Genomic DNA, 226,693 nt, shown 5'->3' on the forward strand with positions numbered 1-226,693 from the left:
CGACCCGCTGCACCCGGCCGCGCCGGGCTTGCGATCGCGACGGCACGCCGCCACAGCGCCGCGATGTCGCGCGCTCCGAGCCGCCAGCGGGGCCCGGTGAGCACCCGCATGGCCGCCGGGCCGGCGGTCGGATCGGCGACCAGCCGCAGCATCGCGACCACGTCGGCGACCTCCGGAACCGACAGCAAGCCCGCCAGCCCGACGACCTCCACCGGCACCCCGCGCGCGCGCAGCGCGGCGGCGATCGGGGCGGCATCGGCGTTGCGGCGCACCAGCACCGCGGCGGTCGGCGGCGCGACACCGTCGGCGGCGGCCTGCTGGTAGCACCGCTGCACATGGTCGGCGACCCAATCCCGTTCGGCGAGAACGTCGGGCAGCAAGGCGCAGCGGACCGTGCCGGGCGCGGCGTCGGGTCGCGAGCGAAGCGCATTCACCGCGACGGACCGTTGTCGCGCATCGGCCGACACGGCATTGGCTACGTGCAGAGTGGCCGGCGGGTTGCGCCAGCTGGTGCTCAATTCCAGCACCGGCGCCGGGCTGCCGTCACCCATCGGGAAGTCGGTGGTGAACCGCGGCAGGTTGGTCGCCGAGGCGCCGCGCCATCCGTAGATCGACTGGATCGGGTCCCCGACAGCAGTCAGCGCCAATTCCTCGTCGACTCCGCCGCCGAACAACGACGAAAGCAGCATCCGTTGGGCGTAACCGGTGTCCTGGTACTCGTCGAGCAGCACCACCCGGTAACGGCTGCGCAGCTGTTCGCCGACCTGCGGCACCGCCAGCGCCAACCGTGCAGCGCAGGCCATCTGGCCGCCGAAGTCCATCACCTTCTCCGCTCGCATCCGTCGGTGCAACGCGTCGATCAGCGGCACCAGCTCGGCGCGTTCGTTCTGGGTGGCCAGCATGCGCAGCAACCACTGGCTGGGACCGCGGTCGCGCTGGTAGGGGCCCGCAGGCAGGGTGTGCACCAGCCGCTCGAGCTCGACGTGGGTGTCGCGAACCTGGCCGGTGTCGACCAGATGCTCGGCGAGCTGGCCCGACAGCCGCAACACCATCGCGGTGACCGACGCCGGATTCTTCTCGGTGCGTAGCTCACCGGGGTAGCGGCTCACGACGTCGAATGCCAGCTGCCAGAGTTCTGTCTCGCTGAGCAGCCGGGTGTCCGGCTCGACGGGTTGGGTGTGCTGCCCCGTCGACAGCAGACCGTATTCGCGTAGCAGTTGACCGGCGAAGGCGTGGTACGTGCTGACCATCGGGGTGCCGGCGGGTTCACCGGCCACCTGGTCCGCACCACCCGCCCACACCAGCCCGGTGCCGCTGAGCCGGGCAAGTCGCGACCGGACCCGCCGCAACAGCTGACCGGCCGCCTTGCGGGTGAATGTCAGACCCAGCACCTGACCCGGGTCGGCGTAGCCGTTGGCCACCAGCCACACCACCCGAGCCGCCATCGTCTCGGTCTTGCCCGCGCCGGCGCCGGCGATCACGACCAGCGGACCCGGCGGTGCGGCGATGACCGCGGCCTGCTCGTCGGTCGGCTCGAAAAGACCGAGTGCACTTGCCAATTCGGCCGGGCTGTAACGCTGTGCAGCCGTAACGGTCATAGCGCTGCCTCTCCGTCGATTCCGGTCTGAGCCGGGCAACTGGCCCGTAGCGGACAGTGCGAGCACCCATCGTTGACCCTTGCGATGAACTGCGGGCCGGCCGTGGCGCCGGCCGCTTCGCGGATACGGTTGCGCCACTGCTCACGTGTCTCGGGTGTCAGCGGATCCTGCTCCCGTTCGGTAGCCCCCGCCGACCCGGTCTTGCCGAGGTAGACCAGCCGACCGCCGCCAGGCTCATCGCCGTCCGACACCAGCCCCTCACTCACCGCGAGCTGGTAGGCCGCCAACTGGGCATGCCGCTGCGCGTCGTCTTTGGTGACCGGGGTCTTGCCGGTCTTGATGTCGACGATCACCAGCCGGCCGGCGGCGTCGCGTTCGATCCGGTCGACCCGACCGTGCAGACGGACGTTGCCGTCGAAGACGCCGTCGATCTCGACTTCGACGCCGACCTCGCTCAGCTCTCCGCGGGTCTGCGCCCGCCACGCCAGAAACGTCTCGATCATGGTCCGGTGCCGGGCCAGCTCATTGTCGGCGTACCAACGTGATTCGAACGGAAGGTGCTGCCACGCCCGTTCGAGTGCGGCGAGCAACTCGGACTCACCGCGACCAGGCTCGGCGATCAGCGCATGCAGCACCGAACCGACGGTCGAGCCCAGGTCCCGCGGGTCGGTACCGCCGTGGCGTTCGGCCAGCCAGCGCAGCGGGCAGTCGGTCAACGTCTGCAAGCTCGACGGCGTCAGCGTGACCATGTGTTCCGGGTCGTCGTCCCTGCTCCACATCGGCTCGGTGGTGCTCACCGGCGACATGCCGTACCAGCCGGCGGGGTCGGCTCCTGGGACACCCGCCGCGGCCAGGCGCGCCAATTGTTTTGCCGCACAACCGCGCATCTCATCACTCACAGTGTCCCGCGGCGCGCACACCACGCCGCGCAGCCGGCCCACCACCGCGTTGGCCGACAACACCCGTGGCCCGACGACGGGCTGAAGTGCCGTGTCGGCGGCACCGGTCGACCACTGGGCGACCTCGGCGAAGAACGACGACGGAATGCTCACCTCGTCACCGCCGCCGGCCTCACCGTCGACGGCCGTCACCAGCAACCGCGTGCGAGCCCGCCCCATCGCGGCGACCAACAGTCGGCGCTCCTCGGCGAGTAACGGAGCCCGCATCGAGGCGGTCTCGGTGACGCCGTCGAGCACGTCGAGCAGCCGCTGCGTGCCGAGCACGCCGCCGCGCGGAATCGTATTGGGCCACAACCCTTCCTGCAGACCGGCGATGACAACCAGATCCCACTCGTGACCGAGCGCGGCGTGCGCGCTGAGCACCGCGACCTGCTCCGCCGCATCCGGTTCGGAGCCGACGGGCCGCAGCTGCTCCGTCGCCAGCTGATCGAGCAGGCCGCGCAACGACGCGCCGGTGGTGCGGGCCAGATACTGGTCGCACGCGTCAAACAGTGCGGTGACGGCGTCCAGATCCCGGCCGGCCTGGATGCCGGCCAGGCCGCCACGCTCACTCGCCGTCACCCAGCGGCGCTGCAACCCGGATCGCTGCCAGGCCGCCCACAGCGTGTAGCGCGGATCCTCACCACGCCGGTGTGAGCCTGCCGCGGCGTCCAACACCTTGCGGACCCGCTGCAACGATCTGGCCTGCGCCGCGGGCAGCCGGGCCGACACTTCGCCGGTGAGCGCCTCGACCAGCATATCGCCGAATTCTCTTGCCGATCCGTCGTTCTCGGTGCGTCGCAGCGTCCGACGCAATTGGCGAAGCGAGACCGGGTCTACTCGGCCGATCGGACCGGTCAGCAGAGCCAGCGCCTGCTCGCCGTCGAGCCCGTCAGCCGTCGCGGCCAGCACCGTCATCATCGCCCGGGCAGCGGGCTGCGCAAGCAGCGAACCGGTGGGCGCCGACGGGGCCACCGGGACACCGGCCCGGACCAGCGCGTGCGACAAACCCGCCGCAGCACGCGGGACCGACCTGACGACAACCGCCATCTGCGACCACGGCACACCGTCGACCAGATGCGCGCGCCGCAGATAGTCGGCGATCATCGTCGCCTCGGCACCGGTCGAGGCGGCCGACTGCACCAGCACCGAACCGGGATCCGCACCGACGCCGTCGATTCGGCCGCCACCGGCCAGCCGGCCGGCGATGCCCGAGACGGCCTGCGCGACCGCGGGGGCGCAGCGATGCGACGTCCGCAACGTGACCGACGGCGTCGTGTCGTTGAGCAGCGCCGTCGGTTCGGCGCCGCGGAACCCGAACACCGCCTGATCCGGGTCGCCGGCCAGCAGCGTCAACTCGGCACCGGCAGCCAGCACCCGAACCAGCAAGGCGGCCTGCGGGTCCAGCTGCTGGGCATCGTCGACCAGCAGCACGCCGACCCGGGCCCGTTCGGCAGCCAGCAGCTCTGCGTCGACGGCGAAAGCCTCCAACGCGGCGCCGACCAGTTCGGCGGCCCCGACGGCCGGCGTCGTCGCTTGCGGCGCGGCCGTCCCGACCGCCGAGCGCAGGAGCATCACCTGTTCGTAGTTGCGCGCAAAACGCCCCGCGGCAACCCATTCCGGGCGACCCGCCTGCCGGCCGACGCGCTCCAGCTGCTGGGGATCGACGCCGCGCTCGGCGCAGCGGGTCAGCAGCTCGCGCAATTCGGCGGCGAAGCCGTCAGTGCCCAGGGCCGCCCGCAATTCCCTGGGCCATCCCCGCAGACCGTCGGCGATCTCACCGGCCAGTAGTTCGGCGATGATCACGTCCTGCTCGGCGCTGGTGACCAGCCGGGGCGGTGGGCCGCCGGCACGCTGCGCGGCCAATCGCAACACCGCGAACGCGTAGCTGTGCACGCTGCGCACCAACGGCTGCCTGATGACCGGGGGTTGAGCGGCGCAGTCCTGGGCGGCCAGCAGTTCTGCCGTCAGGACACTGCGGGCCTGCGCGGAGATCCGGCCCGAACCTGTCAGCAGTAGAACAGATTCCGGGTCGGCGCCGGCGCCGATTCGCCCGGCGGCGACATCGATCAGCAGCGAGCTCTTGCCGGTGCCCGGACCACCCAGCACGCGTACCGTCCCCCGCAGGGTGGGATCGAGTACAGCGCGGGCTTCCGGGCCCCAGTGATGCGGCATAGCGGAATGACACCATGGGGGTCCGACAAGTCGCCCGATCAGCGGCTGGCACGATCGACGCGTGACCCGCCTCCATGTGCACCGCTTCGGCCCGCCCGGGCCGGTGCGGCTGCTGGCGTTGCACGGGCTCACCGGTCACGGCCGGCGTTGGCAGCACCTCGCGGACCGGCATCTGCCCGAGATCGCGGTTGCCGCACCGGATCTGATCGGGCACGGCCATTCGTCCTGGGATGCGCCGTGGACGATCGAAGCGAATGTGACGGCGCTGGCCCGGCTGCTCGATCAGGAGGCGGACGGCCCCGCCGTCGTCGTGGCGCATTCGTTCGGCAGTGCGGTCGCCATGCAGTTGGCGGCCAGCCACCCCGCCCGGGTGTCCGGCCTGGTGCTGCTCGACCCGGCGGTCGGACTGGACGGCGCGTGGATGCTCGAGATCGCCAACGCCATGCTGGCCTCCCCCGACTACTCCGACGTCGCCGAAGCCCGTTCGGCAAAGACCAACGGTTCCTGGAAAGGCGTCGACCCGGCCGTCGTCGACGCCGAACTCGACGAGCACCTCCTCATGCTGCCCGGCGGTCGCTGTACCTGGCGGCTCAGCCTGCCCGCGATGATGGCCTACTGGAGCGAACTGGCCCGCGAAATCGTGCTGCCGCCCAAGGGAACTCAGACCACCCTGGTGAAAGCCACACACACCTCACCGCCGTACGTGACCGAGCACCTCGTGCAGCTTCTGCGCGGGCAGTTAGGCGACGATTTCCGCCACCTGACGCTCGACTGCGATCACATGGTGGCCGAGACCAGACCGGCTGAGGTGGCCGCGCTGATTCGCGAGCGGCTGGCCTGACGTGGCGCCGGTGACCGAGGACCAGGTCGAGCGGGTACGCGCGCTGGTTGCCGCCATTCCCGCCGGGCGGGTGTCGACGTACGGCGACATCGCTTCTGTGGCAGGGCTTTCCAGTCCGCGCATCGTCGGATACATCATGCGTATCGATTCGCTCGATCTGCCGTGGCATCGGGTGATCACCGCATCGGGTCGACCGGCGAAGCATCTGACCACCAGGCAACTGGAACTGCTTCGCGCGGAGGGAGTTCTGGCGACAGACGGCAAGATCGCGCTCGACGAGCTGCGCTACGCCTTCCCCGACTAGAGGATCAGCCGCACCAACGCGGCGGTGCGGGCCAGGCCGGGGAATGCCGCGGCCGTCGACCGCGGATGCAAGGCGTGGACGGCCAGCCGGAACATCAACGCACGCAACAACATCTGCGGCCACTCCGGGAGCGCGTTCCAACGGTCGATCAGCCCTTCGTCGGCCTCGCCCCACGACAATGCGTCGACGACGACCACCCCGGCCGCCCACGATGCGGGCCGCCAGTAGGGCGTGATGTCGGTGATACCCGGAGCGGCGGCACCGGCGAACAGCACCGTGCCGTACAGGTCGCCGTCCACCAGTTGATTCGGGCTCTTGGTCGGACGCCGCAGTCCCGCAAGCTGATTGATCAATTCGACCGACCGCTGACCATCCGCGGTGGGCGACGCCGTGCGGGCCGCCGCCGGCACCGACTGCAGCGGCCGCTCTTCCCACGCGGCCCGGTCGGCGGCGATGAAGACGTCGACGTCGGCCCATGGAGCCGTCGGCCCTTGGGTCAGGAACCGCGGCCGTTCCAGCTTGCCGGTGGCCTCGTGCAGCCGCACCGCGGCCGACACCACCTCGTCATGCCGGGGTTCGGGCTGCCCGGCGACGAAAGTGTCTGCTCGCCAACCCGACACCACATAGCGTCCGTCGGTCGAGCGGACCGGTCGTGCCAGCCGCACACCATCGACGAACAACGTCTCGCGGACCCGCGCCGACCAGGCGGCCCGGGCGTTCTCGGCGACCATCGACAGCACCACTTCGCCACACCGCCAGCCACCTTCCCAGGCGGCACCCAGCGGAATGGGACCGACGCCGCTCAAACCGAACGCCGACAGCACATGCTCCGGCGGCGGTTCGACACTCACGCGATCAGCCTAATCGGGCCCAGCGAAGTCCCGGGACTAGACACGGACTCGCAATTCGGCGCGAATTCGATCGGCTTCAGCCGCGTCGCGATCAGTACATGACCATGTCGGGCTGCATCTGCTCGGCCCAGGCCACGATGCCACCCCGTAAATGAACCGCGTCGGCAAACCCGGCGCCGCGGACCGTCGCCAACGCCGCGGCCGACCGCACGCCCGTCTTGCAGTAGAGCACCGGCCTGCGGCCGCGCGGCAGCCGGTCGAGACCCGCATCGGAGTTGAACAGAGCGCTCGGGATCAGCTCGGCACCGTCGATCCGGTTGATCTCCCATTCGGCGGGCTCACGCACATCGATCAGCGCCACACCGGTGCCGGAATCGAGTAGTTCGCGCAGCTCATGCGGGCTGATTGCGAGGTCGTCTGCTTCTTCGGAGACCGTGCCGCAGAACTCGTCGTAGTCGACCAGTTCGGTGATGGCGGGGGCGGCCGGGTCTTTGCGGATGGCGATGGTGCGATGGCTCATCGCCAGCGCGTCGTACATCAGTAGGCGGCCCAGCAGCGGATCGCCGATGCCGGTGATCAGCTTGACGGCCTCGGTCCCCATCACCGACGCGATCGAGGCGCACAGCAAGCCCAGCACGCCGCCTTCGGCGCACGACGGAACCAGACCCGGCGGCGGCGGGTCGGGATACAGGTCGCGGTAGTTCAGGCCGCGCTCATGACCGGCCTCATCGGCCGGTGCGTCTTCCCAGAACACCGAGACCTGACCCTCGAACCGGTAGATCGAGCCCCAGACGTACGGCTTGTGCGCCAACACCGCGGCGTCGTTGACCAGGTAGCGGGTGGCGAAATTGTCCGTGCCGTCGAGGATCAGGTCGTATTGCCCGAACAATTCGACCGCGTTGTGCCGGTCGAGCCGGACCTCGTGCAGACGCACGCTCACCAGCGGGTTGATCTCGCGAATCGAATCGCGGGCGGACTGCACCTTGGACCGGCCGACGTCGGACACCCCGTGGATGATCTGACGCTGCAGGTTCGATTCCTCCACCACGTCGTCGTCGACGATGCCGATGGTCCCGACGCCGGCCGCGGCCAGGTAGAGCAGCGTCGGGGCGCCCAGGCCGCCGGCGCCGATGACCAGCACCCGCGCATTCTTGAGCCGCTTCTGGCCGTCGACGCCCAGATCGGGGATGACGAGATGGCGGCTGTAGCGGGCCACCTCGTCGGCGGTCAGCTCGCCCGCCGGCTCAACAAGCGGTGGCAACACACCATCGAGGCTAGGCCAGACTGCGGCCCCGGACCCCGCGGCTACGCGATCGGGTAGGGCCAGGGATTGAACCGGCAGGTCTTGCCGTCGGGTTTGACGTACTCCGGGTCGAACCGCGAGTTGTCGTCATTGGACGTGGAGAACGTCTGCTGCATCATGATCGGCGCCAGCGCACCCTGTTTGTCGCACGGCTCGTGCCGCAGATACCCGATCGCGTGACCGACCTCGTGGTTGATCAGGTACTGGCGATAGGAACCGACGTCACCCTGAAAAGCCAGCGCGCCGCGCACCCATCGGGCCTCGTTGATGAAGACCCGCGGCTGCACCTCGGCGCCGTAGGACGGGTTGTAGCAAGACGTTTCGAGCGGGAATTCGTACCCGCACCCTTCGCGAACGGTCATCGGTGAGCTCAGCGAGATGCGGATGTCGGGCTTGGCCCGGGAATTCGCATCGATCCTGATGAAGGCGAACTGGGCGTCGTGGGTCCAGCTCTTGGGGTTGCCCAAGGTCTGGTCGACCATCGAGGCGAACGCGTCATCGCCGCCGAAAGCAGCGGCGTCGATCCCGTTTTCGACTTCGACCGTGTACCTGAAGACCTTCGCCGCGCCCTGACCGATCTGCGGCGTGACTCCTGGAACGACGTGCCAGGTCTTGTCGCCGGCATTGGTGAAAGGGCCACCGTTGGGCAGCATTCCGGTCGGCAGGCTGGCGTCGAACTGGGTCAGGCCGCGAGGCGGGGCATCGGCGATCACGGTGCCGACCGCCCCGATCTTGGGTGGCCCCTGCGCCGGCTGGCCCGACGCAGGCGCCGTCGCGCTCGTTCCGGTGACGGTCTGGTACAGCACGACGACGGTCACGGCGACCAGGACCGGCAGGGCGTAGGCACGCCAGCCGTAAGTGGAGACGAAACGCCCCAGCCACGTCTGTTTGCGCCACCGGCCGTTGTCGCGACTCGTCCGGATGCGCCCGGGGCCGCCCCACGCCAGCGGATCGCGCTGAGCGCGCAACGGCTCGCGCCAGTCGTCGCGGAGAACCGGTGCCCGGTTACCCCCGCGCCACTCCGGGTCGAAGGTCACTTTCCCAGAATGACACAACACCTGCTAGCAGGGACTCTCGGCGCGCCAGACGCTGCGGCCGAGACGCTGCGGAGTCGACATCCAAGGCTTGGATCAGTGTTGAACATGCCGGCGGGTAGTAGTGTCGAGCGATCAACGGCGCACCAGTTACTGCCGCGCTAGGACAAGAAGATTGAGGAATGGATGAGCGATCTCGCCAACGCCGCCGGCAGGAGTGGGGTGAAGCCCGGCACCACGGCCCGGCGCGGCAACCGACTGCCTCGTGACGAGCGTCGGGGCCAGTTGCTCATCGCCGCCAGCGACATTTTCGTCGATCGCGGCTACCACGCCGCCGGCATGGACGAGATCGCCGAACGCGCAGGCGTCAGCAAACCTGTTCTCTATCAACACTTTTCGAGCAAATTAGAGCTGTACCTGGCGGTGCTGCAACGCCACGTCGACAATCTGGTGTCCGGTGTGCGCCAGGCGCTGCGAACCACCACCGACAACCGACAGCGACTGCGCTCCGCCGTAGGGGCGTTCTTCGACTTCATCGAGCACGACAGTCAGGGCTACCGGCTGATTTTCGAGAACGACTTCACCACCGAGCCTCAGGTCGCCGCGCAGGTGCGGGTGGCCACCGAGTCGTGCATCGACGCCGTCTTCGACTTGATCAGCGCCGACTCCGGTTTGGACCCGCACCGCGCCCGGATGATCGCGGTGGGCCTGGTCGGCCTCAGTGTCGACTGCGCCCGCTATTGGCTGGACGCCGATCGCCCGATCGCCAGAGACGACGCGGTTGACGGCACCGTCGTATTCGCGTGGGGCGGGCTGTCACACGTGCCGCTTACCCGCTCTTAGCGGCGCTGCTGCTGATTCCGAAGCCGACGCGGCGGGAGTCCGCGGCACCGATCTCGACATAGGCGATCTTGGCGGAGTTCACGAGATAGCGGCGACCTTTTTCGTCGGTCAGACCCAGCACGTCCGCGTCCTTGGCGAGGGCAGCGGAGACCAGAGCTTCGACCTCGCTCGGCGTCTGCGGGCTGCTGAAAACCAGCTCGCGCGGGCTGTCCGTGATACCGATCTTGACCTCCACGCCGGTCCCTTCCCGTTCCTTCGGTAAATGGTGCTTGCGCTTTGCAGGCTAGTGGAAGCCTGCGGGCCGTGCCGAAAGCCGGTCGTTCCCAAGGGTTCGCCGGTTGCGCCGCTCGAGTCCCGTTCGCAAATCGTGACCTGACACGCCCGCGCCCCGCCCGGTGGCGTCGAGCCACATCACTAACATTTGCACCATCAGTACCACCGAGGACTACCGGGGCTACGAGCTTCGCGACCATGACACCGCCGACGACCTCTACGTCGACGGCGATGACGTATACGACCCCCTCAACGGGCGCTGGCGTCCCATCGCGGCCATTGCCGGGATCGTCTTCGTCCTCGCGGTGATCGCCACCCTGGTGATCGTCAACGGAGGTGACACTGGCTCGACCTCGGCGACCGTGGTGGTGCCGCCGACCCACACCACGACGCCACACCTGGTACCCGCCTTACCGCCCGAGACGATGACCACCGTCACTCCGACCTCGCGTCCGCCCAGCCCGACCGTCACCAGCACGCCGTCGGCGACCCTGCCGCCCGCCATCCCCCCGGTCGCACCGGATGTGGCCGGACGCACTTTCGTCTACCGGGTGGCCGGCACCAAGGGCCTGCTCGATCTGGTCACCATCGTCTACACCGACGCATCGGGCGCGCCGCAGACCGATTTCAACGTGTCTCTGCCCTGGGCGCGGACCATCGTCCTCAATCCCGGGGTCAGCATGCGGTCGGTCGTCGCGACCAGCCTGACCGGTCGCCTGAACTGCTCGATCGCCGACGGCGTGGGTCAGAACGTGGCGATCTCGACCAGCAGCACGATGATCGCCACCTGCACCGCCTAGGCCAGGCCCAACTCGCGGGTGCGCTCGTCGTGGGTCTTCTGCAACCGATCGAAGAATCCGGTCAGCTGGGCCAGCCCGTCCGTCCGCGACACCACCAGATCGACCAACTCGTCGTGCTCGGCCATCACATATTGCGCCTGGGTGATCGCCTCGCCGAGCAGGCGGCGCGACCACAGCGCCAGCCGGCTGCGCTGTTTGGCGCTCTTGGTCACCGCGGCGCGCACCTCGGCGACGACGAACTGCGAGTGCCCGGTCTCCGACATCGTCGACCGGACCACGTCCGCGACATCGTCCGGCAGCGACCCGGAGATCTCGAGATAGAAGTCGGCGGCCAGCGCATCGCCGATGTAGGTCTTGACCAACGCTTCCAGCCAGGTGCTCGGGGTGGTCAGCCGGTGGTAGCCGTCCAGCGCCGACGCGTATTTCGAGATCGCCGGCAGAACGTCCACACCCCGGCGCTCGAGCGCCTCGCAGAGCACCTCGTAGTGCGCCATCTCGGCGGCGGCCATGCTGGCCATCGAGATCCGGCCGCGGAGATCCGGCGCCATTCGCGCCTCGTCGGTCAGCCGATAGAACGCCGCGACCTCGCCATATGCCAGCAGGGCGAACAGTTCGTCGACTCCGGGATGGTCGGCCGGAAGGCGTGGCTGAGGCGAATCGGCCAGCTTGTCGCCCGGCGAAAGCGGAGTCATGCGGACCACTCTAGAGTTTCGCGTGGCGACCCGCTGCGGGCGACAACACCGCCCTGGCGATCGCCACGAGGGTTTCGCGTGGCGACCCGCCCGCCCGCGCCGGCGCCGCGAATCGTGGCTGAGACGACCTAGCGGCTACAATCACTAGAGGTAACGGTGGTCGATCCGTACCACCTCTGCCTATGCAATGTGCGTGCACGCAGTTGGCCCCGCCTCATGAGCGCAGGGCCCCGCGAATCGGAAACGTATTCGAAAGTCAACTGGTGCGCGCTGGACCGCAACGATTGACCAATCGAATACGAACCCGAAAGGCATACGTGTTTCACGCATGACTCCACTCATCACACCTGTACCAGCCACGGCCGAAGTCGAAGCCACCTTTGCCGACCTCGGCGTCCGCGAAGAAATAGTCCGGGCACTCAGCGAAAAGGGCATCGAGCATCCGTTCGCCATCCAGGAGCTGACCCTGCCGCTCGCGCTCACCGGCGATGACCTGATCGGCCAAGCCCGCACCGGAATGGGTAAGACCTTCGCCTTCGGTGTGCCGCTGCTGCAGCGCATCACCACCTCCGGCGAGGACCGCCCGCTCAACGGGATTCCCCGGGCATTGATCGTGGTGCCCACCCGCGAACTCTGCTTGCAGGTCTACGGCGACCTGTCCACCGCGGCCAAGTATCTGACCGCCGACGACGACCGCAAACTCTCCGTTGTCTCCATCTATGGCGGACGGCCCTACGAGCCACAGGTCGAGGCGCTGCGCGCCGGTGCCGACGTGGTGGTCGGCACGCCCGGCCGCCTGCTCGACCTGGCCCAGCAAGGCCACCTGCAGCTCGGTGGCTTGTCCGTGCTGGTGCTCGACGAGGCCGACGAGATGCTCGACCTGGGCTTCCTGCCCGACATCGAGCGCATCCTGCGCCAGATTCCCGACGAGCGCCAGGCGATGCTCTTCTCGGCGACCATGCCGGACCCGATCATTACGCTGGCTCGCACGTTCATGAACCAGCCCACCCACATCCGGGCTGAAGCACCCCACTCCTCGGCGGTGCACGACTCGACCAAGCAGTACGTCTATCGCGCGCACGCCCTCGACAAGGTCGAGCTGATCAGCCGCGTGCTGCAGGCCAGCGGCCGCGGTGCCACGATGATCTTCACCCGCACCAAGCGAACCGCCCAGAAGGTCGCCGACGAGCTCGCCGAGCGCGGTTTCGCCGTCGGCGCCGTGCACGGAGACCTTGGTCAGATCGCACGCGAGAAGGCCCTGAAGCAGTTCCGCGGCGGTGACATCGACGTGCTGGTGGCCACCGACGTGGCGGCTCGCGGTATCGACATCGACGACATCACCCACGTGATCAACTACCAGATCCCCGAGGACGAGCAGGCCTACGTCCACCGCATCGGCCGGACCGGACGGGCCGGTAAGACCGGTATCGCGGTCACCCTCGTCGACTGGGACGACCTGGCCCGCTGGACGCTGATCGACAAGGCTCTCGGCCTGGACTGCCCCGACCCCGCCGAGACGTATTCCAACTCGCCGCACCTCTACGTCGAACTCGAGATTCCGACCGAGGTCACTGGCTCCGTCGGGACGCCGAAGAAGTCGCCGGTGCGGCGCCCAGCCTCCAGCGGTGGACGCAACGGCGACAGTGCGCGCAACGGCGACGGCGGACGCAACGGCGACGAGCCCGCTCCGACGCGCAACAGCGACCGGCAGCGTCGACGCACCCGCGGCGGCAAGTCCGGAACCAGCCACGCCGGCGCCGCCGTCAATGGCGACAACGACGGGTCGGCCCCGGTGGCCGGCAAACCCGACGCCGGGTCCGCCGATGGCACCCGCGCGCGGCGTCGCCGTCGGCGTCCGCGTAAGTCCGCGGGCGCTGCCGCTCCTGCCGCCAACTGATTCGGCGTCGCTGCTCCGCTGATGGTCAAGCCGGAACGCCGCACCAAAGCTGATCTCCTGGCCGCGGCCGCAATCGCGACCGTCGTCGCCACGACAGCTGCGTTGATCTGGTGGACCAGCGACGCCCGGACCACCGTCAGCCACCCCGCGGCGGGGCCCGCGCCCAGCCCGAGGCTGGCCCACGAGGTGCCGGCGTCGCTCAAGCAGCTCTGGACCGTGCCCGACGCGCCGACCGACCAGCCGGTGGTCGTCGCCGGAACCGTCGTCACCGCCGACGCGCATGCGGTCCAAGGGCGTGATCCGGTCACCGGACAGGTGCGCTGGAGCTACGAGCGCGGCAGTGACCTGTGCGGGATTACCGGCGTCTACCGTTTCGCCGTCGCCGTCTACCGCGACGACCGTGGCTGCGGCCAGGTGAGCACGCTCGAAGGGCCCACCGGAAACCGTGGACCCACTCGCAGCAGCTACGCCGACCGACAGGTCACCCTGTCATCGGATGGGTCGACAATCTTGTCTGCCGGCGACACCCGGCTGGAACTGTGGCGATCCGACATGGTCCGAATGCTCTCCTACGGCGAGATCGACGCGCGGATCAAGCCGACGTCGAAAGGGCTGCACACCGGCTGCCGGTTGACGTCGGCCGCGGCCAGCTCCTCGGCGGTGTCGGTGTTCGAGGCCTGCGGCCGGCAAACCGACCTGCGGCTGACGCTGCTGCGGCCGGCCAAAGAGGAGGATGAGCCGGATCAGCACAACGTGGCCGAACCGGGCATCGGCGCCGACTCCGGCGCCAAAATTCTGACGGTGTCCGAGACCAGGACGGCGGTTTACCTGCCGGTACCTCAGCCGAGGGTCGACGTCATCGACGAGACCGGCACCACCGTCGGGAGCACCCTGCTGCCCGAGCCGCCGTCGTCATCCAGTGTGGTGACTCGCCCCGGCAACCTGGTCACGTGGTGGACCGGCGACAGGGTGATGGTCTTCGATTCCGTGAATCTTGCATTCCGCTACTCGATCGGGCGGGCGGGTTCGTCTGTTCCGGTGGGCCCGGCGACGTTGATGGCCGGCAAGTTGCTTGTCCCGGTGACCGACGGCATCGCCGTCTGCGATCCGGTCACCGGCGTCGGCGAAGGCTTCCTGCCGGTGCAGCGGCAGCCGACGAACTCGGCCGTGATCCCTGCCGTGGCCGGTTCTCAGCTGCTCGAGCAGCGCGGCGACACACTGGTCGCGCTCGGCTGAGTGGCTCGGCTAGGCGTCGATCGCGAAGGTCGGCAGCGCCTTGCCCGTCTTCCAGTGCTTGAGCAGCGCCTGCGCCAGTTCCTGATACGCCACCGCGCCCTTGTTCTTGCGTGCCGCCAGCACCGACGATCCCGACGCGCTGGCCTCGGCGAAGCGCACGGTACGCGGGATGGGCGGCGCCAGCACCGGCAGGTCGTAGCGGTCGGCGACGTCGAGCAGCACGTCGCGGGTGTGGGTGGTGCGCGGGTCGTACAGCGTCGGCAGAGCGCCGAGCAGCGTGAGCTTCGGGTTGGTGATCTGCTGGACGTCGTTGACCGTCCGCAGGAACTGCCCGACACCGCGGTGCGCCAACGTCTCGCACTGCAGCGGCACGATGACCTCGTCGGCGGCGGTGAGGCCGTTCAGCGTCAGCACACCCAGCGACGGCGGGCAGTCGATCACGACGACGTCGAAGGCGTCGCCGAGTTTGTCCAGCGCCCGCTTGAGGGCGTACTCGCGGCCGGCCCGCATCAGCAGCATCGCCTCGGCGCCGGCCAGGTCGATGTTCGCCGGGAGCAGCGTCATTCCCTCCGTCGTCTCCACCAGCGCGGCATTGGCCTCGACGTCACCGAGCAACACCTCGTGCACCGACACCGCCAGCTTGTCGGGATCCTGGCCGAGCGAGAACGTCAGGCAGCCCTGCGGGTCCAGGTCGATGAGAAGAACGCGCTTGCCCGCATCGACGAACGCCGCGCCCAGCGAAGCGACGGTTGTCGTCTTGGCCACCCCACCCTTCTGGTTGGCCACCGCCAGCACTCGGGTCCCTTTCATCAGACGCCGTTCCTCCTCATCTCCAGCTGGCGGTTGTCACCTGCCATCCAACACCAACACCATGGTGCCCGCGCGTGGATGGCCGTGTGTGTCAGGCAGAATCGGTCAGATGGGCGTCGAAAGCCATCGATTGGTGTTGCTGCGCCACGGCGAGACCGAATGGTCGCTGTCCGGCCAGCACACCGGCACCACCGAAATAGACCTCACCGACAACGGACGGGACCAGTCGATCGCCACCGGCCCGGTGCTGGCCGACCTGCACCTCGACCACCCCAAGGTGCTCAGCAGCCCGCGCCGACGTGCCGTGCAGACCGCCGAACTCGCGGGGCTGACCGTCGACGAGACATCAGAGCTGCTTACCGAGTGGGATTACGGCTCCTACGAGGGCTTGACGAGCGCGGAGATCCACAAAGCCCATCCCAGTTGGTCGATCTGGACTCACGGTGGCCCGGACGGCGAATCGGTGGCGCAAGTCAGCGAGCGAGCGGACCGCGCCGTCGCGCTGGCGTTGGACCTGATGGAGTCGCGGGATGTGGTGTTCGTCGGGCACGGCCACTTCTCCCGCGCCGTCATCGCCCGGTGGATCGAGCTCCCGCTGACCGAGGGCAGCCGCTTCGGCATGGGCCCGGCCACTGTGGCAGTCGGCGGCTTCGAACACGGAATACGCCAGATCACCGCGCTGGGTCTCCCGCGTCCCGATGACGGCTGAGCCGCCGTTCGTCCTGTGCGGACCGTCCGGCGTGCTGATTGCCGACGCCGTGCAGTACGGCTACCCCGACGTCGCCGCCGCGCAGGCGGCCCTGCGTTCGGGACAGGTGCCAATTGTCATGGGCGCCTTGGCCTTCGACGCGCACGGTCCAGCTGCCCTGATCGCGCCGCGTTCCGTGCGGCGATTGGCCGAGTTAGCCCCATGGCCGACCGGACCGTTACCCGCGGTGCAGGTGTCCGGCAAACGGCCCACACCCGATGAGCATCGCACGCGAGTCCGGCGGGCCTGTGACGAGCTGACCGCCATCGGCGGCACGCTGCAGAAAGTGGTGCTGGCCCGCGCACTCGAGCTGACCGCCGACGCGGCACTGGACGCGCGAATCATTTTGCGCCGCTTGGTCGACAACGATCCGGCTGCGTACGGCTACCTCGTCGACCTGTCCGCGGCGGGCGGTGACTACGCGGGCACGGCGTTGGTCGGCGCCAGCCCCGAGTTGCTGGTGGCCCGCGACGGCGATCGAGTGACCTGTCAGCCGTTCGCCGGCTCCGCGCCGCGAAACGCCGATCCCGACCTGGACGCCGCAGCCGGCGCGGCACTGGCCGAGTCGGCCAAGGATCGACACGAGCACCAGCTGGTGATCGACACTATGGCGGCGGCGCTGCGACCGCTGTGCAGCGAGCTGACGATCGCGCCGACCCCGACGCTGAGCCGCACCACGGCGCTGTGGCATCTCAGCACTCCGATCACCGGTCGACTGCGCGAGACCTCAACCACTGCAATCGATTTGACGCTTGCACTGCATCCGACCCCAGCCGTCGGCGGGGTGCCTACTACCGCCGCCACCCGGTTGATCGGCGAGCTGGAAGGCGATCGCGGCTTCTACGCCGGCGCGGTGGGCTGGTGTGACGCCGGCGGCGACGGGCGTTGGGTCGTGACCATCCGGGGTGCCCAGCTGTCCGCCGATCGACGCAGCGCGCTGGCTCACGCCGGCGGCGGCATCGTCGCCGAATCCGATCCAGACGGCGAAGTCGCCGAGACGACAACCAAATTCATCACGATCCTGACTGCCCTGGGAGTTCGGCCATGAGCGTGCGCATCCGTCGCGCCGAACCAGGCGATGCCGCGGCCATCACCGCGATGATCCACGGCCTGGCGGAATTCGAGCGCGCCCCCGAGCAGTGCACCGTCGTCGAAAACCGAGTGAGCTCGGCGCTTTTCGGTGAAGCACCGACGCTGAGGGCTCATGTCGCGGAGGTGGACGGTGACGTTGCGGCGATGGCGTTGTGGTTCCTCAACTTCTCGACCTGGGACGGCGTCGCAGGCATCTACCTCGAAGACCTGTTCGTGCGTCCACCATTCCGCCGTCTCGGGCTGGGTCGCGGCCTGCTGACCGCCTTGGCGAAGGAGTGCGTCGACAACAACTACTCCCGGCTGTCCTGGGCGGTACTGAACTGGAACACCGAGGCGATTGCGCTGTACGAATCCGTCGGCGGGCGGCCCCAGGACGAGTGGACCACCTACCGGGTGTCAGGCCCGGAGCTCAGCGCGCTGAGCGGCGGCGCGGCGAGCGCTACGACGGCTCCGACCGCTCCGAAACCCAGCGGACCGCGGCGGGACTGAACAGCAGCGCGAGCACGACCACCGACAGGGCTCCCACCGGGACACCGATCGCCGCCCGGTGCGAGCCCGTCGTCAGGTAGTAGGACACGCCGAGCAGTAACAGCTCGGCGAACACCGCCAGCCCGCGACCCCAGCGCCGCCCGGTGAGCAGAGCCCAGCCGGCCGCCAGCACCGCTCCGCCGAACAGGGCGAACCATCCCGCGGTGCCGAACACGTTGTTTCCCCGCTGGCCTGCACCACCGATCGCACGAACCAGCAGAATCACCGCGACCACCAGGCCCGTCGCCCCTTGAGCAGCAACGATGCAGCCCGCGCTGCGGACCGCGGTCGGGGAACGCCTGTTCACCGCCTCAGCGTAGCCACACCACCGGGCCCGAAGCCGCGCTCCTCCTCCGGCCGCGAGGCGGCCGGCATCGTCGCCGCTCACCCCACAGCCGCGCTCCTCCTCCGGCCGCGAGGCGGCCGGCATCGTCGCCGCTCACCCCACAGTCGCGCTCCTCCTCCGGCCGCGAGGCGGCCGGCATCGTCGCCGCTCACCCCACACCCGCGCTCCTCCTCCGGCCGCGAGGCGGCCGGCATCGTCGCCGCTCCGGGCTAGGCTTTGACATCATGCGCGCCGTCCTGATCGTCAACCCGACCGCGACTTCGACGACGACAGCCGGCCGCGACCTGCTGGCGCACGCGCTCAAAAGCCGCCTCGAGCTGACCGTCGAGCACACGCGCCACCGTGGCCACGGTCGGGAGATCGCGCAGGCCGCGGTCCAGGACGGCGTCGACCTCGTCGTCGTCCACGGCGGGGACGGCACGGTGAGCAATGTCGTCAACGGCCTACTCGGGAAGCCCGGACCGCAGCTACCCACCGGCCACATTCCAGCGCTGGCGATCGTGCCTGGCGGTTCGGCCAACGTCGCGGCCCGCTCGCTGGGCATCCCCCCGGGTCCGATCGATGCCACCAACCAGCTGATCTGGTTGCTCGACACCTACGGTCCGCAAAAACAGTGGCGCCGGATCGGTCTGATCGACTGCGGCGAGCAATGGGCGGTGCTGAACGCCGGGCTGGGCGTCGACGCCGAGGCCGTCGCCAAGGTGGAGGCACAACGCGAAAAAGGTCGAAAGGTCACGCCGACGCGCTACATCCTCGCCGCGACCCGCGCCACCCTCGCCTACTCGCGTAAGCAGCCGCGGTTGACCGTCGAATTGCCCGGCCGCGACCCGGTCGAGGGCACCTACTTCGTATTCGTGTCCAACTCCAGCCCCTGGACCTACGCCGACGCCCGCCCGATGTGCACGAATCCCGGCACCACCTTCGAATCCGGGCTGGGGGTGTTCGGAGTCACGAAGTTGAAGGTCGTGCCTAGCCTGCGCCTGGTCGCACAGATGTTCTCCAAGCAGCCCAAAATAGCCGGTGATCAGGTCGTTCGCGACGACAACGCGGATTTTGTAAGGGTGACCTGTGCCGATCCGCCCATCGCGAGCCAAATCGACGGTGACTACCTCGGGTTGCGCGAGGAAATGACTTTCCGTTCAGTCCCCGACGCTCTCGATGTCGTCGCTCCGCCCCCGAAAAGGTCACCCTGACCTGGGACGATCACACATTGTGGGCAAAACCACTGGTCAGACCCGCAAGGAGTGTAGTACAACCGATTAAGGGATTTGGTAACAGATCTCTGAAGTGAGATAGCCCACGGACCAACGAGCCGCTATTGACATCTGTTGAGCCTGTGAAACGATCGAACAATCGCATGCAACGGTACGGAAACATTTCTTGTGCCTGCGTTAACAGCCGAAGACAATCATTCGTGCGCACAGTGCTGCGCACACAGTGAGGAGTATCGACCTATGGATTGGCGCCACACTGCGGTCTGTCGCGACGAAGACCCGGAGCTGTTCTTCCCTGTCGGGAACAGCGGACCGGCTCTCGCTCAGATCGCCGACGCGAAACTGGTCTGTAACCGCTGTTCGGTGACCACCGAGTGCCTCTCGTGGGCGCTCAGCACCGGACAGGACTCAGGCGTGTGGGGTGGCATGAGCGAAGACGAGCGACGTGCATTGAAGCGTCGCAACGCTCGGACGAAGGCTCGTACCGGAGTCTGACCCCTCAGCGCTTACAACGGTGCGGCCCCGACAATCAGTTGGGGCCGCACCGTTGTGTCTGGGGTCAGTTCGCTATTGCAGAACCCGGGCGCGACGACCGATCGGGACGCGCAACACCACGTCCGTCCCGCCTTCGGGGGCGTCCAGCATGTCCAGGGTCCCGTCGAGTTCGGCCGAGACCAAAGTCCGCACGATCTGCAGCCCGAGCCGGTCGGACTGCTCGACGCTGAAGCCGTCGGGTAGCCCGCGGCCGTTGTCGTGCACCACTACATCGAGCCAGCGCGCCGATCGTTCGGCCCTGATCGTCACCGCTCCGCCGCCGGTGGCCGAATCACACGTGGCCTGGTCGAAGGCGTGCTCGATCGCGTTCTGGACGAGTTCGGTGATGACCATGATCAACGCGGTCGCGCGATCGGAATCCAGCACTCCCAGCATCCCTGTCCGATTGATCCGGATCGGGGTGTCGACGGTCGCTACGTCGTTCATGATCGGCAGAATCCGGTCGATCACCTCGTCGAGGTTGACCTCCTCGTCGACGGACATCGACAGCGCATCGTGGACCAACGCGATCGACGAGACTCGCCGCACCGATTCGATCAGCGCCTCTCGCCCCTCGGCGTTTGTGGTTCGGCGCGCCTGCAGGCGCAGCAGCGCCGCTACGGTCTGAAGATTGTTCTTCACCCGGTGGTGGATCTCCCTGATGGTGGCGTCCTTCGACATCAGGGCGCGGTCGCGGCGCTTGATCTCGGTGACGTCTCGAACGAGCACCGCCGCGCCGGCGGCTGACCCGTTGATCACCAGCGGCAGCGTCCGCAGCAGCACCGCGGCACCGCCGGCGTCGACTTCGATGCGCATACTGGCTCCACCGCGCAGCGAGTTGAGCACATGCTCGGCGAGCTCGTGAGCCTCGAACGGGTCGGAGATCAACGGGCGGGTGATCGCGATCAGGTTGTGCCCCTCCAACTCTGAGGTGAGGCCCATCCGGTGGTAGGCCGACAGCGCATTGGGACTGGCATACGACACCACCCCGCCGACGTCGAGCCGGATGAACCCGTCACCGACCCGCGGGCTCGACCGCGACATCGCCAGGTCCCCGACGTTGGGAAAGGTGCCCTGCGACAACATGTGCAGCAGATCGCCGGCGCAGTCGAGGTAAGCGGTTTCCAGCTGGCTGGACTTCGGCACGTCGTCGACGCCGGTCTGATGCGTCAGCACCGCGACCACCGCGTCGCCGTATCGCACCGGAACCGCCTCGACGTTCACACCGGTCTGTTGCCACGAATAGTTCTGTCCTGCACCGCTTTCCAAGCGGATCGCGCCCGACTCGAAAGCCGCGGTGATCGGCGGCGTGCGGTCGGCGTCGACCACGGTCCCGACCGCGTCGCGCAACAGCACCGTGGGAGCGGTGTTCGGCCGGCACTGCGCAACGCAGACCAGTGAATCGTCTTCACGCCGAACCCACATCAGGTAATCGGCAAACGAAAGGTCGGCCAGCAGTTGCCACTCGCCCACCACGGCGTGCAAATGGTCGACCGCGCCGCCCGGCAGGACCGTGTTTTCGGCGAGCAGGTCACCGAGAGTGGACATCGGCGTTTCCCGTGGTGAGGATCGGGCGGCTAGCTGATCACGGCGATGAGATCGCCGGCTTGGATGACATCGCCGACGGCCACGCTGACCTTGCTGACGGTCCCGGCGACCTCGGCGAGAACTGGGATTTCCATCTTCATCGATTCCAGTAGCACCACGGTGTCGCCCTCGCCGATCTGGTCGCCCTCATGGACCACGACCTCGAGCACGCTGGCCACAATCTCTGCCCGGACGTCCTCGGCCATCCTCACCCCGTTCGTCAGCCAGCCGTTTTCGGCTTTGCGTTGCTTTATCGAACCACAGTCGATTTCCCCAGTTGTACTCCGAGCAGTGCTCGACCACGGCGAGGCGCACTGCCAGCCGGTTTGTACTGCCGAAAGGTCACGATTGATGTCTCGGAGATCTCGATAAGCAAACTCCAAGATCACTAAGAGAACCTATAGAGCCGCTTCTGTGACAGTGTCGTGCTCGAACTGTGACATTTGGCAAGCAGAGTGTCCCAAGTGAATGGAGTGCCAGAAGATCTTGAAGTGAAAGCGCCCAAACCGAGGAGAATTCCGTTGTCCGACAACATTTTTGAGCATTCGGCAGGTCGCAAATCGGTGACCCGAGCGGCTACTGGATTCGGGGTGGCGCTGGCAGCATTCGCCACGATCGGGCTCACCGCCGGTGCCGCGGCGGCCGCTCCCCAGCAACCCTTTGCCGCCGATGACCCGATCCCGGGTCTGCCGGGTGGCGCCGGCGGCGCGGTGAACATCGCCAACTCGCTGTTCGGCTCCCTGAGCGGGCTGATGAACAACGTCATTCCCGGGGCCGGCGACCTTTTGATGCCCGCCACCGGCGCGCTCGGCGGAGGCGGCGGCCTGCCCGGCGGTCTGCCCGGTGGGTTGGGTGGTCTCGGCGGAGGCGGCGGCCTGCCGGGCGGGATCCCGGGTGGCCTGCCGGGTGGCCTGACCGGTCAGACACTCCCGGGGCAGACGCCGGGACTCGGCGGTTATCCGGGCGGCCTCGCGGGTCAGGCACCGGGCGGCCTGCCAGGGCAGACGCTCCCGGGGCAGACGCCGGGACTGGGTGGCTACCCGGGTAGCACGGTTCCCGGCGGACCCGCTCCCCTATCGCCTGCTCAGGGCCCCGGTGCGGGCGGCCCGTTGGCCCCGGTCCAGGCTCCACTGGCCGGCCAGCCCGCCGGCCAGCAAGGCCCGATGGCATCGGCGAGCGCCAGCGGCGGCACCCTGGTGCACGTGCCGGTCGTCTAACAGTTGGCCTGTGCGGTGGGTGGCGTGACAGACTGATCGGCAGGTAGAACCGCGAGGAGGATCAGTCATGGCCAAGCGAGGCCGGAAGAAGCGCGACCGCAAGCACAGCAAGGCCAATCACGGCAAGCGGCCCAACGCTTAACCAACCGTTCGAAACAACAAAGACGCGGACCGTCCGACAGGCGGCCCGCGTCTTTGTTTTCGTCTGGTGCCGGCTCTAGCCGCCCCGGATGATCGTCGTCTGACTGATCTCCAGTCGCAGACGAGCCCGCAGGCTCTCCGGCGCACGCTCGCCGCGACACTTGGTCGAGATCAGCCCCTTGATGCGCTCCTCGAGCCCGTAGGCCTGAAAACAGGGCGGGCAGTCTTCGAGGTGCTGCCGGAGCTTGTCCTGGGTCTCCGGACTGCATTCTCCGTCCAGCAGGGTCCAGACCTCGGCGAGTACCTCGGCGCATTCGGCTTTGAACACCGGCTTGTCGCTCATGACGACACCTCCTCGGGTGTCTGGTCGCCGCGAATGAAGCCGCGTTCCCTGGCCACGTCGCTCAACAGTTCTCGCAGTTGACGCCGGCCGCGGTGCAGCCGCGACATCACCGTCCCGATCGGGGTGTCCATGATCTGGGCGATCTCTTTGTAGGGGAAACCCTCCACGTCGGCGTAGTAGACCGCCATCCGGAACTCCTCGGGCAACGCCTGCAGCGCCTCTTTGATCTCGGTGTCGGGCAGCGCCTCGAGAGCCTCGACCTCAGCGGACCGCAATCCGGTCGACGTGTGCTCGGCGCTGGCGGCCAGCTGCCAATCGGTGATCTCGTCGGTGGGATATTGCGCGGGCTGGCGCTGCTTCTTGCGATAGCTGTTGATGTAAGTGTTGGTCAGGATGCGGTAGAGCCACGCCTTGAGGTTGGTGCCCTCCCTGAACGACCGGAACCCGGCGTAGGCCTTGACCATGGTTTCCTGCAGCAGGTCCTCGGCGTCGGCAGGGTTGCGGGTCATCCGCAGCGCGCCGCCGTAGAGCTGGTCCAGCAGCGGGATCGCGTCGCGTTCGAACCGCGCGGTCAGCTCCGCATCGGACTCGGTGGATCGGCTTTCTCCACGAGTTTCGGTGAAGTCGACAGCCTCCGTGATTCCCGAGTCTGTCGCGCCATCGATGTCGGCCATGGTGGGTGACACAGTCCCTTCCGTCGCAATGCCGCTGAACAGGTCCATCAATACCGGACCCGATCGACGAAGGCTCGTTGCCGTTGGCACCCGACTCCCCTCTCCCAATCTAAAGGCTGTGACCGACATGTGTCTGCTCGACCAGTCAGGAGAGTCAACAGCGGCCATGGCCGGGCTATTTCCGGACCGCTGGTCCGGGGCGACTGTGAGCGGCGTTACTGTGGCGCTCATGTCACTCAAGGCCAAGACCATGTTCATCTCGGGTGCCAGCCGCGGAATCGGCCTGGCCATCGCCAAGCGCGCCGCGCAGGACGGCGCCAACATCGCGCTGATCGCCAAAACAGCCGAGCCGCACCCCAAGCTCGAAGGCACCGTCTACACCGCCGCCAAGGAGCTCGAAGAGGCGGGCGGTCAGGCGTTGCCGATCGTCGGCGACGTCCGCGACCCGGATTCGGTCGAGTCAGCGGTGGCGAAGGCGGTCGAGCAGTTCGGCGGCATCGACATCGTGGTGAACAATGCGTCGGCGATCAACCTCGGCACCATCAGTGAGGTGCCGATGAAGCGCTTCGACCTGATGAACGGCATTCAGGTGCGCGGCACCTACGCGGTGTCGCAAGCGTGTATCCCGCACATGAAGGGCCGGGACAACCCGCACATTCTGACTCTGTCGCCGCCGGTGTTGCTCGGCAAGGAGTGGCTGAAGCCGACCGCGTACATGATGGCCAAGTTCGGTATGACGCTGTGCGCATTGGGGATTGCCGAGGAACTGCGCGAGGAGGGCATCGCCTCGAACACGCTGTGGCCGCGCACGTTGGTAGCCACCGCCGCGGTGCAAAACCTGCTCGGCGGCGACGAGGCGATGGGCCGCGCCCGCAAGCCGGACATCTACTCCGACGCGGCGTACGTGATCCTGAACAAGCCGTCCAAGGAGTACACCGGCAATACCCTGCTCTGCGAAGACGTGCTGGTGGAGTCGGGCGTCAAGGACCTGTCGGTGTATGACTGCATCCCCGGTTCGACGCTCGGCGTCGACTTCTGGGTCGACGGCGTGAACCCCCCGGGCTACACCGGCGCCTGAGGGCGATCCCCCGGTGGCGGGTGCGGCCACTCGGGCGCTGGCGGTACTGAACGACGCCGGCGTCCCGCATGAGGTCGTCAAATTCGACCACGATCCGCGCGAACACTCATTCGGCGGCGAGGCGGTACGCGCCCTGAGTGGCACCGTCGAACCCGGACAGATCTACAAGACGCTGATCATCGCGGTCCCCGACGGGACGGCCGTGGCGATCGTTCCGGCGTTGGCGAAGCTGTCGCTGAAGTCGGCCGCCGCGGCGCTGGGCGCGGCCAAGGCCACTATGGCCGACCAGCGCGCCGCCGAACGGGCCACCGGTTATGTGCTGGGCGCCATTTCGCCACTGGGACAACGCACCCGACTGCCGACCGTCATCGACTCCAGCGCGCTGGGCTGGGAGCGGATGTACGTCAGCGCGGGTCGGCGCGGCTGGGATGTCGCGCTGGCGCCCGACGACCTGATCCGGCTCACCCTTGCGGTGACCGCGGAGATTCAGGCCTGAGACCTGGCCAGCATCGAGTGCACACTGTCGGCGAAGGCCGCGGTGGTGAAGCAGGTCGGTTCGGCGAATTCCTCCATGGTCAGTGCCTCGTGCCAGCCGGCGTCGGCGGTGGCCCGCAGCAGCGGCTTGGTCATCGCGACGGCATGCGCCGGCATGGCCGTCACTCGTGAACACCACTCGTCGGCGGCGGCCAGTAGGCCGGCGTGCTCGACAACCTGTTGAACCAGTCCGAGCCGATGCGCCTCGTGGGCATCGATGTGCTCGCCTCGTAGGTAATAGGCAAGCGCCGCTTGGTATCCCAGTCGACGGGTCAGCGCCCAGCTGGTGCCGACTTCGGGGATCAGGCCGAGCTTGCCGAAGGCCGGCACTATCACCGCGCGCTCACTGGCGACGGCGACGTCGCAGGACAGCGCCCAGGCCAGCCCGACGCCGGCGGCCGGGCCATTGACGGCGGCGACGAAGATCGTGTCCGATCCGGCGATGAGCCGTGCTATGCCACCGAATTCGCGGCGGATCCACCGCCACACATCGGCGACACCCTCGGGTTGGCTCAGGTTTTCGGTGGCCAGCCGCATCATCTTCAGGTCGCCGCCCGCACTGAAACCCGGATCGCGACCGGTCAGGACGACGCTGCGGACGTCGCGGTCGACCACGAGTGTGTCCAGCGCACAACGCAGTTGGCGCACCAGCGGAGCCGACAGCACGTTGAGTCGGTCGGGCTCGTCGAGGGTCACGACCGCCCGGTCGCCGCGGTGATCGACATGCACTCGGCGCGGCGCATCCGGGGCATCCCCTTCGGCGACCAGTCGTTGGTAGAGCGAATCAGCCATCATTCTCCTCGATTGCGTTGGCCCGCAGTGCCTTCCAGGCCGCGTCGGCAAATGTCTTGATCACGCCGCGCGGCATGCGGGACTCGTCGCCGGCGATCCAGTACCGGCTGAATTCCTGCGCAGGCCCGAACCACAGCGCGGCGGTGACTCCGCCCTGGATCGGGCGGAGGGCCCCGTAGCTGTGGTGCGGCCGCCACCAGTCGCGCACGTCGGCGAAGAACGTCCGGTTGGCCTCTCGCAGTTCGGGGCTGTCGAGCCGGTCCCCAAGCAGCAGTGCCGCCTCGGCTCGATTCGCGACCACCCAGCGCAGATGGTGCGCGACTCCGCCGCGGATTCCCTCTTCGGCGGTGTCGTGGCGGCGCAGCATCGTCACGAACCCGGCCTGGTATTCGCCCATCACCTGGGCGTAGACGGCGGCTGCCAGCGCCGGCTTGTCCGGGAAGTGGTGGTAAAGCGCCCCGACGCTGACCTGGGCATCGCGGCGGATCTCGTCCAGTGTCGCAGCGAGGGCACCGTCGGCGGCGAAGCGGAGACGGGCCGACTGCATCAACCGGCCCCGCGCGTCGACAGCTGTTCGCGGCACGAGGATTACTCTAACTGAACAGAGGATTTCTCGGTATTGCGAGTTTGCGGCGGGCTCGACATAGGGTTTGGTCATGACGAGTCCCGCCGGCGACGATGCAGAGCGCAGCGATGAGGAGGAGCAGCGCAAATGAGCACCGCTGGCGACGATGCAGAGCGCAGCGATGAGGAGGAGCAGCGCAGATGAATACCGCGGTCGTGGTCGGTAGCGGGCCCAACGGCCTCGCTGCCGCGGTGACCCTCGCCCAGCACGGCCTCGCGGTCACGGTGCTCGAGGCCGCCGACGAGATCGGCGGCGGCACGCGGAGCGGTGAGGCCATCCTTCCCGGGCTGCTCCACGACCACTGCTCGGCGATCCACCCGATGGCCGTGGGTTCGACGTTCCTCGGCGCGCTCGACCTCGATCGCCACGGTCTGCAGTGGCGGTGGCCCGACATCGATTGCGTCCATCCCCTCGACGATGGGACCGCCGGCGTGCTGTACCGCTCGGTGCAGACCACCGCGGACGGGTTGGGCGTCGACGGTCCGCGCTGGCAACGGTTGTTCGGATGGCCGTCGGCGAAGTTCGACACGCTCGCCGACGACATCATGGGCCCGCTGCTGCGCTGGCCGCATCATCCGCTGGCGTTGGCCCGATTCGGCGCCCCCACCGTCCTGCCGGGGTCCGCACTGGCTCGGACCTTTCGAACGCCGCAGGCGCGAGCTTTGTTCGGCGGCGCTGCCGCGCATTCCTTTCGGCCGCTGCACCACCCGATGTCGTCGGCGATCGGGTTGGGCATCCTGACCGCCGGGCACCGGCACGGCTGGGCCGTCGCGGCCGGTGGCTCACACACCATCGCCCGCGCGCTGGCGTCAGTGCTCAGCCAGTTGGGCGGCACGATCGAGACCGGCGTCCGCGTGCGGCATGCGGCCCAGCTGCCAGCGGCTGACGTGACGATCTTCGACCTCGCACCTGGCGCGATCGCCGATATTCTGGGCGACCGGTTGCCGGGCCGGGTGGCCCGCGCCTATCGCCGATTCCGCCACGGCCCAGCGGCTTTCAAGGTCGACTTCGCTGTAGAGGGCGGCGTGCCCTGGACCAGTCCGGAGGCGCATCGGGCCGGCACCGTGCACGTGGCCGGCGATTTCCGCGAGATGGCCGCCACCGAGCGCGACGTGAATGCCGGGCGGATGCCCGAGCGGCCGTTCGTCCTGGTCGGTCAGCAGTATCTCGCCGACCCGCAACGATCGGTCGGCAACGTTCACCCGGTGTGGGCGTATGCGCATGTGCCGAACGGGTTTTCGGGTGACGCGACGCCGGCCATCATCGCGCAGATCGAACGGTTCGCCCCCGGGTTCCGGGAGCGGATTGTCGGGCAGCTGGTGCGGACCCCCGCGCAATTCGAGTCCTCGAACGCCAATTTCGTCGGGGGTGACATCATGACCGGCGCCAAGAACATCCGCCAGTTGGCGTTCGGCCCGCGAGCGACGTTGTCGCCGTACTCGATTGGCGTGCCCGGCATGTACATCTGCTCGGCGGCCACGCCACCCGGACCCGGCGCGCACGGTATGTGCGGGGCCAACGCCGCGGATGCCGCGCTCGTTGAACTCACGCGGCGTTAGGCTCGCACCCATGGGACTGCGGGGTCTGGCCGACAAAGTCGTCGTCGTGGTCGGCGGCGGCAGCGGTATCGGCGCGCAGACGTCGGTTCGGCTCGGCGAGGAAGGCTGCCGGGTGGTCATCGGCGACGTCGTCGAGGATGCCGCCCGGCAGACGGCTACCCGCATCGTCGCCGCCGGCGGCACAGCGGCCCACGTCCGGTTCGACCTTTCCGACCCCCAATCGGTAGCCGACTTGATCAACAGTGCCGCAACGAAATACGGCGGAATCGACCTGCTGTTCAACGTCGGCGCGGACATGAGCACTCTGCCCGCCGACACCGACGTCGTCGACATCAATTTCGGCGTGTGGGACCGGGTGATGACGGTCAGCCTGCGCGGCTACCTGGCAGCGATGAAATACTCCATCCCCTCCATGCTGGGTCGCGGGGGTGGCGCGATCGTCAACATGTCGTCGGCCGCGGCGTTTCAGGGTGAGCCCGCGCGACCTGCGCACTCACCCGACACGTCGCGTCGAGGTGGGGCAAGGACGGAATCCGGTGCAATGCCGTCGCGCCCGGTTTCACCGCGACCGAGGCCATCCGGTCGGTGCCGCAGTGGCCGGAACTCGAGGCCGCCGCATTGAAGCGCATGCGTTCGACACGCGTTGGCGCCCCTGACGACGTCGCTGCCCTCGTCGCGTTCCTGCTGTCGTCGGAAGCCGCCTGGATCAACGGCCAGGTGCTCAACGTCGACGGCGGCACCATCCTGCGCTGATCAGCCGGAGTAGCGGTAGAAGCCTTCACCGGTCTTGAGGCCGAGCTTGCCGGCGTCGACGTAGGACTTCAGCAAGTCCCTGGGGCCTTTGGAAAGCTGCGGAAACTCGGCCACGTAGTGGTTTTCGACGTCCAGGGCGACGTCGAGACCGACCAGGTCCATCAACTGGAAGGGTCCGGCCGGCGCACCCAGGTTGAGCCGGTACATGCCGTCGACGTCCTCGGGGCGAGCCACCCCCTCGGCCACCACCGACAGCGACTCACGCTTGATCGCCGCCCACACCCGGTTGAAGATGAAGCCGGTGCACTCCTTGCGCGCCTCGAACGGGTAGACACCGAATTCGGGCAGCACCGCGAGCAGCGTGTCCAGCAGGCCGCGGTCGGTCTCACCGTCGGACATCAGGTCGAGCCCGTTGATCTCCGGTGGCATGTAGAAATGCGTGTTGCACAATCGCGTTTTGTCTCTGACGTTTTCGGCCATCAGCCGCGACGGGTACGAAGACGAGTTGGTCGCGAAAATGGTGTCGGCCTGCGCGGCCCGGTCGATCTCGCCCCACAGCGGGATCTTGACCTCGAGCTTCTCCGGCGCCGACTCCACCGCCAGCCACGCGCCGTCCAGCGCCTCCGTGAGCGATGTGGTGCCGGTCGCCCGGCCCGGTTCGCCGAAGCCGCGATTCTCGATGATCCTCGAAAGGTTCTCCGCCACATACTGTGTCGCGGACTGCAGTTGTTCGTCGCGGCGAGCGTAGATGCGCACTGTTCCACCTCGACTGGCGAGCATCAGCGCGATCCGGCGCCCCAGCGTCCCCGCGCCGATGACCGCGACGGGACGGTCCCGGATGTCGTCGAACGTGTAGGTGTAGTTGCTTGTCATAGGGATACGCTATCCCTGAACGCAAATCACTTGTGCCACATTGATTTCAGCAGTCACAGGATGCTGATTTCTGTCGGACCCCGTTCGTAGAGTTGGCCCATGGCATCAAGCACGCGTGAAGAGATCGTCGGGAGCCTCGACGCCCTCGATTCCGACCTGGACCGCGTGTGCGGCTTGTCCTTCGATGTGCTGACCACACCCGAACGGCTTCGCGTACTGGAGCGGTTGGAGACAACCGCGAGGCGCCTCCGAGTCCCCGAACATGCGCTGGTCAATCAGCTCGCCGAGCGGGCGGGAGACGAGGAACTGGGCGGCAGGCTGGCAGACGCACTGGCCAATCAGCTGCGCATCTCCCGCACCGAGGCGAACCGGCGCATCAGCGAGGCCGCCGATCTGGGCGAGCGCAGCGCGTTGACCGGCGAGTCGTTGTCACCGCGGCTGTCTGCGACGGCCGAAGCGCAACGGCAGGGACGTATCGGCGACGAGCACGTCGCGGTGATTCGCAGCTTCTTTCGTCGGCTGCCCGACGGCGTAGACCCGTTGACCCGGCAGGCCGCCGAAGCAGACTTAGCAGACAAGGCCACGGAGTATCGCCCCGATGAGGTTGCAAAGTACGCGCAGGTCTTGATGGATTGCCTGAATCCGGACGGCAACTTCACCGACGCGGATCGCGCCCGACGGCGCGGCGTCGTCATCGGTCGACAGGAGCTCGATGGCATGTCTCGCATCAAGGGCTACCTGAATCCCGAGTTACGAGCCACCTTCGACGCGGTGCTGGCCAAACTGGCCGCGCCCGGGATGTGCAACCCCGACGACGCCACTCCCGTTGTCGACGACGACCCGTCCGAAGACGCGGGCCGACGCGACACCCGTTCCGAGGCCCAGCGCAATCACGACGCTCTGCTCGCAGGGATGCGTGGCCTGCTGATGTCCGGGAAGCTCGGCCGGCACAACGGATTACCCACCACGATCGTGGTGACGACCACGTTGAGAGAACTGGCGTCGGCAGCCGGACGCGGACGGGCCGCGGGCGGGAGCTGGTTGCCGATGAGCGATCTCATCCGGCTGGCCGGTCACGCTCACCACTACCTCGCCATCTTCGACGAAGGCAAACCGCTTTCCCTCTATCACGGCAAGCGGTTGGCCTCGCCGGCACAACGAATCATGTTGCACGCCAGGGATCGTGGCTGCACGAGGCCGGGCTGCACCGCGCCCGGATACTGGACTCAGGCGCATCACACCAAGGGCTGGGCGGCGACTCGCCGAACCGACGCCGGCGAGTTGGCGCTGGCCTGCGGGCCCGACAACCGACTCGCCGAAAAAGGTTGGACAACCCGAATGAACGCCCGAGGCGAGGCCGAGTGGATACCCCCGTCGCACCTGGACCGCGGGCAGCCGCGGGTCAACACTTTCCACCACCCCGAGAAGGTTCTCGCGCCCGACGAAGAACCGGGCGCGGCCTGAGTTACAGCAACGTGGCCTGTTCGGGCTGCGGTTCGGCCGGCTCCCACAATTCCGGGCCATTGTTGCGAATGTTGTTGACCAGCGTGGAGATCTCGCGCATTTCTATGCCGTCGATGTTCGGCGGCGCGGCAAGGAAGTCGGAGTCGGGAGGCGCATCGGGATCCAGCCAACGGTCCCACTCCCCCTCCGGCACGATCAACGGCATCCGGTCGTGGATCTCGGCCAGCTCGCCGACCGCGTCGGTGGTGATGATCGTGCAACTCAGCAACGGCGCTGTCCCTTTCTCGTCCTTCGGATCTCTCCAGACCGACCACAACCCCGCCATGAACAGCATCTCGCCGTCGGCGCGGTGCATGAAGAACGGTGTCTTGCGCGACTTCTTGCCGGTGTCGGTGGGGTTGGCACGCCACTCGTAGTAGCCGTCCATCGGCACCAGGCAACGCTTGGACTTGGCGCTGGACCGGAATGCCGGCGAGGACGTGACCTTCTCGGCGCGAGCGTTGATCAGCAGTGGGCCCTTGGATTCCGGGGCGCCGTCGGACCCGGCCTTGGCCCACGGCGGGATCAACCCCCAGCGCATCGACCGGACCCGTCGGGTGGCCTCGTCCTCGGGGTCTTCGCGGTCGGCATGCCGGCGAACGACGGTGGTGATGGTGGTCGTGGGCGCCACGTTGTAGTTCGGGGCGGGCGACTCAGCGCCGTCTTTCGCCGAGCGTGCCTCGTTGATGGCCTCGATCTTCTCGGCCAGCAGAGCCGGGTCTGTCGTCACCGCGAATCGTCCGCACATGTCTTCCATGGTGCCTGGCTCGGCACTCTGGCGGCGACCCGCTGCACCCGGCTTCGCCGCGCTTGCGATCGCCTGGGCCTTCCTGACGGCGACCCGCTGCACCCGGCTTCGCCGCGCTGGCGATCGCCTGGGCCTTTCTGACGGCGACCCGCTGCACCCGGCTTCGCCGCGCTGGCGACCGCCTGTGAGCGACAATGGAGCACGTGGACACCTGGCCCGCCCCCTTCGCCTCGCGGCCGGTGCATGCGACGGTGACGGTGCCGGGCTCGAAATCGCAGACCAACCGCGCGCTGGTGCTCGCGGCGCTGGCCGCCGCCAACGGCGTCTCGACCATCAGCGGCGCGCTGCGCAGTCGCGACACCGACCTGATGATCGGCGCACTGGAGTCCCTCGGCCTGCAGGTCGACGGATCGGCCGACCAGCTCGAAGTCAGCGGAACGATCGCCCCGCCGGCGGATGCCCGCATCGACTGCGGCCTGGCCGGCACTGTGCTGCGCTTCGTCCCATCGCTGGCGGCCCTGGGCACGGAGACCGTCACGTTCGACGGCGACGAGCAGGCCCGGGCCCGCCCGATCGCCCCGCTGCTGAACGCACTGCGCGGTCTGGGCGTCGACATCGACGGCGACGGGCTCCCGTTCCGGGTCCGCGGCGCCGGGAAGGTCGCCGGTGGCGCGGTGGAGATCGACGCCTCGGCCTCGTCGCAGTTCGTCTCCGGCCTACTGCTCGCAGGCCCGTCGTTCGCCGACGGCCTGGCCGTGCACCACGTCGGCCCGTCGCTGCCGTCGGCGCCGCACATCGCGATGACGGTGGCGATGCTGCGCCAGGCCGGCGCGGACATCGACGACACCACCGCCTACCGCTGGGACGTCCGACCGGGTCCGGTCGCGGCTCGGCACTGGCACATCGAACCTGACCTGTCGAACGCCGTCCCGTTCATCGCCGCCGCGGCGGTCAGTGCGGGCACGGTCCGGATCACCGGCTGGCCGTCGGCCAGCATTCAACCCGCCGACACCATCCTGAGCATTCTCGCCCAATTGAATTGCACTGTGAGGCACGATGATTCGTACCTTGAAGTGCATGGCCCACCTTCGTATTCCGGATTCGACGTCAACCTGCGCGACGTCGGCGAGTTGACCCCGTCGGTGGCGGTGCTCGCTGCGCTGGCCGCGCCGGGTTCGATATCGCGGCTGTCCGGCATCGCCCACCTGCGCGGCCACGAGACCGACCGGTTGGCCGCGCTGAGCACCGAGATCAACCGGCTCGGCGGCGACTGCCGCGAAACCGCCGACGGGCTGGAGATCACCGCCACCGCAATGCACGGCGGCACCTGGCAGTCCTACGCCGATCACCGGATGGCCACCGCCGGGGCGATCGTCGGTCTGCGGGTCGACGGCGTGTACGTCGAGGACATCGAGACCACCGCCAAGACGCTGCCGAACTTTCCGTCGATGTGGGGCGACGTGCTGGCGCAGGAGTCCGGCGGTTGAAGCCGGAGGACTACGACGAGTCCGACGTCAAGATCCGCTCCGGGAAAGGTTCCCGGCCGCGGACAAAAACCCGTCCCGAGCACGCCGACGCGAAACCCGCCATGGTGGTCAGCGTCGACCGCGGCCGCTGGGGATGCGTGCTCGACGGCGACATCGAGCAACGCGTCACCGCAATGCGGGCACGGGAATTGGGCCGCACGCCGATCGTCGTCGGTGACGAGGTCGACATCGTCGGGGACCTGTCCGGCCGGACCGACACGCTGGCCCGTATCGTGCGTCGCGGCCCGCGGCGAACTCTGTTGCGGCGCACCGCCGATGACACCGACCCGACTGAACGGGTGGTGGTGGCCAACGCCGACCAGCTGCTGATCGTGGTGGCACTGGCCGATCCACCGCCCCGGACCGGTCTGGTCGACCGGACGCTGATCGCCGCGTACGCCGGCGGGCTGGTCCCGATTCTGTGCCTGACCAAAACCGATCTCGCGCCGGCCGAGCCGTTCGCCGGGCAGTTCGCCGACCTCGACCTCACCGTGATCACCGCCGGCCGCGACGACCCGCTGGAAGCAGTGTCACACCTGCTGGTCGACAAGATCACGGTGCTACTGGGACATTCCGGTGTCGGCAAGTCGACGCTGGTGAATCGTCTTGTCCCCGAAGCACATCGAGCCGTAGGCGTTGTCACCGACATCGGCCGCGGCCGGCATACGTCCACCCAGTCGGTGGCGCTGCCGTATGACCCCGGCGGCTGGGTGATCGACACGCCCGGAATCCGCTCGTTCGGGCTGGCCCACATCAAACCCGACGACGTCGCGCTGGCGTTCTCAGATCTGGCCGAGGCGATCGAGAACTGCCCACGCGGGTGCGGGCATCTGGGTCCGCCCGCTGATCCCGGATGTGCGCTGGACGAGTTGACCGGCCCGGCGGTGCGCCGGGTGGCAGCAGCGCGCAGGCTGCTGGCGGCGCTGCGGGAAAGCTAAGCCTCAGCCCGCGATCGGACCCACTCCAGGTTGGCCTGCATGTTCTGCTGCCATTCGGCCAGTCGATTGGACACGATCCTGGCCTCCTTGTCCGGCATCGCCTCGATCGCCGGGGTCAGGCCCGACGGGCCGGGACCCATTCGGCCCCACTGCCGGATGAGCACGCCGTCCCTCGTCGGTTCGACCTCGAATCCCCATGTCGCGCTGGCACCGTCGGGTCCGACCACGTCGTACACCCAGCGGCGCTGATCCTCGACTTCGACCACCTCGCACACCGTCGACCAGTCGCCGAACGCTTCGTGCCTGCTGCGTCCGCAGAACCGCGCGCCGACTTCGACGCCGGTGGCACCGTCGAGCCAATCGACACCCTGCAATTCCGAGGAGCAGTAAGTCGGTAGATCGATGTCGGTCACCAGCGCCCATGCCGTGGGCAGGTCGCACCGAACGCGCTGAGTCACTTCGACTGTGGGTAGATCGCGATAGCGCATGATGGCTAGCATGCCAGCTATGAAGGTCGCCGCGATGGTGGAACCGCGATTGCCGGGCGCCGCAGAGTTCGCGGTGGCCGCCGAGAAGATCGGCGTCACGTCGCTGTGGGTCCCCGAGGTCTGGGGATACGACGCGCTGACCGGGCTGGCCTATCTGGCGGCCAAAACCTCGACGATCCAGCTGGGAACCTTTGTGGTACAACTGGGTTCGCGTACTCCGGCACTGCTGGCGACGTCGGCGCTGAGCTTGCAGGAGCTGTCTGCGGGCCGGTTCCTGTTGGGGGTCGGAACGTCCGGCCCGCGGGTCATGGAGGGCTGGCATGGCGTCCGCTTCCGCAAGCCGGTGCAGACCACCCGCGAGACCATCGAGATCGTCCGGATCGTCAGCCGCGGCGAGCGTCTCGAGCACGACGGTGAGATCTATCCGCTGCCTCTGCCGGACAGCCGGGGCGCAGCGATCAAGCCGCTGGTGGCTCCCCGGCATGTCCCGGTCTACGTGGCGGCGATGGGGCCGCGGAACCTGGAGTTGACCGGCGAGGTGGCCGACGGCTGGCTGGGCAACGCGTTCATCCCCGAGACGGCCGAGGTGTTCCTCGGACCGCTGCGTGACGGGGCGCAGCGGGCGGGACGCAGCCTGGATGAACTCGACCTGGTCGCGCCGGTGGCGGTGGAGTTCCACGACGACCAGGCTTCCGGCGACGCAGCCGCCCGCCGGCATGCCGAGGGCTACGCGTTCACCATCGGCGCGATGGGCGCGGGCGGTTCGAGCGGACAGAACTTCTACAACGACGCGTTCAGCCGACTCGGTTACGCCGACGAGGTCGCAAAGGTCGCTGCGCTGTGGCAGGCCGGCGATCGCGACGAGGCCCGCAGCACGGTGCCGCTGGATCTCGGCCGGCTGACGAATCTGCTTGGCACCGAAGACGTCATCGCCGAGCGCATCGAACGGTACCGGGCAGTCGGCATCACCACGCTGCTGGCGAAGCTGGAGGGCGATCACCAGCGTCAGCTGGCGACGCTGCAGCGGTTGGTCGCCCTGGCGAACTAGAAGCGCATCATCGGCAGCGGCCGCAGCGGGTGACGTACCGCGTGACCGCTGAGACCCTTCGCCAAGAATGCGTGAAACCCGTTGTACGGCAACGCCTTGACCGCAGCACGAACGGCGGATCGCGCGACACCTTGTCGCAGCACGCCGTGGCTGACGTCGATCAGATCGGCTTGGCGGAAGGTCTCCGTGACCTCGGCGTCGCGCACGGGACGCAGCCGGTGGTGCTCGGTGACCAGTGCCCGCAGTTGAGCGATGTCGGTGACGCCGAATTCGTCGGCATACGCTTCGGCGAGGTCAACGGACGGCCCCAGGTAGTCCCAGGTGTCGGCCGTCCAGATACCGAGGTCGTGGGTCGCCCAGGCCAGCGCCGCGACGTCGGGTATCGAAAAGCCAAGCAGCAGTTGGTGATAGGTGATGCAGCGGTAGACGTGGTTGGCGTACGCCGAGCGGTAGTCGCCCAACGCGTCGCTGTGCCGGTCCAACACCGCGTCGACGATCGGATGCGCGGTGACGACGTTCTGCAGGTCCACCGCGCCGAGTCTAGGCCCAGGCCGGGCCTAGGCGGCTAAGTCGTCCCGCCCGGGGATCTGCTCGTGGCCCGCGACCCGCTTGTTGCGCCGCCACCCGCGCACGGCCGCAATCGCCGACTTCAGGCCGCGACGGCGGCCCGTCGAGGGATCCGTGCCGGCGAAACCCGGCCCCAGTTCGGTGAACATCGACTCGCTGCGCGTCTCCGGGGCGTTGTCGGCGGTGGCGCGTAAGTACTTGTCCGGCAACGACAGCTTCGCGATCGTCCGCCAGGTCTTGCCGTACTGCACCAGGAAAGAGCCTGTGGTGTAAGGCAAGTCGTACTTCTCGCACACCTGACGCACCCGCACCCTGATCTCGGGATACCGGTTGCTCGGCAGATCCGGGAACAGGTGGTGCTCGATCTGGTGGGACAAACTGCCGCTCATGAAGCGCAGCACCGGGCCGGCGTTGAAGTTGGCACTGCCCAGCATCTGGCGCAGGTACCAATGTCCCTTCGACTCGCCCACCATGTCGGTCTTGGTGAATTTCTCAGCGCCATCAGGGAAGTGGCCGCAGAAGATCACGGCGTTGGCCCACACGTTGCGGATGATGTTGGCGAGAATGTTGGCCCGCAGCGTCGATTTGAACGACGCGCCGGGCGACAGTGCTGTCAACGCCGGAAACGCGACGTAGTCCTTGAGCACCTGGTGACCGGCCTTGTCCAAGAACTCTTCGACCCGCTCGCGGGCGTCGTCGTTCTCCATCCGCCTCATCACGATCTTGCCGATCTCGACGTGCTGCAGCCCCACGCCCCACTCGAAGCCGAGCGCGAGCATCGCGTTGTAGAACACGTTCAACACGTTGAACCGTTTCCACGGGTGGTCGCGGGTCACGCGCAGCAGACCGTAGCCCACGTCGTCGTCCATGCCGAGGATGTTGGTGTACTTGTGGTGCACGTAGTTGTGGGTGAAGCGCCAGTGCTTGGACGAGCCCATCATGTCCCACTCCCACGACGAGGAGTGGATCTCGGGATCGTTCATCCAGTCCCACTGGCCGTGCATGACGTTGTGGCCGATCTCCATGTTCTCGACGATCTTGGCCACGCCGAGCGTCGCGACCCCCGCCCACCAGGCCGGGCGACGGGAGCTGAACGCCAGCATCACCCGTCCGGCCACTTCCAGCGCGCGCTGGGCAGCGATGGTGCGGTGAATGTAGCGGGCATCGCGCTCCCCGCGGGAGTCTTCGATGTCTTGGCGGATGGCGTCGAGTTCAACGCCCAGGTTGTCGATGTCCGCGTCCGTCAGATGCGCAAAGACATCGAGGTCGGTGATCGCCATCGTGAGGTTCGCCTTCCTGCAGCCTGCAGTTCCTTACCTACGCTATCGTAACCTACGAAAGCGTAGGTTACTAGCCGGTAACCCTCAGACGTCGAGTGTGCAATCGCCCGAAGCGGCCGACACGCACGTCTGCACGCGGGTGCCCGGCTCACGCTCCTCGCCGGTGCGCAGGTCGCGGACATGGCCGTCGACCAGGCTGACCACGCAGGACTGGCAGATCCCCATTCGGCAACCGAACGGCATCTGTACGCCCTGCTGCTCGCCGGCGTCCATCAGCGACGTCGCCGCGTCGGCCGCGGCGACTTTTCCGCTCTTGGCGAAGGTGACCGTGCCGCCGGCGCCGGCCGGCGCCGCCTTCGAGACGGCGAACCGCTCGAGGTGCAGACGGTCGCTGACACCGGCGGTCGACCAGACCTGTTCGGCCGAGTCGAGCATCGCCTCCGGCCCGCAGGCCCAGGTCTGGCGGGCGCGCCAGTCCGGCACCTCGGCGTCCAGTCGGGACAGATCCAGCCGCCCCTCGCTGCGCGTGGTGCGCAGTTGCAGTCGATAGCCCGGATTCTCGGCGGCCAACTGCTCGAGTTCGGCGCCGAACATCACGTCGTCGGCGGTGGGCGCCGAGTGCAGGTGCAGTACATCGGTGATCTGGTCACGACGGACCAGCGTGCGCAGCATCGACATCACCGGCGTGACGCCCGACCCGGCGGTGAGGAACAGCACGGCGGGCGGCGCCGGATCCGGCAGAACGAAGTTGCCCTGCGGAGCGGCCAATCGAACGATCGTGCCGGGCGTGACGCCGTCGACCAGATGGGCCGACAGGAAGCCTTCGGGCATCGCCTTGACCGTGATCGTCACGGTGCGCGCCCGGCGGTGCAGGCTGGTCGTCACCGGGCTGGACGTCAGCGAATACGACCGCCAACGCCAGCGACCGTCCATCAGCAGACCGATGCCGAGATACTGCCCGGCCTCGTAGTCGAAGCTGAAGCCCCAGCCCGGCTTGATCACCAACGTCGCCGAATCGCGGGTTTCCCGACGCACTTCCAGGATCCGTCCACGCAGTTCCCGCGCCGACCACAGCGGGTTGGCGAGGCGGGTGTAGTCGTCCGGCAGCAGGGGTGTGGTGATGCGGTGGGCGACTTTCCGCAGCGCATGCCATCCGGCGTGGGATTCCACTCCGGCCAGCGTAATAGGCCGGGTTTCGATGACATCGGCCGCGGCTCGAGAGATTTTTCGGGCCATTGTGCTTCCTGTCCATCCAAGGATCGTGGCTCACGCCGGGACGGAACCTACGGTACCGTAACTTACGGTTCCGTAACTCAGGGAAGACTGTGAATTAGAGCAGCTCCAGCAGGAATGGCAGCTCTTGAGCGGCATACCAAGCCAGGTCATGGTCCTGGGCATCCCCGACCGTCAGCTCGGCGTCCTCGTCGCCCAAATCAGCCGCGTCGATCACCTCGACAGCGGCCCTGACCTGGCCTTCGGCCGCAGCGTTGTCGACGAACGCCGCGACCACCTCATCGGTGGTCACCGGCGCCCCGATCCGCACCACCGCGTCGTCGAGATCCGGGCGCAGTGTGACGTCGCCGACATCGGCGACCAGTACCGCGCGTCGCGGCGGAAGCGCACCGTTCGGCTCACCGAGTCCCTCGCCGTCCGCGGCGCCGGCCATCAGTCGCAGCGACGCCAGTGCCGCCTCCCGCAGCGCGACCTCGCCGAGCTCGTCGTCGTCGCCTTCGGCATACGACTCGCGCAGCTTAGGGGTCACCGCGAAAGCGGTGCCGTTGACCGGCCGCAGCGAGCCGTCGGTGACGAGTTGCTGCAGCATGGACAGCGTCACCGGAATGTAGATGCGCATGGGTAAGCGGTTATCCAGCCTTCTCCGTATGTGCCATCAACGTTGCCACATGATCGTCGACGTAGGTCGACAACTCGCGCGGCGGGCGTTGATAGTTGCCGCTGATCTCTCGATGGTCAGGGAGCTTGACCTTCGGCACCTCCACCTCGTGGTACTCGATGGTGGACAGCAGATGCGCCATCATGTTGAGCCTGGCGTGCTTCTTGATGTCCGACTCGACGACGAACCACGGGCTGGCGGGCGTGTCGGTATGCAGCATCATCTCGTCCTTGGCCCGCGAGTAGTCCTCCCAGCGATTCAGCGACTCGACGTCCATCGGGCTCAATTTCCATTGCCGCACAGGGTCATTCAGTCTGGACTTGAATCGGCGCAACTGTTCGTCGTCGGACACCGAGAACCAGTACTTGCGCAACAGAATCCCGTCGTCGATCAGCATCTGCTCGAAAACTGGTGTCTGCTGCAAGAACAATGCATGCTCCTGCGGCGTGCAGAATCCCATCACCGTCTCGACCCCGGCGCGGTTGTACCAGGACCGGTCGAAAATCACGATCTCGCCTCTGGTCGGCAGGTGCGCGATGTAGCGCTGGTAGTACCACTGTCCGCGTTCCCGGTCGGTGGGTGCGGGTAACGCGGTGACGCGTGCGACGCGCGGATTGAGGAATTCGGTGATTCTCTTGATGGTGCCGCCCTTGCCGGCGCCATCACGACCTTCGAACACCACCACGATCCGCGTGCCGGTGGCTTTCACCCATTCCTGCAGCTTCACCAATTCCGTTTGCAGCCGGAACAATTCGGCCTCGTAAAGGTCGTTGGGGATCTTCTTCGCTTTCGGTGGCTTGTCCTTTTTCGAGGCCTTCGTTTTGGACGACTTGCCATTGGCCGATCCGCTGCTGCTCATGCTGATGAATCGTAGGTGGCTGAGCCGTTTCCTTCTCGGCGAAAGACGGCTTACTGAGCGGCTTCCAGCAGTTCATCGAGCGATTCGGCCAGCAGGGACGGTAGGACGTCGACGTCGCTCATGGCGTCGCGATCGGCGTTGATGCCGAAATACATCATGCCGTTGTACGAGGTCACCCCGATGGCCAGCGCCTGGTTGTTCAGCAGCGGCGGTACCGCGTAGGTCTCGAGCAGCTTCGCGCCCGCGATGTACATCTGCGACTGGGCACCCGGCGCGTTGGTGATCAACAGGTTGAACAGCCGTGGCGACAAGCTGGTCGCGACACGAATTCCCATGGCGTGCAACGTCGGCGGCGCAAAGCCCGACAGCGTTGCGATGGTGCGGGCGTCGACCAGGCTGGCCGCCGTCGGATTCGTCTCGGTGGCGTGGGCGATCTGCGACAGCCGCACCACCGTGTTGCCCTCGCCGACCGGCAGGTCGACCAGAAACGGCGCCACCTGGCTGATCGCCTGGCCCCGGTTCGAGGAGTCGAAGGCCTCGTACACCGGCAGCGGAGCCATCGCCCGCACCGTCTCGGTATGTGCGGCGGATTCTCCCCGCGACAGCAGCCAGTTGCGCAGCGCACCGGTGACCACTGCCAGCACCACGTCGTGGACGTCGCAGTTGTATCGGGTGCGGATGGTCCGGTAGTCGTCGAGTCGTCCGACCGCCACTGTGTAGCGCCGGTTGCGCGACACCGTGGAGTTCAGCGGGCTGCGCGGCGCGTTGCCCCGGGCCAGGGTCCGGGCGACGTCGAACATCCGCCGGCCCGCGTCGACCACTTTGCTGGAGTTGGTCACCAGATCCACGATCCCGCTGTGGACGGCCTTCATCTGGGCCTGGGGACGGGTGGCCCAGTCGCCGACCGCTCCCAGCATCAGCTGCATGGCGCCCGGTTCGCGGGCCGGCACCCAGATGTCTTCGACGAAGGGCGGCGGACGGCGGTTGCGGTCGGCGATCACGTGGCTGATCTCGGCGGCGCCCATGCCGTTGATCAGTGCCTGATGCGATTTCGTGTAGAGGGCCAACCGGTTCTTCGCCAGTCCCTCGACCAGGTACATCTCCCACAGCGGCCGCGACCGGTCGAGCGGGCGCGCGGCGAGACGGCCGATCAGCTCGTGGAGTTGCTCGTCGCTGCCCGGCGACGGCAGTGCCGAGCGCCGGACGTGATAGGTGATGTCGAAGTCGCGGTCGTCGACCCAGACCGGCCGGGCCAGTCGCATCGTGACTTCGCGAACCTTCTGCCGGTATCGCGGGACCTGTGGCAGCTGTCGTTCGACGGCGGCCAGCAGCGTCTCGTAGCTCAGCCCGGACCGCGGTGCCCGCAGAATCGACAGCGAGCCGACGTACAACGGGGTCGCCGAGTTCTCCAGCTCGTAGAAGGAGGCGTCGGACGCGGACAAGCGGGTCACATTGCCCCTCCCCTGATCGTCGGCGAATCGGTTCCTCGACCAATATGCCGTAAACGCCGACCGTGCGCCGTGGCGCAGCGCACAGCAGGAATACGCGCCCACGCCGATTGTGCGATGATCCTCCCACTCGTCTGCCACTCTCCAGCAGGCCAGCAATGACGGCCCCTCACTTCGCGCGGGAGAGTTCTGTGTCGACCAGCGTCAACCCCTCGAATGCGACCGCTGTCGCGGTCACCCCCGTCGTCGATTGCGAGCCACCGGCCCGCGATGTGCGGCACTGCCCTCCGCCGTCGCCGGCCACGCTGCGCAAACGCAATACGCATGCGCCACAACGTCATCCGACGCCGCAGGTCCTGTCTCTGCCGATGCGGCAAGCAGCCGGCTTCGCCGACGCCGCGCTGCGCCGGGTGCTCGAAGTCATCGACCGTCGCCGCCCGATCGCTCAGCTCAACGGACTGCTGGCTCCCGGACTCGTCGACTCGGTGCTCTGCGCCAATCGCCGGTCGGCCAACCCGTCCGGCGTTGCGGTGTTGCGCCGGGTTCGGCTGCAGCCGGCCGGGCCGACAGCGGCGGAGGTGTTCGGCAGCTACAGTCGCGGGCCACGGATGCACGCCATCGCCTGCCGCATCGAGGCGGGCCGACACCTCGACGGCGCCGGACGCTGGCAGGTGGTTGCGCTGCACATCGGCTAGGCCCGTCGGGCTATCAAGCCCAGCCGGGCGCGCGGGCGGGCAGCGGGCCGCCGCTGAACCGGGCCAGCACCGGCCCGAGCACCGCGACGACGAACACGTACGACATCGCCACCGGCGCCAGCCCGTGGATCGATGTTCCGGCCAAACCGATGATGATCAGCGAGAACTCGGCGCGGGCGATCAGCGCCGTACCGGCGCGCAACTGCCCTCGGCGCGCCACCCCGTCCCGCCGCGCGGCGTACATACCGGTCGCCACCTTCGCCGCCCCGGTCACCACCGCGAGGCCGATCGCCACCGGCAGCACGGGCGCCAGCTCACGCGGGTCGACCGCGATGCCCACCCCGAGGAAGAACACCGCGGCGAACAGATCCCGCAGCGGCCCCAGCACCAGCCGGGCCCGGTTCGCGGTGTCGCCGGTCAGCGTCAGGCCCACCAGGAACGCCCCGACAGCGGCCGACGCGTGCACCTCTTCGGCGAGCGCGGCGACAATCAGCGTCACGCCGAGCACGCGCAGCAGCAACTGCTCGGAGTCCTGGGCGCCGACCAGCCGACCGAAGTAGTGACCCCAGCGGTGCGAGACCACGAACGCGATCCAGAACGACCCGACCCCGATCACCATGCCCAGCAACGCCTTCAGCCAGGTGCCGCCGCTGGCCAGCACCGCGAACACCGGCAGGTAGGCCGCCATCGCGAAGTCCTCGAGCACCAGCACCGCCAAAATCGCCGGCGTCTCGCGGTTACCGACCCGGTCGAGGTCGTCGAGCAGCCGCGCGATCAGACCGGACGACGACACGTACGTCACCCCGGCCAGCGCGAGAATCCCGATGCCCGGAAACCCCAGTAGCCAGCCCGCGATCGCCCCCGGGGTCGCGTTCAGCACGACGTCGACCAGCGCCGAGGGCACGTGCTGCTTCATGCTGCTGGCGAACTCGGCGCCGGAGAACTCCAGCCCCAGGGTCAGCAGCAACAGCACGACACCGATCGGCGCCCCGGTCTTGACGAAGACGCTGGCCTCGGTCACCGGCTGAATACCGCCGATGCCCAGCCACAGCCCGGCCAGCAGATACAGCGGGATCGGCGAGAGCGCGAACCGGCGGGCGAGTGCGCCCAGTAGCGCGAGCGCAGTGAAAACCGCGCCGAGTTGCAGGAGCAGCGGCGCGGAAATCTGCACAGGCTCAGCCTTTTTGGACGATCTGCTGCACGGCGCTGATGCCGGCCTCGGTGCCGACGACGATCAACACATCTGCGGCGCGCAGGATCTCCGACGGTGCCGGCGACGCGAGAACCTCGTCGTTGCGGACGATCGCCACAATCGAGGCGCCGGTCCGGGTGCGGGCCTGGGTGTCGCCCAGCGGACGATCCACGAAGATGCCGCCGGGCAGGATGTGGACCTGGCCGGCTTCCAATCCCGGGATCTCCTTGGTCAATTCGGTGAACCGTTCGGCGATCCGCGGCGCCCCGAGGATCTGCGCGACGGCGTCCGCCTCCTCGTCGGTCAGACGGAACACCGGGCGGGCCTCGTCGGGATCGTCGCGGTCGTAGAGCACCACCTCGAAGTGGCCGCCGCGCCGCGCGATGATGCCGATCCGCTCACCGTGGGTGCTGGCGAACTCGTAGCGCACACCGATACTGGGCAGCAGGACCTCTTTGACGTCCACGGTGCTACCTCCGTTTGGCCTTCGCGTGCTTACCCTGACGCCGGGCCGCCTCACGCCGCTCGCGGCGGGAACCGCCACCGGCCTGGGGACCACCTCCGTTGCCCTGCACCTGCGCCGAACCGTCTTCCGCGGGACCGGTGTAGGTCAGCGGTGGCGCCTCGTTGTCAATTCCCTTGGCGCGCAACGCAGGTGCCGGCTCGCGGGCCGCCCCGGTCTGCTGCTGGGCACCGGCCGCGGCAGCGCTGGCGAACTCGGCCAGGCCTTCCGGCTCGTCCACCGCGCCGACCTGTTGGGTCGGGACCGCTTCGACCGCGACGTTGAACAAGAAGCCGACCGACTCCTCCTTCAGGCCGTCGAGCATCCCGGTGAACATGTCGAATCCCTCGCGCTGGTACTCGACCAGCGGATCGCGCTGCGCCATCGCACGCAGGCCGATGCCCTCCTTGAGATAGTCCATCTCGTAGAGGTGCTCGCGCCACTTGCGGTCGATGACGTTGAGCAACACGTTGCGCTCGAGTTGGCGCATCGCCCCCTCGCCGGCCAGCTCTTCGAGCTCGGCCTCACGCTTGGCGTACGCCCGGTCGGCGTCCTCGACGAGCGCATCGAGCAGTTCCTCGCGGGTCAGCTCGCCCGGTTCCCCGACCGCGTCGGAGTCGATCAGCGTGTGATGGTCGATGCCGACCGGATACAGCGTCTTGAGGGCCTCCCAGAGCTTCTCCAGGTCCCAGTCCTCGGCGAAGCCCGCTGCGGTGGCGCCGTCGACGTAGGCGGTGATCACCGCGACCAGCATGTCGTGCGCCTGCTGCTGGAGGTTCTCGCCTTCCAGGATGCGGCGGCGCTCGGCGTAGATGACCTTGCGCTGCTGGTTCATCACCTCGTCGTACTTGAGGACGTTCTTGCGCACCTCGAAGTTCTGCTGCTCGACCTGGGTCTGGGCGCTCTTGATCGCCCGGGTCACCATCTTGGCCTCGATCGGCACGTCGTCGGGCAGGTTGAGCCGGGTCAGCAGTGACTCCAGCGCGGCACCGTTGAAGCGGCGCATCAACTCGTCACCCAGCGAGAGGTAGAAGCGGGATTCACCGGGGTCACCCTGACGTCCCGAGCGGCCACGCAGCTGGTTGTCGATGCGGCGTGACTCGTGCCGCTCGGTGCCCAGCACGTAGAGCCCACCGGCGTCGATCACTTCTTTGGCTTCGGCGGCGGCCTCGTCTTTGACGATCGGCAGCTCTTCGTGCCACGCCGCGTCGTAGTCGTCGGCGGTCTCGACGGGGTCCAGGCCGCGGGCGCGTAGCCGCAGGTCGGTCAGGAAGTCGACGTTGCCGCCCAGCACGATGTCGGTACCACGGCCGGCCATGTTGGTGGCGACGGTGATAGCCCCGCGGCGGCCGGCCTCGGCGATGATGCCGGCCTCCTGCTCGTGGTACTTCGCGTTCAGCACGTTGTGCGGGATGCGTCGCTTCTGGAACTGGCGCGACAGGTATTCCGAGCGCTCCACGCTGGTGGTACCGATCAGCACCGGCTGGCCCTTTTCGTACCGCTCGCTGACGTCGTCGACGACCGCGATGTACTTGGCTTCCTCGGTCTTGTAGATCAGGTCGGTCTGGTCGGCGCGGACCATTTCCCGGTTGGTCGGTATCGCGACCACGCCCAGCTTGTAGATCTCGTGCAGCTCGGCGGCCTCGGTCTCGGCCGTACCGGTCATTCCGGAGAGCTTCTCGTAGAGCCGGAAATAGTTCTGCAGCGTGATGGTCGCCAGGGTCTGGTTCTCGGCCTTGATCTCGACGCGCTCTTTGGCCTCGATCGCCTGGTGCATGCCCTCGTTGTAACGACGACCGACCAGCGTGCGGCCGGTGAACTCGTCGACGATGATCACCTCGCCGTCGCGGACGATGTAGTCCTTGTCGCGGGAGAACAGCTCCTTGGCCTTCAGCGCGTTGTTGAGATAGCTGACCAACGGCGAGTTGGCGGCCTCGTAGAGGTTGTCGATGCCGAGCTGGTCCTCGACGAACTCGACACCGAGTTCGTGCACGCCGATGGTGCGCTTGCGGATGTCGACCTCGTAGTGGGTGTCCTTCTCCATCAGCGGGGCGAGGCGGGCGAACTCGGTGTACCAGTTCGACGCCCCGTCGGCGGGCCCGGAGATGATCAGGGGCGTGCGGGCCTCGTCGATCAGGATCGAGTCCACCTCGTCGACCACCGCGAAGTTGTGGCCGCGCTGGACACAGTCGTCCAGCGAGTGGGCCATGTTGTCGCGCAGGTAGTCGAAGCCGAACTCGTTGTTGGTCCCGTAGGTGATGTCGGCGGCGTAGGCGACGCGCCGCTCGTCGGGCGTCATGTGGGCGAGGATCACGCCGACCTCGAGCCCGAGGAACCGGTGCACCCGGCCCATCCACTCGCTGTCACGTTTGGCCAGGTAGTCGTTGACCGTGACGATGTGGACGCCCTTGCCGCCGATGCCGTTGAGATAGGCCGGCATCACCGAGGTCAGGGTCTTGCCCTCACCGGTCTTCATCTCCGCGACGTTGCCGAAGTGCAGTGCCGCCGCACCCATCAACTGGACGTCGAAGGGCCGCTGGTCGAGCACCCGCCAGGCCGCCTCGCGGGCCACCGCAAAGGCCTCGGGCAGCAGGTCGTCGAGGCTCTCGCCGTCCGCGTGCCGCTTCTTGAACTCGGCCGTCTTGGCCCGCAGCTCGGCGTCGGTGAGCTTCTCGATGTCGTCGGACAAGGTGTTGACGTACTCGGCCACCCGCTTGAGGCGCTTGACCATGCGACCTTCACCAACGCGCAGCAACCTACTCAGCACAGCTTTGTCCCCTAGGTGATTGCCCGGCTCCTCCTCATCGCGCTATGCGCTCTGCATCGTCGCCGGGCGGATCGAAGTCTTCAGCGTTCCCCATCCTAGGTGACGAGCACGTTCGCCTAGGCCAGGCGGATCAGACCGTAGTCATAGGCGTGCCGCCGATAGACGACCGACGGTCGTTCGGTTTGGCTGTCGTAGAACAGAAAGAAGTCGTGGCCGACCAACTCCATCTCGTAGAGCGCGTCGTCCACCGACATCGGCTTGGCCTCGTGCTCCTTGGTGCGCACCACCCGGCCGGGCTGGTGCCCGTTGGTGGCGACGTCCGGGTCGCCGAAGTGGGGTGTCTCGATGTCGTCGAAGGCGGGTTCGGGGTCCGGCAGCACAGCGGTGGCGGCGGCCAGCGACACCGGGGTCTTGTCGCCGTAGTGGACTTTGCGGCGGTCCTTGACGCGGCGGAGCCGGCCTTCCAGCTTGGCGACCGCGGCCTCGAGGGCGGCGTAGAAACTGTCTGCGCAGGCTTCGCCCCGGACGACCGGCCCGCGACCGCGAGCGGTGATCTCGACGTGCTGGCAGGACTTGCGCTGGCGACGGTTGCGCTCGTGGTCGAGCTCGACGTCGAACAGGTAGACGGTGCGGTCGAACCGCTCCAGGCGGGCGAGTTTCTGCGAGACGTAGACGCGGAAGTGGTCGGGAATTTCGACGTTGCGACCCTTGACGACGACCTCGGCCTGCGCCATCGGTTCGTTTTCGTCGGAGTCGATCGGAGATTCAGCCAGCAGCTGTCCGGAATCTACGGTTTGTCTTGACATACGTGACAACTCGTTTCTCTCGCATTGCACGCGACGAAGCGCGCCGGGTATCGGGTCTTCGCGTCGACGGGGTTTTCCGAGGAGTGGCCGCCCGCCGATGCAAGGTGTCGAAGAATTCACCCCCTACCGTGACGGTGGCGCCGCGGGCTGCGATCAGATGCGCTGCCCTGAGGCGTTGTGGTGCTTGGGCTTGACGCTAGACCGTGACGGGTGGCGGGGCCAGCATTTCGACCGACCTGTTGCGAGTTCTTCACAAACGCTCACGCCGCAGCCAGTGCCAGCACAGCCGTCACCCGGGCCCCCGCGGCGTGCAGCACCCGAACCGACTCCCGGGCCGTCGCCCCCGTCGTGACGACGTCGTCGACCAGCAACACCTCGCGGCCGGCCGGCGGGCACCCCCGCAGCACCACCCGCCCGGCGATGTTGCGTTCTCGCGCGGCGCTGCCCAGCCCGGTCGAGTCGCGCGCCGACGCCTTCATCCGCAGCGCCTGCACCACCTCGACGCCGGGATGGCCGGCGGTCGCCCGCCGGGCGATCCGGGTCACCGGGTCTCCCCCGCGCTGCCGGGCCGACCAGCGGCGGGTCGGGGCCGCGACGATGGTCAACGGCTCGTCGAGCAGACCCCACAGCAGCAGGCGGTGGACACCGAGAGCCAGCGAACGTGCCAGCGGCACTTGCAGATCGGAGCGCCCACGGTCTTTCATCGCGACAATCGCGCGCCGCCGCGCCCCGGCGTAGCGGCCGAGCGCGAAAACAGGCACCAGCGGGTCGATCCGCGGCGTGACGACCCGTGGTGCGTCCGGACCTACGACCAACTCGTCGGCGCAGGCCGCACACCACCGGGTCGACGGCGCGCCGCAGCCACCGCATTCCAGCGGGAGAACCAGATCCAGCACGGCTCGATTCTGACGCCGCACACCGACATCAGCCGGGCATCACCGGCATCGCCCCGCCCGCCATGAAGGGCGGGACGTCCAGCCAGCCCTGCACGCCTTCGGCGCCGGAGATCGACAGCTGCATCACCCCGCGCGGGTCGGCCACGTACACCGTCGACGGGTTGGCCGCGATCACGCCGACCGGTTGCTGCAGATTGCCACTCGGCGCGTCCGAGTTGACCCCGTCGATGTTGACGTAGGACACCGGATGCTCGGCGTCGTTGCGGCTCACCGCGATGTCTTCGTCGGTGCGCCAGGCCAGCGACATCACCGACGAACCCAGACCGAAGCCCAGCCGCCGCGGGTAGACCAGGGTGAACTGGCCGGCCGGGGTCTGTTCGACGCTGGCGCAGATCACCTGCCCGTTGATCACCATCGCCGCCCGGGTGCCGTCCCGGGACAACTGCAGCTCGGCGATCACCCCGGGAAAGCGGTTGGACACCGCGGCGGAGTCGACCGGCAGGCGGGCCGGCTGGCCCGACGCGGTTTCCTGGATGGCGCGCAACACGGTGTTGCCGTCGGCGACCACCCAGACCGACTCGTCCAGCGACCAGGTGGGTCGCGAAAGGGTATGTCCGTCAGCGGCTTCGGCGGCTTCACCACCGAGATCGCCGATCCACAACGACGACGCCATGTCGGGGGCGCCCGGGCGCAGTGTGACGATCGAGGCCGCCAGATGGCCGTTGCGGGACAAAGCGGCCGAGGTCTGGTCCGTTGTGCGCCCGAAAGCGCCGGGCACCGGGTCGGAGCGTTGACCGTCCAACGCCACCACCCGTCCACCGATCAGCGCGTGTACGCCGGCCGCGGCACCCTCGGCCACCCCCGGGTCGGTGGCGGCGACGTCGGTGGTGTTCCAGCCGTCGGCGAAGCGGTCGTCCAGCGAGGCGCCGTCGGCCTTGATCACGTACGGCCCCTTGATGTCCGCCCGCGCCAGCGTCCAAATGATCTGCGCCGCAACCAGTTGCCTGCTACGCGGGTCGGCGACGGTGAGCAGTTCCAGGTCGATGCGGGCGCCGCCGTAGCCGCGGCCGACACCGCCTTTGCCGCCGTCGGCACGGGTCACCGGGCCGCGTAGCCGCACCGGCGGGGTCAGCATGTTGTGCACGCTTTTCGCCATCTCCGGGCGCGGGCCGGCGATCAGCTTGGACACCAGCTCGGTGGCCAGCTGGTCGCGATCGGACACTGCGACATATCGCGGGTCCGGCACCATCGTCTTGCCGGTAGGGTCGGAGAAGTACAGCGTGTCGCGTTTGTAGGTGGCCTGGAATTGCTGCCAGTCCAGGAAGACACCGTTGGGCAGCTTGTCGATGCGCCAGCCCGCGGGTGTTTTGACCAGTTCGATCGGACCGGGGTCGGGTAGCTGGCCCCCGGCGGTCTCGAACACGCCGATATCGGACAGCGAACCCAGGATGTCGGCCCGCATCACCACCGAAACACGTTCGGCACTATGGGTTTCGACGAACACCACGTGGTCGATCAGCAACGCGCTGCCGGCGTCGTCCCACGAGTTGGACGCTGATTGGGTCAGGAATTGCCGCGCCGCCAGATGCCGGTTGGCGGGATCGGCGGTGGCTTTGAGGAATTCGCGCAGTAGCACGTCGGGGTCCATACCGGGCGAGGGCTTGGGCAGGTTGGCCGGCGCCGGCCGGTCGACGGTGCCGATGGCCTGCGGGGCAGACCCGTTCGGCACGCCCGCGCAGCCGGTCAGGACGACAGCCAGCGCGATCAGCAGTGCGGTCAGCCGGCGGATCACAAGGCCCGCTCGGCGTGCTCGCGCTGCCGCGAAGAACGCTCTTTACGTTCCGGGGCAACCGGTTTCATCGGCAACGGACTCGTTGTGACCTTGTGGCCGCGGACCAGTGGGAGCGTCAGCCGGAAGCAGGCTCCGTTGCCGGGCTCACCCCAGGCCTCCAGCCGGCCCTGGTGCAGCCGCGCGTCCTCGACGCTGATCGCCAGCCCGAGACCGGTGCCACCGGAGCGCCGCACCCGCGACGGGTCCGAGCGCCAGAACCGGCTGAACACCAGCTTCTCCTCACCGGGCCGCAACCCGACGCCGTAGTCGCGCACGGTGACGGCGACGGTGTCCTCGTCGTAGCCCATCCGGATCCGCACCGGCTTGTGCTCGGCGTGGTCGATCGCATTCGCGATCAGGTTGCGCAGAATGCGCTCCACCCGGCGCGGATCGACCTCGGCGATGACGTCTTCCTCCGGCATGTCGACGATCATCTGCACCCCGGCGTCTTCGGCCAGGTGTCCGACGTTGCCCAGCGCGCTGTTGACCGTGGTCCGCAAATCCACTGCCTCGACTGACAATTCGGCGACACCGGCGTCGTGTCGGGAGATCTCCAACAGGTCGCTGAGCAGCGACTCGAACCGGTCCAGCTCGTTGACCATCAGCTCGGTGGATCGCTGCAGCGCCGGCTCGAGGTCTTCCATGTGGTCGTGGATCAGGTCCGCGGCCATCCGCACCGTCGTCAGCGGAGTGCGTAGCTCGTGGCTGACATCGGAGGTGAATCGGCGCTGCAGGTTGCCGAACTCCTCGAGCTGGGCGATCTGGCGCGACAGGCTCTCGGCCATGTCGTTGAACGACACCGCGAGCCGGGCCATGTCGTCTTCGCCGCGGATCGGAATCCGTTCGGAGAGATGGCCGTCGGCGAATCGCTCGGCGGTCCGGGCGGCCGCGCGCACCGGGACCACCACCTGCCGGGTCACCATCCACGCGATCCCGGCCAGCAACACCATCAGCACCAGGCCACCGGTCGCCATGGTTCCCCGGACCAGCGCGATGGTGCTCTGCTCGTTGCCGAGCGGAAAGATCAGGTACAGCTCGAGATTGTTGACCCGCGACATCGTCGGGGTGCCGATCACCAGGGCCGGGCCCGAAAAGCCCTCGGTGTGCACCGTCGCGTACTGGTAGGCCACCTGCCCGGCCTTCACGAAATCGCGTAGCGAGTCCGGCAATTGGTCGACCGGGCCAGCCGACGCGGCCGGCCGGGGACCCTGGCCCGGCACCATCAGCGCGGCGTCGAACGCGCCGGCCATACCGGCGCCGGAGGTCGGGTCGGTCTTCGACGTCAGCGTGTTGCGGGCCAGCTGCAGGCTGCTGTCCAGCGAGCGCGCCTCTTCACCGCTGACGATTCCGCTGACGGTGCTGCGGGCACGCTCGATCTGCTCGGTGGCCGCGCGCAGCTTCACGTCGAGCACCCGGTTGGTCACCTGGCTGGTCAGCACGAAGCCCAGGGCCAGGATCACGGCCAGCGACATTCCGAGAGTCAGGGCCAGCACCCGCAATTGCAGAGAGCGCCGCCATGCCACACCAAGCGCGCGGCTCAACGTTCCCATGCCCCGCACTACCGGGCCGGAACGGCCCGAACGACCACGAAACCGCGGTCTCGATGCCCAAATCAACGACGCCGCTCCTGCGAGTCGCGCGTGACCTCAATGACGCCGCTCCTCCGCATCGCTGACGCTCTGCATCGTCGCCGCACCGAACCGTTTTCGCCGCTCCTCCGCATCGCTGACGCTCTGCATCTTCGCCGCACCGAACCGTTTTCGCCGCTCCTCCGCATCGCTGACGCTCTGCATCGTCGCCGGCGGGCACAGATCACGGAGGTCCGGCCTTGTAACCCACTCCTCGAACGGTCAGCACAACGGTCGGGTTCTCCGGGTCTTTCTCGACCTTGGCCCGCAGACGCTGGACGTGCACGTTCACCAAACGGGTGTCCGCGGGGTGGCGGTAGCCCCACACCTGTTCGAGCAGCACATCACGAGTAAACACCTGACGCGGTTTGCGCGCCAACGCCACGAGAAGGTCGAACTCCAGCGGCGTCAGCGAGATCTGCTCGCCGTTGCGGGTGACCTTGTGGGCGGGCACATCGATGTCCACGTCGGCGATCGAGAGCATCTCGGCCGGCTCGTCTTCGTTGCGGCGCAACCGTGCCCGGACCCGGGCGACCAGTTCCTTGGGCTTGAACGGCTTCATGATGTAGTCGTCGGCACCCGACTCGAGTCCGAGCACCACGTCGACGGTGTCGGTCTTGGCCGTGAGCATCACGATCGGGACTCCCGAGTCGGCGCGCAACACCCGGCATACGTCGATGCCGTTCATGCCCGGCAGCATCAAGTCCAGCAACACCAGATCTGGCCGCAGTTCGCGCACGGCCGTCAGCGCTTGAGTGCCGTCACCGATGACCGCGGTGTCGAACCCTTCTCCCCGCAGCACGATGGTCAGCATCTCGGCCAATGACGCGTCGTCGTCGACCACGAGAATCCTTTGCCTCATGGCGTCCATGGTGTCACCAGATCTTGATAAAACACCGCTACCACGCGCGTGTTTCGGCACCTATTACCACAACTGCCCCATCGCTGACGGCAACTAGGCCATCAATTGGACCGCCAAGCGGCCCGGATCGACGATTTCGTCGACCACCAGCCAACGCCCGCCCCAGTTCGCCGCCGCCAACTCGGCGTACACCGCGCCGGTGCGCTGCTGCAGCCCGGCATCGCGTTCATAGGCGTCCCGCGCCCGGCCGGCGTCGACGCTGGCGCGGTGGCGAGCCCGCCGATCGGCGAGTTGGGCCGACACCCCGAGATAGATCTGCCAGTCCGGCGCCGGCAGACCCAGCCGGCCGAATTCGATGTCGCGCACCCAACCGACCGCTTCGCCGTCGGCCGTCTGATGTAGGCGGGCCGCGCTGTAAGCGGCGTTCGACGCCACGTAGCGGTCCAGGATCACCAGGTCGTGCGCGTCGCGCAGCGCCTCGATCTCGGTGCGCGCGTCCGCGCGGTCGAGGGCGAACAGCATCGCCATCGCATACACCGACGAGGCGAGGTCGCCGTGCTGACCGTGCAGCGCCTCGGCCGCCACGTCGGCGGTCACCGACTGCCCGTAGCGCGGAAAAGCCACTGTCGCCACCGATTTCCCGGTGGCCTGCCACGCCGCCCGCAGGCCGTCGGTGAGCGTCCGCTTGCCGGCGCCGTCGACGCCTTCGATAGCAATCAGCACGGCGCGAGCCTAGTCGGATGACCTGGCCGCGCCGTGCTGATTGTTGGTGTCGAGCGCTCCGCTAGCGGAGCGATGGGTGCCGAACGCTCCGCTGGCGGAGCGGTCGGCACCCGAGGCGATAACTCAGTAGCGGTAATGGTCCGGCTTGTAGGGGCCGTCCACGTCGACGCCGATGTACTCGGCCTGCTCCTTGGTGAGCTTGGTCAGCTCGCCACCCAGTGCTTCCACGTGGATCTTGGCGACCTTCTCGTCCAGGTGCTTGGGCAGCCGGTAGACCTCGTTGTCGTACTCGTCGTTCTTCGTCCACAGCTCGATCTGCGCGATGACCTGGTTGGAGAAGCTGTTGCTCATCACGAACGACGGGTGGCCGGTGGCGTTGCCCAGGTTCAGCAGTCGGCCCTCGGACAGCAGGATGATCGACTTGCCGCTGTCCGGGAAGGTCCACACGTCGACCTGCGGACGGATGTTGACCTTGGTCGCGCCCGACTTCTCCAGCCGCGAGACCTGGATCTCGTTGTCGAAGTGGCCGATGTTGCCCAGGATGGCCTTGTCCTTCATCGCCTTGATGTGCTCGAGGGTGATGATGTCCTTGTTGCCGGTGGTGGTGATGACGATGTCGGCCTCGCCGATCACGTCTTCCACCCGCTTGACGTCGTAGCCCTCCATCAGCGCCTGAAGAGCGTTGATCGGGTCGATCTCGGTGACGGTCACCCGTGCGCCCTGGCCGGCCAGCGAGTCCACCGAACCCTTGCCGACGTCGCCGTAGCCACAGATCAGCACCTTCTTGCCACCGATCAGCACGTCGGTGCCGCGGTTGATGCCGTCGATCAGCGAGTGCCGGCAACCGTACTTGTTGTCGAACTTCGACTTGGTCACCGAGTCGTTGACGTTGATCGCCGGGAAGGCCAGGTCGCCCGCGGCGGCGAACTGGTAGAGCCGCAGCACGCCGGTGGTGGTCTCCTCGGAGACACCCTTGATGGACTCCGAGATCGTGGTCCACTTGTTCTTGTCGGCTTCCAGGCTCTTGCGCAGCAGGCTCAGGAACACCCGGTGCTCGTCGGAGTCGTCTTCCTCGTCGGGCGGCACCACGCCGGCCTTTTCGAACTGCGCGCCACGCAGCACCAGCATGGTGGCGTCACCACCGTCGTCGAGAATCATGTTGGCCGGCTCGTTCGGCCAGGTCAGGATCTGCTCGGCGGCCCACCAGTACTCCTCGAGGGTCTCACCCTTCCACGCGAAAACCGGGACGCCCTGCGGCTTTTCCGGAGTTCCGTGCGGTCCGACGACCACCGCGGCGGCGGCGTGGTCCTGAGTGGAGAAGATGTTGCAGCTCGCCCATCGAACTTCAGCGCCGAGGCTGGTCAGCGTCTCGATCAGCACGGCGGTCTGCACGGTCATGTGCAGCGAGCCCGAAATGCGGGCACCCTTGAGCGGCTGGACGTCGTGGTACTCACGGCGCAGCGACATCAGGCCTGGCATCTCCTGCTCGGAAAGCTCGATGTCGCGGCGTCCGTATTCGGCCAGCGACAGGTCGGCCACCTTGAAGTCGAGCCCGTTCACCACATCGGCGGTCAGCTGCTGTTCGGTCGTCGTCATCTACTACTCATTCCTCCGGGTCAACTAATTAGCTTGGTTACATATTAGACGCGACATGTTCTTGGTCGCGATCTGAGGTCAGGCGATGGCGACAAGCCTATTCGCTGGGTTGTGAGCCCTCGCCGGTGGGACCACCAGCAGCCCACTGGCCCACGTCAGTCCGCAGCTCACCGTAGCGCTCAGCGGCCGGGGTCATGAGTCGTGCCAGGTCAGCGGCTACGTCGTGGTCGGCCTCCGGCGGCATCGACACATAACTCATCGCGAGCCGGACGATCGCCCGGGCGATCATCCCGGAATCGGCCTCGCTGGCGCGCATCCAGCTGTCCATGAACGACGACGTCAGGCGGGCCGAGCAGTGCGAGATGATCGGTCCGCTGTCGGTGGTGATGATCTGCAGCAGATCGGGCTTCGCCGCGCCGGTGAGCAGCGAGATCACCAGCGGGTCGGCCGCCGAGTCGGCGAAGAACGCCCGAAAACCCTGCAGGAACGCGGCGTAGACCTCGCCGACGTTGGCGTAGATGGCGTCCTCGACCGCGTCCACCAGCCGGTCGGCCAGGCGCAGCGCATAGCCCTGCGCCAAACCCTGGCGCGAACCGAACTCGTTGTAGATGGTCTGCCGGCTGACGCCCGCGGCGCGGGCCACGTCGGCCAGCGTGATTGACGACCAGTCGCGGCTGCCCAGCAACTCACGCATCGCGTCGAGCACCGAGTCACGCAGTAGGGCCCGCGACGCCTCGGCGTACGGGACCCTTCGCATACGCGCGACCCTAGCGCCAAGACCGCCGCGACTGTGTATCGCGGCGGCCGGCGTTGTCGCGCTGGCGGTGGTCACGACCGCGCGACTTCCACCATCTCGAAGTCGGACTTGGCGGCACCGCAGTCCGGGCAGCTCCAGTCCTCGGGGATGTCGTCCCAACGGGTTCCGGGCTCGATGCCGTCTTCCGGCCAGCCCTTGGCTTCGTCGTATTCGAAGCCGCACTGCACGCAGACGAAGAGTTTGTAGTCGCTCATGTCGATACCTCCGTTGATTGTTCGAAGTCGGTCTTCTCGAGAACTGCACAGTCCGGGCAGCACCAGTCCTCCGGGATGTCTTCCCAGCGGGTTCCCGGCGGGAACCCTTCCCGCTCAGCGCCTTTGGCCTCGTCGTAGACGTAGTCGCAACCCGGGCAACGGTAGGCCGCCATCACGCGGCGGCGCCGTAGCGGGCCTGCACCTTCTCGCGCAGGCGCGGTTGCACGTTGATCCGGCTGATGTCGCCGTTGTAGTGCTCGATCACCCGGTGATCCATCAGCTTGCGCCACAGCGGGGGAATGTAGGTTACGCCGATCAGCGCGGCGTAACCGCTCGGCAGGTTCGGCGCCCCGTCCATGCTGCGCAGCGTCTGGTAACGCCGGGTCGGGTTGGCGTGGTGATCGCTGTGCCGCTGCAAGTGGTAGAGGAACAGGTTGGTCACGATGTGATCGGAGTTCCAGCTGTGCTCCGGCGTGCAGCGCTCGTAGCGGCCGTTCTCGTTCTTGCTCCGCAGCAGGCCGTAGTGCTCGAGGTAGTTGACCGACTCGAGCAGGCTGAAGCCGAAGACGGCCTGGACGATCAGGAACGGAATCAGTGCGGGTCCGAACGCCACCAGCAGCACGGCCCACAGCACGGCCGTCATCAGCCACGCGTTGAGCACGTCGTTGGACAGGTAGGTCTTCGGGTTCCACGGGCTGGCGCCTTGGCGGCGGATCCGCTGGGCCTCCAGCCGCAATGCCGACCGAAGGCTGCCGAAGACGCTGCGCGGCAGGAACTCCCAGAACGTCTCACCGAATCGAGCGGACGCGGGGTCTTCCGGCGTCGCCACCCGGACGTGGTGGCCGCGGTTGTGTTCGATGTAGAAGTGGCCGTAGCCGGTCTGCGCCAGCGTGATCTTGGACAACCAGCGCTCCAGCGACTCCTTCTTGTGCCCCATCTCGTGCGCGGTGTTGATGCCGACGCCGCCGAGAGTCCCGACCGACAGTGCCAGGCCGATCTTGGCCGGCCAGCTGAGCGACCCCTCGAAGCCCAGCCAGCTCAGGTTCGACGCGGTGAACAGATAGGCGCCCACGACCACGCTGAGGTACTGAAAAGGAATGAAGGCGTACGTGCAATAGCGGTAGTACTTGTCGTTCTCCAGCCATTTCATCGCCTCGTCGGGCGGGTTGTGGCCGTCCGCGCCGAAGCGCAGATCCAGCGCGGGCAGCACGATGTACAGCAGGATCGGGCCGATCCAGAACCACACCTGCGACGCCGTCTGCCAGCCCAGCTGGTTCATCGCCCAGACAATCGGGAGCACCGCCAGCAGCAGCGTCGGGACGATCAGTCCCATCAGCCACAGGCCACGCTTCCGGTCTTGCCACATCGTCGTGTCTTCGGTTGATCCGGCGGTCATATCGCCAACCTCCTTGTGAGCCATAACACCTTGAGATTGGACATTAGCGCGTTTGGCGTCCCCTGTCTAGACACAGAGGCATGTTTTGTAAACGGCATGGCCGCGAGCACCATCGCGCATACAGGCGTCGTGCCTGTTCACACGTGAATTTTTTCGCAGCCCGAGAAACAGGCGCGTGGATGCCGCCTCGGCGGCCTCAGGCCGCGATCAGGCGGCAGCGCCGTAGCGGGTCAGCACCTTGTTGCGCAGCCGCGGCTGCAGATTGATCCGGGTGACGTCACCGCCGTAGTGCGCCAGCACGCGGTGGTCCATCAGCCGGCGCCACAAGGGCGGCAGGTAGGTCACTCCGATCAGCGTCCCGTAGCCGCACGGCAGGTTCGGTGCCCCGTCCAAGCTGCGCAGCGTCTGGTAGCGCCGGGTCGGGTTGGCGTGGTGATCGCTGTGCCGCTGCAGGTGATACAGCAGCAGGTTGGTGACGATGTGATCGGAGTTCCAGCTGTGCTCCGGGGTGCACCGCTCGTACCGCCCGTTGGCCCTTTTCTGCCGCAGCAGGCCGTAATGCTCGAGGTAGTTGACCGCCTCCAGCAGGCTGACGCCGAAGGCCGCCTGAATGAGTAGGAACGGCAGCAGCGCCCAGCCGCACAGCGCGATCAGCACGGCCCACAACACGACGGTCATCAGCCACGCGTTGAGGGCGTCGTTGGACAGGTAGGTTCTCGGATTCCACGGGTTGCCGACCTTCTGTCGGATCCGTTTGGCTTCCAGCCGCAACGCCGACCGCAGACTGCCGAAGACGCTGCGTGGCAGGAACTCCCAGTACGTCTCGCCGAAGCGGGCCGACGACGGGTCTTCCGGTGTGGCGACGCGGACGTGGTGGCCTCGGTTGTGCTCGATGTAGAAGTGGCCGTAGCCGGTCTGAGCCAGTGAGATCTTGGACATCCAGCGCTCCAGGGAGGCCTTCTTGTGCCCCATCTCGTGGGCGGTGTTGATACCGACTCCGCCCAGCGCGCCGATCGACAGCGCCAGGCCGATCTTGGCCGGCCAGCCGAGCGGCCCTTCCTGACCCAACCAGCTCAAGTTCGGCGCGGTGAACACTCCGGCCGCCATGAACAGGCTCAGGTACTGCAGGGGCACGAACGCGTACGTGCAGGCCCGGTAGTACTTGTCCTCCTCGAGTCGCTGGGCGACGTCGTCGGGGGGATTCTGCCCGTCCGCCCCGAAATGCACGTCGAGCGCCGGCATCACGACGTACAGCAGGATCGGGCCGATCCAGAAAAGCACTTGCGATGCGGGGTACCAGCCCAGTTGGTTCATTCCCCAGATGAATGGCGTCACGGTGATCGTCAGCGTCGGGAAAACCAGGCCCATCATCCACAACCGGCGCTTACGGTCCTGCCACTCCATCGTGTGGTCGGGTGATCCTGCTGCCATATCGCTGACCTCCGTGCGACTCGTTCCCCCCGAGACGCAATGAGGCGCAAGGGCACCCCGCGTTTGATCTTGAAGCAGCGATATTAAAGGTAGGGGCCGCCTCTTTCAAACGGAGGTCGTACCCAGTTGCACACCATCCTCGACAGCGGCATCTCGGGCGGCCAGCACGGACTTGCGACGGCCGTAGGCGGCGTAGACGACCACGCCGGCAAGCATCCAGATTCCGAACCGCAGCCAGGTGACGACGGTGAGGTTGACCATCAGCCAGACACATGCGCCGACCGAGGCGATCGGCAGCAGCGGCACCAGTGGCGCGCGGAAGCCGCGGGGCAGGTCGGGTCGGGAGCGGCGCAGGACGATGACGCCGGCGGACACCAGGAGAAACGCGAAAAGCGTTCCGACGTTGACCATTTCCTCGAGCTTGTCGGTCGGAAACGCCGATGCGGTGATCGCGACCATGACGGCGACCAGCACGGTGATGCGGACCGGCGTACCGCGCGCCCCGGTCTTGGCCAGCCTGCGCGGCAGCAGCCCGTCGCGTGCCATCGCGAACAACACCCGGCAGCCCCCGAGCAGCAGCACCATCACCACGGTGGTCAGGCCGGCCAGCGCGCCGACCGAGATGATTCCCGACGCCCAGTGCACGCCGTTGGCCGCGAACGCGGTGGCCAGGTTGGCGTGGTGGCCGTCGGGAGTGGTCTTGAGTTGGGCGTAGGACACCATCCCGGACAGCACCACCGACACCGCGACGTACAGCACGGTCACGATGCCGAGTGTGGCCAGAATGCCGCGCGGAACGTCGCGCTGCGGATTCTTGGTTTCCTCGGCCATCGTGGCGACGATGTCGAATCCGATGAACGCGAAGAACACGATCGACGCCCCGGCCAGCACGCCGTACCAGCCGTAATGGCTGCTGTGGGCGCCGGTGAGCAGGGACAGCAGCGACTGGTCGATGCCGCTGCCGGACCGGTCGGCCTCCGGAGGCGGGATGAACGGCGTGTAGTTCGCGGCCTTGACGTAGAAGGCGCCGACGACGATCACCAGCAGCACCACCGCGACCTTGACGGCGGTCACCACCGTGGAGAAGTGCGACGACAACTTGGTGCCCAGCGCGATCACGGTGGACACCAGCGCGACGATCAGCAATGCCCCCCAGTCGACCTTGACCGGACCCAAAGCGACTGTCTCACTGGCAAATCCGAACACCGTCTGCAGATAGCTGGACCACCCTTTTGCGACGACGGCAGAGCCGATCGCCAGTTCCAGCACCAGGTTCCAGCCGATGATCCAGGCGACGAATTCGCCGAACGTCGCGTAGGAGAAGGTGTAGGCACTACCGGCGACCGGCAACATCGACGCGAACTCCGCGTAGCACAGCGCGGCCAGCCCGCAGGTGGTGGCGGCGATCAGGAAGGAGATCCAGATCGCCGGCCCGGTGATGTCTCCCGCGGTGGACGCGGTGACGGTGAAGATACCCGCGCCGATCACGACCGACACCCCGAATACGCAGAGGTGCCACCAGCTCAGATCCTTGCGGAGCTGGGTGTCCGGGTCGTCGGTGTCAGCGATCGACTGCTCGATCGACTTGGTGCGCCAGCGACCCGCCATGCACCCGGACAGTACCGAGTACGGTGGCGGAATGAGTGGGGGAAGCGCTCGCGGTCACGCGATTGTCATCGGCGCCAGCATCGGCGGGCTGTGCGCGGCGAAGGTGCTGTCGGAGTTCTACGACCGGGTCACGGTGTTCGAGCGCGACGAACTGCCGAGCGGGCCGGGCAATCGCACCGCCGTTCCGCAGGGCCGCCACGTTCACCTGCTGATGGCCCGTGGCGCGATGGAATTCGACGGGCTGTTCCCGGGGCTGCTCGACGACATGGTGGCCTCCGGTGTGCCGATCCTGGAGAACCGCCCGGACTGCATCTACTTCGGCGCCGCCGGACACGTGCTGGGCACCGGACATACCCTGCAGGACGAGTTCACCGCCTACGTGCCCAGCCGTCCGCAGCTGGAATGGCAACTGCGGCGCCGGGTCCTCGAGATTCCCAATGTCGACGTTCAGCGCCGCTCGGTGGCTCAGCCGTCTTTCGACGTCGACGCCCAGCGGGTGACCGGGGTGTTGCTGGACAGCGATAACGCCGAACCCGACTACGTCGCCGCCGATCTGGTGGTCGACTCCGCGGGACGCGGCACGCGGCTGCCGGTCTGGCTGGAGCAGTGGGGCTACCAGCGTCCTCCGGAGAAGACCGTCGATGTGGGCATCGGCTATGCGTCGCAACAGTTTCGGCTTCCCGAGGGCGCGATCCGGGAAAGGGTGGTCGTCGCCGGCGCATCGCGTGAGCATCCGCTCGGGCTGGGGCTGCTGGGCTACGAGGACGGCACCTGGACTCTGACGACGTTCGGCGTCGGCAAAGTCGAACCGCCGCATACCTTTTCGGAGATGCTGACGCTGGCCGACCAGTTGCTGCCCGAACACGTCGCTGGGGCGCTACGGCAGGCTGACCTGGTCGGCGAGGTGGCGTTCCACCGCTACCCGGCCAGCCGGTGGCGGCGCTATCACGAGCTGGACCGTTTTCCGGCCGGCATCCTGCCGCTGGGCGACGCCGTGGTCAGCTTCGATCCGACCTACGGCCAGGGTATGACGATGACGTCGATCCAGGCCGGTCATCTGCGCCGCGCCTTGGCGAGCGGCACCACGGACGTGGCCCGGGCGGTCAATCGGGCCACCGCCAAAACCACCTTCCCGGTGTGGACGATGACCGCGATCGGCGACCTCACCTTCCACCACGCGACCGGCGAGAGCCCGTGGTGGTACCGCCCCGTCGGCAGTCTGTTCGACCAGTTCCTCGGTGCCGCCGAGACCGATCCTGTTCTCGCCGAATGGTTTTTGCGCCGGTTCTCGTTGCTGGACAGCCTCTATATGGTCCCGTCGGCCAAGCTGGTCGGCCGCACGATCCGACACAACATGCGGCTGTGGCTGGCCGAGCGCCGCGCAGGGAAGCTGGACCGCGCCGGCGCGCTGGTCGACAGCTAGCGCTGCGTCGTCGTCGGCGCGCTACAGGCCGACGGTTGCCCGGAAGATCTTCGTCGGCTCGTGTGCGACCAGACGGATCGGGCCGTCGTCGGCGGCCACCCAGGCGGCCGCGCCGCGGGTCAGCGTCAGCTTCTCGGCCTTGCCGTGCACTGCCGTCTCACCCTCGACGCAGAGCAGGATCTGCGGACCGTCGTGGCGGGACGGCGCGTCCACCTCGTGACCGACCTGGTCGTCGCCGAGCGTGAGCATCGACGCCGCGAACTCCGTCGTAGGCGTGTCGTAGATCGACGCCAACCCGTCGGGGTGAGTCTGTGCGCGCAACTGCTGCACGGTGGTCGGGGTGAAGTTCAGGACGCGCAGCAGCTCGGGAACATCGACGTGCTTGGGGGTCAGCCCGCCCCGTAACACGTTGTCGGAGTTTGCCATCACCTCCAGGCCGACGCCGCGCAGGTAAGCGTGCAGGTTTCCCGCCGACAGGTAGATGCCCTCCCCCGGGCCGAGCGTGATCCGGTTGAGCAGTAACGCGGCCAGCACCCCCGCGTCGCCGGGATACCGCTCGCCCAGCTCCAGCACGGTCTTGGCCTCGGCGGCGAATTGCGTTGCACCGGAACTCAGGTAGCTGATCGCGCCGTCCAGGACCGATGTCACCAGCGTGTCGACGTGGGGCTGCGGCGCGGTGATCCAGGTGGTGAACAATGCCCGCAGCCCGTCGGCGTCGGACTGGTCGTTCAGCAGGTCGATGTAGGGGTCGAGGTCGGACACCGCCAGAGCGCGCAGTAGCTCGATGGTCTGGGCGGCGGGACGAAATCCGGCCAGCGCCTCGAATTGCTGCAGCGCAACCAGCAGCTCGGGCTTGTGGCTGGCGTCGCGGTAGTTGCGTACCGGCGAGTTGGTCGGGATGCCCAGCCGCTCCTCGCGCCGGTAACCCTCGGCGGCCTGGTCGGCGCTGGGGTGCGCCTGCAGCGACAGTGGTTCGTCCGCGGCGAGCACTTTGACCAGAAACGGCAGGGTGTCACCGAACTGGGCGCGGGCCGCGGCGCCGAGCTGGCCCTCGGGATCTGTGTCCACCGCCTGCAGCAACGAGACTTCGCCGTCGGGCTCTTGCAGCCAGGACGGGTCGCCCGGGTTGGCGCCCAACCACAGCTCAGCTTCGGGGTGCGCGGCAGGTACCGGGCGACCAGTGAACTCCGCGATGGCGGTCCGTGACCCCCACGCGTATGTCCGTATCGCGCCGCGTAATACCTGCACTTGCCATTACCTCAGAACCAGTTATCCCCGCACCAGCCGCAAATAAACCGCCGCCATCTCCAGCCGGACAGACAATATCGCCAGCTGCTGCTCAGCCCGCTGCGCGCCGGGCCGCGGCGCGAGACCGTCGGGCGGGTCCGGGACATCCTCGGCACCGACCAGGTCGACGTCGTGCAGACCGGCGACCCGGGACGCCACCACCGGCCGCTCGGCATCCAGCGTCAACACCAAAACCCGCAGCCGGTCGGTGATCGGACCGTCGATCTCCTCGTCGTGGAACAGCGATTCCGTCGGGTCGACGAACGCCGGTCCCGGCCCGGCCCGTAGCGCGATCAACGCGTCCGCCATCCCGCTGGCCGCGGCCACCTCGTGGGCTACCCGGAGCAGCACCGCCGAACCGTGGCGGGCCAACGCCAGCGTCGCCGCGCCGTCGCCGGCCAGCACCAACCGCCGCCGCGACGTGCGCTCGGCCAACGCCTTGGCCGGATTGGTGAACAGTTCGCGACTGGCGCTGTTACGCAACGCTTCCGCGTCCAGCTCGTCGGCCAGTGCGGCCAGGTCCACCCGCAACCGGGGATCGACGCTTTCCAGCACGGCCAGCCCGACGGCCAGGTATCGGCAGAGCGCGAACTCGGGCACGACCGGTAACCGGGGTTCGAGCACCGCGACCCGGCCCGCGCTCATGTCGCGCAGCGGGCCCTCGTAGGGTGCGGCGACCACCACGCGCGCGCCGCGGCGCACCCCGCTCGCGACGGCTCCGACCAGCGCCGGATCCTCGGGATCGTCGCCGGCCACGATCAGCACGTCGAGCGGTCCGATCCACGGCGGGGCCTCGGCCGCAACCACGATCGGCGCGGGCGCCGAACCCCCCACCGTCGCGGCCAGCATGGTGCCCGCCGTGTCGGCGGCGCCGCGCCCCGCCACCCAGATCAACGTGCGCGGACGGTCCAGCGCGTCGCGCACGGAGTCGAGGGCGCCTTCCTCGACCGCCGCGGCCACCGCCCGCACATGCGCGCCTGACGACGACGCCGCCCGCAGCAGCCCTTCGCGGTCGGCGCCGAGCAGGCCGTCGATGTCGTCGAGGTCGATCGCGGCCTGGGCCGCGTTCACGTCACCGCCTCCGGCTGGCTGACCTGCGCGCGGATCTCCGCGGCCACCTGCTCGACGACCGCGTCCACGTCCTCGGCGCATCGGCCCTCGACGTTCAGGCGCAGCAGCGGTTCGGTGTTGGAGGTGCGCAGGTTGAACCAGCTGCCTTCACCGAGATCGACGGTGACCCCGTCGAGGTGGTCGAGCGAATGAATGCGGTTGCCGAACGCCTTGAGCACCGCTTCGACGCATGAGGCGGAATCCTGGACGGTGAAGTTGATTTCGCCGGACGCCTCATAGCGCTGGTAGTCGGCGGTCAGCTCGGACAGCGGTCGCTCCTGGTTGCCGAGCGCGGCCAGTACGTACAGCGCGGCCAGCATGCCCGAGTCGGCACCCCAGAAGTCGCGGAAATAGTAGTGCGCCGAGTGCTCGCCGCCGAAGATCGCGCCGGTCTCGGCCATCAGCGCCTTGATGTAGGAGTGTCCGACCCGCGAGCGCACCGGCGTGCCGCCGCGCTCGATGACCAACTCCGGCACGGCCTTCGACGTGATCAGGTTGTGGATCACCGTGGCACCGATCTCGCGGCTCAGTTCGCGGGCGGCGACCAGTGCCGTCACCGTCGACGGTGACACCGCCAGGCCGCGCTCGTCGATGACGAAGCACCGGTCGGCGTCGCCGTCGAAAGCCAGCCCGATGTCGGCACCGTTCTCGACGACGAACTTCTGCAGGTCGACGAGGTTGGCCGGGTCCAGCGGATTGGCCTCGTGGTTGGGGAACGAGCCGTCGAGGTCGAAGTACAGCGGCAGCAGGGTGAGCGAGTCGATTACGCCGAGCACCGCGGGTGCGGTGTGGCCCGCCATCCCGTTGCCGGCGTCGACGGCTACCCGCAGTGGGCGCAGCCCGCCGGTGTCGACCAGCGAGCGCAGGAATTCGCCGTACTCGGCCAGCAGGTCGTGGTCGGTGACGGTGCCGGCGGCGCCCTCGTGCGATGCGACGCCGGCGATCAGGTCGTCGCTGATGGTGGCCAGCCCGGTGTCGGCGCCGACGGGCTTGGCGCCGGCCCGGCACAGTTTGATGCCGTTGTAGGCAGCCGGGTTGTGGCTCGCGGTGAACATCGCGCCGGGGCAGTCGAGCCGTCCGGAAGCGAAGTAGAGCTGATCGGTCGACGCCAGCCCGATCCGGACCACGTCCAGACCCTGGCCGGTGACACCGTCGGCGAAGGCGGCGGCCAACGAAGGCGAGCTGTCGCGCATGTCGTAGCCGATGACGACGCGGCCGGCGCCCTCGCTGCGCATCAGCCGGGCAAAGGCGGCGCCGACGTCGTGCACGAACGCCTCGTCGATCTCGGTGCCGACCAGACCTCGCACGTCATACGCCTTGATCACACGGTGAACAGCCGCAGCGGGCCGAGACATCGAGAGGGCTCCTGACGACGGGGACGTGTAGCCCGTCAAGCCTAGCCGGGCGACGATGCGGACCGGCACGGTCCGTTGAGGAGCTCATGCGTGACTCTGTTCGAGCACCCGCACTTCTGCGCCCTGGAGGCAGACGCGATGCAGAAAACTACTCCGACGGGTCGGGCAGCACCCGGAGATGACCGCGCCGGCGGCCGTTGGTGGCCGGGCGGGGAGCAGCGGACGTCAGCACACCGGCGGCCGGCGCCTCGGCCGGTGCGGCGGTCAACTGGCCGGCGACCTCGTGGAATCCGTTCACCGTGCCGCCACCGGCGGCGACGTCGCGTCCCTCCCGCACGGCTTCGGCCAGCGCGATCAGATCGTCTTCGTCGGGGTTGGTGGCCAACGGACCGGCGTGCCGGACCAGGTCCCACCCGCGCGGGGCGGTGATGCGGCCGGCGTGGCTTACGCAGAGGTCCCACGAGTGGGGTTCGCTGGCGACGGCCAGCGGGCCGACGACCGCGGTGGAGTCCGAGTACACGAAGGTCAACGTCGCGACCGCGTAATGCGGACACCCTGGCCGGCAGCAGCGACGAGGAACGTTCACGATCGAGAGGTTATCGTGCGAAAACGTCCACACGGCGGCGGACACGCGCAATGGGTCGGGCCAGGATGCCCAACCGTTACCATCGCCGAGTGAGCGATTCGCGCAGCTCCCCGCGCGGCCGCCGCCCGACGGGTAAGAGGGTCTCGCGCCGCGGCCGCGATATGCGCGGACCCCTGCTGCCGCCGACGGTGCCGGGTTGGCGTAGCCGCGCCGAGCGGTTCGACATGGCCGTCCTCGAGGCCTACGAGCCGATCGAGCGACGCTGGCAGGAGCGGCTGTCCGGGCTCGACGTGGCCGTCGACGAGATCCCCCGCATCTCGGCCAAGGATCCGGGCAACGTGCAGTGGCCACCGGAGGTGGTCGCCGACGGGCCGATCGCGCTGGCCCGTCTGATCGCCGCGGGCGTCGACGTGCGCGGCAGCGCCACGCGCGCGCGAGTTGTGTTGTTTCGCAAGCCGATCGAGCGACGGGCGAAAGACACCGTCGAACTGGCTGAATTGCTGCATGAGATCCTGGTGGCACAGGTGGCCACGTACCTGGACGTCGAACCGTCGGTGATCGATCCGACGATGGAAGACGAATAGCGGACGACCGCGAGCTCAGCCGAAGCCGGGCTCAGCGGGTCATCCGCTATTCGTCAAGCCCTGTAGGTCAGACGATTCCGCGCTTGAGGCGACGACGCTCACGCTCGGAAAGCCCACCCCAGATGCCGAAGCGCTCGTCATGGCCCAGCGCGTACTCCAGGCATTCACTTCGAACCTCGCAGCCGAGGCAGATTTTCTTGGCCTCGCGAGTGGAGCCGCCCTTCTCGGGGAAGAACGCTTCCGGATCCGTCTGAGCGCACAACGCACGGTCTTGCCACTGATCGGTTGCTTCCTCGATTGCCTCGAATTCGTCTTCGAAAGCGTCGGGAACCAAACTCAAATGGGGCCTTTGGGATACCCCTGTCAACGGCAGACCGGGAGCGGTGTGCGGTGTTCCTCCCATTAGCCCCCGAAGGTGTTCATAGGACATGCTCCGCCTCCTCACCTGGTTTCGTAGATCACACGAATGTCACCACTGTTTTGATGTCGGTCATCCCGATTCGAACATTTGATCGAATCTCGGTCTGCGACACCGAATCCGGCCGGCCAACCGAAATGACACTGCTGTGATTACACACGGGTAAGAGTCGATTCGCAAGCGATTGGACAGATTTCCATATCATCTCGTGACCTATTTTTTGCGGCACTGAGGCCGATGGGGCGTGGCGAGTCGGTCACACCAGTCACACAAGGCATTCCGGCACCATGCCCGCGTGTCGGCTTACCGACTCATCCGGGCGTCGGTCCGCCGGCCGCGCGTACTGTCGTGCGGTGTGAAGGTGACGGTTCTGGTCGGCGGGGTGGGCGGCGCGCGCTTCCTGCTCGGGGTGCAGCAGCTTCTCGGTCTCGGCCAATTCGCCTCCGCCTCTGCGAATGACGGTGATCACGAGTTGACGGCGGTCGTCAACATCGGCGACGACGCCTGGATGCACGGCGTGCGCATCTGCCCGGACCTGGACACCTGCATGTACACCCTGGGCGGTGGCATCGACCCCGAGCGCGGCTGGGGCCATCGCGGTGAAACCTGGCACGCCAAAGAGGAACTCGTGGCCTATGGCGTACAGCCGGACTGGTTTCAGCTCGGCGACCGGGACCTGGCCACCCATCTGGTGCGCAGCCAGATGCTGCGCGCCGGCTACCCCCTGTCGCAGGTGACCGCGGCGTTGTGCGACCGATGGCAACCCGGCGCCCGGCTGCTGCCGGCAAGCGACGATCGCTGCGAAACACACGTCGTGATCACCGATCCCGACGACGGCAGTCAGCGCGCGATACATTTCCAGGAGTGGTGGGTGCGCTACCGCGCGCAACTGCCCACCCACAGCTTCGCCTTCGTGGGTGCCGAAAAGGCAACTGCCACAATCGAAGCCACCGATTCCATCGCCGACGCCGACGTCGTCCTGATCGCGCCGTCGAATCCGGTGGTCAGCGTCGGGGCGATCCTGGCGGTACCCGGGATCCGTTCGGCATTGCGGTCGACCAGCGCACCGGTCGTCGGCTACTCCCCGATCATCGACGGAAAGCCGTTGCGCGGGATGGCCGATGAGTGCCTGAAGGTCATCGGCGTGGATTCCACCGCGGAGGCCGTCGGCCAATATCACGGCGCGCGGGCGGGAACGGGCATCCTGGACTGCTGGTTGATTCACGACGGCGACCACGCCGACATCGACGGGATCGCGGTGCGCTCGGTGCCGTTGCTGATGACCGACCCCCCGACGACGGCCGAGATGGTCAAGGCCGGGCTGGATCTAGCGGGGGTGGCGAGATGACCGCGCCGGCGACGATGCATCGCATGGCAATGCTGAGGAGCGGCGCCAGATGACCGAGCACGGCACCGCGTCGCCGATCGAGATCCTGCCGGTGACGGGGCTTCCCGAATTCCGGCCGGGAGACGACCTCGGCGCCGCGCTCGCGACGGCCGCGCCCTGGCTACGCGACGGCGACGTGCTGGTCGTCACCAGCAAGGTGCTGTCCAAGTGCGAAGGCCGGTTGGTGCCCGCCCCGGAAGACCCCGAGGAACGAGACACGTTGCGCCGCAAGCTGGTCGACGCGGAGTCCGTGCGGGTGCTGGCCCGCAAGGGCAGGACGCTGATCACCGAGAACGGGCTGGGTGTCGTGCAGGCCGCGTCCGGCGTCGACGGGTCCAACATCGGCACCGACGAGTTGGCTTTGCTCCCAGTCGATCCCGACGGCAGCGCCGCCGCCCTGCGAGCCGGCCTGCGGGAGAGCCTCGGCGTCACCGTCGGCGTCGTCATCACCGACACCATGGGCCGGGCCTGGCGCAACGGCCAGACCGATGCCGCGGTGGGCGCCGCCGGCGTCTCGGTGCTGCACGGCTATGCCGGTGCGGTCGACCGGCACGGCAACGAGTTGTTGGTCACCGAGGTCGCCGTCGCCGACGAGATCGCCGCAGCCGCCGATCTGGTCAAGGGCAAGCTGACCTCGATACCGGTGGCCGTGGTGCGCGGGCTACCCGCCGGGGTGGTGACCGAGACCAACGCCACCGCACGCCATCTCGTCAGGTCGGGCACCGACGACCTGTTCTGGCTGGGCACCGCCGAGGCCCTGGAACTGGGCCGCCGCCAGGCGCAGTTGCTCCGCCGCTCGGTGCGGCAGTTCGCCGACGACCCGGTGCCACCTGCGCTCGTCGAGGAGGCCGTCGCCGAGGCGCTCACCGCCCCCGCCCCGCACCACACCCGTCCGGTGCGCTTCGTCTGGCTGCAGACCGAGGCCATCCGAGACCGTCTTCTCGCGCGGATGCGGGACAAGTGGCGCGCCGATCTGACCGCTGACGGCAAGCCCGCCGACGCCGTGGAGCGTCGGGTGGCGCGCGGCCAGATCCTCTACGACGCACCCGAAGTCGTGATTCCGTTCCTGGTACCCGATGGCGCACACAGCTATCCGGACGCGGCGCGGACCGACGCCGAGCACACCATGTTCACCGTCGCCGTCGGCGCCGCCGTGCAGGCTCTGCTCGTGGCGCTCGCGGTCCGCGGCGTGGGTAGCTGCTGGATCGGATCGACGATCTTCGTCGCGGATCTGGTTCGCGCGGAACTCGATCTGCCTGGTGACTGGGAACCGTTGGGCGCCATCGCCATCGGCTATCCGCTCGAGCAGTCGGAGCCGCGCGACCCGGTGCCGGTCAGCGATCTGCTGGTGCGCAAGTGAGTGTTCGTACGTCGGCGATCACCCTGCTGTCCGACTGGCAACCGCCGGATCGCGCACAGGATTCGCTGCGCAACGCGGTGCTGGCATTTCTCGACGCCCGCGAGGACGCGTGCCGACGGGAATGCGTGCCCGGGCACATCACCGCGTCGACGCTGGTGCTCGACGACACCGGTGGCCGGGTCTTGCTGACGTTGCATCCGCGGCTGGGCCGCTGGGTTCAATTGGGCGGGCATTGCGAGGATGACGACGCCGACATTCTCGCTGCGGCGCTGCGCGAGGCCACCGAGGAATCCGGTGTGGACGATCTGCGGCTCTCCCCCGACCTGGTGGCCATCAACGTTCACGCGCTGACCTGCTCGCTGGGTGTACCCACCCGCCACCTGGACCTGCAGTTCCTGGCCCATGCGTGCGCCGGGGCGCAGATCGAGATCAGCGACGAGTCCGACGATCTGCGGTGGTGGCCGATCGACGCGCTGCCCGAGGGCGTCGACGACGGTCTGGTCTACCTGGTGCAGCGTGCCGCCGGCCGCGGCAGTCACCGGGAATAGCGGGGCCTCGGAGTTGGCTCTAATCGGGTAGACCCAACCGTCGGATCCCGCGAAGGAACGCCATGACCTCAGCGAAGTACCTGGTGACCGGGGCGGCCGGCGGCATCGGCGGAGTGGGCCGCATGGTCGTCGAAGATCTGCTGACCAGCGGGCTCGCGGTACGCGCCATGGTCCACCGCGACGATGCCCGCGCGGATGCGCTCCGCGACAGCGGCGCCGAGGTCGTCGTCGGAGACCTGACAAATCCGGTCGACGTCGCCGCCGCGCTGGACGGCGTCAGCCGAATGTTCTTCAGCATGAGTGTGTCCGCTTCGTACCTCGAAGCCACGGCCGTGGTGTGTTCGCTGGCCGCCGAACTCAGCGGCCTCGAAGTACTCGTGAACATGTCGCAGATGACCGTGTCGCAGATGACGTCGACCAGCACCACCGAGTCGCATCACCAGAGACTCCACTGGCTCGCCGAACACGTCGTCGACTGGTCCCCGGTGCCGGCCGTCCACGTCAGGCCCACGGCATTCCTGGAGAATCCGTTGTTCACCACGCTCGCTGCGCGTTCCATCCGCGAGCAGGGCGTGCTCGCACTACCTTTCGGCGCCGGCCGCACATCACCCATCGCGGCCCGCGACGTGGCCGACGTCGTCGCCGTCATACTGCGTGACCCCGCCGAGCATGTCGGCGCCGTATACGAGCTGACCGGGCCCGCCGCCCTCGACATCGACGGGCTCGCGGCGCAGTACAGCCGCGCGCTGGGGCGCGACATCGCCGGGCACCGCCTGGACGTCGACGACTGGGAGCGTGAGCTCACCGGCATCGGACTCGATGCGCATGTGCAGGAACACATTGCGACGATGGCGCGGCTCCATCGCGAGGACCGCTACGACCGCTCTACCGGCCAGGTGCAGGCGATCACCGGCCGATCACCGCAGACGGTCGAGTATTTCGTCGGCGCCCACCGCGAGCTCTTCGCCTAGACGTCGCTGGAGTAGCGGATCCCGCCGTCGGGAATCTGGACGCCCGGCCACACCCGTGCGCCGCGCAACAGTTCGCAGCGCGCTCCGATGTCGGCGCCGTCGCCGATCACGCCGTCGCGGATCAGTGCTCGCGGGCCGATGCGCGCGCCGAACCCGATGATCGATCGCTCGATCACACTGCCCGCCTCGATCCGCACGCCGTCGAAGACGACCGCGCCGTCGAGCCTTGCGCCCGGGCCGATCTCGGCACCGCGCCCCACGACCGTGCCGCCGATCAGCAGCGCCCCCGGCGAGACCGCGGCGCCGTCGTGCACCAACTGCTCACCGCGATGGCCGCCCAGCGCCGGCGACGGCGCGATGCCACGCACCAGGTCGGCCGAGCCGCGGACAAAGTCCTCCGGGGTGCCCATGTCACGCCAGTAGCTGGTGTCGACGTAGCCGCACACCTTGACCCCGTCGGCCAGCAGCGCGGGGAACACCTCACGCTCGACCGACACCTCCCGGCCGCGCGGGATCCGGTCGATCGTCTCGCGCGTGAACACGTAACAACCCGCGTTGATCTGGTCGGTCGGCGGGTCCGCGGTCTTTTCCAAAAATGCTGTCACACGGCCGTTTTCGGTCGGCACGCACCCGAACGCCCGCGGGTCGCCGACCCGGACCAGGTGCAGCGTCAGGTCGGCCTGCTGCTCGTGGTGGTAGTCCAGCATCTGCCCCAGATCAGCGCCGGACAGCACGTCACCGTTGAACACCATCACGGTGTCATGGCGCAGCCGGTCCACGACGTTGGCGATCCCGCCGCCGGTGCCCAGCGGGCTCTGCTCGGTCACGTAGTCGATCTGCAGGCCGAGTTTGGAGCCGTCACCGAACTCTGCTTCGAAAACTGTTGGCTTGTATGACGTTCCGAGTATCACGTGCTCGATACCGGCCTCGGCGATTCTCGACAGGAGGTGGGTGAGGAACGGCAGCCCGGCCGTCGGCAACATCGGCTTGGGAGCGGACAGCGTCAGCGGCCGCAACCGGGTGCCCTTGCCCCCGACCAGGACGACTGCGTCAACCTGCTGCTTGCCCATCACCGCCGCCGATCCGCCGAGTTACGCACCATCAACCGCGACCGCACCGCCAGGCCGGCTCGAAAGCCCCAACGCAGCGGCGCTCGCCACGGTCCAGAATGCCGGTCCGCGAGGTAGATATAGGTGCTTTTGTGGTGGGCGGCCAGATTGCGCGACGACTCCCGCGCGGTCGCGTGCCCTTTGTGGTGCAGCACCTCGGCCGTCGGTACGTAGACGTTGAGCCAGCCGGCCCGGCTCAGCCGGTCGCCGAGGTCGACATCCTCCATGTACATGAAGTACCGCTCGTCGAAGCCGCCGATCTGCTCGAAGGCGACCCGCCGCACCAGCAGACACGACCCGGACAGCCAGCCGACGGGTCGTTCACTGGGCTCCAGCCGTTCCTGCCGGTAGGCCACCGACCAGGGATTCTTCTTCCACAGCTGGCCCAGGACCGCGTGCATCCCGCCGCGGATCAGGCTGGGCAGTTGACGCGCCGACGGGTACACCGACCCGTCGGGGTCGTGGATCAGCGGGCCCAGCGCGCCCGCGCGGGGCCAGCGGGCCGCGGCGGCGAGCAGCGCGTCGATGCTGCCCGGTCCCCACTGCACATCCGGGTTGGCCACGATGATCCACTCGTCGGCGACTCCGTCGTGTTCGCCGAGCTGGGCGATCGCGCGGTTGACCGCGGTGCCGTAGCCCAGGTTGGAGCCGGTGGAGTACAGCCGCACGCCCGGATAGCGCTGCACCGCGGCCTCGGGTGTCCCGTCGGTGGAGCCGTTGTCGGCCATCACAACGCTGACCGGCCGCTCGGTCGCGTGCGACAGCGAGGCCAGAAAACGGTCCAGATGAACGCCCGGCGAATAGGTCACCGTGACCACGGGCAGGACGTCACTCACGGGTTGAGGGTAGCGGTCGGGGCCGCGCCTGCTGCTCAGGAGGGAACGGAGAGCGCATGGGCGAGTGCTTCCCGCCACGGCCGCAACGGCGACAGGCCGACGTCCTGCGACTGCCGACCGGACAGCACCGAATACGCCGGCCGCGGCGCCGGCCGCGGGTTCTCCGCGCTGCTCACCGGCCGCACCCGCTCCGGGTCGGCGCCGAGGATCTCGAACACCGCCCGGGCCTGCCCGCAGCGGGTGGCCGCACCCTGATTGGCGGCGTGCACGATGCCGTTCGGGGCGTGCACCCGCCCGTCGGCCACCTCTAGCAACGCGCTGACCAGGTCTCCGGTGTAGGTGGGTGAGCCGGTCTGGTCGTCGACCATGTCGACGACGCCGTCGCCGGCGGCCAGCCTGCGCATGGCGGCGACGAAGTCCTTGCCGTCGCCGCCGGTGTACACCCACGCGGTGCGGACCACGACGGCTCCCCGCAGCGCGTCGAGCACGGCCTGCTCACCGGACAACTTGGTTTGCCCGTACACACTCAACGGCCGGGTCGCGTCATCCGGCTCGTAGGGTCGCGACGCCGAGCCGTCGAAGACGTAGTCGGTGGAGATGTGCACCAGCTGGGCTCCCGCCCGGTCGCAGGCCTGGGCGATATATCCCGGGCCGGCCGCGTTGATCGCGTGCGCCCGGTCCCGGTCACGTTCGGCGTCGTCGACGGCCGTATAGGCCGCACAGTTGATCACCACGTCTCCGGCCTGCACGATCTCGCCGGAGCGGCGCGGATCGGCGATGTCCCACTCAGACGACGTCAACGCCAGGACGTCGCGTCCCTGCCGGGTCGCCTCGGCCGCCAGGAAGCTGCCGACCTGTCCGCCGGCGCCGGTGATCACGATGCGTGCAGTCATTGGTCTCAAGTCTGGCACGCCGAGCCTCTGCTACCCGAGTTACGGCTGTTACGCAAGTAACCTGTTGTGATGCCTGAGCAACGGGTGACCCGTGTGATTGCAACCGTGACGGCCGCGCTGGTCGTGCTCGTGACTGGGATGGCGTGGAGCAAGGTCCGCTCCTTCGAGGACGGGATCTACCACGTCTTCGCGCCATCGCTGGGCCACGGCGGCGACGACGGCGCGCTCGACATCCTGCTGGTCGGCATGGACAGCCGCACCGACGCTCACGGCAACCCGCTCAGCCAGGAGGAGCTCGCGTCGCTGCGCGCCGGCGACGAGGTGGCCAGCAACACCGACACGATCATCCTGATCCGCATCCCCGACAACGGGAAGTCCGCGACCGCGATCTCGATTCCGCGCGACACCTACGTCTCTGCACCCAGCCTGGGCAAGACCAAGATCAACGGTGTCTACGGCCAGACCAAAGAGGAGAAGCGGGTCAGCCTGGTCGAATCGGGCACCGCGCCGGACGAGGCCGAACGCCAGGGGACCGAGGCCGGCCGCGAAGCCCTGATCAAGACCGTCGCCGACCTGACCGGCGTCACCGTCGACCACTACGCCGAGATCGGGCTGCTCGGGTTCTCGCTGATCACCGACGCCCTGGGCGGGGTCAACGTCTGCCTCAAAGAGCCTGTCTTCGAACCGATGTCGGGCGCCGACTTCCCAGCGGGGCCGCAGAAGCTCAACGGCCCGCAAGCGCTGAGCTTCGTCCGCCAGCGTCACGAACTCCCCCGCGGTGACCTCGACCGGGTGGTGCGTCAGCAGGTGGTGATGTCGTCGCTGGCCCACAAGGTGATCTCCGGCAAGACGCTGTCCAGCCCGGCAACGATGAACCGGCTGCAGGCAGCCATTCAGCGCTCGGTGGTGCTCTCCTCCGGCTGGGACATCATGGATTTCGTCAACCAGTTGCAGAAGCTGGCCGCCGGCCGCATCGCGTTCGCCACCATCCCGGTGCTCGACGAATCCGGTTGGAGCGACGACGGGATGCACAGCGTGGTGCGCGTCGACCCGCATCAGGTGCAGAGCTGGGTCGGCGGGCTCCTGGAAGGTCAGGCCAAAGGCAAGACCGAACAACTCACCTACGCGCCGGACAAGACCAGCGCCACCGTCGTCAACGACACCGACGTCAACGGGCTGGCCGCATCGGTGTCACAAGTGTTGAGCTCCAAAGGGTTCGGCACCGGAAAAGTCGGCAACAACGACACCGCACACGTCAAGAGCAGCCAGGTGCAGGCCGCGACGCCCGATGACATGGGTGCTCAGGCGGTCGCCAAGGAACTCGGTGGGTTGCCCGTCGTCGCTAACACGACCGTGCCGCAAGGGTCGGTTCGGGTGGTGCTCAGCAGTGACTACACCGGACCGGGTTCGGGCCTCAGTGACGGTGGCCCCAAGCTGGCGGCGGCATCGCACCCGGACTCCGCGGGGTCCGACACTCCCCCGCCGTCGCCGATCCTGACCGCCGGCAGCGATCACCCGGAGTGCGTCAACTGATCTCGTGCCGCGACGATGCAGAGCGCGAAGCGCGATGAGGAGAAGCGGCACCGAACTGATCTCGTGCCGGCGACGATGCAGAGCGCGAAGCGCGATGAGGAGAAGCGGCACCGGACTGATGTACTGATGCGGTGACGACTCTGAGCGCCGCGATCCTGGATCCGATGCTGCGCGCCGACCCGGTCGGCCCGCGGATCACCTATTACGACGACGCCACCGGCGAGCGCATCGAGGTGTCCGCCGTGACGCTGGCCAACTGGGCGGCCAAGACCGGCAACCTGCTGCGCGACGAGTTGGGAGCCGGGCCGTCGAGTCGCGTCGCGGTGTTGCTTCCGGCCCACTGGCAGACGGCCGCGGTGCTGTTGGGGGCATGGTGGATCGGCGCCGAGGTGCTGCTCGGCCCGGTGACCGACGCCGATGTGGCGTTGTGCACGGTCGAACGACTCGACGAGGCCGACGACACCGGCGCCGGCGAAGTGGCGGTGCTGTCACTGGATGCGTTCGGCCGCCCGGCGCCCGACCTGCCGATCGGCGTCACCGACTACGCGACCGCGGTGCGGGTGCACGGCGATCAGATCATCGCCGAGCCGAACCCGGGTCCGGCATTCGACGGCAGATCGGTCGACCAGGTGCTGGAATCCTGCCACACGCAGTCGGCAGCAACGGGTTTGACGGCGGGCGACCGGGTGCTGTCGACGGCACCCTGGGAGACACCCGACGACGTGGTCCACAATCTGCTGACCGTGCTGGCGGTCGGTGGGTCGCTGGTGTACGTCGCCAACGCCGACCCGGCGACGCTGGCGCGCAAGACCGAGACCGAGAAGGTCACCCGCAACCTCTGACCAGGAGCACCCCGCAGGACAGAGACCAGCAGATCGCCGCGCCCCCGAAAGCATGTTGATATCGCTATATGTCGATGCTACGGTCGACGAAACGCATGACGCCGAGGGAGGACGTTCGACGATGGTGGTGCAAGGCCTGCTGGGCAAAGCAGCTGGGACAGTGGTGACCGGTGTCGTCGGCGTCGGTGCCTACGAACTGTTGCGCAAGGCGCTGAACAAGGCCCCATTGCACGAGGCCGCGGTGTCGGCGACCGAGTGGAGCCTGCGTGGCACCCGACGGGCCGAGGAAGCCGCCGAGTCCGCCCGACTGAAACTGGCCGACGTGGTCGCCGAGGCCCGCGACCGCATCGGCGAGGAGGCACAACCGCCGGCGATCGGCGACCCCGGTCACGATCACGAGCACTGAGCGCGTCGCGACCATGACGACCGATCTACAGGTCGTGTCCGACGCCGCGGGGCGCATGCGGGTCAAAGTGCCGTGGGTGCGCGCCAATTCGCGGCGCGCGGTCGCGGTCGAAGAGGCCGTCGACCGCCAGAACGGCGTCCGGGCGGTGCACGCCTATCCCTACACCGGCTCCGTCGTCGTCTGGTACTCGCCCAAGCGCTGTGACCGCGACGACGTGCTGGCGGCCATCGCCGAGGCCGAACACGTTGCTGCCGAACTCATTCCGGTCCGTACCCCGCGCTCCTCGGACATCCGCAACACCGAGGTCCTGCGGATGGTGATCGGCGGTGCCGCGCTCGCCCTGCTGGGCATCCGCCGCTACGGCTTCAACCGTCCCCCGCTGCTGGGTGCATCCGGCCAGCTGGTCGCGACCGGTGCCACGGTCTTCATGGGTTACCCGTTCCTGCGCGGCGCACTGCGCGCGCTACGGTCGGGACGCGCCGGCACCGATGCGTTGGTGACCGCCGCGACCGTCGCCAGCCTGGTGCTGCGCGAGAACGTCGTCGCCCTCACCGTGCTATGGCTGCTGAACATCGGTGAGTACCTCCAGGATCTGACCCTGCGCCGGACCAGGCGGGCCATCTCGGATCTGTTGCGGGGCACCGCGGATACCGCGTGGGTCCTGATCTCGGACGGCGAACAACAAGGGACCGAGGTCCAGGTGCCCGTCGACACCCTGCAGATCGGCGACGACGTCGTGGTCTACGACCATGTCGCCATCCCGGTCGACGGTGATGTGGTCGACGGCGAGGCCGTCGTCGACCAGTCCGCGATCACCGGCGAGACACTGCCGGTGAGCATCGTCGCCGGCTCGGCCGTGCACGCCGGATCGGTGGTGCTGCGCGGACGACTGGTCATCCGCGCCCGCGCGGTCGGCAACCAGACCACGATCGGGCGCATCATCTCCCGCGTCGAGGAGGCTCAGCACGACCGGGCGCCCATCCAGACCGTCGGCGAGAACTTCTCCCGCCGCTTCGTGCCGATCTCCTTCATCGTCTCCGCGGTCACCCTCGTCCTCACCGGCGATGTCCGGCGCGCCATGACCATGCTGCTGATCGCCTGCCCGTGCGCGGTCGGGCTGTCCACCCCAACGGCGATCAGCGCCGCGATCGGCAACGGCGCACGGCGCGGCATTCTGATCAAAGGCGGCTCGCACCTCGAGCAGGCCGGCCGGGTCGACGCGATCGTCTTCGACAAGACTGGGACGCTGACGGTGGGCCGCCCGGTCGTCACGAATATCATTGCCCTGCATGATGATTGGCAACCGGAGCAGGTGCTCGCGTATGCAGCCAGCTCCGAGTTGCACTCCCGGCACCCGCTGGCCGAGGCGGTGATCCGCTCCACCGAAGAGCGCCGCATCACGATCCCGCCGCACGAGGAGTGCGAGGTGCTGGTCGGCCTGGGCATGCGGACCTGGGCCGACGGCCGGACCCTGCTACTGGGCAGCCCGTCGCTGCTGCGGGCCGAGAACGTCGAGGTCTCCGAGGAGGCCTCCGACTGGGTGGACAAACTGCGCCGCCAGGCGGAGACCCCGCTGCTGCTCGCGGTCGACGAGACGCTGGTCGGGCTGATCAGCCTGCGCGACGAAGTCCGCACCGAAGCACCGGAGGTGCTCAACCAGTTGCGCACAAACGGAATTCGTCGCATCGTGATGCTCACCGGTGATCACCCCGACATCGCGACGGTGGTCGCGGCCGAACTCGGCATCGACGAGTGGCGCGCCGAGGTGATGCCCGAGGACAAGCTCGAAGTGGTGCGCCAACTGCAGGACGAGGGCTACATCGTCGGGATGGTCGGCGACGGCATCAACGACGCGCCGGCGCTGGCCGCGGCCAACATCGGCATCGCGATGGGCCTGGCCGGAACGGATGTCGCCGTCGAAACCGCGGACATCGCACTGGCCAACGACGATCTGCGACGCCTGCTCGACGTCGGTGACCTGGGCGCCCGTGCGGTCGAGGTGATCCGGCAGAACTACGGCATGTCGATCGCCGTCAACGCCGCCGGGCTGCTGATCGGCGCCGGCGGCGCTCTGTCACCGGTGCTCGCGGCGATCCTGCACAACGCGTCATCGGTGGCCGTCGTCGCGAACAGTTCACGGTTGATTCGGTACCGCTTGGACTGAACGCCGCTACGCCCGGCGTCGGCCTCGTACGATGTGCGCTACCGGCGAAAGGCTCGATCGGTGAAAGGACGTTCCCGTGTCATCGACCCCGCTCGACCCGGTTGCCAGCGAACGGCTCTCACACGCCGACAAGGTCTTCACCTCCGACCTGTCGGTCAATGAATTCGCCCTGCTGCACGGAGCCGGCTTCGAGCCACTCGATCTGGTGATGGGCGTCTCGGTGTACCACGTGGGCTACCAGTTCACCGGAATCCGGCAGCAGTCCGAGCTGCCGGTGCTCACCGAGGCGACGTACCGGGCCCGCTGGAATGCGATGGCCCGCATGCAGGCCGAGGCCGACGCGCTGGGCGCCGACGGCGTCGTCGGTGTGCGGCTGGAATGGCGCCAGCACGGTGCCGAGGCCGAGCACCTCGAGTTCATCGCGGTCGGTACCGCGGTGCGCTACACGGCCAAACCCGGGTCCTTCCGGCGCAGCAACGGCCAGGCCTTTTCCAGCCACCTGTCGGGCCAGGACCTGGCCACCCTGCTGCGATCGGGCTGGGCGCCGGTGGCATTCGTGATGGGCAACTGCGTGTTTCACATTGCCGCGCAAGGCTTTCTGCAGACGTTGCGCCAGATGGGCCGCAACATCGAGATGCCGCAGTGGACGCAAGGCAATTACGAGGCACGCGAGTTGGCCATGTCGCGCATGCAAGGCGAAGCCGAGCGCGATGGCGCGCGGGGAGTCGTCGGTGTGCACTTCAACATCCAGAACTACGCCTGGGGTTATCACACGGTGGAGTTCTACGCCGCCGGGACGGCGGTGCGTCGCATCGGCACGGGCGAAACGATCACGCCGCAGTTCGTGCTCGCCATGAACGACTGATGGCGGAATTCGACGCGCAACGCGTGAGCGCCACGGTGACCCGCGCGTTGACCGGCCCGGGCGGAATCGGGTTGATCATCGAGGTTTTCGCCGGATTGCCGGGCGTGACACACACCCCGGCCCGGCGCGGGATGTTCAAGTCGCAGCCGGCGCGGTTGCAGATCGGCGACTGGCGCTACGAGGTGACGCCGGACGGCCGCTTGCTGGCGGCCCACGTCGTGGGCGGCGTCGTGATCGGCGAAGAGGTGTTGCTCGCCGACGCGGTCGGCCCGCATCTGGCCCGTTCCCTCGGCCAACTGGCCGCCCGCCACGGCGCGACGGTCGTCCCCAACATCGACGCAGCGGTGGACGCCCTGAGCGCCGGGGCGGGTTGACCCCTCCGTCGACCCCCGCACGACATGCGATAATCCCCCGGTTGGGCGATGACGACAGAGGAAGCCGGTGCAAGTCCGGCGCGGTCCCGCCACTGTCATCGGGGAGCGACCCTCACCAGCCACGGCCACCCGGCCGGAAGGCGAGGCAAGCAGCGATCCGAGAGCCAGGAGACTCACGTCATCGCGTCCTGCGACCCGGGGCGGTCGACCCCGAGAGAGCTGGCGAGCGTCGATGTCACGCCGTTTCTGGGTGGCGCTCACGGTGAGCGCATGGCTGCCGGTTGCCGCCGCGGCCTGCGGCGCGAGCCCGCATACCAGCGCTCTCCCCCGCCGTGACTGCATCACCGACTATCGGCCCGGCGTCGACTATTTCCCGGACAAATCGACGGTCTTGGATGCCACCAACTTCAGCCTGGCCTACCACGACAGTTACCAGGTCCTGACCGTCAAGCAGTCCTACCCGCACGGCCACCCGGAGTCCTACGTGCTGGTGCGATGCGGCGCGCCCATCCCCGAATTGACCGGCGATCTGGTTGGGGCGCAACGGATTACCATACCGGTCGCCAGCATGTACTCGGCGTCGATCACCCAGTTGGGCATGCTCGGGGAGCTCGGCCGAACCGACGCGGTCACCGGTGTCGCCGCCACCGACGACGTCGTCAATCCCGAACTGCGGCAACGGATCAGCAGCGGGAAGACGGTCGGCTACGCACCCGGCACCCAGGTCGACACCGAGGGTGTCGTCGCCGCCCATCCCGACGTGCTGGTCAGCGGCGGACTCGAGGAGCCGAGCTACCCGAAACTGCGCGACGCCGGCATCAGCGTGCTCGCCGACGCCGAATGGCTGGAAGCGACGCCGCTGGGCCGGGCCGAGTGGATCAAGGTGCTCGCCGCGCTGACCGGGACCGAGAAGAAAGCCGGTCAGATCTATTCGCGGCTGCGTGACGACTACGCCGCGGTGGCCCGCAGATCGGCCGGCGCGCGACCCGTTGACGTGCTGTCCGGCGCCATGTACCAGGGTGTGTGGTCAATGCCGGCCGGCGGCGACTACGCCGGGCGCCTCATCGTCGATGCCGGCGGCAGCTATCCGTGGGCGGGTGACCCCGGCAGCGGGTCGCTGCAGCTGAATTTCGAGTCCGTCTACGCCAAGGCCGGGCAGGCATCGCTGTGGCTGGTCGCCGACGACTGGAAGACCACTGACGACGCGCTGGCCGCCGACTCCCGGTACGGCGAACTCGCCGCCGTCCGAAGCGGTCAGGTCTGGTCGGCGACCAAGGCGGGCAACGACTACTGGGAGCGCGGCCCGGCGCGGCCGGATCTTGTGCTCGCCGATCTGGTGGCGATCCTGCACCCGGACCTCGAGCCGCAGCACGAGTTCACCTTCTACCGAAAGTTGGCCCGCCCGTGACGGCCGTGACGGCGCCGATCTCGTTGCGGCTCAACCGAACCGCGGTGGTCCTGACGGGGCTGGTCGTCGCGGTGGCACTGCTGAGCGTGCTGGGTATCGCGCTGGGCCCGGTGCGGGTGCCGTTGCTCGACACCGCCCGCATCCTGGTGGGCGCCCCACCCTCGGACGCCCGGTGGCAGGTGATCGTGCACGGCATGCGATTGCCCCGCGTGCTCACCGCGATTGCCGCGGGTGCGGGCCTCGGCGTGGCCGGTCTGCAGATGCAGACGTTGTTCCGCAACACCCTTGCCGACCCCTACGTACTGGGCGTCAGTTCGGGCGCCGGCCTGGGCGTGGCGGTGGTGGTGATCGCCACCGGGTCCGGCTTCGCCGCGGGTCTGAGCGACGACCGGGTCGGCGTGACCGCTGCGGCCGCGGCGGGTGCCGCCGCCGTGCTCGCGATCGTCCTGACACTGGCGCACTGGGTGCGCTCGGCGGCGACCCTGCTGCTGATCGGGGTGATGGTGAGCGCCGCCACCACCGCCGTGGTCAGCGTGCTGCTGGTCTACGCCGACCCGCTGCGGGTCCAGCAGTATCTGATGTGGGGTCTGGGCAGTTTCGCCGGCACCAGCTGGGGCGACCTTCGGCTGCTGCTGCCGATCGTCGCGGTCGGGGTGGTCGCGGCCGCGTCGACGCTGCGCGCGCTGAATGCGCTGCTGCTCGGCGAGAACTACGCCCGCACACTGGGAATCGACGTACGCCGGGCCCGGTTGATCACGCTCGCATCGGCGTCGTTGCTGACGGGTGCCACCACCGCGCTCTGCGGGCCGATCGCCTTCCTCGGGCTCGCGGTGCCGCATCTGACCCGCTTCGCCCTCGGCACGTCCGACCACCGGGTGGTGTTGCCGACGGCGGTCCTGATGGGCTCGGCGATCGCGCTGGCCTGCGGCATCGTCAGCCAGGTGCCGGGCAGCGACGCGGTACTCCCGATCAACGCGGTGACCGCCCTGATCGGGGCGCCGATCGTGGTCGCGGTGCTGGTCCGCAGCCGCCGCGGGCTGGGGGTGCCGCAGTGAGCATCCTGCAGTTGCGCGACCTGACGATCGGCTATCGCCGCCGGCGACAAGTCACCACTGTCGCCGCGGAGTTGTCAGCGGTGGCACACGGCGGTGAGCTCACCGTGCTGCTCGGTCCCAACGGGTGCGGAAAGTCGACGCTGATCCGCACCATGTGCGGATTGCAGCCCGCACTGGGCGGACAGGTGTCGCTGGACGGGACGGACCTGGCCGGCGTCGCGGCCGACCGGTTGGCCCGGCGGGTCGCGGTCGTGCTCACCGACCCGGTGGACCCGGGACTGCTGTCGGTCCGTGAACTCACGGCGCTGGGTCGCATCCCGTATCTCGGTGTGACGGGCCGACTCTCGCGCGACGACCACGACATCGTCGCCCAGGCACTGACCGCCGTCGGTGCCGGTCACCTCGCCGAGCGCCCGGCCGCCGACCTGTCCGACGGCGAGCGGCAACGTGTGCTGACCGCCCGCGCGCTGGCTCAGCAGCCGGAGGTGCTGGTGCTCGACGAGCCGACCGCGTTCCTGGACGTGCCGTCGCGTATCGGCCTGATCGCCATGTTGCGCCGGCTGGCCCACGAACAGGGGCTGACGATCGTGCTGTCCACCCATGACCTCGAGCCGGCGCTACGGGAGGCCGATCGGGCGTGGCTACTCGGCCGCGACGGCACCCTGGTCGACACCACGCCCGGCCGGCTCGCCCGGGACGGACAGCTGAATGCCGTATTCGATTGCGAGATAACCCCATCCAGTGACCCGGCGGTAGTCACCGCGCTCGCCGAGCTGAGCGACGTGAGCGGGTATTTCGCCCTGGGCACCGGAGCGTTGGACAGCGGATGGCGGCCGGTCCAGCAGCTCTACGACGACACCGCGCTGCTCGGCGAGGTGGTCGGCCGGATCGCAGCCCGCATGCAGGTCACCGAACAGCGCGTCGCGGCGTCGACATTCTTCCTGGGCTTCGCCGCCCGGCTGTGGTCGATCGGGCTGGGCGCGGCCGCGGGCTACCGGCTGCTCGTCGACCTGCCACCCGACCGGCTGCTGTACCGGGAGAGCGAGGGCCAGATCCAGTTGCACCTCGAGCATCCCGCGACCCGGCAGCGCGACGAGCCGCACACCGCGCTGGCAGACATGGTGCTCGACCGGCACCTGGACCCGCTGGGGGTCGCGCTGCGGCGACTCGGTCCGATCTCGCAGGGACTGCTCCGCGGCAACGCGGCCTCGGCGCTACTGGGCGCCGCGCGGGTCTTCGACCAGAACCGCGCGACGACGTCAGGATGGCAACTGGCTCGACGCATATGCGACGAAAGATTGAGCGCAGCCGTCTCTTTTGACGATAACGGCTACCGCCGAACCAGCTGCTGTTTGTATTACCGCACGCCCGGAGGCGGGCTGTGTGGCGACTGCGCCCTCGACCGGGTGCCGGAAAGGTTGTTGTGTTGATCGACTTCAGTCCCGCGGTCCAGACCACCGAGGACAACGGACGCGAGCAGGTCTGGCCGCTGCCGACCGACGAGAAAAATCTGCTCGCTCTGATCACGCTGTGCTTCGAAGAGTATTGGGACGACATCTGGTTCGGCGTGCTGGTCGAAGGCGCCGCCTGGGAGGTCGCCGCACCCAACCCGCCCAAGCGGATCTCGATGTACGACGGATACGCGACGATCGACTTCGGCCGCTGGCACTTTCACCTGTGCATCGGCGAGCACCGGGACAGCGGTCCCGAGCTCGGCCGGATCCGTCGCTGTGCCCGCGCCGAGATGTACCGCCGCATCGGCAGTGACGGGGCGCCCACCTCGTGGGGCGTGCGACTGTTCAACGGCCGCGACGACCAGCTGATGACGCTGATGCTGCCCGGCCCGTTCCTGACCAACACTCAGCAGATGCGCGACGAGCCCGACTGGACGCAGCTGGAGCTGTGGGACCGTCTGCGGGCGACGTTCCTGGGGTTGGAACCCGATCCACTCGACCGCTCTGGCAAGGGATTTCGGCACGGCTGAGAACGTCAGCAGCAGTCCTCGCCGCGCCAGGATTTGACGCCCTGCCAGATCGCCGCCGCGGCGATGCCGAGGCCGATCGCCGGGTCGAACCACCAGACGCCCGGCCAGATCGCCGCCACGGCCAGACCGACCAGGACGGCCGCGGCCTGCGCGCCGCACAGGTAGTTCTGGGTGCCCTCCCCCGCGGTGGCCGCCGAGCCCAACCGCTCGGCGAGCGAATGCTTGGCCCGGCCCAGGATCGGCATCAGCACCAGCGAGGCAGCGGTCAAGACGATGCCGACGACTGAGGTCTCGGCGTCGTGCCGCTCGAGGAGGTGGTGGACGGATTCCGCGGCGATGTAGGGCGCGGTGAGCCAGAACGACCAGGCGACGCCGACTTGGGCGCGGCGCTCGGCGGTCGCCGACGCCGTCCGCGACCCGGAAAATCGCCACGCCACCATCGCGCTGGCCAGCGCTTCGGGCAGACTGCCCAGCGCCCAACCGGTCAGCGCGATCGAGCCGACCGACAGGCCCTGCCACAGCCCGACCACGCCTTCGGTGAGCATCGCGACCATGCTGACCCAGGCCAGCCGGTACGCCCACTGCGCGCCGCGCTGCCACTGGGCGTCGCGTTCGTGCGCGTGTCCGTGTCCGTGCCCGGTCTCGGCGCAGCAGGCGTCGACGACGAGGCCGGCCTGATCGCTCGTCGAACGGGATTCGGTCACCCAGCGATGTTAGGTCAATGCGCGCCGGGGGCGAACCAGTCCGGCCGTCAAGAAGGCGCCAAGGGACGCTTCAGGGTGCAGACGATGCTCCACTCGAAGTAGAACTCGCCGCCCTTGTCGTAGCCCGCGAAGTGGTGCGAAACCTGGACCCGCTGCACCGAGGAGTTCACCACTTCCCAGCCTTCGGCCCCGTGGGCGTTGAGAGCGCGGTCGGCCTCGTCGATGACGACCTGCAGGGTCGCGTTCGTCACGCTGATGAACGTGGTCTCCCAGCGCGGTGGAGACCAGTTGCCGGCGGACAAGCCTGTCGGGGGCACGGGTGAAGGTGCGCTCATAAGGCGGTACCTTATGCGGCCGCGATCCCAGAAAAGTGAATGGCAACTGGCCGCTGCGTTAAGGAATGTCGCCGAATTGCGGCCTCCCGCCGCAAGGTAACTCCCAGCATCGGATGGCTACCCTGGCTCACATGGCGCGTACCGAGAACGACACCTGGGATCTGGCAACGAGTGTGGGAGCCACCGCCACCATGGTCGCCGCGGGCCGGGGCAGAGCCACCCGGGACGGGCTGATCGACGATCCGTTTGCCGAGCCGCTGGTTCGCGCGGTCGGAGTCGACTTCTTCACCCGCTGGGCGAACGGTGAGATCAGTGGCGACGAGGTCGATATCGCGGGCCACCCGTGGGGCATGCAGCCGATGACCGACCTGCTGGCGGTGCGCACCCGGTTGATCGACCAATTCATCACCGACGCGACGACGTCGGGCATCCGCCAGGTCGTGATCCTGGCTTCCGGCCTCGACGCGCGGGGCTACCGGTTGTCCTGGCCCGCGCAGACGGTGGTGTTCGAGATCGATCAGCAGCAGGTGACGGATTTCAAGACCGCGACGCTGGCTGCGGCCGGGGCCCAGCCGACCGTCGACCTGCGGGCAGTGCCGATCGATCTGCGCGACGACTGGCCGGGGGCGCTGGCACACGCGGGTTTCGACGCCCAATTGCCCACCGCGTGGGTCGCCGAGGGCCTGCTGGCTTTCCTGCCGCCCGACGCCCAGGATCGCTTGCTGGACAACATCACCGAGCTCAGTGCGCCCGGCAGCCGGCTGGTCGTCGAGATCTTTCTGAGTTCACCGGAATCGCTGGAAGTCATGCACGCGTCGTCGGAGAAGTGGTACCAACACGGCCTCGACGCCCGCCTCGACGACCTCTGGTACAGCGGTGAACGCCGCGACGTGGCGCCCTACCTGGACGAACGCGGCTGGCAGACCACCCGGCACCGGTCCAGCCGGCTACTGGCCGACGCCGGACTGCCCGCGCCGGAACGAAATGACGGTCAGACCGAAAACTATTACTGCACCGCAGAACTCGTCGCCGGCTAGCGAGCCAGGACGCACTGCCAGAACCCGACGTCGTGCCAGGCGTCGTGCTTGAAACCCGCCTCGCGAAGGTGTCCGGCGCGCACGAACCCGTGCCGTTCGTGCAACCGCACACTCGGGTCGTTGGGCAACGCGATCACCGCGACCGCGCTGTGAAACCCGTTGATACGCAGTCGGTCCAATAACTCGGTGTAGAGCGCGTCACCGACTCCGCGGCGATGCACGGACTCCTCGATGTAGACGGTGACCTCAGCGGTCCACTGATAGGCCGCGCGTTCGTTCCACGGTCCCGCGTAGGCCGCCCCGACGACACGGCCGTCGATGCCGGCCACCAGCCACGGGAACCGCCCGTGCAGCTTCTCCCATGACGCCCGCACCTCGTCGAGGCTCTGCGGCTCGGTCCGGAAATTGAACACCGACTGCTCGATGTAGTGGTTGACGATCTCGCGGACGCGCACCAGATCGTCGGCGGTCGCGAGCCGGATCCGGGGCGCGTTCACGTCGCCGGCGACCGGTACCCGTCGATGTCCTTGTCTTCGATCGAGCGGGCCAGCAGTTCGCCCTTCGCCGTCAAGGCCAGCCACACCGAGTACATCCACTTCTCGGGATCGTCGTACCGCTTGATGTAGGCGTGCGAGATCTTGTGCAGTGAATGTTCGAGCGAATGATGCCAGGCGGCAAAACGTCTCGCCTTGCCCGCGGGCTCGCCGAGCCGGAACAGCCCCTCGCCCACCCATTCGCTGATCGCGTCCAGCGTCTCGGCCTGCACCTCGTGCGGCGAGGCGGACGAATGGTGGTGCTTGACAAGCCAATCGACCGCATTGAGATCGACCGGACCGCTGAGCGCATTCAGCAAGAGCTGATTGCGCACGGCCTCGCGCGGGTTGCCCGTCATGCGGTCACCGTACAGTTCGGCTTCGCCGCCCGGGACCCGATAGGGATGACGCGCCGACGGTTCGAAAGCGGCATTTGACGTGGTGTGGCAAAATTCCCCCGTTAGGCGATGACGACAGAGGAAGCCGGTGTGAATCCGGCGCGGTCCCGCCACTGTCATCGGGGAGCGACCCTCACCAGCCACGGCCACGGCCGGAAGGCGAGGCAAGCAGCGATCCGAGAGCCAGGAGACTCACGTCATCGCGTCCTGCAACACGGGGCGGTCGACCCCGGGAGCGAGAGTCCCTCATGGCGCTGCGCGCGTTGTCGTTTCCAGATTCCGACGGCCGGCCGTGACCGCGCCGATCTGGATCGCCTCACCCCCGGAAGTGCATTCGACGCTACTGAGTAGCGGCCCGGGTCCGGGCTCCCTGTTGGCGTCTGCGTCGGCGTGGACCGGCTTGAGCACCGAATACTCCGAGGCCGCCGACGAATTGACCGCGGTGCTGAGCGCGGCGCAAGGCGGCTGGGAGGGCCCGAGCGCTGAGAGCTACGCCGCCGCGCACGCGCCGTATCTGGAGTGGCTGCTGCAACAGAGCGTGAACAGCGCCGCGATGGCCGCCGAGCAGGAAACTGCGGCAGCGGCCTACACCGCCGCACTGGCCGCCATGCCTACCCTGGGTGAGCTGGCGGCCAACCACGCCACCCACGCGGTGTTGTCGGCGACCAATTTCTTTGGCATCAACACCATCCCGATCGCGCTGACCGAGGCCGACTACGCGCGGATGTGGGTACAAGCGGCCACCGTGATGGGCACCTACGAGGGCGTCGCGGGAGCGAGCGTCGCCGCCGCGCCGCCGGCCCAACCGGCGCCGACGATCATGAAGGCTGCGGCGGCCGATGCCACCGATCCGACGGCACCGCCGGCCTGGTTCACCCAACTGCAGCAATATCTGGAAGGCCTGTTCCCGCAACCGCCCTATCCGAACACCGGCGACTTCCCGCTCTATCAGCAGCTTTTGGATTTCTTCAACGAGATCGGCTACACCGGCGTCAACGATCCGATCGGAGCGTGGTTGCAGGGTCTGGACCCGTCGTGGTTGCCGCCGATCGGCGTGCCCGGGTCGTGGCTGGCCTTCACCGGCAACCCGTTGAGCTACCTCAACCCGTTCAGCCTCGCCTACGTGCTGTCGGTCCCGCTCGACCCCGGCTCCTACATCGCCTTCACCGGCATGGTCATCGTCGACGACCTGCTGGCGATCGTCTACACCGCCGCGGTCAACCCACAGGCGCTGATCCTGGTCGCGCCGCTGGCGCTGGTGGAGATCGTCGGGTCCACTATCGGCAACACCATCCAGCTGCTGCACTACATCCTGGAGCCGCTGCTCCTGGCGCTGCCCAGCCTGTTGCCGCTGGCGACCTCGTCGCTGCTGCCGTTGGCCGCGGCACCGCTGGGCGCGGCAGGTCTGGCGGGCCTGGCCGGCCTGGCCGGACTGGCGCCCGCCACAGCCCTGCCGGCGCTGACCCCGGCGATCGCGTTGGCTCCGACCCCGCCCCCACCGCCGGCGCCCGCGCCGATGGCCCCCGCCCCGGCCCCGGTGACGGTGGCGCACGCCCCGGTCGCGGCGCCGGCGCCACCTCCTCCGCCGCCCACCCCCGCGGGTCCAACGGGTGTGACGATGCCGGCCTACATGTACATGGTCGGCGATTTGGGCCTCGCCGCTCGGCAGGCCCGCGGCGCCAGCAAGCGCGCCACCAAGACGGCGGTCGACAGCGCCGAAATACCGGCCGCCGCAGCCGCTCTCGAGGACAAGCAGCCGGTGCGGCGGCGACGGCGCGCGCAGGCCACCATGATCGGGCGTGGCTACGAATACATGGACTTGGAGCCGGACGTGACGGCATCCGATCTCGACGGCGGTCGCCTCGGCTTCGCGGGCAGCGCGGCGCGTGCGGACGGCGCCGAACCGGCCGGGCTGGCGACGTTGACCCGCGACCAGTTCGGCGCCGACTCGACCATGCCGATGCTGCCGGGCACCTGGAACCCGGACCTGGACTGAGACCGATCGCGGCCGGTCGCTGTAGCGTGCCCTCATGGTGGATTTTGCGCTGCGCTCGTGCGGACTGCGCGGACACGCGACATTTGCTCCCGATGAACCCAATCTCCGCGAGCGGCTGACGGTCCAGACGCCCGCCGGGGAGGCCTGGCGCTGCCTGCGCTGCGAGACGTTCGTCGTCGGGCCGCCGCGCAATCATGGTCCGGCGAACACCGCGCCGGAGATTCCGCGCGGCCGGTTCCTGCGGGATCGCACCTTGATGCGCCTACTCGCGGTCGAGCGGGCCTTTCGCGGCCTGATGTTCCTTCTGGTCGCGGCCGGGGTGCTGAAATTCAGCGGCTCGCGCGAACGATTGCAACAGGCCTTGGACAGAGACATTCCGCTGCTGAAGCCGCTGGCCAATCAGATCGGCTGGGACCCGGAGCATTCTAAACTCGTCCACCAGATCTCCCATGCCTTCGCGCTGTCGTCGTCGACGCTGCAGTGGATCGCGATCGGTCTGGCCGGCTACGCGCTGATCGAGCTCATCGAGGCAGTCGGACTCTGGCTGATGAAGCGCTGGGGTGAGTACTTCGCGGTGATCGCGACAAGCGTGTTCCTGCCGCTGGAGATCTACGAGGTGACCGAAAAGGTCACCGCGCTCCGGGCTTTCGCGTTGGTCGTCAACATCGTCGCGGTGGTGTGGCTGCTGTGGAGCAAACGGCTGTTCGGCCTCAACGGCGGCGGCAAGGCCTACCGGGAAGACCACGAGGCGGAGAGCCTGCTCAGCGTCGAGAGCGCGGCGGCGAGCCAGACGGCCGCCGCCGCACCGGCGCAGGCGTAGTCGTCGTCAGCGCAGCAGGGCGCGCGACATCACCACCCGCTGAATCTGGTTGGTGCCCTCGTAGATCTGGGTGATCTTGGCGTCGCGCATGTACCGCTCGACCGGGAAGTCGGTGGTGTAGCCGGCGCCACCGAACAGCTGCACGGCGTCGGTGGTGACTTCCATCGCCACGTCGGAGGCGAAGCACTTCGACGCCGCCGAGATGAAGCCCAGGTTCGACTCACCGCGCTCGGCGCGGGCGGCCGCGCTGTAGACCATCAGCCTGGCGGCTTCGACCTTCATCGCCATGTCGGCGAGCATGAACTGCACACCCTGGAAGTCGCTGACCGACTTGCCGAATTGCTTGCGCTCCTTGGTGTATTCGATCGCGGCGTCGACCGCGCCCTGGGCGATACCCACCGCCTGCGCACCGATGGTCGGACGGGTGTGGTCCAGGGTCGCCAGCGCGGTCTTGAAGCCGGTGCCCGGGTCGCCGATCATCCGGTCGCCGGGAATGCGACAGTTCTCGAAGTACAGCTCGGTGGTCGGCGAACCCTTGATGCCGAGCTTCTTCTCCTTCGGGCCGACGGTGAAGCCTTCGTCGTCGATGTGCACGATGAACGACGAGATGCCGTTGGCGCCCTTGTCGGGATCGGTCACGGCCATCACCGTGTACCAGGATGACTTGCCGCCGTTGGTGATCCACGCCTTGGCGCCGTTGAGGATCCAGTCGTCGCCGTCGGCCTTGGCGCGGGTCTTCATCGACGCGGCGTCGCTGCCGGCCTCGCGCTCACTCAGCGCATACGAGGCCATCAGCCCGTCGTTGGCCAGCGTCGGCAGCACCTGCTTCTTCAGTTCGTCGGAGCCGCGCAGGATCAGGCCCATGGTGCCCAGCTTGTTGACCGCGGGGATGAGCGACGCGGACGCATCGACCCGCGCCACTTCCTCGATCACGATGCACGCGGCCACCGAGTCGGCACCCTGACCGTCGTATTCCTCGGGGACGTGGACGGCGTTGAAGCCCGACGCGTTGAGCGCCTTGAGCGCCTCGTCGGGGAAGCGTGACTGCTCGTCGACCTCCGCGGCGTAGGGGGCGATCTCCTTCTCCGCCAGCGCGCGAATCGCCGACCGCAACTCGTTGTGCTCGTCCGGCAGCTGGAACAGATCGAACGACGAATCTCCGGCCCACTGAGCCATTTCCGGCCTCCTCTTTTCTGTCCCGACCGCGGGTGCTACTCGTCGGTAACTTTACCTTGACGCTGCTGCAGAGCCGAATCCTTGGCCAGCACCGACTCCGCCAACTCCTTCTGAAAAGCCACGATCCGGCTGCGCAGGCCGGGTTCGGCCGCGGCCAGGATGCGCACCGCGAGCAGGCCGGCATTGCGGGCTCCGCCGATCGACACGGTGGCCACCGGCACCCCGGCCGGCATCTGCACGATCGACAGCAGCGAGTCCAAACCGTCCAGCTTGGCCAGCGGCACCGGAACGCCGATCACCGGCAGCGGCGTCGCCGCCGCCACCATTCCAGGCAGATGGGCCGCGCCTCCAGCCCCGGCGATGATCACCTCGATGCCGCGATCGGCGGCCTGCTGGGCGTAGTCCAGCATCCGCTGCGGGGTGCGGTGCGCCGAGTACACCCCGACCTCGTGGGCGATGCCGAACTCGGCCAGCGCGTCGGCGGCGTCGGACATCACCGACCAGTCGCTGTCGCTGCCCATGATCACGCCAACGCGCACAGACTCACTCATCTGAATGCGGATCCCATCCGTCGGTCCACTCCGCTTCTGACAACCAGTGTGCCGCGCGCTCGGCACGCTCACGCAGATTCGGCAGTTCGGCCGGGTCGTTGCCGAGCAGGTTGATGTGGCCGATTTTGCGGCCCGGTCGTTCGTCTTTGCCGTAGAGGTGCACCCGGGCGTCGGGCATCCGGGCGAACAGGTGGTGCAGCCGCTCGTCGATCGTCATCTCGGGTGTGTGCGCGGCGCCGAGCACGTTGGCCATCACGGTCAGCGGGGCGATGGCGTCGGTGGCGCCGAGCGGGTAGTCGAGCACCGCCCGCAGATGCTGCTCGAACTGGCTGGTACGCGAGCCGTCCATGGTCCAGTGCCCGGAGTTGTGCGGGCGCATGGCCAGCTCGTTGACCAGCAATTCGCCGTCGACGGTCTCGAACAGCTCGACGGCCAGCACACCCACGACGCCGAGTTCGGCCGCCAGGCCCAGAGCCAGGCGCTGCGCCGCGGCGCCGACGTCGTCGGGCAGATCCGGGGCCGGCGCGATCACCGTCACGCAGATGCCGTCCCGCTGGACCGTCTCGACCACCGGCCAGGCCGCGCCCTGGCCGAACGGCGACCGCGCCACCAACGCCGACAGCTCGCGACGCATCGCGACCTTCTCCTCGACCAGTACCGGTACGCCGGATTCCAAATATTGACCCGCGATGTCGCGGGCCTCGGCCAGGTCCGCGGCCATCCGCACGCCGCGACCGTCGTAGCCACCGCGCGCCGCCTTCACCACGATGGGGCCACCCACCGACCGGGCGAACGCATCCACATCGTCGACCTGCTCGACGACCGCGTAGCGCGGCACCGGGGAGCCGAGGGCATCCAGCCGGCGCCGCATCACCAGCTTGTCCTGCGCGTGCAACAGCGCCTGCGGCGGCGGCGCCACGTTGACGCCCTCGGCGACGAGCTTTTCCAGCAGCTCAGAGGGCACATGCTCGTGGTCGAAGGTCAGGGCCGCGGCGCCGGCGGCGACCCGGCGCAGCGCATCGAGATCGGTGTGCGCGCCGATCACCACATCAGGGCTCACCTGGGCGGCGGGATCGGCGGGGTCGGCGGCCAGCACCCGCAGGCTCTGACCCAGCGCGATGGCCGCCTGGTGGGTCATCCGGGCGAGTTGGCCGCCACCGACCATGGCGACCTTGGGCGAGGAGTTGGGAGTACTCGTCACGGCAGTCAATGGTGTCATGATCCCCAAGCAGGTGTGAACGGGCCGTTTGCGGGCGCTGCCACAGTCACAGAGCACCCTTAACTAGTAATACGTAGACTGCGACATTGTGTCCTTCGCCGATGCCACCATCGCCCGACTGCCGGGGGTTATCCGCCCCTACGCCGAGCGTCATCATGAGCTGATCAAGTTCGCGATCGTCGGCGCGACGACGTTCGTGATCGACTCGGCGATCTTCTACACGCTGAAGCTGACGATTCTGGAGCCCAAGCCGGTGACGGCCAAGGTCATCTCCGGCATCGTCGCGGTCATCGCGTCCTACATCCTGAATCGGGAGTGGAGCTTCCGCGACCGCGGGGGTCGCGAGCGTCACCACGAGGCGCTGCTGTTCTTCGCGTTCAGCGGGGTCGGCGTGGTGTTGAGCATGGCGCCCCTGTGGGTGTCCAGCTACATGCTTAACCTGCGGGTGCCGGCGGTGTCGTTGACCGCGGAGAACATCGCCGACTTCGTCTCGGCCTACGTCATCGGCAACCTGCTGCAGATGGCGTTCCGCTTCTGGGCGTTCCGGCGCTGGGTGTTCCCGGACTCCTCGGCCCGCAGCGGCGACAAGGCGCTGGAATCGGCACTCACCGCCGGCGGTATCGCCGAGGTGTTCGAGGACGTCGAAGCAGGCGGCAACGTCACGCTGATGCGGGCGTGGCGGACCCGTAAGCGGGCGAATCAGCTCGGGGATTCCTCGGAGCCGAGGGTGTCGAAGACTTCGTGATACAGCAGCGCGTGGACCTGCTCCACGCGCGGAATGTCATGGAACTCCAGCGGATCCTGTGACGCCGACTCGATCACCAGGGTGCCGGTGCGCAGTATCCGGTCGATCAACCGGTGGCGGAATTCCACGCTGTTGATCCGGGCCAGCGGGATGTCGATGCCGCTGCGGCTGAGCACCCCGTGCCGATACATCACCCGCCGGTCGGTGATGACGAAATGTGTTGTCAGCCAGTTCAGGAACGGCCAGACCGTCAGCCAACCGATCAGCACCAGCCAGATGGCGCCGATCACCCAGTACACGACCTGCTTGGCGTTGTGGTCCCAGGCGGTGCCGTTGACCACCGCGCAGCCGAACGATGCCGCCCCGCTGCTGAGGATCAGGACGACGACGGGCCAGAACAGCCGCTTCCAATGCGGATGGCGATGCAGCACCACCTGCTCGTCACCGGCCAGCACGTTGTCGGGGTAGCCCACCTGCGGGACTTTAGACGCTGGGACGCAGGTGCGTGATGTCTCCGGCAGATATCGCCACCGTTTCGGCGCCGGTGTCGACGCACAACCGCCCCGTCTCGTCGACGGATCGAGCGACGCCCACTATTTCCCGGTCACCGGGCATGATGGCCCGCACCCGCGAATTGACGGTCAGGCTGTAGCGCTGGTAGTCGGCGACCAGGCCCGGGTCGGCGCCGCCGGCGGTGCGCCAGCCGTCGATACGCCGCGCGAGCTCACGAAGGACGTTTCGCGCCAACGCGTTTCGATCGGTCGCCGACGATCCGAGCATGAGCAGCGAGGTGGCCGCGGGATCCGGGGCTTCGTCGGCGGTCAGCGTCACGTTGAGGCCGAGGCCGACGACGATCGCCGACGCCGGCGCGGACACCTCCGCGAGGATACCGGCCAGCTTGCCGCCCCCGACCAGGACGTCGTTGGGCCACTTCAGGCCGGCCTCGACACCGATGGCGGCCAGCGCGTCCGCGACCGCGACGCCGACAGCCAAGGTCAGCCAGCCCCATCCGGGCCGGGGAACCGAGGCACCGGCCACCCCCACCGACAGCGCCAGTTGCGTCCCCGCCGGCGCCGACCACCGTCTGCCGTGCCGCCCGCGGCCGGCGTTCTGGTATTCGGCGAGCAACACCGTCCCGTCGATGTCGGTGCCGTCTTCGGCACGCGCCAGCAGATCGGCGTTGGTGGAGCCGGTTTCGGCGACGACGTCGAGTCGACGCCACGGCAGGCCGGGCCCGACCAGCCCGTCACGCAGCGCCGTCGCGTCCAGGGGTGCAGCGAGTGAGTCAAGATCCATCAGAGCCCAATGTCGTTGGCCGGAAGGGAATTTCACCGTCGAGCCTACCGGTTTGCGGGCCACCTACCACGCCGCCCAACGCGATCCGGTTACCGCCATCACGTTTGGCCGCATACATCGCTTCATCGGCGCACGCGTAGATGGGATCAAATCCAGCGACGTCGTCGATCCTGCCGACGGCTACCCCGATGCTGGCGGTGGTTTTCGGCGAGCCCGGGGCTTCGATCGCGGCACGGATGTTTTCTGCGATCGCGGCCGCGTCCTGCAGCGACAGCAGGTCGATGGCGACGAACTCCTCACCGCCGGTTCTGGCGACGAATGCCGACGGACCCACCGCGACGCGGATCCGGTCGGCGGTCCGGGTAATCACGGCGTCACCGATCTTGTGACCGTGGACGTCATTGATCTGCTTGAACCGGTCGAGGTCGATGACGAAGGCAGACAGCGGAACCGACGACGATGTCAGCTTGCCGAACTTCCGAGCGAGATAATTCGAGAGCCCGCGACGGTTGGCCAGGTCGGTAAGCGGATCAGTCAGAGACTCCACCGCGTTGTTGCGCACCAGCCAGAAACCGAATTGCACGAACGGGAAGATGCCGACGGTCACCGTCAGCGCGATGATCGCCTTGGAGATCGCCACCTGCACCGAGTCGACCTGATCCGAGAGCGCCAACCACGTCGCCGCCGCCACGATCGTGACCGTTGCAAAGACCACGTGCACGGCGTTGGCACGTGGGCCGAAGAAGAACACCACGAACGCGCCGGTCATCGCGAACAGCGGAGTAGTACTCAAGGCGGCCAGCGGATTTGCGTGGACGGCGGTGGCGAGGGCGATGCCGATGTCGGCCAGCACGAAAAGGACCGCGGACTGTCGGGCGGTAGGCCACCGAAAAAGCCACCAGTAGGCCGCCCATGCGAACGCGCACGCCGTCATCAGAGCGACCACGACACGGCTGATGGCGATCGGCTGGAGTTGCTCGGACCACAGGCACAGCAGCGAGAGCCCCATCAACAGTCCGCCGGTACCGATGATCAACCTCAAGCCAGCGAGATAACCCCGCGGGCCGAGGAACTCGACCACCCACGCGTAGTCGCCCGGTTCGTCCCACCACTCCCGCAGCAAACGCTTGCCCCCCGACGTCACAGCTCCAGCGACTCCGCGTCGACGTCGCTGAGTTCCTGCGGCCGGAACGGAATCTCGTCGGCCGCCTGCCTGGTTTCCGCGTCGTCACCCGGCCCGGCCAGCGCAATCCTGTTGCCGCCGTTGCGCTTCGCGGCGTACATCGTCTCGTCTGCGCAAGCGTGGATCGCCTCGAATGCCGCCATATTCCCGACGTCGCCGGTGGCGACTCCGATGCTGGCGGTGGCCTGCGGCGTCTCCGGCGCCTCGATGGCTGCGCGCATGCTCTCCGCGATACCCGCCGCGGCCTGCAGGGTCAGTTGGTCGAGAACGACGAACTCTTCACCGCCGGTGCGGGCGACGAACGCCGACGGGCCGACCGCGAGTCGGATCTGCTCGGCCGTCCTTGCGATCACCGCGTCGCCGATCTTGTGGCCGTAGATGTCGTTGATGTTCTTGAACCCGTCCAGGTCGATCACGAACACGCACAACGGCTTCGACGACGAGGCCAGCGTGTCCAGTTTGCGGTCCAGATAGTTTGCCAGTCCGCGGCGATTGGCCAGTTCGGTGAGCGGGTCGGTGAGCGACTCGATCGAGTTGCTGCGGATCAGCCAGAAGCCGAACTGCACGAACGGGAAGATGCCGACGGTGATCGTCAACGCGATCACCGCTTTGGCCAGCGCCACCGCCACCGCGTCGGGGCGGTCCGAAAGCGCCAGCCAGGTCGCGGCGGTCACGATGGTCGTCGCCGCGAACGCCATGTGCACGGCGTTGGCCTTCGGCCCGTAGAAGAACACGATGAACGCGCCGGGCATCGCGAACAGTGGGGTCGTGCTCAGCGCCGCCAGCGGCTCGGCGTGCAGGCCGGTGGCGAGGGCGATGCCGATGTCGGCGCCGGCGAACAGCAACGCCGCCTGCCGGGCGGTCGGCCAGGGTCCGAACCACCAGTAGACCGTCCAGCCGACCGAGTTCACCAACATCCAGATGACGACGCCGTGGGTCAGCCAGTGCGGCCGGATCAGGTCCTCCGACCGCAGACAGATCGTCGCGAGCGCGGTGATCACGCCTCCGAATGCCGCGCTGGCCCGCAGCGAACCGATCAGTCCGCGGCGCCGGTAGAACTCGACCACCCAGTTGTAGTCGCCCGGTTCGTCCCACCACTGACGCAGCAGGCCTGTGCTCTCCGACTTCACCGACGTTCCTCCGGCGCTCATCCCACAGGACGGGCGAGCCCGATGGGACAATCAAGGTGACAAGTGACGAAGGTTACCTTTGCTGGCCCCGGGGACCAACAGTCCGCTCCGGAGGACACGCGACAAACCCCAGTGCTGGGTGCGGGCCGTAATTTAAGGGACCGCTAAGATCTGTCACCATGACGAGCACTTCGGAGACTCCGGTCGAGGCACGCGCAGAGCACGAGATCGACATCCACACCACCGCGGGCAAGCTCGCCGAACTGCGCAAGCGCAGCGAGGAGACCCTGCACCCGGTTGGCGAAGCCGCCGTCGAGCGGGTGCACGAAAAGGGCAAACTGACTGCGCGCGAGCGGATCAACGCCCTGCTGGACGAGGGCTCGTTCGTCGAACTCGACGCCCTGGCCCGCCACCGCAGCACCAACTTCGGCCTGGAGAAGAACCGCCCGCTGGGCGATGGTGTCGTCACCGGGTACGGCACGGTCGACGGCCGCGACGTCTGTGTCTTCAGCCAGGACGCCACCGTGTTCGGCGGCAGCCTCGGCGAGGTCTACGGCGAGAAGATCGTCAAGGTCCAGGAGCTCGCCATCAAGACCGGCCGTCCCCTGATCGGCATCAACGATGGCGCCGGGGCGCGCATCCAGGAGGGTGTCGTCTCGCTCGGCCTCTACAGCCGGATCTTCCGCAACAACATCCTGGCCTCCGGCGTGGTCCCGCAGATCTCGCTGATCATGGGCGCTGCGGCCGGCGGCCATGTCTACTCCCCCGCCCTGACCGACTTCGTCGTCATGGTCGACCAGACCAGCCAGATGTTCATCACCGGCCCGGACGTGATCAAGACCGTTACCGGCGAAGACGTGACGATGGAGGAGTTGGGCGGCGCCCACACCCACATGGCCAAGTCGGGCACCGTGCACTACGTCGCCTCGGGTGAGCAGGACGCTCTGGACTATGTCCGCGATCTGCTCAGCTACCTGCCGCCGAACAACTTCACCGATCCGCCGAAGTTCCCGTTCCCCGTGCCCGAGGGTGCGATCGAGGACAACCTGACCGATGAGGACCTCGAGCTCGACACGCTGATTCCGGACTCGCCCAACCAGCCGTACGACATGCACGAGGTGATCCGGCGCATCCTCGACGACGACGAGTTCCTCGAGATCCAGGAGGGCTACGCCGGAAACATCGTCGTCGGCTTCGGGCGCATCGAAGGCCGGCCGGTGGGAATCGTGGCCAACCAGCCCACCCAGTTCGCCGGCTGCCTGGACATCAACGCCTCGGAGAAGGCCGCCCGCTTCGTGCGGACCTGCGACTGCTTCAACATTCCGGTGGTGATGCTGGTCGACGTGCCGGGCTTCCTGCCGGGAACCGGTCAGGAGTACAACGGCATCATCCGGCGCGGCGCCAAGTTGCTGTACGCCTACGGCGAGGCCACCGTTCCGAAGATCACCGTCATCACCCGCAAGGCCTACGGCGGCGCGTACTGCGTGATGGGGTCCAAGGACATGGGTTGCGACGTCAACGTCGCATGGCCGACCGCCCAGATCGCGGTCATGGGTGCTTCCGGCGCGGTCGGCTTCGTCTACCGCCAGCAGCTCAAGGAAGCCGCCGCCAACGGCGACGACGTCGACGCACTGCGGCTGCAGTTGCAGCAGGAGTACGAGGACACCCTGGTCAATCCGTACATCGCCGCCGAGCGCGGCTACGTGGACGCGGTGATTCCGCCGTCGCACACCCGCGGCTACATCGGGACCGCGCTGCGGTTGCTGGAGCGCAAGATCGCTCAGGTGCCGCCGAAGAAGCACGGGAACATTCCACTGTGAGCCGAGTGAGCGGAACGAACGAAGTGAGTGACGGGAACGAGGCGAACGGTCAGGCCACTGTGAGCCGAGTGAGCGGAACGAACGAAGTGAGTGACGGGAACGAGGCGAACGGTCAGGCCACTGTGAGTGGGAAAGAAGCCGCTGTGACGGGCGAAGAGAACGGCCAGGCTCCGGAGGCCCCGCACGGGCCGCACATCCAGGTGCTCAAGGGCAACCCGACCGATGCCGAAGTCGCGGCGCTGGTGGCCGTGCTGGCCGGTGCTTCCGGCGGCGGCGGCGCGCCGGTCGAGCCGGAGTTCTCGCGCTGGGGACTGCCCGTCGACAAATTGCGCTACGCCATTCACAGCTGGCAGCGGATGTCGCTGGTGCAGCGAACGCACATGCGGGGGCGATGACCCGACTCGTCCTGGGTTCGGCGTCCGAAGGCCGGCGACGGGTGCTCCGACAGGCCGGTGTGGAGCCGACGGTCGTGGTGTCCGGGGTCGACGAGGACGCGATCATCGCGGCGTTGGGCACCGATGCCGCTCCGGGCGACGTGGTTCGTCGCCTCGCCGAAGCCAAGGCCGAGCACGTCGTGACGTTGCTCGAAGCCGCCGTTGTCGCCAATTGCGTTGTGATCGGCTGTGATTCGATGCTCTACATCGACGGTCGACTGGTCGGCAAACCCGCGTCGATCGACGCGGCGCGGCGCGAATGGCAATCCATGGGCGGGCGGTCCGGTCAGCTGCACACCGGCCACTGCCTCATCCGGATGGTCGACGGCGAGGCCCGACGCGCCTCCGAATCATTCGTCACCACAGTGCATTTCGCGACGCCCGCGCCGCAGGACCTGGACGCCTACCTGGCCAGCGGCGAATCATTGGGCGTGGCCGGGGCATTCACGCTGGACGGGCTGGGCGGCTGGTTCGTCGACCGGATCGACGGCGATCCGTCCAACGTCATCGGGCTGAGCCTGCCGCACACCCGGGCACTACTGGCTCGGGTCGGGGTGTCGATCGCCGAACTGTGGGCGGCCAACCCGGTCGCTTCGTGAAATCCCGCGAGCGTCAACGGCGCAGCGCCCGAGGCTAACCGGCGGGTAGGCTCGCGGTGTGCCATTACCAGCAGACCCCAGTCCGACGCTGAGCGCCTACGCCCACCCGGAACGGCTGGTCACCTCCGACTGGCTGGCCGGCAACCTGGGCCGGCCCGGACTCGCCATCGTCGAGTCCGACGAGGATGTCCTGCTCTACGACGTCGGCCACATTCCCGGCGCAGTCAAAATCGACTGGCACACCGACCTCAACGACCCGCGGGTCCGGGACTACATCGACGGCCGTCAATTCGCGGAATTGATGGACCGCAAAGGCATTTCACGCGACGACACCGTGGTGATCTACGGCGACAAGAGCAACTGGTGGGCCGCCTACGCACTGTGGGTCTTCACCCTGTTCGGCCATCCGGACGTCCGGTTGCTCAACGGCGGACGCGACCTGTGGGTCCACGACGGGCGCGACACCACGCTCGACGTGCCCAGCCGGAAGTCGTCGGGCTACCCCGTCGTCGAACGCAACGACGCACCGATCCGCGCCTACAAGGACGACGTGCTCGGCGCCCTGGGCACGGGTCCGCTGATCGACGTGCGCTCCCCCGACGAATACACCGGCAAGCGCACCCACATGCCCGACTACCCCGAGGAAGGTGCGCTGCGCGCCGGCCACATTCCCTCGGCGCAATCGATCCCGTGGGCCAAGGCCGCCGACGACAGCGGCCGTTTCCGCAGCCGGGACGAGTTGGAGAAGCTGTACGGCTTCATCGAGCCGGACGACAAGACGATCGTCTACTGCCGCATCGGCGAGCGGTCCAGCCACACCTGGTTCGTGTTGACGCATCTGCTGGGCATTCCCGGCGTGCGCAACTACGACGGTTCCTGGACCGAGTGGGGCAACGCCGTGCGGGTGCCGATCGTGGCCGGCGACGCGCCGGGGGCCGTCCCCGCCTGATGAGCATGCCCGCACCGCTGGCCGAGGTGGTTTCCGACTTCGCCGAAGTTCAAGGCCAGGACAAGCTCACGTTGCTGCTGGAGTTCGCCAACGAGCTGCCGGCGCTGCCCGCCGATCTCGAAGAAGCCGCGATGGAACCGGTGCCGGAGTGTCAGTCGCCGCTGTTCCTGCACGTCGACGCGGGCGACGCCGCTCGGGTGCGGCTGTACTTCAGCGCGCCGGCCGAGGCTCCCACCACCCGGGGTTTCGCGTCGATCCTGGCCGCCGGCCTCGACGAGCAGCCCGCGGCCGACATTCTCGCGGTGCCTGAGGACTTCTACACCGATCTCGGTCTGGCCGAGTTGATCAGCCCGCTACGGCTGCGCGGTATGTCGGCGATGCTGGCACGAATCAAGCGCCGCCTGCGCGAGTCCGCGGAGAAGTAGACACCGGGTCTCGCCTCTCACGGCGCGCCGCTTAAACTTCCCCCGAAACGACTTGTAAGAATTTCTCTTAGACAACACGACGACGTGCGCACCAGGAGGCGAAGTGGCCAGTCACGCCAGCTCGACGATCTCGAAAGTTCTTGTCGCCAACCGCGGTGAGATCGCGGTGCGGGTCATCCGCGCGGCCAAGGACGCGGGACTGCCCAGCGTGGCGGTGTACGCCGAGCCCGACGCCGACGCCCCCCACGTGAAGCTCGCCGACGAGGCGTTCGCGCTCGGCGGCCAGACGTCCGCCGAGTCCTACCTCGACTTCGGCAAGCTGCTGGAGGCCGCGGAGAAGTCCGGCGCCAACGCGATCCACCCGGGGTACGGCTTCCTCTCCGAGAACGCCGATTTCGCGCAGGCGGTGCTCGACGCCGGGCTGATCTGGATCGGGCCCAGCCCGCAGTCGATCCGCGACCTCGGCGACAAGGTCACCGCGCGCCACATCGCCGCCAAGGCGCAGGCACCGCTGGTGCCGGGCACCCCCGACCCGGTCAAGAACGCCGACGAGGTGGTCGCGTTCGCCAAGGAGTACGGCGTTCCGGTCGCCATCAAGGCAGCGTTCGGCGGCGGTGGCCGCGGCATGAAGGTGGCCCGCACCATCGAGGAGATCCCCGAGCTGTTCGAGTCGGCCACCCGCGAGGCCGTCGCGGCTTTCGGTCGCGGCGAGTGCTTCGTCGAGCGCTACCTGGACAAGCCGCGCCACGTCGAGGCCCAGGTGATCGCTGACACGCACGGCAACGTCGTCGTCGCCGGCACCCGCGACTGCTCGCTGCAGCGCCGCTTCCAGAAGCTGGTCGAAGAGGCTCCGGCCCCGTTCCTGACCGACGCGCAGCGCAAGGAGATCCACGAGTCCGCCAAGCGGATCTGCAAGGAAGCCGGGTACTACGGCGCCGGCACGGTCGAATACCTGGTGGGTCAGGACGGGCTGATCTCCTTCCTCGAGGTCAACACCCGCCTGCAGGTCGAGCACCCGGTGACCGAGGAGACCGCGGGCATCGACCTGGTGCTGCAGCAGTTCAAGATCGCCAACGGCGAGAAACTCGACATCACCGAGGACCCGACTCCCCGCGGTCACGCCATCGAGTTCCGGATCAACGGTGAGGACGCCGGTCGCGGATTCCTGCCGGCCCCCGGCCCGGTGACCCGCTACGACATCCCCACCGGGCCCGGTGTGCGGCTGGACTCCGGCGTGGAGGCCGGCTCGGTCATCGGCGGCCAGTTCGACTCCATGCTGTCCAAGCTGATCGTGTACGGCGCCACCCGCGAAGAGGCGCTCGCACGCTCCCGTCGTGCCCTGGCCGAGTTCCACGTGGAGGGCCTGGCCACCGTCATCCCGTTCCACCGTGCCGTGGTGTCCGACCCGGCGTTCATCGGCGACGACAACGGCTTCACCGTGCACACCCGCTGGATCGAGACCGAGTGGGACAACACCATCGAGCCGTTCACCGGCGGAGAGCCCCTCGACGAGGACGACGCGCTGCCGCGGCAGAAGGTCGTCGTCGAGGTCGGCGGCCGGCGGCTGGAAGTGTCGCTGCCGGGCGACCTGGCCCTGTCGGGCGGTGGCGGTCCCGCCACCGACTCCGTCGGCGCCATCCGTAAGAAGCCGAAGCCGCGCAAGCGCGGTGCCGGCGGCGGCGCAGCGGCATCCGGCGACTCGGTGACGGCCCCGATGCAGGGCACCGTGGTGAAGGTGGCTGTCGAAGAGGGACAAGAGGTTTCGACGGGCGACCTGGTGGTGGTTCTGGAGGCGATGAAGATGGAGAACCCGGTCACCGCTCACAAAGACGGTGTGATCACCGGGCTGGCCGTCGAGGCAGGCGCCGCCATCACCCAGGGCACGGTCATCGCCGAGATCAAGTAGCGCGGGTCGTCGGACATCGACCCGATCGAGATCAACGCCGGGCAGTGGTACCTGCGCGGCCTGCGCGCCGACGATCGCGTCGACGACCGTCCAGCGCTGGCGGAGCTGGGTGTCACCGATCCCGAGCACGTGGCACGCAGCGGCGCCGAGTGGGCGGCGGACTCGCGCTACTCGTGGGCGGTCTGCGAGCCCACCACCGGCGAGTTGCTGGCCGAGGTGACGCTGGATCCGACGACCGGAGAGGTCACCGGCCGAGCGCGTCCCGGGCACGACGACGCGGTCACCGCGGCAGCGGAATCGGTGAGCCGGTTCGCCGCGGCAATCGTTGCGCCGAACGGGAATTCGCGCTGAGCGACCCTGGGGCTTCGCGTCTCTGACCAGGCTTCCTTTGAAAGCTCCTGAGATGTTGAATGCCCACAGTGGCCGGAGTAGTGTCTTATTGAGGTTGAGTTTCCAGCCGCATGGAGTAAGCGTTAATCGACGTAAGGGGAGCTCGGTTCTCCCGATCTCTCCTCGCGCGCGGCACCTGATCCGCTTGACGTGATCCACAGACCGCTTAGTCGACTGATGGAGTCAACCTGATGTTCGTTGCACAACCCACCCCTGTCACACCTGTCCGCGGCACCGACGCGGCACTTCCTCCGCCCGCTTGGGAGAATCACTCCGCCCGCTTCACCGCGGAGTGGGACACCGCCCGCGTGGTGATCACCGCTCATGGTGAGCTCGACGCGTCCAACGCCGCGCAGCTGGCCGATTACTTCGACCTCTGCATCGCTCATTCGACTCCGCTGGTGTTGGATCTGAGCGGGCTGAAATTCTTTGGTACTGCTGGCTTTTCGGCGCTGCACCTGATCAATGTCAAGTGCGCCGGTGCAAATCTGCTCTGGGCGATCGTGCCGAACAAGACGGTGTCGCGGCTACTTCGAATCTGCGACCCCGACCACACGCTGCCGCTGATCACGTCAGTCCACACGCTGCCGGAGGCCAACGACGAGGACCCGGGCCAGAACCGGTTATTCCAGCTCGTCCCGTAGTCGCGCGAGCGACTTCGCCAGCAGACGAGACACGTGCATCTGCGAGATGCCGACCCGCTCGGCGATCTGCGTCTGTGTCATCGAGTCGAAGAACCGCAGGACCAGCACGGTTCGTTCGCGTTCCGGTAGTCCTTCCAGCAGCGGGCGAAGTGCCTCGCGGTTCTCGATGCGCTCCAGACCAGTATCGACATCACCGAGCGTGTCGGCGATCGCACGGGCCTCTTCGTCGCCGCTGCCGCCTCCACTGTCGATGGACAGCGTGTTGTAGGAGCTTCCCGCGACCAGACCCTCGATGACCTCGGTGCGGTCCATCTCGAGCTCCTGGGACAGTTCCGAGGCGGTCGGCGCGCGACCCAGCCGCTGTGACAGATCGGCGGTCGCGGTCCCGAGTCGCAGGTGCAGTTCTTTGAGCCGACGCGGAACCTTGACCGACCAGCTGTTGTCCCGGAAGTGCCGGCGGACCTCACCCATGATGGTGGGCACCGCGAACGAGACGAAGTCGGAACCGGTGTCGACGTCGAACCGGGCTACCGCGTTGACCAATCCGACCCGGGCGACCTGCACTAGGTCGTCGCGCGGCTCACCACGGCCCTCGAAGCGGCGGGCGATGTGATCAGCCAACGGCAGGCAGCGCTCGACGATCTTGTCGCGGTGGCGCTGGAATGCGGCCGAACCGGCGTCGAGAGTTGCCAGCTCACGAAACATGTCGGGAACGTCGGCGTATTCATTGGGACGTTTGGGTTTGGAATCGCCGACAGCTCGCGCTGTCACCTCTGGGAGCCCGCCCGTCGGGTAGTCAGCGTGACACCGAAAACGCCGCTGCCGTTCTTGAACGTCTGAACGTCATCGGCCAGCGACGTCAGGACATGCCAGCTGAAGCTGCCGGGCGTCACGACATCCTCAGTGGCGCACGTCGTCGAAGCCTCGACCACCAATTCGTCGGCATGGGGGTCGATCACGATCTCGAGCGTGGCGCCGGGGACCGCCGAGCGGATCAGCCGGGTACACACCTCGTCGACCGCGAGTCGGAGGTCGGCGACCGCGTCGAAGTCCAAGTCTTCGAAGGTGCCGACCGCGCCGACCAGGGTCCGCAACACCGCAAGGTTGTCCAGGGTTGCCGTCACTCGCAACTCGATGGCGCGGTCCCCGCGTTGCTGGTTCTTCGCGGGCTTCGCAGCAACCGTCATCGGGCCTCCAAGCATAGTTTGACCGACATTACCCTCGCGCTCGAGCTGGTTAGTCATGATCGCCGCCGGGTATTACCCGCCCCATGGATCCGAGCGAGCAAGCGGATATCCAACGCACGCGCCGAGTCCGGCGCATCGCGCTGATCTCGGTCATCACGTTGCTCATCCTGGTGTTGATCGCAGTGGGCATTTACGTCGTCGCGTTCGTGATTCTGTCACCCATGTTCGGGTGACCAGCGAACTGCTCTGCCAAATGCACGTTGTGATGAGAACCAGTACCCATTACCGGCGGCGAGCCAAACCAAAGAGCCGGCTGGCTAGCCGGCCAGCACCGGTCCGGCGATCGGCGCGCCCATGGACAGTGTGACCAGCATCAGAACCATCAGCAGCCAGCCGGCGCCCTGCCAGGCCCACCACGTTCCGTGGTCCCGCCAGACGCGGTACGTGCGCACGAACGCCCACACCCCGGCACCCAGCAGGATCACCGGACCGCCGAACGCCAGAAGGGTCAGCTGGGGAGCTCCGCAGGCGGCGGTGTCAACGGACATCGCGCCCTGGCAGGTGCTGGCCCAGAGCGCGGCGACGATAAGATAACCTACGCCGGCCAGCGCGGCCAGCACCGCGTATCGGATGGCGTGATGGACTTCGCTGTCCGCTTGCCCGAGCCGGTCGCCCGTTGAGGGGTCCTGTTGTATCTGCATCGGAGAACCTCTATCGCTGTCCCACGCGCCCACCTGCGCTACACGGATATACCCAGCGCAGAGGCGGTCATAAACCCGCCCGCCACGGGAGTTGCCGGCGTAGCCGGCCGATGAACCGGTGAGACCGCCCGATAATTCGCTGGACGGACGAACGCACTGGTAGACGGGCGACTACAACGTCGCGGCGACCGCGAATCACAGCCTGCGCTGGGCAAAAAGAAGTTTGCACGTGCTTCCCGGGCGTTGACGGCCCACGCATAGCGGCGACCAGTACCATCTGCTCTATGCGAACTCCAAGGCGCCGGTTGTCTCCGGAGGACCGCCGCGCGGAGTTGCTGGCGTTGGGCGCCGAGGTCTTCGGGCAGCGGCCGTACGACGAGGTACGCATCGACGAGATCGCCGAGCGCGCAGGTGTGTCGCGGGCGTTGATGTATCACTACTTCCCCGACAAGCGGGCGTTCTTCGCCGCCGTCGTCAAAGGACAGGCCGACCAGCTTTTCGAAACCACCAACACGCCGCCGACGCCCGGGCAGAACCTGTTCGAGGAGGTGCGGGGCGGCGTACTCGCCTACATGCAGTATCACCAGGAGCATCCCCATGCCGCCTGGGCGGCGTACGTGGGGCTCGGCCGTTCCGATCCGGTCCTGCTCGGCATCGACGACGAGGCCAAAGACCGCCAGATGGAACACATCATGAGCCGCATCGTCGAGGTCGACGGGTCGGGCGGCCAGCTCGAGCCAGACGTCGAGCGCGACCTGCGGATTGTCATCCACGGGTGGCTGGCGTTGACGTTCGAAGTCTGCCGGCAACGCATCATCCACCCGGAGACCGATGCCGGCCTGCTCAGCGACTCCTGCGCCCACTCGCTGCTCGATGCCATCACCCGGGTGAACAACATCCCCGAACAGTTGGCCAAGGCGGTAGCTCCAGACCAGCGTTGACCGGCGGCGATGCCGGTTTGTCGGACCCCGTTGTCATGATGACTGGGTGCACTCTGTGTCCGATCAGCCGCCGACGGGGGCCCTGGCGCGTTTCGGCGTCGTCACCCGCGACTGGTTCGCCGGCACGTTCGCCGCTCCCACCCCGGCCCAGGCCGACGCCTGGACCGCCATCGCCGACGGTCACAACACGTTGGTCATCGCCCCGACCGGTTCGGGTAAGACGCTGGCCGCCTTTCTGTGGGCGATCGACGCCCTGGCCGCCGCTCCCCGCAGCGAGCGCGGGGCCGGCACCCGGGTGCTCTACATCTCGCCGCTCAAGGCGCTCGCCGTCGACGTCGAGCGCAATCTGCGCACCCCGCTGGCCGGCATGGCCCGCGTCGCCGCCCAGCTCGACCTGCCCGCGCCGGAGATCACCGTCGGCCTGCGCTCCGGCGATACACCGCCCGCCCAGCGCCGGCAGCTGATCAGCAATCCGCCAGACGTACTGATCACCACACCCGAGTCGCTGTTCCTGATGTTGACCTCGGCCGCCCGGGAGACCCTTGCCGGCGTGCAGACCGTGATCGTCGACGAGGTGCACGCCATCGCCGGCACCAAACGGGGTGCGCACCTGGCGCTGTCTCTCGAGCGGCTCGACGACATGCTGCCCACACCGGCCCAACGGATCGGGTTGTCGGCGACCGTGCGCCCGGCCGAGGAGGTGGCTCGTTTCCTGTCGGGCAGCTCGCCGACCACCATCGTCTCGCCGCCGGCGGCGAAGACTTTCGAGTTGGCGGTGCAGGTGCCGATCCCCGACATGGCCAACCTCGAGAACGGCAGCATCTGGCCCGACGTCGAGGCGCAGCTGGTCGACCTGGTCGAATCGCACAATTCGACCATCGTGTTCGCCAACTCTCGGCGGCTGGCCGAACGATTGACCGCCCGGCTCAACGAGATACACGCCGAGCGAACGGGCGCCGACGGCCCGGCCGACGCAAACCCGAAAGTCGCCGGCGGCGCTCCGGCCCACGTGTTGGGTAGCGGCCAGACCTACGGCGCTCCGACGATATTGGCCCGCGCGCACCATGGCTCGGTCAGCAAGGAGCAGCGAGCCATCGTCGAAGACGACCTCAAATCCGGTCGGCTGAAAGCGGTGGTGGCGACGTCGAGCCTGGAGTTGGGTATCGACATGGGGGCCGTCGACCTGGTCATCCAGGTGGAGGCGCCACCGTCGGTGGCCAGCGGTCTGCAGCGCATCGGCCGCGCCGGACACCAGGTCGGCGAGATCTCCCGCGGCGTGCTGTTCCCCAAGCACCGCACCGACCTGATCAGCTGCGCGGTGACGGTGCAGCGCATGCTCAGCGGCCAGATCGAGTCGATGCGGGTGCCGACCAACCCGCTCGACATCCTGGCCCAGCACACCGTCGCGGCGTCGGCACTGGAACCGCTGGACGTCGACCGCTGGTTCGACTCGGTGCGGCGCAGCGCGCCGTTCGCGACGTTGCCGCACAGCGCCTTCGAGGCCACCCTCGACCTGCTGTCCGGCAAGTACCCGTCGACCGAATTCGCCGAGTTGCGGCCGCGTCTGGTGTACGACCGCGACAACGGCACCGTCACGGCCCGGCCCGGGGCGCAGCGGCTTGCCGTGACGTCCGGGGGCGCCATCCCGGACCGCGGCCTGTTCACCGTGTACCTGGCCACCGACTCCGAAACCCCCTCCCGGGTCGGCGAACTCGACGAGGAGATGGTCTACGAATCCCGGCCGGGCGATGTCATCGCGCTGGGCGCGACCAGCTGGCGGATCACCGAGATCACGCACGACCGGGTGCTGGTCATACCGGCCCCCGGTGAGCCGGCCCGGCTGCCGTTCTGGCGCGGCGACGATTCCGGGCGGCCCGCGGAGCTCGGCCGCGCTGTCGGTGCGTTCACCGGAGAGTTGGCCGCGCTCGACCGCGGGCCGTTCGAAAGCCGTTGCGCCGAGCTGGGATTCAACTCCTATGCCACCGAAAACCTGTGGCGGCTGCTGGACGACCAGCGCACCGCCACCGCCGTGGTGCCCACCGACGCCACCCTGCTGGTCGAGCGGTTCCGTGACGAGCTCGGCGACTGGCGGGTGATCCTGCACTCCCCCTACGGACTGCGGGTACACGGCCCGCTGGCCCTGGCGGTGAGCCGGCGGTTGCGCGAGCGCTACGGCATCGACGAGAAGCCGACCGCCTCCGACGACGGCATCGTGGTGCGGTTGCCCGACACCGTCTCCGAGTCCGGCGCCGACGCACCGCCGGGTGCTGAGCTGTTCGTCTTCGACGCCGACGAGATCGACCCGATCGTCACCGCCGAGGTCGGCGGCTCGGCGTTGTTCGCCTCCCGGTTCCGCGAATGCGCCGCGCGCGCACTGCTGCTGCCGCGCCGCCACCCCGGCAAGCGGTCGCCGCTGTGGCATCAGCGTCAGCGTGCCGCCCAACTGCTCGACGTCGCGCGCAAGTACCCGGACTTCCCGATCGTGCTGGAGACCGTCCGCGAGTGCCTGCAGGACGTCTACGACGTGCCGACTCTGGCCGGGCTGATGAACGACATCGCCGCCCGCAAGATCCGCCTGGTGGAGACCGAGACCGCGACCCCCTCACCCTTCGCGGTTTCGCTGCTGTTCGGTTACGTCGGGGCGTTCATGTACGAGGGCGACAGCCCGCTGGCCGAGCGCCGCGCGGCGGCGCTGTCGCTGGACCCCACCCTGCTGGCCGAATTGCTGGGCCGGGTCGAGCTGCGCGAACTGCTGGATCCCGACGTCGTCGCGGGCACCGGCCGCCAGCTGCAGCATCTGTCACCCGATCGGGCGGCCCGCGACGCCGAGGCGGTCGCCGACCTGCTGCGGCTGCTCGGCCCGCTGACCGCCGACGAAGTGGCCGCCCGATCCGGCGGTGCCGACGTCGGCGGCTGGCTGGAGGCGCTGTACGCGGCCAAACGCGCGCTGCCGGTGTCCTTCGCCGGCGGCAGTTGGTGGGTGGCCATCGAGGACATCGGCCGGTTGCGCGACGGCGTCGGAGTGGCGGTGCCGGTCGGCGTGCCGGCCAGCTTCACCGAGACGGTCGCCGACCCGCTGGGTGAGCTGCTGAGCCGCTACGCGCGCACCCGGGCGCCGTTCACCACGGCCGACGTGGCGGCTCGATTCGGGCTCGGGCTCCGGGTGGCCGCCGACGTGCTGGGCCGACTGGCCGCCGACGGGAAACTGGTCCGCGGCGAGTTCTCCACCGATGCCGTCGGCGACCAGTGGTGCGACGCAGACGTGTTGCGGATTCTGCGGCGTCGCTCGCTGGCTGCGCTGCGCGCCCAGGTGGAGCCGGTCAGCACCGGCGCCTACGCGCGGTTCCTGCCGGCCTGGCAGGGCGTCGGCGCCGGGTCGGCGTCCAACTCCGGGCTCGACGGGCTGCTGGGGGTGATCGACCAGCTGGCCGGGGTGCCGTTGCCGGCCTCGGCGATCGAATCGCTGGTGTTGGCGCCGCGGGTGCGCGGCTACTCCCCGTCGCTGCTCGACGAGTTACTCGCCTCCGGGGAGGTGATGTGGTCGGGCGCGGGTTCGATCTCCGGCAGCGACGGCTGGGTCGCGTTCCACGCCGCCGACACCGCTCCCCTGACGCTGACCGCCGGATCGGAGATCGAGTTCACCGCGACCCATCGCGCGGTCCTGGACATGCTGTCCGGCGGCGGCGCGTTCTTCTTCCGCCAGCTGGGCCAGGACGGTGTCGGCGAAGCCGAGCTGAGGTCTGCTTTGTGGGAGCTGATCTGGGCCGGCTGGGTCACCGGGGACACGTTCGCGCCGGTGCGCGCAATGCTGTCGGGCGGACCGGGTCGGAAGCGTTCCGCGCCGGCACACCGGCAGGGGCGCACCAAGCGGCCACCGCGGCTGAGTCGGTACAGCGTCGCGCACGCCCAGGCGCGCGCCTCCGACCCGACCGTCGCCGGGCGGTGGTCGGCGCTGCCCGCAGCCGAGCCCGACTCCACCACCCGCGCCCACCATCAGGCGGAGTTGCTGTTGAGCCGGCACGGGGTGCTGACCAGGGGTGCCGTCGGCGCCGAAGGCGTTCCCGGCGGCTTCGCCATGCTCTACAAGGTGCTGACCGCGTTCGAGGACGCCGGCCGATGCCAGCGCGGTTACTTCGTCGAATCCTTGGGCGGCGCCCAATTCGCGGTCGCCTCCACCGTCGACCGGTTGCGCAGCTACCTCGACGGCGTCGATCCCGAACGACCCGACTACCGGGCGGTCGTGCTGGCCGCCGCCGACCCGGCCAACCCCTACGGCGCGGCACTGCCCTGGCCGCAGCGATCGAGCGAGGACGGCGCCGCCCGGCCGGGCCGTAAGGCGGGCGCGCTGGTGGTGCTGGTCGACGGCGAACTCGTGTGGTTCCTCGAACGCGGCGGGAAGTCGTTGCTGAGCTTCGCCGACGACGTCCCGGAGGCCAACCACTCCGCCGCGGTGGCGCTTGCCGAACTGGTCGCCGCCGGACAGGTCAATTCGATTCTCATCGAGCGGATCAACAGTGCACCGGTGTTGGCGCCGGAGGTGCCCGGCACCGTGGCCACCGCCCTGACCGACGCCGGATTTGCCCGGACCCCACGCGGCCTGCGGCTGCGATAGCCCATGCCCGAGGGTGACACCGTGTACCGGACTGCCGAGAAGCTGCGCAAAGCGCTGGTCGGCCACCCGCTGACGCGCTGCGATGTGCGGGTACCCCGCTATGCCACAGTCGATCTGAGCGGCCATGTGGTCGACGAAGTACGCAGCCGCGGTAAGCACCTGTTCATCCGCGTGGGGCCGGCCAGCATCCACTCGCATCTGAAGATGGACGGCAGCTGGAGGATCACGCCGCCGAGTGGACGCGTCGACTATCGGGTTCGGATTCTTCTCGAAGCCAACGATATTCGGGCGCTCGGTATCGACCTGGGCGTACTGCAGATCCTCGAACGCGACCGCGACGACGAGGTCGTCGACCATCTGGGGCCCGATCTGCTCGGTACGGACTGGGACGCAGAAGTGGCGGCCGGCAATCTGATCGCCGACCCGGATCGCCGGATCGCCGAAGCGCTGCTCGACCAGCGGGTGATGGCCGGCATCGGCAACGTCTTCTGCAACGAGTTGTGTTTTGTCAGTGGCCACCTACCCACCGCCCCGGTGAGCACGATCGCCGACCCGCTGCGTCTCGCCATCCGGGCTCGCGACATGTTGTGGGTCAACCGGTTACGCAAGAATCGGTGCATCACCGGTGACGATCGTCCCGGTCGCCGATACTGGGTGTACGGACGCAAAGGCGAACGTTGCCTTCGCTGTGGGACGCCGATCAACTTCGACGACAGCGGCGAGCGGGTAGCGTACTGGTGCCATGCCTGCCAACGCTGAATGCCCAGGGCATGTCCATTCGGTGAACGATCCAGGTTGCCCGCCCCGGCCACAGTGCGCGCTTCAAAAGTCTGGGTGCGGCATGCAATGATCGCTGTCGGCGACTTTGCTCGCTGCGGCAATACTCGCGATTTCTGCTCAGCGGACCGGACGAGAAAGGACGACCTCCCGAGTGCGCCTGCTCAAGCCTGTGCGATCGACCGGCCTGGTCCTGGCGTTGGTGTCGCTCAGCCTCCTGGTGATCACCCCGTCCAGCGCAAACGCCGATTCGGTCGACGCGAGTTTCCTGAATGCGTTGCAGTCCAAGCAGATCAAATTCGCGTCCGGACAGGCCGCCGTGATCGCCGGCCATCAGGTCTGCGACGCCCTCGACGGTGGTCGGCCGTCGGGCGATGTGGCCAACGACGTGATGCAGCAGAGCGGTCTGGACGGCTACCACGCCGGCTTCTTCGTCGGTGTCAGCATCGCCGCGTTCTGCCCTCGACACACCGGAGCCTGACGCCGAACTAGCGGCTTCTGTTCTGCTGCAAACGCGTTCGCGATGCTGCTGAGACTCAACCCGCCGACGGCGGCGGTTTCATCACGTTGCCTTTGAGCTCAGCGCCGATCGAAATGTCCTCGTACTTCTGCGACTTGCGCTTGCGCCACCCGCTGCCGGGCGAGATCGGCGGTGCCATCAGTGGCGGCATCATCGGCATACCCGCGGCCTCACCCGCACCGAGCGGCGTTGCGGCCGAAGCGAGTTGGACCGGCGCTTGCGACGTCGCCAGCAGCGTTCCGGCGCCCGGTGGCGCCATCAGACCGCCCATCGGCACTCCCACACCGGTGGCCGCAGCGGTCGAAGGGGCCGAAAGCCCAGCGGCACCCAGCGCTCCGAGCCCTCCCCCGCCACCGAGGGCTCCCAGTGCGCCGGCAGCGCCGCCGCCGAGGTTGGCCGCAGCACCGCCCAGCGCCTCTTCACCCTCCGAGACACCCTGACCGACCTGGGCACTCACGCCCTGCAACGCCTGGGCTGACTGGCTCTGGGCCAGGTAGCTGAGCAGGTTGATCGGGAAGCCGGACGAGACGAACTGGTTGGCGTAGGTGTTTGCCAGACCGACGTAACCCGCGTTCGGGTCGCCGGCGACCGGGAGCGCATCGGCCGGCGCGGCGGCGGCTGCGGCTTTGGCCGCGGTCGAGGTCCCCGAGTTGGCGGCCGCGGCGGTCTGGGCGTTGGCCTGCGTGGCCTGCGCCGACGGGTTCGTGGTCGACGCCGGCGAGGTGAACTGGGGCAAGGTGGTGGCCTGCGCCGAAGCGGCCTGGTAGCGCGTCATCGCCGCCGCGTTGTTCGCCCACATCTGCTGGTAGTCGGCCTCGGTCGCGGCGATCGCCGGCATGTTCCGGCCGAAGATGTTGGTGGCCAGCAGCTGCGCCAGCCGCGTCCGGTTGGCCAGTACCTGCGCGGTCGGTGTCACCGATGCGCTCGCGGAATTGAACGCGGCCGCCGCCGCCTGAGCCGACCCGGCGACCTGCTGAGCCTGCTGGGAGGTGGTGCGAAGCCAGGCCAGGTACGGCGCGGCCGACTGGAACATCGCCGTCGACGACGGGCCCTGCCAGGTATCGGCCATCGACGCCATCGCGGCCGCGTAGTTGTCCGCGGCCTCTTCCAGGTCGGCGCCGAGTTGACGCCACCCGGCCGCGGCGTCAGCCAGCGATTCCGAACCGGGGCCGGAATGGATCAGCGCCGAGATCACTTCGGGCGGCAGCGTCGTGAAATCCATGATTCGAAAGACTTACTACCCTGGGCAAACGCTGGAAACAGCGGGTTGACTACGGCGCAAAATACTTTCGAACATTGAACCTCGCCGCCTTAGGAAATCGCGTTGATGGAGTTCAGCAGCCGCGGCTTGAACTCGTCGGGAATCGGGATGTAACCGGCCGCTACCAAACCCTTCTGACCTGGACCGATAGAACTCTGCAGGAAGGCCCGCACTGCCTCGCCCACCTTGGGATCGGCGTACTTGGAGCACACGATCTCGTAGGTCGCCAGCACGATCGGGTACGCACCCGGTTGATTCGGCCGGTAGAACGAGATCGTGTCGAGGGCCAGATCGTCGCCCTTCTTGATGAACCACGCCGTGGAAATCGTCTTGCCCACCGAATCCGGGCTGATGCTGACCGGGTCGGGGCCGGCCGAGGTGATGATGCTGGCGGCGTTCAAGTGCTGCGACTGGGCGAACGACCAAGCGAGATAGGTGACCGAGCCTTCGGTGTTCTTCACCTTCTCGGCGGCGCCGTCATTGCCGACAGCACCCTCGCCGACACCCCCGTTGAACTTTCGCCCGGCCGGAAATCCCCAGGTGCCACGGGAAGCGGTGTCGAGGTAACGCTGGAAATTGTCCGTCGTCCCGGACTCGTCTTCGCGGAATACGACGTGGATCGGCTCGTTGGGCAGCTTCACCCCCAGGTTCTGCAGCTGAATTGCGCCGTCGTTCCACATGTTGATCTGGCCGTTGAAGATCTGGGCCGCGGTCAGGCCGTCGAGGTTCAACGACGACACCCCGTTGACGTTGAACGCGATCGCGATCGGGCTGATGACCATGGGCAGGTTCCAGGTGGGCGACCCGCAGCGCTGCTGGGCCCGGTCGTACTCCGCTCGGGTGAGCACCGAGTCGGACCCGGCGAAATCGTTCTGACTCTCCAGGAACTCGTTGATGCCGGCAGTGGAATCGTCGGCGGCGTAGTCCAGCGACTGCCCCGGGCAGGCCTGCGCGAAGGCCTTGACGAACTCGGCCATCGCGTTCTTCTGGGCGGTGGAACCGCTGGCTTTCAGCGCCGGCTTGCCGCCGCAGGTCACCTTGACCGGGGGCGCGGTCGTGCTCGTATCGCCGCCGGCGGCATTGTGGTGACTACCGCACGCCGACAAGACCAGCATGCCGGCCGCCACAACGCTCAGTGCGGCGCTAAATCGGTTGAGCTTCAATCCAATTCCTTCGGATGGTCTTCTGGATTTGATCGCACCGACGATGTGCACGCCACGCTGCCGTGTCGCTCGCATCCATGGGGCATGGTAACAACATTCGCGGGCCGTCATTTGTGGCCGGCTTTTGCCAAACGGGCGGGTTTGACGATTTCAGCCGCCGTTTGCCGCCCGTTCACGATTCATCCGGATGACGCCCGAAGGAACGCACCGCAAAGATTCATCCGTTGTTGACGTGTGCCGCCGACGCCGAAATACGTCCAGCGATTACCATGGAATATCAATAGGCGACATTCCGTTGCAGCTCAGGTGACCTGCGTCGCACAACCCATATGCAATGGGCTTCATCACAAAAACCGAATTATTTGAGCCAATGTCGGCTCCCCAAACGTTTACGAATTGCCCGCCACTTACTAAAGGACGGACCTAGTGGAAACTCTTCAAGACTTTGTCAGCGCACGCTTCGCCGAACTGACCGCAGCAACCGGTCTGACCGATTGGGCGCGCCAGGCGCTCAACGCGGTCACCTCGGCCGCTTCGTCGGTTCGCGGCACCCCCGCCGCTGCCGCCGTGACGGCACGACCCGGCCACATCTTCGTCGGCCACGACCTACCGCTGATCAGCCCCGGCGTCGAGCGGTGCTGAGGTCACGCCGGTAACCGCCGTCGGCTGACGAATTCGCGCTGGATGCCGCTGCGCGGGTCGTCGAATGCGATCCGCTGCGCCAACAGCTGTAGCGGCGTGCCGAAATCGTCGGGCGGCACATCGATCACGTCGGGATACAGCGGATCTCCATAGATCGGGACGCCGAGCGATGCCATGTGCACCCGAAGCTGGTGGGTGCGACCGGTACGCGGCGTCAGCCGGTACAACCCGTCCGCGGACAACAGCTCCACCAGCGTTTCGGCGTTCGCCTCGCCCGACTCCTCGACCGCCTGTAAATGGCCGCGCCGCTTGATGATTCGACTCCGTACTACCTGCGGCAGCCCGATACCGGGGTCCACCGCAGCCCTGGCCAGATAGGTCTTGCGCACCGCACCACGGGCGAACAGCGTCTGATACGCCCCGCGGACCTCGCGTCGCGTCGTGAACAACAGCACCCCGGCGGTCAGCCGGTCCAGCCGGTGCGCCGGGCTCAGCTCGTCGATTCCGAGTTGCCGGCGCAACCGCACCAGCGCCGTCTGCGCGACGTGTCGGCCACGCGGCATGGTGGCCAAGAAGTGCGGCTTGTCGGCGACCACGATGTCCTCGTCCTGGTAGAGCACCGGGATGTCGAATGGAACCTCGACCTCGTCGCGAAGGTCGCGGTAGAGGTACACCACCGCGCCGGTCGGCAACATCGTCGTCTCGTCGACGACCGAGCCGTCCGCGCACAACACTTCGCCGGCAAGCACTTTGACTCGGGCTGGTGCCCCGAATCGCTCGTCCAGCTCGTCGATCACCGATCCGCCGCGCAACCGCAGCTGCGCCGGTCCCAACCCCTCGCGCACCGGCAGCGGGATGGGGCGGCGCATGGGGCTCCTGACAACGACGACGGTTGGCCCACAAGCCTATCCGTTGCGCACGCGCCAGCAGACCGGCCGACGGCTCAGTTCAGCGGCACCGGCTCGAGGATCTCGGCGCGGGCTTCCGGTGCACTGGCCCGCAGCGCGTCGGCCGACTCGTCGTCGGGCTGGGTCTGGGACAACACCTCGGCCTCGACCCGGGCGATGTACGTCTCGACCTCCCGGTCGATGTCGGCATCCGACCAGCCCAGGATCGGTGCGGCGATGTCGGCCACCTCGCGGGCACAGTCGACGCCGCGGTGGGAGTACTCGATGGCGATGCGGGTCCGCCGGGCCAGGATGTCCTCCAGGTGCAGTGCGCCCTCGGCGGCGACCGCGTAAGCCACCTCGACCCGCAGGTAGCCCGGTGCGGCGGCGATCGGGTTCAGCAGGTCGCGCTGCCCGGCCGCCATGGCCAGCACCTCGTCGATCAACGACCCGTAGCGGTCCAGCAGATGCCGCACACGATAGGAATGCAGGCCCTCCATCGCGCCGACGTGCTCGGTCTGGTTGATCAGAGCGAAGTAGCCGTCGGCTCCCAGCAACGGCACCTTCTCGGTGATCGACTGCGCGATTCGTGCTGGAACGTATTGCGCCGCAGCGTCGATGGCGTCGGCGGCCATCACCCGATAGGTGGTGTACTTGCCGCCCGCGATGGCCACCAGCCCGGGGGCCGGCACCGCGACCGCGTGCTCCCGGGACAGCTTGGACGTCTCTTCGCTCTCCCCCGCCAGCAGCGGCCGCAGCCCGGCGTAGACGCCGTCGATGTCGTTGTGGCTCAACGGAGTTGCCAGCACACTGTTGACGGTGCCCAGGATGTAGTCGATGTCGATCTTGGTGGCGGCCGGATGTGCCAGGTCGAGATTCCAGTCCGTGTCGGTGGTTCCGATGATCCAGTGACTGCCCCACGGAATCACGAACATCACCGACTTCTCGGTCCGCAGGATGATCGCGACATCGCTGACGATCCGGTCCCGGGGGACGACGATGTGCACGCCCTTGGAGGCCCGCACCCGAAAACGTCCGCGCTGCTTGGACAATGCCTGGATCTCGTCGGTCCACACCCCGGTCGCGTTCACCACGACGTGTCCACGCACGTCGGTCACCGCGCCGTCTTCGGAGTCGCGCACCCGCACGCCGGTGACCCGGTCACCCTCGCGACGCAGCGACACCACCTGCGTCGACGACCGCACCACAGCACCGTAGTGCGCAGCGGTGCGCACCACCGTCAGGGTGTGCCGGGCGTCGTCGACAACCGTGTCGTAGTAGCGGATTCCGCCGATCAGGGCGCTGCGCTTGAGCCCCGGCGACAACCGCAACGCCCCGGCCCGGGTCAGATGCTTTTGTGCGGGAACCGATTTCGCGCCACCGAGCTGGTCGTAGAGCAGCAGGCCGGCGGCGGTGTACGGACGCTCCCACCACCGCTTGGTCAACGGGTAGAGGAACGGCAGCGGCTTGACCAGATGCGGCGCCAGCGTCGTCAGCGACAACTCACGTTCGTAGAGGGCTTCGCGGACCAGGCCGAATTCGAGCTGTTCGAGGTAGCGCAGCCCGCCGTGGAACATCTTCGACGACCGGCTCGAGGTACCCGAGGCGAAGTCGCGGGCCTCGACCAGGGCGACCTTCAGCCCGCGGGTGGCGGCGTCCAGCGCGGCGCCGGAGCCGACAACCCCGCCGCCGATAACGACGACGTCGAACTGTTCGCTGCCGAGCCGGTCCCAGGCGGACGCGCGTTGTTCGGCCCCCAGGAACGAACTCGGCCTGCTCTGCTCGCTGGCCGGGACGCGAATCGGGTCGCTCACGGCACGGTCTCCTGTCGGTTACTCGTCAGTAGCTTCTTGCTTCCCAGGCTACCTGGGCCATCGCCGAACTCCTCGGCATCGCTACGCTCCGCGTCGTCGCGTCGGCAGGGCGGTCAATCCAGGTCATCGTGCGCCATCAGGCGCCGGGCCGCCTCGGTGATCGAGCCGGACAGCGACGGGTAGACGCTCAGAGTCTGGGCCAGGTGGTTCACCGTCAGCCGGGTCTGTACCGCCATCGCGATCGGCAGGATCAGTTCCGACGCGATCGGTGCCACCACCACACCGCCGATCACCACACCGGTGGCCGGGCGGCAGAACAGCTTGACGAATCCGTGCCGCAGGCCGGACATCTTGGCCCGCGCGTTCGTCCGCAGCGGCAGCATGATGGTGCGCGCCTGCACCGATCCGTCGTCGATGGCCGACTGCGGGACGCCGACGGCGGCGAGTTCGGGCCGGGTGAACACCGCGGCGGCGACCGTGCGGAGCCGGATCGGGGTGACGGCCTCACCGAGGGCGTGCCACATCGCGATCCGGCCCTGCATCGCCGCGACCGAGGCCAGCGGCAGCAGGCCGGTGCAGTCGCCGGCGGCGTAGATGTTGGACACCGAGGTCCGCGAGACCCGGTCGACGGTCAGGTAGTTGCCGCGCCCGAGTTCGATGCCGACCCGGTCCAGACCCAGGCCGTTGGTGTTGGGCACCGAGCCGATCGTCATCAGCGCGTGGCTGCCTTCGACGGTCCGGCCGTCGGCCAGGGTGACCAGCACCCCGTCGTCGGTCCGGGTCACCGAGTCGGCGCGGGCGTTCTTGACCAGCTCGACACCGCGCTCGGAGAAGATCCGCTCGAGTACCGCGGCGGCGTCGGCGTCTTCGTAGGGCAGGATCTGGTCGCGGCTGGCGACCACCGTCACGTCGACGCCCAGCTCGGTGTAGGCGTGCACGAATTCGGCGCCGGTGACTCCGGAGCCGACCACGATCAGATGCTCGGGCAGCGCCTGCAGGTCATAGAGCTGCCGCCACGTCAGGATGCGTTCGCCGTCGGGCCGCGCGGTCGGCAACTCCCGGGGGCTGGCGCCGGTGGCGATCAGCACCACGTCGGCGTCGTAGACGGAGGTCGTGCCGTCCGGGCCGGTGGCCTGGACCCGGTGGGCCGCCAGTCCGCGGCTCGTGTCGACCAGCTCGCCCTTGCCGTGGACGACCTCGACGCCGGCGCTGAGCAGCTGCGCCTTGACGTCCTGCGACTGGTCGGCAGCCAGCCGCTTGACCCGCTGGTGGATCTCGGGCAACGAGATCTTGGCGGCCTCGATGTCGATGTCGAAGCCCAGATGCGGACCGCGCCGCAGTTCGGTGCGCACCCCGGTCGAGGCGATGAAGGTCTTCGACGGCACGCAGTCGAACAGCACCGCCGCGCCGCCGATACCGTCGGAGTCGATGACGGTCACCCGGGCGTCGCGCGCGGCCGCGACCAGCGCCGCCTCGTAACCGGCCGGCCCTCCCCCGATGATCACGATGCGGGTTGCCACGTCCCTCAAACTAGCCTGGCGACGATGCAACCGCGCGTCGGCTGAGGAGGAGCAGGGTAATCGAGCCGCGCGAACCTTGCGGGTATGCGCCGTGCGTGCGGAGGCCGTTTAAGATTTCCCCGTGCCGATATACGCCGCTTACGGCTCGAACATGCATCCCGAGCAAATGCAGCAGCGTGCACCCCACTCGCCGATGGCCGGCACCGGCTGGCTGCACGGCTGGCGGCTGACGTTCGGCGGCGAGGACATCGGCTGGGAGGGTGCGCTGGCCACCGTCGTCGAGGACCCGACGTCGAAGGTCTTCGTCGTGCTCTACGACATGACCACCGCCGACGAGAACACCCTCGATCGCTGGGAAGGCTCCGAGCTCGGCATCCACAAGAAGATCCGCTGCCGGGTGGAACGCCTGTCCTCGGACACGACGACCGACCCGGTGCTGGCGTGGCTCTACGTGGTGGACGCGTGGGAAGGCGGTCTGCCGTCGGCGCGCTACATCGGGGTGATGGCAGACGCCGCTGAAATCGCCGGTGCGCCAAGCGATTACGTGCACAAGATCCGCACCTGCCCGGCCCGCAACGTGGGGCCGGGGCACGGCGGCTAGCGCCGGGGTTCGGCAAGCCTGCGAGCGGTCAGCCCAGCGCTGCGGCCTGCTCGACGATGTTGACCATCAGCCGCAGCCCGATGCCCAGGGCACGCTCGTCGAGGTCGAACGTCGGCTGGTGCAGGTCCAGTTGCGGACCGTGCCCCGACCACACACCGAGCCGGGCCATGGCGCCGGGCACCTCCTCGAGGTACCAGGAGAAGTCTTCCCCGCCGCCGGACTGCTTGGTGTCGGCCAGCGCGTCGGGGCCCAGGGCCTCGATGGCGTGGGTCAGGATGCGTGTCGAGACCTCTTCGTTGACCACCGGCGGCACGCCGCGGTTGTACTGCACGGAGTGCTCGATGTGCAACGGCGCCAGTAGGGCCGTCACGGTCTCCCGGAAAATCGCCTCCATGCCCAGCCAGGCCTCGCGGCTGGCGGTACGGATCGTGCCGGCCAGCGTTCCGGATTGCGGGATCGCGTTGGCGGCCACGCCGGCGTTGACCGCGCCCCACACCATGACGGTGCTGTGGCGCGGGTCGATGCGGCGCGACAACACCCCGGGAACCCCGGTGATCAGCGTGCCGAGGCCGTAGACCAGGTCACCGGTCAGGTGCGGCCGCGAGGTGTGCCCGCCCGGCGATGACAACGTGATCTCGACCATGTCGGCCGCCGAGGTGATCGGGCCCGGCTTCACCGCGATGCTGCCGACCGCCAGCCGCGGATCGCAGTGCAGCGCGAAGATCCGGCTGACCCCGTTCATCGCGCCCGCGGCGATGGTGTCGATCGCACCGCCCGGCATCAGCTCCTCGGCGGGCTGGAAGATCAGCCGGATCCCGATCGGCAGTTCCGGCGCCTGGGCCAGCGCCAGCGCGGTGCCCAGCAGGATCGCGGTGTGCCCGTCATGGCCGCAGGCATGCGCGGCGTTGGGCATCGTGGAGGCATAGGCGGCGCCGGTTCGCTCGGCCATCGGCAGCGCGTCCATGTCGGCGCGCAGCGCGACCCGCGGCTCGCCGTCGCCCAGATCGCACGTCAGCCCGGTCCCGCCAGGCAGCACCTTCGGGTTGAGCCCGGCACCGGCAAGCCGCTCGGCGACGAACTGCGTGGTCGCGAATTCCTGACGGCCGAGCTCCGGGTAGCGGTGGATGTGCCGCCGCCAGCCGATCAGGTCGTCGTGGTGCTCCCCCAGCCACCGGGCCGCGATGTCGGAGAGACTCATGACGCCGCCCGCTGGGCGTGCGCGGCCAGCACCCGGTCGCGTTGCTCGGCCGACTCGGCCAGCCGAACCACCGAGCGCGCCAACATGATTGCGCCGTCGAGCACCGCCTTGTCGGCCGACGGCCCGGCGGCGGCGGCGGCAAAATCAGGCTGATGCAAAGACGCCCCACCGGCCTCGACCGCGACCATCGGATGGATGCCGGGCAGCAGCTGGGTGACATTGCCCATGTCGGTGCTGCCCAGCGGAAGCGCCGCCTCCAGCGCCGCGTCGACCGGCGAACGGCCGAGCCGAGTCATCTCGGCGCGGACGGTGTCGGCCAGCCACGGGTCGGGCTTGAGCGCGTCGTACATCGGCTCGGTGTGCTCGACGTGGAAGTCGCAGCCGGTGGCCACCGCCCCGGCCAGAAAGCAGTCACCCACTTTGGCTTCCAGGTCGGCCAGCGACGAGGCATCGGTGGCCCGCATCGTGTACTGCAGTTCGGTCCGGCCGGGGATGACGTTGGCGACGTGTCCCCCTTTGGTGACGATGCCGTGCACCTGCTGGCCCGGCGCCAGTTGCTGGCGCAGCAACCCGATCGCCACCTGTGCGACGGTGACCGCATCGGCGGCGTTGATGCCCAGATACGGCGCGGCGGATGCGTGAGATTCCTTGCCGCGGTAGGCCACCCGGACCGCGGACAGCGTCAGCGAGCGGGCGGCGGCGATATCCACCGGCCCGGGATGCACCATCACCGACACTGCCACATCGTCGAACACGCCGGCGTCGAGCAGCAACACCTTTCCGCCGCCGAACTCCTCGGCGGGGGTGCCCAGCAACGAGACCCGCAGGCCTAACTCGTCGGCGACATCGGCCAAGGCCAGCGCCGCCCCCACCGCCGATGCGGCAATGATGTTGTGGCCGCAGGCGTGGCCGATCTCGGGCAGGGCGTCGTATTCGGCGCACACGCAGACGGTCAGCGGCCCGCTGCCGTAGTCGGCGCGAAATGCGGTGTCCAGGCCACCGGCCGCCGGGGTGAGCTCGAAACCGCGCTCGGCGACCAAGGTCTGCACCTTGGCGCAGCTGCGGTATTCGGCGAACGCCAGCTCCGGCTCGGCGTGAATCGCGTGCGAGAGCTCGACGAGCTCGGTGCCGCGACGCTGCACCGTGTCATCGACGCGATCCAGCGCGGGGGTCGAGGCCATCGACGCAGTATCTCACCGCCGCTCGAAGCCAGGCACAACGACTAGTGGTGACCACCCGCCACGACCGGCGGCTGCCACTGCGGCGAACGGCCGAGGTGCGCCAGGATGCGGTCGAGGTCGTCCGCCGGCCCGGACGACGGGATCGCCGGGCCAAAGGGCGCGTTGTCGTCGGCGCGGAAGTCACCGTCGGGCACGAAGAGCGCCAGCGGCACCGCTGCCGCCACCACGTCGGCCGGCAGTTCGTAGCGGCGGCCCAGGCTGCGGGCCACGTCCCAGCCGTGCACGACGTAATCGATGTAGTGGAAGCCGACCGCCATCTCCCCCGGGAAGGCCGCGTCGCCGCCCAATTCCGGCAGCACGAACGACGCTTCCAGCACGCCTGCACCGGCGAACGCCTCGATCACGTCGGCAGCGGCCGCGGCGTACGTCCCGGCGGGGTCCGCCGCGACGGCAGTCGTGACGGTGTCGACGTTCCATACCGACGGATCAGCGCCCAGGCCGCGGGCCGCAGCGGCGAAGCCGCGGTGCTGGACGGTCATGTGCGCCAGCAGGTCGCCGAGGTTCCAGCCGACGCAAGGCGTCGCAATGGACAGGTCGTCGGCACGGACGCCTGCGACCACGTCCACCGAGGCCTGCACGGCGATCCGGTGAAAGGGTCGAAGGTCGTTAATAGTAGGCATTCGCATATCGTATGCAGATGCATACGATATGTCCAGCACTATCATCACCGGGTGGCGAGTGGGGCGACGCGACGGGACCTCGCGGAGATGCTGGCGGAGTTCGCTCGCCAGACGGTGGCCGCCGAAATGCCGGTGCTGGAGTCACATGGGCTGTCGATGTGGGGTTACGTCGTGCTCACCGCCCTGGACCGCTCACCGATCCGCACCCAGACGGCGCTCGCCGAGGCCATCGGCGCCGACAAGACCCGGATCATCGCCACTCTCGACGAGCTGCAGCACCGCGGTTACATCGAACGGATGCCTGACCCCGACGACCGGCGCGCACGCCTGCTCGCGATCACCGCATCGGGTCGCACGGTCAAAGACACGGTGCAAGCCGAGATTCAACGCGGTGAGGAACGCTGGCTCGGACCGCTGACGGCCGACGAGCGCGACGTGTTCCTGCGGGTGCTGAACCAACTCAGCCGTCGCGGTGCCGATTAGGCTGCTGGACTGTGTATGACGGCCGGCTCGATTCTGATGCGCTCGCCCGCACGGCGGCGCAGTTCATTGCCGATCACATCGGCTTCGCCGAACACGACGTCGCAATCGTGCTGGGGTCCGGCTGGGCGCCGGCCGTCGCTGCGCTCGGCCGGCCGATCGCGACCGTGCCGATGGCCGCGGTGCCGGGCTTCACCTCGCCGTCGGCCGCCGGCCACACCGGCCAGGTGTTGTCGGTGGACATCGGGCGCCACCGGGCGCTGGTGCTGGCTGGACGCGTGCACGCCTACGAGGGCCTGGATCTGTCGCATGTCGTGCACCCCGTGCGCACCGCCTGCGCGGCCGGCGCCCGCATCGTCGTGCTGACCAACGCCGCCGGCGCCGTGCGTGAGACGTTCGCCGTTGGGCAGCCCGTGCTGATCAGCGACCACCTCAACCTGACCGCGCGGTCACCGCTGGTCGGGGCCCAGTTCGTCGACATGGTCGACGCCTACTCCCCCCGGTTGCGGGAGCTGGCCCGCCAGGTCGACCCGGGTCTGGCCGAAGGCGTGTACGCCGGACTACCCGGACCGCACTTCGAGACGCCCGCCGAGATCCGGATGTTGCGGACGCTGGGCGCCGACCTGGTGGGCATGTCGACCGTGCATGAGACCGTCGCGGCACGGGCCGCCGGCGCGGAGGTGCTCGGCGTCTCGCTGGTCACCAACATGGGGGCCGGAATCACCGGCGAACCACTCAGCCATGTCGAGGTGCTCGAGACCGGAGTCGCGTCGGCCGCCCGGATGGGCGCACTACTGGCCAACGTGGTGGCACGGCTGTAGCGGCGCCACGAGCGCCCCGGCGATGAGGAGGAGCGGCGCCATTAACCCGCAGGACTGGATCGCGCACGACCCCGACCCGCTGACCGCCGCCGAACTCGCCGCCTGCGACGAGGCGGACCTGGCGGCGCGTTTCGCCCGCCCGTTGTCATTCGGCACCGCGGGACTACGCGGTCCGCTGCGCGGCGGCCCGGACGGGATGAACCTCGCGGTGGTGTTGCGCGCCAGCTGGGCGGTGGCGGCGGTGCTCACCGACCGCGGGCTGGCCGGCGGAGGCGTGATCGTGGGCCGCGACGCACGACACGGATCGGCGACCTTCGCCACCGCGACCGCTGAAGTGCTTGCCGCTCAGGGATTTTCGGTGACGCTACTGCCCGATCCGGCACCGACGCCTGTCCTCGCGTACGCGGTGCGGCGAACCGGGGCGGCGGCCGGCATCCAGATCACCGCGTCGCACAATCCGCCCGCCGACAACGGGTACAAGGTGTACCTGGACGGCGGTATCCAGATCGTCACCCCTACCGATCGCGATATCGAAAATGCCATCGCCGCAGCGCCTTTCGCCGACCAGATCGACAGGTCGCCCGTCGAGCCCGCCGGCGCCGAGCTGGTCGAGCACTACATCGAGCGCGCATCGCAGGTGCGCCGCTCGACCTCGGGCCCGGTCCGGGTGGCCCTGACTCCCCTGCACGGGGTGGGCGGCGAGGTGGCAGTGGAAACCCTGCGGCGCGCCGGCTTCGGCGACGTGCACACCGTCGCCGGTCAATTCGCTCCCGACCCGGACTTTCCTACCGTCGGCTTCCCCAACCCGGAAGAACCGGGGGCGACCGACGCGCTGCTGACCCTGGCCGCCGACACCGATGCCGACGTCGCGATCGCACTCGATCCCGATGCCGATCGCTGCGCGGTCGGCATCCCGACGCCGGGCGGTTGGCGAATGCTTTCCGGCGACGAAACCGGCTGGCTGCTCGGCGATTACATCCTGTCGCGGATCGAGACCGCCGGCAGCGTGGTGGCCAGCACCGTGGTGTCCTCACGAATGCTGGCGGCGATCGCCGCGCACCGGGGCGCCCGGCACGTCGAAACCCTGACCGGTTTCAAGTGGCTGGCCCGCGCCGACGACGGTATACCGGGCAGCACCTTGGTATACGCCTACGAGGAGGCCATCGGCCATTGCGTCGACCCGGCGGCGGTCCGTGACAAGGACGGGATCAGCGCCGCGGTGTTGGTGTGCGATCTGGTGGCCACGCTCAAGAGTGAGCGGCGCTCGGTGCTCGATGCACTCGATGACCTGGCGCACCGCTTCGGGGTGCATGCCGGCGCGGCGGTGACGCGTCCGGTCGCCGACGCCGAGGAAGCCACCGCGTTGATGCGCCGGCTGCGGTCCGCGCCACCCGCCGAGGTCGCCGGATTCGCCTCGACCACAACAGATCTGCTGCAGAGTGGCGGAGCGCTGCGGACGGATGCGCTGATCTTCACCGGCGCCGCCGCCGACACGACGGTCCGGGTCGTGGTGCGCCCCTCGGGCACCGAGCCCAAGGTCAAGTTCTACATCGAGGTTCGCTCGGCCGAGCGTCGCCGCGCCACCGCGTTGTGCGATCGGCTGACCGCGGACGTTCGGGCCTGGTGAGCCGCCGCCGCCTAGCGCGGTCCGAACTGGCGGTCGCCGGCGTCGCCGAGGCCCGGCACGATGTAGGCGTCACCGTCGAGGCCGTCGTCGACGGCCGCGGTGAACAGTCGCGCCTGCGGCGCCGCCTTGCCCAGTGCGGCAACACCTTCCGGTGCCGTCACCACACACACCACGGTGATGTCGTCGGCGCCGCGGGCCTGCAGCAGGCCGACGGCATGCGTCATCGAGCCACCGGTGGCCAGCATCGGATCGAGCACGATCACCGGACGGCCAGCCAGGTCGTCGGGTAGTGATTCCAGATACGGCGTGGGCCTTGCGGTTTCCTCGTCACGGGCGACACCGATGAATCCCACCGCGGCTTCCGGGAGCAGCGCATGCGCCCGGTCGACCATGCCCAGCCCGGCCCGTAATACCGCCACCAACAGTGGCGGCGCGGCAAGGCGCGTACCGATGGTCCGCGCCAACGGGGTTCGCAGGGCGACCTTCTCGCGCGGCAGGTCGCGCGTCGCCTCGTAGACCAGCATGAGCGCCAACTCGCTCAGCGCGGTTCGAAACGCCGCGCTGTCGGTCTTCTCGTCGCGCAACGTGGTCAGCCGCACCGCGGCCAACGGATGATCAACGACGTGGACGTCCACGCGAAGTGAGCCTAGACCCCCGCGAATCAGGCGCCGAAGGAGTTGAAGAGGTCGAAGCCGTACCCGACGAGGTCGATCAACGGCTGTGCGGAGATCAGTGGCGAGCCGTCGAAAAGCACGTCCGGAGCCAGCGACGGGATAGTCGCCGACAGCGCGGTCAACTCGGCGAGGAATGCCACATCGAGCTGGTTGGTGAAGTCATAACCCGACAGCAGCGAATCGATGACCGATTGCGACAATTCCGGCTGGCCGAGCGCCGTGAGAATGTCGTTGGTCGGCCCGATAATCGTCTGCGCCGCAGCGTATTGCACGCCCGCCAGCATCTGTAACGGATCCATCTTGAGGAAGAACCCGGCGACACCGGACTCCATCAGTTGACCGTAGGCGTCGACTTGCCAGGGGCCGATCGCGTCCGTGCCGTTGACCCCGACGAAGGGGTCGCCCGGATTGCCGTAGGCCCAGTTGTTCATCAGCGTTGCGTACGGGCTGAAGCTGTCGTAGAAGAAGCGCCCGACGGGCCCACCGTCGTACATGAACGCCAGCGTCGGCAGCGGCGCGGGGATTGCGTAGAAGTTCGTGTCGTCGATCTGGCCGAGATCGATGATGTTGTTGACGTCGAGGTTCACGTCGGCGGTCGGATCCGGGTAGTACGGGTGGACGGTCTGGATGCCGATCAGTGCGTTCGTGACGGCGAACAGGTTGCTGACGTCAGACGGGAAGTTGTTCCAGCCGTCGTACTGGCCGATGTAGACATCGGTGTCGATGCCGCTCGTCGGGGTCGGGTCGAGGTCCAGCGGGATGTTCAGGAATGGAAGGTGCGTGCCGTCGGCGAACTGAAAGCGGTCCAGAATTCCGCTGACCACGTTGTTGGGGTCGCCGAGCAGCGTGACGTGCAGGTTGTCCAGGTCGACGCCCTCGGGGGTGTTGTTGATCAGGTCGTTCATGAACACGGTGGCGACGGTGGCGCTCTGCGAGTAGCCCAGAATCGCGACGTTGTCGCCGTCCTGCAGCGCCGGGATGACGACGTCGTTGAGGTTGGCGACGCCCGCGTTCACCGACTCACCGAAGGTCAGGTCCGGCTGGGTGGGATTGCAGATGATCGGGCAGAACTGCTCGGGGGTTTCCAGGCCCTGGAAGGTATATCCCGCGAGTCCGCCGAGGTAGAGCGACTGGACGCTGCTCAAATAGTCCGAATCGGGAATCGGGTTCCCGGTGCCACCCATGATCCAGCCGATGTTGTCCACCAGCCCGACCTCGGCGATCAGCGACCGCACCCCGGACTGGAACGCCGGCGTCAGAGTCAGCGTGGTGGCGCAGGCAGCTGCCGCGAAAGCAGCCCCGAACGCACGGGTCCGCGCAACGGTCATCGAAGTCCTCCCTGCCCGCGGGTGGCACCCCCGACCCTGCGACGTGGCTGATCGTATGGCCTCGAGATCCCGCTCGACGGCAAATTTATAAAAATTTCTCAGGAACGTGGGGAACGACACCGCCGCGCGCGTCCCCGGACGCCCTCCCGACCGCTCCTATACTCCGGCCATGCAACGCCGACCGGGCCGCCGTGCGAGCCGGAATCCGGTGGTCAGCCTGTTCGGAGTCGTGACCGTCGCGACGGCGCTGATGTCGCTGTCCACCGCTGTTCAACACCCGTTTGATACACCGTTCGACACCCGGGCGGCGGCGGTTCCGACACTCGCGCACGTCGTCATCGTCGTCGAGGAGAACCGGTCGCAGTCCAACATCATCGGCAACAAGGCGGCGCCGTTCATCAACCAGTTGGCGGCGGGCGGCGCGATGATGGCGCAATCCTTCGCCGAAGTGCACCCCAGCGAACCCAATTACTACGCACTTTTTGCCGGCGACACCTTGGTCAAGGACAACCTCTGTCCGGTCAACGCGGGCAACACGCCCAACCTCGGCTCCCAGCTACTCGGCGCCGGGTACACCTTCGTCGGCTTCGCCGAGGACCTGCCCGCGCCCGGCTCGGCGGACTGCCGGGCCGGCAAGTACGCCCGCAAGCATGTGCCGTGGGCGAGCTTCGCCAATATCCCGAGTGCACGGTCGCTGCCGTTCTCGGCGTTTCCAGGCCCGGCGAACTACGCCAGCCTGCCGACCGTCTCGATGGTGATCCCGAACCTCGACAACGACATGCATGACGGCTCGATCGCTCAGGGCGACCAGTGGCTGTACCAGAATCTGTCGCAGTACGCGTTGTGGGCGCGGGCCAACCGAAGCCTGCTGATCCTGACCTGGGACGAGGACGACAACAGCTCCCGCAACCAGATCCCCACCGTGTTCTACGGGGCGGGCATCCGGCCGGGCAGCTACGACGAGCCGATCAGCCACTTCAACGTGCTGTCCACGATCGAGCAGATGTACGGCCTGCCCAAGCTCGGCCTTGCGGCCAGGGCGCCGGCGATCACCGACATCTGGGGTGCCTGACCCCGATCCGCGGGGGCGCGTCGCTATTGTGAGCCGCATGGCTGCTGACCTCGTGCCTATCCGCTTGAGCCTGACCGACGGCGACCGCTACACGGTGTGGGCGCCTCGCTGGCGTGACGCCGGTGACGAGTGGGAGGCGTTCCTGGGCAAGGACGAAGACCTCTACACCTTCGAGTCGGCCGCCGACCTCGTCGCGTTCGTGCGGACCAACTCCGACCACGACCTCGTCGACCACCCCGCGTGGCAGACGCTGACCGAGGCGAACGCCCACAAGCTCGAGCCTGCCGAGGACCGGCAGTTCGACTTGATCGCGGTCGAGGATCTGGTGTCGGACAAGCCGACCGCCGAGTCGGTCGCGACGCTGGCCAACGCGTTGACGATCGTCTCGTCGATCGGGTCCGTCTGCGAGCTGCCCGCGGTGATGAAATTCTTCAACGGCAACCCGACACTGGGCTCGCTGAGCGGCGGCATCGACCACTTCACCGGTAAGGCCGGGCTCAAGCGCTGGCATGTCATCGCCGACGTCGTCGGTCGTGGCTGGGACGACGTGCTCAGCGCTGTCGACGGGATCGTCAGCATCCCCGACGTGGACAGCGCGGTATCGGACGCCGCCGCGGCCGAGTTGGCCGAGCCGTTCGAAGAAGACGAGCCCGCAGTCGAGCCGGAGACCACCGAGGAGTCCGAGCCCGACACGGCGATCGCCGTGGATCCGGCAACCGCCCGCGCGGCCGGCGACGGGGTGGTGCTCGGCGGCGACGAGGACTTCTGGGCGAAGGTCGGCATCGATCCGATCCGGATCATGACCGGCACCAGCACCTTTTACACATTGCGGTGCTACTTCGATGATCGCCCGATCTTCTTGGGCCGCAACGGACGAATCAGCGTGTTCACGTCCGAGCGCGCGCTGGCCCGCTACCTGGCCGACGAGCACGACCACGACCTGTCCGACCTGAGCACCTACGACGACATCCGCACCGCCGCCACGGACGGTTCGCTGCACGTCGACATCACCGACGACAACGTCTACGTGCTCAGTGGACTGGCCGACGATTTCGCCGGCGGCCCGGAGGAGGTCGACCACGAGCAGCTCGACCTCGCGGTTGAATTCCTGCGCGACCTCGGCGAGTACTCCGAGGACCCCACCGTCGAAAAGGCGCTCGACGCCGACGAGCCGCTGGGCAGGCTGGTCGGCTACATCCTCGAACCCGACTCGACGAGCGAGCCGACTCCCCCGTACGCCGATGCGGTGGCGGCGTGGGAGGACCTGGTGCAATTCGTCGAGTCGCGGCTGCGGCGCGAATAGCGCCGCAAGCCTGCGACGACTGGTGTGCGAGAGTCGCGGCTGCGGCGCGAATAGCGCCGCAAGCCTGCGACGACTGGTGTGCGAGAGTCGCGGCTGCGGCGCGAGTAGCGGCTGCGGCTAGCGGCTGCGGCTAGCGGCTGCGGCGCGAGCAGCGGCTCAGGATCCGGGGAAGTTCACGTCCTTGGTCACGGCCTTCCATTCCTCGATCGACGCCGACGTCGCGGCGATCTTGTCGCGCATCGCCTTGAGGACATCGCGGCCCAACAGCAGCCGTAGCGGCGGGTCGTCGAGCCCGGTCACCATCAGCACCGCCTCGGCGACCTTCTTCGGATCGCCGGGCAGGTGGTCGGCGAACTGTTTGATGAGGTCTTTGCGGGCCGCCACGTCGGTGTAATCCGCGATGGGAGTGGCTGATTCCTTCATCGAGCGGGTTGCCCAGTCGGTGCGGAATGCGCCCGGCTCGATGGCGGTGACCTTGATGCCCAGCGGCCGAACCTCGGTCGCCAGCGCCTCGGTCACCGCCTCGAGGGCGAACTTGGTCGACGAGTAGTACGCATTCGGCGGGTTGGCCACCAGTCCCGTCATCGACGAGATGTTCACGATGTGGCCCGAACCCCGCGCCCGCATGGCCGGCAACACCGCCTTGATCATGTTCACCGCACCGAAGTAGTTGACGTCGAACAGCTTTCGGACCTCGTCGTCCTCACCTTCTTCGACCGCAGCCAGGTAGCCGTGCCCGGCATTGTTGACCAGTACGTCGACACCGCCGAACGTCGTCTCGGCCGCCGACACCGCATCGGCGATCTGGCCGGTGTCGGTGACATCGAGCGCGACGGCCAGTGCGCGGTCACCGAATTCGTCGGCGAAATCCTGCACCGCGGCGGACCGGCGCGCGGTCACCACGGCGCTGTGGCCGGCCGCCAAGACCGCGTGGGCGATCTCGCGACCGAAGCCGGTGGAGCATCCGGTGATCAGCCAGCGTGACATGTCAGGCCGTCCCTTCCGGTAGCCGCCGCAGATACGCCGCACGCCGCTCGGCGAGCTCGGCCCTGCGTTGCTCGGGCGTCACCCGAGGCAGGTCCGGCACTTCGGTGTCGAGCCGGTCCAGCTTGACCACCCTGCCGTGAGCGCCGAGGTCTTCCCGGGGACCGGCCTCGCCGAACTCGGCCATCCGCAGCGTCAGGATGGCTTCGGGTAGACCGTCGGAGTCGATCCAGTTGACCACTCCGGGATCGCTCGGCGCGATGACGTAGGTGTAGCTGCCGTCGCCGTTGGCGACCGATTGGGCCTTGTTCAGACTGCCGGTGCGGTCGACGATGTCCAGCGTGGTGCCCCAGATGTTGCTCAGCGGCACGGTGAAATATCCGGCGCCACCGTCATGTACGTCGACGACGAACGCCTCGTCCGGCGCGAGCTCGAAGCGGCCCATGACGTAAACCTGATTGCGCATCGCGCCGACCTTGTCGGCCGACCAAGCGAGGTTGAAGTGGTTGGGCGGCATCTTGTACACGCCGTGGCTGAGCTTGCCGGTGAAATTGGCGAAGTAGTCCATCATCGCCGCCGTCGCCTCGGCCTGCTCGTCCGACGTCCGCGCCGGCGTCCCGGGTGACCCGCCGAGGCGTTGCACCTCAAAGTGATTGGGATCGTCGCGGCCCCAGTCCAACAGCACGTCGCGGATGTAGAACTCGTGCGCCGACGGGGTGCTCTGCACATGGTTGGGCCGGCCGTTGGCGGCGTCCGAGTCGACCGTGATGGTGAAGCTGCCATCGGAATCCACCTGCATGGTGCGACCATTCAGCACATCCACGGTTCCCATGTGGGCATCCCAGAGCGTGAAGTAATTCTCCGTCATCCGGTGCTCACCGACGCGGCCGTGGATCTCGTAGCGCTCGTCCCCCGATATCGGGATCACCCGGTACACGCTGTCGGGATTGTCGATGCCCCAACGGGATCCGGGAATTCGTCGGCCGTCCACGGGATGGGCCAGCCGCGTGATGCAGCTGACCTTGGGCCGTAACTTGTCCTGGTTGGACGACCAGATCGCCGCCGAGAACATCACCTCGGCGAACGCGTCCTCGAAGCGTTCCCGCATGGCCGGCGACGCTTTCGCCCGTCCCAGCCAGGTCTCGGCCACCGACTCGTACGCGGCTTTGACGACGGGGTGCTCGATCAGTTCGAGCGCCGCCAATTCCTGTTCGTGCTGAGCCGCCGTCGCGACGGGGTCCGATGCCATGACTCTCCTCATTTCCCGACGTACTGGTCAAAACGCTTGTTGTATTGGGTGAACCGTTCGTCAACCTGCTCGCGGCGCAGGCCGTAATCCTCCAGGCCGTACGGCGGGCGCGCCGCTTCGCGCGGCCGTTCTTCGAGCCAACGCCGCATCGCCGCCTCGGCCTCGACGGCAAGCGGCAGTCCGATGGCGTCGTAGACCCGGGCCACCTGGCCGATCGGGTCGGCTACCGCGTCCTCGAAGGCGATGTCGGTGACCCGCTCCGGCTCTGCGCCGGTTTCGCTTGCCCAGGCGTCCCGGGTCGCCATCGCTCGGTCGTTCGTCCAGCCCATCCGCTGCAACCACTGCGCGCCGACCCGGTCGACATCGACGGTGTCGGCATGCATCGCGTGCAGCGTCGCATTCAGGCTGGCCCCCGACGCGATCGTGGCACACGGGTCGCGATGCATGTGCACGACGTGCAGGTCGCCGAACTGGGCCCGCAACTGGTCGAGATAGCCGAGATGGGCCGGCGATTTGAGTACCCAGCGCCGGGCCAGCACCCCGGTCTGCCGCTTCTGCCACTGCAGGAACTGCAGCATGCGGTGCAGGTAGGTGTAGGCGGGCCCGAAATCCTGTGCGTCCAGCCAGGATCGGTAGTTCGGCAAGTGCGCGCCGGATTCCGGGACATGCGACAAGAACGCATCGGCCAGGAAGACGATCTCCTCTTCGGCCTCCCGCGCATACATCGGATGGATGGCGAACAAGTCGGGCGCCAACTCGCGGGACTTCGCCTCGCGTCCTTCGCTCACTGCGATCCTTGGATCGCTGACACCGGGAACGACGAACGGGTAGTCCAGTTTGGGCGCCGCTTCGACGACTTCCCAGCCGTAAGCGCAGTGGAAACGCGGATCGGCGGCCAATAGCCGTTGCAACAGCGTGGTTCCGCTGCGCATCATCCCCACCACGACGACCGGCGCGACCACGCGCTCCGCGAGGATCTCCGGGTGTCGACGGATCCACTCCTGGGCGCGCAGTCGCATCCGAAGGCTGTGCACGATGCCGGCGCGCAGGATGAGCACTCCGATGGCGTTGAGGTCGGCCGTCGCATAGTCGGCCAGCAAGGCCTCCAGCGGGCGCTCGAATTCGCCTGGCCCCCAGTCACTCAGCGATTCCTTGCGCTGCGCGTCGGCAAGGACGGCCGCCAGATCGAATGGTTCCACGCGATCAGAACTTCAGATGGTGGCTGACATCGCCGAGCTGGTCGACGAACATGATCCGGCTGTCGAACCACCAGACGCCGTCCAGCCGGTGGAAGGTGTCTTTGTAGTGGCCGGTCACGATCACCTGCAACGGCAGGTCGGGCGTGGCCTGCGTGACGCAGTAGTAGGACCTGCTGCGGGCGGCGCCCTGCGTCTCGTCGATGTCGAGTTGAACGTTGCTCGTCTGGTGCCTGGTCTTAGGGGTGCCGTCCTCGTAAATCCGGGTGGCCATGTCGTACATCCGCCGGACACCCTCGGCTCCTTCGAACACCGTCTCCGGCGGCCCGTTCTCGACTCCGCAGATGCGACCGTGCGCGAACAGCCCTGCCACGCCGTCCAAGTCACCGGCATCGAGGAGCTCGGCATAGTGGTAGATCAGATTGGTGATTTCCCGCCCGCTGTCACTCACGTCGCTGGGCGCCCACGTCGGACCACCCTGAAATCCTGGCAGAACCGATCCGAGTCGCAGGCGTTTTGGGCCGAATCGAGCGGTACGTTTCCACCCATGGGTGAACTGGACAACTCCGTTGCGGTCATCACGGGTGCCGCCCGCGGCCAGGGGCGCAGCCACGCCGTCGCCCTGGCCGAGCAGGGGGCCGACATCATCGCCGTCGACATCTGCGCCGATGTCGAGACGATTCCCTACCCGCTGGCCACCACAGCCGATCTCGACACCACCGCCGAGCTGGTCCGGGCCACCGGGCGCAGAGCGGTGCCCGTGATCGCCGACGTCCGCGATCTCTCCGCGCTGGAGGCCGGCGTGCAGACGGGCATCAACGAGGTCGGTGAGATCGACATCGTCATCGCCAACGCGGGGGTCGTGGCCATCGGCGACACCCAGACGAGTGCCGAACCGCTCTTCGACACGATCGTCGACACCAACCTCAAAGGCGTGTGGCACACGTTGGTGGCGACGGTGCCCTCGATCGTCCGCCGGGGCACGGGCGGGTCGATCGTTCTGGTCAGCTCGTCGCAAGGCCTGGTGGGCCGTGGCGGTGACGGCAGCACCGCGATGTTCGCCTACGCCGCCTCCAAGCACGGCGTGGTGGGCCTGATGCGTTCAGCCGCAAACGCTTACGCGCCGCACAAGATTCGGGTCAACTCCGTACACCCCAGCGGTGTCGCGACGCCGATGATCCTCAACGACTTCGTGATCAACCGGATGATGGCGAACCCCAATCCGGCCGTCTCGCAGATGCTGCTGCCCGATGTGCCACTCGTCGAGCCGCAGGATGTCACCGACGCGGTGCTGTGGCTGGTCAGCCCGAGAGCGCGCTATGTGACGGGGGTGGCGGTTCCGGTCGATGCCGGCCACGTCGTCATGTAGCCGGGCTAGCCGACGAGCACCGCGTAACGCGGTTTGATCACCTCGTCGATGAGGGCCAGCCGCTCGTCGAACGGGATGAACGCCGACTTCATCGCGTTGACCGTGAACCGCAGCAGATCGCTCCACCCGTAATCGAAAGCGTCGACGAGCAGCGCCATTTCGCGCGTCATTGTCGTGTCACTCATCAGCCGGTTGTCGGTGTTGACGGTGACCCGGAACCGGGTCCGCGCCAGCAGCGCGAACGGATGCTCGGCGATGCTGGCGACCGCCCCGGTCTGCACGTTGGAGCTAGGACACATCTCGAGCGGAATCCGCTTGTCCCGCAGGATCGATGCGAGCCTGCCGAGTCGGACCTCGCCGTCGTCCGCGACGTCGATGTCGTCGACGATCCGCACGCCGTGGCCCAACCGGTCGGCACCGCAGAACGCGATCGCCTCCTGGATGGACGGCAGTCCGAACGCCTCACCCGCATGAATGGTGAAGCGTGCGTTGTTGTTTCGCATGTATTCGAAGGCGTCGAGGTGTCGGGTCGGAGGATAACCGGCCTCGGCGCCCGCAATGTCGAATCCGACCACACCTTTGTCGCGGAATCGGATCGCCAGCTCGGCGATCTCGCGGGACAACGCGGCATGCCGCATCGCGGTCACCAGGCAGCGCACCACGATCGGACGCCCGGCTGCGGCTGCTGCTTTCTCCCCGTCGGCGAAACCGGACAGCACCGCATCGACCACCTCGTCGAACGAGAGACCCCGGTTGATGTGCAGCTCGGGAGCGAACCGCACCTCGGCGTAGACCACCGCGTCGGCTGCCAGGTCTTCCACGCATTCGACCGCCACCCGGTGCAGCGACTCCGGCGTCTGCATCACCGCGACCGTGTGCGAGAACGGTTCGAGGTAGCGCTCCAGCGACCCACTGTGCGACGCGGTGCGAAACCACTGCGCCAGCTCGTCGATGTCGGTGGTGGGCAACTCGTCGTAGCCGATCTGACCGGCGATGTCGAGCACGGTCGACGGGCGGAGGCCACCGTCGAGATGATCGTGCAACAGCGCCTTCGGCGCTTGCTTGATCGTCTCGGCATTCAGCGGCGTCGTCATGGCGTGATCCGATCGATGATCAGCGGGCGACCGACCGGGGACGTGTCGCCGACGGTGTAGCCCGCGTCCAACTCGGCCATCGCGCTCGGAAAGCGGTCCGGCGTATCGGTGTAGAGGGTGAACAACGTGTCGCCGGCCGACACCGGACTGCCCGGGCGGCGGTGGATCTGGATACCGGCACCGGCCTGGACCTGTTCGCCCGGGCGGGATCGGCCCGCGCCGAGCCGCCAGACTGCGAGCCCCACTGCCATTGCGTCGATGTCACCCATTGTGCCGTTCCGGTTCGTGGTGACGGTTTCGGAGTACTTACCAACCGGCAACGGTACGGACAAGTCGCCGCCCTGCGCCGCGATCAGCGCGCGAAACCGGTCCATCGCCGTCCCGTCCCGCAGCGTCTGCTCCGGATCGCGGCGGTCGATGCCGGCCAGTTCGAGCATCTCGCGGGCCAGTCCGACGGTGAGGCCCACCACGTCGGGCGGCCCGCCACCGGCCAACACCTCCAGCGACTCGGCGACCTCGAGCGCATTACCGACGGCCGCACCGAGCGGCCGGTTCATGTCGGTCAGCACCGCGCAGGTCGGCAGCCCGTGTTCGGCCCCCAGCGCCACCATGGTCTCGGCGAGTTCACGACATCGCGATTCCGAGCGCATCAACGCCCCGGACCCGACCTTGACGTCCAGCACCAGAGCGCCGGTTCCCTCGGCGATCTTCTTGCTCATCACCGAGCTGGCGATCAACGGGAGCGACTCGACGGTGGCGGTGATGTCGCGCAGCGCATAGAGTTTCGCGTCGGCGGGTGCCAGCTGCCCGGCCGCGAAGATTGCCGCTCCGACATCGCAGAGTTGTTGGCGCACTTGTTGATACGTGATCGATCCAGAGAAGCCTGCGATCGACTCCAGCTTGTCGAGGGTGCCCCCGGTGTGCCCCAGACCGCGACCGGACGCCTGCGGCACCACCCCGCCGCACGCCGCGATCACCGCGACCAGCGGGAGTGTGATCTTGTCGCCCACCCCTCCGGTGGAGTGTTTGTCGACGGTGCGCACCGGCTGGCCGTCCCGTCGGAGGTCGCTGAAGTCGAACCGCTCGCCGGACCCCACCATGGCCGCGGTCCAGCGCGCGATTTCGCCGTAGTCCATGCCGCGCAGGAACACCGCCATCAGCAGCGCCGACATCTGCTCGTCGGCCACCTGCCCCCGGGTGTAGGCGTCGATGACCCAGTCGATCGCGGCATCGGACAACCGTTCTCCGTCGCGCTTGGTTCGGATCACCGTCGGCGCATCGAAAGTCATCGGCGCGGCCCCTCGATCCCGGCCGAGCCGGCATCGTCGTCGCCGGCGAACATCACGTGTGCCGCCCGTAGGCGACAAGGTCCTGCGGGCCAAAGGCTTCCGGCAACAGGTCTCCTAGTCGCCGCGGCGCGTCGGGATGGTCGATCAGCAGATCCGGTCCGCCGTGCTCCAGCAACACCTGCCGGCACCGGCCGCACGGCATCAGCGTCGCTCCCCTGCCGTCGACGCAGGCCAGCGCGACCAATTCGCCGCCACCGCTGGAGTGCAGAGCGCACACCACCGCGCACTCCGCGCAGAGACCCAGGCCATATGAGACATTCTCCACATTGCAACCGGTGACGATCCGGCCGTCGTCCACCAGCGCGGCAGCGCCCACCGGGAAGCCGGAGTACGGCGCGTATGCGCCGCCAGCTGCTTCAATCGCCCTGTCGCGCAGCAGCTTCCACTCGATAGCGTCAACCACGGCGGCAGCTTCGCACGTCATTGCCATGCATCGGAGAACTCCGTCCTCTGTTGGCTAATTCACATGGTCACTCTAGATTCCCGGCGAGCGTCAATGGCGGAAGCAGCGAAGCGGTTCATCGACGAGTGCAAAAAGGTCTAGATTCGCGAATGCAACAGGTCCCCGTGATCGCGCCGGGCACGGCGGGTCGCAAGCGACAGGCTCTACCAGGAGGCGCTGATGACGACGACGTCCGCGAATCCAGACGGCTCGCCACTACGGCGTCTGCGCCGCACCTTCTATCGCGGCGATCCCGGAATGTGGTCCTGGGTACTGCATCGGATCACCGGTGCCACCATCTTCTTCTTCCTGTTCATCCACGTTCTCGACACCGCGCTGGTCCGGATCAGCCCGCAGGCCTACGACGAAGTCATCTCGACCTACAAAACACCGCTGGTCGGCCTGATGGAACTCGGCCTGGTCGCGGCGGTGCTCTTCCACGCGCTCAACGGCATCCGGGTGATCCTGATCGACTTCTGGGGACAGGGCCCCCGCTACCAACGGCAGATGCTGTGGACGATCGCCGTCGTCTGGTTACTGGTGGTGGTGCCCGCCGCGGTGGTCGTCGCCATCCACATGATCGGGCATTTCCGATGAGCTCACCGGACCTCCAACTCGGGCGGGGCCAGATCGCTCCGGTTCGGCAACGCAGCCATGACCGCCCGGCGAGCTTGGACAACCCGCGGGCACCGCGCCGGCGCGGCGGGATGCCGAACTTCGAGAAATACGCCTGGCTGTTCATGCGGTTCTCCGGCATCGTGCTGGTTTTCCTGGCGCTCGGACATCTGTTCGTGATGTTGATGTGGGAGGACGGCGTCTACCGCATCGACTTCAATTATGTTGCGCAGCGGTGGCATTCGCCGTTCTGGCAGACGTGGGACCTGTTGCTGCTCTGGTTGGCGCAGTTGCACGGCGGCAACGGGTTGCGAACCATCATCGACGACTACAGCCGCAAGGACTCCACCCGCTTCTGGCTGAACAGCCTGCTGGTGCTGTCGATGGCATTCACCTTGGTGCTCGGGACCTATGTGCTGCTGACGTTCGACCCGAACATCTCGGGTTAGGAGGCGAGGGTGGCAGTGATCAGCGAACACCGATACGACGTGGTGATCGTCGGCGCCGGCGGCGCCGGTATGCGGGCCGCCGTGGAGGCCGGACCCCGCGTCCGCACAGCGGTTTTGACCAAGCTCTACCCGACGCGCAGCCACACCGGCGCGGCCCAGGGCGGTATGTGCGCGGCGCTGGCCAACGTCGAGGACGACAACTGGGAATGGCACACCTTCGACACCGTCAAGGGTGGGGACTATCTGGCCGACCAGGACGCCGTCGAGGTGATGTGCAAGGAAGCCATCGACGCGGTGCTCGACCTGGAGAAGATGGGGATGCCCTTCAACCGCACCCCCGAAGGCCGCATCGACCAGCGCCGCTTCGGCGGACACACCCGCGACCACGGCAAAGCGCCGGTGCGCCGATCCTGTTACGCCGCAGACCGAACCGGCCACATGATCCTGCAGACGCTCTACCAGAACTGCGTCAAGCACGACGTCGAGTTCTACAACGAGTTCTACGCCCTCGATCTGGTGCTCACCGACACCCCGAAGGGCCCGGTGGCCACCGGGGTCGTCGCCTACGAACTGGCCACCGGTGACGTCCACGTCTTCCACGCCAAGGCCGTCGTGCTGGCCACCGGCGGCTCGGGCCGGATGTACAAGACCACCTCGAACGCGCACACCCTGACCGGCGACGGTATCGGCATCGTGTTCCGCAAGGGACTTCCGTTGGAGGACATGGAGTTCCACCAGTTCCACCCGACGGGTCTGGCCGGGCTGGGCATCTTGATCTCCGAGGCCGTGCGCGGCGAGGGCGGCCGGTTGCTCAACGGTGAGGGCGAGCGCTTCATGGAGCGCTACGCGCCGACCATCGTCGACCTCGCGCCCCGCGACATCGTCGCCCGCTCGATGGTCCGTGAAGTGCTGGAGGGTCGCGGCGCCGGCCCGCACAAGGACTATGTGTACATCGACGTGCGCCATCTCGGCGCGGAGGTGCTGGCCGCCAAGCTGCCTGACATCACCGAATTCGCCCGCACCTATCTGGGGGTGGATCCGGTCACGGAGTTGGTCCCGGTCTATCCGACCTGTCACTACGTGATGGGCGGAATCCCGACCACCATCACCGGGCAGGTGTTGCGGGACAACACCAATACCGTGCCCGGCCTGTACGCGGCAGGCGAATGCGCGTGCGTGTCGGTGCACGGCGCCAACCGGCTCGGCACCAATTCGCTGCTGGACATCAACGTCTTCGGTCGGCGCGCCGGCATCGCCGCCGCCGCCTACGCGAAGGGCCACGACTTCGTCGAGATGCCGCCGGACCCGGCGACGATGGTGGTCAGCTGGGTCGGCGACATCCTGTCCGAGCACGGCAACGAGCGGGTCGCCGACCTGCGCGGCGCGCTGCAGCAGACGATGGACAACAACGCCGCGGTGTTCCGCACCGAGGAGACGCTGAAGCAGGCGCTGACCGATATTCACGCACTCAAGGAGCGCTACTCTCGGATCTCGGTGCAGGACAAGGGTAAACGCTTCAACAGCGATCTGCTGGAGGCCATCGAGCTCGGCTTCCTGCTGGAACTGGCCGAGGTGACGGTGGTCGGGGCGTTGAACCGCAAGGAGTCTCGCGGCGGCCACGCCCGCGAGGACTATCCCAACCGTGACGACGTCAACTACATGCGCCACACCATGGCCTACAAGGAAATCGGGGCCGACAAGCAGCGCACCGATCTGCTCAGCGACATCCGGCTGGACTTCAAGCCGGTGGTGCAGACCCGTTACGAACCCAAGGAGCGGAAGTACTGATGAGCGCGGACGTGCAGGACGCCCCGGTGACCCCTCCCTTGCCGCCTGTGCCGGAGGACGCCGTCATGGTGACGCTGAAGATCGCCCGGTTCAATCCGGAGAACCCGGAGCAGTACGCCGATTCCGGTGGCTGGCAGAGCTTTCGGGTGCCCTGCCTGCCGACCGACCGGGTGCTCAACCTGCTGATCTATGTCAAGGGTTACCTGGACGGCTCGCTGACCTTCCGGCGTTCCTGCGCGCACGGCGTGTGCGGCTCCGACGCGGTGCGGATCAACGGCCACAACCGGCTCGCCTGCAAGATGCTGATGCGCGATCTGCTGCCCAAGAAGCCGAAGAAAGACGTGACGATCACGATCGAGCCGATCCGCGGCCTGCCGGTGGAGAAAGACCTGATCGTCGACATGGAGCCGTTCTTCGACGCCTACCGCGCGGTGAAGCCGTACCTGATCACCAGCGGCAATCCCCCGACCCGGGAGCGGATCCAGAGCCCGACCGACCGCGCCCGCTACGACGACACCACCAAGTGCATCCTGTGCGCGGCGTGCACCACCAGCTGCCCGGTGTTCTGGAACGAAGGCAGCTACTTCGGCCCCGCGGCCATCGTCAACGCCCACCGGTTCATCTTCGACAGCCGCGACGAGGCCGCCGCCGAACGGCTCGACATCCTCAACGAGGTCGACGGTGTCTGGCGCTGCCGCACCACGTTCAACTGCACCGACGCCTGCCCGCGGGGCATCGAGGTCACCAAGGCGATCCAAGAGGTCAAACGCGCACTGATGTTCTCCCGCTGAGTCGAAGCGGGCGGCTGTCACACATCCGTGGGCTGCCTCGTCTGATCTGCATGACACAAAAGACACGCATCGACCCCCTGCCTCCCACGCGGGCCAGCCGGCTGGTCCGCACGATGTACCGCTACGCGAAGCGACGCTTCGGTGAAGTACCCGAGCCGTTGGCGGTGGTGGCACACCACCCGCGACTGCTGGTTGCCAACGCCGTGCACGAGGCCCTGCTGCAGTCCGGTTCACGCCGGCTGCCGGCCAACGTGCGTGAGCTGGCGGTGTTCTGGACCGCACGCGCGATCGGCTGCTCGTGGTGTGTGGACTTCGGCTCGATGCTGCAGCGCCTCGACGGGTTGGACATCGACCGCCTCCGCGAGATCGACAATTACGCCACCTCAGCGCTTTTCACCGAGGACGAGCGAGCAGCGATCGCCTATGCCGACGCGATGACCACCGATCCCCACACCGTCACCGACGAGCAGGTGGCCGACCTGCAGGCCCGCTTCGGCGACGACGGGGTGATCGAGCTGACCTATCAGATCGGCGTCGAAAACATGCGTGCCCGAATGAATTCCGCGCTCGGCATCACCGAGCAGGGCTTCAGCTCCGGGGACTCGTGCCGCGTTCCCTGGGCGGATTCCACAACGGCGAACCGGTGAACTTGTCCGGGTTCGCGATGTCCCACATCGCGCTGACCTTCCCGTCGCGCACCGTCATGGCCGTGATCCGCGGCATCATCGGCTGGTGGTCGTCGTCACCGGGCGATCCCGCGGTGTACGCGCCGAGCTCGCCGTTGATCAGCGCCAGTTGGCTCGACGTCATGAAGGCCGGCCCGTAGCGCCGGGCGAGCCCGAACAGGAACCGGGCGACCTTCTCCGGCCCGTGGATGACGCGGGCCGCCGTGGGTGCCGCGCGGTTGGAGTCGCCGGTGAACGTCACCCCCGGATGCAGCAGGGCGACCGTGGCGGCCATGTCCCCGGAGACGATCGCCGCCATCAACTTGCCCACCACCTCGTCGTGGGCCGGGTCGGGGCTCGGCGGCGGCTCGGCGGTCACGGCACGGCGGGCCCGCGACGCCAGCTGGCGGGCGGCCGCCTCGCTGGTCCCCAGCACACCAGCGACCTCGGTGAACGGCACCGCGAAGCCGTCGTGCAAGACGAAGGCGACCCGCTGATCGGGCGACAGACGTTCCAGCACCACCATCGCCGCGAACCGGGCATCCTCATGGGCGACCACCACCGACAGCGGGTCGTCGCCGTCGAATCCGGTCACCACCGGTTCCGGCAACCATTGGCCCACATAGCTTTCCCGCCGGTGCGCGGCCGAGCGCAACCGGTCCAGCCCGAGTCGGCTGACCACCGTCGTCAACCAGGCTCGCAGGTCGTCGATCTCGCCGGCATAGGCGTTCCAGCGCAGCCACGCCTCCTGCACGATGTCCTCGGCATCGGCCACCGTGCCCGTCAGCCGGTAACCGACCGACATCAGATGCGGCCGCAGCGACTCGAATTCGGTGACCTGCTCGTCAGAGGCCATCTCGCGAGCGTATCTTGAGGCCGTGCACGTCTTGTCCGTCAACGTGGCCCGGCTCAGCACAAATCCCGATCCGCGCGCGCAGTCCAACGTGACGGGCATCGACAAACGTCCCGTCACCGAGCCGGTCCTGGTCCGGCCGCCCGGAGAGTCGCAGGGCGATGCCAGCGGTCTGGTCGGCGACCACATCGGAAATCCGAAGCTCCACGGCAAACCCGACCAAGCCGTCTACGCCTACGCTCGCGAAGATCTGGACCGGTGGGAAGACCAGCTCGGCGTCACCCTCGACAACGGCATGTTCGGCGAGAACCTCACTACCGTCGGGGTGGACCTGACCCAGACCCGGATCGGTGAACGATGGCGGATCGGCGGCAGCACGCTGCTGCTCGAAGTCTCCGCGCCACGCACACCGTGCCGGACGTTCGCGGCCTTTCTCGACCGGCCGCGCTGGATCAAGACATTCACCGACGCCGGACTGCCGGGTGCCTATTTCCGGGTCCTCGCCTCGGGCGAGGTGCGCGCGGGTGACGGCATCACAGTCGAGTACCGCCCCGACCACGACGTCACCATCGGGCTGGCGTTCACCGCCCGGATGAAAGATCCCGGTCTGGCTCCCGCGCTGTTGCCGGCCGAGGCGCTGTCAGCCGAGCTGAAAAGCTTCGTCCACCAACGTGTTACATGACTGATCATCTCTGGCTGCACTTCGCCAAGCACGGTCCCGGCGTCACACCGCCGGTCATCACCCGCGGCGAGGGCGTGACGATCTTCGACGACGCCGGCAAGAGTTACCTCGACGGACTGTCGGGCCTGTTCACGGTCCAGGTCGGTCACGGACGCGCCGAGCTTGCGCAGGCCGCCGCCCGGCAAGCCGAGACGCTGGCGTTCTTCCCGCTGTGGGGATACGCCACTCCCACCGCGATCGAGCTGTCCGAACGGCTCGCGAGCCGCGCCCCCGGCGACCTGAACCGGGTGTTCTTCACCAGCGGTGGTACCGAGGCGGTCGAGACCGCATGGAAAGTCGCCAAGCAATACTTCAAGCTGACCGGCAAACCCGGTAAGCACAAGGTCATTTCGCGGGCAGTCGCCTACCACGGCACCACACAGGGGGCGTTGGCGATCACCGGCCTGCCGAAGTACAAGGCGCCGTTCGAGCCGGTGACGCCCGGCGGTTTCCGGGTGCCCAACACCAACTTCTACCGCGCGCCCGAACCGTTCGACACTGACATCAAGGCGTTCGGGCGATGGGCGGCCGACCGCGTCGCCGAAGCCATCGAATTCGAGGGGCCCGACACCGTCGCCGCGGTATTCCTGGAACCGGTGCAGAACGCCGGCGGTTCGATCCCACCGCCGCCCGGGTATTTCGAACGGGTCCGCGAAATCTGCGACGACTACGACGTGCTGCTGGTCTCCGACGAGGTGATCTGTGCTTTCGGCCGAATCGGATCGACGTTCGCCTGCAACGACTTCGGCTACGTGCCGGACATGATCACCTGCGCCAAAGGGATGACGTCGGGCTACTCCCCACTGGGTGCGATGATCGCCAGTGACCGGGTATTCGAGCCGTTCAACGACGGCGAGACGATGTTCCCGCACGGCTACACCTTTGGCGGCCACCCGGTCTCCACGGCGGTCGCGCTGGCCAACCTCGACATCTTCGAACGCGAAGGCCTCAACGATCGCGTCACACAGCAGTCCCCGGCGCTGCGCGCCACCCTGGAAAAGCTCTACGACCTCCCGATCGTCGGCGACGTCCGCGGTGAGGGGTACTTCTTCGGCATCGAGTTGGTGAAAGACAAAGCCACCAAGCAGGTTTTCGACGCCGACGAAAAACGCGCGTTGCTGAGCCGGGTGTCGGCCGGGTTGTTCGAATCCGGGCTGTATTGCCGCACTGACGATCGCGGCGACGCCGTGATCCAACTGGCACCGCCGCTGATCAGCGGTCAAGCCGAGTTCGACACCATCGAAGCGATCGTGCGCGGTGTGCTGACCGAGGAGCTGAACCAGTTTGGCTAAGCCGCGCATCGACCCGATCCGCTGGCAACCACCTGGGTCACGGCTGCTCCCCGAACCCGATTTCACTGCGGCACTGCACATCGTCGAGGTGCCGGGCACCGCCGCCGAGGATGTCGTCGCCGACGCCGCCGGCAACATCTGGACCGGCGTGGAGGATGGCCGCATCGTCAAGGTCAGCCCCGACGGCGTCGCCGTCCAGGTGGTTGCCGACACCGGTGGACGGCCGCTGGGACTGGCGGTCGCCCGCGACGGCCGGCTGCTGATCTGCGACAGCCACCGCGGTCTGTTACGTCTCGACCCGGAAACCGGTGAGATCGAGACGCTGGTCGCCGACATCGACGGGCGCCCGCTGACCTTCTGCTCCAACGTCGTCGAATCATCAGACGGCACAATATTTTTCACCGATTCGACCAGCCGCTTCTACTACGAGTACTACAAAGGCTCGGTCATCGAGGGACGCCCGACCGGCGCGCTGTTCAAGCGCGACCCGGACGGGACCGTCACCGAGTTGGCCGGCGGGCTGTATTTCGCCAACGGCGTGACGCTGACCGCCGACGAGTCGGCTGTGGTCTTCGCCGAGAGCGCCGGTTGCCGGCTGTCGAAGTACTGGCTGGCCGGCGAGCGGGCCGGCACCATCACGCCGTTGGTCACCGACCTACCCGGTTATCCCGACAACATCTCGACGGGTCTGGACGGCCGGATCTGGGTCGCGCTGGTCTCGGAACGCAACGCGCTCAACGAATGGCTCGGCCCGCGGGCCCCGGTCATCCGCAGCGTGATGTGGCGGCTGCTGCCCTACCACTGGCTGCCCAACCCGAAGGCGACGGTGTGGGTGGCCGCCTTCGACCCCGACGACGGTCGGGTGGTGGCTCAGGCCCACACCCAGCATCCCGACTTCGGACTGGTCACCGGACTGGTCGAAGTACCCGGACGGTTGTGGCTCGGCCGCATCGCCGGACCCGGTATCGGGTACCTCGAATTGCAACATCCGTAACACCAGTAACAGCGCGGCTCCCTCGAATCGGGCCTCCGATCGCCTACTCTGCCTACACATGACCGCCTTGGGGCCCGCCTTTCGACGTGCGTCGTGCCTGGCAGCGGCTGGTTTCCTGCTGGCCTCGCCGGTTCTGCTCGGCGTGCCCGCGGCGCTCGCCGAGCCCGCAGTGGTGCACGACCTGTGCCCGTACAAGGTGGCGACCCCGGCCGCCGTCGACTCCTCCGAGGTCCCGCAGGCCGGCGAACCACCCCTGCCGCTGCCGGTGCCGCAATCGCCGATCGGCGGCAACTCGCTGAGCGGCTGTGGCGTGATCACCGCCGCCGGCACGCCGCCGGTGCCCAACGACATCTCGGCCGACGCCTGGGTGGTGGCCGACCTGGACAGCGGCGCCATCGTCGCCGCCCGCGACCCGCACGGTCGCCACCGCCCGGCCAGCGTCATCAAAGTGCTCGTCGCGACGGCCGCGCTGCGTGAACTCAATCTCAACAAGACCGTCGACGGCACACCCGAGGATGCCGCCGCGGAGGGCACCAAAGTCGGCGTGTCCCCGGGCGGCGCGTACACCGTCAACCAACTGCTGCACGGCCTGCTGATGCACTCCGGCAACGACGCCGCCCACTCGCTGGCCATGCAACTGGGCGGCATGCCGGTCGCGCTGGACAAGATCAACGCACTGGCCGCCAAGCTCGGCGGCAAGGACACCCGCGCCGCGACGCCGTCGGGCCTCGACGGTCCGGGCATGAGCACGTCGGCCTACGACATCGGCCTGTTCTACCGATATGCCTGGCAGAACCCGACTTTCGCCGACATCGTGCACACCGAGAAGTTCGACTTCCCCGGCCACGCCGACCATCCCGGCTACGAGCTGGAGAACGACAACCAGCTGCTCTACCACTACCCTGGGGCGCTCGGCGGCAAGACCGGCTACACCGACGACGCCGGGCAGACGTTCGTCGGCGCGGCCAACCGGGATGGTCGCCGGCTGGTGGCGGTGTTGCTGCACGGCACCCGCATGCCGATCGCGCCGTGGCAGCAGGCCGCCCATCTGCTCGACTACGGCTTCGCGACCGCACCCGGAACCCGGGTGGGGACGCTGATCGAACCAGACCCGTCGCTGGCCACACCCAAAGCCGCAGCACCCGGCGACAACGGCGGCGGACCCGCCGCAAACGCGGCCGCGCTAATCCCGAGCGTTGACGCTTTGCCGATTAGGGTCGGTGTCGCGGTGATCGGTACGGTCGTCGTGTTCGGCTTGATTATGGTGGCGCGTTCGATGAACCGACGGCCGCAGCACTAGGCAGCGACCGTGGACCGGGCGGCTACCCGGAGGGAGATCCGTGAGCCGCATCGGCGAGTCACTGCGGGCGCGACGGCGAATGCTGATCGCCGTCACTGCAGCGACCCTGGGCATCATCTGCGGCTACGACCTGTCCAACATCGCCGGTGCGCTGCTGTTCATCACCAACGACTTCAGCCTGACCGTCCGTAAACAGGAACTGCTGACGACGATGGTCGTGATCGGCGAGATCTGCGGCGCCCTGAGCGGCGGATTCCTGGCCAACGCGATCGGGCGCAAACGCTCGATGATGATGGTGGCCGGTGGCTACGCGGTGTTCTCGCTGCTGGGGGCCGCCGCTGTGTCGATGCCCTGGCTGATGACGGCACGCATGCTGCTCGGCATGACCATCGGGTTGTCCGCGGCGGTGACACCGGTCTTCATCGCCGAATCCGCACCGGCGCAACAACGCGGCTCCCTGCTGGTCACCTATCAGGTGGCCACCATCCTGGGCATCATCAGTGGCTACCTGTCGGCGTTCGCGTTGGCGGATTCGGGCAGCTGGCGCTGGATGCTCGGGCTGGCGGCGGTACCGGCGCTGCTGGTCCTTCCGCTGCTGGCCTCCACGCCCGACACCGCCCGCTGGTACCTGTTCAAGAACCGGGTCGAGGACGCCCGTCGCTCGCTGCTGCGGATCGAGCCGAACAGCGACGTCGAGAAAGAACTCGCCGAGATCGCCGAAGCGATGGCCGAGGAACGGGGCGGATCGATCCTCGAGATGCTGCGCCTGCCGTATCTTCGCGCCACCTTGTTCGTCGTCGGGATCGGCTTCTTCGCCGAACTGAGCGGAATCAACGGGATCATCTACTACAGCCCGCTGCTGTTCGAGGCCATGGGATTCCAGGGCAACTTCGCCCTGCTGGTGCTGCCGGCCCTCGTTCAGCTCGCCTCGCTGGCGTCGGTGGTGGCGTCGCTGCTACTGGTCGACCGGATCGGACGCCGGCCCATCCTGCTGTCCGGCATCGCCGCGATGATCCTCGGCGATCTGGTCCTGGTCGTGGTGTTCGCCGCGAAGTCCAGCGCCGTCTCGGGCTTCGGATATGCCGGGCTGTTGTTGTTCACCATGGGATTCACCTTCGGGTTCGGCGCCCTGGTCTGGGTCTACGCCGGCGAGAGCTTCCCGGCCCATCTGCGGTCGCTGGGATCCAGCGCCATGCTCACCGCCAACCTGACCGCCAATGCGCTGATCGAGTCCGTCTTTCTGACCATGCTGAACAACCTCGGCGGTGCCTGGATGTTCAGCATCTTCGCGCTGCTGGCGGTGGTCGGACTCGTCATGGTCTACCGGTTCGCGCCGGAGACCAAGGGCCGACAGCTCGAAGACATCCGCCACTTCTGGGAGAACAACGGCCGCTGGCCGGACGAAACTCCCAGCGCGGCAACGGATGTATCAGTATGCCGCTGATAGCGGCCGGTACCGTCGTACTCGAACAAGGCGTCTGCCGCCCGGGCTGGGTGTACACCTCGGGCGCCACCATCGCCGGCTGCGGCGTGGGAACACCGCCCCGGTCCCCCGATGTCGACCTGCCCGAGGCGGTGATCGTTCCCGGTTTCGTGGACATCCACGTGCACGGCGGCGGTGGGGCGTCTTTTCTTTCGGGTGAGCTGTCAGAAGTATTGCGGGCAACGGCTTTTCACCGCGAGCACGGCACCACTGCGACACTGGCCAGCCTGGTCACCGGACCTTCGGAGCAGTTGACGACCGCGGTGCGCGGACTCGCCGAGGCGACCCGCGCGGGCGTCATCGCCGGCATCCACCTCGAAGGCCCCTGGTTGAGCACCGCGCAGTGCGGAGCCCACGACGCGGCCCAGCTGCGTGATGCGACGCCTGGCGAGGTCGACGCCCTGCTGGCTGCCGGCGACGGCGCGATCCGCATGGTCACCCTGGCACCCGAGCGGCCCGGCAGCGACGACGCGATCTCCCGGTTGGTCGATGCCGGAGTGGTTGTGGCGCTTGGTCATACCGATGCGACGTATGAGCAGACCCGCCGGGCCATCGATTTGGGTGCCACCGTCGCAACCCATCTGTTCAACGCGATGCGGCCACTGCACCATCGCGAGCCGGGTCCCGCGCTCGCGCTGCTGGAAGATCCGCGGGTGACCGTGGAGTTGATCGCCGACGGCCTGCACGTCCACCCCGCGGTGCTGCGAACGACCGCGCAGGCGGCCGGCGCCGAGCGGGTCGCACTGGTCACCGACGCCATCGCCGCGGCCGGCGCGGACGACGGCGAGTATCAGCTCGGCTCGGTGCCGGTCGATGTCGACCGGGGGGTGGCGCGGGTGCGAGGGACCTCGACCATCGCCGGCAGCACTGCGACCATGGACCGGCTGTTCGCGACAGCGGCCGGGCTCGGTGCCGACCGGGACGCGGCGCTGCTGGCGGCCGTGCAGTTGACGTCGACCACGCCCGCGCGGTCGATCGGCCTGGTCGGCGCGGGACGCCTGCAGGTCGGATACGATGCCAATCTTGTTGTGCTGGAGCGCGATCTCTTGGTGCGCGGCGTCATGAAAGGCGGCGACTGGGCCGTCGAGCCCTGACGTTTGCTACCGTCGAACGGGTCAGCACCTGACACCCGGACGAGGCGCACCGTACCCGGCCACGACAAGACGGCGCGGGGAGAGGTGTGCGATGGCGTGGCTGATTCTGGTGGCCTCCGGGGTTCTCGAGGCGGTGTGGGCCACCGCGCTGGACCGGTCCGACGGATTCACCAAGCTGATTCCGTCACTGATTTTCGCTGTGGCCGTGCTGTTTTCGATGATAGGGCTGGCCGTGGCAATGCGCAGCCTGCCAACGGGGACCAGCTATGCGGTCTGGGTCGGCGTCGGCGCGGTGCTCACCGTGGGGTACGCGATGCTGACCGGCCAGGAGACGGCCTCGCCGGTCAAGGTGCTGCTGATCGCCGGCGTCGTCGGCTGCATCGCCGGCCTGAAACTGGTGAGCTGATCACTGCTGCTTTCCGCGCCGAACGAGTCGGGAAAGACCCAGTGCCCCAACGGCACCCACGACGGCGGCCGTGCCGAGCTGTCGCGCCTTGAGCGCGTCGGCCGGTGGCAGCCTGGGGATCGCGACCCTGAGCTCGGGCTGCTTCCGCAGCTCGGCCGGCTCCGGGGACTTCGGCTGCTCCGGCGGCGGAACGGGGCCCGTCGTCGCCGCCCACGCGGTCGCGAACAGCAACAGCCGCGCCGTGACGTAGGCGAACACCATCAGGCCCAGCACCGGGCCGAAGGTGGCCCCGGCCGGGCTGCGCAGCACCGACTTCAGGTAGATCGACCCGACCAGCTTGAACACCTCGAAGCCGACCGCCGCCAGCAGCGCCGCTCGAACCGCGCTGCCGAAGTTGACCGGATCCCTGGGCAGCCGGGCGATCATCCAACCGAACACCAACCACGACAACAGGAATGACACCAGCACTGACACGGAACGCAGAATCGCATCCAGCACCGGGAGGTCGTGCAGACCCAGCGCCCGCAACAGCCGGGCCATCGGTCCCGCTCCGGCCAGCGCGCTGAGCGCCAGGGTGGCGAAGATGGCAAAGAACGACGACACCATCGCAACGAGGTCGGAGAACTTGGTGCGGACGTATCCGTGCGACCCGTCGGTCTGGCGCCACAGCTCGGTCAGAGCCACCCGCAGGTTGCTCATCCAATTCAGTCCCACCCACAGTGCGACGGCCAACCCGATCACACCGACCGATGCCCGTGCGTCGATCGCCGAGTTCATCAGGTCGAGCATCTGCTGACCGAGTGCGCCCGGCACCGCGTGCCTGACCTTGTTGTCGATCGCGATCAGCACGTCGTGACGACGCGACAAGAGGAACCCGGCCACGCTGAATCCGACCATCAGCAAGGGGAACAGCGCGAAGATCGTGTAGTACGTCAGCCCGGCCGCGAAGAAGTTGCCCTGACAGTCGTCGAACCAATCGTTGGCCCGGATGGCGTGGTCCAGCCATGCGTACCGCGCCCGCAGTCGATCCAGAATTCCTGGCTTGGCCGGTTCGCTCATGCCCACCCGCTACAGACGTCTCGGTAAAAATCCTAGGCGGTCGTATACCCGCTCGACCGTCTTTGCAGCGACTCCGTCGGCCCGCGCCGCCCCCGAGGCCAGCACCGTCTCGAGTTCGGTTGGATCGGCCAGCAATTCGTCGACCCGCGCCTTGATCGGCGTGACGAACTCGACGACGGCTTCGGCGGTGTCCTTCTTCAGGTCGCCGTAACCGCGGCCGGCGTACCCGTCGACCAACGTCGCGATGTCGACACCGGTAACCGCGGACTGGATGCTCAGCAGATTCGAGACGCCGGCTTTCTCCACCGGGTCGTAGCGGATCTCACGCTCGCTGTCGGTGACCGCGGACCGAATCTTCTTGGCGGACACCGCCGGCGCGTCGAGCAGGCTGATCAGGCCCGCATCCGTGGCGGCCGACTTGCTCATCTTCGACGACGGGTCCTGCAGGTCGTAGATCTTCGCGGTGGCCTTGGGAATCAGGACCTCGGGCACGACGAACGTGTCCGGGTAGCGACTGTTGAAGCGTTGTGCGATGTCGCGTGCCAGCTCCAGGTGCTGTCGCTGGTCTTCCCCGACCGGCACCAGTTCGGCGTCGTAGGAAAGCACGTCGGCGGCCTGCAGCACCGGGTAGGTGAACAGGCCGACGGTGGTCGCATCGCTGCCGTGCCGCGACGACTTGTCCTTGAACTGCGTCATCCGGGAAGCCTGGCCGAAGCCGGTGAAGCAGCCCAGCACCCAGGCCAGCTGGGTGTGCGCCGGGACGTGGCTCTGCACGAAGATCGTGCTGCGGGCGGGGTCGACTCCGAGCGCCAGGTACTGGGCGGCGGTCACCAGGGTTCGGCGCCGCAGGGTGTCGGGGTCCTGCTGGACGGTGATGGCGTGCAGGTCGACGACGCAGAAGAAGGCGTCGTGGTCGTCTTGCAGCTGAGCCCATTGGGTGACGGCGCCCAGCGCGTTTCCGAGGTGGAGCGAGTCGGAGGTGGGCTGCACACCAGAAAACACCCGGCTGGATTCAGAGGGGCTCATCGACGCCACTCCTCCTCGTAGGTTCGCTCTGCATGATCACCGATCTTTTCATGTGACCACCGGCGGTTCTTGCAGTACCGGCGGTATCGCCATAATGTCGGCGACGTGATAAATCGCGCCCCCATCCACGTCGGCTCGGGCGAACCGGTCGTGCTGCTGCATCCGTTCCTGATCTCCCAGCTGGTCTGGAACGACGTCGCCACGCAACTGGCCGACACCGGACCCTACGAAGTGTTCGCCCCGACCATGGCGGGCCACAACGGCGGCCCCAAGTCCGGCACCTGGTTTCTGAGTTCGGCGGTGCTCGCCGACCACGTCGAGCGCCAGCTGGACGAGTTGGGCTGGGAGACAGCACATATCGTCGGCAACTCACTCGGCGGCTGGGTGGCTTTCGAACTGGAGCGCCGTGGTCGGGCCCGCACCGTGACCGGGATCGCCCCGGCCGGCGGATGGACCCGCTGGACGCCGGCCAAGTTCGAGGTGATCGCGAAGTTCGTATCGGGCATGCCGTTCTGGGCATTCGCCCGCCTCCTGGGACCCAAGGCGCTGCGCATACCCGGCACCCGACAGCTGGCCACCCTGCCGATCAGCGGGACACCCGACGGGGTCAACGACGAACAGCTGGCCGCCATCGTCGACGACGTGGCGCACTGCCCGGCGTACTTCCAGCTGCTGGTCAAGTCGCTGTGGAACCCCGGCCTACTCGAGTTGGCGCAGACCGACGTACCGGCTCACCTGGTGCTCTGCCAGAAGGACCGGGTGTTCCCCGGCCCGCGTTCGCACCGCTATTTCCAGGCGCAGTTGCCGCACGGGACCCGCATCACCGAGCTCGAGGGCGTCGGGCACATTCCGATGTTCGAGGCCCCCGCCCGGGTCACCGAGGCGATCCACGGCTTCCTGTCCGAGCACACCCAGGGCAGCCGCGCCGTCGACCCGCCGGCCAGCTAAGCGGTCGCCGGCACCACGTGCGGCCGCGCGGCCGGCGCGGTCCACCGGGCCAGCGCATCCAGCCACTGCGAGCAGTTGGCCGAGTCCCCGGCCCAGGCGATGTAGCCGTCCGGTCGCACCAGCACCGCGGGACCGGCGTCGGCCCGCTCCGCCTGATGCAGATCGGTCACCCCGACCGCGGCCCGGCCGCACTCGCGGACCAACACAAACCCCGGCTCGCGTTGCAGAAGCGTCAACCGGTCGCCGATCAGTGGAATCTGTGTCGCGCGGGTGCCCACCAGAGCGTTCTCGTCGGCCCGATGCCCGTAGCGCAGCGTCGTCCCGGCGAAACTTCCGGCCACCACGTCCCGGATCCGGGGTATCCGTAACAGCCTGGGCGCCAAAAGATTCCGGAGGCCGCGGGCGATCCGTGGATGCAGGGTGACGCCGCGGGCGATCATTCCGGATTGCAGCAGAACCCGCTTGCCGATCGGGTGTCGCTCGTCTTGATAGCTGTCCAGCACCGCATCGTCGGCCCCGGCCAGCGCCGCGTCGATCTTCCAGGCCAGGTTGGCGGCGTCCTGGATGCCGGTGTTCATGCCCTGACCGCCCATCGGCGAGTGGACGTGCGCCGCATCACCGGCCAGGAATACGCGGCCATGCCGATACTGCGTGACTTGTCTTTCGTCGCAATGGAATCGGGACTTCCAGCTGATCTCCTGCAGACCGAGGTCAGCCTTCATCGCGCGGGCGAGAATCCCGACGATCTCGGCGCGGTCCACCGGTTCGCTGTCCGGGACCTGATGGGCGCGATCCCACACCATCGCGCGGTACCAACGACCGTCCCCCTCGTGACGGTCGTATGGCGCCAAGAACGCGAGCTCGTTGCGAGTGCTACCGAGCGTCAGCCCGCCACCGGTCGGGCCGTCAGCGAGTTTGATGTCGGCCAATACGATGGACGACAACACCGTCTTGCCGGGGAAATCCACGTCCAACAACGCGCGGACCGTGCTGTGGGCTCCGTCGGCAGCGATGAGGTACTTTGCCCGCCAACGTGTCTCGGGTCCACCGTGATGTGGCCGGCTGGTCACCGACACGCCGTCGGCGTCCGGCTCGAGCCCCACGACCTCGGCGCCGCGCCGGATATCGGCTCCCTGCGCGACGGCGTAGGCCGCGATCGCCTGGTCGACATTGGTCTGCGGGGTGATCATCGCGAACTGATAGGGCGACTCCAGATGGGTCAGGTCCAGCCGGGCGCCGCCGAAAAGCGTCACCCCCGGGGCTTTGTGCGCGTGAGCCAGTAGCTCATCGGCGATCCCGCGGGCGTCGAGCACCTCCAGCGTCCGTGCCATGGTGGCGAACGCGCGACTCGCCGGATTGACCGAGGGCCAGCGTTCCAGCACGGTGACCGACCGACCGACCCTGGCCAGATCACCGGCGGCGGTCAGACCGGTGGGTCCCGCGCCGACGATCAGAACGTCGACGTCCTGTGTCGGCATCACGCCACCGCTTCCGGGTCGGGGTACCAGCGACGGATGTCGTCGGGAGTCGAGACGGCATCGCGGTTGAAGACGAACCGGCAGCTGGGCTGTGCGACGTGTGCGGCGTTGACGATCGCCTCGAAGAGCAGCGTGTTGGCGGCGACGAGCCGCACGCCGGCGCCGATCAGCACCGCGTCGTACCGCTTGGCCTCCAGCCACTGCCGGGCGCGGTCCACCCCGGCCTGGCCGACGTCGATCAGACAGTTGTCGACGTGGTAGCCGGCGGCGCGCAACCCGGCGACGTTCTCGTCGTTGGCGGCTCGCAACTTCTCCTTCGACAGCCCCCGGAACCGCGCGAAGTCGGCCGAGCAGTAGTCGATGACGTCCGGATCGAGCCCGATCTGGATGGCGGTGACGGTCATGGGCGTGACCTTTCGTGCGGGTGATTCAACAACTGTTGAACTCGAAGCTAGGCCGATTCGCCACCAATGTCAACGGTTGTTGAATACACTTTCCGCCATGCCTCCGAGAGCACGCGATGGGCGCGACGGTCCGGCCACCCGGGCCGCCATCCTCGATACCGCCCGGTCACAGTTCGGCAGCCACGGGTTCGAGCGCACCACCATCCGTTCGGTGGCCTCGGCGGCCGGCGTCGACCCGGCGCTGGTCATGCATTACTTCGGCAGCAAGTCGGGACTATTCGCCGCGGCATCGCAGTTCGTCGTCACGATTCCGGACCTGACCGGTGTCACCCCCGACCGGCTCGCCGACGTGCTGCTGCCGGTGTTCGTCGAGGCGTGGGGGCCGCAGGGTCCGCTGCTGCCGTTGTTGCGCGCGGCCGCGACGAACCGGGCGGCGGCCGATACCCTGCTGACAGTGTTCGTCGGTCAGGTGGCCCCCGCGCTGGCGGCTGTCACGCCCGACCACGCCCCCGAACGCGCAGCGCTGGTCGGATCGCAATTGCTCGGCGTCGCGGTGGCGCGTTACATCCTCGGCGTACCGCCGCTGACCGGCATGTCCGACGCGCGGCTCATCGAGTGGCTACGCCCGGTACTCGCCCACTACCTGACCGAACCCGCGCCCTGACGCTGCTCGACGACCACCAACGCACGCTCGGCCCAGCGCAGATTCTCTTCCTCGTAGGAAATCCCGCGCATCAGCGTCAGATACGGCCCCACCCGCGGCGCCGTGGCCAGGAACTCCTGTTCGGTACGGCCATCGAGAATGCGCGTGCGTAGCCGCTCGTAGCGCTGCACTTTGACCTCGGCACGGTCGCGACGCTCGATGATCAGCTGACGAACGGCCGCCGCGTCGCCGACGTCGAAGGCCTGCACTTTGATCAACAGCTCGTCGCGGATGGTCGACGGTTTCGGCGGCTTCGCAGTGAACTGCCGAATCGCCTCATATCCCGCTTCGGTGAGCGAGAACATCCGCTTGTTGGGCCGGCGCTCCTGCTGCACGATCCGCGCCTGGATCAAGCCCTGCTCGGCCAGCCGCTCGAGTTCTTTGTAAAGCTGCTGCGGAGTCGCCATCCAGAAGTTCGCCACCGACGCGTCGAAGTCTTTGGCCAGGTCGTAGCCGGACGACTCCCCCTCGAGCAGGGCCGCCAGCACCGCGTCACGCAACGACATCAGGCAAGCGTACCCGAGAGTAATCAACAAATTGATTAATCGCCTCTGGACTTAACCGGGGTCGGCCCTTATGGTCGAGCAGACCTACTCAACAAATTGACCAGTCGAGGTATCCCGATGCATCCCTTCCGCAAGGCGGTCGAAGATCGCGACGAGGCGGCCGTCCAGGCTTTGCTCGCCGACGACGTCGTGTTCACCAGCCCGGTGGCGTTCAAGCCGTACGTCGGCAAGCCGATCACCGCCGCGATCCTGAGCGGCGTGCTGCGGGTCTTCGAAGACTTCCGCTACGTCCGCGAGATCCACGACGCCGACAGCGGTCTGCACGCACTGGAGTTCGAGACCGGTGTCGTCGGCGCCCCCGGCGTGACGGTCAACGGCTGCGACTTCCTGCATGTCAATGCAGACGGCCTGATCGACGACTTTAAGGTGATGGTGCGACCGCTTTCCGGCGCGACGGCATTGTCCGAAGCGATGGCCGCACAATTTCCGCGAATTCAGACCGAAGCCGCCGCACTGGCCGACCAGTTGGCCAAGGCGTAGAGCACAGGGCCTCAGAAAGACAAGGGAGCAGCCAGACATGCGAATCGGACTGGGAATCAACTACGCGGGCGGCTTCAAAGAGGTGGCTGCCGAAGTGGCCGACCTCGAGCGCGCCGGCCTCGACATTGTCTTTGTGCCCGAAGCGTATTCGTACGACGCGGTGAGCGCGCTGGGCTATCTCGCCGCCAGCACCGACCGGGTCGAACTGGCCTCCGGCATCCTGCAGCTCTACACCCGCACGCCCACCCTGACCGCGATGACCGCCGCCGGGCTCGACTACGTTTCCGATGGTCGCTACACGTTGGGCCTCGGCGCATCGGGCCCCCAGGTGATCGAGGGTTTCCACGGCGTCCGCTATGACGCGCCGATCGCCCGTACCCGCGAAGTCATCGAGATCTGTCGCCAGGTATGGCGTCGCGAGAAGCTGCAGTACCAGGGTGCGCACTACGAGGTCCCGTTGCCGGCCGACAAGGGCACCGGCCTGGGCAAACCGCTGAAGCTGATCAACAAGCCGGTGCGAGAGCGCATTCCGATTCTGATCGCCGCGCTCGGACCCAAGAACGTCGAGCTGGCCGCCGAACTCGCCGAGGGCTGGCAGCCGATCTTCTTCCTGCCCGAGAAGGCGCAGGACGTCTGGGGCACGTCGCTGGCGGCCGGTAAGGCCAAGCGCGACCCGGTGCTGGGCGACTTGGAGGTGTTCGCCGGCCCGACCCTGGCCATCGGCGACAACGTCGAGCCGCTGCGGGAAATCGTGAAGCCGCACCTGGCGCTCTACATCGGCGGCATGGGCGCCAAGGGGAAGAATTTCTACCACACCTTGGCCACCCGCTACGGCTTTGGGGCACAAGCCGATCGGATCCAGGAGCTCTATCTGGCCGGCGACAAGGAAGCCGCCGCCAAGGCGGTTCCGGACGAGTTGGTGCGTGACGTCTCGCTGATCGGGTCGGCGGGCTTCGTCAAGGAGCGCATCGCGGCATTCCGCGAAGTGGGCGTGACGACCCTGAACGTGGTGCCGGTGGCCGAGACCGCGTCCGACCGGATCAAGCTGATCGAGACGCTGCGCGGCCTGGTGGACTGACCCTCAGTTCCGGGCCGCCGCCAGCACGGCATTGAAGGTCTTGCTGGGACGCATCACCGCGATGGTCTTCTCGTCGTCGAGACGGTAGTAACCCCCGATATCCGCGGGTTCGCCTTGCGCGGCAGCGAGTTCGGTGACGATCGCGTCCTCGTCCTTGCCGAGTTCGTCGGCCAGCGCGGCGAAATGCTTGCGCAACTCCTCGTCCTCGTGCTGTTCGGCGAGGGTGCGGGCCCAGTACAGCGCCAGGTAGTACTGGCTGCCCCGGTTGTCGAGTTCACCGGTCTTGCGGGACGGGCTCTTGTTGTTGTCCAGCAGCGCGCCGATAGCGTCGTCGAGCGTTTTGCCCAGGATCTTGGCGCGCTCGTTGCCGGTCTTGACCCCGATGTCCTCGAAACATGCTCCCAGCGCCAGGAATTCGCCGAGCGAGTCCCAGCGCAGGTGGTTTTCCTCCACGAGCTGGTGGACATGCTTGGGGGCCGATCCGCCCGCCCCGGTCTCATACATACCTCCGCCGGCCATCAGCGGAACGATGGACAGCATCTTCGCGCTGGTACCCAGCTCGAGGATCGGGAACAGGTCGGTCAGGTAGTCCCGCAGGATGTTTCCGGTTGCGGCGATGGTGTCCTCGCCGCGCATGACGCGCTCCAGGGTGTACCGCATGGCCCACACCTGCGGCATGATCTGGATCTCCAGACCTTCGGTGTCGGACTCCTTGAGGTAGGCCTTGACCTTCTTGCGCAGCTCGGCCTCGTGCGGCCGTTCGGTGTCCAGCCAGAACAGCACCGTCATACCGGAATTCCTACCGCGGGTCACGGCCAGCTTGACCCAGTCGCGGATCGCCGCATCGGTGACGATCGGCATCCGCCAGATGTCGCCCTCCTCGACGTTCTGCGAGAGCAGGACCTCACCGGTCTCGAGGTCGACGATGTCGGCGACGCCGTCCTCGGGGATCTCGAAAGTCTTGTCGTGCGAACCGTATTCCTCCGCGCGCTGCGCCATCAGCCCGACGTTGGGCACCGTGCCCATCGTGGTCGGATCGAACTGCCCATGGGTCTTGCAGAAGTTGATGATCTCCTGGTAGATCCGCGAGAAGGTGGACTCGGGGTTGACGGCCTTGGTGTCCTTCTGCCGGCCGTCGGCGCCGTACATCTTGCCGCCGGCACGGATCATGGCCGGCATCGACGCATCGACGATCACGTCGCTGGGCGAGTGAAAATTGCTGATGCCCTTGGCCGAATCGACCATCGCCAACTCGGGACGGTGCTCGTGGCAGGCGTGCAGATCACGGATCACTTCTTCGCGCTGGGACGCCGGCAGTGACTCGAGCCGGTTGTACAGATCGACCAGGCCGTTGTTGACGTTGACGCCCAGCTCGTCGAACAGCTCCTGGTGCTTGTCGAAAGCTTCTTTGTAGAAAGTCTTGACTGCGTGGCCGAAGACGATGGGGTGGCTGACCTTCATCATCGTCGCCTTGACGTGCAGCGAGAACATCACACCGGTCTTGTAGGCGTCCTCGATCTCGGACTCGTAGAAGTCGATGAGCGCCTTCTTGCTCATGAACATGCTGTCGATGACGTCGCCGTCATGCAGGGATACCTTTGGCTTGAGCACAATCGTGTTGCCGCTCTTGGTTTTCAGCTCCATCTTGACCTCGCGGTCGCGATCGAGGGTCAGCGACTTCTCGCCGTGGTAGAAGTCGCCGTGCTTCATCGTCGCGACGTGCGTGCGCGACGCCTGCGACCAGTCGGCCATGCTGTGCGGGTGCTTGCGCGCATACTCTTTGACGGCATTCGGTGCGCGGCGATCTGAGTTGCCTTGTCGCAGAACGGGGTTGACGGCGCTCCCCAGACACTTCGCGTAGCGGTCGCGAATTTCCTTGTCCTCGTCGGTTTTCGCGCTCTGCGGGTAGTCCGGGAGCTTGAATCCCTTGCCTTGCAGTTCTTTGACCGCGGCCACCAACTGCGGCACCGAGGCGCTGATGTTCGGCAGTTTGATGATGTTGGTGTCGGACTCTTTGGTCAGCCGGCCGAGCTCGCCCAGATTGTCGGGCACCCGCTGCTCGTCGGTCAGGTAGTCGGAGAACTCGGCCAGGATCCGCGCGGCCACTGAGATGTCGCTGGTCTGGATGGTGATTCCGGCGGGTTCCGCGAAGGCCCGCACGATCGGCAGGAAGGCATAGGTCGCCAGCAGCGGCGCCTCGTCAGTCAGCGTGTAGATGATGGTCGGCTGGTCGGCGCTCACGGTGTTTCTCCCGGTATCGGTAGATCCTGACGGGGGTTCGCGGTGAATCTGGTTGTCACGTTATCAAGCACGTTTGCGCTGATGTCGACCTCGATCTGGCCGCGCTTGCTACCGGTGAGTACACCCGGCTGACGGCTGGCACCCGTTCGCCTCGATGAGCTAAGCTTCATCTCGGTCATGAGCGCCAGCGTCAAGCCCCGGCTCGCTGGCCGGCAACCCTCCAACCGCGGTGGGGTGCTCCGGGTGAAGACCAGGTTTCGTAGCCAGCAGCGGCTACGCGGCAAGCGCGGGTCCGCCGTGATGGGCCCCCCGGAGTAGACAGGGAAACCTGATGCGCACCTACATGGGTCGGCACGTCACGCGTCGAAGCTGCTGAACACCCAGGCCGGTTGACGTCGTCCCCGCGACGACGTCCCGGGCCGCCTCAGCAACGAATACACATCGTCATCCTTTCCAGAAAGCCAACCATCGTGAGCACTGACAACGAACCCGATCCCAGCGAACACTGGTCGTTCGAGACCAAGCAGATCCACGTCGGCCAGAAACCCTGCCCGGCTACCGGCGCCCGCGCGCTGCCGATCTACCAGACCACGTCCTACGTCTTCAACGACACCTCGCACGCCGCCGCGCTGTTCGGACTCGAAGTCCCGGGCAACATCTACACCCGCATCGGCAACCCGACCACCGACGTCGTCGAACAGCGCATCGCCGCGCTGGAAGGCGGGGTGGCTGCACTCTTCCTCGCCTCCGGCCAGGCCGCCGAGACGTTCGCGATCCTGAACATCGCCGCCGCCGGCGACCACATAGTCTCCAGCCCCCGGCTCTACGGCGGCACCTACAACCTGTTCCACTACTCGCTGCCCAAGCTCGGCATCGAGGTCAGCTTCGTCGAGGATCCCGACGACGTGGACTCCTGGCGCGCCGCGGTGCGCCCCAACACCAAAGCGTTCTTCGCCGAGACCATCTCCAACCCGCAGATCGACATCCTGGACATTCCCGGGGTCGCCGCGGTGGCCCACGACAACGGTGTGCCGCTGATCGTCGACAACACCGTCGCCACCCCGTACCTGATCCAGCCGATCCGGCACGGCGCCGACATCGTGGTGCACTCGGCGACCAAGTACCTCGGGGGTCACGGCTCCGCGATCGCTGGGGTGATCGTCGACGGCGGCACCTTCGACTGGACCCAGGGCCGGTTTCCCGGGTTCACCGTGCCCGATCCCAGCTACCACGGCGTGGTGTACGCCGAGCTCGGACCGCCGGCCTTCGCGGTCAAGGCGCGGGTGCAACTGCTGCGCGACTTCGGGTCGGCGGCGTCGCCGTTCAACGCGTTCCTGGTTGCCCAGGGCCTCGAGACCCTGAGCCTGCGGGTCGAGCGGCACGTCGCCAACGCGCAGCGGGTCGCCGAATTCTTGGACGGCCACGACGACGTGCTGTCGGTCAACTACGCCGGGCTGCCCGGCTCGCCGTGGTACGAGCGGGGAAAGAAGCTGGCGCCCAAGGGAACCGGGGCCGTGCTGTCGTTCGAGTTGGCCGGCGGCATCGAGGCGGGCAAGGCTTTCGTCGACGCGCTCGAGCTGCACAGCCACGTCGCCAACATCGGCGACGTGCGATCGCTGGTGATCCACCCGGCGTCGACGACACACGCGCAGCTCAGTGCCGCCGAGCAGCTGTCCGCCGGGGTGAGCCCCGGCCTGGTGCGGTTGGCCGTGGGCATCGAGGGTATCGACGACATCCTGGCCGACCTCGAGCTCGGTTTCACCGGTGCCCGCAGGCGCGCCGGAGCCGGCGATCCGCATGCCGCGGCGGCGTTCTGAGGAGTCCGCAGGTGACAATCTCTGACATGCCGACGCAGACGCTGCCCGCCGAAGGCGAGGTCGGCGTTGTCAACGTGGGCTCGCTGACGCTGGAGAGCGGCGCGGTGCTGGACGACGTCAGCATCGCCGTCCAGCGCTGGGGTGAACTCTCACCGACCCGCGACAACGTCGTCGTCGTGCTGCATGCGCTGACCGGCGACTCGCACCTCACCGGCCCTGCCGGGCCCGGACACCCGACGCCGGGCTGGTGGGACGGAATCGCCGGACCGGGTGCACCGATCGACACCGACCGGTGGTGCGCGGTGGCCACCAACGTGCTGGGCGGCTGCCGCGGCTCGACCGGGCCGAGCTCGACCGCTCCTGATGGAAAGCCATGGGGCTCAAGGTTTCCGCTGGTGTCCATCCGGGACCAGGTCGAGGCTGACGTGGCGACGCTTGCCGCGCTGGGCATCACCGAGGTCGCGGCCGTGCTCGGCGGTTCGATGGGCGGCGCGCGAGCGCTGGAGTGGATGATCGCGCACCCCGACCGGGTGGGCGCCGGGTTGCTGCTGGCGGTGGGCGCCCGTGCGACCGCCGACCAGATCGGCACGCAGTGCACCCAGATCGCGGCCATCAAGGCCGACCCGAACTGGCAGGGCGGTGACTACTACGACACCGGGCGGTCCCCGGATGCCGGCCTGGAGATCGCCCGCCGTTTCGCCCACCTGACCTACCGCGGCGAGACCGAGCTGGACACCCGGTTCGGCAACTCGCCGCAGGTGGGCGAAGATCCCGCGGATCCGGCGTCCGGTGGCCGCTATGCGGTGCAGAGCTACCTGCAGCACCAGGGCGGCAAGCTGGTGTCGCGGTTCGACGCCGGGAGTTACGTGGTGCTCACCGAGTCACTGTCCAGTCACGATGTCGGTCGGGGCCGTGGTGGCGTCGAGGCCGCGCTGCGCGGCTGTCCGGTGCCGGCGGTGGTCGGCGGGATCACCTCCGACCGCCTCTACCCGCTGCGGCTGCAGGCCGAGTTGGCTGACCTGCTGCCCGGTTGCGCCGGATTGGAAGTGGTCGACTCGATCTACGGACACGACGGTTTTCTGGTCGAGACCGACTCGGTCGGGGTGCTCGTGCAACGGACCCTGGATCTGGCCGCGGCGAAGGGTGCGTGTTCGCGGTGACTCAGTATTCACAGGCCCGCTCATTGTCGTTCGGCTCTGAAGCGGCCGCGTACGAGCGCGGCCGCCCGTCGTATCCGCCGGACGCAATCGACTGGTTGCTGCCGCCCGGCGCCCGCGACGTGCTGGACCTCGGCGCCGGGACCGGCAAGCTGACCAGCCGACTGGTGGAGCGTGGGCTGGACGTGGTCGCCGTCGACCCGATCGCGGAGATGTTGGAGATGCTGCGCGTCTCGCTGCCGGGCACACCCGCACTGCTGGGTACGGCGGAAGATATCCCGTTGGCGGACAACAGCGTTGACGCGGTTCTGGTGGCGCAGGCGTGGCATTGGTTCAACCCGGCCCGCGCGATTCCCGAGTTGGCCCGGGTGCTGCGGCCTGGCGGGCGACTGGGTTTGGTGTGGAACACCCGCGACGAGCGATCCGGTTGGGTCCGCGAACTGGGGCGCATCATCGGCCGCGACGGCGATCCGATGCGCGACCATGTCACGCTGCCCGAGCCGTTCGCCGACGTGGAGCGCCATCAAGTCGAGTGGACGAATTACCTTACGCCGCAAGCATTGATCGATTTGGTCGCGTCGCGCAGCTACTGCATCACGTCGCCGACCCAGGTCCGCACCAAGACGCTGGATCAGGTGCGCGAGTTGCTGGCCACGCATCCCGCCCTGGCCAACGCCGGTGGTCTTGCGCTGCCGTACGTGACGGTGTGTGTGCGCGCGACGTTGACCTGACGTCGCGGCTGACTGGCCGGGGCTATGGTTCGTGGTGTGAAACTGACATCGCTCGTCGTCGGTTGCGTGCTGGCGATCAGCGTTGCACCGCCGGCCCAGGCTGACGAAAACGACAACGCGTACCTGTACGGCATCCACTCGGTAGGCGTCCCGGACGGGAGCCCTGCGGCCTCACCCGCGTACGGCAGGCAGCTGTGCGACCGACTTCCCGCGGTCGGCTTCGATCCGTTGGTGGCAGCGGTGAACCAGGAAAACAGTGCCAGCGGCCTGAACATGCATCTGTCCGCACTCGTCATTGGCGCGGCCCTGTCGAACTTCTGCCTCGACAAGGCCACCCTGGTGCCGACGACTCTGACCTACTAGGGCGCTTCATCGTCGTCGTCCCGGAGCAGCTTTTCCGGGTGGTGAAAGCTGTTGGTGCGGGGTTGGCCGTGGTCGAGGTGTGGTGGCGGGATCCATTCGGTGTGGCCGCGGGCGGTGTTGTGGGTGGTCCAGCCTTTTTCGGTGAGGTTGTGGTGGGGGCCGCAGGTCAGGGTCAGCCCGTTGATGTCGGTGACGGGGTTGGTGCGGTAGGGGTTGTTGTGGTGGACCTCGCACAAATACGCCGGCAGGGTGCAGCCGGGGGAGGTGCAGCCACGATCGCGGGCGTGCAACACGATTCGCTGGGCGGGTGAGGCGAGACGTCGGGTGTGATACAGCGCCAAAGCCTTGCCCTGGTTGAAGATGGCCAGGTAGTGATGGGCGTGGGAGCCCAGCCGGATCACATCAGACATCGGCAGCAGCGTCCCGCCGCCGGTCAGGCCGCGCCCGGCGCCGCTCTCCAACTCCTGCAGGGTGGTGGTGACGATGATCGAGGTGGGCAAACCGTGGTGTTGACCCAACTCACCCGATGCCAGCAGTGCGCGGCAGGCCGCGAGCAGGGCGTCGTGGTGGCGCTGGCCCGCGGTGGGGTGTCGCCCTGGATGGCGACCTGCGACGGGGTGCCACTGACACAGGGGTGTTCGTCATCGGGATTGCACATGCCGGGCGCTGCCAACTTCGCCATCACAGCGTCCAGGGTGGCGCGGGCTTCGGGGGTGAGCCACCCGCTGACCGGTGACATGCCGTCGATGTCCTGTTTGCCGATGTTCAGGCCGCGCCGCCGCGCGCGGTCGACGTCGGTGAAGTCACCGTCGGGTATCAGACAGTCCATCAGCGTGTCGGCCAGCTTGGCGAGCTCGTCGGGGCGGTGCTCGAGGCTCAGCCGGGCCAGCTGCGCCTCCGCCTTCGCGCGGGTGTCGAGGTCGACGACGTCGGGCAGCCGATGGAAGAAGCTGCGGATCACCGCCACATGGCCCGGCCCCAGGTCGCCGTTGCGTTGGGCGTCCGCGGTCGCCGCCAGCACCGGCGCCAACGGCTCACCGCTCAACGCCCGCCGCTCACCCAGATCGGCCGCCTCATGCACCCGCCGCGACGCCTCAGCCCGGCTGATCCGCAACCGGTTGGCCAACACCGCCGCCAGCTTGCCGCCCAACACAGCCGGGTCCTCACCAACCAGCTCCGTGATCAACGCATGCTCGATCGCCGGCTGAAGCCGGCGGAACCCTTCGAAGCGCTCCAGAACCGCGACCCGCTCGGGGGTGGTCAGCGCGTCGAAGCTCAGGTCCAGAGCACGTTTGTAGGCAGCGTCGAGCGCGTCGAGAACCTCGACGATCTCCTCACGACTGCCAGAACGCATGTTCGAATTATATTGCTGGGCACCGACATCCGGTGCTCCCCGAAGCGCAATTGTGGATAACGCTGCGACTGTGGATAACACCGGGTCAGGCCAGACACCACGATCACACCGGCATGCCGAGGACATCACCCGCCCGCGCCGTCCCGTACAGGACCGCGTGTCGCGCCAAACGTACGCGAACCTTTACCCCGGCGTGTTCTGAATGTGACTGCACTAGAACATAGTTCGATTCGAACCACGCAACGCGAAGGGGTAGCGATGCTCACCAATCAGCCACTGACCGTGCGTGCACTGATCGGCCTGGCATGCCTGATCACCGTCGCCACCGCATTTTCGATCCCGGGTGAAGCCGATCCCAGTGACGACAACTTCATCGACGCGCTCAGCCACGCCGGGGTCGAGTACGGCGAACCGGGTAACGCGATGGCGGTCGGTCAGTCCATCTGCCCGATGCTGGCTCAGCCAGGCAGCAGTTTCGCCGCTGCGGCCTCGGGCGTCGCACGCCGCGGTATCTCACCGCAACTGGCCCGCGCGTTCACCAAGATCGCGATTCAGACCTACTGCCCCGAGCAGATGTCAAACCTGATGGGCGGCAACAGCGTCACCACCGCTCCGCGCTTTTAGCGGGTCCCGAGCGGGTCGATCGTCCAAGCGATGTAGACCATCGCCGTGGCGACCGTTGCCATCGTCGTGAAGTCGATTGCCTTGCTGCGCACCACCAATAGGCCGGCCCGGTCCTCGGTCAACGCCAACCGCAGCACCGCGGCCACGCCCACGCCGATCCCGATCAACAGCGCGCCCCGGCGCCAGAAGTTGGCCGCTACCAAGCTGAATGCCACCACGAAGATCAACGTGACCCAGACGATCGGCCACTGCGGCCCAAGTCGACGCATGACTAACGGCTTTCGGCCAACTCGACGACATTGGTCAGCAGGAACGCGCGGGTCAGCGGTCCGACGCCGCCCGGGTTCGGCGACACGTGACCCGCGACATCCCAGACGTCGGGATGCACGTCGCCGGTGAGTTTGCCGTCGACCCGGCTGACGCCGACATCGATCACGGCGGCACCGGGGCGCACCATGTCGGCGGTCAGCATATGCGGCACACCGACGCCCGCGACGATGATGTCGGCTTGCTTGGTCAGGGCCGGAAGATCACGAGTTCCGGTGTGGCACAGGGTCACTGTGGCGTTCTCCGATCGCCGGGTCAGCAGCAGGCCGAGTGGCCGGCCGACCGTGACGCCGCGACCGATCACAACCACGTGCGCACCGGCGATCTCGACGTCGAAGCGCCGCAGCAGGTGCACGATGCCGCGCGGCGTGCAGGGCAGCGGCGCTGGATCCATCAGCACCAGCCGGCCCAGATTCGTCGGGTGCAGCCCGTCGGCGTCTTTGGCGGGGTCGACGCGCTCCAGCGCGGCGTTCTCGTCGAGGCCCTTGGGCAACGGCAACTGGACGATGTAGCCAGTGCATTCGGGGTTGGCGTTGAGTTCGTCGATGGTGTCGTTGAGCTCGGCCTGGCTGATATCGGCGGGCAGATCGCGGCGCAGCGAGGTGATGCCCACCTTGGCGCAGTCGGCGTGCTTGCCGCGCACGTATGCCTGCGAACCGGGGTCGTCGCCCACCAGGACCGTGCCCAGCCCCGGGGTCTTGCCCGCCGCGGTCAGCGCGGCGACGCGCTCCTTGAGATCGACGAAGATCTCGTCACGTGTGATTTTGCCGTCCAACGTGATTGCACCCACGTCGTCCAGTTTGGCATGTGCGCCCGCGCCGATGCTGGACCGATCCACGGCGACCCGCTGCGTTCGGCTCCGCCGACCTTGCAGTCGCCACTGTGCCCGATTGTCGGCGACCCGCTGCGTTCGGCTTCGCCGACCTCGCCATCGCCGATAGGCTCCCTCACATGTCCGAAGCCCCGGACGTGCTGGCACCGGCAAAGCTCGGACCCATCACGCTGCGCAATCGCATCATCAAATCCGCCACCTTCGAAGCCCGCACGCCGGACGCGCTGGTCAGCGACGACCTCATCGAATACCACCGACTGCCCGCCGCCGGCGGAGTCGGCATGACGACCGTCGCCTACTGCGCGGTCTCCCAAGGCGGCCGCACCGAAGGCAACGGGATCTGGATGCGCCCGGAAGCCGTGCCCGGGTTCCAGCGACTCACCGAGGCGATTCACGCCGAGGGCGCGGCGGTCAGCGCGCAGATCGGGCACGCCGGCCCCGTCGCCAACGCGCGCTCCAACAAGGCGACGGCCCTGGCGCCGGTGCGGTTCTTCAACCCGATCGGCTTGCGATTCGCCAAGAAGGCCAGCCGCGACGACATCGACGCCGTGATCGCCGCGCATGCCAACGCGGCCCGGCTGGCCGTCGACTCCGGATTCGACGCGGTCGAGGTGCATTTGGGCCACAACTACTTCGCCAGCGCATTCCTCAGCCCGCTGATCAACCGACGCAACGACGAGTTCGGCGGGTCGCTGGAGAACCGCGCCAAGGTCGCCCGCGGCATGGTGTTGGCCGTCAAGCGCGCCGTCGGCGACCAGATCGCCGTCACCGCCAAGCTCAACATGTCCGACGGCGTGCGCGGTGGCATCTCGGTCGACGAAGCGATCACCACCGCCAGATGGCTGCAGGACGACGGCGCCCTGGACGCGATCGAACTCACCGCGGGCAGTTCGCTGGTCAACCCGATGTACCTGTTCCACGGCGACGCCCCGCTCAAAGAATTCGCCGGCGCGTTCAAACCACCGCTGAGCTGGGGCATGCGGATGACGGGCAAGAAGTTCCTCCGCGAATACCCGTACCGCGAGGCCTACCTGCTGCGGCACGCCAAGCAGTTCCGCGCCGAGCTGACCATCCCGCTGATCCTGTTGGGCGGCATCACCAATCGCGACACGATGGATCTGGCGATGGCGGAGGGTTTCCAGTTCGTCGCGATGGGCCGCGCGCTGCTGGCCGAGCCGGACCTGATCAACCGGATCGCCCGCGACGGCGCCGGGGTGCATTCCGCCTGTACGCACTGCAACCGCTGCATGCCGACGATCTACAGCCGCACCCGCTGCGTGGTCACCGGCGCCCCCGACCTGCTGGCACATTGACCGCCCGTGTCTATCGAAATGGATTGAACGGCAGCCGATACAGTCGGCCCAGTGAGCCAAGCAGCTAATGTTGGGCCGATGAGTCACGCAGCACAGCCCGCGCTGACGGTCCGGTATGACGGGTCAGAACGCACTTTCGCCGCAGGCCACGACATCGTGGTCGGCCGCGATCTGCGCGCCGACATGCGCATCACGCATCCGCTGATCTCCCGGGCACACCTCCTGCTCCGCTTCGACCAGGGCCGGTGGGTGGCCATCGACAACGGGTCGCTGAACGGGACCTACGTCCATGGCCGCCGCGCACCGGTGATCGACCTGCAAAACGGCCAGACGATCAACATCGGCAACCCTGACGGCCCCGCGCTCAGCTTCGAGATCGGCCGGAACGACGGGGTGGGACGGCCGCCGCAGACGACGTCGATGCCGATCGCCCGGGCCGGCGCGCCCGCACGGCCAGGCCCCGGCCCGCAGCAGCCGAACCGCCCGCCGCCACGACCGCAGGAGCCGCCGCCGGGCCCTGGGCCTCGCCCCTATTTAGGCGGACCACCGCAGCAGCCGTATCCGGGACCACGGCAACCCAGCTACCCGCCAGGTCCAGCTCCCCAGGTCCCGTCGTATCAGCCGCCGCCCCCGAGGCAACCCGCACCGGCGCCGGTCAATTACGCGCCGAAGACCGAGATGGGGCCGGCGCCGAAGATCAGCACGCCGCCGGAGGCGGGCAATCTCGCCACCAAGATGATCCAGGCGATCCTGCCGGGCTCCTCAACCCCGGACAAACCCGCCGGATCGATGACGATCGGCCGCGCCAACGACAACGACATCGTCATCCAAGACGTCCTGGCCTCGCGTCATCACGCGTTCCTGGTCGACTCGCCGCTCGGCACCGAGATCCGCGACGCCAGCAGCATCAACGGCACGTTCGTCAACGGCGTACGGGTCGGCTCGGCGGTGCTCAGCGAGGGTGACGTCGTCACCATCGGCAACATCGACCTCGTCTACACCGACGGCAGCCTGGTCCGGCGCACCGAGGCCGCGACCCGGACCGGCGGACTCGAGGTCAACAACGTGCACTTCCGGATCGACGGCAAGGAGCTGATCAACGGCATCTCCCTGACGGCCCGCCCGGGCAGCCTGACCGCGATCATCGGCGGCTCCGGTGCGGGTAAGACCACGCTGTCGCGGCTCATCGCCGGTTACACCCGGCCCAGCTCCGGCAACGTCACCTTTGAGGGTCACGACCTGCACGCCGAGTACGCCACCATGCGCAGCCGGATCGGGATGGTGCCCCAGGACGACGTCGTGCACCGTCAGCTGACGGTCAACCAGGCGCTCGGCTACGCCGCCGAGTTGCGACTACCGCCCGACACCAGCAAAGAGGAACGGGCCCAGGTCGTCGCGCAGGTGCTCGAGGAACTCGACATGACCAAGCACGCCGACACCCGGGTGGACAAGCTGTCCGGTGGTCAACGAAAGCGTGCGTCGGTCGCACTGGAATTGCTGACCCAGCCGTCGCTGCTGCTGCTCGACGAACCGACCTCCGGCCTCGACCCGGCGTTGGACCGGCAGGTCATGCTGATGCTGCGGCAACTCGCTGACGCCGGACGTGTGGTGCTGGTGGTCACCCACTCGGTGTCCTACCTCGACGTCTGCGATCAGATTCTGCTGTTGGCTCCCGGCGGACGGATGGCCTTCAACGGCCCGCCCAGCCAGGTGGGCGAGGCGCTCGGCACCACCAACTGGGCCGACATCTTCGCCAATGTCGGCGCCGACCCTGACGAAGCCAACCGTCGTTTCGTGGAGATGGGTGGGCGGTCGCAGGCCAAGCCACCGGACAAGCAGAGTCCCGCCGACCTGGGCGAACCGGTGCATTCTGACCTGTTCCGCCAGTTCTCCACCATCGCGCGACGCCAGGTCCGCCTGGTCATCTCCGACCGCGGCTACTCGGTGTTCCTGGCAATCCTGCCGTTCCTGATCGGTGCCCTATCACTGACGGTGAAGGGCCCGAAACCCGGTCTGGGACCGGCGGATCCGCTGGGCCTGGCGCCCACGCAGCCGCAGTACATCATGGTGCTGCTCAACATCGGGGCCGTGTTCATGGGCACCGCGCTGACCATCCGAGATCTGATCGGCGAGCGTCCGATCTTCCGCCGAGAACAGGCGGTCGGGCTTTCCACGACGGCCTATCTGCTGGCCAAGGTGTTCGTGTTCTGCGTGTTCGCCACCGCACAGGCGGCCATTGCGACTTTCATCGTCCGGCTCGGAAAGGGCGCCCCCACAGCGCATCCCCCGTTCTTCGGCGACTCGACCTTCGCGCTCTTCATCACGGTTGCCGGAACCTGTGTTGCGTCGGCCATCCTCGGGCTGATGATGTCGGCGCTGGCGCAGACCACCGAGCAGATCATGCCGCTGCTGGTGGTGACGATCATGTCCCAGCTGGTGCTGGCCGGCGGCATGATTCCGGTGACCGGCCGGGCCGGACTCAACCAGATGTCCTGGCTGACACCTGGACGCTGGGGGTACGCCGCCGGCGCATCGTCGATCGACTTCCCGGGGTTGGTGAAAGTCAAGCAGATCCCGACCAACGACCCGATCTGGCAGCACACGCAACGCATCTTCTTCTTCGACCTGGGGATGCTCGTCGCGCTGTCACTGTTCTACAGCGGCTATGTGCGGTGGCACATCCGGCTGAAACGCTAACCGTCCAGCTGTAACCCGTGCGCCACGGCGAAGGCCAACGCCTGCTCGACGTCGATGCGCGCCTTGGTCATCGTCGCCGTCGTCCACAGCGACGGGTCGACGATTGCGCCGCGCAGATCGGCCTCGTCCAAGCGGGTTCCGGTGCTGCGCGCACCGGACAGATCGGCGCCGCGCAACACGGTCTTGCGCAGATCGGCTTCCACCAGGTTGGCCTCGCGCAGCCGGCAGCCGGTGAAATCAATGCCCCGAAGGTCGTTTCCGCCGAGTGTGGTGAGCGTGAAGTCGACCTCGTCGAGGATCAGCGGGCGAAACCGGCACCGCACGAACACCGAGCCCAGCATGCTGCATTGACGGAACGTGCTGTGCCACAGAGTCGTCAGGTTGAAGGTGCAGTTGCGAAATGCCGACCCCAGATGCTCCGACTCGGCCAGGTTGACGCCGCTGAAGTCGCATTCGGTGAACACCACCCGATCGGTGCGGAGGCGGCTGAGATCGTCGTCGCGAAAGTCACGGCCGACGAATTCGCGTTCGGTCCAATCCACTACGCGGTGGACGACAAACTCGCCAGCGCATATTCGCTGACGGCGATCAGGGCGTCGGTGGCCGATCTGCGATCGCGGGCATCGACGTTGATCACCGGGACATGCGTGGGCAAGGTCAGCGCTTTACGCACCTCGGCCGCGGGATACCGTGGTGTGCCGTCGAATTCGTTGACCGCGATCAGGAATGGCAGGTTGCGGTGCTCGAAGAAGTCGACCGCGGCGAAGCAGTCCTCCAGTCGCCGGCAGTCGACCAGGATCACCGCGCCGATCGCACCGCGCACCAGGTCGTCCCACATGAACCAGAACCGGCGCTGTCCCGGCGTTCCGAACAGGTACAGCACCAGATCCTCGTCGAGGGTGATGCGGCCGAAGTCCATCGCGACCGTCGTGGTCCGCTTGTCCGGGGTGGCGTCGACCATGTCGACCCCAGCGGAGGCATCGGTGACCATCGCCTCGGTGCGCAGCGGCATGATCTCCGACACCGCGCCGACGAAAGTTGTCTTGCCCGCGCCGAATCCACCGGCAATGACGATCTTCGTGGACGCGGTATCGCGCGACTTCTGATGCGGAGGAGGCCCCGCGTCAAAGCGCTCGTAGGCCACGGAGCGTCCTTCCTATCAGTTCGCGGCGTTCGTCACGGGTCGAGCGTTCGGTCAACGACTGATTCACTCGAAGGTAACCCGAAGTCACCAGATCGCCGACCAGCACACGCGTGACACCAAGCGGCAAATCCAGCCGCGCCGAAATTTCGGCCACTGACGGGCTTTTGACGCACAGCTTGACGATTCGGCCCCGGACGTCGTTCTGCGGCCACTGGTGGAACATCGCCGACTGCAACGCCTGCACCGGCGCTTCCAGCGGAATGTCGACGCTGGCCTTCGTCCGGCCCGCCGTCAGCGTGTACGGGCGGACCAGGCTGGCCTCGGGTGGCGGGGGCTCGAATCTCGGCTCGCGGCTTTCCATCACGACTCGCTAGTACGTCTGGCTCGGCGACGTGGCGCGTCGGGTCGACTGCACGACATTGCCGACGCGTTCGACGAGGACCGCCATCTCGTAGCCGATCTGGCCGATGTCACACGACGTCGACGCCAGCGTCGCCAAATGTGACCCGTCGCCGACCTGCATCAGCAACAGGTAGCCGTTCTGCATCTCCACCACCGACTGCAGCACCTGGCCGCCCTCGAAGAGTTGCGCTGCGCCGCTGGCGAGACTGGCCAGGCCCGACGACACCGCGGCGAGCTGGTCGGCCCGCTCCTTGGGCAGCCGCTCGCTGGCCGCGATCAGCAGCCCGTCGACCGATACCAGGATGGCGTGCGAGACCCCGCGGACGTCACGGGCGAAGTTGGACACCAGCCAGTCCAGCGAGTCGCCCGGACGAGCGGATTGAGTGGGCCCTGCGGGATGGCCGGGTTGTGCGAAAGGGCCTGAGGTCATTCGGTGTCGGATCCTTGATCGTTGTCGCGGGCGTGGGCCCGGCCGGCGCGTACCCCGCCGAAATGACTGCTTATCGACGCGCGGACGGCCTCGGGGTCGCGGGTCGGCGCCTGATGCGCGGGGGTATGCCCCGATTCGCCGTTGGGCACTGTCCCGTCGCCGTCGGCCCGCTGGTGCGCGTTGCCATTCTGCTCTGAGGCGCCGCCCGGTACCAGCCGGGCACCGGGATCACGCACCGGCAGGCCCTGTTCGGTGTGCGTCTGCACAGGTGTGTTGTCCACCCCCGCGGCGGCCGTCCAGCCGTGGTCCCACACCGATTGCCAGTCCAGGTCCGGGCTCTGGACGAGATCACCCGGGTCGACCAGCCATTCGGAGAGCATCCGCTGGTAGATCAGGTCGTCCTCGGCGGTGTCCGTCGGCGCGGCGGCCGGTTCGGCGGCCCAGACATCGTCGGCGTCGGGCTCGGCGGCCGGCGCTGGCGGCGGGGCCGGCTGTGCTTCCGGTCGCCTCCGGTTCTCCTTGTTGAGCCGGACCCGGGAGCCGAAGAACGACGACGTATTCGATACGGGTTGCGCCACAGGTCGTTCCGGAATCGGCGGAACAGCCTCGTCGCGGTCGGCTCGTTGCGGAGCCGGCTCCGGGGTGGCCGGCGCGCCGGTGATGCCACTGCTGCCAGGCCGGCGGCGGGGCAGCAGGCTGACCGAGGACTCGGTCGTGAGCGTGCCGTTGCGCTCGAAGTCGTCCTCGATCGGAGCGAGGTCGGCCACGTAATCCGGTTCGTCGAGCGGCGCCTCGGCCGGCGGCGGCACTGCGGGCTCCGCCGTGCGTGGCGCCGTCGGGCCGGCGTTACCCCCCGCCAACACGGTCGACGGCAAGTAGACCTCGGCCGTCGAACCCGAGCGCGCTTCCTCGAGTGACGTCCCGCGCAACCGCACCCGGATGCCGTGCCGGTCGGCCAACCGGCCGACCACGAAGAGACCCATGTGCCGCGCGCTGTCCGGGCTGACCTCTCCCCCGGCCCGCAGGCGCATGTTGGCGATCCGGCGGTCGCCTTCGGTCATGCCGAGCCCGACATCGACGATCTGCAGCAGAACCGCGCCGTCACTGCGGAATCCCGCCGACACCCGGACCGGCGATGCCGGCGGCGAGTAGCGCAGCGCGTTGTCGATCAACTCCGCGAGCAGGTGGACGATGTCGCCGGAGACCGCTCCGGAGATCGTGCAGTCGGGCACCATCGACGTCTCGACGCGACGGTAGTCCTCCACCTCGGAGGCGGCCGCGTGGATGACAGACGACAGCGGCACGGTCGTGCGCTGATCTCCCCTGGAACTCTGCGCGCCCGCCAGCACCAGCAAGTTCGCGCCGTTGCGCCGCATCCGGGCAGCCAGGTGGTCCAGGCGGAACAGGCTGTCGAGACGCTCGGGATCTTCCTCGTTGCGCTCGAGCCGGTCGATCAGCGAGAGCTGCTGGTCGACCAGGGACCGGTTGCGCCGCGACATCGTCTCGAACATGTCGTTGACCAGCAGCCGCAACCGGGCCTCGTCGCCGGCCAGCAGCAGCGCCTGGGTGTGCAGCTCGTCGACCGCGTGCGCGACCTGACCCATTTCCTCGGTGGTGTGCACCGGCAGCGGCTCCGGCGGTGATTCGTCACCGGCCCGCACCCGGACGATCTCGCGTTCGAGGTCTTCGTGGGCGACCTTGAGAGCGCCGTCGCGCAGCACGCGAAGCGGCCGGATCAGCGAGCGTGCGACCAGCAACACGATGGCGATGGCGGCGAGGATGGCGGTCAGCACCAGAACGGTGTCCCGGATCGCCGCGGTGCGCCGATCGTGCGCCTGGTTCTCGACGGCCTTGGTCACCTTGGCGGTGATGTCCTCGATGATCTGCGAGGCGATCCGGTCGGTGGTCTGCACCGACCGCAGCAGTGCCGGGTTGTTGACCAGCTTCTGCGCGGGGTCCGACATCAGGCCCATCCGGGTGACCATCTGCTGCTGGAGCGTCTTGGCCTCCGGAGAGCCGACGCCGAGCACTTCGGCCATTCCGAACAGAGTCGACGGCTCGGTACCGGCGAGGGTCGTCATCGAGGTGCGCAGCTCAGGCTCGGGCAGGTCTGCGCCGCGCGCGATCAGGATCTGCTGCATCATCATCTGCCCGCGGGCGCCGACCGCCCGGCTGAGCCCCTGCGCCTCGGCGCGGATCTGCTCGTTGTCCAGGCGGACCGAGCCGTCGATCGCGTTCTCGGCGGTCAACAGGATGGGCGCGTAGGTGGTCACCCGGGGGCGCAGACCCAACGTGTTCGAGGCGACGTTGTCCAGCAAAGACTGCCCGCCGTCCAGCATGGCGTCGACGCCGGCACTGACGTCGGCGGCGACGTCGGTGCCGTGCAGGCGGGCCTCGAGCTCGTTTTTACGGGCGTCGTAGTTTTTCTTCGCTCCCGCGACATCGCCACCGGTCGAGTTCGCCAGCAGGGCGACGTCGAGAGCCGACATGTATTTGGTGATCGCCGGAACCATCTCGGCCCGGTCGGCGGCCAGCCGAAGCCGGTGCGCGTCGGTCAGCGCGCCGGCAACGCGAAATCCTCCGAACACCATTGCCAGCACCAAAGGCAGCGCGACAATTGCCGCGACTTTCCAACGGACAGGCCAATTGTGCAGCGACCACGACGCGGGTCGTTTGGTCGGCGCTGATTCGAGACCGTCGCGCACCGCGGGCTCACCCTTGGCCGGTGAGATCGCCCGCGTGGCGCGGGCAAATATGGTCACCGAACCTGCGCGGTGTTAGCGTCCGCTCCGCTGAATCGCAGTGATAGCGCGTCGTTCATGAGACTTCCTGCTAATTGCGCTCACCCCGAGCGACGGGCAAGCAAGATACGCCTGGCAATTCTGCGAGTATGCCAGGCTGCGGCGGTAGTGACCACAATTCTTACTGAACAGACAGAGTTCACCGACGCCGTTCAAGCGTGACTCCTGAGCCTCCAGCAAACTTTCGAAACCGTTTACCGGCCGTGCCGCAACACTCAAAACGGTCGATCGGAAACTCACCCGATACCGTCTTCGCCGCCGCATGCCGAGCGATTAGTCGATTCGTCAATCTCTGCACCGGCGACCTATCGCTCCTCGAGCGAATGCCCTCATTCCGGTTACGGTGTGTTGTGTTCAGGCTCCTGTTTTTCTCGCCGCGAATCCCGCCCAATACCGGAAATGCGATCCGAACGGCTGCGGCCACCGGGGCAGAACTGCATCTCGTCGAGCCGTTGGGTTTCGACCTGTCCGAGCCGAATCTGCGTCGGGCCGGGCTGGACTACCACGACCTGGCCTCGGTCACTGTCCATCCGTCGTTGGAGGCCGCGTGGGCAGCGCTCGCGCCGCAGCGGGTGTTCGCGTTCACCGCTCACGCCACGCAGCTGTTCACCGCCGTGAGCTATCAGCCCGGTGACGTGTTGATGTTCGGCCCGGAACCCACCGGGCTGGACGCGGCCACGCTGGCCGATCCGCATGTCACCGCGCGGGTGCGGATTCCGATGCTGGACGGCCGGCGTTCGCTGAACCTGGCCAACGCCGCGGCGGTCGCGGTGTACGAGGCGTGGCGACAGCAGAGCTTTGCCGGCGCGGTTGACGATGCGCAACGCGAAGCGTTGTGAGGAGGAACCGCGCAAACAAACGGATGCGGTGACGATGCAGAACGCGCAGCGTTGTGAGGAGGAACCGCGCAATCAAACGGATGCGGTTTGAATTACCAGGTGTCCCAGTGCGTCAACTGCTCGGCAGGCAGCCGCTTGGCCGGTTTGAAATCAGTGCCCTTGGTGTAGGCGATCGGGAAAAGACCGCCCTGGCTGTACTTTTCGAAGGGAATGCCCAGAATCTCGGCGACCTGTTCTTCACCACCCTTGAGCAGGTGCAGCGTCGTCCAGCAGGTGCCGAGCCCGCGCGAGCGCAACGCCAGGCAGTAGCTCCACACCGCGGGGAACAGCGACGCCCAGAATGACACTCCGCCCAGCGGCTGTTTGTCCTCGCGACCCTCGATGCACGGGATCAGCAGGACCGGCGCTTCGTGCATACGCTCGGCCAGATATCCGGCCGAGTCCCGGACCGCGCCCATCCGCTCACCGCGGATGTCACCCTCACCGTATTCGGGGGCCGGCGAGCTGAGGTACTTGCGGGCGTTGGCCAGGTAGATGTCGCCGATCGCCTTCTTCTTCTCGGCGTCCTCGACGAAAACCCATTGCCAGCCTTGGGTATTGGAGCCGGTGGGCGCCTGCAGCGCCAAGTCGAGGCATTCCATCAGCACGTCGCGCGATACCGGCTTCTCGAAGTCGAGGCGCTTGCGGACCGAACGGGTGGTGGTGAGCAATTCATCGACGGAAAGGTTAAGGGCCATGAGCGCGAGATTACTCATGCCGCGTCGAGCGTGAAACGGTGGCGACTTTTCGGCGCTTTTCCCGCCGTGATCACACGTTCGGCGCAATGGGGCCGAGCCTGGTGAGGTTATCGGAAATCGCGGGACTTCGATCCGATCCGCAACGTGAGCTTGGTGATCCGTTCCGCCATGACAGTGATTGCGCCACTGGCATTTTGAACCTGACCGCGGATCAGCAGAGCCGACGACGTCTGCGCCACCTTGCGGTGTCTCGCCCACACCCCCGGCGTGCAGAGCACGTTGACCATTCCGGTCTCGTCCTCGAGGTTGACGAACGTCACCCCCCGCGCCGTCCCGGGTCGCTGCCGGTGCGTGACCGCTCCGGCGACCAGCACCCGGTCACCGTCGGGCACCGAAAGCAGGTCCGCGGCGGGTACCACTCCCAGCTCGTCGAGATCGGCGCGCAGGAACTGCGTCGGGTAACTGTCCGGCGAGATGCCGGTGGCCCACACGTCGGCCGCGGCCAGTTCCGTCTCACTCATCCCGGGTAGCGCCGGAACATGCGACGACGAGCCCACTCCCGGCAGGCGATCCGGTCGCTGGGTGGCGGCCGCACCCGCGGCCCACAGTCCCTCGCGCCGCGACATCCCGAAGCAGCGCAGCGCTCCCGCGGTGGCCAGCGCCTCGGTCTGCGGCACCGACAGCTGAACCCGAGTCGTCATGTCCAGCAGAGAAGCGAAGGGACCGTTCGCTTTACGCTCCTGCACCAGCTTTTCGGCCAGGTCTTCCCCGATCTGACGGACGCTGCCCAGCCCCAACCTCACCTCGGCCCCGGCATTCTCCAGCGTGGCATGCACCACGCTGGCGGCCACGCACGGACCGTGCACCGCCACTCCGTGCCGGCGGGCGTCGGCGACCAGTGACTGCGGAGAGTAGAAGCCCATCGGCTGCGCACGGAGCAGCGCCGCGCAGAACGCCGCGGGATGATGCAGCTTGAACCATGACGAGTAGAAGACCAGCGACGCGAAACTGAGCGAATGGCTCTCCGGGAAGCCGAAATTGGCGAATGCTTCCAACTTTTCGTAGACCCGGTCGATCACCTCGTCGGTGGCGCCGTGCAGGCTCCGCATGCCGTCGAAAAACCGGCCGCGTAACCGCTGCATGCGCTCGGTAGACCGCTTGGATCCCATGGCGCGACGCAGTTGATCGGCTTCGGCTCCGGAGAAGCCTGCGCAATCCACCGCCAGCTGCATCAGCTGTTCCTGAAACAACGGCACTCCCAACGTCTTGTGCAGCGCCGGCTCCATCGACGGATGGTCATAGACCACCGGGTCGAGGCCGTTGCGCCGCCGAATGTACGGGTGCACCGATCCCCCCTGAATGGGACCGGGGCGGATCAACGCCACCTCGACCACCAGGTCGTAGAACACCCGCGGCTTCAGCCGTGGCAACGTGGCCATCTGCGCGCGCGACTCCACCTGAAACACCCCGACGGAATCGGCGCGCTGCAACATCTCGTACACCGCGGGTTCGGACAGGTCCAGCGTCGACAGGTCGACCTTGAGTCCCTCATGCTCGTGCACCAGGTCGATGGCGTAGTGCAACGCCGACAACATGCCGAGCCCGAGCAAGTCGAACTTCACCAAACCGATTGCCGCACAATCGTCTTTGTCCCACTGCAGGACGCTGCGGTTTTTCATACGGGCCCATTCGACCGGGCAGACGTCGGCGATCGGACGGTCACAGATCACCATGCCACCGGAATGGATGCCCATGTGCCGGGGCAGGTTCTGGATCTGGTCGGCCAGCTCGATCACCTGCTCGGGAATGCCGTCGATGTCCGACGGCCGTCCACTCCAGTGACTAATCTGCTTACTCCAGGCGTCCTGCTGCCCTTGCGAGAAACCCAGGGCCCGGGCCATGTCGCGCACCGCGATTCGGCTGCGATAGGTGATCACGTTGGCGACCTGGGCGGCATAGTCGCGGCCGTATTTGTCGTAGACGTACTGGATGACGTTTTCCCGAAGATCCGACTCGATGTCGATGTCGATGTCGGGCGGACCGTCGCGCTCCGGCGACAGAAAACGCTCGAACAGCAACTCGTTGGCCACCGGGTCGACCGCGGTGACGCCGAGGGCGTAACACACAGCCGAGTTGGCCGCCGATCCCCGGCCCTGGCACAGGATGTTGTTCTCCCGGCAGAACCGGGTGATGTCGTAGACCACCAGGAAATATCCCGGAAACTTCAGGTTGGCAATGGTTTTCAGCTCGTGCTCGATCTGGGCATACGCCTGGGGGGCCTGGGACCGCCGACCGTAGCGGCGCTGGGCGCCCGCCATCGTCAACTCGCGCAGCCAGCTGTCCTCGGTCGAGCCGGGCGGTAGATCCGGGAACGGCGGCAACTGCGGGGCGATCAATGCCAGGCCGAAGGCGCACTGTTCGCCGAGCTCGGCGGCGGCGGTCACCGCGTCGGGATGCTGCGCGAACAGTCGCGCCATCTCCTCACCGGAGCGCAGGTGCGAGCCGCCCAGCGGGGCCAGCCAGCCGGCCGCCTCGTCCAGCGACTGCCTGGCCCGGATGGCACCCATCGCCATCGCCAGTCGGCGACGGGACGGCGCCGCGAAATGCGCGCCGGTGGTGGCCACCCTGTTCAGCCCGAATTGCTTTGCCAGCAAGGCCATCTGAGCGTTGACATCGTCGTCGACCGGGCAGCCGTGATGCGTCAGCTCGACGCTGACCCGATCGGAGCCGAACCGGTCCACCAGATCGGCCAACGCCGCCGCGGCCGCATCCGGCCCGCCGGTGGCCAGCGCGGAACGGACGTGGCCTTTGCGGCAGCCGGTCAAGATGTGCCAGTGGCCGCCGGCCGCCTCGGTGAGCGCGTCGTAATCGAAACGCAGCTTGCCCTTTTCGCCGCCGGCCAGATGCGCCGCCGCCAGCTGACGCGACAGCCGCCGGTAGCCCTCCGGCCCGCGGGCCAACACCAGCAGATGCGGCCCGGCCGGATCGGGGGCGTCGGTCCTGGCGCCGGCTCCCAGCGACAGTTCGGCGCCGAACACTGTGCGCATGTCCAGTTCGACGGCCGCTTCGGCGAATCGCACCGCGCCGTAGAGCCCGTTGTGATCGGTCAGCGCGATGGCCCGCAGGCCCAGCCGCACCGCCTCTTCGACCAGTTCCTCCGGCGCACTGGCGCCGTCGAGAAAGCTGTACGCCGAATGCGCGTGCAGCTCGGCATACGGGACCGACGAGCGGGCCGGCCGGCCGTCGTCCGGCGGCCGATAGGCCATCCGCTTGGGCGATCGGGGCGCTTCGTCCGCCGGGGTCCACACGGTGGGTGTACCGGAACGACGCGGTTTGCCGGAGAGCACCCGCTCCATCTCCGACCAGCCCGGCGGCCCATTGCTCCACCCCATGACCCGAGTGTATCGAATGTGTGTTCGAATGCGAAGTGCCGTCTAACCTGGCAACCGGCCCCGCGACCGCGGGCCGGGAAGGCGGCGCGCAATGTCGGTCAGCATCGACCCGCGCCGGGTGGACGCGGTGTTGTTCGACCTCGACGGCGAACCCGATGCCGGCATTGCCGCGCGGCTGGACCACGCCGGCGTGCGCTCCGCTCGATCCGATTCCGCCTCGCTGGTCGAATCGGCCGACGCCCTGTCGGTGCGCCCGGGCCGCTGTGCCGTCGTCACGGCCACCGACGCGGGGGTGACCGCCGCCCGCGCCGCGGGTTTCGCCCTGGTGGTCGCCATCGATCCGAACGCAAGCCCGCACGGTGCCGACGCGGTGCTCGCCGACGCGGGCGACATCGACGTCCGCTCCGGTTACCGACGGATGTCCGAACTGCCCGACGGACTGCAGGCGCTGCACTTCACCGGGGCGCCCGCGGTCTTCTACGACTTCGACGGGACGCTGTCCGAGATCGTCAACGACCCCGACTCCGCCCGGCTTGTCGACGGCGCGGCGGACGCGCTGACATCGCTGAGCGCGCGGTGCCCGGTCGCGATTCTCAGCGGCCGCGACCTGGCCGACGTCCGCGACCGGATCGGCCTGCCCGGCCTCTGGTACGCCGGCAGCCACGGTTTCGAGCTGACCGGACCCGACGGCCGGCACCACCAGAACAGCGACGCGGCCGCGAGCATCCCGGTGCTGGCCGACGCGGCGGAAGCACTGGTCGAACAGCTCGGTGACATTCCCGGAGTTGCCGTCGAACACAAGCGATTCGGAGTGGCCGTGCACTACCGGAATGCGGCGCGCGACCGGGTCGGCGAGGTGACCGCAGCGGTCCGGCAGGCCGGGCGGCGGACGGCGCTGCGCGTGACGACCGGGCGGGAAGTGATCGAGCTTCGGCCGGATGTCGACTGGGACAAGGGAAAAACGCTGCGCTGGGTGCTCGACTACATCCGCGACAACGAGGGCGGTGATCCGCTGCTACCCATCTACCTCGGCGACGACATCACCGACGAGGACGCCTTCGACGCGGTGGCCGGCGACGGCATCGCGGTCCTGGTGCGCCACGGCGACGACGGTGACCGCGCCACCGCCGCGCACTACGCGCTGGACGACCCCGGCCGAGCGAAAGAATTCACCGAAGAGCTGGCCCGCCGGCTCGCGGACTGATCACAGAACCGCTTGCGACTGAATGGTTTTGGCGGCCAGCTTGCCGCCGTCGCCGCGGATCTCGGTCTCGACCACGATGACACGCCGCCCGACATGCAGCGGGCGGCTGTGGGCTTTGACCGTTCCGGAGCGTGTCGCAGCGAAGAAGTTGGTATTGGATTCGATGGTCGTCGTGCCGCCGGCGCCCTCGGGCAGGTTGAGGAATGCGCACACCGCACCGGAGGTGTCCGCCAGCGCCATCACGATCCCGCCGTGCAGCACGCCTCCGCCCGTCGTCAGGCCGAGCGCCCAATCCAGGCTCAGCACAACCTCTTCGGGTGCCGCCGCGTCTGCGGTGATTCCGAGTGTCACGGCCAGCGGGACCAGCCCGTGGATCATCTCGGTGGCGGCGGTGTCGGTCATCGGCTCACTTTCCCAGTGCCTGCAGAGCCTCGGCGGTGTCCGCGTCGGCCGGATAGAACGATTCGATCGCGACCTCGGCGACGGTGACATCCAACGGGGCGCCGACGACCGCGGTCATGCTGAAGAACGAGAGCTCTGTTCCGTTGTGCCGCAGTCGGAGTGGAACGGCGACGTCGGTTGGCTCGGGACGCGCCGCCTCGCCGCCCGGGTAACCCGACAACTCGTTCAGCAGATCGGCGAGACGCGGGTCGCGGGTGGCCCGAACCTGGCGGTGCAGCCGCTCGAGCACATGCGCGCGCCACTCCGGGAGGTTGACGATGCGCGCGGCCATGCCGTCCGGATGCAACGAAACGCGCAGCGCATTGATCGGCGGCGTCAGCAAGGCGGGGTCGCACCCATCGATCAGCACGGCGACGGCGGCATTGCCGTCGAGCATGTCCCACCAACGGTTGATCACCAGCGCCGGATACGGCTCGTGGCCGGTGAGGATCTGGCGCAGGGCGGCGCGCAGCCGGGTCAGTTCCGGCTCGTCGAGCGAATGCTCGGGGTAGGCGGGCGCGTACCCGCCGGCCAGCAGCAGCGCGTTGCGCTCGCGTAGCGGCACGTCGAGTTGCTCGCTCAACCGCAGGATCATTCCCGGTGTCGGCCGGGAGCGTCCGGTCTCGACGAAGCTGAGGTGACGTGCTGAGATCTCGGCCTGAATGGACAGATCGAGTTGGCTGATCCGGCGGCGCTCACGCCACTCGCGCAACAGCTGACCGACTGCCGGAGTCGCCCGTGAGCTGCGGGTCAGGGTCGTCATCGCCCCGATGCTAGCCGCGGACGATCACCGCCACGATTACCTTCGAGGTAAGCGCCCGACGGCCTTCGGGGTCAGCCTCAGTCGTCGTCGGACTTCTTGTCCTTGTCGGACTTCTTCTCGTCGTCGTCCGACTTCTCGTTCTTGTCGGACTTCTTCTCGTCGTCGGACTTCTTGTCGTCGCCGCCGGTGCCCAGTTCGAGTGTCGCCCAATGACTCGGGGAGATGTAGACCGTCCAGTCCCCTTCGTCGCGGCCCAACTTGACGACCCCGTCGTCGACTTCCCACTTGGTGCTGTCGTCGTAGTCGGTGGACTGCCCGTCGCTGTAGGTGAGTTTGAATGCCATGCCCGGGACTGCCACGTTGGCGGCCCGGCTAAACCTCGACGTACTCCACCGCGCCGTCCTCGAGCACAAGACGTGCTTCGGCGCCGGCCGCCCCGGAGGCCAGCGTGCGGAACACCGCCTTGCCGGGCTCGGTGCGCCAGATCAGCGTGGTCAGCGTCTCGCCGGGAAACACCGGTTTGGTGAATCGCGCGTCGATCGCCGTGATCGCGTTGGCGTCGCCCTTGCCAAGTTCGGCGACCAGCGCGCGGCCGGAGAAGCCATAGGTGCACAGCCCGTGCATGATCGGCTCGGGGAACCCCGCGAGCTCCTTCGCGAACCAAGGGTCGCTGTGCAGCGGATTGCGGTCGCCGGAGAGCCGGTAGATCAGCGGCTGGTCTTTGCGGGTGGCCAGCGCGATGCTGGCGTCGGGTTCGCGGTCGGGGATCTGCGGTGCGACCGGGCGCTCACCCGGTTGTCCGCCGAACCCGCCCTCGCCGCGGATCACCAGCGTGGTGAGCGTTTCGGCAACGAGTTCGCCGCTGGCCGGGTCGGAGCCACGACCGCGCAGCATGATGATCGCGTTCTTGCCCTCACCCTTGTCCTGGATGTCGGCCACCTCGGTGACCACCGACAGCGTGCCCGCCGCGGGCAGCGGCCTGTGCAGCCGGATCCCCTGCGAACCGTGCAGCAGCATCGCCCAGTTGAACGATCCGACCTTGGCGGCCGCCGCGAATGCCGGGCAGCAGATCACCGCGTAGGTCGGGAGCACCTGCTGGTCGACGCCGTGGCTGTTTTCGGTGGTGAACTTCAAATCGTCGAGGCCCGCGCCCACACCGAGCGCGTAGAGCAACGTGTCGCGGTCGGTCCATTCGAACAGCGCGGGCTCGGTGGTTGCGCCGACGGCAGCCGGGTCGATCGCCATGCGGGGTCTCCTCTTCGGTCGGTTCCCGCCATTCCATCACCCGCCGATGCGGCGGCGACCTGCGCCCGGTTGTGTGATTTGTCCAGCCAACCCGGGCAAACACGCCACGTCGAGGCCCCCGGCAAGGCAGGCTGTCGCCATGCGCAATCGCACCCGCACCGCCATCTGGAAGGCCGCCGCCGTTCTCGCCGCCGTCGTCACCGTCGGCGCCTGCTCGGGATCACCGCAGGTACGCAGCATCACCCTGACGTTCATTCGGCATGCCGAGTCGCAGAGCAATGCCCAACACGTCATCAACACCGACATCCCGGGACCGGAGCTGACCGAGGAAGGCCAGGGGCAAGCCGAACAGCTGGCCCACCAGTTGTCCCGCAACAACTTCGACGGCATCTACGCCTCCAACATGGTCCGCACCCAGCAGACCGCCGAGCCGCTCGCCCATGCGCTGGGCAAGCACGTCGACATCCTGCCCGGGCTGCGCGAGATCGACGCCGGCCGGTTCAACAATCTCCCGGCCAAGCGGGCCGACCTGACCTACCTGGTCGCGCCGTCGCTGTGGCTCAAAGGCGACGTCAAGGACGCGGTCCCCGGCTCGATCAGCGGCAAGGAATTCAACGACCAGTTCACCGCGGCGGTGCAGAAGATCTACGACAGCGGCAACAGCCGGCCGGTGGCTTTCGCCCACGCGGAGTCGATCATGTACTGGACCCTGCTGAACGTGAAGAACCCGAAGGACAGCCTGGCGACCAGCCACCCGCTGCCCAACCTCGGCCGGGTCGTGGTCACCGGGAGCCCGGCGGGGGGCTGGACCCTGGTCGACTGGGACGGCATCAAGGACTTCAGCTACTGATCTGAGCGCACCGGCCAAGCGGTACGGTACTGGACAGTACTGCCCTCGCAGCCCTAGTCTTAGCCGCTGTGACCGAGACGGCCGAACGAGGCATGCCACCCTCACCGTGGTCGCCCCGCGAGACCGAGTTACTCGACGTGACCCTGGAGCTGCTGCAGGAACACGGCTACGACCGGCTGACCTTGGACGCCGTGGCCGCCCGCGCCCGGGCCAGCAAGGCCACCGTCTATCGACGCTGGCCGTCGAAGGCCGAATTGGTCTTGGCCGCATTCATCGAAGGAGTCCGGCAGGTCGCGGTGCATCCGCGGACCGGCACGCTGCGCGGCGACCTGATGCAGTTGGGGGAAGCGTGTCGCGAGCAGGCTTCCCAACAAGCGGGCACGATCCGCGCGGTCCTGGTCGAGACGTCGCGGCACCCCGCGCTCAACGACGCGCTGCAGCATCAATTCCTCGACCAGCGCAAAGCACTGATCCACGAGGTACTGCGGGATGCCGCCGACCGCGGCGAGATCGACGCCGCAGCGATCAGCGACGAACTCTGGGATGTGCTGCCCGGCTACTTGATCTTCCGGATCGTCATGCCGAGCCGGCCGCCGACGCGTGAAACGGTCGAAGCTCTCGTCGATGACGTGATCATCCCGAGCCTCACCCGAAAGGTGAACAGATGAAGGGCATTTCGGTGACCGGCGTGGTCCGGCGACGATGGATGATCCTGGTCACCGTTGTCGTGGTGGCCCTGGCGGCGTTCGCCGTGGCCAAACTGCACGGCGAGTTCGGCGCCAGCACCAGCGCGGCGCACGGCGGCGGCGCCTCCAACGAGATCGTTCAGTTCAACCCGAAGCACGTCGTCTACGAAGTCTTCGGCAATCCCGGGAGCACCGCGACCATCAATTTCCAGGACGTGCACGCCGCCCCGCAACGGGTGGACAACGCCCCGCTGCCGTGGTCGTACACGATCACCACCACCGATCCCGCAGTCATCGCCAACGTCGTCGCTCAGGGCGATGGCACCACGTTGGGCTGCCGTATCACCGTCAACGGCGTCGTCAAAGACGAAAGGACCGTCAACGAATTGAGCGCGTACACCTTCTGCCTGGACAAGTCCGGATGAGCGATCACAGCACTCGCCGGCCGCGGGTCGCGCATACCATCCACCGCCTGGCCGTGCCCATCCTGTTGGTCTGGGTGGCGTTGGCGATGCTTCCGAACATCCTTGTGCCGCAACTGGAAGAGGTCGGCAGGCTGCACAACGTCGGCCTCAGCTCCCCCGATGCGCCGTCGTATCAGGCGTTCAAGCACATCGGAAAGGTGTTCCACGAGTTCGACAGTGACAGTTCGGCGATGATCGTGCTCGAGGGCGACAAGCCGCTCGGCGCCGACGCGCACACCTTCTACGACGCGCTGATCCACAAGCTGGAGAAGGACACCAAGCACGTCGAGCACATCCAAGACTTCTGGGGCGACACCCTGACCGCGGCCGGCTCGCAGAGCAGCGACGGCAAGGCCGCCTACGTTCAGCTGTTTCTCTCCGGAGCCCAGGGCGAGGCGTTGGCCAACGAGTCCGTCGACGCCGTCCGCGCCACCGTCGACCAGATGAAGCCGCCGCCCGGCGTCAAGGCTTACCTGACCGGCGCGGCCCCGCTGATCGCCGACCAATTCACCGAGGGCAGTAAGGGTTCCAACAAGGTCACCGCGCTCACCATCGCGGTGATCGCCGTGATGCTGTTCTTCGTCTACCGATCGTTCGCCACCACCGGCCTGGTCCTGGCGACGGTGCTGATCGAGATGGCCGCCGCCCGGGGCATCGTGGCGTTTCTCGGGAATGTGGGCGTGTTGGGCCTGTCGACCTACGCGACGAACCTGCTGACGTTGCTGGTGATCGCGGCGGGAACGGACTACGCCATCTTCTTCGTCGGCCGCTACCAAGAAGCCCGATCGGCCGGCGAGGAGCGAGAAGACGCGTACTACAGCATGTATCGCGGCACCGCGCACGTGGTGCTGGGTTCGGGACTGACGGTGGCCAGCGCCGTCGCGTGCCTTGCCTTCACCCGTCTGCCCTACTTCCAGAGCCTGGGTATTCCGGCGGCGATCGGCATCCTGGTGGCACTGGCGGCGTCGCTCACGCTGGGCCCGGCAATCCTGGTCATCGCAAGCCATTTCGGGCTGTTCGATCCCAAGCGAGTTCTGCAGACCCGCGGCTGGCGCCGGATCGGCACCGCGATCGTCCGCTGGCCCGGCCCGATCCTGGTGGTGTCCATCGCGATCGCGCTCATCGGCCTGCTGGCCCTGCCCGGCTACAAAACCAGTTACGACACCCGCCCCTACATTCCGGAGACGGCTGCGGCGAACGTGGGTTTCACCGCCGCGGAACGGCATTTTCCGCGGGCCCGGCTGGAACCCGAGTTGCTGATGATCGAGGCAGACCACGACCTACGCAATCCGGCCGACATGCTGGTGCTGGACAAGGTGGCCAAGAACGTCTTCCACATTCCCGGAGTCGCTCTGGTGCAGTCGATTACCAGGCCGCTCGGCTCTCCGCTCGACCACAGCTCGATTGCGTTCCAGATCAGCCAGCAGAGCGTCGGGCAGGTGCAGAACCTGAAGTACCAAGCCGACCGGGCGCAGGACTTGATGCGCCAGTCCCAGGAACTGGACAAGACCATCGGCATCCTGCAGCAGCAATACACCCTGCAGCAGCAACTGGCGGGCGCCACCCACGAGGAGACCCAGAAGTTTCACGAAACCCTGGAGATCATCGGCGAGGTGCGCGACAAGCTGGCGAATTTCGACGACTTCTTCCGGCCGATCCACAGCTACTTCTACTTCGAGAAGCACTGCTTCGACATCCCGGCGTGCTTCGCGCTGCGGAACACCTTCGAGGCGATCGACAGCATCGACGAGCTCAGTGAGAAATTCGAAGACCTGGTGGTGAGCCTCGACAAGCTCGACTCGATCCAGCCGCAACTGGTCGGGCTGATCCCACCACAGATCGCCAGCCAGGAAGTCAACCGCGAACTGACTCTGAAGAACTACGCCACCAACCTCGGGATCAACAAGCAGTCCGAGACTGCGAACGACAACCCCGCCGCACTGGGGCAGGCCTTCGACAAATCGAAGAACGACGACTTGTTCTATCTGCCACCCGAAGTGTTCGACAACCCCGACTTCAAACGCGGACTGAAGCTGTTCGTGTCGCCGGACGGCAAGGCGGCGCGGATGATCATCACCCACGAAGGCGACCCGGCCGAACCCGCGGCCATCTCGCGGGTCGAGCCGATCAAGCTCGCCGCGCACGAAGCCGTCAAAGGCACTCCCCTGGCCGGTGCCAGTTTCTATCTCGGCGGTACCGCGTCGACCTACAAGGACATCGAGGTGATGGCGGGATACGACATCCTGATCGTCGCCGTCGCCTCGCTGAGCCTGATCCTGCTGATCATGATGCTGATCACCCGCAGCCTGGTCGCCGCCATCGTCATCGTGGGCACGGTGGCCCTGTCGCTGGGGGCCTCGTTCGGACTTTCCGTGCTGCTGTGGCAGTACCTGCTGGGTATCGAATTGTATTGGGTGGTATTGCCTTTGGCAGTCATCCTGCTGCTGGCCGTCGGGTCGGACTACAACCTGTTGCTGATCTCCCGGTTCGAGGAAGAGATTCCCGCCGGGTTGAAAACCGGCATCATCCGGGCGATGGCCGGGTCGGGTTCGGTGGTGACCGCCGCCGGTCTGGTCTTCGCGGTGACCATGTGCGGGTTCGTCTTCAGCGGTCTGCAGACACTCGGCCAGATCGGCACCACGATCGGACTGGGGTTGCTGTTCGACACGTTGATCGTGCGTTCGTTCATGACGCCGTCGATCGCCACCCTGCTCGGCCGCTGGTTCTGGTGGCCGCTGCGGGTGCGCCCGCGCCCGGCCAGTTCGATGCTGCAGCCCTACGGATCGCGTCCCGCGGTGCGCCAGCTGCTGCTCTGGGACGACCCGGAGGAACAGGAGTCGGCGGCACCGTCGCGCTGACCTGATCGACGATCACGTCACACCCCGTTGACGTGCGGCTCAACCGGGCGCACCATGTCCTGCATGCGTTATGTCGTTACCGGCGGTACCGGGTTTATTGGGCGGCGGGTGGTGGCTCGTCTGCTGGCCGCCCACACCGACGCCGAAGTGTGGGTGCTGGTGCGCCGCTCCTCGCTGGGCCGCTTCGAACACCTGGCCAAGACCTGGGGTGAGCGGGCAAAGCCGCTGGTCGGCGAGCTGACAGAGCCAGAGCTCGGGTTGACCGAGGCAGCGATCGCCGAGCTGGGCGCGGTCGACCACGTGGTGCACTGCGCGGCGATCTACGACATCACCGCCGCCGAAGCCGAGCAGCGGGCCGCCAACGTCGAGGGCACCCAGGCCGTGATCGAGCTGGCCCGCCGGCTTGACGCGACGCTGCATCACGTGTCGTCGATCGCGGTGGCCGGTGACTTCCACGGCGAATACACCGAAGACGACTTCGACATCGGCCAGCAGCTGCCGACGCCGTACCACCAGACCAAGTTCGAGGCCGAGTTGCTGGTGCGCTCGACGACGGGGCTGCGGTACCGGATCTACCGGCCGGCCGTGGTGGTCGGTGATTCGCGCACCGGCGAGATGGACAAGATCGACGGGCCGTACTACTTCTTCGGCACGCTGGCCAAGCTGGCCGTGCTGCCGCGCCTGACACCGATGATGTTGCCCGACACCGCCCGCACCAACATCGTGCCGGTCGACTACGTCGCCGACGCGCTGGTTGAGCTGTTGCACGCCGACGGACGCGACGGCCAGACATTTCACCTCACCTCACCGAAAACCATTGGGCTGCAGGGCATTTACCGTGGAGTCGCGGCGGCCGCCGGTCTGCCGCCGCTGCGGGGTTCACTCCCCCGCTCGGTCGCGGCGCCGGTGCTCAAAGTGCGTGGCCGGCCCAAGGTGTGGCGCAACATGGTCGCCACTCAGCTGGGCATCCCCGGCGAAGTCCTGGACGTCGTCGACCTGGCACCGACCTTCCTGTCCGAGCAGACGCAGAAGGCGTTGCACGGCAGCGGAATTGCGGTTCCCGAGTTCGCCGACTACGCGCCCGCGCTGTGGCGGTACTGGGCCGAGCACCTCGATCCCGACCGGGCCCGTCGCGACGATCCGGAAGGGCCGCTGGTCGGACGGCATGTGATCATCACCGGGGCATCCAGCGGTATCGGCCGAGCGGCGTCGATCGCGGTCGCCGAGCGGGGAGCCGTGGTGTTCGCGCTGGCCCGCAACGCTGACGCGCTCGACGACCTGGTCACCGAGATTCGCGCCAACGGCGGGCGGGCCTACGCCTTCACCTGCGACGTCACCGACAGCGGGTCGGTGGAGCACACGGTCAAGGACATCCTCGGTCGTTTCGGTCACGTCGACTACCTGGTCAACAATGCCGGTCGGTCGATCCGCCGGTCGGTGGTCAACCAGACCGATCGACTGCACGACTACGAACGGGTGATGGCGGTCAATTACTTCGGCGCGGTGCGAATGGTGCTGGCGCTGCTGCCGCACTGGCGTGAGCGGCGGTTCGGCCACGTGGTCAACGTGTCGAGCGCCGGCGTGCAGGCACGCAGCCCGAAGTACAGCGCCTATCTGCCCACCAAGGCCGCGCTCGACGCGTTCTCCGAAGTGGTCGCGACCGAAACCCTTTCCGATCACGTCACGTTCACCAACGTTCACATGCCGTTGGTGGCCACCCCGATGATCAAGCCGTCACGTCGACTCAACCCGGTTCCGCCGATCACCGCCGAGCATGCGGCGGCAATGGTGGTCCGGGGCCTGGTCGAGAAGCCGTTGCGGATCGACACACCGCTGGGCACGCTGTCCGAGGCGGGTCACTATTTCACCCCGAAGCTGTCGCGGCGGATTCTGCACCAGGTCTACCTCGGCTACCCGGACTCGGCGGCAGCACGAGGCGAAACCGGTCCGGAGGTCCCGAAACCTCTTGGGGAACAGCAGTCGTCACGTCGACCGAAGCGGCCGGCTCGCGTGGTGGTGAGCCGCGTCCGGGTCCCTGGTTCCGTCAAGCGGCTGGTACGCCTGGTTCCCGGCGTGCACTGGTAGTTGCGCGAACGCTGCTACCGCTCGGGTTACCCTGAACCCCGTGGGGGACGAGACGGACCTGGACAACACGGTCGGCAAGGCCGACGTGGTCCGGCGCGTGTTCGACGGTATCCCCGCTTTCGTCGTTGCTTTCGCAGGTCCGGAGCACCATTACGTCGCCGCGAACGCCGCGACGCGGGCGGCTTTTCCGGCGGTGCGGCTCGGCGTCTCGGCACGAGAGCTGTTTCCTGAATTCGAAGATCAGAACCTGATCGAGATTCTCAACCGCGTCTATCGCACCGGGGAGGTCCAGCAGGGACGCGAGTGGCGTTTCCAGTTCGACTTCGACGGATCGGGGACGATGCAGGAAGTCTGCGGCGACATCGTTGTCAGTCCCCGCCTCGGTCCCGACGGGCACATCGAGGGCACTCAGGTGATGCTGATCGACGTGACCGCCGCGGTACAGGAGCGCCGGGCGGCAGAAGCCCGCGAGGCAGAATTGTCCGAGCGCTACACCCAGGTACGGGATCTCGGAATTCTGGTCCAACGCGCGCTGCTGTCGCCGGCCCTGCCGGTGCTGCCGGGGGCCGACATCACCGCCGAGTATCTGGTCGCCACCGAGGACTCCGGCGCGGGTGGCGACTGGTTTGAAGCGATGCCCGGCCACTCGGCGAGCGTCTTCCTGGTCGTCGGGGATGTGGTCGGGCACGGCGTCGAAGCTGCGGCGGTGATGGCTCAATTGCGGACCGCGATCCGGATGGAGTTGCTCGCCGGTAAAACCATCACCGAAAGTCTCTCCTCCGTAGACAGTTTCAGCAGATTCGTACCCGGTTCGAAGGCGGCGACTGTATGTATCGGCCGCCTCGACACCAGCAGTGGGACATTCGAATACTGCACCGCAGGGCACCCTCCCCCGCTGTTGATCAGCGGCGACATCCCGCGGTTTCTCGAGCCGACCGGCGCCGGCCCGTTGGGTGGTGGAACCGGCTTCGCCACCCGCACCGAGAATTTGGGTGTCGATGATGCCGTGCTGCTCTACAGCGACGGCATCATCGAGCGACCGGGCCGGCCGCCGTCGGCCAGCACAGCTGAGTTCGCCGACATCGCGTCGCGCGTCCTGGCCGGATCGGCGTTCCCGATCGAGTCGACGACCCGTCCCGCGGAGCGGCTCTGCTCGCAGACGCTGGAGTTGATGCTGCGCACCACCGGCTACAACGATGACGTGACTTTGCTTGCTGCGCAACGTCGTACACCACCGCCCTCTCTCACACTGACTGTCGAGTCGAGCGTGCAAGCCGCCCGCGAGGTGCGCGCACCGCTGCGGGCCTGGTTATCCGAGATCGGGGCCGATGACGTCGATGTGATGATCATCGTGCAGATCCTGTGCGAGTTCGTCGAGAATTCGTTCGAGCACGGATACCGCTCAGCGACAACCGATCACATCAACCTCGAGGCCGTGCTGGACGACCAGGGCGTGGTGCATGCGTCGGTGTCCGACCACGGCCGGTGGAAGCCTCCGTCGGCGGACCCGGGGATGCGGGGACGCGGATTGATGCTGGCGGACGCGCTGGCTACCGAGAGTCGCGTCGTCGGCACCGACGACGGCACCACGGCGTCGATCTCGCACCGGCTGAGTCGGCCCGCGCGCATCGTGCTCGACCCGAACCTGGCGCCCGTCGTGGAGCCAACCGCCACTCCGGAGTTCTTCATTGAGGTCGTGGACCAATGCCTGGTGGTCAGAGGGGATGTCGACAACGCGACCTCACCCACCCTGGGAACACAGATCGCACGCCAAAGCCGTTCAGGCACACATTCGTTGAGGGTGGACCTGTCCGGGGTCAGCCATCTGGGCTCGTCCGGGCTGCGGATCCTGGCCGAAGCGCTGGAACGCTCGCGCCAACACGGGACCGAACTGGGCCTGGTCGCTCCGGCAGGGAGTCCGGCTCATCACGTACTGGCGTTGGTCGGCTTGCCGCTCGTGAGCACGCCGATCTCCGACCGAGTCGACTGAGCCCCGAGCCGGTATCGTCTCCGCGGTGGCCGCGCCAGTTTTCGCCGATGTCGACACCGGTGTCGACGATGCCATCGCGCTGATCTACCTGCTGGCCAGTCCCGACGTCGACCTGGTCGGCATCGCCTCGACAAGCGGAAACGTCCGGGTCGACCAGGTCTGCGACAACAACCTGAGCCTGCTCGACCTCTGCCAGGTCGAGGGCGTGCCGGTGTCACGGGGCGTCATGCAGCCGCTGAACTCCTCGCATCGGGCCGACAGTCCGGTCCATGGCTCGCGCGGCCTGGGCTACGCCGAACTACCGCCGACCGCCCGTCAGCTCAGCGGCGATGATGCCGCGACGGCATGGGTCAAGGCCGCCCGGCGGCATCCCGGTGAGTTGATCGGGTTGGCCACCGGGCCCCTGACGAATCTGGCGCTTGCCCTACGCGAGGAACCGGCGCTGCCGAAGCTGTTGCGCCGCTTGGTGATCATGGGCGGTGCCTACGATCACCGCGGCAACACCAGCCCGGTGGCCGAGTGGAACATCGCTTTCGACCCTGAAGCGGCGGCCGAGGTGTTCAACGCCTGGTCGCCGTCGGAACACTTTGAGCCGCTTCATCTTCCGATTCTTTGCGGACTCGACGTGACGCGGCAGATTGCGATCACCCCGGAGATCCTTTCGCGGCTGGCCGCGGCCGCCGGTTCATCCACGATCGCAATGAGCGTCGAGGACGAGCGGGGCCAACGATCGTCGGCGTCCAACCCCTTGATTCGGGTGATCGAAGATGCGACTCGGTTCTACATGGAGTCCTACCACGACCTGGGCCACGGCTACCTTGCGCATCTGCACGATCCGCTGGCCGCGGCCGTCGCGCTGGATCCGCAACTCGTGCAGGCCAGGCAGGCCACCGTGGACGTCGAGCTGGCCGGCACCCTGACCCGCGGTATGACGGTGACCGACTGGGTGGGCCGGTGGGCCCGAAAGCCCAACGCACTGGTCGCCGTTCACGCTGATCCGGCAGAGTTCTTCGACCGGTTCATCGAGCGGGTAGGTCCATTCGCCCGTCGGTTGGGCTGAAAAGGCGTCACCTGCACCGTGACCGACCGGCTATCGTTAGGCCACTGGGAGGTGCAGTGCTCACGATCCTGCGGCGGACGGTCAGCCTGTGGTGGCAGACGTGGCCCTGGCTGGTCGCCATCTATCTGATCGGCTGGTTCCTGAGGTACTGGGCACTGCATCTGGCGATGCATGTGGCGCTCAGTCACGGTGACTTCTGGGGAAGCCTGATCCTTCCGCTCGCGCCGCTGACCCGACTGCTGACATATCTCGCCATGTTTTTGGTGATTCGGTCCGTCACTCCGGGGTTGCGGGATGTCGAGACCGACGGCCAGGAGGCAAAGGGCGTCTTCGATGTGGTGATGATGGCCATTCTGCCGTTCCTGGTGATCTATACCGCCTGGAAGATGGTCGTCGAGGATTACTACATCTACGTCACCAGCGTGACCCATCTGCTGCTCAACGACTGGAAATCAGCGGCAGCCCGGGAGATCTACAGCTCGTCGATCGGATCCAAGTTGTGGCTGGCGATCCTGGCCGCCTTCCTCCTGCGCCAACTGATGACCCGCTTCCGCGAACGGCTGCCGCGATGGACCATGATCATCGCCGCCTACCTGGAGGTGGTGTGGCTGTATTTCGCGATCAAGGCATCGGCGGTCGTGCTGTTCGGTTCTCCCCAGTGGATTCGGGAGCGGCGAATTGTGGTGTGGCTCGGCAGCGTTCGCGATGCGGCCTTCTCGCACGTCGCGTGGCTTGCGCAGCTGTGGAACACCGCCGGAACGGTCTTGGGTGCGGTGATCTCGGTGGTGGCGTTGGCGCTGGCATGGCTGGCCATCGGATCCGCGGTCTACGGCACCCCGCTCACCCCGACCTGGGCGAGTGCGCGCCGGGTGCTGCTCGGGGAACGGGCTGCGACCGCAGTCGGCTCAGCGATCGAACGTGGCCGACGCGCCGCACAGCCGCGCTGGCAGCGGGTTCCGGCCCAACTCCGCAGGCGAGCAGTCGAGTTCGCCCGGTCGCAGCTCGGCCGTTTCGGCCCGATCGCGGATGCCTGGCGACTGATCCTGCATGGGGGTGCGCTGCCGATCGCTTTCTTTGTACTGGCCTACTCGGCGTTGGTACTGCTCGCACCGAGCGGGGCTTACTGGAATCAGACCGTGAGCGACGGCTATCTGTGGCGTGGCGTCGCGCTGCTGCTGGGGCCGCATGACTATCCCTGGTGGCAGACCTACCAGGATCTGATCAGGGCGCTGATCGGCGCGGTGGTCGACCCGCTCCGCATCTCGCTGGTCGCCGCGGCGTATTGGTTCTGCGCCGACCGGGTCCGTATCGAGGCCGCCCGCAACGAATCGACCGGCAAAGAATCGGCCGGCGCCGAATTATCCGGTGTCGAAGCGGATCACGAGTAGATCGGTCGACTTGGACAACGTCTTCTTGTCGTCCCACGACGTCGGGAGGAATTGGACGTCGACCGAGGTGAGGTGGACATGCTTCGGGACAGCGATTGCGACCAGCAATGGCTCAGTGTGGCGGGGTGAGCAAATGGCGGAGACGCCCCCGGTCAGTTCCCACTCGGTTACACCGATCGAGAATGACATCTTCATCCATTGCCGGTCGCCCGAGTTCACCATTGCCACGCAGCTCGTGTAGCCGTCCGGAACTCCGACCGGCTTACCGTTCTTGGTACGCCGCAGGAGATATGTTGCCAACCGGGTGTCCGGCGGAAGGTTGTACGGGTCGTCGGGCAGGTAGTGCATGTGTTTGCGCAACTCGTCGACACTGGGCGGTGTCGTCGGAGACAGCGACCACTGAGTATTGCCGATGGTGATCGAGCTTCCATATGGCACAACGTGTTTAGGTCGACTGAACCCGATGTTCTCCCGCCACGCGGGCAGGGTGATCGTGATTCCGATGAGTCCGACGACAAGAACACTGATCACGATCGCCCGGCCGTTGCGACGGAGCCAGGACGTCATTGGTCGACCAAGTCGTCGAGTTTCAGCGAGTCGAGCGGGACGACACCCGATAGTGGGATATCGACCGCGATCTGGGAATCGAGCGGCGCGAAGTCCATTTTGGCCATGCTGCTCTCGGTGATCTCGTTGCTGACCAGCAACGTGGCGCTGCGCGGGACCTTCGGCAATTCGTAGGCCAAGGGTCCGCTCTCCGGCATTTCGGGCTGCGCGATGCCCTGAAGGTCGGAGAGGTTGGTGTCGAACATATTTCCGTCGGCCCGCAGATCGAAGCGTGCCGAGTGCGACCTGAGCAGCGGCTGGTAGGTCAGCACCATGACGAGCCAGACGCCCTTCGACGGAAAGCGATTCAGCCCGTTGCGGCTGTTGGCGGTCACCTCGCGCGCCAGGTAGGTGCGGTGAACGGTCACGGCGATGTCGCGGCCGACGATTCGCTGCCCAACCGGGCCGTGTATCTCGATCGGCGCCCACGACTGCAGCTTTGTCGGTAGCAGTGACCACATCGCGCCCGCGCTGACCAGCAGCACGGCGGCCAGAATTCCGCGAGCCGCGGGCAGCAGCGTCTTACGCCCGGTCATGACGACTCCAGGTTGGCGATCCGCAGCTCGGCAAAGCGGTCCGCGTCGCCGGCCCATCGGTGGGCGAGAACGAACGTTGAGATGAATGAGCTCATCTTGTGAAAGCGGACGGTGATCACCGGGTGGCGCGACAGGTCGGCCCGAGGCACGGCCCACAGCACCGAGTAGTCGTAGGTGAATCCGGCATCGATCGAAGGAACGGGAATGGTTTCCGTGCCACGGAATGTCGCTCCGAATTGATTGGCGATACCGGTGAGTCCGAACAATTCGGTGTCTGCGCGAGGCCGGTGTGTGCAATCGTCGGGTTTACCGCCAAATCCGCCGTCGAGCGGGAAGGGAACGGACTCGTGGGCGGTGTTCTGGATCGTCACCTTCAACACCAGCAGTCGGCACTCCGGCGCCATGCGCGGCAGGCCGACGAAGCGGTCGACCAGCGAGACCGAGCGCGGGGTGACCGTCAGCGCTCCCGCGATGTACGACTGGCCGAACGAGATGGTCGTGACGTGGTGAGCCGTCTTCAGGCCACCGAACGCCGCGGTGACGACGAGGATGACGGCAAGAGCCGTCCAGCGCAGCTGTTTGAGCGAAAGCCGCTGCCAGACCGTGGACTGTTGGTCTTCGGCGACGGCCTGACCATCGCCGTCGACGGTAGTCGGCGGTTCGCCTTCGTTATCCGGCAAGAGCGTCTTCCCCTTGGCCGCTGGTGGATTGAGCATGATCGTACCTGCGCGCGGCGGACTGGTGAGACGCATTTTTCATTCGTAGATTCCTTCCAGATACCACCTCCGCTGCCGATAGCAGAGCAACAACGCGGCGCCGGGATCGGACGGCCGCTCACCTTCCAGCAGCACCTGCGCCCGGGCGGTGCCGCTGGCGCCTTGGCCGGCTTCGAGCCGGTCATCCCACCACCGTTCATCGACCGGCCAGGGGCCGGCCCACCAATGCAGCTTGGTGTCGCGGCCGCGGGCGGTCAGCCGGACCGGATCGGCGGAGAACAACCCCCTGCTGGTCACTCGAATCGAATTGCCTTGGACGTCGAACAGTTCCACAGGATCGTCGAGCAACACCGTCGGCGACGGCTCCGGCAGCTGACCGGGCCACGGCCGATGCGGATCGGCAAGCGGCACCGGCTCGTCACCCAACGGTGTCAGCGTGATGCGTTCGGCCGGCCCGCGACCGCCGGACAACATCGGCACCTGTACAGCCTCCTGGCCGAGCAGACCCTGCACCCGGACCAGTGCTCGACGGGCCCGCATCCTGTCCTCTTCACCGAGACCACCCCACAGCGGCAACTGCAGCGCTCCCGCTGACACCACCTCCACCGCCTGCAGCCGTAACTGCACCACCGGCGCGGAAGGCCGGTCCACCACAATCCGGGTGTTCAACCAACCGTCCAGCTGCCAGCGGACCCGGTCGGCGGTGGCATCCTCGGTCAACGGCTCGGCGCATCGCCAAACCCGGGTCAGCTCTTCACCGTTGGCAGTGACGGCATGCACGGCCAATCGGGTGCAGCCGACCCCGGCGGCCAGCAACGTCTGATGCAGTGTGCCGGCCAACGAGCGCCCAGCGAACGCCGCGGCGTCGACCCGGTCGATCGGCGGATCGCACTGCAACTCCGCATCGAGCTCGGCGGGTGGCTCGCGACCGGACGGCCCGCGTTCCGGCTCGCCCCGAGCGAACCGGTGCGCGATCACCGCGTCGGCGCCGAACCGGGAGGCCACGTCTGTTCGCGACAACTCGGCGAACTGGCCGATGGTGCGAACTCCCATCCGCCACAACAGATCCGCCAGATCGGCTCGCCCAGAACCGGACAAGCTGGGCTCGGTGGCGATTTGCCGGATCGATATCGCCGACAGAAACCGCGCGTCCTCCCCCGGCGCCAGGACACGACCCGCGCGAGCGGCGAAGACCGCGGTCGGCAGCTGATCGGCGATTCCGACCTGGCACTCGGCACCGGCCGCCGCGACGGCATCGGTCAACCGTTCGGCGGCCTGCTGCTCGGAGCCGAAGAACCGGGCCGCTCCGCGGACCGGCATGACCACCAGACCGGGACGCAGCACCTCGGCGCGCGGCACCAGGTCGTCGACCGCTGCCACCACAGCTTCGAAGAAGCGGGCGTCACGGTCGGGGTCGGCGGCGACGACGTGCAGTTGCGGGCAACGGGCCGACGCCTCGCGACGCCGCAGCCCCCGGCGCACACCCGCCGAGCGGGCCGCCGACGAGCAGGCGATCACGCGGTTGGCCAACGTGACGGCGACTGGGGAGGTCGCCGACAGTTCCGCTGCGGCAGCGGCGGCGACCGCGGGCCAGTCCATGCACCAGATCGCCATCACCCGGGAAGCCACGCTCACCCCGTCCGAGCTCGCCTGGTCGCCCGTCCCGCAGCGCACACCTCGAGACGCACCTTGCTGATCCGCCCGAAGCCCGGCGTTTCCGAGGTTGTTTCGTAACCGCTGACTCGAGCGCTCAGCCGGATCGACGCACCCTGCCAGTCGCCGTCGGTGACCAGCAGCGCGCACCCTTTCTGTTGAGCCCTGGCCACCACGGCCCGGGCCCGGGTCAGCGGCACCGAGCGCCCCATCAACGCCAGCACGATCAGGTCCATCCCATCCATGAGCACCGCCGCCACCTCCACCGGATCGGTTCCGGGATCCGGGATCACCGCGAGCCGGCTCAGATCGGCGCCCATTTCCACCGCGGCCAGCAGGCCGACGTCCGGCTGGCCGACGATGGCCGCGTTCCCACCGGCGGCCGTCACCGCCGCCACCATGCTCAGAGCGAGCGAACGGGCGCCCGACAGCACGGCAACCGCCCCCCGTGGCAACGCATTGGGCAACACATCCGTCAGCAACTGCGGCACCGGCAGCCTGGCTTCCGAATCCGGAAGCAGATCCTCCGCCGGTGCGTGACCGCGCCGGGTCGAGCCGATCTTGCCCGACACCGCCGCCATCTGCTGTCGCAGCTGTTTCAGCTGCTCAGCACGGTCGAGATGCGGCTGTTCGGAGGCAAGCATCGCCGTCATCAGCTACTCCTGCGGTACGGGTGTGACTGGTGTTGTTCGAATGTGTGTTCGAATACCAGTAGTCAATACCCACCCACCGACAAGGTCAAGCGGGGGCCTGCCGAAGACGCCGGCCAGCAAACTATCGGCACGGACGCCGCGAGAGTGCAGCTACCGAGGCATTCCTCGAGTAGACGTCTCGCTGGTTGCACTCTCGGCGGCGACTCAGCCGACACAGCGGAACCGCAATCGCAGCAGGAATCTGGCGCCGCACGGCCCACCTGCGAATAGTGTCCACAGTTCATGGGAATTGATCCGTCGAGCATCCTGCTCACCAACCGTGTCGCGGTCGTCACCGGCGGTGGTGCCGGCATCGGACGCGGCATCGCCGCCGGGTTGACAGCATTCGGCGCCAAGGTGGCGATCTGGGAGCGCGACCCCGAATCGTGCGCGTCCGCCGCCGAGCAGATCGGCGCACTGGGCATCACGACCGACGTCCGTGACAGCGCCGCCGTCGACGCCGCACTCGCGCAGACAGTCGCCGAACTCGGACCGGTCACCATCCTGGTCAACAATGCCGGTGGAGTGTTCTGGTCAGGAATCCTCGATACCAGCGAAAACGGTTGGGACGCACTGTACAAATCCAATCTGCGGCACGTGTACCTGTGCACCCAGCGGGTCGCCCGCGGCCTCGTCGAGCAGAAGTTGCCCGGCAGCATCATCAGCGTGACCTCCATCGAAGGGGTCCGCGCCGCACCCGGTTACGCGACCTATGCGGCGGCCAAAGCCGGCGTCATCAACTACACCAAGACCGCGGCCCTCGAACTCGCGCCGCACGGAATCCGGGTCAACGCCCTGGCCCCCGACATCACCTTGACCGAAGGCATCAAGAACATCGCTCCCCCGCGTTCCGACGAGCGGTTCGGCCACACGGTTCCCCTCGGGCGAGCGGGCCATGTCGACGAGATGGCCGGCGCCGCAGTCTTTCTCGCATCCGAGATGTCCAGTTACATCACCGGGCAGACCATCCACGTCGACGGCGGCACCCAGGCGGCCGGCGGCTGGTATCACCATCCGGATACCGGCGCCTACGCGCTCGGACCGAGTTGACCCCGTGCATCATCGAGCACGGGGTCAATCGCTTCCGGCGTGACCCCGAGACCACGTAAACAGAAAGACTGCACACGCCTCCGGATTTCGGCCGGATCGCGCTGGGAACTACCCCAGTGCCGTTCGATGTTGGTCCACACGACGCCATGGATGGACAGCGCTTCGCCGTCGGGATCGATCTCGGTGAAGATCCCCAGATCTGCTCCACGCGTGAGTTGTTCGACAAGTGGACGCAGTATCTCGCGATAGGCGGGGGCGACGAGTTCGGGCGCGGCGACCATCTGGTTCTGCGCCTCGAGCGACATCTGGCGGAGGTCGGAGCGGATCTGCTGATTGAAGGCGAGATCCAGCCGTCCGTCGATCCAGGCCGCCACCGCGCGAATCGGATCAGAGTCCGCCATCTGTTGCTCCAGACGTACGACCTCGGCGCGGGCCATCTCCAGAAACACCGCCGCGACCAACTGGTCCTTCGACGCGAAGTGCCGATAGAACGCCCGGGTACCCAGCTGCACACTGCCGAGCACGCGAGCTACCGATAGTGCCTGAACTCCGTCGGTCCGAACGACTTCCGCGGCAGCAGCGAGGATTGCCGCATGAATGTACGGATCGGGTTCGAGCTTTCGGCGCCCGCCGGCATGGGCGTCGACCACGTCATGCTGAGGCATCGTAGGCAGCAATGTATTCGCCGAACGCGTCGTGCACCTTTTCCGGGGTCAACCCGTAGTCGCTCAGCTCGTAGGTGTGCGTGCCGTGCTGACCGGGTTTGTGTCCATCCGCCCATGCCTGCACCCTCGCGCGCGCCGAGTCGGTGAACGTCAGACCGAGCTTGTCGTAGCTGTGCGCGATCGTGTTGATCGGGTCGGTCTGCAGGTCGGCGAAAGACACGTCCACGAAACGATCGTCGCCGAACTTTCTGCGGAACTCCATCGCGCGGCCCATCCCCTCGGCCCACCAGGCCAGTTGCTCAGCCCCGAGCTCCTGCGGATCGCGATGGTCGCTGCTCCAGCTCCGGACATAGGCGATCAGACTGCAGACCGACCCCAGCACCTTGGCCGGATCCCGGTGGCTCCACAGGAATTTGGCGTTCGGATAGACATCCACAAACGCTTCCAGTGCGAACATGTGCACCGGCGTCCGCAGGTGCCACAGGCTCGGCTTGCAGTGCCACTGCAGCAGTTTCAACACGTCACGGTGAAATGTGTAGGTCTCGCGCATGTCGCTCTGCAGCAGCCATTCGACGTATCCCGGGACCCGTACCACTCCGTCGAAGTGGAAGGTGCGAAAGCTCATGCCCATCAGGTCTTGGCACTCCGTCGCGGATTCGGCATCGAAACTGTTCATCGTCCGGAATTCGGGAAACATCTGGTCGATCATCGCGATGCCTTCCGCGGCTCGGGCGATCCGCGGGTCGTTGTGCTGGGTCGCGGCCTCCGGAGGCGGGGTCGGCGCCTGGGATTCCCAGGTGCGCAGGGATCTCAATTGTGGATCGGCAGAGACCAATTGGCCCAGCGCCGTCGTTCCGGTTCGTGGTAGACCCAGGACGACGATCGGGCCGTCGACGACTTCGTCGCCGATCTCGGGATGCTGCTTGTAGGTGTCGATGATCTTCAAGCGCTGGATCAGCGCGTTACTGATGGTCGCGTGTTGCATGACCCGGCCGAGATCGTTGAGGTCGGCCTCGGTGTTCAACGCGGTGACCGTCCGCTCGAGGCCCTCGCGGTAATAGTCCGAACCGAAATCGTCGAGGCCCGTGGCGGCGCGGGCACCGTCTTCGAGGTCGTCAGCGGAGAAACTCACCGGTAGAACCTTTCGTAGACGGCGCGGCGCCGGGCTTCGATCACCTGAGAGCGTTCGTCGGGGGTGGTCATGGTGGTCTCGACGGGCAACGATGCCAAGACCTCGTCGACCTTCACCGCGCGCACGCTGGGGACCGGCGCGGTTTCGGTTCTCACGCAACGCAATAGCATCGCGCCGTTGCTGTGACCGGCGGTATCCAGCCAGTTGGCCACCCCGGGATCCGTCGCACAGATGACGGCACGGAAGACCCCGTCGGGATCGATGACCGCCTGATGACCGTTGAGACTGGACTGATGGCGTCCGTAGTGGATCGTCTCCAGCCACGGGTTGCCCAGGGAGATGCTCCAGTAGACGCCCTCGGGTGGTTCGACCTCGAGGATCAGCGCCTCATCCGGAGCCAGGTCGAATCGTCCGATGACAGGGCGGTTTTCCGCTGCCGCGCCCATGTCGCTCATGTCCATCGGCGGTATGAAGCCGTTGGCCGGCGGCATGGCACCGAAGTCGAGGAAGAATTTCAGGTTGTCGTAGACGAAATCACCCAGCGCAAGAAGCTGTCGTGCCACCGAGACATCCAGTTCGACAGCATGAGCCGCTGGTGTCACTTCGTCGCCGACGCGCTCGATCTGCAATGCCGCGGGAACCTCGGAGTCCCAGTCGTAGAAGAAGTTTCGCACCGTCAGCGTCGGATGATCGCCCGTCAGCCGCAACCAATTACCGCTGTGCTCGTCGGCGGACAGGATCGCTTCGAAGTTCCCGTCGGCATCGACCTCGAGTTCGTCGACCAGACAGTTGGCGGTCGCGGCGATCCCGTCCATGGTCTGCAGGCCGACGTACCGGGCGGTTCCACGGTTGCCGAAGATCCGATACGTCTCGCCCGCACGCAGGCTGGCGTTCAGATACACGCAGTCCGGGCATTCCAGCCCCCAGGTGACGATGTCGTCCATGCTGGCCCGGTCGACGGCGAGAAGCGGGTCCGGATCCGCCCGCAGTGCCATGTCCGTGCCGACCGCCAGCAGCACCATCAGATGTCGCATCCCCGACCCGTAGTCGAGGCGATTCTTGTTGACCGGCGCCGACCGTACGAGTTGCTCGGCCGCGTTCAGCCGCTCCTGCAGATGCGCCCACGCCGCCGGGAGGTCGGCGGCCCCGCCGTCACTGGGCGACAGCGCCGCTTCGGCGATCGCATGTGGCAGCCACGCCATCGTTTGTTTCCAGGCAGGTTGAGCCTGATCACCGCCGTCATCGGCCACGAAAGCCCTCCCGCGAGGTTGCACAGCGCTCAATTGAAAATGATGTTTTCAATTGAGTAGTTGTTACCACGCACCTGATGAACAGTCAACGGGCGGCGTCGGTCGTCAGTCGTTGCGCCGACGGAGGAGTTCGGCCCAGTCGCGCGGCACTCGACCCCGGGGGCCGGGCACCGTCTGGTCCGCGGGATGGCATTCCGGCGGGGCGAGTTCGGGGCCGTCGTAGTAGTCGTTGGTCTCGTAATTCCAGAACCAGTCCTCGCCCGGCTCGAACGACCGGATGATCGGGTGGCCGGTCTCCCGCCAGTGCTGCGTCGCGTGCCGGGACAGCGAATCGTCGCAGCAGCCGACGTGCCCGCACGCCGCACAGCGCCGCAGGTGTACCCACCAACCACCGCCGGCGTCACACTCGCTACAGCCGACACCACCGGGCGGCACCGAGGGATCGACGGCAGCAGCCATGGCGAACTACTCCCACTCGATGGTGCCCGGCGGCTTGCTGGTAACATCCAGCACCACTCGGTTGACTTCGGCGACCTCGTTGGTGATCCGGGTCGAAATCCGTTCCAGCACTTCGTACGGCACCCGGGTCCAGTCGGCGGTCATGGCGTCCTCGCTGGAGACCGGCCGCAGCACGATCGGGTGGCCGTACGTCCGGCCGTCCCCCTGCACGCCCACCGACCGGACGTCGGCCAGTAGCACCACCGGGCACTGCCAGATCTGGTGATCCAGGCCCGCCGCGGTCAACTCCTCACGAGCGATCGAGTCGGCACGACGCAGTGTCTCCAGCCGGCTCGCGGTGACCTCGCCGACGATGCGGATCGCCAGACCCGGCCCTGGAAACGGTTGCCGCGCAACGATGTCCTCGGGCAGACCCAGCTCGCGCCCCACCGCGCGGACCTCGTCTTTGAACAGCAATCGCAAGGGCTCGACGAGCGCGAACTTCAGGTCGTCCGGTAAACCGCCAACGTTGTGGTGGCTCTTGATGTTCGCGGCGCCGCTGCCGCCACCGGACTCCACCACATCCGGATAGAGCGTCCCTTGCACCAGGAACTCAGTCTCGTTGTCGCCCAATGCATCCCGAACGGCGCCCTCGAACGAACGGATGAATTGCCGCCCGATGATCTTGCGCTTGCCTTCGGGGTTGGTCACCCCGGACAGCGCTTCGAGAAACGTCGCCTCGGCATCGACGGTCACGAGGTTGGCGCCGGTCGCGGCGACGAAGTCGCGCTGCACCTGGGCCCGCTCGCCGGCACGCAGCAGCCCGTGGTCGACGAACACACAGGTCAGTCTGTCCCCGATCGCGCGCTGCACCAGCGCGGCGGCCACCGCCGAATCGACCCCACCGGAGAGCCCGCAGATCGCGTGACCGTCGCCGACCTGCGCGCGCACCTGCTCGACCAGTGCCTCGGCGATGCCGGCCGGCGTCCAGTCCGGGGCGATCCCGGCGAACTCGTGCAGAAAGCGGGTCAGCACCTGCTGGCCGTGTGGACTGTGCAAGACCTCGGGGTGGTACTGCACGCCGGCCAGTCGCCGCGATCGGCTCTCGAAACCGGCCACCGGCGAACCCGCACTGGTGGCGATCACCTCGAAGCCGTCCGGCGCGGACGTGACGGCGTCGCCGTGACTCATCCATACCGGCTGGGTCTCGGGAAGGTCGGAATGTAGTTCGCCGCCAACGACTTTCAATTCAGTCCGGCCGTACTCGCTGGTCCCGGTACGGGCGACCGTGCCGCCGAGCGCCTGAGCCATCGCCTGAAATCCGTAACAGATGCCGAACACCGGCACACCCAGGTCGAACAACGCCGGGTCGAGCTGCGGCGCGCCGTCGGCGTACACGCTGGCCGGGCCGCCGGACAGCACCACCGCGAGCGGGTCGCGGACCTTGATCTCGTCGACCGAGGCGGTGTGCGGAATGACCTCCGAGAACACCCGGGCCTCGCGCACCCGGCGGGCAATCAGCTGGGCGTATTGCGCACCGAAATCGACAACCAGCACGGGACGGGGCGTTGCGGACTCCACCGGCACAGTCTAGAGCCGCGCGCACGTCAGCCCCTCAGTTGACGCGCCTGTAGTCGTATGCCTACACTCCAAGGTATGTGACTGTAGTCAACTGACTACAGTTGAAACCCGGAAGGACTCCCATGGCATTGACCGTGACTCAGCTGGGCAGCCGCATCGGCGCCCGAATCGACGGCGTGCAGCTGTCCGGCGACCTCGATGCAGATACCGTCGCCGACATCCGAAAAGCGTTGCTACGGCACAAGACGATCTTCTTCCGCGACCAGTACCACCTCGACGACGCGGGGCAGCACGCCTTCGCCGCCAGGCTCGGCACGCCGATCGCCCACCCGGCGCTGCAACAGGCGGACATGCCGGTGATCACGCCCATCGACTCCGAGTTCGGCAAAGCGAATCGCTGGCACACCGACGTCACCTTCGTCGCGAACTACCCGGCCGCCTCGGTCCTGCGCGCGGTCACCCTGCCCAGCTATGGCGGGTCGACGTTGTGGACCAACACCGCCGCGGCTTATGACGCACTTCCCGATTCACTCAAGCACCTGGCCGAGAATCTATGGGCGCTGCACAGCAACCGCTTCGACTACATCGCGGGATCGCACCCGCAGACCGAGGACCAGCAGACGCACCGGGCCCGGTTCGAGAAGGTCGACTTCCGCACCGAGCACCCCGTCGTTCGCGTTCATCCCGAGACCGGCGAGCGCTCGCTGGTCGCCGGCGACTTCGTCCGCGGATTCGTCGGGCTGGACAACTACGAGTCGCACACTCTGCTGGAATTGTTGCAGCGTCGAATCACTATGCCGGAGAACACCGTTCGTTGGAACTGGGCTGCCGGCGACGTCGCCATCTGGGACAACCGCGCCACCCAGCACCGGGCCGTCGACGACTACGACGACCAGTATCGGCTGATGAACCGGGTCACCGTGCAGGGCGATGTGCCGGTCGACGTGCACGGCCGGCGCAGCCGGGTGATCAGCGGGGCGCCGCTGCGAGCCGCCAGCTGAGCCGCGCGGCGGGTGAGAGGTCGCTCACCATGGTGCGATCCGCGGTACCGTCGCGCCCATGACCTCCCCCGATGCCAGCACCCGCGACCGTCTGCTGGACGCGGCCATGGAACTGTTCGGCCGCCAGGGGTACGCCGCCACGTCGATCGCCGACATTCAGCGGGCCTGCGGGCTGTCCCCCGGATCCGGCGCCCTGTACAAGCACTTTCCCTCCAAAAAGGCGTTGCTACAGGAGGCCGCGCGGCGGCAGATGGGACAGATGGCCGCGATGCGCGACGACTACAACCGCAACCGTCCCACCGACGTCCAGGGGGCACTGCGCCTGGGGGCCGAGCAGATCTGGGCCAGCATCGAGAACAACACCGACTTGCTCCGGGTGATGTTCCGCGAGCCCGAGGCGCTTGCCGACATGATCGACGAGGTGTGGTCCACAGTGGCAACCACCGCCTATCGACGGACCGGTCGGGCGCTGACCGCGGCCAGAGACGCCGGCGTCGCACCGGTCGATGACCCCGAAGCCACCAGCACCGTGCTGGTTGCCGCCCTGGCCTACTTGCCGATCGCGCAGATGCTGGTCGGCCGCACCCCCGGCAACATGGATGTCGACCGGTTCCGCGACGCCTGGCTCCGCCTGGCCGAAGGGGTGTTCACCGGCACACCTGCGCGCTGACCGCACACCCGGAAGGCCGCGCACCGGGGTGCCGAAACCCGTGGTTCGCCCGGAACGCCTGGCGAACCTGCACCGGGCATGGTGAGGTGGTAGTTGCTCACGGCAGAAACCAACCCGAGAAGCGAGGTCCGCAGTGCTGGGTCTACCGGAAGCCGTGCACGCCTGCCTTTTCGATCTCGACGGCGTGCTCACCGACACCGCAAGCGTGCACACCAAAGCATGGAAAGTCATGTTCGATGCGTTCTTGAAGCAGCACGCCGAGGACAACGGTGAGTCGTTCGTGCCGTTCGATCCCGTCGAGGACTACCTGAAATACGTCGACGGCAAGAAGCGCGAAGACGGCGTGCGGGCGTTCCTGGCCAGCCGCGACATCGAGCTCCCCGACGGCGACCCCGACGACTCGAGCGACAAAGACACCGTCCACGGCTTGGGCACCCGCAAGAACGATGCCTTCCAGGAGACGTTGCACAAAGACGGCGTCAAGGTTTTCGAAGGCTCGCGCCGCTACCTGGAAGAGGTCGCCGCCGCCGGGCTGGCCACCGCGGTGGTGTCGTCGAGTGCCAACACCCGCGAGGTGCTCAAGATCACCGGGCTGGAACAATTCATCCAGCAACGCGTCGACGGCGTGACGCTGCGTGAGGAGAACATCGCCGGCAAGCCGGCACCGGACTCGTACCTGCGTGGCGCCGAACTGCTGAACGTGGAACCTTCCGCAGCGGCGGTGTTCGAGGACGCACTGTCCGGGGTCGAGGCGGGCCGCGCCGGCAACTTCGGTTACGTCGTCGGTGTCGACCGGGTGGGCCAAGCCGACGAATTGCGCAGTCACGGTGCCGATGTCGTGGTCACCGACCTTGGCGATCTACTTTAGGAGGCCGTGATGATCCCTGATGACACGCTCCCCGTCGAACCCTGGCAGATCCGCGAACCCAAACTGAACCTCGACGTGTTGGCCCAGTCGGAGTCGCTGTTCGCATTGTCCAACGGGCACATCGGAATTCGCGGCAACCTCGACGAGGGAGAGCCGCACGGCGTGCCCGGCACCTACCTCAACTCGTTCTACGAGGTCCGGCCACTGCCATACGCCGAAGCGGGCTACGGATATCCCGAAGCCGGCCAGACCGTCGTCGACGTCACCAACGGAAAGATCCTGCGCCTGCTGGTCGACGACGAGCCGTTCGACGTTCGCTACGGCAAGCTGCTCAGCCACGAACGGATCCTCGACTTGCGAGCCGGGACGCTGACCCGTGATGCGCACTGGCAGTCCCCGGTCGGCAAGCAGGTCAGGGTGACCTCGACGCGGCTGGTGTCGTTGTCCCAGCGCAGCGTGGTGGCCATCGAGTACATCGTCGAAGCGGTCGACCAATTCGTCCGCGTCACAGTGCAATCCGAGCTGGTCGCCAACGAGGAACAGCCCGTGACGTCCGGCGACCCGCGCGTTGCGGCCATCCTCGACAGCCCGCTGGAGGCCGTCCAGCACGAGGACACCGAGTGTGGCGCGCTCCTGATGCACCGGACCCGCGCCAGCGCGTTGATGATGGCCGCGGCGATGGACCACGAGATCGAAGTCGAAGGTCGTTACGAGGTCAGCAACGACGCCAGCGGCGATCTCGCCCGCACCACCGTGATCTGCGGGCTTCGTCCCGGCCAGACGCTGCGCATCGTGAAATACCTGGCGTACGGCTGGTCGAGCCAGCGGTCCCGTCCCGCATTGCGCGACCAGGCCTCCGCCGCGTTGCACAGCGCGCGATACAGCGGCTGGCAGGGCCTGGTGGACGCCCAGCGCAAAATCCTCGACGACTACTGGGACGGCGCCGATGTCGAGGTGGAGGGCGATCCGATCTGTCAGCAGTCGGTCCGGTTCGGGCTCTTCCACCTGCTGCAGGCCAGTGCGCGGGCCGAGGGTCGCGGCATCGCCAGCAAGGGGCTGACCGGCACCGGCTACGACGGGCACGTGTTCTGGGACACCGACGGGTTCGTCCTTCCGGTGCTCACCTACACGCTGCCGCACGCGGCCGCCGACGCATTGCGTTGGCGCGCTTCGACATTGGATCTGGCGAAAGAACGAGCCGCGCAGCTGGACCTCAAAGGTGCCGCCTATCCGTGGCGCACGATTCGGGGCCAGGAATGCTCGGCGTACTGGCCGGCTGGCACCGCGGCGTGGCACATCAACGCCGACATCGCGATGGCTTTCGAGCGCTATCGCATTGTCACCGGCGATGATTCGCTCGAACTGGAATGCGGGCTGGAGGTACTCGTCGAGACGGCCCGGTTGTGGAACTCGCTCGGCCACCACGACCGTCACGGCGTCTGGCACCTCGACGGAGTGACCGGTCCGGACGAATACACCGCGATCGTCCGGGACAACGTGTTCACCAACATGATGGCGGCGCACAACCTTCGGGTTGCGGCCGACGCGTGCGCCCGGCATTCCGAAGTCGCCCACGAAATGGGCGTGTCCAGCGACGAGACCGCGGCATGGCGCGCTGCCGCCGACGCCGCGCATATTCCGTTCGACGAAGAGCTCGGGGTGCACCCGCAGTCCGAGGGCTTCACCACCTATGCCGAGTGGGATTTCGAGAACAGGAACAAGTACCCGCTGTTGCTGCACGAGCCCTACGCGTTGCTCTACTCGTCGCAGGTGGTCAAGCAAACCGACCTGGTGCTCGCGATGTACTGGCAGAGCCACAAATTCAGCGACGAGCAGAAGGCGCGCAACGTCGACTACTACGAGCGCCGCACGGTGCGCGACTCGTCGCTGTCCGCCTGTACCCAGGCGGTGATGTGCGCCAACGTCGGGCATGTGGATCTGGCGCACGACTACACCTACGAGGCGGCGCTGGTCGACCTTCGCGATCTGCACAACAACACCAAGGACGGCCTGCACATGGCGTCGCTGGCCGGCTCGTGGACCGCACTGGTCGCCGGCTTCGGTGGCCTGCGCGACGACGAAGGCGTCCTGTCACTCAACCCGTATCTACCCGACGCCATTTCGCGTTTGCGTTTTCGGTTGCGCTGGCGCGACTTTCGGGTGACTGTCGACGTCGAGCACGAGAAGGTCACCTACACCCTTCGCGACGGACCCAAAGACAAAGAGTTGACCATCCTGCACGCCGGCGAGGAGCTGGAACTCAGCACCACCGAACCGACGACCGTCACACTGACCAAGCGCGAGCCGTTGCTGCCCACACCGCAGCAGCCGTCGGGACGCGCCCCGATGCACCGCAACGCGTACCGATCGGTCAACCAGCCGAACTGACCGAGCCTGGACTCGTGCGGGTCACCTCTGCATCTGCATCGCTGCGTTCTGCATCGTCGGTGCCGGAGTTTCTGCGGCCCTCCTCAGCATCGCTGCGCTCTGCATCGTCGGTGCCGGAATATCTGCGGCCCTCCTCAGCATCGCTGCGCTCTGCATCGTCGGTGCCGGGCGTCTCCTCCTGGGCGACCTCGCTGATCGACTCGATCGGCAGCCAGCGCAGCGCTCCCGGCGCGGACTCCGGAACCACCGGGTGGTCCGGCGCGATCGGGTCGAGCCGGCGATAGCTCTCACCCTGCTTGGGACGGAGGTCGTCCTCGCCCTTGTTCGGCCACAGCGACGCGGCCCGCTCGGCCTGCGCGGTGATCGACAGCGACGGGTTGACGCCGAGGTTGGCCGATATCGCCGCGCCGTCGACCACGAACAGCGTCGGGTATTCCCAGACGCGGTGGTAGGGGTCGATGACGCCGGCCTCGCGGCTGTCGCCGATCGCGGCGCCCCCCAGGTAGTGCGCGGTCAGCGGAATGTTGAACAGCTCGCCCCAGGTCCCGCCCGCAACGCCGTCGATCTTCTCGGCGATGCGACGGGTGGCCTCGTTGCCGACCGGGATCCAGCTCGGGTTCGGCACACCGTGGCCCTGCTTGCTCACGACACGGCGGCGACCCAACTTCGTGCGCTTGGTGTACGTGGTAATCGAGTTGTCGAGATTCTGCATCACCAGCGCGATCATCGTGCGCTCGCTCCAGCGCCGCGGGTTGAGTAGCCGCAGGGTGCCCCGAGGGTCGCCCCCGGCGTTGGTGAGCAGCTGCTTCCAGCGGGGTTCGCCGGTGCCGTCCGGGAGCTGACCGTCGGTCATCAGCGTCTGCAGTAAACCCATTGCGTTGGAGCCCTTGCCATACCGGCACGGCTCGATGTGGGTGTCCGACGACGGGTGGATGGACGAGGTGATCGCCACCCCGTGGGTCAGGTTCAGATCGTCGCGGACTTTCAACCGGCCCGCGCCGACGATGGACTCCGAGTTGGTCCGGGTCAGCTCCCCGAGTCGACCGGAAAGCTCCGGCAGGTTGCCCTTGTCACGCATCTTGAACAGCAGCTGCTGCGATCCCCAGGTCCCCGCGGCCAACACCAGGTGCTTGGCGGTGAAGGTGCGCTTCTTGCGACGCAGTGCGCGGCCGGTCCGTGCGGTGTGCACCTCCCAGATGCCGTCGTCGCGCTGCTCGAAATTCGTCACCGTCGTCATCGGAATCACGTCTGCGCCATTGGATTCCGCCAGGCCGAGATAATTCTTCAGCAGCGTGTTCTTGGCACCGAAGCGACAACCGGTCATACAGCTACCGCATTCCAGGCAGCCGGTGCGCTCCGGACCGGCGCCGCCGAAGTACGGATCGGGCACGGTCTTGCCCGGCGTCTTGGTGCCGTCGGGACCGAAGAACACCCCGACCGGGGTGGGCACGAAGGTGTCACCGCAACCCATGTCGTCGGCGACCTCTTTGAGGATGCGGTCGGCGTCGGTGAAGGTCGGGTTGGTGACCACCCCGAGCATCCGCTTCGCCTGCTCGTAGTGCGGCATCAACTCCGCGCGCCAGTCGGTGATGTGTGACCACTGCTTGTCTTTAAAGAACGGGTCCGAGGGCACGTACAAGGTGTTGGCGTAGTTCAGCGAACCACCGCCGACGCCCGCGCCGGCCAGGATCATCACGTTGCGCAGCAAATGAATGCGCTGGATGCCGTACATGCCGAATTTGGGTGCCCACAGGAATTTGCGGAGGTTCCAGGAGGTCTTGGCCATGTCCTCGTCGGCGAAGCGCCGGCCGGCCTCGAGCACACCGACCCGGTAACCCTTCTCAGTCAACCGCAGCGCGGTGACACTGCCCCCAAAACCCGAGCCAATGATCAAGACGTCGTAGTCAGGTTCCACATCGTCCAGTATGGACTTACTCGCCGGTAATGATCCAGCGAACCAGGTCAGCAGCTAGTTGCCGACCGTCAGGCCGACCTTTTGAAACTCTTTGAGGTCGCAGTAGCCCGACTTGGCCATCGACCGGCGCAGCCCGCCGACCAGGTTCAGCGAACCGAACGGATCGTCCGACGGACCGTTGAGCACATGGCTCAGCGGCAGCCGTTCGCCGACCGCGACCTGCAGCAGGGCGCCGCGCGGCAACGACGGATGGGCGGCCGCCGACGGCCAGTACCACCCTTCGCCCTGAGCTTCGGCGGCTTCGGCGAGCGGAGTGCCCAGCACAACGGCGTCGGCACCGCACGCGATGGCCTTGGCGAGGTCTCCGGAGGTGTGAATGTCGCCGTCGGCGAGCACGTGGACGTAGCGGCCGCCGGTCTCGTCGAGGTATTCACGACGGGCAGCGGCGGCGTCGGCGATCGCGGTGGCCATCGGCACGCTGATACCGAGGACCTCGTCGCTGGTGGTCACCCCGCTGGTCGAGCCGTAGCCGACGATGACGCCCGCCGCACCTGTGCGCATCAGGTGCAGTGCGCTGCGATGGTCGATGACGCCACCGGCAACCACCGGGACGTCCAGCTCGGAGATGAAGGTCTTGAGGTTCAGTGGCTCGCCGTGGCTGTCGACCCGCTCGGCGGAGACGATGGTGCCCTGGATGACCAGCAGGTCGATGCCGGCTGCCACCAGCGCCGGGGTCAGCGCCTGGGCATTCTGCGGGCTCACCCGGACCGCGGTGGTGACCCCCGCCTCCCGGACGCGGGCCACGGCGGTGCTGAGCAGGTCGAGGTCCAGCGGCGCGGCGTGCAACTGCTGGAGCAGCCGGATCGCCGCTGACGGCTCGGGCTCCTTGGCGGCCGCTTCGATGACTTGGGCGACCTTGGCCCCGACGTCCGCGTGCCGGCCGATCAGTCCTTCGCCGTTGAGCACTCCCAGACCGCCGAGCCGACCGAGTTCGATGGCGAACTCCGGCGACACCAACGCATCGGTCGGGTGCGCCACGATCGGTATCTCGAACCGGTAGGCGTCGAGCTGCCACGCGGTCGTGGCGTCCTGCGACGAGCGGGTGCGTCGCGACGGGACGATATTGATGTCGCTGAGTTCGTAAGTGCGCCGGGCGGTTCGGCCCATGCCGATTTCAACCATGTCACGCATGAAGGGTCCTTCGATCAATCACCGAGCGTAGTAGTTGGGCGCTTCGGCGGTCATCGTGATGTCGTGCGGATGGCTTTCTTTCAAACCCGCCGCGGTGATGCGGACGAACTGCGCCCGCTGCAATGCCTCGATGGTCTCGGCGCCCGTGTAGCCCATCGCGGCACGCAGGCCGCCGGTGAGTTGGTGGATCACCGACGACAGCGGGCCGCGGAACGGCACCCGTCCTTCGATGCCCTCGGGCACCAGCTTGTCCTCGGACAGCGCGTCGTCCTGGAAGTAGCGGTCCTTGGAGTACGACTTGGCCTCGCCGCGGCCCTGCATGGCCCCGAGCGAACCCATCCCGCGGTAGCTCTTGTACTGCTTGCCGTTGACGAAGATCAGGTCGCCGGGCGCTTCGCCGGTGCCGGCCAGCAGCGATCCCAGCATCGCGGTGGACGCGCCCGCCGCCAGCGCCTTGGCGATGTCACCGGAGTACTGCAGTCCCCCGTCCGCGATCACCGGGACGCCGGCCGGGCCGCAGACCGCGACCGCCTCGAGGATCGCGGTGATCTGCGGCGCGCCGACACCGGCGACCACGCGGGTGGTGCAGATCGAACCGGGCCCGACGCCGACCTTGACCGCATCGGCACCGGCCTCGACAAGCGCGGCGGCGCCCGAGCGGGTCGCGACGTTGCCGCCGACGATCTCGACCCGGTCGCCGACTTCGCCCTTGAGCTGACGGACCATGTCGAGCACCAGGCGGTTGTGGGCGTGCGCGGTGTCGACCACCAGGATGTCGGCGCCCGCGTCGGCGAGCGTCATCGCCCGCACCCACGCGTCGTCGCCGACCCCGACGGCCGCGGCCACCAGCAGCCGACCGTCGCTGTCCTTGGTGGCGTAGGGATGCTGTTCGGTTTTGACGAAGTCCTTGACGGTGATCAGCCCAGTCAGCCGGCCGTGCCCGTCGACGATCGGCAGTTTCTCGATCTTGTGTCGGCGCAGCAGGCCCAGCGCCGCATCCGCGCTGACGCCCTCCTGTGCGGTGATCAGCGGGGCCTTGGTCATCACCTCGGCGACGGGCTTGGACTGGTCGACCTCGAAGCGCATGTCGCGGTTGGTGATGATGCCGACCAGCTGGCCCACATCGTCGATGACCGGCAGCCCGGAGATCCGGAACCGGGCGCACATCGCGTCCACCTCGGCCAGGGTGTGGTCCGGCTTGCAGGTGACCGGGTCGGTCACCATGCCGGCCTCGGACCGCTTCACGGTTTCGACCTGCCCGGCCTGCTCGGAGATCGGCAGGTTGCGGTGCAGGACGCCGAGCCCGCCGGCCCGCGCCATCGCGATCGCCATCCGGGATTCGGTGACGGTGTCCATCGCGGAGCTGACCAACGGCACCCTCAGCCGGATGTTCTTGGTGAGCTGGCTCGAGGTGTCGGCGGTGGCCGGCACGACGTCGGACGCAGCGGGCAGCAGCAGGACGTCGTCGAAGGTCAGCCCCAGCATCGCGATTTTCTGCGGATCGTCGCCACCGGTCGGCACCGAATCTTCCCCGAAACCGCCGACTCGCGGGTAGGAGGCGACGATCAGGTCGCTGCTGTCTTCGAGACGGGACAAGCCAGATGACATAGCCGGGGCCCTCCCAGTGCGAGCGCGGAGTGAAACCGCCATCCTATCGGCAGTCTCCCCAGCGACGACGACGCACGCCGCCGTGCGGCGCGAGGAGGAGTCGGGTGATTCAACCCGCTCGACGACGACGCGCGCCGCTTCTCCAGGCCGCGACATGGCAGCTGGGCTGCGAGGTAGCGCTGGCGTGATGCCCGCCGGGCTGCGTAATGTGGACCCGTGCGCGACTACCTTCCGCCCGGGCTGCCGCCTGATCCATTTGCCGACGACCCGACCGATCCGTCGGCGGCGTTGGATGCGGTCGAACCCGGCCAGCCACTGGATCCCCAGGAGCGCATGGCAGTCGAGGCCGACCTGGCGGATCTCGCGGTGTACGAAGCGTTGTTGGCGCACAAAGGAATCCGCGGCTTGGTCGTCTGTTGCGACGAATGTCAGCAGGACCACTATCACGACTGGGACATGCTGCGCGCCAATCTGCTGCAGCTACTCGTCGACGGCACCGTGCGCCCACACGAGCCCGCCTACGACCCTGAGCCAGACTCTTACGTGACCTGGGATTACTGCCGGGGATACGCCGACGCCTCCCTCAACGAGGCGACGTCGGACACCGAGGGGTTCCACGGCCGCCGCTAGCCGCCGTGCTCGCCCGGCCGGTTTCTACGGCCGCCGCCATGTTCCACCCCATCGCTCGACGCGCAGCGCGCAGTCGTCGCGGATCACGCGCATTTCGGTGGCCCTGTCATCGGTGGCCGCGAGGTCCCCGAGCAGGCAGGCAAGCGCCCATTGCAGCGGAACAAGCCCCAGGCGACCGGTGAGTTCCAGCGCCGCGCCGCCGACGTCCCTGGCCCGGTCCAGGTTGCCGGCGCTGCACAACGCTGCGGCCAGCACCACCTGACTCTTCGCCGCGTGCCGCGCGGCGCCCTCGAGGGTGGCTGCAGCCAGCTCGACCGCTGACTCCGCGTGCCGGACCGCGGCCTCACCCGCACCGCCGACCATCGCCAACTCCGCGGCGATCCAGGCCCGCCGCACCGCCGCCCGGGGTGGAGCCCGGTTGACGAACTCATCCGCCCGCTCCAGCAGGGCCGCGGCGGCGGCCAGCCGCCCGACACCCAACGCGTCCGCCGCCAGCCCGGTCAACGCGTCGGCGGCCGGCTCGGGATCGTCGCCCGCCAGCGCCAACCCGCGACCGTCCCAGCCGCGGGCCAGGCCGTGCCAGCCCAGCTGCCGCAGAAACGACGCCTGCGCGCTGTGCGCGAGCGAGACCAGCCGGGCCGAGGGCGCTGACCGGGTCAGCGCGGCCAGGTCGGCGTGGGCGGAGCCGTAGCGGCCCTGCCCCGCGGCGGCCACCGCGCGCAACCAGCGCTGCTGTGGTGAACTCGCTGGGGGTAGCGGCCACGCCCCTGGAGTGTCGCCGAATGCGGCCGCGGCCAGTTCCGGTCCGTTGGACGCGCCTTGAGAGAGATGTATCACGGTCCCGTACTCGTTAAGAATTCATGGTTTCTGCGTTACACCGGTATTAAATGCACCGAGGATGGAATTTGGTGTGCATCCCCTGCGATTCGGCTGCGAGCTGCGACATTTCGGGCCTGCATGCCGTCAACATGCAGTGCTCGCCTCCTACCAGATTTTGAGACGTATGAACGCGGGGTAAATTGCCAAGCCGCGCTTGGTCATTCGGCACGTTACCGCGTGTTGACTGCAATTCCCTAGCGCCCCTACGTTTATGGCGACGAGTAGTCACCGATGACCCGCTCGACCTGATCATGGGCGCGTAGAGAGGGACTTCAATGCCGCAACCAGAGCAACTACCAGGGCCCAACGCAGACATTTGGGATTGGCAACTTCAAGGCCTTTGCCGCGGCGTGGATTCGTCAGTGTTCTTCCACCCCGACGGTGAGCGTGGCCGGGCCCGCCTGCAGCGCGAGCGCCGAGCCAAGGAAATGTGCCGCAGCTGCCCGGTGATGGCACAGTGCCGTACCCATGCCCTCGACGTGGGCGAGCCGTACGGAATCTGGGGCGGCCTTTCCGAGACCGAACGCGAACTGCTGCTCAAGCGCGACATCGGCAGGACACGCAGCATCCGCCGCAGCGCCTGACGTCGGCCACGATCCAGGGCGGCACGCCCTGGTGAGAGCCGAACCGGTCAGCGCCGGCCGGGACAGGGACGGGTCGATTTACAGGATCGACCCGTCCTTTTTGTACTGCTCGATCTTGTCCCAGTCGACCCCGGCGTCGAGCAGGATCTCCTCGGTGTGCTGGCCGTGCTCGGGGGCTCCGGTGGGTTGCACGTGATGCCCGTCGAACTGCACCGGGTTGGTCGGCAGGATGTAGGGCTTGCCGTTCATCGCCGTCACCTCGGGGATGTAGCCGTTGGCGATGACGGCGGGATCTTCATGCAGCTCGCCCGACTTCTGCAGCACCGCCCAGGCACCCGTCAGCGGCTTGAGAATGTCGCGCCACTGGTCGAGCGTCTTGGAGGCGAATTCGGCGTCCATGATGTCGATCAGGTCACCGCGATTCATGAAACGCGAGTGGCCGTCGGCGAAGCGCTCGTCGGTGATCAGGTCGGTGCGTCCGATGACGGTCATGAACTCCGGGTAGAACTTGTCGCCCTGCAACATCATCAGCGTGATGAAGCGGTCGTCCTTGGTCTTGTAGTTGCCGACCAGCGGGTTGGGCATGTCGCGGTGGGTGAACGTCGGGATCGGATCGCCGCCGTACAGCATCGAGGCGGTCACCTGCGGGGTCATCGCCCACGCCGCGAGGCCGAGCAACGAGACGTCCACAATCGAGGTCTCGCCGGTCGCCTTGCGTTTGAACAGCGCGGCGGCGATCCCGCCGGCGATGGTCAGCCCGCCCATCAGGTCACCGAATGCCGGGGTCTGCATCACCGGCTCGGGAAGCTCGCGGGTCAGCGCATCGGCGATTCCGCCGCGTGACCAGAAGGAGACACCGTCATAACCGGGTCGGTCGGCGTCGGGACCCTCGGGTCCGTAACCGGATCCGCGGACGTAGATGATGTCGGGGTTCGCGGTGCGGATCTGTTCGATCTCGATGCCGAAATGCTTGCGGCGACTCGGCAGATAGCTGGTGAGGAACACGTCGCTGCTCTTGGCCAGCTCGTGGACGACCTCCTGGCCGCCCGGGGTGGTCAGGTCGATACCGATGGATTTCTTTCCGCGGTTGGGCATCTCGATCATGTAGTTGACCGCGGTCGGGCCACCCGGGATGAGGCCCATGGTGACCAGACCACGCTGCGGGTCGCCACCTTCCCGCGGCTCGACCTTGATCACGTCGGCGCCCCACTCGGCCAGCACCGCACCGGCGGCCGGGACGAATGTCCACGCCGCGACTTCCAGCACGCGGATACCGCTCAGCGGTTTGGCGTCAGTCATAACGAATCCTTCTCTCTCGCAGTCGTTGTCACTGGTCGTTGGTGATGAGTCCGAAACGGCGGTATGCCGCACGAATGTCGGCACGCGCCTGCTCGGGCAGTCTCGCCTGGGGCGGACGGGATTCGGGATACGACCCGATCGGTAAGCCGACCACCGACGCCGCGTACTTGAACGCGCCACCCCAGTGGGTGAAGTAGTCCGGCCGCCCGGGGTATCGGGTGAACCACCCTCGCATGTCGAGCTCGAACTGGTCGAGCCCCGACTCCCGGGCGAAGTCCATTGCCTCGACCAGTTTGTCGTTCCAGACCAGATCCCAATATTGAGACAGCGCAGGCTTTCCCACCGTCTCGAACAGGTAGCCGGTGGTGCCGAGCTGCCCCGGGCCGACGATGCCCGATCGCAGCCAGCCGGCCCGGTACACCGTGGTGTCGCATTCCCAGATCACCAGATCGGGGGCGAGCTCATGCAGCATGCGACTCTGGTGCGGCCGGAAAGAACCCTCTTTGGTGGCGCACACCGCGGGAATCTTGTCCACGATCTGGGCGCTCTCCTGCGCGGAGAGAACATAGCCAGAGCTCGGCGAGTTGAACATTCCGAGCGCGATGTCCGTGCGATCGGCGATGTAAGAGAAAAAGCCCAAAACCCCTTCCCCGCCGTGCAATTCCATCATCGGAGTCTGAATGTAGACGATGTCGGCGCCGGCGTCCTGGGCGTGCCGGGTCAGCTCGAGGCAGTCCTTGGCCGACATCGCGGCGGTGCAAGCTTGGATCACCACCTCCGGGTTGATGCCACGAGCTTCCTCGATGGCGATCTCCAGCAGCTGTTTTCGCTCGGCGATGGTCAACGACCAGAACTCGGCGACACCACTGGTCACCCAGAGCATCGGGTGGGACAACGTGCCCACGCAGTGCCGGACCAGTGTGCGATAGGCATCCCAGTCGATGTCGTCACCGTCGCGGCCACTGAACGGCGTGTAGAGCGAGTCACCGATACCGTGCAGCGAAGTTCGCGCCCATTGACGAGCATCCTTGGCGTTGGCCATCTTTGACTCCCTGAATCAGCTGACGATCTCGAAGATCGCCGCCGCCGACGTCACTGCTTTGTCGCCGTTGCCCTCGTCGTGCAGCAACATGCGCACGCCGACCTTGCCGGATCCACTCACGTGCGCTGTGCCGTCGACCCGAAACGGGCCCACCTTGCCCCGCGACATGAACATCACATGCCAGCTCACCACCTGCAGCTTGCGAGTGCCGACCGCACCCGCGGCCAGATCGATCGCGGCGGTTTCCAGAAGCACGTGCTGCGGCCCGATGTGCAGCGCGGCATCCGGCGACGCCAGCTCGGCGCTGAGCGCGGGTAGCTGCCACCTGCCGTCGGAACGCTGGGACGCGCCGAAGGCCTTCCAGAGCGGCGGCAGGTCGGGGGTATCCTCGATCACCAACTCGGTGCCTGAAACATCCATCTTGCCAAGACCTTCGGGTGGAATGCCGATGATTGCACCCTGACCCTCGTTGAACGCGATGACGCGGTCGGGGTTGTCGGCGTCGACGATCTTGCATCGCCCGTAGCCCATCATCCGGCCTTGGTGCACGTTGCCCGAGTCGACGATCTCGACCCGCTTCACGTCGTATCCCGGATCGACGATCTGCACCGAGGCGATCACCGGGTTCGGCACGGCGACCATGTCGGTCTGGCAGCCCTCCGGAGACGCTATGGCCAACGGCGCCACCATGATTCCGCCGGCTTCGTTGCGCATGTCGCGCCGGATGACGACGGTGTCGTCGGTGTCGCCGATGTTCATCGACGAGTGGCTGCGCCCGATGTAGCGGTAGCTCAGCAGTCCCGTCCAGCGCCGGTGCAGCTCGTCCCGGTAGGCCTCGGCGTCGTCGAGGAATTCCCGGATGTCGCGTAGCGGCTCGGTCACTCGCGTCGTCCCTCCTGAGCGCAAAGTTGAGCGGACGCTCGGTTAGGACTTTACGGCTGCCCTCGTCAATGTAAAGGCGGTATCGCCGATCTACTGCGGATCGAACAGCACCGGGACCGAGGTCGGCGACCGGAATACCTGCCCGCGAACGTGCGGATCATCGGCCTCGGGATCGAGCCGCAGGTTGGGTAGCCGGTCCAGCAGCAGGTTGATCGCGGTACGCATCTCCAACCTGGCCAGGTGCATGCCGAGGCAGACATGGACACCGTGCCCCCAGCCCAGGTTGGCCCTGGCCTCACGGTGGATGTTGAAGGTGTTGGGATCGGTGTACCGGTCCTCTTGCCGGTTCGCCGAACCCAGCATCGGCATCACCGTGCACCCGGCGGGGATCTTCACACCACCGAGCTCGGTGTCCTTGGTCGTCACCCGGGTGATGGTCAGCAGCGGAGGCTCCCAGCGCACGCCTTCTTCGATGGCCTGCGGAATCAGCGAGCGATCCGTCCGGATCGCGTCCAATTGCCCGGGGTCTTGCAACAAACCGAGCAGCAGGCTGCCCAGCGACCGATAGGTGGTCTCCACCCCGGCGGGCAACAGCAACCGGAGGAACGAGAAGATCTCCTCGTCGGTGAGCTTCTCGCCGTCGATCTCGGCGGCACCGAGCGCACTGATCAGATCCTCTTTGGGCTCGGCCCGGCGCGCCTCCAGGATCGGCGCGAAGTATTCGCACAGCGCGGCCGAGGCCGCCAGCCCGCGCTCGGGGTTCATCAGCCAACTCAGTAGTGAGATCGACCAGCGCTGGAACTGCGGGTAGTCCTGCTCGGGCAGCCCCAGCAAGCCCGCGATGATCTGACTGGGGTAGTCGAAGGTGAATTCCTTGACCAGGTCCGCTTTGCCGTTGGCCGCGAAGTTGTCGATCAGGCTGTTGGCCACCCGGCCGACCAGCTCGTCCTGCCACTTCGCCAAAGCCTTCTGCGAGAACGCTTTCGACACCAGGGAACGTAACCGTCCGTGCCGGGGCTCGTCCATGCCGAGCATCACGCCGTCACCCAGCACCGGCCCGAACGCCGCGATGACGGCCGCCGAGGAGAACGTCTCGTTGTCGCGCAGCATCTGCTGGACGTCCTCGTGGCGGTACACGATGAACATCGGCAGCGACTCCTCGTGCGGCAACGCACCCGAGGTGTCGAGTCGCTGCACCGGCTCTTCGCGGCGCAGTCGCGCGAGCTCGGTGTAGGGGTCGCGAACGTCCCCGGAGATCGCGTCGTCGAACGCGCCGAAGTCCTCGAGGTCGTCGAAAAGCTGTTCCATTACTACTCACTCCTCAATTTCCGCTGCGCTTGGCGGCTAATGCCACCAAACGCTGCATCACCGGTGCCGGAACGACCTTGGTCGCCAACACCATCGCTTTCTGGGCTGTTGTCAATGGCCACGCGCCGTTGCGCATCGATCCTTGTTTGGGTATGCCGAGTACCACCCGCGACATGTGATGCATGCCGATCGCCGGCAGAATCCGGCTGGCGGTCAACAACATCGCCGCATCGGGTCCCACCCCGCGGCGACGAAACGACGTGGTGTCGGCCAGCGCTTTGACCACTCCGTCGGTGAACTTGTCCGGTCGCCGCGCCATCCGCATGGCGGCCCGACCGCGGCTGTTCATCGTGTTGTGCAGTCGGGCGTAGGGGCCGCCGAAGTCCCGATCGTCGATGGTGCCGGCATCGGTGATGATCTCGGTGTCGTAGGTGCCGGCCACCAGCACGGTGACGCCCAACCCGAACGGTGCGATCTCGACGGCCATCGACTCGCCCCAGCGCTCCAACGCACCTTTGGCCGCCGAGTACGGCGCGGTGGCCGGCTGACCGCGCACCCCGGCGGCGCTGGACACCAGCACGATCCGGCCCTCGCCGGCCGCCCGCATCGACGGCAGCAGTGCCTGGGTGAGCGCGACCGGGCCGAGGACGCTGGTGGCGAACAGCTTCTGCCACAACGCGATATCTGTCTCCTCGACCATTCCGGCGGCGGAGATACCGGCGTTGTGCACCACCGCGAACGGCGCGC

At 67.5% G+C, this 226,693-nt stretch carries 218 protein-coding genes, 5 pseudogenes and 4 riboswitches (1 of these 227 only partly in view); of the genes and pseudogenes, 104 read left to right on the top strand and 119 right to left on the bottom strand.

What is annotated here, in order from left to right:
* Positions 1-1,598: ATP-dependent helicase (locus tag ACZYW1_RS05195; protein ID WP_463783844.1), on the bottom strand; the 1,598-nt coding region annotated here is incomplete at its 3' end.
* Positions 1,595-4,711 carry an ATP-dependent helicase gene (locus ACZYW1_RS05200; RefSeq protein ID WP_463783847.1) on the bottom strand — a complete coding sequence of 1,039 codons (3,117 nt, stop codon included), beginning with the start codon at positions 4,709-4,711 and terminating at the stop codon, positions 1,595-1,597. The genes ACZYW1_RS05195 and ACZYW1_RS05200, both read right to left, overlap by 4 nt.
* A 61-nt stretch (positions 4,712-4,772) precedes the next feature.
* Between ACZYW1_RS05200 and ACZYW1_RS05205 the strand changes: the two genes are divergently transcribed.
* The gene (locus ACZYW1_RS05205; protein ID WP_463783849.1) at positions 4,773-5,552 is read left to right on the top strand and encodes an alpha/beta hydrolase; all 780 of its coding nucleotides are present in this window, start codon (positions 4,773-4,775) and stop codon (positions 5,550-5,552) included.
* Position 5,553: 1 nt separating this feature from the next.
* On the top strand, positions 5,554-5,856 hold the full coding sequence (locus ACZYW1_RS05210) for an MGMT family protein (protein WP_463783851.1): 303 nt from the start codon (positions 5,554-5,556) through the stop codon (positions 5,854-5,856).
* Here the strand turns inward: ACZYW1_RS05210 and ACZYW1_RS05215 are convergent.
* The 3 genes from ACZYW1_RS05215 to ACZYW1_RS05225 all read right to left on the bottom strand — a co-directional run bounded on the left by ACZYW1_RS05215 (position 5,853) and on the right by ACZYW1_RS05225 (position 9,068).
* Entirely contained in the window at positions 5,853-6,707 is an 855-nt protein-coding gene (locus tag ACZYW1_RS05215; RefSeq protein ID WP_463783852.1) for a TIGR02569 family protein, read from the bottom strand. The genes ACZYW1_RS05210 and ACZYW1_RS05215 overlap by 4 nt on opposite strands.
* A gap of 91 nt (positions 6,708-6,798) precedes the next feature.
* Entirely contained in the window at positions 6,799-7,968 is a 1,170-nt protein-coding gene (moeZ, locus tag ACZYW1_RS05220; RefSeq protein ID WP_463787688.1) for an adenylyltransferase/sulfurtransferase MoeZ, read from the bottom strand.
* 44 nt (positions 7,969-8,012) lie between these two features.
* Positions 8,013-9,068, bottom strand: a complete 1,056-nt coding sequence (locus ACZYW1_RS05225) for a DUF3152 domain-containing protein (protein WP_463783854.1) — start codon at positions 9,066-9,068, stop codon at positions 8,013-8,015.
* Between the two features lie 162 nt (positions 9,069-9,230).
* On the opposite strand from ACZYW1_RS05225, the gene ACZYW1_RS05230 reads away from it, so the two are divergent.
* Complete coding sequence (locus ACZYW1_RS05230; RefSeq protein WP_463783855.1) at positions 9,231-9,887, top strand: TetR/AcrR family transcriptional regulator; 657 nt, start codon at positions 9,231-9,233, stop codon at positions 9,885-9,887.
* Here the strand turns inward: ACZYW1_RS05230 and ACZYW1_RS05235 are convergent.
* Complete coding sequence (locus ACZYW1_RS05235; protein ID WP_463783857.1) at positions 9,874-10,122, bottom strand: DUF3107 domain-containing protein; 249 nt, start codon at positions 10,120-10,122, stop codon at positions 9,874-9,876. The genes ACZYW1_RS05230 and ACZYW1_RS05235 overlap by 14 nt on opposite strands.
* A gap of 160 nt (positions 10,123-10,282) precedes the next feature.
* On the opposite strand from ACZYW1_RS05235, the gene ACZYW1_RS05240 reads away from it, so the two are divergent.
* Entirely contained in the window at positions 10,283-10,960 is a 678-nt protein-coding gene (locus ACZYW1_RS05240) for an MmpS family transport accessory protein (protein WP_463783858.1), read from the top strand.
* On the opposite strand, the gene ACZYW1_RS05245 is transcribed toward ACZYW1_RS05240, so the two are convergent.
* Positions 10,957-11,652 carry a ferritin-like fold-containing protein gene (locus tag ACZYW1_RS05245; RefSeq protein ID WP_463783859.1) on the bottom strand — a complete coding sequence of 232 codons (696 nt, stop codon included), beginning with the start codon at positions 11,650-11,652 and terminating at the stop codon, positions 10,957-10,959. The two genes, ACZYW1_RS05240 and ACZYW1_RS05245, sit on opposite strands and share 4 nt — an antisense overlap.
* A 328-nt stretch (positions 11,653-11,980) precedes the next feature.
* Here ACZYW1_RS05245 and ACZYW1_RS05250 point away from each other — a divergent pair, with 328 nt between their 5' ends.
* Both ACZYW1_RS05250 and ACZYW1_RS05255 read left to right on the top strand, forming a co-directional pair.
* Positions 11,981-13,549, top strand: coding sequence for a DEAD/DEAH box helicase (locus ACZYW1_RS05250; protein ID WP_463783861.1), 1,569 nt, complete (start codon positions 11,981-11,983; stop codon positions 13,547-13,549).
* Positions 13,550-13,570: 21 nt separating this feature from the next.
* Positions 13,571-14,785, top strand: coding sequence for an Rv3212 family protein (locus tag ACZYW1_RS05255; RefSeq protein ID WP_463783862.1), 1,215 nt, complete (start codon positions 13,571-13,573; stop codon positions 14,783-14,785).
* 9 nt (positions 14,786-14,794) lie between these two features.
* Here ACZYW1_RS05255 and ACZYW1_RS05260 read toward each other — a convergent pair whose 3' ends face one another.
* Positions 14,795-15,595, bottom strand: coding sequence for a ParA family protein (locus ACZYW1_RS05260; protein ID WP_463783866.1), 801 nt, complete (start codon positions 15,593-15,595; stop codon positions 14,795-14,797).
* A gap of 109 nt (positions 15,596-15,704) precedes the next feature.
* Between ACZYW1_RS05260 and ACZYW1_RS05265 the strand changes: the two genes are divergently transcribed.
* From ACZYW1_RS05265 to ACZYW1_RS05275, 3 genes are read left to right on the top strand one after another with little or no spacing between them, the layout of a single operon-like run.
* Positions 15,705-16,304, top strand: a complete 600-nt coding sequence (locus tag ACZYW1_RS05265) for an acid phosphatase (protein ID WP_463783869.1) — start codon at positions 15,705-15,707, stop codon at positions 16,302-16,304.
* Positions 16,294-17,391 (top strand): isochorismate synthase, encoded by a 1,098-nt coding sequence (locus ACZYW1_RS05270; RefSeq protein ID WP_463783871.1) that lies wholly within the window; start codon positions 16,294-16,296, stop codon positions 17,389-17,391. Before ACZYW1_RS05265 ends, ACZYW1_RS05270 begins: the two co-directional genes overlap by 11 nt.
* Positions 17,388-17,924, top strand: a complete 537-nt coding sequence (locus ACZYW1_RS05275) for an N-acetyltransferase family protein (RefSeq protein ID WP_463783872.1) — start codon at positions 17,388-17,390, stop codon at positions 17,922-17,924. The genes ACZYW1_RS05270 and ACZYW1_RS05275 overlap by 4 nt, the downstream gene beginning before the upstream one ends.
* On the opposite strand, the gene ACZYW1_RS05280 is transcribed toward ACZYW1_RS05275, so the two are convergent.
* Complete coding sequence (locus ACZYW1_RS05280; protein WP_463783874.1) at positions 17,875-18,270, bottom strand: hypothetical protein; 396 nt, start codon at positions 18,268-18,270, stop codon at positions 17,875-17,877. The two genes, ACZYW1_RS05275 and ACZYW1_RS05280, sit on opposite strands and share 50 nt — an antisense overlap.
* A gap of 263 nt (positions 18,271-18,533) precedes the next feature.
* On the opposite strand from ACZYW1_RS05280, the gene ACZYW1_RS05285 reads away from it, so the two are divergent.
* Together ACZYW1_RS05285 and whiB1 are read left to right on the top strand one after the other, a co-directional pair.
* Positions 18,534-19,502, top strand: coding sequence for a diacylglycerol/lipid kinase family protein (locus ACZYW1_RS05285; protein WP_463783876.1), 969 nt, complete (start codon positions 18,534-18,536; stop codon positions 19,500-19,502).
* Positions 19,503-19,763: 261 nt separating this feature from the next.
* Positions 19,764-20,018, top strand: coding sequence for a transcriptional regulator WhiB1 (gene whiB1, locus ACZYW1_RS05290; RefSeq protein ID WP_285187785.1), 255 nt, complete (start codon positions 19,764-19,766; stop codon positions 20,016-20,018).
* Between the two features lie 72 nt (positions 20,019-20,090).
* Here whiB1 and ACZYW1_RS05295 read toward each other — a convergent pair whose 3' ends face one another.
* Together ACZYW1_RS05295 and ACZYW1_RS05300 are read right to left on the bottom strand one after the other, a co-directional pair.
* The gene (locus ACZYW1_RS05295) at positions 20,091-21,605 is read right to left on the bottom strand and encodes a sensor histidine kinase (protein ID WP_463783878.1); all 1,515 of its coding nucleotides are present in this window, start codon (positions 21,603-21,605) and stop codon (positions 20,091-20,093) included.
* Between the two features lie 29 nt (positions 21,606-21,634).
* Positions 21,635-21,850 (bottom strand): biotin/lipoyl-binding carrier protein, encoded by a 216-nt coding sequence (locus tag ACZYW1_RS05300; protein ID WP_068919671.1) that lies wholly within the window; start codon positions 21,848-21,850, stop codon positions 21,635-21,637.
* Between the two features lie 357 nt (positions 21,851-22,207).
* Between ACZYW1_RS05300 and ACZYW1_RS05305 the strand changes: the two genes are divergently transcribed.
* Together ACZYW1_RS05305 and ACZYW1_RS05310 are read left to right on the top strand one after the other, a co-directional pair.
* Positions 22,208-22,861 (top strand): hypothetical protein, encoded by a 654-nt coding sequence (locus ACZYW1_RS05305; protein WP_463783880.1) that lies wholly within the window; start codon positions 22,208-22,210, stop codon positions 22,859-22,861.
* Positions 22,862-22,928: 67 nt separating this feature from the next.
* Entirely contained in the window at positions 22,929-23,003 is a 75-nt protein-coding gene (locus tag ACZYW1_RS05310) for a 50S ribosomal protein bL37 (RefSeq protein WP_011728008.1), read from the top strand.
* A 75-nt stretch (positions 23,004-23,078) separates the two neighbouring features.
* On the opposite strand, the gene rsrA is transcribed toward ACZYW1_RS05310, so the two are convergent.
* Both rsrA and ACZYW1_RS05320 read right to left on the bottom strand, forming a co-directional pair.
* Complete coding sequence (gene rsrA / locus ACZYW1_RS05315; RefSeq protein ID WP_463783883.1) at positions 23,079-23,345, bottom strand: mycothiol system anti-sigma-R factor; 267 nt, start codon at positions 23,343-23,345, stop codon at positions 23,079-23,081.
* Positions 23,342-24,019 (bottom strand): sigma-70 family RNA polymerase sigma factor, encoded by a 678-nt coding sequence (locus ACZYW1_RS05320; protein WP_463787690.1) that lies wholly within the window; start codon positions 24,017-24,019, stop codon positions 23,342-23,344. Before ACZYW1_RS05320 ends, rsrA begins: the two co-directional genes overlap by 4 nt.
* A 229-nt stretch (positions 24,020-24,248) precedes the next feature.
* Between ACZYW1_RS05320 and ACZYW1_RS05325 the strand changes: the two genes are divergently transcribed.
* Together ACZYW1_RS05325 and ACZYW1_RS05330 are read left to right on the top strand one after the other, a co-directional pair.
* A complete protein-coding gene (locus ACZYW1_RS05325) occupies positions 24,249-25,097 on the top strand; it encodes an SDR family oxidoreductase (RefSeq protein ID WP_463783885.1) in 849 nt (282 codons plus the stop codon).
* 13 nt (positions 25,098-25,110) lie between these two features.
* Positions 25,111-25,593, top strand: coding sequence for an aminoacyl-tRNA deacylase (locus tag ACZYW1_RS05330; RefSeq protein ID WP_463783886.1), 483 nt, complete (start codon positions 25,111-25,113; stop codon positions 25,591-25,593).
* On the opposite strand, the gene ACZYW1_RS05335 is transcribed toward ACZYW1_RS05330, so the two are convergent.
* Positions 25,584-26,423: an enoyl-CoA hydratase/isomerase family protein gene (locus tag ACZYW1_RS05335; protein ID WP_463783888.1), complete on the bottom strand. Its 840-nt coding sequence runs from the start codon at positions 26,421-26,423 to the stop codon at positions 25,584-25,586. The genes ACZYW1_RS05330 and ACZYW1_RS05335 overlap by 10 nt on opposite strands.
* A complete protein-coding gene (locus ACZYW1_RS05340; protein ID WP_463787691.1) occupies positions 26,416-26,970 on the bottom strand; it encodes a TetR/AcrR family transcriptional regulator in 555 nt (184 codons plus the stop codon). The genes ACZYW1_RS05335 and ACZYW1_RS05340 overlap by 8 nt, the downstream gene beginning before the upstream one ends.
* A gap of 131 nt (positions 26,971-27,101) precedes the next feature.
* Between ACZYW1_RS05340 and ACZYW1_RS05345 the strand changes: the two are divergent.
* The 3 genes and pseudogenes from ACZYW1_RS05345 to ACZYW1_RS05355 all read left to right on the top strand — a co-directional run.
* Positions 27,102-27,175: pseudogene (locus ACZYW1_RS05345) on the top strand (hypothetical protein); the annotation flags it as partial.
* Between the two features lie 13 nt (positions 27,176-27,188).
* On the top strand, positions 27,189-28,607 hold the full coding sequence (locus tag ACZYW1_RS05350; protein ID WP_463783891.1) for a phytoene desaturase family protein: 1,419 nt from the start codon (positions 27,189-27,191) through the stop codon (positions 28,605-28,607).
* 10 nt (positions 28,608-28,617) lie between these two features.
* Positions 28,618-29,360, top strand: a pseudogene (locus tag ACZYW1_RS05355) (SDR family NAD(P)-dependent oxidoreductase).
* Here ACZYW1_RS05355 and ACZYW1_RS05360 read toward each other — a convergent pair.
* Positions 29,361-30,233, bottom strand: coding sequence for a 3-hydroxyacyl-CoA dehydrogenase family protein (locus ACZYW1_RS05360; RefSeq protein WP_463783892.1), 873 nt, complete (start codon positions 30,231-30,233; stop codon positions 29,361-29,363).
* Positions 30,234-30,332: 99 nt separating this feature from the next.
* Between ACZYW1_RS05360 and ACZYW1_RS05365 the strand changes: the two genes are divergently transcribed.
* Positions 30,333-31,697: an HNH endonuclease signature motif containing protein gene (locus ACZYW1_RS05365; RefSeq protein ID WP_463783894.1), complete on the top strand. Its 1,365-nt coding sequence runs from the start codon at positions 30,333-30,335 to the stop codon at positions 31,695-31,697.
* Between the two features lies 1 nt (position 31,698).
* On the opposite strand, the gene ACZYW1_RS05370 is transcribed toward ACZYW1_RS05365, so the two are convergent.
* Entirely contained in the window at positions 31,699-32,484 is a 786-nt protein-coding gene (locus tag ACZYW1_RS05370) for an SOS response-associated peptidase (RefSeq protein ID WP_463783896.1), read from the bottom strand.
* A 194-nt stretch (positions 32,485-32,678) separates the two neighbouring features.
* Here ACZYW1_RS05370 and aroA point away from each other — a divergent pair, with 194 nt between their 5' ends.
* Together aroA and rsgA are read left to right on the top strand one after the other, a co-directional pair.
* A complete protein-coding gene (gene aroA, locus ACZYW1_RS05375; protein ID WP_463783898.1) occupies positions 32,679-33,971 on the top strand; it encodes a 3-phosphoshikimate 1-carboxyvinyltransferase in 1,293 nt (430 codons plus the stop codon).
* Entirely contained in the window at positions 33,968-34,948 is a 981-nt protein-coding gene (rsgA, locus tag ACZYW1_RS05380) for a ribosome small subunit-dependent GTPase A (RefSeq protein WP_463783900.1), read from the top strand. Before aroA ends, rsgA begins: the two co-directional genes overlap by 4 nt.
* Here the strand turns inward: rsgA and ACZYW1_RS05385 are convergent.
* On the bottom strand, positions 34,945-35,436 hold the full coding sequence (locus ACZYW1_RS05385; protein ID WP_463783903.1) for an SRPBCC family protein: 492 nt from the start codon (positions 35,434-35,436) through the stop codon (positions 34,945-34,947). The two genes, rsgA and ACZYW1_RS05385, sit on opposite strands and share 4 nt — an antisense overlap.
* A 10-nt stretch (positions 35,437-35,446) precedes the next feature.
* On the opposite strand from ACZYW1_RS05385, the gene ACZYW1_RS05390 reads away from it, so the two are divergent.
* Positions 35,447-36,484: an LLM class flavin-dependent oxidoreductase gene (locus tag ACZYW1_RS05390; RefSeq protein ID WP_463783904.1), complete on the top strand. Its 1,038-nt coding sequence runs from the start codon at positions 35,447-35,449 to the stop codon at positions 36,482-36,484.
* Here ACZYW1_RS05390 and ACZYW1_RS05395 read toward each other — a convergent pair.
* The 6 genes from ACZYW1_RS05395 to ACZYW1_RS05420 all read right to left on the bottom strand — a co-directional run bounded on the left by ACZYW1_RS05395 (position 36,481) and on the right by ACZYW1_RS05420 (position 42,532).
* Positions 36,481-37,014 (bottom strand): hypothetical protein, encoded by a 534-nt coding sequence (locus tag ACZYW1_RS05395; protein ID WP_463783907.1) that lies wholly within the window; start codon positions 37,012-37,014, stop codon positions 36,481-36,483. The two genes, ACZYW1_RS05390 and ACZYW1_RS05395, sit on opposite strands and share 4 nt — an antisense overlap.
* Positions 37,015-37,041: 27 nt before the next feature.
* Complete coding sequence (locus ACZYW1_RS05400; RefSeq protein ID WP_463783908.1) at positions 37,042-38,331, bottom strand: fatty acid desaturase family protein; 1,290 nt, start codon at positions 38,329-38,331, stop codon at positions 37,042-37,044.
* An 84-nt stretch (positions 38,332-38,415) separates the two neighbouring features.
* Positions 38,416-39,567 (bottom strand): ferredoxin reductase, encoded by a 1,152-nt coding sequence (locus ACZYW1_RS05405; RefSeq protein WP_463783910.1) that lies wholly within the window; start codon positions 39,565-39,567, stop codon positions 38,416-38,418.
* A 94-nt stretch (positions 39,568-39,661) separates the two neighbouring features.
* Positions 39,662-40,183, bottom strand: a complete 522-nt coding sequence (locus tag ACZYW1_RS05410; protein WP_463783911.1) for a DUF6912 family protein — start codon at positions 40,181-40,183, stop codon at positions 39,662-39,664.
* Between the two features lie 10 nt (positions 40,184-40,193).
* The gene (gene ppk2 / locus ACZYW1_RS05415) at positions 40,194-41,081 is read right to left on the bottom strand and encodes a polyphosphate kinase 2 (RefSeq protein WP_463783912.1); all 888 of its coding nucleotides are present in this window, start codon (positions 41,079-41,081) and stop codon (positions 40,194-40,196) included.
* Positions 41,082-41,131: 50 nt separating this feature from the next.
* Positions 41,132-42,532, bottom strand: a complete 1,401-nt coding sequence (locus ACZYW1_RS05420) for a WS/DGAT/MGAT family O-acyltransferase (protein WP_463783913.1) — start codon at positions 42,530-42,532, stop codon at positions 41,132-41,134.
* A gap of 155 nt (positions 42,533-42,687) precedes the next feature.
* Between ACZYW1_RS05420 and ACZYW1_RS05425 the strand changes: the two genes are divergently transcribed.
* The gene (locus ACZYW1_RS05425; protein WP_463783915.1) at positions 42,688-43,224 is read left to right on the top strand and encodes an Rv3235 family protein; all 537 of its coding nucleotides are present in this window, start codon (positions 42,688-42,690) and stop codon (positions 43,222-43,224) included.
* Positions 43,225-43,237: 13 nt separating this feature from the next.
* On the opposite strand, the gene ACZYW1_RS05430 is transcribed toward ACZYW1_RS05425, so the two are convergent.
* The 16 genes from ACZYW1_RS05430 to ACZYW1_RS05505 all read right to left on the bottom strand — a co-directional run bounded on the left by ACZYW1_RS05430 (position 43,238) and on the right by ACZYW1_RS05505 (position 61,473).
* Complete coding sequence (locus ACZYW1_RS05430) at positions 43,238-44,395, bottom strand: cation:proton antiporter (protein WP_463783917.1); 1,158 nt, start codon at positions 44,393-44,395, stop codon at positions 43,238-43,240.
* A gap of 4 nt (positions 44,396-44,399) precedes the next feature.
* Positions 44,400-44,882: a cation:proton antiporter regulatory subunit gene (locus ACZYW1_RS05435; RefSeq protein ID WP_292975047.1), complete on the bottom strand. Its 483-nt coding sequence runs from the start codon at positions 44,880-44,882 to the stop codon at positions 44,400-44,402.
* A gap of 4 nt (positions 44,883-44,886) precedes the next feature.
* On the bottom strand, positions 44,887-47,685 hold the full coding sequence (gene secA / locus ACZYW1_RS05440) for a preprotein translocase subunit SecA (protein WP_463783918.1): 2,799 nt from the start codon (positions 47,683-47,685) through the stop codon (positions 44,887-44,889).
* A 116-nt stretch (positions 47,686-47,801) separates the two neighbouring features.
* Positions 47,802-48,491 carry a ribosome hibernation-promoting factor, HPF/YfiA family gene (gene hpf, locus ACZYW1_RS05445; protein ID WP_463783919.1) on the bottom strand — a complete coding sequence of 230 codons (690 nt, stop codon included), beginning with the start codon at positions 48,489-48,491 and terminating at the stop codon, positions 47,802-47,804.
* 260 nt (positions 48,492-48,751) lie between these two features.
* Entirely contained in the window at positions 48,752-49,387 is a 636-nt protein-coding gene (locus tag ACZYW1_RS05450; protein WP_463783921.1) for a ComF family protein, read from the bottom strand.
* Positions 49,388-49,415: 28 nt separating this feature from the next.
* Complete coding sequence (gene lpqB, locus ACZYW1_RS05455; protein WP_463787693.1) at positions 49,416-51,176, bottom strand: MtrAB system accessory lipoprotein LpqB; 1,761 nt, start codon at positions 51,174-51,176, stop codon at positions 49,416-49,418.
* Positions 51,176-52,834 (bottom strand): MtrAB system histidine kinase MtrB, encoded by a 1,659-nt coding sequence (mtrB, locus tag ACZYW1_RS05460; RefSeq protein ID WP_463783922.1) that lies wholly within the window; start codon positions 52,832-52,834, stop codon positions 51,176-51,178. Before mtrB ends, lpqB begins: the two co-directional genes overlap by 1 nt.
* 196 nt (positions 52,835-53,030) lie before the next feature.
* Entirely contained in the window at positions 53,031-53,717 is a 687-nt protein-coding gene (gene mtrA, locus ACZYW1_RS05465) for a two-component system response regulator MtrA (protein ID WP_292975057.1), read from the bottom strand.
* A gap of 84 nt (positions 53,718-53,801) precedes the next feature.
* Complete coding sequence (locus tag ACZYW1_RS05470; protein WP_463783924.1) at positions 53,802-54,431, bottom strand: dTMP kinase; 630 nt, start codon at positions 54,429-54,431, stop codon at positions 53,802-53,804.
* Between the two features lie 123 nt (positions 54,432-54,554).
* Complete coding sequence (ahcY, locus tag ACZYW1_RS05475) at positions 54,555-56,027, bottom strand: adenosylhomocysteinase (RefSeq protein WP_463783926.1); 1,473 nt, start codon at positions 56,025-56,027, stop codon at positions 54,555-54,557.
* Between the two features lie 97 nt (positions 56,028-56,124).
* A complete protein-coding gene (locus ACZYW1_RS05480) occupies positions 56,125-56,784 on the bottom strand; it encodes a TetR/AcrR family transcriptional regulator (protein WP_463783928.1) in 660 nt (219 codons plus the stop codon).
* A gap of 71 nt (positions 56,785-56,855) precedes the next feature.
* Complete coding sequence (locus ACZYW1_RS05485; RefSeq protein WP_463783931.1) at positions 56,856-57,038, bottom strand: rubredoxin; 183 nt, start codon at positions 57,036-57,038, stop codon at positions 56,856-56,858.
* Positions 57,035-57,211 carry a rubredoxin gene (locus ACZYW1_RS05490; RefSeq protein WP_463783932.1) on the bottom strand — a complete coding sequence of 59 codons (177 nt, stop codon included), beginning with the start codon at positions 57,209-57,211 and terminating at the stop codon, positions 57,035-57,037. The genes ACZYW1_RS05485 and ACZYW1_RS05490 overlap by 4 nt, the downstream gene beginning before the upstream one ends.
* Entirely contained in the window at positions 57,211-58,434 is a 1,224-nt protein-coding gene (locus ACZYW1_RS05495; protein ID WP_463783934.1) for an alkane 1-monooxygenase, read from the bottom strand. Before ACZYW1_RS05495 ends, ACZYW1_RS05490 begins: the two co-directional genes overlap by 1 nt.
* A 207-nt stretch (positions 58,435-58,641) precedes the next feature.
* Positions 58,642-59,865: an alkane 1-monooxygenase gene (locus ACZYW1_RS05500; protein ID WP_463783935.1), complete on the bottom strand. Its 1,224-nt coding sequence runs from the start codon at positions 59,863-59,865 to the stop codon at positions 58,642-58,644.
* Between the two features lie 105 nt (positions 59,866-59,970).
* Positions 59,971-61,473: an amino acid permease gene (locus tag ACZYW1_RS05505; RefSeq protein ID WP_463783936.1), complete on the bottom strand. Its 1,503-nt coding sequence runs from the start codon at positions 61,471-61,473 to the stop codon at positions 59,971-59,973.
* 31 nt (positions 61,474-61,504) lie between these two features.
* Between ACZYW1_RS05505 and ACZYW1_RS05510 the strand changes: the two genes are divergently transcribed.
* Positions 61,505-62,896 carry an FAD-dependent oxidoreductase gene (locus ACZYW1_RS05510; RefSeq protein WP_463783938.1) on the top strand — a complete coding sequence of 464 codons (1,392 nt, stop codon included), beginning with the start codon at positions 61,505-61,507 and terminating at the stop codon, positions 62,894-62,896.
* 21 nt (positions 62,897-62,917) lie between these two features.
* Here ACZYW1_RS05510 and manA read toward each other — a convergent pair whose 3' ends face one another.
* From manA to ACZYW1_RS05530, 4 genes are all read right to left on the bottom strand, one after another.
* Positions 62,918-64,144 carry a mannose-6-phosphate isomerase, class I gene (gene manA / locus ACZYW1_RS05515; protein WP_463783941.1) on the bottom strand — a complete coding sequence of 409 codons (1,227 nt, stop codon included), beginning with the start codon at positions 64,142-64,144 and terminating at the stop codon, positions 62,918-62,920.
* A 21-nt stretch (positions 64,145-64,165) separates the two neighbouring features.
* On the bottom strand, positions 64,166-65,254 hold the full coding sequence (locus ACZYW1_RS05520) for a TobH protein (RefSeq protein WP_463783942.1): 1,089 nt from the start codon (positions 65,252-65,254) through the stop codon (positions 64,166-64,168).
* A complete protein-coding gene (locus ACZYW1_RS05525) occupies positions 65,251-66,648 on the bottom strand; it encodes a phosphomannomutase/phosphoglucomutase (protein ID WP_463783944.1) in 1,398 nt (465 codons plus the stop codon). The genes ACZYW1_RS05520 and ACZYW1_RS05525 overlap by 4 nt, the downstream gene beginning before the upstream one ends.
* Before the next feature lie 148 nt (positions 66,649-66,796).
* The gene (locus ACZYW1_RS05530) at positions 66,797-67,234 is read right to left on the bottom strand and encodes a DUF3499 domain-containing protein (protein WP_463783947.1); all 438 of its coding nucleotides are present in this window, start codon (positions 67,232-67,234) and stop codon (positions 66,797-66,799) included.
* Between the two features lie 161 nt (positions 67,235-67,395).
* On the opposite strand from ACZYW1_RS05530, the gene ACZYW1_RS05535 reads away from it, so the two are divergent.
* Complete coding sequence (locus ACZYW1_RS05535) at positions 67,396-67,818, top strand: metallopeptidase family protein (protein WP_463787696.1); 423 nt, start codon at positions 67,396-67,398, stop codon at positions 67,816-67,818.
* A 67-nt stretch (positions 67,819-67,885) separates the two neighbouring features.
* Here the strand turns inward: ACZYW1_RS05535 and ACZYW1_RS05540 are convergent, their stop codons facing one another.
* Positions 67,886-68,248, bottom strand: coding sequence for a WhiB family transcriptional regulator (locus tag ACZYW1_RS05540; RefSeq protein WP_463783949.1), 363 nt, complete (start codon positions 68,246-68,248; stop codon positions 67,886-67,888).
* Between the two features lie 343 nt (positions 68,249-68,591).
* On the opposite strand from ACZYW1_RS05540, the gene cofD reads away from it, so the two are divergent.
* The 4 genes from cofD (at position 68,592) to ACZYW1_RS05560 (ending at position 72,502) form a co-directional block, all read left to right on the top strand.
* Positions 68,592-69,584, top strand: a complete 993-nt coding sequence (cofD, locus tag ACZYW1_RS05545) for a 2-phospho-L-lactate transferase (RefSeq protein WP_463783951.1) — start codon at positions 68,592-68,594, stop codon at positions 69,582-69,584.
* 49 nt (positions 69,585-69,633) lie between these two features.
* Complete coding sequence (locus tag ACZYW1_RS05550; RefSeq protein WP_463783953.1) at positions 69,634-70,983, top strand: coenzyme F420-0:L-glutamate ligase; 1,350 nt, start codon at positions 69,634-69,636, stop codon at positions 70,981-70,983.
* Positions 70,980-71,531: an NUDIX hydrolase gene (locus tag ACZYW1_RS05555; RefSeq protein ID WP_463783954.1), complete on the top strand. Its 552-nt coding sequence runs from the start codon at positions 70,980-70,982 to the stop codon at positions 71,529-71,531. Before ACZYW1_RS05550 ends, ACZYW1_RS05555 begins: the two co-directional genes overlap by 4 nt.
* Positions 71,532-71,593: 62 nt before the next feature.
* Positions 71,594-72,502 carry an NAD(P)H-binding protein gene (locus ACZYW1_RS05560; RefSeq protein WP_463783956.1) on the top strand — a complete coding sequence of 303 codons (909 nt, stop codon included), beginning with the start codon at positions 71,594-71,596 and terminating at the stop codon, positions 72,500-72,502.
* Here the strand turns inward: ACZYW1_RS05560 and manB are convergent.
* Genes manB through rfbD form a run of 3 tightly spaced genes read right to left on the bottom strand, consistent with a single transcriptional unit; the run spans position 72,499 to position 75,340 of the window.
* On the bottom strand, positions 72,499-73,572 hold the full coding sequence (gene manB, locus ACZYW1_RS05565; protein WP_463783957.1) for a mannose-1-phosphate guanylyltransferase: 1,074 nt from the start codon (positions 73,570-73,572) through the stop codon (positions 72,499-72,501). The genes ACZYW1_RS05560 and manB overlap by 4 nt on opposite strands.
* Positions 73,572-74,429: a glycosyltransferase family 2 protein gene (locus tag ACZYW1_RS05570; protein ID WP_463787697.1), complete on the bottom strand. Its 858-nt coding sequence runs from the start codon at positions 74,427-74,429 to the stop codon at positions 73,572-73,574. The genes manB and ACZYW1_RS05570 overlap by 1 nt, the downstream gene beginning before the upstream one ends.
* Before the next feature lie 53 nt (positions 74,430-74,482).
* The gene (rfbD, locus tag ACZYW1_RS05575; protein WP_463783959.1) at positions 74,483-75,340 is read right to left on the bottom strand and encodes a dTDP-4-dehydrorhamnose reductase; all 858 of its coding nucleotides are present in this window, start codon (positions 75,338-75,340) and stop codon (positions 74,483-74,485) included.
* 69 nt (positions 75,341-75,409) lie between these two features.
* On the opposite strand from rfbD, the gene ACZYW1_RS05580 reads away from it, so the two are divergent.
* The 10 genes from ACZYW1_RS05580 to ACZYW1_RS05625 all read left to right on the top strand — a co-directional run bounded on the left by ACZYW1_RS05580 (position 75,410) and on the right by ACZYW1_RS05625 (position 85,971).
* Entirely contained in the window at positions 75,410-76,873 is a 1,464-nt protein-coding gene (locus ACZYW1_RS05580; protein ID WP_463783960.1) for an LCP family protein, read from the top strand.
* A gap of 164 nt (positions 76,874-77,037) precedes the next feature.
* A complete protein-coding gene (locus ACZYW1_RS05585) occupies positions 77,038-77,715 on the top strand; it encodes a TIGR03089 family protein (RefSeq protein WP_463787698.1) in 678 nt (225 codons plus the stop codon).
* A 121-nt stretch (positions 77,716-77,836) separates the two neighbouring features.
* Entirely contained in the window at positions 77,837-78,121 is a 285-nt protein-coding gene (locus ACZYW1_RS05590) for a DUF1490 family protein (RefSeq protein WP_463783962.1), read from the top strand.
* Positions 78,122-78,134: 13 nt separating this feature from the next.
* Positions 78,135-80,285 (top strand): manganese-exporting P-type ATPase CtpC, encoded by a 2,151-nt coding sequence (gene ctpC, locus ACZYW1_RS05595; RefSeq protein ID WP_463783963.1) that lies wholly within the window; start codon positions 78,135-78,137, stop codon positions 80,283-80,285.
* A gap of 76 nt (positions 80,286-80,361) precedes the next feature.
* Positions 80,362-81,150 (top strand): heavy metal-binding domain-containing protein, encoded by a 789-nt coding sequence (locus ACZYW1_RS05600; protein WP_463783965.1) that lies wholly within the window; start codon positions 80,362-80,364, stop codon positions 81,148-81,150.
* Complete coding sequence (locus tag ACZYW1_RS05605; protein WP_463783968.1) at positions 81,150-81,524, top strand: DUF5073 family protein; 375 nt, start codon at positions 81,150-81,152, stop codon at positions 81,522-81,524. The genes ACZYW1_RS05600 and ACZYW1_RS05605 overlap by 1 nt, the downstream gene beginning before the upstream one ends.
* A 19-nt stretch (positions 81,525-81,543) precedes the next feature.
* A riboswitch (cobalamin riboswitch) is annotated at positions 81,544-81,715 on the top strand.
* Between the two features lie 41 nt (positions 81,716-81,756).
* Positions 81,757-82,932, top strand: coding sequence for an ABC transporter substrate-binding protein (locus ACZYW1_RS05610; protein WP_463783970.1), 1,176 nt, complete (start codon positions 81,757-81,759; stop codon positions 82,930-82,932).
* A 5-nt stretch (positions 82,933-82,937) separates the two neighbouring features.
* On the top strand, positions 82,938-83,987 hold the full coding sequence (locus ACZYW1_RS05615; protein WP_463787699.1) for an iron chelate uptake ABC transporter family permease subunit: 1,050 nt from the start codon (positions 82,938-82,940) through the stop codon (positions 83,985-83,987).
* Complete coding sequence (locus ACZYW1_RS05620; RefSeq protein WP_463783972.1) at positions 83,984-85,417, top strand: ATP-binding cassette domain-containing protein; 1,434 nt, start codon at positions 83,984-83,986, stop codon at positions 85,415-85,417. Before ACZYW1_RS05615 ends, ACZYW1_RS05620 begins: the two co-directional genes overlap by 4 nt.
* Positions 85,411-85,971, top strand: coding sequence for a DUF7676 family protein (locus ACZYW1_RS05625; RefSeq protein WP_463783974.1), 561 nt, complete (start codon positions 85,411-85,413; stop codon positions 85,969-85,971). Before ACZYW1_RS05620 ends, ACZYW1_RS05625 begins: the two co-directional genes overlap by 7 nt.
* A gap of 5 nt (positions 85,972-85,976) precedes the next feature.
* Here ACZYW1_RS05625 and ACZYW1_RS05630 read toward each other — a convergent pair whose 3' ends face one another.
* Both ACZYW1_RS05630 and ACZYW1_RS05635 read right to left on the bottom strand, forming a co-directional pair.
* Entirely contained in the window at positions 85,977-86,540 is a 564-nt protein-coding gene (locus ACZYW1_RS05630) for a cation efflux transmembrane domain-containing protein (protein WP_463787700.1), read from the bottom strand.
* A gap of 182 nt (positions 86,541-86,722) precedes the next feature.
* Positions 86,723-87,010: a DUF4177 domain-containing protein gene (locus ACZYW1_RS05635; RefSeq protein ID WP_463783975.1), complete on the bottom strand. Its 288-nt coding sequence runs from the start codon at positions 87,008-87,010 to the stop codon at positions 86,723-86,725.
* A 131-nt stretch (positions 87,011-87,141) separates the two neighbouring features.
* Here ACZYW1_RS05635 and ACZYW1_RS05640 point away from each other — a divergent pair, with 131 nt between their 5' ends.
* Positions 87,142-88,047 carry a class I SAM-dependent methyltransferase gene (locus ACZYW1_RS05640; protein ID WP_463783977.1) on the top strand — a complete coding sequence of 302 codons (906 nt, stop codon included), beginning with the start codon at positions 87,142-87,144 and terminating at the stop codon, positions 88,045-88,047.
* Here the strand turns inward: ACZYW1_RS05640 and ACZYW1_RS05645 are convergent.
* Positions 88,044-88,544: an N-acetyltransferase family protein gene (locus ACZYW1_RS05645; RefSeq protein WP_463783979.1), complete on the bottom strand. Its 501-nt coding sequence runs from the start codon at positions 88,542-88,544 to the stop codon at positions 88,044-88,046. The genes ACZYW1_RS05640 and ACZYW1_RS05645 overlap by 4 nt on opposite strands.
* A complete protein-coding gene (locus ACZYW1_RS05650) occupies positions 88,541-88,939 on the bottom strand; it encodes a hypothetical protein (RefSeq protein WP_463783981.1) in 399 nt (132 codons plus the stop codon). The genes ACZYW1_RS05645 and ACZYW1_RS05650 overlap by 4 nt, the downstream gene beginning before the upstream one ends.
* Before the next feature lie 68 nt (positions 88,940-89,007).
* Positions 89,008-89,192, top strand: a riboswitch (cobalamin riboswitch).
* A 78-nt stretch (positions 89,193-89,270) separates the two neighbouring features.
* Between ACZYW1_RS05650 and ACZYW1_RS05655 the strand changes: the two genes are divergently transcribed.
* Complete coding sequence (locus ACZYW1_RS05655; RefSeq protein ID WP_463783983.1) at positions 89,271-90,974, top strand: PPE domain-containing protein; 1,704 nt, start codon at positions 89,271-89,273, stop codon at positions 90,972-90,974.
* 34 nt (positions 90,975-91,008) lie between these two features.
* Complete coding sequence (locus ACZYW1_RS05660) at positions 91,009-91,794, top strand: DUF2127 domain-containing protein (protein ID WP_463783984.1); 786 nt, start codon at positions 91,009-91,011, stop codon at positions 91,792-91,794.
* A 6-nt stretch (positions 91,795-91,800) separates the two neighbouring features.
* On the opposite strand, the gene ACZYW1_RS05665 is transcribed toward ACZYW1_RS05660, so the two are convergent.
* Genes ACZYW1_RS05665 through ACZYW1_RS05675 form a run of 3 tightly spaced genes read right to left on the bottom strand, consistent with a single transcriptional unit; the run spans position 91,801 to position 94,740 of the window.
* On the bottom strand, positions 91,801-92,970 hold the full coding sequence (locus tag ACZYW1_RS05665; protein ID WP_463783985.1) for an acyl-CoA dehydrogenase: 1,170 nt from the start codon (positions 92,968-92,970) through the stop codon (positions 91,801-91,803).
* A 35-nt stretch (positions 92,971-93,005) separates the two neighbouring features.
* Positions 93,006-93,521, bottom strand: coding sequence for a 5-(carboxyamino)imidazole ribonucleotide mutase (purE, locus tag ACZYW1_RS05670; protein ID WP_463783987.1), 516 nt, complete (start codon positions 93,519-93,521; stop codon positions 93,006-93,008).
* Complete coding sequence (locus tag ACZYW1_RS05675; RefSeq protein WP_463783989.1) at positions 93,514-94,740, bottom strand: 5-(carboxyamino)imidazole ribonucleotide synthase; 1,227 nt, start codon at positions 94,738-94,740, stop codon at positions 93,514-93,516. The genes purE and ACZYW1_RS05675 overlap by 8 nt, the downstream gene beginning before the upstream one ends.
* Positions 94,741-94,828: 88 nt before the next feature.
* On the opposite strand from ACZYW1_RS05675, the gene ACZYW1_RS05680 reads away from it, so the two are divergent.
* Positions 94,829-95,485: a GtrA family protein gene (locus ACZYW1_RS05680; protein ID WP_463783991.1), complete on the top strand. Its 657-nt coding sequence runs from the start codon at positions 94,829-94,831 to the stop codon at positions 95,483-95,485.
* Here ACZYW1_RS05680 and ACZYW1_RS05685 read toward each other — a convergent pair.
* The 4 genes from ACZYW1_RS05685 to ACZYW1_RS05700 are packed head-to-tail and all read right to left on the bottom strand — an operon-like array spanning position 95,440 to position 99,094.
* Positions 95,440-95,958: a PH domain-containing protein gene (locus tag ACZYW1_RS05685; RefSeq protein WP_463783994.1), complete on the bottom strand. Its 519-nt coding sequence runs from the start codon at positions 95,956-95,958 to the stop codon at positions 95,440-95,442. The genes ACZYW1_RS05680 and ACZYW1_RS05685 overlap by 46 nt on opposite strands.
* Positions 95,959-95,968: 10 nt before the next feature.
* Positions 95,969-96,781 (bottom strand): biotin--[acetyl-CoA-carboxylase] ligase, encoded by an 813-nt coding sequence (locus ACZYW1_RS05690; protein ID WP_463783996.1) that lies wholly within the window; start codon positions 96,779-96,781, stop codon positions 95,969-95,971.
* On the bottom strand, positions 96,771-97,925 hold the full coding sequence (locus ACZYW1_RS05695; RefSeq protein WP_463783998.1) for a GGDEF domain-containing protein: 1,155 nt from the start codon (positions 97,923-97,925) through the stop codon (positions 96,771-96,773). The genes ACZYW1_RS05690 and ACZYW1_RS05695 overlap by 11 nt, the downstream gene beginning before the upstream one ends.
* Positions 97,922-99,094, bottom strand: a complete 1,173-nt coding sequence (locus ACZYW1_RS05700) for a GGDEF domain-containing protein (RefSeq protein ID WP_463784000.1) — start codon at positions 99,092-99,094, stop codon at positions 97,922-97,924. The genes ACZYW1_RS05695 and ACZYW1_RS05700 overlap by 4 nt, the downstream gene beginning before the upstream one ends.
* A gap of 179 nt (positions 99,095-99,273) precedes the next feature.
* Between ACZYW1_RS05700 and ACZYW1_RS05705 the strand changes: the two genes are divergently transcribed.
* The 8 genes from ACZYW1_RS05705 (at position 99,274) to ACZYW1_RS05740 (ending at position 106,261) form a co-directional block, all read left to right on the top strand.
* A complete protein-coding gene (locus ACZYW1_RS05705; protein ID WP_463784002.1) occupies positions 99,274-100,914 on the top strand; it encodes an acyl-CoA carboxylase subunit beta in 1,641 nt (546 codons plus the stop codon).
* Positions 100,915-101,057: 143 nt separating this feature from the next.
* Positions 101,058-101,309, top strand: a complete 252-nt coding sequence (locus ACZYW1_RS05710; protein WP_463784004.1) for an acyl-CoA carboxylase epsilon subunit — start codon at positions 101,058-101,060, stop codon at positions 101,307-101,309.
* Complete coding sequence (locus ACZYW1_RS05715) at positions 101,306-101,947, top strand: Maf family protein (protein WP_463784006.1); 642 nt, start codon at positions 101,306-101,308, stop codon at positions 101,945-101,947. The genes ACZYW1_RS05710 and ACZYW1_RS05715 overlap by 4 nt, the downstream gene beginning before the upstream one ends.
* Positions 101,948-102,005: 58 nt before the next feature.
* A complete protein-coding gene (locus ACZYW1_RS05720) occupies positions 102,006-102,896 on the top strand; it encodes a sulfurtransferase (protein WP_463784008.1) in 891 nt (296 codons plus the stop codon).
* Entirely contained in the window at positions 102,896-103,321 is a 426-nt protein-coding gene (locus ACZYW1_RS05725; protein ID WP_463784010.1) for a SufE family protein, read from the top strand. Before ACZYW1_RS05720 ends, ACZYW1_RS05725 begins: the two co-directional genes overlap by 1 nt.
* 103 nt (positions 103,322-103,424) lie before the next feature.
* The gene (locus ACZYW1_RS05730) at positions 103,425-105,227 is read left to right on the top strand and encodes an acetyl/propionyl/methylcrotonyl-CoA carboxylase subunit alpha (protein ID WP_463784011.1); all 1,803 of its coding nucleotides are present in this window, start codon (positions 103,425-103,427) and stop codon (positions 105,225-105,227) included.
* Between the two features lie 15 nt (positions 105,228-105,242).
* A complete protein-coding gene (locus tag ACZYW1_RS05735) occupies positions 105,243-105,578 on the top strand; it encodes a hypothetical protein (protein ID WP_463787701.1) in 336 nt (111 codons plus the stop codon).
* A gap of 230 nt (positions 105,579-105,808) precedes the next feature.
* Positions 105,809-106,261 carry an STAS domain-containing protein gene (locus tag ACZYW1_RS05740; RefSeq protein WP_463784013.1) on the top strand — a complete coding sequence of 151 codons (453 nt, stop codon included), beginning with the start codon at positions 105,809-105,811 and terminating at the stop codon, positions 106,259-106,261.
* Here ACZYW1_RS05740 and ACZYW1_RS05745 read toward each other — a convergent pair.
* On the bottom strand, positions 106,241-107,032 hold the full coding sequence (locus ACZYW1_RS05745) for an RNA polymerase sigma factor SigF (RefSeq protein WP_463784015.1): 792 nt from the start codon (positions 107,030-107,032) through the stop codon (positions 106,241-106,243). The genes ACZYW1_RS05740 and ACZYW1_RS05745 overlap by 21 nt on opposite strands.
* Positions 107,029-107,448 carry an ATP-binding protein gene (locus ACZYW1_RS05750; RefSeq protein WP_463784017.1) on the bottom strand — a complete coding sequence of 140 codons (420 nt, stop codon included), beginning with the start codon at positions 107,446-107,448 and terminating at the stop codon, positions 107,029-107,031. Before ACZYW1_RS05750 ends, ACZYW1_RS05745 begins: the two co-directional genes overlap by 4 nt.
* A gap of 83 nt (positions 107,449-107,531) precedes the next feature.
* On the opposite strand from ACZYW1_RS05750, the gene ACZYW1_RS05755 reads away from it, so the two are divergent.
* Positions 107,532-107,681, top strand: coding sequence for a hypothetical protein (locus ACZYW1_RS05755; protein WP_463784018.1), 150 nt, complete (start codon positions 107,532-107,534; stop codon positions 107,679-107,681).
* An 84-nt stretch (positions 107,682-107,765) separates the two neighbouring features.
* On the opposite strand, the gene ACZYW1_RS05760 is transcribed toward ACZYW1_RS05755, so the two are convergent.
* Positions 107,766-108,149, bottom strand: a complete 384-nt coding sequence (locus tag ACZYW1_RS05760; protein WP_463784020.1) for a hypothetical protein — start codon at positions 108,147-108,149, stop codon at positions 107,766-107,768.
* Positions 108,150-108,433: 284 nt separating this feature from the next.
* Between ACZYW1_RS05760 and ACZYW1_RS05765 the strand changes: the two genes are divergently transcribed.
* From ACZYW1_RS05765 to ACZYW1_RS05780, 4 genes are all read left to right on the top strand, one after another.
* On the top strand, positions 108,434-109,090 hold the full coding sequence (locus ACZYW1_RS05765; RefSeq protein WP_463784022.1) for a TetR/AcrR family transcriptional regulator: 657 nt from the start codon (positions 108,434-108,436) through the stop codon (positions 109,088-109,090).
* 55 nt (positions 109,091-109,145) lie between these two features.
* Positions 109,146-113,702, top strand: coding sequence for an ATP-dependent helicase (locus tag ACZYW1_RS05770; RefSeq protein ID WP_463787702.1), 4,557 nt, complete (start codon positions 109,146-109,148; stop codon positions 113,700-113,702).
* Between the two features lie 3 nt (positions 113,703-113,705).
* Positions 113,706-114,461 (top strand): endonuclease VIII Nei2, encoded by a 756-nt coding sequence (gene nei2 / locus ACZYW1_RS05775; RefSeq protein ID WP_463784023.1) that lies wholly within the window; start codon positions 113,706-113,708, stop codon positions 114,459-114,461.
* A gap of 172 nt (positions 114,462-114,633) precedes the next feature.
* Positions 114,634-114,960 carry a DUF732 domain-containing protein gene (locus tag ACZYW1_RS05780; protein WP_463784025.1) on the top strand — a complete coding sequence of 109 codons (327 nt, stop codon included), beginning with the start codon at positions 114,634-114,636 and terminating at the stop codon, positions 114,958-114,960.
* Positions 114,961-115,015: 55 nt separating this feature from the next.
* Here the strand turns inward: ACZYW1_RS05780 and ACZYW1_RS05785 are convergent, their stop codons facing one another.
* Together ACZYW1_RS05785 and pstS are read right to left on the bottom strand one after the other, a co-directional pair.
* On the bottom strand, positions 115,016-116,221 hold the full coding sequence (locus tag ACZYW1_RS05785) for a PPE family protein (RefSeq protein WP_463784026.1): 1,206 nt from the start codon (positions 116,219-116,221) through the stop codon (positions 115,016-115,018).
* A gap of 89 nt (positions 116,222-116,310) precedes the next feature.
* On the bottom strand, positions 116,311-117,423 hold the full coding sequence (pstS, locus tag ACZYW1_RS05790) for a phosphate ABC transporter substrate-binding protein PstS (RefSeq protein WP_463787703.1): 1,113 nt from the start codon (positions 117,421-117,423) through the stop codon (positions 116,311-116,313).
* A gap of 426 nt (positions 117,424-117,849) precedes the next feature.
* On the opposite strand from pstS, the gene ACZYW1_RS05795 reads away from it, so the two are divergent.
* Positions 117,850-118,065 (top strand): hypothetical protein, encoded by a 216-nt coding sequence (locus ACZYW1_RS05795; RefSeq protein WP_463784029.1) that lies wholly within the window; start codon positions 117,850-117,852, stop codon positions 118,063-118,065.
* Positions 118,066-118,067: 2 nt separating this feature from the next.
* Here ACZYW1_RS05795 and ACZYW1_RS05800 read toward each other — a convergent pair whose 3' ends face one another.
* The 3 genes from ACZYW1_RS05800 to ACZYW1_RS05810 all read right to left on the bottom strand — a co-directional run bounded on the left by ACZYW1_RS05800 (position 118,068) and on the right by ACZYW1_RS05810 (position 122,286).
* A complete protein-coding gene (locus tag ACZYW1_RS05800; protein WP_463784030.1) occupies positions 118,068-118,934 on the bottom strand; it encodes a pseudouridine synthase in 867 nt (288 codons plus the stop codon).
* A 74-nt stretch (positions 118,935-119,008) separates the two neighbouring features.
* Entirely contained in the window at positions 119,009-120,766 is a 1,758-nt protein-coding gene (locus tag ACZYW1_RS05805; RefSeq protein ID WP_463784032.1) for a glycerol-3-phosphate dehydrogenase/oxidase, read from the bottom strand.
* Between the two features lie 113 nt (positions 120,767-120,879).
* Entirely contained in the window at positions 120,880-122,286 is a 1,407-nt protein-coding gene (locus ACZYW1_RS05810) for an NAD(P)H-quinone dehydrogenase (protein WP_463784033.1), read from the bottom strand.
* A 121-nt stretch (positions 122,287-122,407) separates the two neighbouring features.
* Here ACZYW1_RS05810 and ACZYW1_RS05815 point away from each other — a divergent pair, with 121 nt between their 5' ends.
* Positions 122,408-122,887 (top strand): gamma-glutamylcyclotransferase, encoded by a 480-nt coding sequence (locus ACZYW1_RS05815; RefSeq protein WP_463784035.1) that lies wholly within the window; start codon positions 122,408-122,410, stop codon positions 122,885-122,887.
* Positions 122,888-122,915: 28 nt separating this feature from the next.
* Here ACZYW1_RS05815 and ACZYW1_RS05820 read toward each other — a convergent pair whose 3' ends face one another.
* From ACZYW1_RS05820 to ACZYW1_RS05830, 3 genes are read right to left on the bottom strand one after another with little or no spacing between them, the layout of a single operon-like run.
* Positions 122,916-124,085: an amidohydrolase gene (locus ACZYW1_RS05820; protein ID WP_463784037.1), complete on the bottom strand. Its 1,170-nt coding sequence runs from the start codon at positions 124,083-124,085 to the stop codon at positions 122,916-122,918.
* Positions 124,082-125,266, bottom strand: a complete 1,185-nt coding sequence (locus ACZYW1_RS05825) for a M20 family metallopeptidase (RefSeq protein ID WP_463784038.1) — start codon at positions 125,264-125,266, stop codon at positions 124,082-124,084. The genes ACZYW1_RS05820 and ACZYW1_RS05825 overlap by 4 nt, the downstream gene beginning before the upstream one ends.
* 41 nt (positions 125,267-125,307) lie before the next feature.
* Positions 125,308-125,946 carry a TIGR03086 family metal-binding protein gene (locus tag ACZYW1_RS05830; protein ID WP_463784040.1) on the bottom strand — a complete coding sequence of 213 codons (639 nt, stop codon included), beginning with the start codon at positions 125,944-125,946 and terminating at the stop codon, positions 125,308-125,310.
* Between the two features lie 87 nt (positions 125,947-126,033).
* On the opposite strand from ACZYW1_RS05830, the gene ACZYW1_RS05835 reads away from it, so the two are divergent.
* Genes ACZYW1_RS05835 through ACZYW1_RS05845 form a run of 3 tightly spaced genes read left to right on the top strand, consistent with a single transcriptional unit; the run spans position 126,034 to position 128,874 of the window.
* On the top strand, positions 126,034-126,429 hold the full coding sequence (locus tag ACZYW1_RS05835; protein WP_463787704.1) for a MarR family winged helix-turn-helix transcriptional regulator: 396 nt from the start codon (positions 126,034-126,036) through the stop codon (positions 126,427-126,429).
* A gap of 11 nt (positions 126,430-126,440) precedes the next feature.
* Positions 126,441-127,247: a purine-nucleoside phosphorylase gene (locus tag ACZYW1_RS05840; protein ID WP_463784041.1), complete on the top strand. Its 807-nt coding sequence runs from the start codon at positions 126,441-126,443 to the stop codon at positions 127,245-127,247.
* A 40-nt stretch (positions 127,248-127,287) separates the two neighbouring features.
* Complete coding sequence (locus tag ACZYW1_RS05845) at positions 127,288-128,874, top strand: phospho-sugar mutase (protein WP_463787705.1); 1,587 nt, start codon at positions 127,288-127,290, stop codon at positions 128,872-128,874.
* 11 nt (positions 128,875-128,885) lie between these two features.
* Here the strand turns inward: ACZYW1_RS05845 and upp are convergent, their stop codons facing one another.
* Together upp and ACZYW1_RS05855 are read right to left on the bottom strand one after the other, a co-directional pair.
* Positions 128,886-129,509, bottom strand: coding sequence for a uracil phosphoribosyltransferase (upp, locus tag ACZYW1_RS05850; RefSeq protein ID WP_463784043.1), 624 nt, complete (start codon positions 129,507-129,509; stop codon positions 128,886-128,888).
* Between the two features lie 26 nt (positions 129,510-129,535).
* The gene (locus ACZYW1_RS05855; protein ID WP_463784045.1) at positions 129,536-130,876 is read right to left on the bottom strand and encodes a PE-PPE domain-containing protein; all 1,341 of its coding nucleotides are present in this window, start codon (positions 130,874-130,876) and stop codon (positions 129,536-129,538) included.
* Between the two features lie 250 nt (positions 130,877-131,126).
* Between ACZYW1_RS05855 and ACZYW1_RS05860 the strand changes: the two genes are divergently transcribed.
* Positions 131,127-131,948, top strand: coding sequence for an alkaline phosphatase family protein (locus ACZYW1_RS05860; protein ID WP_463787706.1), 822 nt, complete (start codon positions 131,127-131,129; stop codon positions 131,946-131,948).
* Positions 131,949-131,985: 37 nt separating this feature from the next.
* Positions 131,986-133,251 carry a protein export chaperone SatS gene (satS, locus tag ACZYW1_RS05865; RefSeq protein ID WP_463784046.1) on the top strand — a complete coding sequence of 422 codons (1,266 nt, stop codon included), beginning with the start codon at positions 131,986-131,988 and terminating at the stop codon, positions 133,249-133,251.
* A 156-nt stretch (positions 133,252-133,407) separates the two neighbouring features.
* Here satS and ACZYW1_RS05870 read toward each other — a convergent pair whose 3' ends face one another.
* The 4 genes from ACZYW1_RS05870 to ACZYW1_RS05885 are packed head-to-tail and all read right to left on the bottom strand — an operon-like array spanning position 133,408 to position 137,131.
* Positions 133,408-134,238 carry an oxidoreductase gene (locus ACZYW1_RS05870; RefSeq protein ID WP_463784048.1) on the bottom strand — a complete coding sequence of 277 codons (831 nt, stop codon included), beginning with the start codon at positions 134,236-134,238 and terminating at the stop codon, positions 133,408-133,410.
* A gap of 1 nt (position 134,239) precedes the next feature.
* Complete coding sequence (locus ACZYW1_RS05875; protein WP_463784049.1) at positions 134,240-135,484, bottom strand: hypothetical protein; 1,245 nt, start codon at positions 135,482-135,484, stop codon at positions 134,240-134,242.
* 8 nt (positions 135,485-135,492) lie between these two features.
* Positions 135,493-136,683 (bottom strand): sulfotransferase family protein, encoded by a 1,191-nt coding sequence (locus ACZYW1_RS05880; protein WP_463784052.1) that lies wholly within the window; start codon positions 136,681-136,683, stop codon positions 135,493-135,495.
* 4 nt (positions 136,684-136,687) lie between these two features.
* Positions 136,688-137,131 (bottom strand): nuclear transport factor 2 family protein, encoded by a 444-nt coding sequence (locus tag ACZYW1_RS05885; RefSeq protein ID WP_463784054.1) that lies wholly within the window; start codon positions 137,129-137,131, stop codon positions 136,688-136,690.
* Between the two features lie 96 nt (positions 137,132-137,227).
* Between ACZYW1_RS05885 and ACZYW1_RS05890 the strand changes: the two genes are divergently transcribed.
* Positions 137,228-138,049: a mycofactocin-coupled SDR family oxidoreductase gene (locus ACZYW1_RS05890; RefSeq protein ID WP_463784055.1), complete on the top strand. Its 822-nt coding sequence runs from the start codon at positions 137,228-137,230 to the stop codon at positions 138,047-138,049.
* Positions 138,050-138,054: 5 nt separating this feature from the next.
* Here ACZYW1_RS05890 and ACZYW1_RS05895 read toward each other — a convergent pair whose 3' ends face one another.
* From ACZYW1_RS05895 to ACZYW1_RS05905, 3 genes are read right to left on the bottom strand one after another with little or no spacing between them, the layout of a single operon-like run.
* Positions 138,055-139,143: an adenosine deaminase gene (locus ACZYW1_RS05895; RefSeq protein WP_463784057.1), complete on the bottom strand. Its 1,089-nt coding sequence runs from the start codon at positions 139,141-139,143 to the stop codon at positions 138,055-138,057.
* Entirely contained in the window at positions 139,140-140,432 is a 1,293-nt protein-coding gene (locus ACZYW1_RS05900; protein WP_463784058.1) for a thymidine phosphorylase, read from the bottom strand. Before ACZYW1_RS05900 ends, ACZYW1_RS05895 begins: the two co-directional genes overlap by 4 nt.
* Positions 140,433-140,484: 52 nt before the next feature.
* Positions 140,485-140,883, bottom strand: a complete 399-nt coding sequence (locus ACZYW1_RS05905; RefSeq protein WP_463787707.1) for a cytidine deaminase — start codon at positions 140,881-140,883, stop codon at positions 140,485-140,487.
* 309 nt (positions 140,884-141,192) lie between these two features.
* On the opposite strand from ACZYW1_RS05905, the gene sdhC reads away from it, so the two are divergent.
* The 5 genes and pseudogenes from sdhC to ACZYW1_RS05930 form a co-directional block, all read left to right on the top strand.
* Positions 141,193-141,531, top strand: a complete 339-nt coding sequence (gene sdhC, locus ACZYW1_RS05910; protein ID WP_463787708.1) for a succinate dehydrogenase, cytochrome b556 subunit — start codon at positions 141,193-141,195, stop codon at positions 141,529-141,531.
* Positions 141,528-141,998 (top strand): succinate dehydrogenase hydrophobic membrane anchor subunit, encoded by a 471-nt coding sequence (locus ACZYW1_RS05915; protein WP_463784061.1) that lies wholly within the window; start codon positions 141,528-141,530, stop codon positions 141,996-141,998. Before sdhC ends, ACZYW1_RS05915 begins: the two co-directional genes overlap by 4 nt.
* Positions 141,999-142,013: 15 nt before the next feature.
* Positions 142,014-143,786 carry a succinate dehydrogenase flavoprotein subunit gene (sdhA, locus tag ACZYW1_RS05920; protein ID WP_463787709.1) on the top strand — a complete coding sequence of 591 codons (1,773 nt, stop codon included), beginning with the start codon at positions 142,014-142,016 and terminating at the stop codon, positions 143,784-143,786.
* Positions 143,786-144,577, top strand: a complete 792-nt coding sequence (locus ACZYW1_RS05925; protein WP_463784063.1) for a succinate dehydrogenase iron-sulfur subunit — start codon at positions 143,786-143,788, stop codon at positions 144,575-144,577. Before sdhA ends, ACZYW1_RS05925 begins: the two co-directional genes overlap by 1 nt.
* Before the next feature lie 2 nt (positions 144,578-144,579).
* Positions 144,580-145,224, top strand: a pseudogene (locus tag ACZYW1_RS05930) (carboxymuconolactone decarboxylase family protein); the annotation flags it as partial.
* Here the strand turns inward: ACZYW1_RS05930 and ACZYW1_RS05935 are convergent.
* A complete protein-coding gene (locus tag ACZYW1_RS05935; RefSeq protein WP_463784065.1) occupies positions 145,166-146,098 on the bottom strand; it encodes a sigma-70 family RNA polymerase sigma factor in 933 nt (310 codons plus the stop codon). The pseudogene ACZYW1_RS05930 and the gene ACZYW1_RS05935 sit on opposite strands and share 59 nt — an antisense overlap.
* A 22-nt stretch (positions 146,099-146,120) precedes the next feature.
* Here ACZYW1_RS05935 and ACZYW1_RS05940 point away from each other — a divergent pair, with 22 nt between their 5' ends.
* The 7 genes from ACZYW1_RS05940 (at position 146,121) to ACZYW1_RS05970 (ending at position 153,385) form a co-directional block, all read left to right on the top strand.
* The gene (locus tag ACZYW1_RS05940) at positions 146,121-146,777 is read left to right on the top strand and encodes an MOSC domain-containing protein (protein WP_463784067.1); all 657 of its coding nucleotides are present in this window, start codon (positions 146,121-146,123) and stop codon (positions 146,775-146,777) included.
* Positions 146,774-148,108, top strand: a complete 1,335-nt coding sequence (locus ACZYW1_RS05945) for an aspartate aminotransferase family protein (protein ID WP_463784068.1) — start codon at positions 146,774-146,776, stop codon at positions 148,106-148,108. Before ACZYW1_RS05940 ends, ACZYW1_RS05945 begins: the two co-directional genes overlap by 4 nt.
* Positions 148,101-149,102, top strand: a complete 1,002-nt coding sequence (locus ACZYW1_RS05950) for an SMP-30/gluconolactonase/LRE family protein (RefSeq protein WP_463784070.1) — start codon at positions 148,101-148,103, stop codon at positions 149,100-149,102. The genes ACZYW1_RS05945 and ACZYW1_RS05950 overlap by 8 nt, the downstream gene beginning before the upstream one ends.
* Positions 149,103-149,160: 58 nt before the next feature.
* Positions 149,161-150,402, top strand: a complete 1,242-nt coding sequence (locus ACZYW1_RS05955) for a D-alanyl-D-alanine carboxypeptidase family protein (protein ID WP_463784071.1) — start codon at positions 149,161-149,163, stop codon at positions 150,400-150,402.
* Between the two features lie 79 nt (positions 150,403-150,481).
* Positions 150,482-151,846 (top strand): sugar porter family MFS transporter, encoded by a 1,365-nt coding sequence (locus ACZYW1_RS05960; RefSeq protein WP_463787710.1) that lies wholly within the window; start codon positions 150,482-150,484, stop codon positions 151,844-151,846.
* Entirely contained in the window at positions 151,837-152,979 is a 1,143-nt protein-coding gene (gene nagA / locus ACZYW1_RS05965) for an N-acetylglucosamine-6-phosphate deacetylase (RefSeq protein ID WP_463784072.1), read from the top strand. Before ACZYW1_RS05960 ends, nagA begins: the two co-directional genes overlap by 10 nt.
* A 15-nt stretch (positions 152,980-152,994) precedes the next feature.
* A riboswitch (guanidine-III (ykkC-III) riboswitch) is annotated at positions 152,995-153,058 on the top strand.
* Positions 153,059-153,070: 12 nt separating this feature from the next.
* Positions 153,071-153,385: a DMT family transporter gene (locus ACZYW1_RS05970; protein ID WP_463784074.1), complete on the top strand. Its 315-nt coding sequence runs from the start codon at positions 153,071-153,073 to the stop codon at positions 153,383-153,385.
* Here ACZYW1_RS05970 and yhjD read toward each other — a convergent pair whose 3' ends face one another.
* Together yhjD and trpS are read right to left on the bottom strand one after the other, a co-directional pair.
* Positions 153,386-154,444: an inner membrane protein YhjD gene (gene yhjD, locus ACZYW1_RS05975; RefSeq protein WP_463784075.1), complete on the bottom strand. Its 1,059-nt coding sequence runs from the start codon at positions 154,442-154,444 to the stop codon at positions 153,386-153,388. It abuts the gene before it with no gap.
* A 9-nt stretch (positions 154,445-154,453) separates the two neighbouring features.
* Entirely contained in the window at positions 154,454-155,470 is a 1,017-nt protein-coding gene (gene trpS, locus ACZYW1_RS05980) for a tryptophan--tRNA ligase (RefSeq protein ID WP_463784077.1), read from the bottom strand.
* A 105-nt stretch (positions 155,471-155,575) separates the two neighbouring features.
* Here trpS and ACZYW1_RS05985 point away from each other — a divergent pair, with 105 nt between their 5' ends.
* Positions 155,576-156,418 (top strand): alpha/beta fold hydrolase, encoded by an 843-nt coding sequence (locus tag ACZYW1_RS05985; protein ID WP_463784079.1) that lies wholly within the window; start codon positions 155,576-155,578, stop codon positions 156,416-156,418.
* Here ACZYW1_RS05985 and ACZYW1_RS05990 read toward each other — a convergent pair.
* Both ACZYW1_RS05990 and ACZYW1_RS05995 read right to left on the bottom strand, forming a co-directional pair.
* The gene (locus tag ACZYW1_RS05990) at positions 156,415-157,896 is read right to left on the bottom strand and encodes an FAD-dependent oxidoreductase (protein WP_463784080.1); all 1,482 of its coding nucleotides are present in this window, start codon (positions 157,894-157,896) and stop codon (positions 156,415-156,417) included. The two genes, ACZYW1_RS05985 and ACZYW1_RS05990, sit on opposite strands and share 4 nt — an antisense overlap.
* Complete coding sequence (locus tag ACZYW1_RS05995; RefSeq protein WP_463784081.1) at positions 157,896-158,300, bottom strand: hypothetical protein; 405 nt, start codon at positions 158,298-158,300, stop codon at positions 157,896-157,898. The genes ACZYW1_RS05990 and ACZYW1_RS05995 overlap by 1 nt, the downstream gene beginning before the upstream one ends.
* A gap of 97 nt (positions 158,301-158,397) precedes the next feature.
* Between ACZYW1_RS05995 and ACZYW1_RS06000 the strand changes: the two genes are divergently transcribed.
* On the top strand, positions 158,398-158,964 hold the full coding sequence (locus tag ACZYW1_RS06000) for a TetR/AcrR family transcriptional regulator (RefSeq protein ID WP_463784083.1): 567 nt from the start codon (positions 158,398-158,400) through the stop codon (positions 158,962-158,964).
* Here ACZYW1_RS06000 and ACZYW1_RS06005 read toward each other — a convergent pair.
* Positions 158,940-159,509, bottom strand: a complete 570-nt coding sequence (locus ACZYW1_RS06005; RefSeq protein ID WP_463784084.1) for a PadR family transcriptional regulator — start codon at positions 159,507-159,509, stop codon at positions 158,940-158,942. The two genes, ACZYW1_RS06000 and ACZYW1_RS06005, sit on opposite strands and share 25 nt — an antisense overlap.
* Positions 159,510-159,626: 117 nt before the next feature.
* On the opposite strand from ACZYW1_RS06005, the gene ACZYW1_RS06010 reads away from it, so the two are divergent.
* Positions 159,627-160,049, top strand: coding sequence for a nuclear transport factor 2 family protein (locus tag ACZYW1_RS06010; protein ID WP_463784086.1), 423 nt, complete (start codon positions 159,627-159,629; stop codon positions 160,047-160,049).
* Positions 160,050-160,086: 37 nt separating this feature from the next.
* Positions 160,087-161,127 (top strand): LLM class F420-dependent oxidoreductase, encoded by a 1,041-nt coding sequence (locus ACZYW1_RS06015; protein ID WP_463784088.1) that lies wholly within the window; start codon positions 160,087-160,089, stop codon positions 161,125-161,127.
* Between the two features lie 3 nt (positions 161,128-161,130).
* Here ACZYW1_RS06015 and ACZYW1_RS06020 read toward each other — a convergent pair whose 3' ends face one another.
* Entirely contained in the window at positions 161,131-163,368 is a 2,238-nt protein-coding gene (locus tag ACZYW1_RS06020) for an NADP-dependent isocitrate dehydrogenase (protein ID WP_463784090.1), read from the bottom strand.
* Between the two features lie 173 nt (positions 163,369-163,541).
* Positions 163,542-163,661, top strand: a riboswitch (SAM riboswitch).
* A gap of 177 nt (positions 163,662-163,838) precedes the next feature.
* On the opposite strand from ACZYW1_RS06020, the gene ACZYW1_RS06025 reads away from it, so the two are divergent.
* From ACZYW1_RS06025 to ACZYW1_RS06040, 4 genes are read left to right on the top strand one after another with little or no spacing between them, the layout of a single operon-like run.
* Positions 163,839-165,185: a bifunctional o-acetylhomoserine/o-acetylserine sulfhydrylase gene (locus ACZYW1_RS06025; RefSeq protein WP_463784091.1), complete on the top strand. Its 1,347-nt coding sequence runs from the start codon at positions 163,839-163,841 to the stop codon at positions 165,183-165,185.
* Between the two features lie 11 nt (positions 165,186-165,196).
* Positions 165,197-166,345, top strand: a complete 1,149-nt coding sequence (gene metX, locus ACZYW1_RS06030; protein ID WP_463784093.1) for a homoserine O-acetyltransferase MetX — start codon at positions 165,197-165,199, stop codon at positions 166,343-166,345.
* A complete protein-coding gene (locus ACZYW1_RS06035; protein ID WP_463784094.1) occupies positions 166,342-167,073 on the top strand; it encodes a class I SAM-dependent methyltransferase in 732 nt (243 codons plus the stop codon). Before metX ends, ACZYW1_RS06035 begins: the two co-directional genes overlap by 4 nt.
* A 36-nt stretch (positions 167,074-167,109) precedes the next feature.
* Positions 167,110-167,436 (top strand): DUF732 domain-containing protein, encoded by a 327-nt coding sequence (locus ACZYW1_RS06040; RefSeq protein ID WP_463784096.1) that lies wholly within the window; start codon positions 167,110-167,112, stop codon positions 167,434-167,436.
* Here the strand turns inward: ACZYW1_RS06040 and ACZYW1_RS06045 are convergent.
* A pseudogene (locus ACZYW1_RS06045) lies at positions 167,433-168,790 on the bottom strand (HNH endonuclease signature motif containing protein). The gene ACZYW1_RS06040 and the pseudogene ACZYW1_RS06045 overlap by 4 nt on opposite strands.
* 258 nt (positions 168,791-169,048) lie before the next feature.
* On the opposite strand from ACZYW1_RS06045, the gene ACZYW1_RS06050 reads away from it, so the two are divergent.
* Positions 169,049-169,414, top strand: a complete 366-nt coding sequence (locus ACZYW1_RS06050) for a DUF732 domain-containing protein (protein ID WP_463784097.1) — start codon at positions 169,049-169,051, stop codon at positions 169,412-169,414.
* Here ACZYW1_RS06050 and ACZYW1_RS06055 read toward each other — a convergent pair.
* Positions 169,411-169,683 carry a DUF3017 domain-containing protein gene (locus tag ACZYW1_RS06055; RefSeq protein ID WP_463784098.1) on the bottom strand — a complete coding sequence of 91 codons (273 nt, stop codon included), beginning with the start codon at positions 169,681-169,683 and terminating at the stop codon, positions 169,411-169,413. The genes ACZYW1_RS06050 and ACZYW1_RS06055 overlap by 4 nt on opposite strands.
* A 2-nt stretch (positions 169,684-169,685) precedes the next feature.
* Positions 169,686-170,531 (bottom strand): bifunctional methylenetetrahydrofolate dehydrogenase/methenyltetrahydrofolate cyclohydrolase, encoded by an 846-nt coding sequence (locus ACZYW1_RS06060; RefSeq protein WP_463784100.1) that lies wholly within the window; start codon positions 170,529-170,531, stop codon positions 169,686-169,688.
* A 161-nt stretch (positions 170,532-170,692) separates the two neighbouring features.
* On the opposite strand from ACZYW1_RS06060, the gene ACZYW1_RS06065 reads away from it, so the two are divergent.
* Together ACZYW1_RS06065 and ACZYW1_RS06070 are read left to right on the top strand one after the other, a co-directional pair.
* Positions 170,693-171,886: an NADH:flavin oxidoreductase gene (locus tag ACZYW1_RS06065; protein WP_463784102.1), complete on the top strand. Its 1,194-nt coding sequence runs from the start codon at positions 170,693-170,695 to the stop codon at positions 171,884-171,886.
* 78 nt (positions 171,887-171,964) lie between these two features.
* The gene (locus ACZYW1_RS06070; RefSeq protein ID WP_463784103.1) at positions 171,965-174,583 is read left to right on the top strand and encodes an ATP-binding cassette domain-containing protein; all 2,619 of its coding nucleotides are present in this window, start codon (positions 171,965-171,967) and stop codon (positions 174,581-174,583) included.
* Here ACZYW1_RS06070 and ACZYW1_RS06075 read toward each other — a convergent pair.
* The 5 genes from ACZYW1_RS06075 to ACZYW1_RS06095 are packed head-to-tail and all read right to left on the bottom strand — an operon-like array spanning position 174,580 to position 179,321.
* Positions 174,580-175,125 (bottom strand): pentapeptide repeat-containing protein, encoded by a 546-nt coding sequence (locus tag ACZYW1_RS06075; RefSeq protein WP_463784105.1) that lies wholly within the window; start codon positions 175,123-175,125, stop codon positions 174,580-174,582. The two genes, ACZYW1_RS06070 and ACZYW1_RS06075, sit on opposite strands and share 4 nt — an antisense overlap.
* Entirely contained in the window at positions 175,125-175,727 is a 603-nt protein-coding gene (locus ACZYW1_RS06080) for a GTP-binding protein (RefSeq protein ID WP_463784107.1), read from the bottom strand. The genes ACZYW1_RS06075 and ACZYW1_RS06080 overlap by 1 nt, the downstream gene beginning before the upstream one ends.
* Positions 175,708-176,088 (bottom strand): DUF742 domain-containing protein, encoded by a 381-nt coding sequence (locus tag ACZYW1_RS06085; RefSeq protein WP_463784109.1) that lies wholly within the window; start codon positions 176,086-176,088, stop codon positions 175,708-175,710. The genes ACZYW1_RS06080 and ACZYW1_RS06085 overlap by 20 nt, the downstream gene beginning before the upstream one ends.
* Positions 176,089-176,097: 9 nt before the next feature.
* Positions 176,098-176,559, bottom strand: coding sequence for a roadblock/LC7 domain-containing protein (locus ACZYW1_RS06090; RefSeq protein WP_463784110.1), 462 nt, complete (start codon positions 176,557-176,559; stop codon positions 176,098-176,100).
* Entirely contained in the window at positions 176,556-179,321 is a 2,766-nt protein-coding gene (locus ACZYW1_RS06095; protein ID WP_463784112.1) for a sensor histidine kinase, read from the bottom strand. Before ACZYW1_RS06095 ends, ACZYW1_RS06090 begins: the two co-directional genes overlap by 4 nt.
* 389 nt (positions 179,322-179,710) lie before the next feature.
* Here ACZYW1_RS06095 and ACZYW1_RS06100 point away from each other — a divergent pair, with 389 nt between their 5' ends.
* Positions 179,711-180,199 (top strand): tRNA (cytidine(34)-2'-O)-methyltransferase, encoded by a 489-nt coding sequence (locus ACZYW1_RS06100; RefSeq protein WP_463784114.1) that lies wholly within the window; start codon positions 179,711-179,713, stop codon positions 180,197-180,199.
* 92 nt (positions 180,200-180,291) lie between these two features.
* Here the strand turns inward: ACZYW1_RS06100 and ACZYW1_RS06105 are convergent, their stop codons facing one another.
* Both ACZYW1_RS06105 and ACZYW1_RS06110 read right to left on the bottom strand, forming a co-directional pair.
* A complete protein-coding gene (locus ACZYW1_RS06105) occupies positions 180,292-180,936 on the bottom strand; it encodes a nitroreductase family protein (RefSeq protein ID WP_463784115.1) in 645 nt (214 codons plus the stop codon).
* A gap of 107 nt (positions 180,937-181,043) precedes the next feature.
* Positions 181,044-184,328, bottom strand: coding sequence for an error-prone DNA polymerase (locus tag ACZYW1_RS06110; protein ID WP_463784117.1), 3,285 nt, complete (start codon positions 184,326-184,328; stop codon positions 181,044-181,046).
* 91 nt (positions 184,329-184,419) lie between these two features.
* On the opposite strand from ACZYW1_RS06110, the gene otsB reads away from it, so the two are divergent.
* Complete coding sequence (otsB, locus tag ACZYW1_RS06115; protein ID WP_463784119.1) at positions 184,420-185,532, top strand: trehalose-phosphatase; 1,113 nt, start codon at positions 184,420-184,422, stop codon at positions 185,530-185,532.
* Here otsB and ACZYW1_RS06120 read toward each other — a convergent pair whose 3' ends face one another.
* The 4 genes from ACZYW1_RS06120 to ACZYW1_RS06135 all read right to left on the bottom strand — a co-directional run bounded on the left by ACZYW1_RS06120 (position 185,533) and on the right by ACZYW1_RS06135 (position 187,981).
* Positions 185,533-185,934 (bottom strand): PaaI family thioesterase, encoded by a 402-nt coding sequence (locus tag ACZYW1_RS06120; protein WP_463784121.1) that lies wholly within the window; start codon positions 185,932-185,934, stop codon positions 185,533-185,535.
* 4 nt (positions 185,935-185,938) lie between these two features.
* Positions 185,939-186,736 (bottom strand): helix-turn-helix domain-containing protein, encoded by a 798-nt coding sequence (locus ACZYW1_RS06125; protein WP_463784123.1) that lies wholly within the window; start codon positions 186,734-186,736, stop codon positions 185,939-185,941.
* Between the two features lie 77 nt (positions 186,737-186,813).
* Positions 186,814-187,080 (bottom strand): hypothetical protein, encoded by a 267-nt coding sequence (locus ACZYW1_RS06130; protein WP_463784124.1) that lies wholly within the window; start codon positions 187,078-187,080, stop codon positions 186,814-186,816.
* A gap of 28 nt (positions 187,081-187,108) precedes the next feature.
* A complete protein-coding gene (locus ACZYW1_RS06135) occupies positions 187,109-187,981 on the bottom strand; it encodes a MaoC/PaaZ C-terminal domain-containing protein (protein WP_463784126.1) in 873 nt (290 codons plus the stop codon).
* A gap of 139 nt (positions 187,982-188,120) precedes the next feature.
* On the opposite strand from ACZYW1_RS06135, the gene ACZYW1_RS06140 reads away from it, so the two are divergent.
* The 8 genes from ACZYW1_RS06140 (at position 188,121) to ACZYW1_RS06175 (ending at position 199,362) form a co-directional block, all read left to right on the top strand.
* The gene (locus tag ACZYW1_RS06140; RefSeq protein ID WP_463784128.1) at positions 188,121-188,831 is read left to right on the top strand and encodes a histidine phosphatase family protein; all 711 of its coding nucleotides are present in this window, start codon (positions 188,121-188,123) and stop codon (positions 188,829-188,831) included.
* 92 nt (positions 188,832-188,923) lie between these two features.
* On the top strand, positions 188,924-189,499 hold the full coding sequence (locus ACZYW1_RS06145) for a TetR/AcrR family transcriptional regulator (RefSeq protein ID WP_463787711.1): 576 nt from the start codon (positions 188,924-188,926) through the stop codon (positions 189,497-189,499).
* Complete coding sequence (locus ACZYW1_RS06150) at positions 189,496-189,942, top strand: MmpS family transport accessory protein (RefSeq protein ID WP_463784130.1); 447 nt, start codon at positions 189,496-189,498, stop codon at positions 189,940-189,942. Before ACZYW1_RS06145 ends, ACZYW1_RS06150 begins: the two co-directional genes overlap by 4 nt.
* Positions 189,939-192,839 (top strand): MMPL/RND family transporter, encoded by a 2,901-nt coding sequence (locus ACZYW1_RS06155; RefSeq protein ID WP_463784132.1) that lies wholly within the window; start codon positions 189,939-189,941, stop codon positions 192,837-192,839. The genes ACZYW1_RS06150 and ACZYW1_RS06155 overlap by 4 nt, the downstream gene beginning before the upstream one ends.
* A gap of 63 nt (positions 192,840-192,902) precedes the next feature.
* Entirely contained in the window at positions 192,903-194,924 is a 2,022-nt protein-coding gene (locus tag ACZYW1_RS06160) for an SDR family oxidoreductase (RefSeq protein WP_463784134.1), read from the top strand.
* Positions 194,925-194,964: 40 nt separating this feature from the next.
* Positions 194,965-196,914: a SpoIIE family protein phosphatase gene (locus ACZYW1_RS06165; RefSeq protein ID WP_463784136.1), complete on the top strand. Its 1,950-nt coding sequence runs from the start codon at positions 194,965-194,967 to the stop codon at positions 196,912-196,914.
* Between the two features lie 25 nt (positions 196,915-196,939).
* Positions 196,940-197,974, top strand: a complete 1,035-nt coding sequence (locus ACZYW1_RS06170) for a nucleoside hydrolase (RefSeq protein ID WP_463784137.1) — start codon at positions 196,940-196,942, stop codon at positions 197,972-197,974.
* Between the two features lie 56 nt (positions 197,975-198,030).
* Positions 198,031-199,362 carry a hypothetical protein gene (locus ACZYW1_RS06175; protein WP_463784139.1) on the top strand — a complete coding sequence of 444 codons (1,332 nt, stop codon included), beginning with the start codon at positions 198,031-198,033 and terminating at the stop codon, positions 199,360-199,362.
* Here ACZYW1_RS06175 and ACZYW1_RS06180 read toward each other — a convergent pair.
* From ACZYW1_RS06180 to ACZYW1_RS06200, 5 genes are read right to left on the bottom strand one after another with little or no spacing between them, the layout of a single operon-like run.
* A complete protein-coding gene (locus ACZYW1_RS06180) occupies positions 199,333-199,929 on the bottom strand; it encodes a hypothetical protein (protein ID WP_463784140.1) in 597 nt (198 codons plus the stop codon). The genes ACZYW1_RS06175 and ACZYW1_RS06180 overlap by 30 nt on opposite strands.
* Complete coding sequence (locus tag ACZYW1_RS06185) at positions 199,926-200,504, bottom strand: hypothetical protein (RefSeq protein WP_463784141.1); 579 nt, start codon at positions 200,502-200,504, stop codon at positions 199,926-199,928. Before ACZYW1_RS06185 ends, ACZYW1_RS06180 begins: the two co-directional genes overlap by 4 nt.
* Positions 200,501-201,220 carry a hypothetical protein gene (locus ACZYW1_RS06190; RefSeq protein WP_463784142.1) on the bottom strand — a complete coding sequence of 240 codons (720 nt, stop codon included), beginning with the start codon at positions 201,218-201,220 and terminating at the stop codon, positions 200,501-200,503. The genes ACZYW1_RS06185 and ACZYW1_RS06190 overlap by 4 nt, the downstream gene beginning before the upstream one ends.
* 39 nt (positions 201,221-201,259) lie before the next feature.
* Positions 201,260-202,834 (bottom strand): DNA polymerase Y family protein, encoded by a 1,575-nt coding sequence (locus tag ACZYW1_RS06195; protein WP_463787712.1) that lies wholly within the window; start codon positions 202,832-202,834, stop codon positions 201,260-201,262.
* Between the two features lie 17 nt (positions 202,835-202,851).
* Complete coding sequence (locus ACZYW1_RS06200) at positions 202,852-203,526, bottom strand: hypothetical protein (protein WP_463784144.1); 675 nt, start codon at positions 203,524-203,526, stop codon at positions 202,852-202,854.
* A gap of 282 nt (positions 203,527-203,808) precedes the next feature.
* On the opposite strand from ACZYW1_RS06200, the gene ACZYW1_RS06205 reads away from it, so the two are divergent.
* The gene (locus ACZYW1_RS06205) at positions 203,809-204,615 is read left to right on the top strand and encodes an SDR family NAD(P)-dependent oxidoreductase (RefSeq protein ID WP_463784146.1); all 807 of its coding nucleotides are present in this window, start codon (positions 203,809-203,811) and stop codon (positions 204,613-204,615) included.
* Here ACZYW1_RS06205 and ACZYW1_RS06210 read toward each other — a convergent pair.
* From ACZYW1_RS06210 to guaA, 5 genes are all read right to left on the bottom strand, one after another.
* Positions 204,594-205,265 carry a TetR/AcrR family transcriptional regulator gene (locus tag ACZYW1_RS06210; protein WP_463784147.1) on the bottom strand — a complete coding sequence of 224 codons (672 nt, stop codon included), beginning with the start codon at positions 205,263-205,265 and terminating at the stop codon, positions 204,594-204,596. The genes ACZYW1_RS06205 and ACZYW1_RS06210 overlap by 22 nt on opposite strands.
* Position 205,266: 1 nt before the next feature.
* Positions 205,267-206,412, bottom strand: a complete 1,146-nt coding sequence (locus ACZYW1_RS06215) for a sulfotransferase family protein (RefSeq protein ID WP_463784148.1) — start codon at positions 206,410-206,412, stop codon at positions 205,267-205,269.
* Entirely contained in the window at positions 206,409-207,614 is a 1,206-nt protein-coding gene (locus ACZYW1_RS06220) for a DUF1214 domain-containing protein (protein WP_463784150.1), read from the bottom strand. The genes ACZYW1_RS06215 and ACZYW1_RS06220 overlap by 4 nt, the downstream gene beginning before the upstream one ends.
* A gap of 153 nt (positions 207,615-207,767) precedes the next feature.
* Positions 207,768-208,121: a UBP-type zinc finger domain-containing protein gene (locus ACZYW1_RS06225; protein ID WP_463784152.1), complete on the bottom strand. Its 354-nt coding sequence runs from the start codon at positions 208,119-208,121 to the stop codon at positions 207,768-207,770.
* Between the two features lie 6 nt (positions 208,122-208,127).
* The gene (gene guaA, locus ACZYW1_RS06230; protein WP_463784154.1) at positions 208,128-209,681 is read right to left on the bottom strand and encodes a glutamine-hydrolyzing GMP synthase; all 1,554 of its coding nucleotides are present in this window, start codon (positions 209,679-209,681) and stop codon (positions 208,128-208,130) included.
* 122 nt (positions 209,682-209,803) lie between these two features.
* On the opposite strand from guaA, the gene ACZYW1_RS06235 reads away from it, so the two are divergent.
* The 4 genes from ACZYW1_RS06235 (at position 209,804) to ACZYW1_RS06250 (ending at position 214,608) form a co-directional block, all read left to right on the top strand.
* A complete protein-coding gene (locus ACZYW1_RS06235) occupies positions 209,804-210,682 on the top strand; it encodes a TauD/TfdA dioxygenase family protein (RefSeq protein WP_463784155.1) in 879 nt (292 codons plus the stop codon).
* Positions 210,683-210,740: 58 nt separating this feature from the next.
* The gene (locus ACZYW1_RS06240) at positions 210,741-211,352 is read left to right on the top strand and encodes a TetR/AcrR family transcriptional regulator (RefSeq protein WP_463784156.1); all 612 of its coding nucleotides are present in this window, start codon (positions 210,741-210,743) and stop codon (positions 211,350-211,352) included.
* A 133-nt stretch (positions 211,353-211,485) separates the two neighbouring features.
* Positions 211,486-212,220 carry a beta-phosphoglucomutase family hydrolase gene (locus tag ACZYW1_RS06245; RefSeq protein ID WP_463784158.1) on the top strand — a complete coding sequence of 245 codons (735 nt, stop codon included), beginning with the start codon at positions 211,486-211,488 and terminating at the stop codon, positions 212,218-212,220.
* Between the two features lie 9 nt (positions 212,221-212,229).
* Entirely contained in the window at positions 212,230-214,608 is a 2,379-nt protein-coding gene (locus ACZYW1_RS06250; RefSeq protein WP_463784160.1) for a glycoside hydrolase family 65 protein, read from the top strand.
* Between the two features lie 190 nt (positions 214,609-214,798).
* Here ACZYW1_RS06250 and ACZYW1_RS06255 read toward each other — a convergent pair.
* The 3 genes and pseudogenes from ACZYW1_RS06255 to guaB form a co-directional block, all read right to left on the bottom strand.
* Positions 214,799-216,523 (bottom strand): annotated as a pseudogene (locus ACZYW1_RS06255) (FAD-dependent oxidoreductase); the annotation flags it as partial.
* A gap of 54 nt (positions 216,524-216,577) precedes the next feature.
* Positions 216,578-217,705 carry a GuaB3 family IMP dehydrogenase-related protein gene (locus tag ACZYW1_RS06260; RefSeq protein ID WP_463787713.1) on the bottom strand — a complete coding sequence of 376 codons (1,128 nt, stop codon included), beginning with the start codon at positions 217,703-217,705 and terminating at the stop codon, positions 216,578-216,580.
* A 27-nt stretch (positions 217,706-217,732) separates the two neighbouring features.
* Positions 217,733-219,322 (bottom strand): IMP dehydrogenase, encoded by a 1,590-nt coding sequence (gene guaB / locus ACZYW1_RS06265; protein WP_463784161.1) that lies wholly within the window; start codon positions 219,320-219,322, stop codon positions 217,733-217,735.
* Positions 219,323-219,538: 216 nt separating this feature from the next.
* Between guaB and ACZYW1_RS06270 the strand changes: the two genes are divergently transcribed.
* Complete coding sequence (locus ACZYW1_RS06270; protein ID WP_463784163.1) at positions 219,539-219,952, top strand: DUF5319 domain-containing protein; 414 nt, start codon at positions 219,539-219,541, stop codon at positions 219,950-219,952.
* A gap of 24 nt (positions 219,953-219,976) precedes the next feature.
* Here ACZYW1_RS06270 and ACZYW1_RS06275 read toward each other — a convergent pair whose 3' ends face one another.
* Positions 219,977-220,789 (bottom strand): hypothetical protein, encoded by an 813-nt coding sequence (locus tag ACZYW1_RS06275; protein ID WP_463784164.1) that lies wholly within the window; start codon positions 220,787-220,789, stop codon positions 219,977-219,979.
* Between the two features lie 317 nt (positions 220,790-221,106).
* On the opposite strand from ACZYW1_RS06275, the gene ACZYW1_RS06280 reads away from it, so the two are divergent.
* Complete coding sequence (locus ACZYW1_RS06280; RefSeq protein ID WP_463784165.1) at positions 221,107-221,415, top strand: WhiB family transcriptional regulator; 309 nt, start codon at positions 221,107-221,109, stop codon at positions 221,413-221,415.
* Between the two features lie 78 nt (positions 221,416-221,493).
* On the opposite strand, the gene ACZYW1_RS06285 is transcribed toward ACZYW1_RS06280, so the two are convergent.
* The 5 genes from ACZYW1_RS06285 to ACZYW1_RS06305 form a co-directional block, all read right to left on the bottom strand.
* On the bottom strand, positions 221,494-222,714 hold the full coding sequence (locus ACZYW1_RS06285; protein WP_463784166.1) for a CaiB/BaiF CoA transferase family protein: 1,221 nt from the start codon (positions 222,712-222,714) through the stop codon (positions 221,494-221,496).
* Between the two features lie 28 nt (positions 222,715-222,742).
* The gene (locus ACZYW1_RS06290; protein WP_463784167.1) at positions 222,743-223,756 is read right to left on the bottom strand and encodes a dihydrodipicolinate synthase family protein; all 1,014 of its coding nucleotides are present in this window, start codon (positions 223,754-223,756) and stop codon (positions 222,743-222,745) included.
* 15 nt (positions 223,757-223,771) lie between these two features.
* Entirely contained in the window at positions 223,772-224,638 is an 867-nt protein-coding gene (locus tag ACZYW1_RS06295) for a hypothetical protein (RefSeq protein ID WP_463784168.1), read from the bottom strand.
* Positions 224,639-224,728: 90 nt separating this feature from the next.
* Positions 224,729-225,946: a cytochrome P450 gene (locus ACZYW1_RS06300; protein WP_463784169.1), complete on the bottom strand. Its 1,218-nt coding sequence runs from the start codon at positions 225,944-225,946 to the stop codon at positions 224,729-224,731.
* A 13-nt stretch (positions 225,947-225,959) separates the two neighbouring features.
* Positions 225,960-226,693: the 3' portion of an SDR family oxidoreductase gene (locus ACZYW1_RS06305; RefSeq protein ID WP_463784171.1), read on the bottom strand. The gene runs 247 nt beyond the window's last position; the window shows 734 of its 981 coding nt (coding positions 248-981); its start codon lies off the right edge, out of view — the gene reads right to left on this strand; the stop codon is at positions 225,960-225,962.

The sequence above is a fragment of the Mycobacterium sp. IDUB_36 genome, from assembly GCF_055419225.1.

What these genes read in the sequence shown, in the direction of transcription:
- ACZYW1_RS05200 (WP_463783847.1), bottom strand. Translation starts at nt 4,711, where the DNA reads ATGCCGCATCACTGGGGCCCGGAAGCCCGCGCTGTACTCGATCCCACC.
- ACZYW1_RS05230 (WP_463783855.1), top strand. Translation starts at nt 9,231, where the DNA reads ATGAGCGATCTCGCCAACGCCGCCGGCAGGAGTGGGGTGAAGCCCGGC.
- ACZYW1_RS05245 (WP_463783859.1), bottom strand. Translation starts at nt 11,652, where the DNA reads ATGACTCCGCTTTCGCCGGGCGACAAGCTGGCCGATTCGCCTCAGCCA.
- ACZYW1_RS05250 (WP_463783861.1), top strand. Translation starts at nt 11,981, where the DNA reads ATGACTCCACTCATCACACCTGTACCAGCCACGGCCGAAGTCGAAGCC.
- ACZYW1_RS05255 (WP_463783862.1), top strand. Translation starts at nt 13,571, where the DNA reads ATGGTCAAGCCGGAACGCCGCACCAAAGCTGATCTCCTGGCCGCGGCC.
- ACZYW1_RS05260 (WP_463783866.1), bottom strand. Translation starts at nt 15,595, where the DNA reads ATGAAAGGGACCCGAGTGCTGGCGGTGGCCAACCAGAAGGGTGGGGTG.
- ACZYW1_RS05265 (WP_463783869.1), top strand. Translation starts at nt 15,705, where the DNA reads ATGGGCGTCGAAAGCCATCGATTGGTGTTGCTGCGCCACGGCGAGACC.
- ACZYW1_RS05270 (WP_463783871.1), top strand. Translation starts at nt 16,294, where the DNA reads ATGACGGCTGAGCCGCCGTTCGTCCTGTGCGGACCGTCCGGCGTGCTG.
- ACZYW1_RS05275 (WP_463783872.1), top strand. Translation starts at nt 17,388, where the DNA reads ATGAGCGTGCGCATCCGTCGCGCCGAACCAGGCGATGCCGCGGCCATC.
- ACZYW1_RS05285 (WP_463783876.1), top strand. Translation starts at nt 18,534, where the DNA reads ATGCGCGCCGTCCTGATCGTCAACCCGACCGCGACTTCGACGACGACA.
- whiB1 (WP_285187785.1), top strand. Translation starts at nt 19,764, where the DNA reads ATGGATTGGCGCCACACTGCGGTCTGTCGCGACGAAGACCCGGAGCTG.
- ACZYW1_RS05295 (WP_463783878.1), bottom strand. Translation starts at nt 21,605, where the DNA reads ATGTCCACTCTCGGTGACCTGCTCGCCGAAAACACGGTCCTGCCGGGC.
- ACZYW1_RS05300 (WP_068919671.1), bottom strand. Translation starts at nt 21,850, where the DNA reads ATGGCCGAGGACGTCCGGGCAGAGATTGTGGCCAGCGTGCTCGAGGTC.
- rsrA (WP_463783883.1), bottom strand. Translation starts at nt 23,345, where the DNA reads ATGAGCGACAAGCCGGTGTTCAAAGCCGAATGCGCCGAGGTACTCGCC.
- ACZYW1_RS05320 (WP_463787690.1), bottom strand. Translation starts at nt 24,019, where the DNA reads ATGGCCGACATCGATGGCGCGACAGACTCGGGAATCACGGAGGCTGTC.
- ACZYW1_RS05325 (WP_463783885.1), top strand. Translation starts at nt 24,249, where the DNA reads ATGTCACTCAAGGCCAAGACCATGTTCATCTCGGGTGCCAGCCGCGGA.
- ACZYW1_RS05335 (WP_463783888.1), bottom strand. Translation starts at nt 26,423, where the DNA reads ATGGCTGATTCGCTCTACCAACGACTGGTCGCCGAAGGGGATGCCCCG.
- ACZYW1_RS05340 (WP_463787691.1), bottom strand. Translation starts at nt 26,970, where the DNA reads ATGCAGTCGGCCCGTCTCCGCTTCGCCGCCGACGGTGCCCTCGCTGCG.
- ACZYW1_RS05350 (WP_463783891.1), top strand. Translation starts at nt 27,189, where the DNA reads ATGAATACCGCGGTCGTGGTCGGTAGCGGGCCCAACGGCCTCGCTGCC.
- ACZYW1_RS05360 (WP_463783892.1), bottom strand. Translation starts at nt 30,233, where the DNA reads ATGACAAGCAACTACACCTACACGTTCGACGACATCCGGGACCGTCCC.
- ACZYW1_RS05365 (WP_463783894.1), top strand. Translation starts at nt 30,333, where the DNA reads ATGGCATCAAGCACGCGTGAAGAGATCGTCGGGAGCCTCGACGCCCTC.
- ACZYW1_RS05370 (WP_463783896.1), bottom strand. Translation starts at nt 32,484, where the DNA reads ATGTGCGGACGATTCGCGGTGACGACAGACCCGGCTCTGCTGGCCGAG.
- aroA (WP_463783898.1), top strand. Translation starts at nt 32,679, where the DNA reads ATGGAGCACGTGGACACCTGGCCCGCCCCCTTCGCCTCGCGGCCGGTG.
- ACZYW1_RS05385 (WP_463783903.1), bottom strand. Translation starts at nt 35,436, where the DNA reads ATGCGCTATCGCGATCTACCCACAGTCGAAGTGACTCAGCGCGTTCGG.
- ACZYW1_RS05390 (WP_463783904.1), top strand. Translation starts at nt 35,447, where the DNA reads ATGCCAGCTATGAAGGTCGCCGCGATGGTGGAACCGCGATTGCCGGGC.
- ACZYW1_RS05400 (WP_463783908.1), bottom strand. Translation starts at nt 38,331, where the DNA reads ATGGCGATCACCGACCTCGATGTCTTTGCGCATCTGACGGACGCGGAC.
- ACZYW1_RS05405 (WP_463783910.1), bottom strand. Translation starts at nt 39,567, where the DNA reads ATGGCCCGAAAAATCTCTCGAGCCGCGGCCGATGTCATCGAAACCCGG.
- ACZYW1_RS05410 (WP_463783911.1), bottom strand. Translation starts at nt 40,183, where the DNA reads ATGCGCATCTACATTCCGGTGACGCTGTCCATGCTGCAGCAACTCGTC.
- ppk2 (WP_463783912.1), bottom strand. Translation starts at nt 41,081, where the DNA reads ATGAGCAGCAGCGGATCGGCCAATGGCAAGTCGTCCAAAACGAAGGCC.
- ACZYW1_RS05425 (WP_463783915.1), top strand. Translation starts at nt 42,688, where the DNA reads ATGACGGCCCCTCACTTCGCGCGGGAGAGTTCTGTGTCGACCAGCGTC.
- hpf (WP_463783919.1), bottom strand. Translation starts at nt 48,491, where the DNA reads ATGTCAAGACAAACCGTAGATTCCGGACAGCTGCTGGCTGAATCTCCG.
- mtrA (WP_292975057.1), bottom strand. Translation starts at nt 53,717, where the DNA reads ATGGACGCCATGAGGCAAAGGATTCTCGTGGTCGACGACGACGCGTCA.
- ahcY (WP_463783926.1), bottom strand. Translation starts at nt 56,027, where the DNA reads ATGACGACGACCGAACAGCAGCTGACCGCCGATGTGGTGAACGGGCTC.
- ACZYW1_RS05480 (WP_463783928.1), bottom strand. Translation starts at nt 56,784, where the DNA reads ATGCGAAGGGTCCCGTACGCCGAGGCGTCGCGGGCCCTACTGCGTGAC.
- ACZYW1_RS05485 (WP_463783931.1), bottom strand. Translation starts at nt 57,038, where the DNA reads ATGAGCGACTACAAACTCTTCGTCTGCGTGCAGTGCGGCTTCGAATAC.
- ACZYW1_RS05490 (WP_463783932.1), bottom strand. Translation starts at nt 57,211, where the DNA reads ATGGCGGCCTACCGTTGCCCGGGTTGCGACTACGTCTACGACGAGGCC.
- ACZYW1_RS05495 (WP_463783934.1), bottom strand. Translation starts at nt 58,434, where the DNA reads ATGACCGCCGGATCAACCGAAGACACGACGATGTGGCAAGACCGGAAG.
- ACZYW1_RS05500 (WP_463783935.1), bottom strand. Translation starts at nt 59,865, where the DNA reads ATGGCAGCAGGATCACCCGACCACACGATGGAGTGGCAGGACCGTAAG.
- ACZYW1_RS05505 (WP_463783936.1), bottom strand. Translation starts at nt 61,473, where the DNA reads ATGGCGGGTCGCTGGCGCACCAAGTCGATCGAGCAGTCGATCGCTGAC.
- ACZYW1_RS05510 (WP_463783938.1), top strand. Translation starts at nt 61,505, where the DNA reads ATGAGTGGGGGAAGCGCTCGCGGTCACGCGATTGTCATCGGCGCCAGC.
- ACZYW1_RS05525 (WP_463783944.1), bottom strand. Translation starts at nt 66,648, where the DNA reads ATGTCTCGGCCCGCTGCGGCTGTTCACCGTGTGATCAAGGCGTATGAC.
- ACZYW1_RS05535 (WP_463787696.1), top strand. Translation starts at nt 67,396, where the DNA reads ATGCGCGGACCCCTGCTGCCGCCGACGGTGCCGGGTTGGCGTAGCCGC.
- ACZYW1_RS05540 (WP_463783949.1), bottom strand. Translation starts at nt 68,248, where the DNA reads ATGTCCTATGAACACCTTCGGGGGCTAATGGGAGGAACACCGCACACC.
- ACZYW1_RS05550 (WP_463783953.1), top strand. Translation starts at nt 69,634, where the DNA reads ATGACCGAGCACGGCACCGCGTCGCCGATCGAGATCCTGCCGGTGACG.
- ACZYW1_RS05560 (WP_463783956.1), top strand. Translation starts at nt 71,594, where the DNA reads ATGACCTCAGCGAAGTACCTGGTGACCGGGGCGGCCGGCGGCATCGGC.
- manB (WP_463783957.1), bottom strand. Translation starts at nt 73,572, where the DNA reads ATGGGCAAGCAGCAGGTTGACGCAGTCGTCCTGGTCGGGGGCAAGGGC.
- rfbD (WP_463783959.1), bottom strand. Translation starts at nt 75,340, where the DNA reads ATGACTGCACGCATCGTGATCACCGGCGCCGGCGGACAGGTCGGCAGC.
- ACZYW1_RS05580 (WP_463783960.1), top strand. Translation starts at nt 75,410, where the DNA reads ATGCCTGAGCAACGGGTGACCCGTGTGATTGCAACCGTGACGGCCGCG.
- ACZYW1_RS05585 (WP_463787698.1), top strand. Translation starts at nt 77,038, where the DNA reads ATGCTGCGCGCCGACCCGGTCGGCCCGCGGATCACCTATTACGACGAC.
- ACZYW1_RS05590 (WP_463783962.1), top strand. Translation starts at nt 77,837, where the DNA reads ATGGTGGTGCAAGGCCTGCTGGGCAAAGCAGCTGGGACAGTGGTGACC.
- ctpC (WP_463783963.1), top strand. Translation starts at nt 78,135, where the DNA reads ATGACGACCGATCTACAGGTCGTGTCCGACGCCGCGGGGCGCATGCGG.
- ACZYW1_RS05605 (WP_463783968.1), top strand. Translation starts at nt 81,150, where the DNA reads ATGGCGGAATTCGACGCGCAACGCGTGAGCGCCACGGTGACCCGCGCG.
- ACZYW1_RS05610 (WP_463783970.1), top strand. Translation starts at nt 81,757, where the DNA reads ATGTCACGCCGTTTCTGGGTGGCGCTCACGGTGAGCGCATGGCTGCCG.
- ACZYW1_RS05635 (WP_463783975.1), bottom strand. Translation starts at nt 87,010, where the DNA reads ATGAGCGCACCTTCACCCGTGCCCCCGACAGGCTTGTCCGCCGGCAAC.
- ACZYW1_RS05640 (WP_463783977.1), top strand. Translation starts at nt 87,142, where the DNA reads ATGGCGCGTACCGAGAACGACACCTGGGATCTGGCAACGAGTGTGGGA.
- ACZYW1_RS05650 (WP_463783981.1), bottom strand. Translation starts at nt 88,939, where the DNA reads ATGACGGGCAACCCGCGCGAGGCCGTGCGCAATCAGCTCTTGCTGAAT.
- ACZYW1_RS05660 (WP_463783984.1), top strand. Translation starts at nt 91,009, where the DNA reads ATGGTGGATTTTGCGCTGCGCTCGTGCGGACTGCGCGGACACGCGACA.
- ACZYW1_RS05665 (WP_463783985.1), bottom strand. Translation starts at nt 92,970, where the DNA reads ATGGCTCAGTGGGCCGGAGATTCGTCGTTCGATCTGTTCCAGCTGCCG.
- purE (WP_463783987.1), bottom strand. Translation starts at nt 93,521, where the DNA reads ATGAGTGAGTCTGTGCGCGTTGGCGTGATCATGGGCAGCGACAGCGAC.
- ACZYW1_RS05675 (WP_463783989.1), bottom strand. Translation starts at nt 94,740, where the DNA reads ATGACACCATTGACTGCCGTGACGAGTACTCCCAACTCCTCGCCCAAG.
- ACZYW1_RS05690 (WP_463783996.1), bottom strand. Translation starts at nt 96,781, where the DNA reads ATGGATCTTGACTCACTCGCTGCACCCCTGGACGCGACGGCGCTGCGT.
- ACZYW1_RS05705 (WP_463784002.1), top strand. Translation starts at nt 99,274, where the DNA reads ATGACGAGCACTTCGGAGACTCCGGTCGAGGCACGCGCAGAGCACGAG.
- ACZYW1_RS05715 (WP_463784006.1), top strand. Translation starts at nt 101,306, where the DNA reads ATGACCCGACTCGTCCTGGGTTCGGCGTCCGAAGGCCGGCGACGGGTG.
- ACZYW1_RS05725 (WP_463784010.1), top strand. Translation starts at nt 102,896, where the DNA reads ATGAGCATGCCCGCACCGCTGGCCGAGGTGGTTTCCGACTTCGCCGAA.
- ACZYW1_RS05740 (WP_463784013.1), top strand. Translation starts at nt 105,809, where the DNA reads ATGTTCGTTGCACAACCCACCCCTGTCACACCTGTCCGCGGCACCGAC.
- ACZYW1_RS05750 (WP_463784017.1), bottom strand. Translation starts at nt 107,448, where the DNA reads ATGACGGTTGCTGCGAAGCCCGCGAAGAACCAGCAACGCGGGGACCGC.
- ACZYW1_RS05755 (WP_463784018.1), top strand. Translation starts at nt 107,532, where the DNA reads ATGGATCCGAGCGAGCAAGCGGATATCCAACGCACGCGCCGAGTCCGG.
- ACZYW1_RS05760 (WP_463784020.1), bottom strand. Translation starts at nt 108,149, where the DNA reads ATGCAGATACAACAGGACCCCTCAACGGGCGACCGGCTCGGGCAAGCG.
- ACZYW1_RS05765 (WP_463784022.1), top strand. Translation starts at nt 108,434, where the DNA reads ATGCGAACTCCAAGGCGCCGGTTGTCTCCGGAGGACCGCCGCGCGGAG.
- nei2 (WP_463784023.1), top strand. Translation starts at nt 113,706, where the DNA reads ATGCCCGAGGGTGACACCGTGTACCGGACTGCCGAGAAGCTGCGCAAA.
- ACZYW1_RS05785 (WP_463784026.1), bottom strand. Translation starts at nt 116,221, where the DNA reads ATGGATTTCACGACGCTGCCGCCCGAAGTGATCTCGGCGCTGATCCAT.
- ACZYW1_RS05800 (WP_463784030.1), bottom strand. Translation starts at nt 118,934, where the DNA reads ATGCGCCGCCCCATCCCGCTGCCGGTGCGCGAGGGGTTGGGACCGGCG.
- ACZYW1_RS05820 (WP_463784037.1), bottom strand. Translation starts at nt 124,085, where the DNA reads ATGAGTCTCTCCGACATCGCGGCCCGGTGGCTGGGGGAGCACCACGAC.
- ACZYW1_RS05825 (WP_463784038.1), bottom strand. Translation starts at nt 125,266, where the DNA reads ATGGCCTCGACCCCCGCGCTGGATCGCGTCGATGACACGGTGCAGCGT.
- ACZYW1_RS05830 (WP_463784040.1), bottom strand. Translation starts at nt 125,946, where the DNA reads ATGCCTACTATTAACGACCTTCGACCCTTTCACCGGATCGCCGTGCAG.
- ACZYW1_RS05835 (WP_463787704.1), top strand. Translation starts at nt 126,034, where the DNA reads ATGCTGGCGGAGTTCGCTCGCCAGACGGTGGCCGCCGAAATGCCGGTG.
- ACZYW1_RS05855 (WP_463784045.1), bottom strand. Translation starts at nt 130,876, where the DNA reads ATGACCGTTGCGCGGACCCGTGCGTTCGGGGCTGCTTTCGCGGCAGCT.
- ACZYW1_RS05860 (WP_463787706.1), top strand. Translation starts at nt 131,127, where the DNA reads ATGTCGCTGTCCACCGCTGTTCAACACCCGTTTGATACACCGTTCGAC.
- satS (WP_463784046.1), top strand. Translation starts at nt 131,986, where the DNA reads ATGGCTGCTGACCTCGTGCCTATCCGCTTGAGCCTGACCGACGGCGAC.
- ACZYW1_RS05870 (WP_463784048.1), bottom strand. Translation starts at nt 134,238, where the DNA reads ATGTCACGCTGGCTGATCACCGGATGCTCCACCGGCTTCGGTCGCGAG.
- ACZYW1_RS05875 (WP_463784049.1), bottom strand. Translation starts at nt 135,484, where the DNA reads ATGGCATCGGACCCCGTCGCGACGGCGGCTCAGCACGAACAGGAATTG.
- ACZYW1_RS05890 (WP_463784055.1), top strand. Translation starts at nt 137,228, where the DNA reads ATGGGTGAACTGGACAACTCCGTTGCGGTCATCACGGGTGCCGCCCGC.
- ACZYW1_RS05895 (WP_463784057.1), bottom strand. Translation starts at nt 139,143, where the DNA reads ATGACGACGCCGCTGAATGCCGAGACGATCAAGCAAGCGCCGAAGGCG.
- ACZYW1_RS05900 (WP_463784058.1), bottom strand. Translation starts at nt 140,432, where the DNA reads ATGACTTTCGATGCGCCGACGGTGATCCGAACCAAGCGCGACGGAGAA.
- sdhC (WP_463787708.1), top strand. Translation starts at nt 141,193, where the DNA reads ATGTGGTCCTGGGTACTGCATCGGATCACCGGTGCCACCATCTTCTTC.
- ACZYW1_RS05915 (WP_463784061.1), top strand. Translation starts at nt 141,528, where the DNA reads ATGAGCTCACCGGACCTCCAACTCGGGCGGGGCCAGATCGCTCCGGTT.
- ACZYW1_RS05925 (WP_463784063.1), top strand. Translation starts at nt 143,786, where the DNA reads ATGAGCGCGGACGTGCAGGACGCCCCGGTGACCCCTCCCTTGCCGCCT.
- ACZYW1_RS05935 (WP_463784065.1), bottom strand. Translation starts at nt 146,098, where the DNA reads ATGGCCTCTGACGAGCAGGTCACCGAATTCGAGTCGCTGCGGCCGCAT.
- ACZYW1_RS05945 (WP_463784068.1), top strand. Translation starts at nt 146,774, where the DNA reads ATGACTGATCATCTCTGGCTGCACTTCGCCAAGCACGGTCCCGGCGTC.
- ACZYW1_RS05955 (WP_463784071.1), top strand. Translation starts at nt 149,161, where the DNA reads ATGACCGCCTTGGGGCCCGCCTTTCGACGTGCGTCGTGCCTGGCAGCG.
- ACZYW1_RS05960 (WP_463787710.1), top strand. Translation starts at nt 150,482, where the DNA reads ATGCTGATCGCCGTCACTGCAGCGACCCTGGGCATCATCTGCGGCTAC.
- nagA (WP_463784072.1), top strand. Translation starts at nt 151,837, where the DNA reads ATGCCGCTGATAGCGGCCGGTACCGTCGTACTCGAACAAGGCGTCTGC.
- ACZYW1_RS05970 (WP_463784074.1), top strand. Translation starts at nt 153,071, where the DNA reads ATGGCGTGGCTGATTCTGGTGGCCTCCGGGGTTCTCGAGGCGGTGTGG.
- yhjD (WP_463784075.1), bottom strand. Translation starts at nt 154,444, where the DNA reads ATGAGCGAACCGGCCAAGCCAGGAATTCTGGATCGACTGCGGGCGCGG.
- trpS (WP_463784077.1), bottom strand. Translation starts at nt 155,470, where the DNA reads ATGAGCCCCTCTGAATCCAGCCGGGTGTTTTCTGGTGTGCAGCCCACC.
- ACZYW1_RS05990 (WP_463784080.1), bottom strand. Translation starts at nt 157,896, where the DNA reads ATGCCGACACAGGACGTCGACGTTCTGATCGTCGGCGCGGGACCCACC.
- ACZYW1_RS05995 (WP_463784081.1), bottom strand. Translation starts at nt 158,300, where the DNA reads ATGACCGTCACCGCCATCCAGATCGGGCTCGATCCGGACGTCATCGAC.
- ACZYW1_RS06000 (WP_463784083.1), top strand. Translation starts at nt 158,398, where the DNA reads ATGCCTCCGAGAGCACGCGATGGGCGCGACGGTCCGGCCACCCGGGCC.
- ACZYW1_RS06005 (WP_463784084.1), bottom strand. Translation starts at nt 159,509, where the DNA reads ATGTCGTTGCGTGACGCGGTGCTGGCGGCCCTGCTCGAGGGGGAGTCG.
- ACZYW1_RS06010 (WP_463784086.1), top strand. Translation starts at nt 159,627, where the DNA reads ATGCATCCCTTCCGCAAGGCGGTCGAAGATCGCGACGAGGCGGCCGTC.
- ACZYW1_RS06015 (WP_463784088.1), top strand. Translation starts at nt 160,087, where the DNA reads ATGCGAATCGGACTGGGAATCAACTACGCGGGCGGCTTCAAAGAGGTG.
- ACZYW1_RS06050 (WP_463784097.1), top strand. Translation starts at nt 169,049, where the DNA reads ATGCTCACCAATCAGCCACTGACCGTGCGTGCACTGATCGGCCTGGCA.
- ACZYW1_RS06055 (WP_463784098.1), bottom strand. Translation starts at nt 169,683, where the DNA reads ATGCGTCGACTTGGGCCGCAGTGGCCGATCGTCTGGGTCACGTTGATC.
- ACZYW1_RS06065 (WP_463784102.1), top strand. Translation starts at nt 170,693, where the DNA reads ATGTCCGAAGCCCCGGACGTGCTGGCACCGGCAAAGCTCGGACCCATC.
- ACZYW1_RS06070 (WP_463784103.1), top strand. Translation starts at nt 171,965, where the DNA reads ATGAGTCACGCAGCACAGCCCGCGCTGACGGTCCGGTATGACGGGTCA.
- ACZYW1_RS06085 (WP_463784109.1), bottom strand. Translation starts at nt 176,088, where the DNA reads ATGGAAAGCCGCGAGCCGAGATTCGAGCCCCCGCCACCCGAGGCCAGC.
- ACZYW1_RS06090 (WP_463784110.1), bottom strand. Translation starts at nt 176,559, where the DNA reads ATGACCTCAGGCCCTTTCGCACAACCCGGCCATCCCGCAGGGCCCACT.
- ACZYW1_RS06105 (WP_463784115.1), bottom strand. Translation starts at nt 180,936, where the DNA reads ATGGCCCTTAACCTTTCCGTCGATGAATTGCTCACCACCACCCGTTCG.
- ACZYW1_RS06110 (WP_463784117.1), bottom strand. Translation starts at nt 184,328, where the DNA reads ATGGGGTGGAGCAATGGGCCGCCGGGCTGGTCGGAGATGGAGCGGGTG.
- otsB (WP_463784119.1), top strand. Translation starts at nt 184,420, where the DNA reads ATGTCGGTCAGCATCGACCCGCGCCGGGTGGACGCGGTGTTGTTCGAC.
- ACZYW1_RS06120 (WP_463784121.1), bottom strand. Translation starts at nt 185,934, where the DNA reads ATGACCGACACCGCCGCCACCGAGATGATCCACGGGCTGGTCCCGCTG.
- ACZYW1_RS06125 (WP_463784123.1), bottom strand. Translation starts at nt 186,736, where the DNA reads ATGACGACCCTGACCCGCAGCTCACGGGCGACTCCGGCAGTCGGTCAG.
- ACZYW1_RS06130 (WP_463784124.1), bottom strand. Translation starts at nt 187,080, where the DNA reads ATGGCATTCAAACTCACCTACAGCGACGGGCAGTCCACCGACTACGAC.
- ACZYW1_RS06135 (WP_463784126.1), bottom strand. Translation starts at nt 187,981, where the DNA reads ATGGCGATCGACCCGGCTGCCGTCGGCGCAACCACCGAGCCCGCGCTG.
- ACZYW1_RS06140 (WP_463784128.1), top strand. Translation starts at nt 188,121, where the DNA reads ATGCGCAATCGCACCCGCACCGCCATCTGGAAGGCCGCCGCCGTTCTC.
- ACZYW1_RS06145 (WP_463787711.1), top strand. Translation starts at nt 188,924, where the DNA reads ATGCCACCCTCACCGTGGTCGCCCCGCGAGACCGAGTTACTCGACGTG.
- ACZYW1_RS06150 (WP_463784130.1), top strand. Translation starts at nt 189,496, where the DNA reads ATGAAGGGCATTTCGGTGACCGGCGTGGTCCGGCGACGATGGATGATC.
- ACZYW1_RS06155 (WP_463784132.1), top strand. Translation starts at nt 189,939, where the DNA reads ATGAGCGATCACAGCACTCGCCGGCCGCGGGTCGCGCATACCATCCAC.
- ACZYW1_RS06160 (WP_463784134.1), top strand. Translation starts at nt 192,903, where the DNA reads ATGCGTTATGTCGTTACCGGCGGTACCGGGTTTATTGGGCGGCGGGTG.
- ACZYW1_RS06180 (WP_463784140.1), bottom strand. Translation starts at nt 199,929, where the DNA reads ATGACGTCCTGGCTCCGTCGCAACGGCCGGGCGATCGTGATCAGTGTT.
- ACZYW1_RS06185 (WP_463784141.1), bottom strand. Translation starts at nt 200,504, where the DNA reads ATGACCGGGCGTAAGACGCTGCTGCCCGCGGCTCGCGGAATTCTGGCC.
- ACZYW1_RS06190 (WP_463784142.1), bottom strand. Translation starts at nt 201,220, where the DNA reads ATGCTCAATCCACCAGCGGCCAAGGGGAAGACGCTCTTGCCGGATAAC.
- ACZYW1_RS06195 (WP_463787712.1), bottom strand. Translation starts at nt 202,834, where the DNA reads ATGGCGATCTGGTGCATGGACTGGCCCGCGGTCGCCGCCGCTGCCGCA.
- ACZYW1_RS06200 (WP_463784144.1), bottom strand. Translation starts at nt 203,526, where the DNA reads ATGACGGCGATGCTTGCCTCCGAACAGCCGCATCTCGACCGTGCTGAG.
- ACZYW1_RS06205 (WP_463784146.1), top strand. Translation starts at nt 203,809, where the DNA reads ATGGGAATTGATCCGTCGAGCATCCTGCTCACCAACCGTGTCGCGGTC.
- ACZYW1_RS06220 (WP_463784150.1), bottom strand. Translation starts at nt 207,614, where the DNA reads ATGGCGTGGCTGCCACATGCGATCGCCGAAGCGGCGCTGTCGCCCAGT.
- ACZYW1_RS06225 (WP_463784152.1), bottom strand. Translation starts at nt 208,121, where the DNA reads ATGGCTGCTGCCGTCGATCCCTCGGTGCCGCCCGGTGGTGTCGGCTGT.
- ACZYW1_RS06235 (WP_463784155.1), top strand. Translation starts at nt 209,804, where the DNA reads ATGGCATTGACCGTGACTCAGCTGGGCAGCCGCATCGGCGCCCGAATC.
- ACZYW1_RS06240 (WP_463784156.1), top strand. Translation starts at nt 210,741, where the DNA reads ATGACCTCCCCCGATGCCAGCACCCGCGACCGTCTGCTGGACGCGGCC.
- ACZYW1_RS06250 (WP_463784160.1), top strand. Translation starts at nt 212,230, where the DNA reads ATGATCCCTGATGACACGCTCCCCGTCGAACCCTGGCAGATCCGCGAA.
- ACZYW1_RS06260 (WP_463787713.1), bottom strand. Translation starts at nt 217,705, where the DNA reads ATGGTTGAAATCGGCATGGGCCGAACCGCCCGGCGCACTTACGAACTC.
- guaB (WP_463784161.1), bottom strand. Translation starts at nt 219,322, where the DNA reads ATGTCATCTGGCTTGTCCCGTCTCGAAGACAGCAGCGACCTGATCGTC.
- ACZYW1_RS06280 (WP_463784165.1), top strand. Translation starts at nt 221,107, where the DNA reads ATGCCGCAACCAGAGCAACTACCAGGGCCCAACGCAGACATTTGGGAT.
- ACZYW1_RS06285 (WP_463784166.1), bottom strand. Translation starts at nt 222,714, where the DNA reads ATGACTGACGCCAAACCGCTGAGCGGTATCCGCGTGCTGGAAGTCGCG.
- ACZYW1_RS06290 (WP_463784167.1), bottom strand. Translation starts at nt 223,756, where the DNA reads ATGGCCAACGCCAAGGATGCTCGTCAATGGGCGCGAACTTCGCTGCAC.
- ACZYW1_RS06300 (WP_463784169.1), bottom strand. Translation starts at nt 225,946, where the DNA reads ATGGAACAGCTTTTCGACGACCTCGAGGACTTCGGCGCGTTCGACGAC.